The 222105-nt window shown below is 72.6% G+C and carries 232 protein-coding genes and 4 tRNA genes (2 of these 236 cut by a window edge); 112 read left to right on the plus strand and 124 right to left on the minus strand.

What is annotated here, in order from left to right; all coding sequences use genetic code 11:
- Together FS793_RS02075 and FS793_RS02080 are read right to left on the minus strand one after the other, a co-directional pair.
- On the minus strand, window positions 1-315 hold the 5' portion of the coding sequence (locus tag FS793_RS02075; RefSeq protein WP_144718039.1) for an alpha/beta hydrolase. Its footprint begins 600 nt before the window's first position; only the first 315 of its 915 coding nucleotides appear in the window; the start codon lies at window positions 313-315; its stop codon lies off the left edge, out of view.
- Window positions 316-343: 28 nt separating this feature from the next.
- Window positions 344-940, minus strand: coding sequence for a biotin transporter BioY (locus FS793_RS02080; RefSeq protein ID WP_144718041.1), 597 nt, complete (start codon window positions 938-940; stop codon window positions 344-346).
- 116 nt (window positions 941-1056) lie between these two features.
- On the opposite strand from FS793_RS02080, the gene pnuC reads away from it, so the two are divergent.
- The gene (pnuC, locus tag FS793_RS02085) at window positions 1057-1761 is read left to right on the plus strand and encodes a nicotinamide riboside transporter PnuC (protein ID WP_260979978.1); all 705 of its coding nucleotides are present in this window, start codon (window positions 1057-1059) and stop codon (window positions 1759-1761) included.
- A 51-nt stretch (window positions 1762-1812) separates the two neighbouring features.
- Here pnuC and FS793_RS02090 read toward each other — a convergent pair whose 3' ends face one another.
- The 4 genes from FS793_RS02090 to FS793_RS02105 form a co-directional block, all read right to left on the minus strand.
- Window positions 1813-2670, minus strand: a complete 858-nt coding sequence (locus FS793_RS02090; protein ID WP_144718043.1) for an ABC transporter permease — start codon at window positions 2668-2670, stop codon at window positions 1813-1815.
- Entirely contained in the window at window positions 2667-3524 is an 858-nt protein-coding gene (locus tag FS793_RS02095) for an ABC transporter ATP-binding protein (RefSeq protein WP_144718045.1), read from the minus strand. The genes FS793_RS02090 and FS793_RS02095 overlap by 4 nt, the downstream gene beginning before the upstream one ends.
- A gap of 88 nt (window positions 3525-3612) precedes the next feature.
- Window positions 3613-5145: a DHA2 family efflux MFS transporter permease subunit gene (locus FS793_RS02100; protein ID WP_144718047.1), complete on the minus strand. Its 1533-nt coding sequence runs from the start codon at window positions 5143-5145 to the stop codon at window positions 3613-3615.
- A gap of 40 nt (window positions 5146-5185) precedes the next feature.
- Window positions 5186-5788, minus strand: a complete 603-nt coding sequence (locus tag FS793_RS02105; protein WP_144718050.1) for a PadR family transcriptional regulator — start codon at window positions 5786-5788, stop codon at window positions 5186-5188.
- A gap of 157 nt (window positions 5789-5945) precedes the next feature.
- On the opposite strand from FS793_RS02105, the gene FS793_RS02110 reads away from it, so the two are divergent.
- Together FS793_RS02110 and FS793_RS02115 are read left to right on the plus strand one after the other, a co-directional pair.
- On the plus strand, window positions 5946-7556 hold the full coding sequence (locus FS793_RS02110) for an ABC-F family ATP-binding cassette domain-containing protein (RefSeq protein ID WP_144718052.1): 1611 nt from the start codon (window positions 5946-5948) through the stop codon (window positions 7554-7556).
- 38 nt (window positions 7557-7594) lie between these two features.
- Window positions 7595-8257, plus strand: a complete 663-nt coding sequence (locus tag FS793_RS02115; protein WP_144718054.1) for a trimeric intracellular cation channel family protein — start codon at window positions 7595-7597, stop codon at window positions 8255-8257.
- A gap of 25 nt (window positions 8258-8282) precedes the next feature.
- Here the strand turns inward: FS793_RS02115 and FS793_RS02120 are convergent, their stop codons facing one another.
- From FS793_RS02120 to FS793_RS02130, 3 genes are read right to left on the minus strand one after another with little or no spacing between them, the layout of a single operon-like run.
- Window positions 8283-9101 carry an SURF1 family cytochrome oxidase biogenesis protein gene (locus FS793_RS02120; protein WP_144718056.1) on the minus strand — a complete coding sequence of 273 codons (819 nt, stop codon included), beginning with the start codon at window positions 9099-9101 and terminating at the stop codon, window positions 8283-8285.
- Window positions 9101-9337, minus strand: coding sequence for a hypothetical protein (locus FS793_RS02125; RefSeq protein ID WP_440130437.1), 237 nt, complete (start codon window positions 9335-9337; stop codon window positions 9101-9103). The genes FS793_RS02120 and FS793_RS02125 overlap by 1 nt, the downstream gene beginning before the upstream one ends.
- Complete coding sequence (locus FS793_RS02130; protein ID WP_144718058.1) at window positions 9334-9594, minus strand: DUF3099 domain-containing protein; 261 nt, start codon at window positions 9592-9594, stop codon at window positions 9334-9336. Before FS793_RS02130 ends, FS793_RS02125 begins: the two co-directional genes overlap by 4 nt.
- Window positions 9595-9681: 87 nt before the next feature.
- Between FS793_RS02130 and FS793_RS02135 the strand changes: the two genes are divergently transcribed.
- Window positions 9682-10386, plus strand: a complete 705-nt coding sequence (locus tag FS793_RS02135; RefSeq protein ID WP_144718060.1) for a beta-ketoacyl-ACP reductase — start codon at window positions 9682-9684, stop codon at window positions 10384-10386.
- Between the two features lie 36 nt (window positions 10387-10422).
- The gene (locus FS793_RS02140; protein ID WP_144718062.1) at window positions 10423-11598 is read left to right on the plus strand and encodes a benzoate/H(+) symporter BenE family transporter; all 1176 of its coding nucleotides are present in this window, start codon (window positions 10423-10425) and stop codon (window positions 11596-11598) included.
- A gap of 70 nt (window positions 11599-11668) precedes the next feature.
- Here the strand turns inward: FS793_RS02140 and FS793_RS02145 are convergent, their stop codons facing one another.
- From FS793_RS02145 to glgC, 4 genes are all read right to left on the minus strand, one after another.
- Window positions 11669-12997, minus strand: a complete 1329-nt coding sequence (locus FS793_RS02145) for an HNH endonuclease signature motif containing protein (RefSeq protein WP_144718064.1) — start codon at window positions 12995-12997, stop codon at window positions 11669-11671.
- Window positions 12998-13198: 201 nt separating this feature from the next.
- Window positions 13199-13807 carry a GrpB family protein gene (locus FS793_RS02150; RefSeq protein ID WP_144718066.1) on the minus strand — a complete coding sequence of 203 codons (609 nt, stop codon included), beginning with the start codon at window positions 13805-13807 and terminating at the stop codon, window positions 13199-13201.
- Window positions 13808-13838: 31 nt separating this feature from the next.
- Entirely contained in the window at window positions 13839-14492 is a 654-nt protein-coding gene (gene serB / locus FS793_RS02155) for a phosphoserine phosphatase SerB (RefSeq protein WP_144718068.1), read from the minus strand.
- Window positions 14489-15727, minus strand: coding sequence for a glucose-1-phosphate adenylyltransferase (gene glgC, locus FS793_RS02160; protein WP_144718071.1), 1239 nt, complete (start codon window positions 15725-15727; stop codon window positions 14489-14491). Before glgC ends, serB begins: the two co-directional genes overlap by 4 nt.
- A gap of 77 nt (window positions 15728-15804) precedes the next feature.
- Here glgC and glgA point away from each other — a divergent pair, with 77 nt between their 5' ends.
- The 3 genes from glgA to FS793_RS02175 all read left to right on the plus strand — a co-directional run bounded on the left by glgA (window position 15805) and on the right by FS793_RS02175 (window position 18215).
- Entirely contained in the window at window positions 15805-17001 is a 1197-nt protein-coding gene (gene glgA, locus FS793_RS02165; protein ID WP_144718073.1) for a glycogen synthase, read from the plus strand.
- A 57-nt stretch (window positions 17002-17058) separates the two neighbouring features.
- Window positions 17059-17841 carry an ABC transporter ATP-binding protein gene (locus tag FS793_RS02170; RefSeq protein ID WP_144718075.1) on the plus strand — a complete coding sequence of 261 codons (783 nt, stop codon included), beginning with the start codon at window positions 17059-17061 and terminating at the stop codon, window positions 17839-17841.
- A 125-nt stretch (window positions 17842-17966) separates the two neighbouring features.
- Complete coding sequence (locus FS793_RS02175; protein WP_144718077.1) at window positions 17967-18215, plus strand: type B 50S ribosomal protein L31; 249 nt, start codon at window positions 17967-17969, stop codon at window positions 18213-18215.
- A 77-nt stretch (window positions 18216-18292) separates the two neighbouring features.
- Here the strand turns inward: FS793_RS02175 and FS793_RS02180 are convergent, their stop codons facing one another.
- On the minus strand, window positions 18293-18475 hold the full coding sequence (locus FS793_RS02180; protein ID WP_144718079.1) for a hypothetical protein: 183 nt from the start codon (window positions 18473-18475) through the stop codon (window positions 18293-18295).
- Window positions 18472-19416, minus strand: a complete 945-nt coding sequence (locus FS793_RS02185; RefSeq protein ID WP_313959358.1) for an exonuclease domain-containing protein — start codon at window positions 19414-19416, stop codon at window positions 18472-18474. Before FS793_RS02185 ends, FS793_RS02180 begins: the two co-directional genes overlap by 4 nt.
- 62 nt (window positions 19417-19478) lie before the next feature.
- Between FS793_RS02185 and FS793_RS02190 the strand changes: the two genes are divergently transcribed.
- Window positions 19479-20360 carry an alpha/beta fold hydrolase gene (locus tag FS793_RS02190; protein ID WP_186329280.1) on the plus strand — a complete coding sequence of 294 codons (882 nt, stop codon included), beginning with the start codon at window positions 19479-19481 and terminating at the stop codon, window positions 20358-20360.
- Window positions 20357-21424: a glycosyltransferase family 4 protein gene (locus tag FS793_RS02195; RefSeq protein WP_144718082.1), complete on the plus strand. Its 1068-nt coding sequence runs from the start codon at window positions 20357-20359 to the stop codon at window positions 21422-21424. The genes FS793_RS02190 and FS793_RS02195 overlap by 4 nt, the downstream gene beginning before the upstream one ends.
- Window positions 21425-21437: 13 nt before the next feature.
- On the opposite strand, the gene FS793_RS02200 is transcribed toward FS793_RS02195, so the two are convergent.
- Complete coding sequence (locus FS793_RS02200) at window positions 21438-22259, minus strand: Sir2 family NAD-dependent protein deacetylase (protein ID WP_144718085.1); 822 nt, start codon at window positions 22257-22259, stop codon at window positions 21438-21440.
- 51 nt (window positions 22260-22310) lie between these two features.
- Here FS793_RS02200 and FS793_RS02205 point away from each other — a divergent pair, with 51 nt between their 5' ends.
- Both FS793_RS02205 and FS793_RS02210 read left to right on the plus strand, forming a co-directional pair.
- The gene (locus tag FS793_RS02205; protein WP_144718087.1) at window positions 22311-23114 is read left to right on the plus strand and encodes a TrmH family RNA methyltransferase; all 804 of its coding nucleotides are present in this window, start codon (window positions 22311-22313) and stop codon (window positions 23112-23114) included.
- Window positions 23111-24358, plus strand: coding sequence for a D-alanyl-D-alanine carboxypeptidase family protein (locus tag FS793_RS02210; protein WP_144718089.1), 1248 nt, complete (start codon window positions 23111-23113; stop codon window positions 24356-24358). The genes FS793_RS02205 and FS793_RS02210 overlap by 4 nt, the downstream gene beginning before the upstream one ends.
- On the opposite strand, the gene FS793_RS02215 is transcribed toward FS793_RS02210, so the two are convergent.
- Complete coding sequence (locus FS793_RS02215) at window positions 24355-25149, minus strand: SGNH/GDSL hydrolase family protein (protein ID WP_144718091.1); 795 nt, start codon at window positions 25147-25149, stop codon at window positions 24355-24357. The two genes, FS793_RS02210 and FS793_RS02215, sit on opposite strands and share 4 nt — an antisense overlap.
- 125 nt (window positions 25150-25274) lie before the next feature.
- Between FS793_RS02215 and dinB the strand changes: the two genes are divergently transcribed.
- Complete coding sequence (gene dinB / locus FS793_RS02220; protein WP_260979979.1) at window positions 25275-26507, plus strand: DNA polymerase IV; 1233 nt, start codon at window positions 25275-25277, stop codon at window positions 26505-26507.
- 21 nt (window positions 26508-26528) lie between these two features.
- On the opposite strand, the gene FS793_RS02225 is transcribed toward dinB, so the two are convergent.
- The 4 genes from FS793_RS02225 to FS793_RS02240 all read right to left on the minus strand — a co-directional run bounded on the left by FS793_RS02225 (window position 26529) and on the right by FS793_RS02240 (window position 28200).
- Complete coding sequence (locus FS793_RS02225) at window positions 26529-26999, minus strand: hypothetical protein (RefSeq protein WP_144718093.1); 471 nt, start codon at window positions 26997-26999, stop codon at window positions 26529-26531.
- 88 nt (window positions 27000-27087) lie between these two features.
- Window positions 27088-27642 carry an isochorismatase family protein gene (locus FS793_RS02230; protein WP_144718095.1) on the minus strand — a complete coding sequence of 185 codons (555 nt, stop codon included), beginning with the start codon at window positions 27640-27642 and terminating at the stop codon, window positions 27088-27090.
- Window positions 27643-27730: 88 nt separating this feature from the next.
- Window positions 27731-27970 (minus strand): PspC domain-containing protein, encoded by a 240-nt coding sequence (locus FS793_RS02235; RefSeq protein WP_440130438.1) that lies wholly within the window; start codon window positions 27968-27970, stop codon window positions 27731-27733.
- A 144-nt stretch (window positions 27971-28114) separates the two neighbouring features.
- Window positions 28115-28200: transfer RNA gene (locus FS793_RS02240), tRNA-Leu, on the minus strand.
- A gap of 133 nt (window positions 28201-28333) precedes the next feature.
- Between FS793_RS02240 and FS793_RS02245 the strand changes: the two genes are divergently transcribed.
- The 4 genes from FS793_RS02245 to FS793_RS16795 are packed head-to-tail and all read left to right on the plus strand — an operon-like array spanning window position 28334 to window position 31871.
- Window positions 28334-29641, plus strand: coding sequence for a M20/M25/M40 family metallo-hydrolase (locus FS793_RS02245; protein WP_144718099.1), 1308 nt, complete (start codon window positions 28334-28336; stop codon window positions 29639-29641).
- Window positions 29642-30472, plus strand: a complete 831-nt coding sequence (locus FS793_RS02250; protein ID WP_144718101.1) for an undecaprenyl-diphosphate phosphatase — start codon at window positions 29642-29644, stop codon at window positions 30470-30472. It abuts the gene before it with no gap.
- Window positions 30469-31683, plus strand: coding sequence for a cysteine--1-D-myo-inosityl 2-amino-2-deoxy-alpha-D-glucopyranoside ligase (locus FS793_RS02255; protein ID WP_144718103.1), 1215 nt, complete (start codon window positions 30469-30471; stop codon window positions 31681-31683). Before FS793_RS02250 ends, FS793_RS02255 begins: the two co-directional genes overlap by 4 nt.
- An 8-nt stretch (window positions 31684-31691) precedes the next feature.
- Window positions 31692-31871 carry a DUF2256 domain-containing protein gene (locus FS793_RS16795; protein ID WP_186329281.1) on the plus strand — a complete coding sequence of 60 codons (180 nt, stop codon included), beginning with the start codon at window positions 31692-31694 and terminating at the stop codon, window positions 31869-31871.
- Window positions 31872-31881: 10 nt separating this feature from the next.
- Here the strand turns inward: FS793_RS16795 and FS793_RS02265 are convergent, their stop codons facing one another.
- Window positions 31882-32886 (minus strand): phosphotransferase enzyme family protein, encoded by a 1005-nt coding sequence (locus tag FS793_RS02265; protein WP_186329282.1) that lies wholly within the window; start codon window positions 32884-32886, stop codon window positions 31882-31884.
- Window positions 32887-32890: 4 nt separating this feature from the next.
- Window positions 32891-33829 (minus strand): PAC2 family protein, encoded by a 939-nt coding sequence (locus FS793_RS02270; RefSeq protein ID WP_260979980.1) that lies wholly within the window; start codon window positions 33827-33829, stop codon window positions 32891-32893.
- Window positions 33830-33920: 91 nt separating this feature from the next.
- On the opposite strand from FS793_RS02270, the gene FS793_RS02275 reads away from it, so the two are divergent.
- The 10 genes from FS793_RS02275 (at window position 33921) to FS793_RS02320 (ending at window position 44310) form a co-directional block, all read left to right on the plus strand.
- A complete protein-coding gene (locus tag FS793_RS02275; RefSeq protein ID WP_144718107.1) occupies window positions 33921-34589 on the plus strand; it encodes an HAD family hydrolase in 669 nt (222 codons plus the stop codon).
- Window positions 34586-35590, plus strand: a complete 1005-nt coding sequence (locus FS793_RS02280) for a tRNA (adenine-N1)-methyltransferase (RefSeq protein ID WP_144718109.1) — start codon at window positions 34586-34588, stop codon at window positions 35588-35590. Before FS793_RS02275 ends, FS793_RS02280 begins: the two co-directional genes overlap by 4 nt.
- Entirely contained in the window at window positions 35587-36564 is a 978-nt protein-coding gene (locus FS793_RS02285) for an FKBP-type peptidyl-prolyl cis-trans isomerase (protein ID WP_144718111.1), read from the plus strand. Before FS793_RS02280 ends, FS793_RS02285 begins: the two co-directional genes overlap by 4 nt.
- Window positions 36561-37544, plus strand: coding sequence for a helix-turn-helix transcriptional regulator (locus FS793_RS02290; RefSeq protein ID WP_144718113.1), 984 nt, complete (start codon window positions 36561-36563; stop codon window positions 37542-37544). The genes FS793_RS02285 and FS793_RS02290 overlap by 4 nt, the downstream gene beginning before the upstream one ends.
- The gene (locus FS793_RS02295; protein WP_144718115.1) at window positions 37544-38491 is read left to right on the plus strand and encodes a helix-turn-helix transcriptional regulator; all 948 of its coding nucleotides are present in this window, start codon (window positions 37544-37546) and stop codon (window positions 38489-38491) included. Before FS793_RS02290 ends, FS793_RS02295 begins: the two co-directional genes overlap by 1 nt.
- A gap of 96 nt (window positions 38492-38587) precedes the next feature.
- Window positions 38588-38794: a Sec-independent protein translocase subunit TatA/TatB gene (locus FS793_RS02300; RefSeq protein ID WP_144718117.1), complete on the plus strand. Its 207-nt coding sequence runs from the start codon at window positions 38588-38590 to the stop codon at window positions 38792-38794.
- 3 nt (window positions 38795-38797) lie between these two features.
- Window positions 38798-39604, plus strand: coding sequence for a twin-arginine translocase subunit TatC (gene tatC / locus FS793_RS02305; RefSeq protein ID WP_260979981.1), 807 nt, complete (start codon window positions 38798-38800; stop codon window positions 39602-39604).
- Window positions 39601-42039, plus strand: coding sequence for a DEAD/DEAH box helicase (locus FS793_RS02310; RefSeq protein ID WP_144718119.1), 2439 nt, complete (start codon window positions 39601-39603; stop codon window positions 42037-42039). The genes tatC and FS793_RS02310 overlap by 4 nt, the downstream gene beginning before the upstream one ends.
- Complete coding sequence (gene lnt, locus FS793_RS02315) at window positions 42036-43589, plus strand: apolipoprotein N-acyltransferase (RefSeq protein WP_144718121.1); 1554 nt, start codon at window positions 42036-42038, stop codon at window positions 43587-43589. The genes FS793_RS02310 and lnt overlap by 4 nt, the downstream gene beginning before the upstream one ends.
- Window positions 43582-44310 carry a glycosyltransferase gene (locus FS793_RS02320; RefSeq protein WP_144718123.1) on the plus strand — a complete coding sequence of 243 codons (729 nt, stop codon included), beginning with the start codon at window positions 43582-43584 and terminating at the stop codon, window positions 44308-44310. Before lnt ends, FS793_RS02320 begins: the two co-directional genes overlap by 8 nt.
- Before the next feature lie 53 nt (window positions 44311-44363).
- On the opposite strand, the gene FS793_RS02325 is transcribed toward FS793_RS02320, so the two are convergent.
- From FS793_RS02325 to FS793_RS02335, 3 genes are read right to left on the minus strand one after another with little or no spacing between them, the layout of a single operon-like run.
- A complete protein-coding gene (locus tag FS793_RS02325; protein ID WP_144718125.1) occupies window positions 44364-45104 on the minus strand; it encodes a glycerophosphodiester phosphodiesterase family protein in 741 nt (246 codons plus the stop codon).
- Complete coding sequence (locus FS793_RS02330; RefSeq protein ID WP_144718127.1) at window positions 45101-46342, minus strand: SPFH domain-containing protein; 1242 nt, start codon at window positions 46340-46342, stop codon at window positions 45101-45103. Before FS793_RS02330 ends, FS793_RS02325 begins: the two co-directional genes overlap by 4 nt.
- A 52-nt stretch (window positions 46343-46394) precedes the next feature.
- Window positions 46395-46853, minus strand: a complete 459-nt coding sequence (locus FS793_RS02335) for an NfeD family protein (protein ID WP_186329283.1) — start codon at window positions 46851-46853, stop codon at window positions 46395-46397.
- A gap of 136 nt (window positions 46854-46989) precedes the next feature.
- Between FS793_RS02335 and FS793_RS02340 the strand changes: the two genes are divergently transcribed.
- Both FS793_RS02340 and FS793_RS02345 read left to right on the plus strand, forming a co-directional pair.
- A complete protein-coding gene (locus tag FS793_RS02340) occupies window positions 46990-47754 on the plus strand; it encodes an SDR family oxidoreductase (RefSeq protein ID WP_260979982.1) in 765 nt (254 codons plus the stop codon).
- Window positions 47754-49724 (plus strand): S9 family peptidase, encoded by a 1971-nt coding sequence (locus FS793_RS02345; RefSeq protein WP_144718133.1) that lies wholly within the window; start codon window positions 47754-47756, stop codon window positions 49722-49724. Before FS793_RS02340 ends, FS793_RS02345 begins: the two co-directional genes overlap by 1 nt.
- A 77-nt stretch (window positions 49725-49801) precedes the next feature.
- Here the strand turns inward: FS793_RS02345 and FS793_RS02350 are convergent, their stop codons facing one another.
- Entirely contained in the window at window positions 49802-51148 is a 1347-nt protein-coding gene (locus FS793_RS02350; RefSeq protein ID WP_144718135.1) for an MFS transporter, read from the minus strand.
- 114 nt (window positions 51149-51262) lie between these two features.
- Between FS793_RS02350 and FS793_RS02355 the strand changes: the two genes are divergently transcribed.
- The 5 genes from FS793_RS02355 to FS793_RS16070 are packed head-to-tail and all read left to right on the plus strand — an operon-like array spanning window position 51263 to window position 55581.
- On the plus strand, window positions 51263-51937 hold the full coding sequence (locus FS793_RS02355; RefSeq protein ID WP_144718137.1) for a response regulator transcription factor: 675 nt from the start codon (window positions 51263-51265) through the stop codon (window positions 51935-51937).
- The gene (locus FS793_RS02360) at window positions 51934-53325 is read left to right on the plus strand and encodes a sensor histidine kinase (RefSeq protein ID WP_144718140.1); all 1392 of its coding nucleotides are present in this window, start codon (window positions 51934-51936) and stop codon (window positions 53323-53325) included. The genes FS793_RS02355 and FS793_RS02360 overlap by 4 nt, the downstream gene beginning before the upstream one ends.
- Window positions 53322-54263, plus strand: coding sequence for a TAXI family TRAP transporter solute-binding subunit (locus FS793_RS02365; RefSeq protein WP_186329284.1), 942 nt, complete (start codon window positions 53322-53324; stop codon window positions 54261-54263). The genes FS793_RS02360 and FS793_RS02365 overlap by 4 nt, the downstream gene beginning before the upstream one ends.
- Before the next feature lie 48 nt (window positions 54264-54311).
- Complete coding sequence (locus tag FS793_RS02370) at window positions 54312-54563, plus strand: LPXTG cell wall anchor domain-containing protein (protein ID WP_186329285.1); 252 nt, start codon at window positions 54312-54314, stop codon at window positions 54561-54563.
- A complete protein-coding gene (locus FS793_RS16070; protein ID WP_186329286.1) occupies window positions 54556-55581 on the plus strand; it encodes an NUDIX domain-containing protein in 1026 nt (341 codons plus the stop codon). The genes FS793_RS02370 and FS793_RS16070 overlap by 8 nt, the downstream gene beginning before the upstream one ends.
- An 18-nt stretch (window positions 55582-55599) precedes the next feature.
- Here FS793_RS16070 and FS793_RS02380 read toward each other — a convergent pair whose 3' ends face one another.
- On the minus strand, window positions 55600-56700 hold the full coding sequence (locus tag FS793_RS02380; protein ID WP_144718144.1) for a phosphatase domain-containing protein: 1101 nt from the start codon (window positions 56698-56700) through the stop codon (window positions 55600-55602).
- Window positions 56697-57581 (minus strand): diacylglycerol/lipid kinase family protein, encoded by an 885-nt coding sequence (locus FS793_RS02385; protein WP_144718146.1) that lies wholly within the window; start codon window positions 57579-57581, stop codon window positions 56697-56699. Before FS793_RS02385 ends, FS793_RS02380 begins: the two co-directional genes overlap by 4 nt.
- A 101-nt stretch (window positions 57582-57682) precedes the next feature.
- Here FS793_RS02385 and FS793_RS02390 point away from each other — a divergent pair, with 101 nt between their 5' ends.
- The 5 genes from FS793_RS02390 to FS793_RS16075 all read left to right on the plus strand — a co-directional run bounded on the left by FS793_RS02390 (window position 57683) and on the right by FS793_RS16075 (window position 62693).
- A complete protein-coding gene (locus tag FS793_RS02390) occupies window positions 57683-58741 on the plus strand; it encodes a trans-sulfuration enzyme family protein (RefSeq protein WP_144718148.1) in 1059 nt (352 codons plus the stop codon).
- A gap of 109 nt (window positions 58742-58850) precedes the next feature.
- The gene (locus FS793_RS02395) at window positions 58851-61214 is read left to right on the plus strand and encodes an ATP-binding cassette domain-containing protein (protein WP_144718150.1); all 2364 of its coding nucleotides are present in this window, start codon (window positions 58851-58853) and stop codon (window positions 61212-61214) included.
- A gap of 35 nt (window positions 61215-61249) precedes the next feature.
- On the plus strand, window positions 61250-61456 hold the full coding sequence (locus tag FS793_RS02400; RefSeq protein ID WP_144718152.1) for a hypothetical protein: 207 nt from the start codon (window positions 61250-61252) through the stop codon (window positions 61454-61456).
- Window positions 61456-61806 (plus strand): hypothetical protein, encoded by a 351-nt coding sequence (locus FS793_RS02405; protein WP_144718154.1) that lies wholly within the window; start codon window positions 61456-61458, stop codon window positions 61804-61806. The genes FS793_RS02400 and FS793_RS02405 overlap by 1 nt, the downstream gene beginning before the upstream one ends.
- Window positions 61807-62546: 740 nt before the next feature.
- Window positions 62547-62693, plus strand: a complete 147-nt coding sequence (locus FS793_RS16075) for a hypothetical protein (protein WP_186329287.1) — start codon at window positions 62547-62549, stop codon at window positions 62691-62693.
- 228 nt (window positions 62694-62921) lie between these two features.
- Here FS793_RS16075 and FS793_RS02410 read toward each other — a convergent pair whose 3' ends face one another.
- Both FS793_RS02410 and FS793_RS02415 read right to left on the minus strand, forming a co-directional pair.
- Window positions 62922-63443: a hypothetical protein gene (locus FS793_RS02410; RefSeq protein ID WP_144718156.1), complete on the minus strand. Its 522-nt coding sequence runs from the start codon at window positions 63441-63443 to the stop codon at window positions 62922-62924.
- A 283-nt stretch (window positions 63444-63726) separates the two neighbouring features.
- Window positions 63727-64584: an alpha/beta fold hydrolase gene (locus FS793_RS02415; protein ID WP_260979983.1), complete on the minus strand. Its 858-nt coding sequence runs from the start codon at window positions 64582-64584 to the stop codon at window positions 63727-63729.
- A gap of 330 nt (window positions 64585-64914) precedes the next feature.
- Here FS793_RS02415 and FS793_RS02425 point away from each other — a divergent pair, with 330 nt between their 5' ends.
- On the plus strand, window positions 64915-65886 hold the full coding sequence (locus tag FS793_RS02425) for an arginase family protein (RefSeq protein WP_144718158.1): 972 nt from the start codon (window positions 64915-64917) through the stop codon (window positions 65884-65886).
- 61 nt (window positions 65887-65947) lie between these two features.
- Here the strand turns inward: FS793_RS02425 and FS793_RS02430 are convergent, their stop codons facing one another.
- Window positions 65948-66691, minus strand: coding sequence for a hypothetical protein (locus FS793_RS02430; RefSeq protein WP_144718161.1), 744 nt, complete (start codon window positions 66689-66691; stop codon window positions 65948-65950).
- A 214-nt stretch (window positions 66692-66905) separates the two neighbouring features.
- On the opposite strand from FS793_RS02430, the gene FS793_RS02435 reads away from it, so the two are divergent.
- A complete protein-coding gene (locus FS793_RS02435) occupies window positions 66906-67319 on the plus strand; it encodes a hypothetical protein (RefSeq protein ID WP_186329288.1) in 414 nt (137 codons plus the stop codon).
- Between the two features lie 232 nt (window positions 67320-67551).
- Here FS793_RS02435 and FS793_RS02440 read toward each other — a convergent pair whose 3' ends face one another.
- Window positions 67552-67788 carry a hypothetical protein gene (locus FS793_RS02440; protein ID WP_144718164.1) on the minus strand — a complete coding sequence of 79 codons (237 nt, stop codon included), beginning with the start codon at window positions 67786-67788 and terminating at the stop codon, window positions 67552-67554.
- A 204-nt stretch (window positions 67789-67992) separates the two neighbouring features.
- Here FS793_RS02440 and FS793_RS02445 point away from each other — a divergent pair, with 204 nt between their 5' ends.
- The 3 genes from FS793_RS02445 to FS793_RS02455 all read left to right on the plus strand — a co-directional run bounded on the left by FS793_RS02445 (window position 67993) and on the right by FS793_RS02455 (window position 70922).
- A complete protein-coding gene (locus tag FS793_RS02445; RefSeq protein WP_144718166.1) occupies window positions 67993-68661 on the plus strand; it encodes a class I SAM-dependent methyltransferase in 669 nt (222 codons plus the stop codon).
- A gap of 159 nt (window positions 68662-68820) precedes the next feature.
- Window positions 68821-69399 (plus strand): DUF1349 domain-containing protein, encoded by a 579-nt coding sequence (locus FS793_RS02450; RefSeq protein ID WP_144719732.1) that lies wholly within the window; start codon window positions 68821-68823, stop codon window positions 69397-69399.
- 134 nt (window positions 69400-69533) lie between these two features.
- Window positions 69534-70922, plus strand: a complete 1389-nt coding sequence (locus FS793_RS02455) for a glucose-6-phosphate dehydrogenase (RefSeq protein ID WP_186329289.1) — start codon at window positions 69534-69536, stop codon at window positions 70920-70922.
- 36 nt (window positions 70923-70958) lie between these two features.
- On the opposite strand, the gene FS793_RS02460 is transcribed toward FS793_RS02455, so the two are convergent.
- On the minus strand, window positions 70959-71522 hold the full coding sequence (locus FS793_RS02460; RefSeq protein ID WP_144718170.1) for a TetR/AcrR family transcriptional regulator: 564 nt from the start codon (window positions 71520-71522) through the stop codon (window positions 70959-70961).
- Window positions 71523-71668: 146 nt separating this feature from the next.
- On the opposite strand from FS793_RS02460, the gene FS793_RS02465 reads away from it, so the two are divergent.
- From FS793_RS02465 to FS793_RS02475, 3 genes are all read left to right on the plus strand, one after another.
- Window positions 71669-72778, plus strand: coding sequence for a zinc-binding alcohol dehydrogenase family protein (locus tag FS793_RS02465; RefSeq protein WP_260979984.1), 1110 nt, complete (start codon window positions 71669-71671; stop codon window positions 72776-72778).
- 454 nt (window positions 72779-73232) lie between these two features.
- Window positions 73233-73490, plus strand: a complete 258-nt coding sequence (locus FS793_RS02470) for a hypothetical protein (protein ID WP_144718174.1) — start codon at window positions 73233-73235, stop codon at window positions 73488-73490.
- A gap of 140 nt (window positions 73491-73630) precedes the next feature.
- Window positions 73631-73858 (plus strand): hypothetical protein, encoded by a 228-nt coding sequence (locus FS793_RS02475; protein ID WP_144718175.1) that lies wholly within the window; start codon window positions 73631-73633, stop codon window positions 73856-73858.
- Between the two features lie 51 nt (window positions 73859-73909).
- On the opposite strand, the gene FS793_RS02480 is transcribed toward FS793_RS02475, so the two are convergent.
- The 4 genes from FS793_RS02480 to FS793_RS02495 all read right to left on the minus strand — a co-directional run bounded on the left by FS793_RS02480 (window position 73910) and on the right by FS793_RS02495 (window position 76319).
- The gene (locus FS793_RS02480; protein ID WP_144718177.1) at window positions 73910-74569 is read right to left on the minus strand and encodes a dihydrofolate reductase family protein; all 660 of its coding nucleotides are present in this window, start codon (window positions 74567-74569) and stop codon (window positions 73910-73912) included.
- On the minus strand, window positions 74566-74949 hold the full coding sequence (locus FS793_RS02485) for a hypothetical protein (protein WP_144718179.1): 384 nt from the start codon (window positions 74947-74949) through the stop codon (window positions 74566-74568). The genes FS793_RS02480 and FS793_RS02485 overlap by 4 nt, the downstream gene beginning before the upstream one ends.
- Window positions 74950-74954: 5 nt before the next feature.
- A complete protein-coding gene (locus FS793_RS02490; protein ID WP_144718182.1) occupies window positions 74955-75608 on the minus strand; it encodes a hypothetical protein in 654 nt (217 codons plus the stop codon).
- Window positions 75609-75761: 153 nt separating this feature from the next.
- A complete protein-coding gene (locus FS793_RS02495; protein WP_144718184.1) occupies window positions 75762-76319 on the minus strand; it encodes a dihydrofolate reductase family protein in 558 nt (185 codons plus the stop codon).
- 138 nt (window positions 76320-76457) lie between these two features.
- Between FS793_RS02495 and FS793_RS02500 the strand changes: the two genes are divergently transcribed.
- Window positions 76458-77063 (plus strand): GNAT family N-acetyltransferase, encoded by a 606-nt coding sequence (locus tag FS793_RS02500; protein WP_186329290.1) that lies wholly within the window; start codon window positions 76458-76460, stop codon window positions 77061-77063.
- A gap of 7 nt (window positions 77064-77070) precedes the next feature.
- Here the strand turns inward: FS793_RS02500 and FS793_RS02505 are convergent, their stop codons facing one another.
- Window positions 77071-78030 carry a DNA-3-methyladenine glycosylase family protein gene (locus FS793_RS02505; RefSeq protein ID WP_222123683.1) on the minus strand — a complete coding sequence of 320 codons (960 nt, stop codon included), beginning with the start codon at window positions 78028-78030 and terminating at the stop codon, window positions 77071-77073.
- A gap of 108 nt (window positions 78031-78138) precedes the next feature.
- Between FS793_RS02505 and FS793_RS02510 the strand changes: the two genes are divergently transcribed.
- Window positions 78139-79005 (plus strand): AraC family transcriptional regulator, encoded by an 867-nt coding sequence (locus tag FS793_RS02510; RefSeq protein ID WP_144718187.1) that lies wholly within the window; start codon window positions 78139-78141, stop codon window positions 79003-79005.
- Window positions 79006-79066: 61 nt separating this feature from the next.
- The gene (locus FS793_RS02515) at window positions 79067-79594 is read left to right on the plus strand and encodes a YdeI/OmpD-associated family protein (RefSeq protein WP_144718189.1); all 528 of its coding nucleotides are present in this window, start codon (window positions 79067-79069) and stop codon (window positions 79592-79594) included.
- Window positions 79595-79630: 36 nt separating this feature from the next.
- Here FS793_RS02515 and FS793_RS02520 read toward each other — a convergent pair whose 3' ends face one another.
- Window positions 79631-80023, minus strand: coding sequence for a VOC family protein (locus FS793_RS02520; protein WP_144718191.1), 393 nt, complete (start codon window positions 80021-80023; stop codon window positions 79631-79633).
- Window positions 80024-80130: 107 nt separating this feature from the next.
- Here FS793_RS02520 and FS793_RS02525 point away from each other — a divergent pair, with 107 nt between their 5' ends.
- From FS793_RS02525 to FS793_RS02545, 5 genes are all read left to right on the plus strand, one after another.
- Window positions 80131-81384, plus strand: coding sequence for a serine hydrolase domain-containing protein (locus FS793_RS02525; RefSeq protein ID WP_144718193.1), 1254 nt, complete (start codon window positions 80131-80133; stop codon window positions 81382-81384).
- Between the two features lie 25 nt (window positions 81385-81409).
- A complete protein-coding gene (locus tag FS793_RS02530) occupies window positions 81410-82432 on the plus strand; it encodes a nitronate monooxygenase (RefSeq protein WP_144718195.1) in 1023 nt (340 codons plus the stop codon).
- 2 nt (window positions 82433-82434) lie between these two features.
- Window positions 82435-82734, plus strand: coding sequence for a DUF1905 domain-containing protein (locus tag FS793_RS02535; protein WP_144719733.1), 300 nt, complete (start codon window positions 82435-82437; stop codon window positions 82732-82734).
- 445 nt (window positions 82735-83179) lie between these two features.
- A complete protein-coding gene (locus tag FS793_RS02540) occupies window positions 83180-85255 on the plus strand; it encodes a copper-translocating P-type ATPase (RefSeq protein ID WP_144718197.1) in 2076 nt (691 codons plus the stop codon).
- Window positions 85256-85281: 26 nt separating this feature from the next.
- Entirely contained in the window at window positions 85282-85878 is a 597-nt protein-coding gene (locus FS793_RS02545; RefSeq protein WP_144718199.1) for a DUF305 domain-containing protein, read from the plus strand.
- Between the two features lie 17 nt (window positions 85879-85895).
- Here FS793_RS02545 and FS793_RS02550 read toward each other — a convergent pair whose 3' ends face one another.
- Together FS793_RS02550 and FS793_RS02555 are read right to left on the minus strand one after the other, a co-directional pair.
- Complete coding sequence (locus FS793_RS02550; RefSeq protein ID WP_144718201.1) at window positions 85896-86180, minus strand: DUF1905 domain-containing protein; 285 nt, start codon at window positions 86178-86180, stop codon at window positions 85896-85898.
- A gap of 45 nt (window positions 86181-86225) precedes the next feature.
- Window positions 86226-86888, minus strand: a complete 663-nt coding sequence (locus FS793_RS02555; RefSeq protein ID WP_144718203.1) for a DsbA family protein — start codon at window positions 86886-86888, stop codon at window positions 86226-86228.
- Window positions 86889-87047: 159 nt separating this feature from the next.
- Between FS793_RS02555 and FS793_RS02560 the strand changes: the two genes are divergently transcribed.
- Window positions 87048-88403: a M4 family metallopeptidase gene (locus FS793_RS02560; protein WP_144718205.1), complete on the plus strand. Its 1356-nt coding sequence runs from the start codon at window positions 87048-87050 to the stop codon at window positions 88401-88403.
- Window positions 88404-88425: 22 nt separating this feature from the next.
- Here FS793_RS02560 and FS793_RS02565 read toward each other — a convergent pair whose 3' ends face one another.
- Window positions 88426-89307 carry a LysR family transcriptional regulator gene (locus FS793_RS02565; protein WP_144718207.1) on the minus strand — a complete coding sequence of 294 codons (882 nt, stop codon included), beginning with the start codon at window positions 89305-89307 and terminating at the stop codon, window positions 88426-88428.
- 76 nt (window positions 89308-89383) lie between these two features.
- Between FS793_RS02565 and FS793_RS02570 the strand changes: the two genes are divergently transcribed.
- From FS793_RS02570 to FS793_RS02580, 3 genes are all read left to right on the plus strand, one after another.
- Window positions 89384-90085, plus strand: coding sequence for an aspartate/glutamate racemase family protein (locus tag FS793_RS02570; protein ID WP_144718209.1), 702 nt, complete (start codon window positions 89384-89386; stop codon window positions 90083-90085).
- A gap of 70 nt (window positions 90086-90155) precedes the next feature.
- Entirely contained in the window at window positions 90156-90458 is a 303-nt protein-coding gene (locus FS793_RS02575) for a GNAT family N-acetyltransferase (protein WP_144718211.1), read from the plus strand.
- 60 nt (window positions 90459-90518) lie between these two features.
- Complete coding sequence (locus FS793_RS02580; RefSeq protein ID WP_144718213.1) at window positions 90519-92120, plus strand: MFS transporter; 1602 nt, start codon at window positions 90519-90521, stop codon at window positions 92118-92120.
- A gap of 26 nt (window positions 92121-92146) precedes the next feature.
- On the opposite strand, the gene FS793_RS02585 is transcribed toward FS793_RS02580, so the two are convergent.
- Genes FS793_RS02585 through dhaK form a run of 4 tightly spaced genes read right to left on the minus strand, consistent with a single transcriptional unit; the run spans window position 92147 to window position 95299 of the window.
- Window positions 92147-93022, minus strand: a complete 876-nt coding sequence (locus tag FS793_RS02585) for an acyltransferase domain-containing protein (RefSeq protein WP_144718215.1) — start codon at window positions 93020-93022, stop codon at window positions 92147-92149.
- Window positions 93019-93690, minus strand: coding sequence for a dihydroxyacetone kinase phosphoryl donor subunit DhaM (gene dhaM, locus FS793_RS02590; RefSeq protein ID WP_144718217.1), 672 nt, complete (start codon window positions 93688-93690; stop codon window positions 93019-93021). Before dhaM ends, FS793_RS02585 begins: the two co-directional genes overlap by 4 nt.
- Window positions 93687-94298, minus strand: a complete 612-nt coding sequence (dhaL, locus tag FS793_RS02595; protein WP_144718219.1) for a dihydroxyacetone kinase subunit DhaL — start codon at window positions 94296-94298, stop codon at window positions 93687-93689. Before dhaL ends, dhaM begins: the two co-directional genes overlap by 4 nt.
- Window positions 94298-95299 (minus strand): dihydroxyacetone kinase subunit DhaK, encoded by a 1002-nt coding sequence (gene dhaK / locus FS793_RS02600; protein WP_144718221.1) that lies wholly within the window; start codon window positions 95297-95299, stop codon window positions 94298-94300. Before dhaK ends, dhaL begins: the two co-directional genes overlap by 1 nt.
- 239 nt (window positions 95300-95538) lie before the next feature.
- Between dhaK and FS793_RS02605 the strand changes: the two genes are divergently transcribed.
- Window positions 95539-96255 (plus strand): MIP/aquaporin family protein, encoded by a 717-nt coding sequence (locus FS793_RS02605; RefSeq protein ID WP_440130453.1) that lies wholly within the window; start codon window positions 95539-95541, stop codon window positions 96253-96255.
- 104 nt (window positions 96256-96359) lie between these two features.
- Window positions 96360-97874 (plus strand): glycerol kinase GlpK, encoded by a 1515-nt coding sequence (gene glpK / locus FS793_RS02610; protein WP_144718225.1) that lies wholly within the window; start codon window positions 96360-96362, stop codon window positions 97872-97874.
- A gap of 63 nt (window positions 97875-97937) precedes the next feature.
- Here the strand turns inward: glpK and FS793_RS02615 are convergent, their stop codons facing one another.
- Both FS793_RS02615 and trpD read right to left on the minus strand, forming a co-directional pair.
- A complete protein-coding gene (locus tag FS793_RS02615; protein WP_144718227.1) occupies window positions 97938-98915 on the minus strand; it encodes a hypothetical protein in 978 nt (325 codons plus the stop codon).
- A gap of 2 nt (window positions 98916-98917) precedes the next feature.
- Window positions 98918-99985: an anthranilate phosphoribosyltransferase gene (gene trpD / locus FS793_RS02620; RefSeq protein ID WP_144718229.1), complete on the minus strand. Its 1068-nt coding sequence runs from the start codon at window positions 99983-99985 to the stop codon at window positions 98918-98920.
- A gap of 73 nt (window positions 99986-100058) precedes the next feature.
- On the opposite strand from trpD, the gene ctaE reads away from it, so the two are divergent.
- The 5 genes from ctaE to FS793_RS02645 are packed head-to-tail and all read left to right on the plus strand — an operon-like array spanning window position 100059 to window position 105252.
- The gene (gene ctaE / locus FS793_RS02625; protein WP_144718231.1) at window positions 100059-100694 is read left to right on the plus strand and encodes an aa3-type cytochrome oxidase subunit III; all 636 of its coding nucleotides are present in this window, start codon (window positions 100059-100061) and stop codon (window positions 100692-100694) included.
- A gap of 14 nt (window positions 100695-100708) precedes the next feature.
- Window positions 100709-101506: a cytochrome bc1 complex diheme cytochrome c subunit gene (gene qcrC / locus FS793_RS02630; RefSeq protein ID WP_144718233.1), complete on the plus strand. Its 798-nt coding sequence runs from the start codon at window positions 100709-100711 to the stop codon at window positions 101504-101506.
- A gap of 17 nt (window positions 101507-101523) precedes the next feature.
- Window positions 101524-102600, plus strand: coding sequence for a cytochrome bc1 complex Rieske iron-sulfur subunit (gene qcrA, locus FS793_RS02635; protein WP_260979985.1), 1077 nt, complete (start codon window positions 101524-101526; stop codon window positions 102598-102600).
- A complete protein-coding gene (gene qcrB, locus FS793_RS02640; RefSeq protein ID WP_144718237.1) occupies window positions 102597-104216 on the plus strand; it encodes a cytochrome bc1 complex cytochrome b subunit in 1620 nt (539 codons plus the stop codon). The genes qcrA and qcrB overlap by 4 nt, the downstream gene beginning before the upstream one ends.
- A 7-nt stretch (window positions 104217-104223) precedes the next feature.
- Entirely contained in the window at window positions 104224-105252 is a 1029-nt protein-coding gene (locus FS793_RS02645) for an LLM class flavin-dependent oxidoreductase (RefSeq protein ID WP_144718239.1), read from the plus strand.
- A gap of 15 nt (window positions 105253-105267) precedes the next feature.
- Here the strand turns inward: FS793_RS02645 and FS793_RS02650 are convergent, their stop codons facing one another.
- Both FS793_RS02650 and FS793_RS02655 read right to left on the minus strand, forming a co-directional pair.
- Window positions 105268-105855, minus strand: coding sequence for a hypothetical protein (locus FS793_RS02650; protein ID WP_144718241.1), 588 nt, complete (start codon window positions 105853-105855; stop codon window positions 105268-105270).
- 37 nt (window positions 105856-105892) lie between these two features.
- Window positions 105893-106363 (minus strand): MarR family winged helix-turn-helix transcriptional regulator, encoded by a 471-nt coding sequence (locus FS793_RS02655; RefSeq protein ID WP_144718243.1) that lies wholly within the window; start codon window positions 106361-106363, stop codon window positions 105893-105895.
- 40 nt (window positions 106364-106403) lie between these two features.
- Between FS793_RS02655 and FS793_RS02660 the strand changes: the two genes are divergently transcribed.
- On the plus strand, window positions 106404-106649 hold the full coding sequence (locus FS793_RS02660; protein WP_186329291.1) for a hypothetical protein: 246 nt from the start codon (window positions 106404-106406) through the stop codon (window positions 106647-106649).
- A 30-nt stretch (window positions 106650-106679) separates the two neighbouring features.
- Entirely contained in the window at window positions 106680-107243 is a 564-nt protein-coding gene (locus FS793_RS02665) for an AAA family ATPase (protein ID WP_144718246.1), read from the plus strand.
- Window positions 107244-107303: 60 nt separating this feature from the next.
- Here FS793_RS02665 and ctaF read toward each other — a convergent pair whose 3' ends face one another.
- The 5 genes from ctaF to FS793_RS02690 all read right to left on the minus strand — a co-directional run bounded on the left by ctaF (window position 107304) and on the right by FS793_RS02690 (window position 112391).
- Complete coding sequence (gene ctaF, locus FS793_RS02670; protein WP_144718248.1) at window positions 107304-107723, minus strand: aa3-type cytochrome oxidase subunit IV; 420 nt, start codon at window positions 107721-107723, stop codon at window positions 107304-107306.
- A 4-nt stretch (window positions 107724-107727) separates the two neighbouring features.
- The gene (gene ctaD / locus FS793_RS02675) at window positions 107728-109446 is read right to left on the minus strand and encodes an aa3-type cytochrome oxidase subunit I (protein ID WP_144718250.1); all 1719 of its coding nucleotides are present in this window, start codon (window positions 109444-109446) and stop codon (window positions 107728-107730) included.
- A complete protein-coding gene (gene ctaC, locus FS793_RS02680; protein WP_260979986.1) occupies window positions 109446-110396 on the minus strand; it encodes an aa3-type cytochrome oxidase subunit II in 951 nt (316 codons plus the stop codon). The genes ctaD and ctaC overlap by 1 nt, the downstream gene beginning before the upstream one ends.
- 183 nt (window positions 110397-110579) lie before the next feature.
- A complete protein-coding gene (locus tag FS793_RS02685) occupies window positions 110580-110948 on the minus strand; it encodes a HesB/IscA family protein (protein WP_144718252.1) in 369 nt (122 codons plus the stop codon).
- 57 nt (window positions 110949-111005) lie between these two features.
- Window positions 111006-112391 carry a dipeptidase gene (locus FS793_RS02690; protein ID WP_144718254.1) on the minus strand — a complete coding sequence of 462 codons (1386 nt, stop codon included), beginning with the start codon at window positions 112389-112391 and terminating at the stop codon, window positions 111006-111008.
- 65 nt (window positions 112392-112456) lie between these two features.
- Here FS793_RS02690 and FS793_RS02695 point away from each other — a divergent pair, with 65 nt between their 5' ends.
- On the plus strand, window positions 112457-113026 hold the full coding sequence (locus FS793_RS02695) for a DUF3043 domain-containing protein (RefSeq protein ID WP_144718256.1): 570 nt from the start codon (window positions 112457-112459) through the stop codon (window positions 113024-113026).
- Between the two features lie 65 nt (window positions 113027-113091).
- On the opposite strand, the gene FS793_RS02700 is transcribed toward FS793_RS02695, so the two are convergent.
- The gene (locus FS793_RS02700; protein WP_144718258.1) at window positions 113092-114285 is read right to left on the minus strand and encodes an amidohydrolase family protein; all 1194 of its coding nucleotides are present in this window, start codon (window positions 114283-114285) and stop codon (window positions 113092-113094) included.
- 155 nt (window positions 114286-114440) lie between these two features.
- Between FS793_RS02700 and FS793_RS02705 the strand changes: the two genes are divergently transcribed.
- A complete protein-coding gene (locus FS793_RS02705) occupies window positions 114441-115406 on the plus strand; it encodes an SDR family NAD(P)-dependent oxidoreductase (RefSeq protein ID WP_144718261.1) in 966 nt (321 codons plus the stop codon).
- A gap of 6 nt (window positions 115407-115412) precedes the next feature.
- On the opposite strand, the gene FS793_RS02710 is transcribed toward FS793_RS02705, so the two are convergent.
- From FS793_RS02710 to FS793_RS02725, 4 genes are all read right to left on the minus strand, one after another.
- Window positions 115413-116600, minus strand: coding sequence for an alcohol dehydrogenase catalytic domain-containing protein (locus FS793_RS02710; protein WP_144718263.1), 1188 nt, complete (start codon window positions 116598-116600; stop codon window positions 115413-115415).
- Window positions 116601-116676: 76 nt separating this feature from the next.
- Window positions 116677-118368 carry an ABC1 kinase family protein gene (locus tag FS793_RS02715; RefSeq protein WP_144718264.1) on the minus strand — a complete coding sequence of 564 codons (1692 nt, stop codon included), beginning with the start codon at window positions 118366-118368 and terminating at the stop codon, window positions 116677-116679.
- A 50-nt stretch (window positions 118369-118418) separates the two neighbouring features.
- Window positions 118419-119033 (minus strand): PadR family transcriptional regulator, encoded by a 615-nt coding sequence (locus tag FS793_RS02720; protein ID WP_440130439.1) that lies wholly within the window; start codon window positions 119031-119033, stop codon window positions 118419-118421.
- 111 nt (window positions 119034-119144) lie between these two features.
- Window positions 119145-119600, minus strand: a complete 456-nt coding sequence (locus tag FS793_RS02725; protein ID WP_144718266.1) for a GNAT family N-acetyltransferase — start codon at window positions 119598-119600, stop codon at window positions 119145-119147.
- A 79-nt stretch (window positions 119601-119679) separates the two neighbouring features.
- On the opposite strand from FS793_RS02725, the gene FS793_RS02730 reads away from it, so the two are divergent.
- Window positions 119680-120048 (plus strand): DUF2200 domain-containing protein, encoded by a 369-nt coding sequence (locus FS793_RS02730; protein ID WP_144718268.1) that lies wholly within the window; start codon window positions 119680-119682, stop codon window positions 120046-120048.
- Window positions 120049-120139: 91 nt separating this feature from the next.
- Window positions 120140-121579, plus strand: coding sequence for an HNH endonuclease signature motif containing protein (locus tag FS793_RS02735; RefSeq protein ID WP_144718270.1), 1440 nt, complete (start codon window positions 120140-120142; stop codon window positions 121577-121579).
- A 19-nt stretch (window positions 121580-121598) separates the two neighbouring features.
- On the opposite strand, the gene FS793_RS02740 is transcribed toward FS793_RS02735, so the two are convergent.
- On the minus strand, window positions 121599-121940 hold the full coding sequence (locus FS793_RS02740) for a transcription initiation protein (RefSeq protein WP_144718272.1): 342 nt from the start codon (window positions 121938-121940) through the stop codon (window positions 121599-121601).
- An 81-nt stretch (window positions 121941-122021) separates the two neighbouring features.
- On the opposite strand from FS793_RS02740, the gene FS793_RS02745 reads away from it, so the two are divergent.
- Window positions 122022-122714, plus strand: a complete 693-nt coding sequence (locus tag FS793_RS02745) for a type 1 glutamine amidotransferase domain-containing protein (RefSeq protein WP_144718274.1) — start codon at window positions 122022-122024, stop codon at window positions 122712-122714.
- 57 nt (window positions 122715-122771) lie between these two features.
- Here the strand turns inward: FS793_RS02745 and FS793_RS02750 are convergent.
- The 11 genes from FS793_RS02750 to FS793_RS02800 form a co-directional block, all read right to left on the minus strand.
- Window positions 122772-122847 (minus strand) — tRNA-Ala (locus FS793_RS02750).
- A 28-nt stretch (window positions 122848-122875) separates the two neighbouring features.
- Window positions 122876-123748, minus strand: coding sequence for an ROK family protein (locus FS793_RS02755; RefSeq protein WP_260979987.1), 873 nt, complete (start codon window positions 123746-123748; stop codon window positions 122876-122878).
- Window positions 123749-123833: 85 nt separating this feature from the next.
- Window positions 123834-125267: a YibE/F family protein gene (locus tag FS793_RS02760; RefSeq protein ID WP_260979988.1), complete on the minus strand. Its 1434-nt coding sequence runs from the start codon at window positions 125265-125267 to the stop codon at window positions 123834-123836.
- Window positions 125268-125313: 46 nt separating this feature from the next.
- On the minus strand, window positions 125314-126537 hold the full coding sequence (locus FS793_RS02765; RefSeq protein ID WP_144718278.1) for an acyl-CoA dehydrogenase family protein: 1224 nt from the start codon (window positions 126535-126537) through the stop codon (window positions 125314-125316).
- Window positions 126534-127418 carry an HpcH/HpaI aldolase/citrate lyase family protein gene (locus FS793_RS02770; RefSeq protein ID WP_144718280.1) on the minus strand — a complete coding sequence of 295 codons (885 nt, stop codon included), beginning with the start codon at window positions 127416-127418 and terminating at the stop codon, window positions 126534-126536. Before FS793_RS02770 ends, FS793_RS02765 begins: the two co-directional genes overlap by 4 nt.
- Window positions 127415-127915 carry a MaoC family dehydratase gene (locus FS793_RS02775; protein ID WP_144718282.1) on the minus strand — a complete coding sequence of 167 codons (501 nt, stop codon included), beginning with the start codon at window positions 127913-127915 and terminating at the stop codon, window positions 127415-127417. The genes FS793_RS02770 and FS793_RS02775 overlap by 4 nt, the downstream gene beginning before the upstream one ends.
- Window positions 127912-129912, minus strand: coding sequence for an acetyl/propionyl/methylcrotonyl-CoA carboxylase subunit alpha (locus tag FS793_RS02780; RefSeq protein ID WP_144718284.1), 2001 nt, complete (start codon window positions 129910-129912; stop codon window positions 127912-127914). The genes FS793_RS02775 and FS793_RS02780 overlap by 4 nt, the downstream gene beginning before the upstream one ends.
- Window positions 129912-131519 (minus strand): carboxyl transferase domain-containing protein, encoded by a 1608-nt coding sequence (locus tag FS793_RS02785; protein ID WP_222123684.1) that lies wholly within the window; start codon window positions 131517-131519, stop codon window positions 129912-129914. The genes FS793_RS02780 and FS793_RS02785 overlap by 1 nt, the downstream gene beginning before the upstream one ends.
- A gap of 31 nt (window positions 131520-131550) precedes the next feature.
- Window positions 131551-132867: a dihydrolipoamide acetyltransferase family protein gene (locus FS793_RS02790; RefSeq protein WP_144718286.1), complete on the minus strand. Its 1317-nt coding sequence runs from the start codon at window positions 132865-132867 to the stop codon at window positions 131551-131553.
- Complete coding sequence (locus FS793_RS02795) at window positions 132864-133907, minus strand: alpha-ketoacid dehydrogenase subunit beta (protein WP_144718288.1); 1044 nt, start codon at window positions 133905-133907, stop codon at window positions 132864-132866. Before FS793_RS02795 ends, FS793_RS02790 begins: the two co-directional genes overlap by 4 nt.
- The gene (locus FS793_RS02800) at window positions 133904-135061 is read right to left on the minus strand and encodes a thiamine pyrophosphate-dependent dehydrogenase E1 component subunit alpha (RefSeq protein ID WP_144718290.1); all 1158 of its coding nucleotides are present in this window, start codon (window positions 135059-135061) and stop codon (window positions 133904-133906) included. The genes FS793_RS02795 and FS793_RS02800 overlap by 4 nt, the downstream gene beginning before the upstream one ends.
- Window positions 135062-135223: 162 nt before the next feature.
- Between FS793_RS02800 and FS793_RS02805 the strand changes: the two genes are divergently transcribed.
- The 8 genes from FS793_RS02805 to FS793_RS02840 all read left to right on the plus strand — a co-directional run bounded on the left by FS793_RS02805 (window position 135224) and on the right by FS793_RS02840 (window position 142981).
- Window positions 135224-135694: an Lrp/AsnC family transcriptional regulator gene (locus tag FS793_RS02805; protein ID WP_144718292.1), complete on the plus strand. Its 471-nt coding sequence runs from the start codon at window positions 135224-135226 to the stop codon at window positions 135692-135694.
- Between the two features lie 32 nt (window positions 135695-135726).
- Entirely contained in the window at window positions 135727-137190 is a 1464-nt protein-coding gene (locus FS793_RS02810) for a protein adenylyltransferase SelO (RefSeq protein ID WP_144718294.1), read from the plus strand.
- A gap of 67 nt (window positions 137191-137257) precedes the next feature.
- Window positions 137258-137734: a hypothetical protein gene (locus tag FS793_RS02815; protein WP_144718295.1), complete on the plus strand. Its 477-nt coding sequence runs from the start codon at window positions 137258-137260 to the stop codon at window positions 137732-137734.
- A 79-nt stretch (window positions 137735-137813) separates the two neighbouring features.
- Complete coding sequence (locus tag FS793_RS02820; RefSeq protein WP_144718297.1) at window positions 137814-138491, plus strand: GntR family transcriptional regulator; 678 nt, start codon at window positions 137814-137816, stop codon at window positions 138489-138491.
- On the plus strand, window positions 138488-140011 hold the full coding sequence (locus FS793_RS02825; protein WP_144718299.1) for an MmgE/PrpD family protein: 1524 nt from the start codon (window positions 138488-138490) through the stop codon (window positions 140009-140011). Before FS793_RS02820 ends, FS793_RS02825 begins: the two co-directional genes overlap by 4 nt.
- The gene (gene prpB, locus FS793_RS02830) at window positions 140011-140931 is read left to right on the plus strand and encodes a methylisocitrate lyase (RefSeq protein WP_144718301.1); all 921 of its coding nucleotides are present in this window, start codon (window positions 140011-140013) and stop codon (window positions 140929-140931) included. Before FS793_RS02825 ends, prpB begins: the two co-directional genes overlap by 1 nt.
- 26 nt (window positions 140932-140957) lie before the next feature.
- Window positions 140958-142082, plus strand: coding sequence for a bifunctional 2-methylcitrate synthase/citrate synthase (locus FS793_RS02835; RefSeq protein WP_144718303.1), 1125 nt, complete (start codon window positions 140958-140960; stop codon window positions 142080-142082).
- 50 nt (window positions 142083-142132) lie between these two features.
- Complete coding sequence (locus FS793_RS02840) at window positions 142133-142981, plus strand: VOC family protein (protein ID WP_260979989.1); 849 nt, start codon at window positions 142133-142135, stop codon at window positions 142979-142981.
- An 18-nt stretch (window positions 142982-142999) separates the two neighbouring features.
- Here the strand turns inward: FS793_RS02840 and FS793_RS02845 are convergent, their stop codons facing one another.
- The 19 genes from FS793_RS02845 to rplU form a co-directional block, all read right to left on the minus strand.
- Window positions 143000-143794, minus strand: a complete 795-nt coding sequence (locus FS793_RS02845; RefSeq protein WP_144718304.1) for an HpcH/HpaI aldolase/citrate lyase family protein — start codon at window positions 143792-143794, stop codon at window positions 143000-143002.
- Entirely contained in the window at window positions 143791-144978 is a 1188-nt protein-coding gene (locus FS793_RS02850; protein WP_144718306.1) for a CaiB/BaiF CoA transferase family protein, read from the minus strand. Before FS793_RS02850 ends, FS793_RS02845 begins: the two co-directional genes overlap by 4 nt.
- Window positions 144975-146993, minus strand: a complete 2019-nt coding sequence (locus FS793_RS02855; protein ID WP_260979990.1) for an SUMF1/EgtB/PvdO family nonheme iron enzyme — start codon at window positions 146991-146993, stop codon at window positions 144975-144977. The genes FS793_RS02850 and FS793_RS02855 overlap by 4 nt, the downstream gene beginning before the upstream one ends.
- Window positions 146990-148336, minus strand: a complete 1347-nt coding sequence (locus tag FS793_RS02860) for an ADP-ribosylglycohydrolase family protein (protein ID WP_144718308.1) — start codon at window positions 148334-148336, stop codon at window positions 146990-146992. The genes FS793_RS02855 and FS793_RS02860 overlap by 4 nt, the downstream gene beginning before the upstream one ends.
- The gene (locus tag FS793_RS02865; protein ID WP_144718310.1) at window positions 148336-149484 is read right to left on the minus strand and encodes an ADP-ribosylglycohydrolase family protein; all 1149 of its coding nucleotides are present in this window, start codon (window positions 149482-149484) and stop codon (window positions 148336-148338) included. Before FS793_RS02865 ends, FS793_RS02860 begins: the two co-directional genes overlap by 1 nt.
- Before the next feature lie 64 nt (window positions 149485-149548).
- Window positions 149549-150841: an ABC transporter substrate-binding protein gene (locus FS793_RS02870; RefSeq protein ID WP_144718312.1), complete on the minus strand. Its 1293-nt coding sequence runs from the start codon at window positions 150839-150841 to the stop codon at window positions 149549-149551.
- Window positions 150842-150864: 23 nt separating this feature from the next.
- Window positions 150865-151770 (minus strand): carbohydrate ABC transporter permease, encoded by a 906-nt coding sequence (locus FS793_RS02875; RefSeq protein WP_144718313.1) that lies wholly within the window; start codon window positions 151768-151770, stop codon window positions 150865-150867.
- The gene (locus FS793_RS02880; RefSeq protein WP_144718315.1) at window positions 151767-152696 is read right to left on the minus strand and encodes a carbohydrate ABC transporter permease; all 930 of its coding nucleotides are present in this window, start codon (window positions 152694-152696) and stop codon (window positions 151767-151769) included. Before FS793_RS02880 ends, FS793_RS02875 begins: the two co-directional genes overlap by 4 nt.
- Window positions 152693-153682, minus strand: coding sequence for a LacI family DNA-binding transcriptional regulator (locus FS793_RS02885; protein ID WP_144718317.1), 990 nt, complete (start codon window positions 153680-153682; stop codon window positions 152693-152695). Before FS793_RS02885 ends, FS793_RS02880 begins: the two co-directional genes overlap by 4 nt.
- Window positions 153683-153805: 123 nt before the next feature.
- Entirely contained in the window at window positions 153806-154174 is a 369-nt protein-coding gene (rsfS, locus tag FS793_RS02890; RefSeq protein ID WP_144718319.1) for a ribosome silencing factor, read from the minus strand.
- 6 nt (window positions 154175-154180) lie between these two features.
- Window positions 154181-155437 (minus strand): hypothetical protein, encoded by a 1257-nt coding sequence (locus tag FS793_RS02895; RefSeq protein WP_144718321.1) that lies wholly within the window; start codon window positions 155435-155437, stop codon window positions 154181-154183.
- The gene (gene nadD, locus FS793_RS02900; RefSeq protein WP_144718323.1) at window positions 155434-156030 is read right to left on the minus strand and encodes a nicotinate-nucleotide adenylyltransferase; all 597 of its coding nucleotides are present in this window, start codon (window positions 156028-156030) and stop codon (window positions 155434-155436) included. The genes FS793_RS02895 and nadD overlap by 4 nt, the downstream gene beginning before the upstream one ends.
- A gap of 11 nt (window positions 156031-156041) precedes the next feature.
- Window positions 156042-156227, minus strand: a complete 186-nt coding sequence (locus tag FS793_RS02905; RefSeq protein ID WP_092506479.1) for a hypothetical protein — start codon at window positions 156225-156227, stop codon at window positions 156042-156044.
- A 29-nt stretch (window positions 156228-156256) separates the two neighbouring features.
- Window positions 156257-157498, minus strand: a complete 1242-nt coding sequence (locus tag FS793_RS02910) for a glutamate-5-semialdehyde dehydrogenase (protein ID WP_144719740.1) — start codon at window positions 157496-157498, stop codon at window positions 156257-156259.
- Between the two features lies 1 nt (window position 157499).
- Window positions 157500-157931, minus strand: a complete 432-nt coding sequence (locus FS793_RS02915) for a GNAT family acetyltransferase (RefSeq protein ID WP_144718325.1) — start codon at window positions 157929-157931, stop codon at window positions 157500-157502.
- Window positions 157928-158728, minus strand: a complete 801-nt coding sequence (gene proB, locus FS793_RS02920; RefSeq protein ID WP_144718327.1) for a glutamate 5-kinase — start codon at window positions 158726-158728, stop codon at window positions 157928-157930. The genes FS793_RS02915 and proB overlap by 4 nt, the downstream gene beginning before the upstream one ends.
- Window positions 158725-160305 (minus strand): GTPase ObgE, encoded by a 1581-nt coding sequence (gene obgE / locus FS793_RS02925; RefSeq protein WP_144718329.1) that lies wholly within the window; start codon window positions 160303-160305, stop codon window positions 158725-158727. Before obgE ends, proB begins: the two co-directional genes overlap by 4 nt.
- Window positions 160306-160386: 81 nt before the next feature.
- Window positions 160387-160644 (minus strand): 50S ribosomal protein L27, encoded by a 258-nt coding sequence (gene rpmA / locus FS793_RS02930; protein WP_144718331.1) that lies wholly within the window; start codon window positions 160642-160644, stop codon window positions 160387-160389.
- Between the two features lie 10 nt (window positions 160645-160654).
- On the minus strand, window positions 160655-160963 hold the full coding sequence (gene rplU, locus FS793_RS02935; protein ID WP_144718333.1) for a 50S ribosomal protein L21: 309 nt from the start codon (window positions 160961-160963) through the stop codon (window positions 160655-160657).
- A 155-nt stretch (window positions 160964-161118) separates the two neighbouring features.
- On the opposite strand from rplU, the gene FS793_RS02940 reads away from it, so the two are divergent.
- Together FS793_RS02940 and FS793_RS02945 are read left to right on the plus strand one after the other, a co-directional pair.
- Window positions 161119-162222, plus strand: coding sequence for a DNA glycosylase AlkZ-like family protein (locus FS793_RS02940; RefSeq protein ID WP_144718336.1), 1104 nt, complete (start codon window positions 161119-161121; stop codon window positions 162220-162222).
- A 36-nt stretch (window positions 162223-162258) separates the two neighbouring features.
- A complete protein-coding gene (locus FS793_RS02945; RefSeq protein ID WP_144718338.1) occupies window positions 162259-162522 on the plus strand; it encodes a DUF4031 domain-containing protein in 264 nt (87 codons plus the stop codon).
- 95 nt (window positions 162523-162617) lie between these two features.
- Here FS793_RS02945 and FS793_RS02950 read toward each other — a convergent pair whose 3' ends face one another.
- Entirely contained in the window at window positions 162618-165077 is a 2460-nt protein-coding gene (locus FS793_RS02950) for an Rne/Rng family ribonuclease (protein ID WP_260979992.1), read from the minus strand.
- A 335-nt stretch (window positions 165078-165412) separates the two neighbouring features.
- Here FS793_RS02950 and FS793_RS02955 point away from each other — a divergent pair, with 335 nt between their 5' ends.
- Complete coding sequence (locus FS793_RS02955; protein ID WP_186329292.1) at window positions 165413-166075, plus strand: vitamin K epoxide reductase family protein; 663 nt, start codon at window positions 165413-165415, stop codon at window positions 166073-166075.
- A 64-nt stretch (window positions 166076-166139) separates the two neighbouring features.
- On the opposite strand, the gene ndk is transcribed toward FS793_RS02955, so the two are convergent.
- From ndk to ileS, 4 genes are read right to left on the minus strand one after another with little or no spacing between them, the layout of a single operon-like run.
- On the minus strand, window positions 166140-166550 hold the full coding sequence (gene ndk / locus FS793_RS02960) for a nucleoside-diphosphate kinase (protein ID WP_144718344.1): 411 nt from the start codon (window positions 166548-166550) through the stop codon (window positions 166140-166142).
- Window positions 166551-166579: 29 nt separating this feature from the next.
- The gene (locus FS793_RS02965) at window positions 166580-166924 is read right to left on the minus strand and encodes a DUF4233 domain-containing protein (RefSeq protein WP_144718346.1); all 345 of its coding nucleotides are present in this window, start codon (window positions 166922-166924) and stop codon (window positions 166580-166582) included.
- On the minus strand, window positions 166921-168507 hold the full coding sequence (locus tag FS793_RS02970) for a bifunctional folylpolyglutamate synthase/dihydrofolate synthase (RefSeq protein WP_186329293.1): 1587 nt from the start codon (window positions 168505-168507) through the stop codon (window positions 166921-166923). Before FS793_RS02970 ends, FS793_RS02965 begins: the two co-directional genes overlap by 4 nt.
- Window positions 168504-171770, minus strand: coding sequence for an isoleucine--tRNA ligase (ileS, locus tag FS793_RS02975; RefSeq protein ID WP_144718347.1), 3267 nt, complete (start codon window positions 171768-171770; stop codon window positions 168504-168506). The genes FS793_RS02970 and ileS overlap by 4 nt, the downstream gene beginning before the upstream one ends.
- Window positions 171771-172081: 311 nt before the next feature.
- Between ileS and FS793_RS02980 the strand changes: the two genes are divergently transcribed.
- Together FS793_RS02980 and FS793_RS02985 are read left to right on the plus strand one after the other, a co-directional pair.
- Window positions 172082-172540 carry a hypothetical protein gene (locus FS793_RS02980; protein WP_144718349.1) on the plus strand — a complete coding sequence of 153 codons (459 nt, stop codon included), beginning with the start codon at window positions 172082-172084 and terminating at the stop codon, window positions 172538-172540.
- A gap of 31 nt (window positions 172541-172571) precedes the next feature.
- Window positions 172572-173420: an aminotransferase class IV gene (locus tag FS793_RS02985; RefSeq protein WP_144718352.1), complete on the plus strand. Its 849-nt coding sequence runs from the start codon at window positions 172572-172574 to the stop codon at window positions 173418-173420.
- Window positions 173421-173447: 27 nt separating this feature from the next.
- Here the strand turns inward: FS793_RS02985 and FS793_RS02990 are convergent, their stop codons facing one another.
- Window positions 173448-173990 carry a helix-turn-helix domain-containing protein gene (locus FS793_RS02990; RefSeq protein ID WP_144718354.1) on the minus strand — a complete coding sequence of 181 codons (543 nt, stop codon included), beginning with the start codon at window positions 173988-173990 and terminating at the stop codon, window positions 173448-173450.
- Window positions 173991-174054: 64 nt separating this feature from the next.
- Here FS793_RS02990 and FS793_RS02995 point away from each other — a divergent pair, with 64 nt between their 5' ends.
- The 6 genes from FS793_RS02995 to FS793_RS03015 all read left to right on the plus strand — a co-directional run bounded on the left by FS793_RS02995 (window position 174055) and on the right by FS793_RS03015 (window position 179688).
- A complete protein-coding gene (locus FS793_RS02995; RefSeq protein ID WP_260979993.1) occupies window positions 174055-175386 on the plus strand; it encodes an MFS transporter in 1332 nt (443 codons plus the stop codon).
- Window positions 175387-175430: 44 nt separating this feature from the next.
- A complete protein-coding gene (locus FS793_RS16080; RefSeq protein WP_186329294.1) occupies window positions 175431-175832 on the plus strand; it encodes a hypothetical protein in 402 nt (133 codons plus the stop codon).
- A complete protein-coding gene (locus FS793_RS16085; protein ID WP_186329295.1) occupies window positions 175829-176530 on the plus strand; it encodes a maleylpyruvate isomerase family mycothiol-dependent enzyme in 702 nt (233 codons plus the stop codon). Before FS793_RS16080 ends, FS793_RS16085 begins: the two co-directional genes overlap by 4 nt.
- 40 nt (window positions 176531-176570) lie before the next feature.
- A complete protein-coding gene (locus FS793_RS03005; protein ID WP_144718359.1) occupies window positions 176571-176780 on the plus strand; it encodes a hypothetical protein in 210 nt (69 codons plus the stop codon).
- A 93-nt stretch (window positions 176781-176873) separates the two neighbouring features.
- On the plus strand, window positions 176874-179447 hold the full coding sequence (gene valS / locus FS793_RS03010) for a valine--tRNA ligase (RefSeq protein WP_144718361.1): 2574 nt from the start codon (window positions 176874-176876) through the stop codon (window positions 179445-179447).
- A gap of 13 nt (window positions 179448-179460) precedes the next feature.
- On the plus strand, window positions 179461-179688 hold the full coding sequence (locus FS793_RS03015) for a hypothetical protein (RefSeq protein ID WP_144718363.1): 228 nt from the start codon (window positions 179461-179463) through the stop codon (window positions 179686-179688).
- Window positions 179689-179855: 167 nt separating this feature from the next.
- On the opposite strand, the gene FS793_RS03020 is transcribed toward FS793_RS03015, so the two are convergent.
- Complete coding sequence (locus FS793_RS03020) at window positions 179856-180473, minus strand: ArsR/SmtB family transcription factor (RefSeq protein ID WP_144718365.1); 618 nt, start codon at window positions 180471-180473, stop codon at window positions 179856-179858.
- Between the two features lie 94 nt (window positions 180474-180567).
- Window positions 180568-181365 (minus strand): methyltransferase domain-containing protein, encoded by a 798-nt coding sequence (locus tag FS793_RS03025; protein ID WP_144718367.1) that lies wholly within the window; start codon window positions 181363-181365, stop codon window positions 180568-180570.
- Window positions 181366-181418: 53 nt separating this feature from the next.
- Here FS793_RS03025 and FS793_RS03030 point away from each other — a divergent pair, with 53 nt between their 5' ends.
- On the plus strand, window positions 181419-183449 hold the full coding sequence (locus tag FS793_RS03030) for a M3 family metallopeptidase (RefSeq protein ID WP_144718369.1): 2031 nt from the start codon (window positions 181419-181421) through the stop codon (window positions 183447-183449).
- Between the two features lie 27 nt (window positions 183450-183476).
- Here FS793_RS03030 and FS793_RS03035 read toward each other — a convergent pair whose 3' ends face one another.
- The 4 genes from FS793_RS03035 to clpX are packed head-to-tail and all read right to left on the minus strand — an operon-like array spanning window position 183477 to window position 188727.
- Window positions 183477-185555 carry an iron ABC transporter permease gene (locus tag FS793_RS03035; protein WP_144718371.1) on the minus strand — a complete coding sequence of 693 codons (2079 nt, stop codon included), beginning with the start codon at window positions 185553-185555 and terminating at the stop codon, window positions 183477-183479.
- Window positions 185552-186526, minus strand: coding sequence for an ABC transporter substrate-binding protein (locus tag FS793_RS03040; protein ID WP_144718373.1), 975 nt, complete (start codon window positions 186524-186526; stop codon window positions 185552-185554). Before FS793_RS03040 ends, FS793_RS03035 begins: the two co-directional genes overlap by 4 nt.
- 55 nt (window positions 186527-186581) lie before the next feature.
- The gene (locus FS793_RS03045; protein WP_313959359.1) at window positions 186582-187391 is read right to left on the minus strand and encodes an ABC transporter ATP-binding protein; all 810 of its coding nucleotides are present in this window, start codon (window positions 187389-187391) and stop codon (window positions 186582-186584) included.
- 58 nt (window positions 187392-187449) lie between these two features.
- Window positions 187450-188727 (minus strand): ATP-dependent Clp protease ATP-binding subunit ClpX, encoded by a 1278-nt coding sequence (gene clpX / locus FS793_RS03050; protein ID WP_144718375.1) that lies wholly within the window; start codon window positions 188725-188727, stop codon window positions 187450-187452.
- 115 nt (window positions 188728-188842) lie between these two features.
- Here clpX and FS793_RS03055 point away from each other — a divergent pair, with 115 nt between their 5' ends.
- On the plus strand, window positions 188843-189553 hold the full coding sequence (locus FS793_RS03055; protein WP_144718377.1) for a copper resistance CopC family protein: 711 nt from the start codon (window positions 188843-188845) through the stop codon (window positions 189551-189553).
- Window positions 189554-189617: 64 nt separating this feature from the next.
- On the opposite strand, the gene FS793_RS03060 is transcribed toward FS793_RS03055, so the two are convergent.
- The 4 genes from FS793_RS03060 to FS793_RS03075 all read right to left on the minus strand — a co-directional run bounded on the left by FS793_RS03060 (window position 189618) and on the right by FS793_RS03075 (window position 192468).
- Complete coding sequence (locus FS793_RS03060) at window positions 189618-190280, minus strand: ATP-dependent Clp protease proteolytic subunit (RefSeq protein WP_144718379.1); 663 nt, start codon at window positions 190278-190280, stop codon at window positions 189618-189620.
- Window positions 190277-190873: an ATP-dependent Clp protease proteolytic subunit gene (locus tag FS793_RS03065; RefSeq protein ID WP_092506410.1), complete on the minus strand. Its 597-nt coding sequence runs from the start codon at window positions 190871-190873 to the stop codon at window positions 190277-190279. Before FS793_RS03065 ends, FS793_RS03060 begins: the two co-directional genes overlap by 4 nt.
- A gap of 125 nt (window positions 190874-190998) precedes the next feature.
- The gene (gene tig, locus FS793_RS03070; RefSeq protein ID WP_144718381.1) at window positions 190999-192351 is read right to left on the minus strand and encodes a trigger factor; all 1353 of its coding nucleotides are present in this window, start codon (window positions 192349-192351) and stop codon (window positions 190999-191001) included.
- Window positions 192352-192393: 42 nt separating this feature from the next.
- Window positions 192394-192468, minus strand: a tRNA-Pro gene (locus FS793_RS03075).
- 222 nt (window positions 192469-192690) lie between these two features.
- Between FS793_RS03075 and sigK the strand changes: the two genes are divergently transcribed.
- The 4 genes from sigK to FS793_RS03095 all read left to right on the plus strand — a co-directional run bounded on the left by sigK (window position 192691) and on the right by FS793_RS03095 (window position 195842).
- Entirely contained in the window at window positions 192691-193251 is a 561-nt protein-coding gene (gene sigK / locus FS793_RS03080) for an ECF RNA polymerase sigma factor SigK (RefSeq protein ID WP_260979994.1), read from the plus strand.
- A 2-nt stretch (window positions 193252-193253) separates the two neighbouring features.
- On the plus strand, window positions 193254-194060 hold the full coding sequence (locus tag FS793_RS03085) for an anti-sigma factor (RefSeq protein WP_260980065.1): 807 nt from the start codon (window positions 193254-193256) through the stop codon (window positions 194058-194060).
- 89 nt (window positions 194061-194149) lie between these two features.
- On the plus strand, window positions 194150-194806 hold the full coding sequence (locus tag FS793_RS03090) for a DUF6226 family protein (RefSeq protein WP_144718387.1): 657 nt from the start codon (window positions 194150-194152) through the stop codon (window positions 194804-194806).
- A 364-nt stretch (window positions 194807-195170) separates the two neighbouring features.
- Entirely contained in the window at window positions 195171-195842 is a 672-nt protein-coding gene (locus FS793_RS03095; RefSeq protein WP_144718389.1) for a fasciclin domain-containing protein, read from the plus strand.
- A 186-nt stretch (window positions 195843-196028) separates the two neighbouring features.
- Here FS793_RS03095 and moaA read toward each other — a convergent pair whose 3' ends face one another.
- The 5 genes from moaA to FS793_RS03120 form a co-directional block, all read right to left on the minus strand.
- Window positions 196029-197111 carry a GTP 3',8-cyclase MoaA gene (moaA, locus tag FS793_RS03100; RefSeq protein WP_144718391.1) on the minus strand — a complete coding sequence of 361 codons (1083 nt, stop codon included), beginning with the start codon at window positions 197109-197111 and terminating at the stop codon, window positions 196029-196031.
- Between the two features lie 124 nt (window positions 197112-197235).
- Window positions 197236-198327, minus strand: a complete 1092-nt coding sequence (locus FS793_RS03105) for an ABC transporter ATP-binding protein (RefSeq protein ID WP_260979995.1) — start codon at window positions 198325-198327, stop codon at window positions 197236-197238.
- Window positions 198324-199145 carry an ABC transporter permease gene (locus FS793_RS03110; protein WP_144718395.1) on the minus strand — a complete coding sequence of 274 codons (822 nt, stop codon included), beginning with the start codon at window positions 199143-199145 and terminating at the stop codon, window positions 198324-198326. The genes FS793_RS03105 and FS793_RS03110 overlap by 4 nt, the downstream gene beginning before the upstream one ends.
- Window positions 199142-199936 carry a molybdate ABC transporter substrate-binding protein gene (modA, locus tag FS793_RS03115; RefSeq protein ID WP_144718397.1) on the minus strand — a complete coding sequence of 265 codons (795 nt, stop codon included), beginning with the start codon at window positions 199934-199936 and terminating at the stop codon, window positions 199142-199144. Before modA ends, FS793_RS03110 begins: the two co-directional genes overlap by 4 nt.
- Window positions 199937-199938: 2 nt before the next feature.
- On the minus strand, window positions 199939-200331 hold the full coding sequence (locus FS793_RS03120; RefSeq protein ID WP_144718399.1) for a TOBE domain-containing protein: 393 nt from the start codon (window positions 200329-200331) through the stop codon (window positions 199939-199941).
- A 123-nt stretch (window positions 200332-200454) separates the two neighbouring features.
- Between FS793_RS03120 and FS793_RS03125 the strand changes: the two genes are divergently transcribed.
- Genes FS793_RS03125 through FS793_RS03140 form a run of 4 tightly spaced genes read left to right on the plus strand, consistent with a single transcriptional unit; the run spans window position 200455 to window position 203508 of the window.
- Window positions 200455-201570: a ThiF family adenylyltransferase gene (locus tag FS793_RS03125; RefSeq protein WP_144718401.1), complete on the plus strand. Its 1116-nt coding sequence runs from the start codon at window positions 200455-200457 to the stop codon at window positions 201568-201570.
- Window positions 201567-202799: a molybdopterin molybdotransferase MoeA gene (locus FS793_RS03130; RefSeq protein WP_144718403.1), complete on the plus strand. Its 1233-nt coding sequence runs from the start codon at window positions 201567-201569 to the stop codon at window positions 202797-202799. Before FS793_RS03125 ends, FS793_RS03130 begins: the two co-directional genes overlap by 4 nt.
- Window positions 202796-203275, plus strand: coding sequence for a cyclic pyranopterin monophosphate synthase MoaC (gene moaC / locus FS793_RS03135; RefSeq protein ID WP_144718405.1), 480 nt, complete (start codon window positions 202796-202798; stop codon window positions 203273-203275). Before FS793_RS03130 ends, moaC begins: the two co-directional genes overlap by 4 nt.
- Complete coding sequence (locus tag FS793_RS03140) at window positions 203275-203508, plus strand: MoaD/ThiS family protein (RefSeq protein ID WP_144718407.1); 234 nt, start codon at window positions 203275-203277, stop codon at window positions 203506-203508. Before moaC ends, FS793_RS03140 begins: the two co-directional genes overlap by 1 nt.
- A 13-nt stretch (window positions 203509-203521) precedes the next feature.
- On the opposite strand, the gene FS793_RS03145 is transcribed toward FS793_RS03140, so the two are convergent.
- The 3 genes from FS793_RS03145 to FS793_RS03155 are packed head-to-tail and all read right to left on the minus strand — an operon-like array spanning window position 203522 to window position 206039.
- Entirely contained in the window at window positions 203522-203947 is a 426-nt protein-coding gene (locus tag FS793_RS03145) for a molybdenum cofactor biosynthesis protein MoaE (RefSeq protein WP_144718409.1), read from the minus strand.
- Window positions 203944-204423, minus strand: a complete 480-nt coding sequence (locus tag FS793_RS03150) for a MogA/MoaB family molybdenum cofactor biosynthesis protein (protein ID WP_144718411.1) — start codon at window positions 204421-204423, stop codon at window positions 203944-203946. Before FS793_RS03150 ends, FS793_RS03145 begins: the two co-directional genes overlap by 4 nt.
- 38 nt (window positions 204424-204461) lie before the next feature.
- Entirely contained in the window at window positions 204462-206039 is a 1578-nt protein-coding gene (locus FS793_RS03155) for a molybdopterin-dependent oxidoreductase (RefSeq protein WP_144718412.1), read from the minus strand.
- A gap of 148 nt (window positions 206040-206187) precedes the next feature.
- Here FS793_RS03155 and FS793_RS03160 point away from each other — a divergent pair, with 148 nt between their 5' ends.
- The 3 genes from FS793_RS03160 to FS793_RS03170 all read left to right on the plus strand — a co-directional run bounded on the left by FS793_RS03160 (window position 206188) and on the right by FS793_RS03170 (window position 207533).
- Window positions 206188-206871, plus strand: coding sequence for a TetR/AcrR family transcriptional regulator (locus tag FS793_RS03160; RefSeq protein ID WP_186329297.1), 684 nt, complete (start codon window positions 206188-206190; stop codon window positions 206869-206871).
- Complete coding sequence (locus tag FS793_RS03165) at window positions 206864-207400, plus strand: hypothetical protein (RefSeq protein WP_144718416.1); 537 nt, start codon at window positions 206864-206866, stop codon at window positions 207398-207400. Before FS793_RS03160 ends, FS793_RS03165 begins: the two co-directional genes overlap by 8 nt.
- 62 nt (window positions 207401-207462) lie before the next feature.
- A tRNA-Gly gene (locus FS793_RS03170) sits at window positions 207463-207533 on the plus strand.
- Between the two features lie 35 nt (window positions 207534-207568).
- On the opposite strand, the gene FS793_RS03175 is transcribed toward FS793_RS03170, so the two are convergent.
- Both FS793_RS03175 and FS793_RS03180 read right to left on the minus strand, forming a co-directional pair.
- Window positions 207569-208267 (minus strand): Pr6Pr family membrane protein, encoded by a 699-nt coding sequence (locus FS793_RS03175; protein ID WP_144718418.1) that lies wholly within the window; start codon window positions 208265-208267, stop codon window positions 207569-207571.
- 106 nt (window positions 208268-208373) lie between these two features.
- Window positions 208374-209771, minus strand: coding sequence for a GH1 family beta-glucosidase (locus FS793_RS03180; RefSeq protein ID WP_144718420.1), 1398 nt, complete (start codon window positions 209769-209771; stop codon window positions 208374-208376).
- A gap of 79 nt (window positions 209772-209850) precedes the next feature.
- Here FS793_RS03180 and FS793_RS03185 point away from each other — a divergent pair, with 79 nt between their 5' ends.
- Window positions 209851-210471, plus strand: a complete 621-nt coding sequence (locus tag FS793_RS03185) for a hypothetical protein (RefSeq protein ID WP_144718422.1) — start codon at window positions 209851-209853, stop codon at window positions 210469-210471.
- Between the two features lie 21 nt (window positions 210472-210492).
- Here FS793_RS03185 and FS793_RS03190 read toward each other — a convergent pair whose 3' ends face one another.
- Genes FS793_RS03190 through FS793_RS03200 form a run of 3 tightly spaced genes read right to left on the minus strand, consistent with a single transcriptional unit; the run spans window position 210493 to window position 212570 of the window.
- On the minus strand, window positions 210493-211467 hold the full coding sequence (locus FS793_RS03190; protein WP_144718425.1) for an Fpg/Nei family DNA glycosylase: 975 nt from the start codon (window positions 211465-211467) through the stop codon (window positions 210493-210495).
- A 19-nt stretch (window positions 211468-211486) separates the two neighbouring features.
- The gene (locus FS793_RS03195) at window positions 211487-211969 is read right to left on the minus strand and encodes a ribose-5-phosphate isomerase (RefSeq protein WP_144718427.1); all 483 of its coding nucleotides are present in this window, start codon (window positions 211967-211969) and stop codon (window positions 211487-211489) included.
- Window positions 211970-211979: 10 nt separating this feature from the next.
- Window positions 211980-212570, minus strand: a complete 591-nt coding sequence (locus FS793_RS03200) for a mycothiol-dependent nitroreductase Rv2466c family protein (RefSeq protein ID WP_144719743.1) — start codon at window positions 212568-212570, stop codon at window positions 211980-211982.
- 77 nt (window positions 212571-212647) lie between these two features.
- Here FS793_RS03200 and pepN point away from each other — a divergent pair, with 77 nt between their 5' ends.
- Genes pepN through FS793_RS03220 form a run of 4 tightly spaced genes read left to right on the plus strand, consistent with a single transcriptional unit; the run spans window position 212648 to window position 218206 of the window.
- Complete coding sequence (gene pepN, locus FS793_RS03205; protein WP_144718429.1) at window positions 212648-215191, plus strand: aminopeptidase N; 2544 nt, start codon at window positions 212648-212650, stop codon at window positions 215189-215191.
- Window positions 215191-216159: a mechanosensitive ion channel family protein gene (locus FS793_RS03210; RefSeq protein ID WP_144718430.1), complete on the plus strand. Its 969-nt coding sequence runs from the start codon at window positions 215191-215193 to the stop codon at window positions 216157-216159. The genes pepN and FS793_RS03210 overlap by 1 nt, the downstream gene beginning before the upstream one ends.
- 1 nt (window position 216160) lies before the next feature.
- A complete protein-coding gene (locus tag FS793_RS03215; RefSeq protein WP_144718432.1) occupies window positions 216161-216562 on the plus strand; it encodes a globin in 402 nt (133 codons plus the stop codon).
- A gap of 9 nt (window positions 216563-216571) precedes the next feature.
- Entirely contained in the window at window positions 216572-218206 is a 1635-nt protein-coding gene (locus tag FS793_RS03220) for an FAD-binding dehydrogenase (RefSeq protein WP_144718434.1), read from the plus strand.
- A 7-nt stretch (window positions 218207-218213) separates the two neighbouring features.
- On the opposite strand, the gene FS793_RS03225 is transcribed toward FS793_RS03220, so the two are convergent.
- Window positions 218214-218783 carry a hypothetical protein gene (locus FS793_RS03225; RefSeq protein ID WP_144718436.1) on the minus strand — a complete coding sequence of 190 codons (570 nt, stop codon included), beginning with the start codon at window positions 218781-218783 and terminating at the stop codon, window positions 218214-218216.
- A complete protein-coding gene (locus FS793_RS03230) occupies window positions 218783-219397 on the minus strand; it encodes a hypothetical protein (RefSeq protein ID WP_144718438.1) in 615 nt (204 codons plus the stop codon). The genes FS793_RS03225 and FS793_RS03230 overlap by 1 nt, the downstream gene beginning before the upstream one ends.
- A gap of 102 nt (window positions 219398-219499) precedes the next feature.
- Between FS793_RS03230 and FS793_RS03235 the strand changes: the two genes are divergently transcribed.
- On the plus strand, window positions 219500-220363 hold the full coding sequence (locus tag FS793_RS03235) for an acyl-CoA thioesterase (RefSeq protein ID WP_440130454.1): 864 nt from the start codon (window positions 219500-219502) through the stop codon (window positions 220361-220363).
- Between the two features lie 3 nt (window positions 220364-220366).
- Complete coding sequence (locus tag FS793_RS03240) at window positions 220367-220942, plus strand: GNAT family N-acetyltransferase (RefSeq protein ID WP_222123685.1); 576 nt, start codon at window positions 220367-220369, stop codon at window positions 220940-220942.
- Window positions 220943-220963: 21 nt separating this feature from the next.
- Here FS793_RS03240 and FS793_RS03245 read toward each other — a convergent pair whose 3' ends face one another.
- Window positions 220964-222105: the 3' portion of a CoA-acylating methylmalonate-semialdehyde dehydrogenase gene (locus tag FS793_RS03245; protein WP_144718440.1), read on the minus strand. It continues 385 nt past the right edge of the window; 1142 of the gene's 1527 nt are visible here — the last part of the coding sequence; its start codon lies off the right edge, out of view; the stop codon is at window positions 220964-220966.

A 222105-nucleotide genomic window follows, 5' to 3' on the forward strand; every position in this document is an offset into this window, starting at 1 on the left:
CGCCTGCGCGAGCCACACGCACGTGTCGCGCCAGAGCGGATCCGTGCGGCTGCCGCGCGCCCACGAGCCGCCGTGCACGAGCAGGATCGCCGCGCGGGCGGCGGTCGTCTCGCCGTGCGGCATGCAGACGTCGATGCGCTGGGCCGGGTCGGCGCCGTAGGGGATGGCGTCGACGACCGTCACGCCCGACGCGTCACGGGGCGGCACGGCAGGGCGCTGCTCGCGCATCGTCGGCAGCAGCACGGCGCCCGTGACGACCAGGGCCGCGACCACGCCGGCGGCCACGCTCGCGAGTGCGAGCGCGCGACGGCGCACCGAGGGCACCTGCGTCCGGGCCGGAGCGCTACTCGCCGCGGCGTGCGTCGAGGGTGCGCACGCCCTTCCACGCGAGCGGCAGGATCGCCGCGGCGATGACGGCCTTCACGATGCCGCCCGGGATGAAGGGCACGAGGCCCCACGCCAGGACCTGCTCGAACGAGCCGCCCGTCGTGACGGCGAGCCACGGCAGGCCGATCGCGAACGTCACGAGCGTGCCCGCGGTCATGGCGACGGCGGCGCCGAGGAAGCGTCGGTCCCAGCGGCGCTCGGCGAGCCAGCCCGTGAGGGCGGCGGCGAGCACGAAGCCGACGATATAGCCGCCCGTGGGCCCGGCGAGGATCGCGAGGCCCGACGTCTGCTCCGAGAAGATCGGCAGGCCCGCGGCGCCGAGGATCGCGTAGACCGCCAGCGAGGCAGCACCGCGGACGGCGCCGAGCGAGGCGCCGACGACGAGCACCGCGAGCGTCTGGCCGGTGACCGGCACGGGCCAGAGGGGGATCGCCACCTGCGCCAGCAGCGCCGTGAGTGCCACGCCGGCGGCCACGAGCGCGACGTCGGTGACGACGGAGCGCTGGGCGACGAGACGGTCGGCGAGCACGGTGGGGGCGGCGATCGAGGACATGCGAGCTCCAGTCGTCGGGGCGGTCTGGACCGAGCATAGGGTCACCGAGGATCGCGTGTCCGCACATGACGCGCGGATGGCCCGTGACGCGCCGCCACCGTGCCACGCTGGACCTCGTGGACCCCCTCGCCTGGCTCATCGACGCCTACACCGCGCAGATCCCGCTGCCCGGCGGTCAGTCGCTGCTGCTGCGCGAGGTCGTCGGCAACGTCTTCGGCCTCGCGAGCGCGCTCGGGGGCATGGCCCGCCGCATCTGGGCCTGGCCCGTGGGCATCGTGGGCAACCTGCTGCTGCTCAGCGTCTTCGTCGCCTCGCTCGTCGACCCGGCGCACTCGCTGCCCGCCCTGCTCGGCCAGGCGGGTCGGCAGGTGATGTTCATCGCCGTCGCGATCTACGGCTGGATCCGCTGGCGGCAGGCGCGCGACGGCGGCGGTCAGATCCGCCCGCGCTGGGCGACGGGGCGCGAGCGGCTCGGGATCGTGCTCGTGCTGCTCGTCGGCACGATCGCGCTCACGCCGCTCTTCACGGCACTCGGCTCGTACGACCCGGTCTGGGCCGACGCGTGGACGTTCATGGGCTCGCTCGTCGCGACGTACGGGATGGCGAAGGGCTGGACGGAGTTCTGGCTCGTCTGGATCGCCGTCGACGTCGTGGGCGTGCCCCTGCTCGTCTCCGCCGGCTACTACGCGACCGCTGCGATGTACGTGTTCTACGGCGTCTTCACCGCGATCGGCTTCGTCGTCTGGTGGCGCGCGCAGGGCCGCAAGCCCGCGGTCGAGACGCTGCTGCCCGACCCGCGCCTGCAGGGCGACGGGCGCTGAGCGCCCGCGGGACGCCGCCGCGGCGCTGCGCGCCGATCGGGTCGGCCCTCGTCACGATCGGCGGATCCACCGGAAGGTCAGTCGCACGGCGATGAGCCCGACGACGAGCCAGACGCCCAACGCGATGCCGACGCCCGCGAGGTTCCACGACTCGCCGACCTCGAGCATCGCGTACGACTCCGGCAGCAGCGCAGCGCGCATGCCGAGCGCCATCCACGCGACCGGCAGCGCCTGCGCCGCCTGCTGCATCCACTCGGGCAGCAGCGAGAACTGGATGAAGATGCCCGACGCGAACTGCACGACGAGCACGATCGGGATGATGACCGCCGTCGCGCTGCGCCCCGAGCGCGGCACCCGCGACAGCGCGACGCCCAGCAGGGCGCTCGTGACGGTGCCGAGCGCGAAGACCCAGCCGAACGTCGCCCACGAGCCTGCCGACGTCGGCAGGGCGACGCCGAAGACGAGGACCCCGACCGCCAGCAGCACGATGGCCTGCGCGAGCCCGGTCACGACCGCCTGGCCGATCTTGCCGATCAGGAACGCGACGGGCGGCATCGGCGTGCCCGCGAGGCGCTTGAGCGTGCCGTTCGTGCGGGCGACGGCGACGTCGACGCCGAGGTTCTGCACGCCCGAGAGCAGGATGCCCGACGCCAGCATCGCCGGCAGATAGTACTCGGCGGCGGCGATCTCCGTCGTGCCACCGCGTCCGTCGGGGAACGTCATGGTCTCGAAGACCGAGGCGAAGATGCCGAGCATGAGCACGGGGAACAGGAACGTGAAGAGGACCTGGTCGAGCTGGCGGAAGTACGTGCGCACCTCGTAGGCGACGCGACCGACGCCGATGCGCGCCGTGCGGGCGATGCCGGCAGGGGAGAGCGGATGGGGCAGGCCTCCGCCGAGCCCCGTCATGCGCGCGCCTCCTCGCGGTCGGCGCGGACGATGTCGAGGTAGACGTCCTCGAGGCTCGGGCGCACGACCTCGAGCGCCTCGGGCTCGCCGAGCCGTGCGACGAGCGATGCGACGAGCGCCCCGGGATCCTGGGTGCGCTGCTCGCGCACGACGTCGCCCTCGCGCCAGCGCACGATCGGCGTGCGCGCCTCGGCGCCGCCGATCGCATCCGGCGCGCCCTCGGCGGCGACCCGTCGATCGGCGATCACGACGATGCGGTCGGCGAGCTGCGCCGCCTCCTCGAGGTAGTGCGTCGTGAGGAGGATGGTCGTGCCGTCGGCCTGCAGCGAGCGGATGAGGCTCCAGAACTCGCGGCGCGCCTCGGCGTCGAACCCCGTGGTGGGCTCGTCGAGGAACAGCAGCCGCGGTCGGCCGACGATCCCCATCGCGACGTCGGCGCGACGCTGCAGCCCGCCCGAGAGCGACGCGATGCGCCGTCCGGCATGCTGCTCGAGCCCCACGGCGGCGAGCACCTCGTCGACGTCGCGCGAGTCGGGGAACAGGGCGGCGAGCCCGCGCAGCTCCTCGCGCACCGTCGCGACCGAGGCCTCGCCGCTCGACTGCAGCACGATGCCGAGTCCCGCGCGCCATGCGACGCCCGCGTGCTGCGGATCCTCGCCGAGCACGCGCACGTCGCCACCGGAGCGCACGCGGTAGCCCTCGAGGATCTCGATCGTCGTGGACTTGCCCGCGCCGTTCGGGCCGAGCAGCGCGAGGGTCTCGCCCTCGTCGATGTGCAGGCTCACGTCGTCGAGCGCGACGTGCTCCCCGTAGGACTTCCGGAGGTGCTGGACCTCGACCAGTCGGTTCGCCATGCCCCCAGCCTGCTCCAGCGACGGCGGATGCGGGAGGGGCGTGCGGGGGAGCCCGGCGTCCACCGATCGGTGGACGCCGGGTCTCGCCTCACTCCGCCGTCGCGACGGCGGCCGCTGCCGCGTCGTCGGCGGCGAGCGTCGGCGGCTGCTGGCCCTGCGCCTTCGGCTTGGCGAAGCACAGGGCGGCGACGACGCCGAGCGCCGTGACCGCGGCCGGCAGCAGCAGCGACTGGCCGAGCGCCTCCGAGAACGGCCCGGCGATCTGCTCGGGCAGCGTGCCGCCGAACGACGTGCCCGAGACCTGGTCGCTCGATCCGGCACCGAGCTCGGCGTCGATGCGCCACGACATCGCCGCGGCGATCGCGGCGGAGCCGATGACCGCGCCCATCTGGCGCACGGTGTTGTAGACGCCCGAGCCGGCGCCGGCGAGGCGCGGGTCGAGGTTGCGGGTGGCGACGATGCCGAGCGGACCCCACACGAACGCGCTCGAGACGCCCATGAGCGCACCGGGCAGCAGGAAGAGCCACACGTCGGTCTCCGACTGCACCCACATGCCGTACCAGGCGACCGACGCCCCCATGCCGAGGATGCCGGCGGCCGTGAAGAGCCGCGGGTCGCGCGCCTGCAGGAACCGGCTCGTGAAGGGCGAGAGGAACCCGGCACCGAGCGCCATCGGCACCATGAGCAGCGCCGACTCCGTCGGGGTCAGCCCGCGCACGCCCTGCGCGTAGAGGAAGATCGGCACCGCCATCGCGGTCACGAGGAAGCCGATCGTCGCGATCGCGATGCTCGCGAGCGTGAAGTTGCGGTCGCGGAAGATGCCGAGCGGCACGAGCGGCTCGCGCCGGTTGACGGCCTGCCACACGACGAAGGCCACCATGAGCACGACGCCTGCGACGATCATCCCGATGAGCGGCACGTCGACGCCGAGGATCGGCATCGCGCCCCAGTCGTACGTCTCGCCCTCCTGGATGCCGAACACGAGCAGGAACATGCCCGCCGCGCTCAGCACGACGCCGAGCCAGTCGAAGGAGTGCGCGTGGAGCGGCAGGCGCGGCACGAGGCGCATGACGAGCACGAAGCCGACGATGCCGACGGGCACGTTGATGAAGAAGATCCACTCCCAGCCGAGGCTGTCGACGAGCGCGCCGCCGAGCAGCGGGCCGACGAGCATCGCGAGGCCGGCGACGCCGCCCCACAGGCCCATGGCCGCACCGCGCGCGTTCGGCGCGAAGGTGCGCATGATGACGGCCATCGTCTGCGGCGTCATGAGCGCGGCGCCGAGGCCCTGGATGACGCGGGCGACGATGAGCATCGCGATGGAGTCGGCGAGCCCGCACCACAGCGAGGCGAGCGTGAAGACGGCCAGGCCCGTGAGGTAGACGGGCTTCGGGCCGAACCGGTCGCCGAGGCGGCCGGTGATGAGCAGGGGCACGGCGTACGCGAGCAGGTAGGCGCTCGTGACCCAGATGACCTCGTTGATGCCGGCGTCGAGGCCGGACATGATGTGCGGGATCGCCACCGACACGATGGTCGAGTCGACGAGGATCATGAAGAACCCGATGACGAGCGCCCAGAGGGCGGGCCAGGGGGATCGGGGAGCTGCGGCAGCGTCGGACATGACGGTTCCTTCGAGATGGATGGCTCGGGTCGAGCGGGGCTCAGGCATCGAGCGCGGCCTGCTGGGCGGCGCGGCGCTCGGGGGAGAAGACGAGGTCCCAGGGGATGTCGCCGGAGTCGATGCGGGCGGTGGTCTCGCGCGTCCAGTCGGCCTCGGCGCGGGTGAGGTGCAGCTCGAGCGCGAGCTCGAGCCAGACGGCCTCCGGCAGGTCCGTGCGGCCGAGGTCGTCGGCGGCGTCGGCCATGTCGGATGCGGCGGCTTCCAGGGCAGCGACGCGGTCGCCGAGGGCCGCCACGACGGCGTCGCGCGGCAGGTTGTGCGCCTCGGAGATCGCGAGGCGGAACGGCGGATGCTCCTGCTCGGGCTCGGCGAGCATCGTGCGCAGCTGCGCCTCGAGCGCCGAGCGACCGTCGTCGGTGATGCGGTAGGTGGTGCGCTCGGGTCGATTGCCCTCGCGGTCGGTCCCCACCTCGGCGACGAGGCCCTCGGCCTCGAGGCGCGCGATGGCGTGGTAGAGCGTGCCGGTCCTGATGCGCACGACGCGGTCGGCGCGACGGTGCATGAGCAGGCGGTAGCAGTCGTAGGGATGCCTGGGCTCCTCGGCGAGCACGCCGAGTGTGGCGACCTGCAGGGGCGTGAGCATGCGACTCCCTCCGTGTCGACTATTCCGCGCGGAGTAGTCTGCCACGCCCGTCGGACATGCACCACCGCTGGCGCGTCGATCGGCGCGGCGCACGGTAGGCTAGGCGGCTGGCCACCGTCGGCCGCAGCCACCCGCTCCCGACCCGCTGGGCACCGCCATGATCTCCGTCACCGACCTCGACCTGTCCGTCGGCGCACGCACCCTCATGTCCGGCGTCTCCTTCCGCGTCGAGAAGGGCGACAAGATCGGCCTCGTCGGCCGCAACGGCGCAGGCAAGACGACGATGACGAAGGTGCTCGCCGGCGTCACGGACGACCGCGACGGGCACGACTTCTCGGGCACCATCGAGCGCTCCGGCGAGATCGGCTACCTGCCGCAGGACCCGCGCTCGGGCGACCCGAAGCAGACGGCGCGCACGCGCATCCTCGACGCCCGCGGCATCGGATCCGTGCTCGAGGAGATGCGCACCGCGACCGAGCGCATGGCCCTCGGCGGCGCCGAGGGCGAGCGCGCCATGAAGGCGTACTCGCGCGCCGAGGACGCGTTCCTCGGTCTCGGTGGCTACGCGGCGGAGGCGGAGGGGGCGGCGATCGCGTCGAACCTCAAGCTGCCCGAGCGCATCCTCGACCAGCCGCTCGAGACGCTCTCGGGCGGTCAGCGTCGCCGCATCGAGCTGGCGCGCATCCTCTTCTCGGGTGCCGAGACGATGATCCTCGACGAGCCGACGAACCACCTCGACGCCGACTCCGTCGTGTGGCTGCGCGAGTTCCTCCAGGGCTACCCGGGCGGGCTCGTGGTCATCAGCCACGACGTCGTGCTGGTGGAGGAGACCGTCAACCGCGTCTTCTACCTCGACGCGAACCGCCAGGTCATCGACATCTACAACATGGGCTGGAAGCACTACCTGCGCCAGCGAGAGGCGGATGCGGAGCGCCGCAAGCGCGAGCGCACGAACGCCGAGCGCCAGGCCGGCGTGCTGAAGACGCAGGCGGCGAAGATGGGGGCGCGCGCCTCGGGCGCCGTCGCCGCCAAGCAGATGGCGAAGCGCGCCGACCGGCTCATGTCGGGCCTCGAGGCCGTGCGCGCCGACGACAAGGTCGCGAAGCTGCGCTTCCCGAAGCCCGCGCCGTGCGGCAGGACGCCGCTGCAGGCGCACGACCTGTCGAAGTCGTACGGCTCGCTCGAGATCTTCTCGGCCGTCGACCTCGCCGTCGACCGCGGCGCGAAGGTCGTCGCGCTCGGGCTCAACGGCGCCGGCAAGACGACGCTGCTGCGCATCCTGGCAGGCGTCTCCGAGTCGGACACGGGCGAGATCGAGCGCGGCCACGGCCTGCGCATCGGCTACTACGCGCAGGAGCACGAGACGCTCGACGTCGACCGCACCGTGCTCGAGAACATGGTCTCGTCGGCGCCCGACATCGGCGAGGTCGAGGCACGGCGAGTGCTGGGCTCCTTCCTCTTCTCCGGCGACGACGTGCACAAGCCCGCACGCGTGCTGTCGGGCGGCGAGAAGACGCGCCTGAGCCTCGCGACCCTCGTGGTGTCGGCGGCGAACGTGCTGCTGCTCGACGAGCCGACGAACAACCTCGACCCTGCGAGCCGCGAGGAGATCCTCGGAGCCCTCGCCTCGTTCGAGGGCGCCGTGGTGCTCGTGAGCCACGACGCGGGCGCCGTCGAGGCGCTGCACCCCGACCGCGTGCTGATCATGCCCGACGGCACCGAGGACCACTGGAACCCCGAGTACCTCGAGCTCATCGAGCTCGCCTAGCCCGCTCGGGCCTCCCGCGAGGACCTAGGGTCGGACGCATGATCGACGGCTGGCTCGGCGCCGTGCACGCCGCCCTCGTGGGCCTCGGCGTGCTCGCCTTCTCGATCTCCGGGGCGCAGCTCGCCGCCGAGAAGCGCATGGACGTCGTCGGCATGGCCTTCCTCGCCGTCGTCACGGCGACGGGCGGCGGCATGCTGCGCGACCTGCTCGTCGGCCGCACGCCCGTCGTGCTCGTCGACGTGTGGATGGTGGGCGTCGCGATCGCGGGTGCCGCGATCGTCTTCGCGCTGCACCGGTGGATCGCGCACCTCGCGCGCCCGGTGCTCGTCTTCGACGCCATCGGCCTCGGCATCTTCTGCGTCGAGGGCACGATCGTCGCCATGGATGCGGGCATCGGCCCCGTGGGGGCCGCCATCGTGGGCATGCTCACGGGCGTCGGCGGCGGCATCCTGCGCGACGTGCTCGGCAACGACATCCCCACCGTCATGCGGCGCGAGTCGCGGCTCTACCTGCTGCCCGCCCTGGCCGGCTCGGGGCTCACGGCGCTGCTCGTCGAGCTCGGCGTCGCGACCACGTGGGTGCTCGTCGGCGTCGGCGCCGCGGTGATCGCGTTCCGACTGCTCGCGGAGCGCTTCCGGTGGCGCGTGCCCGCGCTGTCGACGACCGTGCTGCCGATCGTGCGCGGCGACGACGAGCGCTAGGCGCCGCGCTCGACGACCTGGGCGCTCAGCGCTCCGCGCCGTCGAGGATCGCGTCCTCGATGTCGGCATCCGAGCGACGCCTGGCGCGACGCGGCTCGCGCGGCTGCTCCTCGAGCTCCTCGTCGCCGCGGGCCTCGCGCCGCAGCGCCCACACGAACCCGACGAAGCCCATGATCGCGAAGACGAACCACTGCAGCGTGTACGACAGGTGCGGTCCCTCGTCGAGCACGGGACGCGTGAAGGGTGCGAGATCGTCGGCGACCTCGCCGTCCTCGGTCGCGAGCAGCCCGTACGCGCCCGTGTACACGGGCTCGTCGTGCGTCTGGGCGATCGCGTCGAGGTCGACCGACGCGATCTGCCCCTCGGGAGCGCCGCGACCGGCGATCTCGCCCTCGTCCTCCCGCAGCCGCACGACGATCGTCACGTCGCCGTCGGGCGGCGCGGGCACCGAGTCGGGCGCCTCCGACGTGGCGCCCGGCGGCACCCAGCCGCGGTCGACGAGCAGGATGCTGCCCGCATCCGTGCGGAACGGCACGACGACGTCGAAGCCCACCGCGGTGTCGCGCACGCGACCGCGCAGCAGCAGCTGCTCGTCCGCGAGGTACTCGCCCGACACCTCGACGACCGACCACTGCTGGTCGATCTCGTAGTCGTCGGTCTCCGTCAGCACGTCGCCGAGCGGCACCGGTGCCTCGTCGTAGTTGGCGTCGAGGCGGGCGATGGCCGCGAGGGCCTCCTCACGGCGGTGCCACTGCCACGAGCCGAGCGCGACGCAGACGGTCGCGAACACGAGCACGAGGGCCAGGTAGCCGAGCCAGCGGCGAGTGCGGAGCAGCGCGAGCATCAGCCGACCCGCTCGACGGTCGTGCCGAACGCGACGACCTCGACGGGGAAGTCGCGGCTCGCGAGCCAGTCGCGCAGGTGGTCGCGGTGCGCGTCGCACGCAGCCCACTCCTTCACACGCGACTCCGGATGGATGCGCGGGTTGCGCCACGCGATCGTCCATGCGGCAGCGTCGTGACAGCCCGCCGCCGAGCACTCGGGAGCATCGGCCATCCGGCCCAGGTCGAAGATGCTCACGACTCGATCTGCCTACGGGTCACGCGGTCGGTCTTCGTGCCGAGCTGGCTCGACGCGTTCGCGGCGACGACGGCGATCCACGGGATCACGACGGCGACGATGGCCGGTGCGACCTTCCACCAGTCCGGCAGGACGATGAAGAGCACGATGCACACCATGCGGATGCCCATCATGATCAGGTACGTCCTCGTACGCCTGCGTCGATCCTCGGTCGGCGACACAGGGAGGTCGGTGATGGACTGCTCGTCGTGCTGCATTGGGTTCCTGAGCACAAGCGTACGCCTGGCTAGGGTTGTCGAGGACGCCCTTGCACCCGGGCGTCGAACGCGCTTCGAGAGGTCTCCATGTCCCGTACCGTGCTCGTCACCGGCGGCAACCGCGGCATCGGCCGCGCCATCGCCACCGCCTTCGTCGACGCCGGCTACCGCGTCGCCGTCACCGCCCGCTCGGGCGAGGGCCCCGAGGGCACGCTCACGGTGCGCGCCGACGTCACCGATGCAGCATCCATCGACGCCGCCTACTCGCAGATCGAGGCCGAGCTCGGCCCCGTCGAGATCGTGGTGGCGAACGCGGGCATCACGCGCGACACCCTGCTCATGCGCATGAGCGAGCAGGACTTCTCCGACGTCGTCGACACGAACCTCACGGGCTCGTTCCGCGTCGTGCAGCGCGCGTCGAAGGGCATGCTGCGCGCCAAGTTCGGCCGCATCATCCTCGTCTCGAGCGTCATCGGCCTGTTCGGCGGCGCCGGCCAGGCGAACTACGCGGCGTCGAAGGCGGGCCTCGTGGGTCTCGCCCGCTCGATCACGCGCGAGCTCGGCTCGCGCGGCATCACGGCCAACGTCGTCGCCCCGGGCTTCATCGAGACGGACATGACGGATGCGCTGCCCGCCGAGCAGCAGGCGCAGTACAAGTCGCAGATCCCTGCGGGCCGCTTCGCGAGCCCCGAGGAGGTCGCGAAGGTCATCACGTGGCTCGCGTCGGACGACGCCGCCTACGTGTCGGGCGCCGTCATCCCCGTGGATGGCGGCCTCGGGATGGGGCACTAGACGGCCGCGGCGCCGGCGCGGCATGCCTCCGAGGGGCTGCCGCGCGGGCCTTGGACCACGCCCGTCGCCGCCGGCATCGTGTCGGGGCTCGTGGGCTTCACGTCGGCCTTCGTCGTCGTGCTGCAGGGGCTCGCAGCGGTCGGCGCGTCGCCCGACGAGGCGGCGTCGGGCCTGCTCGCCGTGACGATCGCGATGGGCGTCGCCTCCATCGTCATGGCGGTGGCGACGCGACTGCCCATCACGGTCGCGTGGTCGACGCCGGGCGCCGCGCTGCTGGTCGGCACAGGCGTCGTCGACGGCGGCTGGCCGGCGGCCGTCGGCGCGTTCCTCGTCACGGGCGTGCTCGTGGCGCTCACGGGACTCGTGCCGTGGCTCGGGCGCGCGATCGCGGCGATCCCCACGTCGATCGCGCAGGCGATGCTCGCCGGCGTGCTGCTGCAGCTGTGCCTCGGCGTCGTCACGGGGCTCGCGGCGAACCCGCTCGCCGTCGCACCGGTCGTGGTCGTGTGGATCGCCGCATCGCGGCTCGCGCCGCGCTTCGCAGCACCGCTCGCGTTCGCGACCGCGGCGATCGTGATCGCGATCCATCTCGGAGCCACCGGCGTCGCCCCCGCGGCGTCGGAGCTGACGCCCCACGTCGCGATCACGACGCCGACGTTCACGGTGGCCGGCATCGTCGGCATCGCGCTGCCGCTCTTCCTCGTGACGATGGCCTCGCAGAACGTGCCGGGCGTCGCCGTGATGCGGGGGCTCGGCTACACGGTGCCGTGGCGGCCGACGATGGTCGTCACCGGTGCCGGCACGATGCTCGCCGCACCGCTCGGCGGACACGCGATCAACCTCGCCGCCATCTCGGCAGCGCTCGCCGCAGGACCGGATGCGGGGGAGGACCGATCGCGTCGCTGGCTCGCCTCGGTGTCGTCGGGCACGTTGCTCGTCGTGCTCGGCATCGGCTCGAGCGCGCTGGCGACGCTCGTCGGCCTCGCGCCCGTCGGCGTCGTCGCGGCCGTCGCAGGGCTCGCGCTGCTCGGCACGCTCGCGTCGTCGCTGCACGCGGCCCTCGACGATGCCGCCGACCGCATCCCCGCGGTCGCAGCGTTCGCCGTCGCGGCGTCGGGCATCGCGATCGCCGGCGTCAGCGCCGCGTTCTGGGCACTCGTGGTGGGGATCCTGCTGCGCGCGGTGCTCCGCGGCTGGCGGCGCGCGGGCTGATCCAAGCCTGGCGCAGCCGGCGCCGCACCCGTGCGCGTGGGAGCGCGTCGACGACGGACCGGCGTGCGCATCAGAAGGGCAGGCTGGCGTCGGACGGGTCAGCGATGGCCTCGCCGACCTCCACGAACGTGGGGCCCGTGGGTGGTGGTCGGTCGACGTAGTCGTGGCCGAGGGGCGAGCGCCAGTGCAGGACGCCGGGTGTCGGTTGGCGCACGGTCCAGGCGGTGGCGTGCTTGAGGGTGTGGTGGCGACGGCAGAGGTGGGCGAGGTTGCCCAGCCTGGTCGTGCCGCCGTCCTCCCACGCGACGGTGTGGTCGACGTCGTCGTCGCGCGCCTTCGCGCTGCAGCCGGGAAAGCGGCAGTGCTGGTCGCGGGCGCGGAGCAGTCGGCGTTGGGCTTCGGTCGGCGAGTAGGTGTCGACCTCGACGACGGTCCCGCGGATCGGGTCGATCAGCAGGCGCTGCCACGTGGCCGCGACGCCGGCGAGGATCCGCGCGGTCTCGGCGTCGACGGGCTGGGCGCCATCGAGCGAGCCCGGCTCCTCGCTCGCGCCGGTCAACGTCGTGACCGGCACGGTCACCTGGACGATGGGCTTGATGGTCGACAGCCGTCCGGCGTGCTCGATCTCGGCTCCGCCGGGCGTGCGCTCGATGGACGGTGCTCCCGTGCCGGTCAGCAGGAGCTCGCAGAACGCGTCCGCCCGCCACTGCTCAATCGACCGGGGATCGTCCTTCGACTTCGCGCGAGCACCCGCGCGCAAGCGGTCGTCGATGCCGTGGGCGAGGACCGCGGGCACGAGCGCACCGATCCACGACATGCCATCGTCCACGTCCTCGACGGTGACCCGACGCTGCTCGCGGGCTGCCTGGTGGCGCTCGACGAGCGGCTCAGCGAGGTGCGTGTCCGCCTCCCGACGGGCGACCTTCGACACCCGCGCGGGCGTGGTCGTCTCAGCCAGGGCGACCATCTGCTGCTCGAACGCAGCCCGCTGCTCGGGCGTCACGTCCGTGTTCGACAGCACGCCGCCAGCCTCGGTGATCGCACGCACATGCCCACGGCCGATCCGTCCCTCGGCGAATGCCTCCAGCAGCACCGGCCAGGTGTCGACGAGCATCATCGCGTCGCCGATCTGCCGCTCCACCGTGCGATCCGACACCCGTGCCTGCAGTCCGATCTCGGCGGCGACGGCACGCATCTCCATCGTCGAGCGCTCGCTGCTCGACCCGCCAGCGCGGTGGAGGGCGAGGTGACCGAGGGCGGCGAGGACGCGGAGCCGGTGCGCCTCGAGGGCCTGCATGCCCGCGTCGATGGCGGCGAGCTGCGAGAGGGCATTGGCCTGGATGGCGTCGAGCGCGGCAGCGTCGGGACCCTGTCCCGTGCCTGTGATCTCCTGCGCCATGACCTGACTCTGCCAGCAACCACCGACATCGAAACCGGCGGTCGCGGGCTGGGTCGGGAGGGTCGGGTGCCCCTTTCGAGGCTCGCTCCGCTCGCAGCTCGAGGAGCGGTCGATGAGGCACGGTCGAGCAGGGCTTCGGGCTAGGTCGGGAGAGTGCTGTGCCCGTTCGAGGCTCGCGGCGATGCTCGCTGGACCCGCACCTCACGGAGCGGGCGGGCAGGTGACCCGCTGCGCGAGGATGTGCGCGATCACGTCGGCCTTCGTCCGTCGATAGGCGTCGCGCGGAACGCCGGCGGCCACGAGCCGGAGCTTCTCGTCCTCGTAGCGCCTCCGGGTCGTGGGCGATCTGCGGAGCGCGTCGCGGAACGCCAGGAGGTCGCGCCATGCTGCGCCGTCGACCGCGACGAGATGCAGATGCGCGATGCGCACCGAGGGTTCCGCCTCGATCGCCAGCATCCGGTCCTCGCCGTCGTCGTCGACGCTGCCGCGGTCGATGCATCCCGCCTCGACCAGGGCGTCGACGACGACCGACTCGACCTCCGTGGCCGGCGCGAGCGCGAGCGCGACGTCGAGGATCGGCTTCGCCAGCATGTCGGCCACCGCGGTCGAGCCCACGTGCTGCACCGCGAGCACCGAGGAGGGGAGCCACGAGCCGAGCACCCCCACGAGGCCGCCGGCCAGCGTCGACCACCGCGGGTCGTGCTCGGCGAGGCGGACGCTGCCGACCTCGAGGCCGAGACCGAGGGCCGATGCCGCGCGCGCCCACGGGGCGACGCCATCGGGCGCACCAGCGACGTCGCGCAGGTCCATCGGTCCGTCGTGTCGACCGCGACGAGCCGCGTCAGGCCGCAGGCTCTCGCGACTCCTCGAGCAGCGCCAGCACGAGCCGGAAGTCGGGCTCGTCGACGTGCACCGACGTGCGCGCGCGCACGAGCGGCTTGGCGCAGAACGCGACCCCGATGCCGGCGTCCTCGAGCATGAGCAGGTCGTTCGCACCGTCGCCGATCGCGACGGTCGCCGACAGCGGCACGCCGTGCTCGCCCGCCCAGCGGTGGAGCGCCTCGCGCTTCGCGACCGCATCGATGATCGGGCCCACCGTGCGCCCCGTGAGCACGCCGTCGGCGACCTCGAGGCGGTTCGCGAGCGTGCGGTCGAGCCCGAGGCGCTCGGCGAGGGGATCGAGCACCTCGTGGAAGCCGCCCGACACGGCGCCGACGATGCCGCCGGCCGCGTGCACGGCAGCCACGAGCTCGCTCACGCCGTCGGTCACGGTCACCGACCGCACCACGTCGTCGAGCACCGACACCGGCACGCCCTCGAGCATGCGCACGCGCTCGACGAGCGACGCGGCGAAGTCGAGCTCGCCCTGCATCGCTCGCGTCGTCACGGCCTCGACGTGCGCTCGCGCATCGGGGCCGACGGCGTCGGCGATGAGCTCGATGACCTCGTCGCGGATGAGGGTGGAGTCGACGTCGGTGACGACGACTCGCCTCACGCCAGCACCTGCTGCCCCTTGGGCACCGTCACGATGCCCGTGTCCGACACCGAGAAGCCGCGCGCGCGGTCGTGGTCGTGGTCGACGCCGATCTTCACGCCCGGACCCACGACGACCTCCTTGTCGAGGATCGCGCGACGCACGACGGCACCGGCGCCCACGTGCACCTGGTCGAACAGCACCGCATCCGACACCGAGGCGCCCGAGTCGACGCGGTTCCACGGTGCGAGCACGCTGCGCACGACGGACGCGCCCTGGATGACCGAGCCCGACGACACGATCGACTCGACGATCTCGGCGGGACGGCCGTGCTCGTCGCGCGTGAACTTGGCAGGCGGCTCGTTGTACTGCGCCGAGTAGATCGGCCAGCGACGGTTGTAGAGGTTGAAGATCGGCAGCGCCGCGATGAGGTCCATGTGCGCGTCGAAGAACGACTCGATCGTGCCGACGTCGCGCCAGTAGTACTTGTCGCGGTCGGTCATGCCCGGCACGGTGTTCGACTGCAGGTCGTAGAAGAACGCCTCGCCGCGGTCGACGAAGTACGGCACGATGTCGCCGCCCATGTCGTGGTCGGAGTCGTCGAGGTCGCCGTCGCTCTTGACCGCCTCGACGAGCGCGTCGGCGTCGAACACGTAGTTGCCCATCGACGCGAGCACCTCGTCGGGGGAGTCGAGCAGCGGCTTCGGGTCGCTCGGCTTCTCGCGGAAGGCGTCGATCTTGCCCGACCCGTCGGACGACTCCTCGATGATGCCGAACTGGTCGGCCAGCGCGATGGGCTGGCGGATGCCGGCGACCGTCATGCGCGCACCGGAGGCGATGTGGGCCTCGATCATGTCGCGGAAGTCCATGCGGTAGACGTGGTCCGCGCCGACCACGACGACGATGTCCGGCTTCTCGTCCTTGATGAGGTTGAGCGACTGCAGGATGGCGTCGGCCGAGCCCTGGAACCAGCGCTTGCCGAGGCGCTGCTGCGCCGGCACGGACGCGACGTACGAGCCGAGCTGCGGGGCCATGCGCCACATCTGCGAGATGTGGCGGTCGAGCGAGTGCGACTTGTACTGCGTCAGCACGACGATCTGCCGCATGCCCGAGTTCACGAGGTTCGACAGCGCGAAGTCGATGAGGCGGTAGGTGCCTCCGAACGGGACGGCGGGCTTGGCCCGGTCCTCGGTCAGGGGCATGAGCCGCTTCCCCTCGCCACCGGCGAGGACGATCCCGAAGACCTTCTTGTCCATGCGACGAACCTATCGGGCCGAGGCTGCGAGGCGCAGGGTCTTGCCACCTCTGCTACGCCGCCGCGTACGCTGACGACATGCGCGTCGACCTCGTGACCAAGGAGTACCCGCCGGCCATCTACGGAGGTGCGGGCGTGCACGTGACGGAGCTCGTGAAGGCGCTCCGCCGCGATGCCGAGGTGCAGGTGCGCTGCTTCGGCGCGCCGCGCGACGAGGCCGACGTCACCGCCTACGACGTGCCCTCCGAGCTCGCCGACGCGAACGCGGCGCTGCAGACCCTCGGCGTCGACCTGCAGATCGCGGATGCGGTCGCGGGCGCCGACGTCGTGCACTCGCACACCTGGTACGCCAACGAGGCAGGCAGGCTCGCGCAGGAGCTGCACGGCATCCCGCACGTCGTCACCGCCCACTCCCTCGAGCCGCTGCGCCCGTGGAAGGCCGAGCAGCTCGCAGGCGGCTACCGCATCTCGAGCGACGTCGAGCGGCGCGCGTACGAGGCCGCCGACCGCGTCATCGCCGTGAGCGACGGCATGCGCGCCGACATCCTGCGCTCCTACCCGAGCCTCGACCCCGAGCGGGTCGTCACGATCACGAACGGCATCGACCTCGACGCCTGGCAGCGCGTCGAGGACCCCGATCGGGCGCGAGAGCTGGGCCTCGACCCCGACCGCCCCTCGGTCGTCTTCGTGGGCCGCATCACGCGCCAGAAGGGCCTGCCCTACCTGCTGCGCGCCGCCCGCGCGCTGCCGGAGGAGGTGCAGCTCGTGCTCTGCGCCGGCGCGCCCGACACGCAGGAGATCCTCGCGGAGGTGCGCGGCCTCGTCGACGAGCTGCGCGAGACCCGCGACGGGGTCGTGTGGATCGACGAGCACCTGCCGCGCGCCGACATGCAGGTGCTGCTGAGCCACGCGACGACCTTCGTGTGCCCGAGCATCTACGAGCCCCTCGGCATCGTGAACCTCGAGGCGATGGCGTGCGGTGCGGCCGTCGTCGGCTCGGCGACCGGCGGCATCCCCGAGGTGATCGACGACGGCGTGACGGGCGTGCTCGTGCCGATCGACCAGGTGCAGGACGGCACCGGCACCCCCACGGATCCCGACCGCTACGTCGCCGACCTCGCCGACGCCCTCACGCGCGTCGTCGCCGACCCCGAGGCCGCCCGCCGCATGGGCGAGGCGGGCCGCGCCCGTGCCGCCACGCACTTCGACTGGGGTCGCATCGCCGACGAGACCCGCGCGCTCTACGCGACGGTCATCGCCGAGCGCGCCGGCTGAGGCGGCGCGCCCGCGCGGATGCCGTCGGCCAGCACCCGCGCGGATAGGGTCGAGGGCATGACGCGTGTCCTCGACCTCGACGACGTCAGCGTCGTCCGGAACGGCAATCGCATCCTCGACTCGGTGCGCTGGAGCGTCGACTCGAGCGAGCGCTGGGTGATCCTCGGACCCAACGGCGCGGGCAAGTCGACGATCCTGGCGCTCGCGTCGGCGTCGATGCACCCGACGTCGGGCACGGTCGAGGTGCTGGGGGAGCGGCTGGGGCGCGTCGACGTGTTCGAGCTGCGCACGCGGATCGGCATCGCCGCGACGAGCCTCGGCCGTCGCATCCCGCCGCATGAGAGCGTCGGCAACGCCGTGCTCACGGCCGCCTACGCCGTGACGGGCCGCTGGAACGAGCAGTACGACGCCGTCGACCTCGAGCGCGCCGCGCTCGTCATGGACGACTGGGAGCTCACGCGCCTGTCGAAGCGCTCCTACGGCACCCTGAGCGACGGCGAGCAGAAGCGCGTGCAGATCGCTCGCGCCGTCATGACCGACCCCGAGCTCATGCTGCTCGACGAGCCGGCGGGCAGCCTCGACCTCGGCGCGCGCGAGGGCCTCGTGCGCTCCCTCGCCGAGTACGCCGCGAGCCCGCTCGCGCCGGGACTCGTCATGGTCACGCATCACGTCGAGGAGATCCCGCCGGGCTTCACGCACGTGCTGCTGCTCGCCGACGGCCGGGTCTCGGCGGCGGGGCCCATCGCCGAGGTGCTCACCGACGCGAACCTGACCACGACCTTCGGCACGCCGCTGCGCGTGACGAAGGATGGCGACCGCTTCACCGCCCGAGCGGCGTGACCATCGGGTCGAACGGGACGCGCCGACCCCCGTCGGACGTGCCCGGCACGGCCTCCATCTGCTAGCATCGGTCGCTGGTGCGCATCGCGCTCCGACGACTTCCCATCCACTTCCCGAGGTTTCCCATGAAGACTGGCATCCACCCCGAGTACCGCGACATCGTGTTCCGCGACCTCGCGTCGGGCGAGACGTTCCTGACGCGCTCGACGACGACCAGCGACAAGACGATGGAGCTCGACGGCGTCGAGTACCCCGTCATCGACGTCGAGATCTCGAGCGCCTCGCACCCGTTCTACACGGGCAAGCAGCGCATCATGGACTCGGCCGGCCGCGTCGAGAAGTTCAACAAGCGTTTCAGGGGCTTCGGCAACTGACCGCCACCCCCTGACACCGCGAAGGCGGGCACCCATCGGGTGCCCGCCTTCGTCGTCCGTGCTCCGGCCCGCCGAGCTCAGGCCGTGTCGACGAGCACCCGGCCCTCCGGCACGGGCTCGGGCGCAGCGAGTGCGCCCGCATGCCAGTCCCAGTGCTGGAAGGTGGATGCGCGCTGCTCGCGGAACGGCACGAGCACCTCGTGCACGAGGCGCTCGCAGTCGACGAGCCCGTCGAGGTCGAGCAGCCGCGGGTCGGTCACGCCGTGCGCGACTGACGGATGGGCCAGCCGCGATCGGCCGTGAACGACGGGTCGCGCTGCTGCATGTAGCGGGCGAACGACTCCGCCTGCTGCGTCGCCCAGTCGACGGTCGACGCATGCAGCTCGTCGGCCGGCACCCGCAGCTGGGGGAACAGCTCGTGCATCGCCTGCGCGAGGCGGCCGGCTGCGATGGCGTCGGCGGACGCCTCGTGCCAGCCCTCGAGCTCCACGCCGTAGTGGGCGCACGTGACGCCGAGCGTGCGCTTGCCCTTGCGGTAGCGATCCACGTGCTTGTCGAGCACGAGCGGGTCGATGACGGGCGAGGGCGCCTCGACGGGTGCGATGCCGTGGCGCAGCGCCTCGTGGTGCAGCACCGTGAAGTCGTAGGCGGCGTTGAACGCGACGACGGGCGTGCCCGCACGCAGCAGGTTCGCGACCTCGGCGACGATCGCCGCGACGACCTGCTGCGCGGCCGCGCCCTCGGCGCGAGCCCGCTCGGTCGTGATGCCGTGGATGGCGGCGGCGCCCTCGGGGATCTCGACGCCGGGGTCGGCGAGCCATGCATGCTGCTCGAGCAGCTCCCCGCGCTCGTCGAGCACGCCGAGGAACGCCGTGACGATGCGCGCCGTCGACGTGTCGACGCCCGTGGTCTCGAGGTCGAACACGGCCAGGCGCGATGCCCAGCCCTGCTGCTGCACCTCGTGCGCGACGGCGACGGCGGCGTCGACGGTGCGCATGGGGAGCGCCTCGAGGGGCTCCGCGGGCGTGGAGGTCGGGCGCTCGGCGCTGCCGGTGCGGGCATCGCTGGACTCGGCGACGATGGGCTCGGCGATGGTGGGCGCGACGACCTCCGGCCCGCCGGCATCCATCGCCAGCGCCTGGGTCACGAGGTCGTCGATCGCTCCCGAGTCGCCCGGCCGCGGGCTCTGGATCTCGATCATGGCGCCACGCTAGCCGTGGCCCCCGACACGCGCAGGCAGGCGCGCCCCGTAGGCTCGTGACCATGGTCGACTCGCCGTTCCAGGAGCTGCTGGATGCGACGCCCGTCGCACGCGACGAGCGCGTCGTCGGCGGCATCCGCACCGTCTGGTTCGCGTACGGCGACCCCGCGGCCCCGCCCATCGTGCTCGTGCACGGCTACCGCGGCGACCACCACGGCCTCGAGACCATCGCAGCCCATCTCGCCGGGCATCGCGTCATCGTGCCCGACCTCCCGGGCTTCGGGGAGTCGGCTGCGCCGGCGGACACGGGCATCGACGCCTACGCGTCGTGGCTCGTCGCCTTCGTCGCCGCCGAGGCGCCCGGCGCGCCCGTGCTGGGCCACTCGTTCGGCTCGATCGTCGTCGCCGCGGCGGCGGCCGCCGGCCTCGACGCCGACCGCATCGTGCTCGTGAACCCCATCGCGCAGCCCGCCCTCGAGGGCCCGCAGCGGCTGCTGTCGCGCTTCACGCTCGGCTGGTACCGCGCTGCCGCCGCCGCTCCCGAGGCCGTCGGCCACGCGATGCTCTCGAGCCCCGTCATCGTGCGCGGCATGAGCCTCGTCATGACGAAGTCGCGCGATCGGGCGATGCGGCGCTGGATCCACGACCAGCACGACCGCTACTTCTCGGCGTTCGCGTCGCGCGAGTCGGTCGTCGGCGGCTTCGAGACGTCGATCTCGACGAACGTCGGCCACTACGCCGGCGCCATCGCGCAGCCCGTGCTGCTCGTCGTCGCCGACCGAGACGACATCACGCCGCTCGCCGCCCAGCGCGACCTCGCCACGCGGTTCCCGGATGCGCGCATCGCGGTGCTGCACGGCACCGGCCACCTCGTGCACTACGAGCAGCCCGACCAGGTGGCGGCCCGCATCCGCCGGTTCCTCGCCGAGGCCCCCGCCGCATGAGGGTGCTCTTCGACTGCCGCTACGTGCGCACCGAGCGGCACGACGGCATCTCGCGCTTCTCCGCCGAGCTCGTCGCCCGCCTCGGGCAGCGCGCCGACGTCACGATGCTCGTGCACGATCCCGCGCAGCTCGCGATGCTGCCCGACCTGCCTCACGTCGTCGGCCCGAGCCCCACGGGGCCGCTCGAGCCGCTCGCGACGTGGCGCATGCGGCACGTCGACGTCGACGTCGTCTACTCGCCCATGCAGACCATCGGCTCGATCGGTCGTCGCACGGCGCTCGTCACGACGGTGCACGACCTCATCTACTACCGCCACCCGATGCCGCCGCGCGACCTGCCGGCCGCCGTGCGCGCGCTCTGGCGGCTCTACCACCTCTCGTACGGCCCGCAGCGACTGCTGCTGCGCGGTGCCGACGCCACGGTGGTCGTCTCCGAGACGACCGCGGAGCTCGTGCGCGAGCACCACCTCACGACGAAGCCCATCCACGTCGTGCGCAATGCTGCCGACCCGCTCGGCGAGCCCGTGACGCACACGGCGCCGCCGACGAGGCGCCTCGTCTACATGGGCTCGTTCATGCCGTACAAGGGCGTCGACACGCTCGTGCGGATGGCGGCGCTGCTGCCCGACCACGAGCTGCATCTGCTCAGCCGCATGCCCGCCGGCGAGGAGGCGCGACTGCGCGCCCTCGCCCCCGAGGCCCGCATCGTGGTCCACGACGGCGTCACCGACGCCGAGTACGGCGAGGCGCTGCGGTCGGCGACCGCGCTCGTGCACGCGAGCCACGACGAGGGCTTCGGCATCCCGCTGCTCGAGTCGATGGCGCTCGGCGTGCCCGTGGTGGTCTCCGACATCCCGATCTTCCGCGAGGTCGCGGGCGACGCCGGCGTCTACGCGCCCGTGGGCGACCCGCAGGGATTCGCGGACGCCGTGCGACGGCTCGAGGGGGAGTGGGCCGCCCGCTCGGCAGCCTCCCGCGCGCAGGCGGCGACGTTCTCGTGGGATGCGTCGGCCGACGCGCTGCACGCGGCGCTCGAGGCGACCGTGGCGGCGCGTCGGCGCTGATCCTCGCGGCGCGTCAGGACGCGTGCGGCAGCGGCGCGAGCGCGTCGGCGAACGCCGTGAGCGTCTCCGACGTGCCGGCGTCGATGCGGGCGCTCGCGCGCTTGTCCCACTTGGTCGGGCCGCGGTTCACGATGACGATCGGCACCTCGCGGCGTCGCGCGACCTCGAGCAGCCGCACGGCCGTGTTCACGACGAGCGACGAGCCGGCGACGAGCACGACGCTCGCGGCGCGCACGGCCATGTCGGCCTCGTGGAACACGTGGCTCGGCACGAGCTCGCCGAAGAAGACGACGTCGGGCTTCAGCATGCCCTCGCAGACGAAGCAGACCGGCACGACGAAGTCCTGGTCGCCGTCGAGCGACACGTCGCCGTCGGGGTTCATGCGCACGGTGTCCGGCACCGTGATCCACGGGTTCTGCTCGGCGATGCGATCGGCGACGACCTGGCGGGGGAAGCGCGACGCGCACTGCAGGCACGTCACGGTGGCGTTGGCGCCGTGCAGGTGCACGACGTCGCGGCTGCCCGCCTTCTCGTGCAGGTCGTCGACGTTCTGCGTGATGACGGCCGTGACGAGCCCGGCGGCGTCGAGGCGGGCGATCGCCCGGTGCCCGTCGTTCGGCTGCGTCGACGAGAACGACTTCCAGCCCAGGTGGCTGCCCGCCCAGTAGCGGCGTCGGGCGTGCTCGGACGCGAGGAAGCGATCGAGCTGCATGGGGTTGCGCGGCGGCGCGCCGGCCCCGCGATAGTCGGGGATGCCGGAGTCCGTCGAGATCCCCGCACCGGTGATGACGGCGATCGGTCCGAGTCCGAGTCTCGCGATGGCAGTGTCGAGCACGCTCCGATCCTACGGACGCCCATACGCTGGATCGGCACGGAGGGAGTCCCAGTGGAGATCGTGCGCATCGAGTCGCTCGACGACCCGCGCCTGACCGACTACGTCGGCCTCACCGACGTGCAGCTGCGCACGCGCAAGGAGGTCGAGCGCGGCCTCTACATGGCGGAGTCGCAGACCGTGCTGGGGCGGGCGCTGCGCGCGGGGCACGTGCCGCGGTCCGTGCTGGTGAGCGAGCGGTGGCTGCCCGACGTCGAGCGGCTCGTCGGCCACCTCGACGTGCCCGTGTTCCTCGGCGAGGAGTCGCAGCTCTCGACGCTGATCGGCTTCCATCTGCACCGCGGCGCCCTCGCCGCCATGCAGCGTCCCGTGCTGCCCGAGGTCGCCGACGTGCTGCGCGACGCCAAGGTCGTCGTCGTGCTCGACGGGCTCGTCGACCACACGAACGTCGGCGCGGCGTTCCGCTCGGTCGCGGGCCTCGGCGCCGACGCCGTGCTCGTGACGCCCACCTGCTCCGACCCGCTGTACCGCCGCGCCGTGCGCGTGAGCATGGGCACGGTGCTGCAGGTGCCGTGGACGCGCATCCCCGAGTGGCGCGAGGCGGCGCCGATGCTGCACGACGCGGGCTTCCAGATCGCCTCCCTCGCCCTCGCCGACGACGCCGTCGACCTCGCCGACTGGCGTCGCGACCGTCCGGAGCGCGTCGCGGTCGTCATGGGCAACGAGGGGCACGGCCTCGGTCGAGACGCCCTCGCCGCCTCCGACGTCGTCGTGCGCATCCCGATGCACAACGGCGTCGACTCCCTCAACGTCGCGGCGACGAGCGCCGTCGTGCTCTGGGCGGCGCTGCACGCATGACCAGGTACGTCACCGCGAGCACGCAGGCGCGCACGCCCGCATGGGTGCACGTGGTGCGCACGCTCGTCGTGCTCGTGCTCGTCGCGCTCGTCGGCGGCGCGACGTACCTCGTGTTCGCGCCGCTGCCGGCGATCGCGAGCGAGGATGCGCCCATCGAGTCGCCCGCCGTCGGCGACGCGCAGGTGTCGTGGCCCGCGGCGGGCGCCGCGGCGTTCGCGATCGAGGGCGTCGAGGGCGCGTCGGGCACGACGGGCGACGCAGCCGTGCCGATGGCGAGCATCACGAAGCTCGTGACGATGCTCGTCGTGCTCGAGGAGCATCCGATCGACGGCGGCGAGGGTGCCGACATCGCCATCGGCGCCGAGGACGTCGCCTTCATGCAGACGGCCTTCGACGAGGCCGCGCCGTACTACCCGGTGCGCACGGGCCAGACCGTGACGCAGGCCGACCTCGTGGAGGCCTCCGTGGTCGCGTCGTCGGCGAACGCGTCGATGACGCTCGCGCGCTGGGGCTTCGGCTCGATCGACGCCTTCCTCGACGCCGCGAACGACTGGGCGCAGCGCAACGGCCTCACGACCATGGTCGTCGCCGACGCCGCCGGGCTGTCGCTCGACTCCGTCGCCTCGCCCGCCGACATGGTGCGGCTCGGCGAGCTCGCCGTCGCCGATCCGATCGTCGGCGCTGCGATGGGGCAGCGCTCCGTGTCGGTCACGGGCCTCGGCGTGCAGGCCAACACGAACCCGCTGCTCGGCGTCTCGGGCATCGATGCGGGCAAGACGGGTGCGCTGTTCGTCTCGGGACGCAACCTGCTCGTCTCCGCCACCGCGACCGTCGACGGCCAGACCCTGCGCGCCGTCGCCGTCGTCGCCGGCCAGATCTCGGAGGACGACCGCGACGCCGCGACGATCGCGCTCGTCGACAGCCTGTGGCAGAACGTGCAGACGCGCGAGGTGCTGCCCGCCGGCAGCGTCGTCGCCACGAGCCGCGCCGCGTGGGGTCCCGCGTCGGAGGCGACCACGGATGCGGCGCTCTCGTCGCTCGCGTGGGTGGCGCAGCCGCTCGAGGTCGTCGTCGAGGTCGAGCCCGTGCGCACGGGCGTCGGGTCGATGGAGGTCGGCACCGTGACGGTGGCGGGCACGGAGCTCGCGACGACGGTCACGGCGCGGCGCATCGCCGAGCCCGACCTGCTGTGGCGCCTGTCGAACCCCTTCCTGCTGCTGGGACTCGCCGACGCCCGAGGCTAGGCGTCGTCGCGCTGCCGTAGCACCGGCTCGGCCAGGGGCCGCTTCGGATGGATCGTGTCACCCGACGACCGGCCCGTGAGCCTGCGCACGACCCAGGGCCCGAAGTACTCGCGCGCCCATAGGATGTCGTCGCTCGCCGCCTGCCGCCACGTGCGCTGCGGCATGGGCTCGGGATGCTGCGGATGCAGGTCGTGCTCCACGCCGAGCGCATCGAGCACGAGCATCGCGATGCGGTGGTGGCCGAGCGGCGAGAAGTGCAGGCGGTCGGGCGCCCACATCCGCGCATCCTGCAGCTCGGTCGCCGCCCACATGTCGGCGACGACGGCGTCGTGCCTGCGGGCGAGCGCCGCGAGGTTGCAGTTGTAGATCGCGACCCGGCCGCGGATCGAGCGCAGCACGGGCGTCATGCCGATGTCGGGGCCGTTGAAGAGCACGACCGTCGCGCCGTCGACCGACAGCCGCTCGATCGCGCGCTCGAGGCGGCCGGCGACGCGGTCGGGATCGGCGCCGGGGCGCAGCAGGTCGTTGCCGCCCGCCGAGATCGAGATGAGGTCGGGCTGCAGCGCGAGCGCCGCATCGATCTGCTCGGATGCGATCTGGTCGAGCAGGCGACCGCGGATGGCGAGGTTCGCGTACGCCATGTCGTGGTTGGTGCGCGCGAGCTCCTCGGCGACGCGATCCGCCCAGCCGCGGACGCCGTTCGGCAGGCTCGGCTCGTCGTCGCCGACGCCCTCGGTGAACGAGTCCCCGATGGCGACGTACCGGGTCCAGGGGTGCTGCATGCCTCTCATGCTGGCACGACGCCGACAGCGTCACATCCACCTCGAGTCGGACATCCCCGGGGACGACGGCGGAGGCGACCGGACGCCTGGCGAGGCGTGCGCGGAGTGTCGGCGGCTGCTGCGACGATGGGCACGTGAGCAAGCAGGACGGCTCGAACCGCATGGTGTCGAGCCCCGACGTCGACGACGCGTCGGCGACGATCCTGCACGTCGACCTCGATGCGTTCTTCGCCACGGCGTCGCTCATCGCCCGCCCCGACCTGCGCGGCCTGCCCGTCGTCATCGGGCACGACTCGTCGCGGTCGGTCGTCACGGCGGCGACGTACGAGGCCCGGCGCTTCGGCGTCCACTCGGCGATGCCGATGGGGCGCGCGCTGCAGCTGTGCCCGAACGCCGTGATCCTCGAGCCCGACTTCGCGCTGTACCAGCGGCTGTCGCAGCAGACGATGGCGATCCTCGACGACTTCTCGCCGTCGGTCGAGCGGCTCGGCATCGACGAGGCGTTCGTCGACGTCACGGGCGCACGACGCCTGCTGGGCGGCGCCGTCGCGATCGGCACGCGCATCCGCGAGCGTGTGCAGGCCGAGACGGGGCTCGTCGCGTCGGTGGGCGCATCGTCCACGAAGTTCATCGCGAAGCTCGCGTCGGGTCGTGCGAAGCCCGACGGCCTGCTCGTCGTGCCCGCCGACGACGTGCTGACCTTCCTGCATCCGCAGCCCGTCAGCGCCCTGTGGGGCGTGGGGGAGCGCACGCAGGAGAAGCTCGAGCGCTACGGCCTGCGCACGGTGGCCGACGTCGCCCACACGTCGGAGGCGACGCTCGTGGGCTGGTTCGGCGCGGCGTCGGGCAGGCATCTGCATGCGCTCGCGTGGGCGCGCGACGTGCGCGCCGTGCACGAGCGACCGCGCGAGCGGTCGATGGGCCACAACCACACGTTCGGGCACGACGTCACCGACCGCGACGACCTGCGCAGCGAGATCCTGCGCCTCGGCACGGGCGTCGGGCGCCGCCTGCGTGCGGCGGGCGCCGTCGGCCGCACCGTGACGCTGCGCGTGCGCTTCCACGACTTCCGCACCATCACGCGCTCGCGCACGCTCTCCGATCCGACCGACGTGACGCGCGTCGTCGTCGAGACGGCGTGGCAGCTGCTCGACGAGCTCGACGACCCGACTCCCGTGCGGCTGCTCGGCGTGCAGATGTCGCAGCTCTCGGATCCGTCGGATGCGGGGCTCCTGTGGGATGACAGCGAGGACTGGGGCAGCGCCGAGCGGGCGGTCGACGCGGTGCACGACCGCTTCGGGCAGCTGGCCGTGACGCCCGCGTCCATGCTGCGGCGCGAGCGCAAGCGCGAGGACACCGGCGGCTGACCCGCGCCGAGTGCGCCGCCGTCAGCCCGGGTTCGCTGCGAACCAGTCGCGCATCGGCACGAGGTTCTGCAGCGGCGTCCAGGCGCCCGTCGTGCCGTGATCGAGCGCGACGCCCACGATGCCGGCGGCCTGGAACGACGCCGCCCACTCGATCGCGGCGGGCAGCGGCGTCGCGATGAGACGCGAGGCATCCTCCCGCGAGAGCCCTGCGGCCATGCCGCCGACCTGCGCGCGCTCGGCCGTCGAGAACACCAGCAGCAGCGGCCCCGGCGGGAAGGTGGCAGCGAACGGCCGCGGCTCCTCCGAGGAGCCGCGCGCGATGAGGATCCAGCGCTCGAGGCCGAGCGCCGCTCGCCAGAGCGCGGCCATCGTCGCCTGGTCCTGCGGAGCCTCGCGCGCAGCGGCCGAGAGCGCGTCGAGGCGCGCGACGACCTCGGGTGCGGGGTCCAGGCTCGGCATGCGGTCGCCGGGCTGCGGCGTGGCGTCGGTCACGCGACCATCCTCGCGGCGATCCCTGGACGCGACGCCCAGGCGGCGGCTCGCCGGACGGGCTCAGGCGAACGGGCTCAGGCGGACGGGCTCAGGCGGACGCGGCCCCGACGAGCGCGTCGATCGTCGTCACGGTCGCGAACCGCTCCTGCAGCGCCGACGCGGTCGCGCGCTGGATGTCGGCCGCCGAGATCGTCCCGCCGTCCCACGCCTCGTGGGGATGCGTCGCCGTCGCGTCGATCACGAAGGTCACGGCGAAGCCGAGGTCGCTCGCGACGCGTGCCGTGGTCTCGCAGCACTGCTCGGTGCGGATGCCTGTCACGACGACCTCGTCGACGCCCAGCTGGCGCAGACGATCCTCGAGGTCCGTGCCCGTGAAGGCGTTGTGCACGCGCTTCGCGACATGGACGTCGTCGTCGCGTGCGTCGAGGCCGGGCTGCAGGCGGACCTGCCCGAGTGCCGGGTCGAAGGGACCGTCGGAGCCGGGCTCCTCGTGCAGCACCCAGACGATCGCGTCGCCGGCGTCGCGCCCGTGCTCGACGACGCGCGAGACGCGGTCCACGATGTCGGGCGCCGAGATCGTCGCCCACCCGGCCTCGCTGGATCGGAAGGACTCCTGGACGTCGATGACGAGGATGGCGCGCATGCGCCCATCCCACCGCATGCGACGACGATCGACCAGCGGATGCCGGTCGACCGTCGTCGAGATGCCGCCAGATGCGGCAGGGGCCGCCTCAGCGGCGGCCGAGCCAGCGCGCGAGGGGGATCGAGCCGTCCTGCCACGGCGTGAGCGCCCAGGCGATCGCGTAGGCGACCCAGCCGAGCACGGGCAGCAGGAACGACAGCAGCACGACGAGGCGCACGATCCACACGTTCCAGCCGATGCTCGTGGCGATGCCGCCAGCGAGACCACCGAGGATGCGCTGGGGACCGCGGCGGAAGCCGCTCTTGCGGATGGAGTCGAAGATGCTCATGTCCATGACGGTAGGCGGCGCGCCTGTGCCGACGCCCTGCCGCGGGTGCACCACGGCTGCGTCGCGTCCGCCGAGCGCGAACGACCGCAGTCGCGACGGTGCGGGAACGAAGAAGGCCCGGAGCCATGGGCTCCGGGCCGTTCGTGCGCGAGGGGGGACTTGAACCCCCACGCCCTAATACGGGCACTAGCACCTCAAGCTAGCGCGTCTGCCAATTCCGCCACCCGCGCAAGGTGTCGGATCCTCTGCAGGACCGAGGAAGACACTAGCACGCACCGAAGGGCATCGATGACCACCGAGGGGCGTGGTGCGTCGTGCTCGCGCATGACGCTCGACGTCGTCGGTCGCGACTAGCCTTGGACGGTGACCGACCAGCTCTCGCCGACCGCTGCCATCGCTCGCGACCTCATCCGGTTCGACACGCAGAACTACGGCGAGGGACGCTCGAACGGGGAGGCCGACGCGGCCGCCTACGTCACGCGCTTCCTCGCCGACCTCGGCATCGAGAGCCGCACGTTCGAGGCGGCGCCCGGTCGCCACAGCGTCGTCGCCGAGCTCGAGGGCGCCGACCCGAGCCTGCCGGCGCTCGTGCTGCACGGGCACCTCGACGTCGTGCCCGCAGATGCGGCGCAGTGGAGCGTCGATCCGTTCGAGGGCGTCGTCCAGGACGGCATGCTGTGGGGCCGCGGGGCCGTCGACATGAAGGACATGGTCGCGATGATGCTGCAGGCCGTGCGGCAGCTCGTCGAGTCGGGCGCCAAGCCCCGCCGTCGGCTCATCCTCGGCTTCTTCGCCGACGAGGAGGACGGTGGCGCCTACGGCGCGCACTGGCTCGTCGAGCACCATCCCGAGCTCTTCGCAGGCGCGTCGATGGCGATCAGCGAGGTCGGCGGATTCTCGGTGACGCTCGAGGGTCGTCGCGCGTACCTGCTGCAGACTGCCGAGAAGTCGCTGCTGTGGATCCGCCTGCGCGCCACGGGCACGGCGGCGCACGGCTCGCAGGTCATGCGCGACAACGCCGTGACGAAGCTCGCGCGCGCCGTCGCGGCGCTCGGCGAGCACGACTTCCCGATCGAGCTCACCGACACCACCCGGCAGCTCGTCGACGAGGTCGCGGGCCTGCTCGGCGTCGACGTCGAGGACCTCGGCCCCGACGAGATCGCGCTGCGCACCGGCGGCATGTCGCGCTTCCTGCGCGCGAGCCTGCGCACGACCGCCAACCCGACGATGCTCGACGCCGGCTACAAGCACAACGTGATCCCCGGCACGGCCGAGGCGCGCATCGACATGCGCACGCTGCCCGGCCGCGAGGACGAGGCGCTCGAGATCGCTCGCCGCATCGTCGCCGAGGCCGCCGACGACGTCGAGCTCGACATCGTGCGCCAGGACGTGGGGCTCGAGGTGCCGTTCGCCGGCGAGGCCGTCGACGCGATGGTCGCGGCGCTCCAGCGGCACGACCCCGACGCACCCGTGCTGCCGTACATGCTCTCGGGCGGCACCGACAACAAGGCGCTCTCGCTGCTCGGCATCGCCGGCTACGGGTTCGCGCCGCTGCGCCTCACGCCCGACCTGGACTTCGCGGCGATGTTCCACGGCGTCGACGAGCGCGTGCCGCTCGATGCGCTCGACTTCGGCACCGCCGTGCTCGCCGACCTGCTGCAGGAGCTCTAGATGCAGTGGATCGAGGCGGTCCTCCTCGGCATCCTGCAGGGCGCGACGGAGTTCCTGCCGATCTCGTCGAGCGCGCACCTGCGCATCGCCGGCCTGTTCCTGCCGGGCGCCGAGGATCCGGGCGCCACCTTCACGGCCATCACCCAGATCGGCACCGAGCTCGCGGTCGTGCTGTTCTTCTGGCGCGACATCGTGCGCATCCTGCAGCGCTGGTTCGGCGCGCTGCGCGGCACCGTGCCGAAGGACGACCCCGACGTGCGGATGGGGTGGCTCGTGATCATCGGCACCGTGCCGATCGTCGTGGCCGGAGTGCTGTTCCAGAGCCTCATCCGCGACCAGCTGCGCTCGCTGTGGATCACCGCGACCGTGCTCATCGTCTTCGGCCTCATCCTCGGCGCCGCCGACCTGCTCGGCCGCCGCGACAAGGGGCTCAAGGAGATCACCTACCGCGACGGCATCCTCGTGGGCCTCGCCCAGGTGCTGTCGCTCATCCCCGGAGTCTCGCGCTCGGGCGCGACGACGACGATGGGCCGCGCGCTCGGCTACGAGCGCCCGGCTGCCGCGAAGTACGCGTTCCTGCTCGCGATCCCCGCCGTCTTCGGCGCCGGCCTCTACGAGACCTACCAGGCGCTCACCGAGCCCTCGTCGTCGGGCTACGGCTGGGGTCCGACGATCCTCGCGACCGTCGTCGCGTTCGGCGTGGGCCTCGCCGTGATCCGCTTCCTCATGGCCTACATCTCGAAGCACTCCTTCCTGCCGTTCGTCGTCTACCGCGTCGCGCTCGGCACGGCGCTGCTCGTCGCCCTCGGCGCTGGCTGGATCGCTGCATGAGGACGTGGGAGCGCGCAGCCACGCCTCGGCTGCCCGGCACCGGTCCGCATCCGGCGCTGCACGACGCGAAGACCGACGCGCCGCTCGTCGTGCCGACCGACGGGCCCGCGTCGCTCTACACGTGCGGCATCACGCCGTACGACGCGACGCACATCGGCCACGCGGCGACCTATCTCGCGAGCGACACGCTCACGCGCGTCTGGCTCGACGCGGGGCTCGACGTGCGCACGGCGATGAACTCGACCGACGTCGACGACCCGCTGCTCGAGCGTGCGACGCGCGACGGGGTCGACTGGCGTGCGCTCGCCGAGCGCGAGCAGGAGGTCTTCCGCGCCGACATGGCCGCGCTGCGCATCCTGCCGCCCGACTCGTGGATCGCCGTGACCGAGCGCATCGACGAGATCGCCGCCGCCGTCGCGGCGCTGCTCGACTCGGGCGACGCGTACCTCGTCGACGCCGACGTCTACTTCGACACGACGCGCGAGCGCGCCTACCCCCTCGGTCTCGGCAGCCGCACCGATCGCGAGGCGATGCTGCACCTCGCGCGCGAGCACGGCGGCGACCCCGATCGCGCGGGCAAGCGCGATCCGCTCGACCCGCTGCTGTGGCGTGCCGAGCGACCCGGCGAGCCCGCGTGGGACTCGCCCGTCGGTCGCGGCCGCCCGGGCTGGCACATCGAGTGCACGGTCATCGCGATGGCCGAGCTCGGCGCGCCGTTCACGGTCGCGGCCGGTGGCATCGACCTGCGCTTCCCGCACCAGGAGATGCAGGCGCACCACGCGCTCGGCCTCGGTGCATCGCTCTTCAGCGTCGCGCGCGCGAACGCGGGTCTCGTGGCGTACCAGGGCGAGAAGATGTCGAAGTCGCTCGGCAACCTCGTGAAGGTCCGCGCCCTGCTCGACGCGGGCGTGCGGCCCGCGGCGATCCGTCTCGCGCTGCTGGCCCATCACTGGCGCGGCGACTGGGAGTGGACCGACGCCGACCTCGCGATGGCGAACGAGCGCCTCGACCGGTGGACGGCGTGGGCGCAGGTGCTGCCCGACGACCCCTCGCACGACGACTCGGTGCTCGAGTGGCTGCGGTATACGCTGCACCACGACCTCGACACCCCGGCGGCGCTGCAGGCCGTCGACGCGTTCGTCGACCGCGCGCCGGCCGACGACGTGTCGATCGATGCGATCGACGCGCTGCTGGGCGTGCGGCTGCGCTGAGGGCTCCCGTGGCTGCCGCTCCCGTTCGTCGTCGCAAGCCGTGCGAGCGCTGCGGTCGCGACTTCGAGGACCGCAAGCGCTGGTCGGGCCGCGACCAGTGGGAGGCCGTGCGCTACTGCTCGCGCCGATGCCGCAGCGAGGCGGCGGCGGCACGCCGCCGCGAACGCCCGCCGTCGTCGGGGTCCTGAGCCGGCGGCGTCAGCCGACGAGGCGCGTGAACCGTCCCGTGTCGAGCCACGCCGACAGGCGCGCCACCGCGGTGTCGAGGTAGGCGCGGGCGTCGGCGCGCAGCGATGCCGTCGTCGACGACAGGAGGTCGTTGGCGAGCAGCAGCTGGCGCCCAGCGGCGAGCGCGTGCAGGTCGGCCTGGGAGGCGTCGGGCAGGGGAGCGACCGAGGCGTAGCCCTCGGCGAGCGCGACGTGGACCTCGGGGTCGTCGGCGTAGAAGCGCGCGATGGCGAGGTCGAGCGCGGGCACGCCGAGGCCGGCGTCGTCGAAGTCGAGCAGCTGCAGGCCGCCGGCGGACCGCAGCAGGTTGCCGGAGTGCAGGTCGGCGTGCAACGGCCGTACGCCGCCGAGCACGTGCAGCCGCGTGAGCACGGCCTGCGACCGGGTCCGCGCCTCGTCGAGCACGGTCCGCGACGGCGCGTCGAGGTCGTCGACCTCGGCGAGCGCGTCGTGGTCGCCGAAGAGCACGTCGTCGAGCACCGGCAGCGAGGCACCGGTCGGCGCCGACCAGCCGGCCGCGTGCACGTGCATGCGCGCCATGGCCGCGCCGAGCATCCGCGCCGTCGACACGTCGAGCGCGTCGTCGATCGCCACGCCGTCGAGCCATCCCGCGACCGTCACGATCGCGGTGCGGCCGAACCCCTCGCTCGCGATGCCCGTCCACCACGCACCGTCGATCGTCGGCAGCGGCACGGGCACGACGACGCCGGCCTCGGAGGCGAGCGCGAGCTGCCACGCCTGCTGGGCGTCGATGTGCTCGGGCGTCGCCTTCGACCCGACGAGGATGCGCAGCGCCCACGATGCGCCGTCACGGTCGACGCGGAACGTCGAGTTGTAGGCGTGGAGGACCGAGGTCACGACGCTGCCCTCGAGCCCGAAGCCAGGGAGCGCCTCGACGGCGATGGCGCGCAGCAGCGCGACCTGCTCGGCCTCCGACAGGTCCGCGAACGGCGTCGCGGCCTCTGCAGCCGTCACAGGCTCAGACGGGCGGCGGGGGAGCGGGGTGGTCGTCGCCCTCGGCGTCCGCGTCGGGCTCGTCGTCGGGATGCTGGGTCTCGAGGAAGCGCTGGAACTCCTTCGCGAGCGCCTCGCCCGAGGCCTCCGGGCTCTCGACCGTGTCCCGCTGCTGCTCGAGGTGGCCGATGTACGCGCGCATGTCGTCGTCGCGCTCCGCGAGCTCGTCGACGCCCGACTCCCACTCGCCAGCCAGACGCGGCAGCTCGCCGAGCGGCACCGTGACGTCGAGCAGCTCCGTGAGCCGGTCGAGCAGCGCGATCGTCGCCTTGGGCACGTGCGTCGCGTGCACGTAGTGCGGCACCGACGCCCACACGCTCGCGGTCTGGATGCCCACCTGCTCTGCCGCCATCGCGATGACCGACATGATGCCGGTCGGGCCCTCGTACTCGCTCTGCTGCACGCCGAGGCGGTGCCGCAGCGACGCCGACTCGCTCGTGACGCTCGTCGGCGTGGGTCGCGTGTGCGGCACGTCGGCGAGCATCGCGCCGACGAAGACCATCGCATCGACCTCGCACTGCCGAGCGATCTCGACCGCCTGGTCGGCGAAGTCCAGCCAGTTGCGGCTCGGCTCGGCGCCCAGCAGCGCGAAGAGCTCGCCGTCGGCACCGGTCGACACCGACAGTCCCGCATCCTCGACGATCGCCTCGCGCTCGCTCGACCGCGTCGGCGCGTACGCGATGGTCGCGGGCCATGACAGCGCACGCGACCCGTCCTCGAGCCTGCGCAGCATCGGTCGCGCGAACGTGAAGTCGAGGAAGTCGTCGGGCTCGATCTCGTCGAACGGCTCGAGCTCGCACGCGTCGATGACGCGTCGCACGGCCGTCGAGGCCGCCTCGCCCGCGTCGTTCCAGCCCTCGAACGCGACGAGCATGATGCGTCCGATGATCGGTCCCGTGCTCACCTGCGTCGTCTCCTCATCAGGCGTCCACCCTACGCCCGCGTGCCTGGGCCGACGGGCGATCGCACCCTGCCACGGAACGTAGGATGGTGCGGTGAGCGATCTGGATGCCGTGCTGTGGGATCTCGACGGCACCCTCATCGACAGCGAGTCCTACTGGCGCGTCGCGGAGCGGCGCCTCGTGGCCGAGTTCGACGTGGCGTGGACCCTCGACGACGAAGCCGCCCTCGTGGGCGTCGACCTATGGGACGGCGCTCGCTACATGGTGGGGCGCGGCGTCGCGATGGAGCCCGACGACATCGTCGCGCGCCTCGACCGCGAGGTGATGGCGCAGCTGCGCGAGCACGTGCCGTTCCGGCCGGGGGCCGCCGAGCTGCTGACGTCGCTCAGGGCGGCCGAGGTGCCCCTCGCGCTCGTGACGATGTCGACGCGTGCGCTCGTCGAGCTCGTGCTCGCGTCGAGCGAGGCGCAGCTGGGCGTGCAGCCGTTCACGGTGTCCGTGACGGGCGACGAGGTGCCGCGCGGCAAGCCGTTCCCCGACCCGTACCTGCAGGCGCTCGAGGCGCTCGGCGCCCGTGCCGCGTCGTCGGTGGCGTTCGAGGACTCGATCCCCGGATCGACGTCGGCGCGCGACGCGGGGCTCGTGACCGTCGGCGTCCCGCACGAGGCCGACCTCGGCGACGTCGCCGGCATCACGCTGTGGCCGACGCTCGTCGATCGCACCGTCGACGACGTGCGCGACCTCGTGGGGGTGCGCGCATGACGCCGCGCACCGGCCCGCTCCGCCTCGGCGACCCCGTGCAGCTCACGGGTCCCAAGCAGCGCCTCCACACCATCGTGCTCACCGAGGGCTCGACGTTCCACACGCAGCACGGCGCCCTGCCGCACGAGGAGATCGTCGGCCATCCCGACGGCTCGATCGTGCACGTCGGCGAGCACGCGTACCTCGCGGTGCGCCCGCTGCTGCACGACTACGTCATGTCGATGCCGCGCGGCGCCGCGATCGTCTACCCCAAGGACGCCGGCCACATCCTCACGTACGCCGACATCCAGCCCGGCCTCACGGTCGTCGAGGCGGGCGTCGGCTCGGGCGCGCTGTCGCTGTGGCTGCTGCGCGCCCTCGCCGGCCAGGGCGAGCTCGTCTCGTTCGAGCGTCGCCAGGAGTTCCTCGACATCGCCGAGGCGAACGTGGCCGGATGGTTCGGCGAGCGGCCCGCCAACTGGCGCACCGCCGTCGGCGACCTCGCCGAGACCCTCGGCGACCACGTGCCCGACCAGACGGCCGACCGCGTCGTGCTCGACATGCTCGCACCGTGGGAGTGCGTGGATGCGGCCGCGACGGCGCTGCAGCCCGGCGGCATCCTGCTCGCCTACGTCGCGACCGTGACGCAGCTCTCGCGCACCGTCGAGGCCGTGCGCGACGACGGCCGCTTCGCCGAGCCGCAGTCGCAGGAGACGCTCATCCGCTCATGGCACGTCGACGGCCTCGCCGTGCGCCCCGACCACCGCATGGTCGCCCATACCGGCTTCCTCATGACGGCCCGTCGCGTCGCCGACGACCTCGAGATCCCGTCGTTCAAGCGCCGCTCGAACAAGGCCTCGTACACCGACGCCGACGTCGAGGCGTGGACGCCCGGCGCCGTGGGCGATCGCGAGAAGAGCGACAAGCGCCTGCGGCGTGCCGTGCGCGACGCGCAGCGGCAGGCCGACCGCCTCGCCGCCGGTACGATCGACTCCGACTCCCGACCTGAGGATGACGCGTGACCAAGCACCTCCGCCGCCCCATCACGGCGGCTGCAGCACTCCTGATCGTCGGCACCGCGCTCACGGCGTGCCACGTCGTGCCGGCGGAGCAGTCCGTCGCAGGCTGCACCCCGTCGATCCAGCCCGGCGGCGCCTCGAACGCCGTGCACGCCACGACGGGCATCGACGCGCTGCCGACCGACGTGCCGTTCCAGACGCCGCTGGCGATCGACGGCCCTGAGGCGAGCATCCGCGGCGCGGGGGAGGACCCCGCCGAGCCCGGCGACGTCGTGATCGCCGACTACACGCTGTACGACGGCACCACGGGCGAGGTGCTCGAGTCGACCGACTCGACGCTGCTGCGCGCGCTCGCCGCGGACTCGGGCGAGGAGATCCAGCCCGCCTCGCAGCAGCTCACGCTGCGCACGGGCGGCGAGACCGTGCTCTCGCAGGGTCTCGAGTGCGCCACGGCCGGCTCGACCGTCGCGCTCGTCGCGCCCTACCTCGACCTCTTCGGCGACTCCGTCGCGCAGGCGGGCGTCGACCCCGAGTCGACGGCCGTGCTGCTGCTCGAGGTGCAGGACGCGTTCCCCGGCCGCGCCGAGGGCTTCCCGCAGCCTGCCGTCGGTGGCATCCCCGCGATCGCGCTCGCGACCGACGGCACGCCCGGCGTGACCTTCTCGGGTGCCGACGCGCCGACCGAGCTCACGGTCGGCACCACCATCGGTGGCGACGGAGCCGTCGTCGGCGAGACCGACACCATCGTCGTGCAGTACACGCTCCTCGAGTGGGATGCGACGACCGTGACCGAGACGACGTGGGGCTCTGCGCCCGCGACCTTCGAGCTCTCCGGGCTCATCCCCGGCTTCCAGCAGGCCGTCATCGGCCAGCGGGTCGGCAGCCAGGTCGTCGCGGTCGTGCCGCCGGAGCTCGGCTACGACGACGGTCGCACGCTCGTCTTCGTCATCGACATCCTGGACGCCGAGGCGCCGTGAGCGACGTCAGCGTGTCGGAGCGCCAGTTCTCGCTGACGCTCGCGCTCCTGCACGCTGCGCACGGAGCCACGAAGCGCGAGCTCTTCGAGCGCGTCGCCGGCTACCAGGGGCGCCCGATCGACGCCGCCCTCGAGCGGCAGTTCGAGCGCGACAAGGACGACCTGCGCGAGCAGGGCTTCGTCATCGACGTCTTCACGCCGCCCGCCGAGCACGACAACAACCAGGAGTCGCGCTACCGACTGCTCGACGCCGTCGTGGGCACGCCCGAGGACCTCGCGTTCTCGGAGTCCGAGCGCACGCTCATCGACCTCGCGCTGCGCGTGTGGCGCGACGGCGGGCTCACGGAGGAGTCGCAGCTCGCGACGACGAAGCTGCGCGCGCATCCGCAGTACCGGGCCGGTCTCGCGCATGCGGTGTCGCCGACGCAGTCGGCCGTGGATCGCGCCTTCCAGTCGCTCAAGCGCGCGACCGAGCGCGGCGCCGTCGTGCAGTTCGCGTACCTGAAGCCGGGCGAGCGTGAGGCGACGAGGCGCACGGTGCAGCCGTGGTGCGTGCTGCTGTTCCGCAGCCGCTGGATGCTGCACGGCTTCGACGTCGACCGCGGCGAGACGCGCACGTTCCTCATGCGTCGCATCGTGAGCGACGTGCAGGCGACGAAGCCGCGCGAGCCGTTCACGGTGCCCGAGGGCGCCGCCGACGCCGCGCTCGAGGATCTCGAGCGCATCTGGGCATCGGCGACGGCGCGCGTGCGCGTGCTGCCGGGCTCCGACGCCGAGGTGCGTCTCGCCCGCCGCCGCGACACGACGGTCGAGGGCGACGAGCTCACGCTGCACCACGCGGACACGAACCTGCTCGCCGACGAGCTCGCCGGCTACGGCGCCGAGGTCGTCGTGCTGCACCCGCCGCTGCTCGCGGCGCTCGTGCGCGAGCGGCTCGAGCGCATCCGCGACGCGCATGCGGACGACCAGGGAGCGGTCTGATGGCGGGCAAGGGTCAGCGGCAGTCGATCGCGCTGCTCGTCGCGCTCATCCCGTACCTCTCGGCTGAGGGCAGCGTCACGGTCGCGCAGGCCGCAGCGCACTTCGACGTGACGGAGGCGCGCATCCGCGACGCGGTGCGCCTCATCTTCATGTCGGGCGTGCCCGACGGGTTCGGCGACTTCGACCGCTTCGACCTCAACGTCGACGCCTTCGAGGACCACGACGTCATCGAGCTCGGCTACCGGCCGACGCTCGACGGCGACGCCATCCGCCTCGCACCGCGCGAGATGGGCGCGATCCTCGCGGGCCTCCGGCTCATCGCGGGCGTGCAGGGCGTCGACGACGACGCCGTCGCAGCGCTCGCCGCGCGACTGCGCCGTGCCGCGGTGCCCGCCGCCGCGACGCTCGGCGTCGACGCCCCCGTGGCCGACTCGTCGGCGCGCGCCGTGCGCGACGCCATCGAGCACCGCGTCGTCGTGCACCTCGACTACCGCAAGCCGGGCGCCGCCACCGAGCGGCGGACGATCGCGCCGACGGCCCTCGAGCTGCGCGACGGGCAGGCGTACGTCGTCGGCTACGACCTCGACCGCGCCGCAGAGCGCCGCTTCCGTCTCGACCGCACCGAGTCGGTCGCGCACGCCGACGTCGCCTATCCCGATGCCGCGCTCGCCGCGACGCGGGAGCGCATCGACGCCGACGAGACGATCGTCGTGCGGGCGACGCCCGCGGCGGCGGCGCTGCTCGCCGACTACGCAGACGGACCCTCGCGCGTCGACGGCGAGCACGAGATCGTCGACATCCGGGTGTGGAACGCGGACGCCGTGCTGCGGCAGGTCGCGTCGCTCGGCGGCGACGCCGTCGTGCTGCGTCCGGCGTCGGCACGGGCGGCACTGCGCCGATTCGCGGAGGCCGCCCTCCTGGCCGGAGATCGCCCGAGCGCGCCGTGACGTCGCGTGACGTCGCACATCCGCTCGGCGCGCCGTAGCGAACCCCATGGAGGCGTACGCGCGGTACCCTGGACACGACATCGAGAGGAATCGATCATGGGCGGATTCGCCGGGAACCTGGCCTCCCACTGGTGGGTCATCCTCATCATCGTGCTGCTGATCTTCGGCGCCACGCGACTGCCGCAGCTCGCGAAGGGCATCGGCGAGTCGATCAACGTCTTCAAGCGCGAGGTGAAGAAGGACGCACCCGCCGACGAGGCGGACACGACGACGCCGTCGAACGACGCACGCGACTCCAAGTAGCGCATGGCCGTCACGGCCGGAGCCTCGAAGCGCACCCGACGTCCCCGCGACGCCGAGGGCCGCATGCGGCTCATCGAGCATCTGCGCGAGCTGCGGCGGCGCTTCGTCATCTCGTTCGCCGCGATCGCGGTGCTCGGCATCGGCGGCTTCTTCCTGTCGGACTTCGTGCTCATGCTCCTCGCGGCGCCGCTCGTGCCGCTGCAGGAGGAGCGCATCGTCGAGCTGAACTTCACGTTCATCACGCAGTCGTTCGACATCAAGATGCGCATCGGCCTGCTCGTGGGCGTCATCGCCTCGAGCCCCGTCTGGCTCTACAACATCCTCGCGTTCCTGCTGCCCGGCCTGCACAAGGGCGAGCGCCGCTACGTCTGGGGCTTCCTCGCCTCGGCGGTGCCGCTGTTCCTCGGCGGCTGCACCATGGGCTGGCTGCTGCTGCCGCGCATCGTGCAGCTCTTCGTGGGCTTCGCACCGGCCGGCACGACGTCGGTGCTGTCCGCGCAGGAGTACTTCGACTTCTCCTTCAAGCTCGTCGTGGCGATCGGCCTCGGCTTCGTCGTGCCCGTCGTGATCGTCTTCCTCAACCTCGCCGGCGCCATCACGGGAGCCGCGATCCTCAAGGGATGGCGATGGTCGGTGCTCGGCATCGCGCTGTTCGCGGCGTGCGTCACGCCGGCCGGTGAGCTGCTGTCGATGTTCCTCATCGCCGGGCCGATCATCGTGCTCTACTTCGCCGCCGGCGGCTTCGCCGTGCTCAACGACCGCCGCCGCGCCAAGCGGCTCGCCGCCGACTCCTCGGTCGGGACCGCGTGACGCATCCCGCCACCGAGGCCTTCGGCGCAGCGCTCCCGTTCGGCCTCGATCCCTTCCAGCGCCAGGCGTGCGAGCTCGTCGAGGACGGCCGCAGCGTGCTGGTCGCGGCCCCGACGGGTGCGGGCAAGACGATCGTGGCCGAGTTCGCGATCCATCTCACGCTCGCCGCCCCCACGGGACGCGTCTTCTACACGACGCCGATGAAGGCGCTGTCGAACCAGAAGTTCCGCGAGCTGCAGGCCGTCTACGGCGACGACGCGGGACTGCTCACCGGCGACTCGTCGATCCGCGGCGACGCCCGCGTCGTCGTCATGACGACCGAGGTGCTGCGCAACATGCTCTACGAGGGCCGCGACCTGTCGGACCTCGAGCACGTCGTGATGGACGAGGTGCACTACCTCGCCGACCGCTTCCGCGGCGCCGTCTGGGAGGAGGTCATCATCCACCTCCCGCGCCACGTGCGCATGGTGTCGCTCTCGGCGACCGTCTCGAACGCCGAGGAGTTCGGCGACTGGCTGCAGGCCGTGCGCGGCGAGACGAGCCTCGTCGTGAGCGAGCACCGACCGGTGCCGCTCGAGGGCCACGTGCTCGTGCGCGGCTCGCTCGTCGACCTCTTCGACTCCCGCGGCGACGCCGAGCAGCATCGTCCGAGCCGCGAGCTCGTGGAGCGCACGCGCGGCAGCGACGGCTCGGCGGCGCACGGGCATCGCGACCGCGGCGGCCACAACCGGCACGTCGGTCGCGGGCAGCAGGGGCGCAAGGGACAGCGCCGCGGTGCCGTCGCGCGCGACTCGTTCTCGTGGCGCGGCGACCGACGCCCGGCGCGCGTCGATCGCAGCGCGCTCATCGAGCTGCTCGACGACGCGTCGATGCTGCCGGCCATCTGCTTCATCTTCTCCCGCAAGGGATGCGACGCCGCCGTCGAGCAGGTGCTGCGCGGCGGCGTCTCGCTGACGACTGCGGAGGAGCGCGGCGAGATCCGCGCGCTCGTCGAGGAGCGCACGCGCCGGCTCGACGAGTCCGACCTCGCGGTGCTGGGCTTCTGGGAGTGGGTCGACGGGCTCGAGCGCGGCGTCGCCGCCCACCACGCCGGCCTCCTGCCGGTGTTCAAGGAGATCGTCGAGGAGCTCTTCCAGCGGCGGCTGCTGCGCGTCGTGTTCGCGACCGAGACGCTCGCGCTCGGCATCAACATGCCGGCCCGCACGGTCGTGCTCGAGCAGCTCGAGAAGTTCAACGGCGAGGCGCGCGTGCGCATCACGCCGGGCGAGTACACGCAGCTCACGGGCCGGGCAGGACGGCGCGGCATCGACACCGAGGGGCACTCGGTCATCGCCTGGACGGGCGAGCAGACGCCGCAGGAGATCGCGAACCTCGCCTCCCGCCGCTCGTACCCGCTGCAGTCCAGCTTCCGCCCGACGTACAACATGGCGGTGAACCTCATCGACCGCTTCGGCGTCGCCCGCACGCGCGGCGTGCTCGAGACGTCGTTCGCGCAGTTCCAGGCCGATCGCTCGGTGGTGCAGCTCGCCCGCAAGGTCGTCGACCAGCGTGCGAGCCTCGCGGGCTACGCCGAGTCGATGACGTGCCATCTCGGCGACTTCGCCGAGTACGCGGCCCTGCGACGCGAGTCGAGCGACCTCGAGCGCGAGAGCCAGCGCAACGGCATGAGCCACGCCGAGCGCGACGCGCTGCAGCACCGGCTGCGCGACCTGCGGGCCCTCATGCGCTCGCATCCGTGCCACGCGTGCCCCGAACGCGAGAGCCACGCCCGCTGGGGCGAGCGCTACTGGCGCCTGCGTCGCGACGTCGACAAGGCCGACCAGCAGATCTCGCGCCGTACCGGCCAGGTCGCCGAGCGCTTCGATCGCATCTGCGACGTGCTGCGCACCCTCGAGTACGTCGTGCCGGGCGACGATGGCGAGTCGAGCGTGACGGAGGCCGGCGACCGGCTGCGCCGCATCTACGGCGAGCGCGACCTGCTCGTGGCCGAGTCGCTGCGCCGCGGGCTCTGGACGCACCTCGACGCCGCCGACCTCGCCGCGCTCGTCTGCGCGCTCGTCTTCGAGCCGCGCCGTGGCGAGCAGGCCTCGGAGCGGCACCTGCCCGGCGGACCCTTCCGCGACGCGCTCGCCGCCACCACGACGCTGTGGGCCGAGCTCGACGACCTCGAGCGCGCGAAGCGCCTGCCGGGCTCGGAGCCGCCGCAGACGGGACTGTCGGTCGCGATGCACCGGTGGGCGCGCGGCGCGCACCTCGACGTCGTGCTGCGCGACACCGACCTCGCCGCCGGCGACTTCGTGCGCTGGGTGCGGCAGACCGTCGACGTGCTCGAGCAGCTGCAGGACGTGGGCACCGCCCGCATCCGCCGCACCGCACGCGACGCCGTCGAGCGCATCCGTCGCGGCGTCGTCGACCTGGGACAGGAGGCCTCGTGACCGTGACGAAGCCGCGGCCGCTGCGCCTGCGCGCCCCGCTGCCCGCATGGGGCTCGGTGCTCTCCGCCCTCGGCGGCGCCGCGCTGCTCGTGCTGTCGTTCCAGCCGTTCGACTGGTGGCCGCTCGTGCTGCCCGGCGTCGCGCTGTCGCTCGTCGCGCTGCGCGGCCGCCGCATGTCGGCGGCGTTCGGCATCGGCGCGCTCACGGGCGGTGCGTTCTTCGCCGTGCACATCCAATGGATCACCGTCTACCTCGGGCCGTTGCCGCTCGTGGGCCTGACGGGGCTCATGGCGCTGTGGTGGGGGCTCGGCGGCATGCTGCTGACGCTCACCTGGCGCCTGGGGGAGCGGATGCGCGGCCCGTGGGCCCGGCTGGTGGCCGTGCCCGCGCTGCTCGCGGGCGTGTGGATGCTGCGCGAGTCGCTGTCGTCGACCGTGCCGTGGGGCGGGTTCTCGTGGGGCCGCCTCGCGTACTCGCAGGCCGCGAGCCCGCTCGGCGACACGTCGTCGTGGGTCGGCGCATCGGGACTGTCGTTCCTGCTCGCCTTCGTCGCCGGCGTCGTGGCCTGCCTCGTGCTCGCGCGCGGCATGCTCGTGCGCCGTCGCGTCGTCGTCGGCACGGCGGTGGTCGTCGCGCTCGTCGCGATCCCGGCCTTCCCCGTCGTCGAGAGCGGCACGGTGCGCGTCGGAGCCGTGCAGGGCGACAGCGAGGCCGGGCTGCTCGCGCAGTACACGCCCGGCGAGATCCTGCAGCAGCACGCCGACGCGACCGCGCTGCTCGACGGCGAGCAGATGGACCTGCTCGTGTGGCCTGAGAACGCAGGCGAGCAGCAGCCGCAGGACTCCGTCGCGGCGTCGCGCATCATCGACGACGTGCAGCGGATGGTGGATGCGCCGATCGTGCTGGGCGCCGTCACGTACGAGCAGGACGGCGACGAGGTCCGCTCGTACAACTCCCTGCTGCTGTGGGACGAGGGCGTGCAGGCCGAGTACCACAAGCGCCACCCGGTGCCCTTCGCCGAGTACCTGCCGGAGCGCGACTTCTTCGGCCCCATCCTCGACGCCCTCGGCTTCCTCGAGCTCATCCCGCGGGACTACTCCCTCGACCCCACGAGCGAGAACGCCTTCGAGATCGACGACGTCGCGTACGGCCTCGCGATCTGCTTCGACATCATCGACGACGGCCTCGTGCGCGAGATGGTGGCCGACCACGGCGCCCAGATCATCCTGGCGCCCACGAACAACGCCGACTTCGGCGAGGGATCGTGGGAGAACGTGCAGCAGCTCGCGATCGCGCAGCTGCGGGCGCAGGAGGCGGGTCGAGCGCTCGTCAACGTGTCGACCGTCGGCACGAGCGCCATGGTGCTGCCGGACGGCACCATGGTGGATAGGCTGCCGCAGTACGAGCCAGGAGCCATGATCGAGACCTTGCCGCTCAGCGACACCGTGACGCCGGCGATGGCCGCGGGTGCGTGGATCGAGCGCGCGATCGCGATCGCGACGCTCGCGGCGCTGCTGGCTCTCGCCCTCGTGAGGAGACGACGTGCCTAGTGCCCTCGTGGTCGTGCCCACCTACGACGAGGTCGACAGCCTCGAGCGCACCATCGGCAGGCTGCGCCAGTCGGTGCCGCACGCGAGCGTGCTCATCGTCGACGACTCGAGCCCCGACGGCACGGGCGACCTCGCCGACCGTCTCGCCGCGGAGGACTCGGGCATCGAGGTGCTGCATCGCACCGAGCGCGGCTACGGCTCGGCGGTGCGCGAGGGCTTCCGCCGCGGCATCGCCGCTGGCGTCGACGCCATCGCCGTCATCGATGCCGACGGCTCGTACGACGTGACGCTGCTGGGCGAGATGCTCGAGGCCGTCGGCGAGGACGTCGACCTCGTGATCGCGTCGCGCTGGGTGCCCGGCGGCGACGTGCGTGCCATGGCGGGTCGTCGACGCGTGCTGTCGCGGGTCGGCAACCGCTACGCGCGCGCCGTGCTCGGCACCGACGTGCAGGACCTCACGTCGGCGTTCCGCGTCTACTCCACGCGGGTGCTGCGCCGCATGCCGCTCGACCGCATGCGCTCGGACTCGATCGCGTTCCAGATCGAGCTCGCCGTGCGCGTCGCGCAGGCCGGCGGTCGCATCGTCGAGATGCCGGTGCAGTTCACCGAGCGCGCCGTCGGCGTCTCGAAGACGAACGTGGCCATGGCCCTCGGCACGCTGCGCCGCGTGACCCAGTGGGGCGTGCACGGCATCCGCGCGCGTCCGCGCACCAAGCCGTAGCGATCCCCACCGCACGGCCCGCCCTCCGTCGAGGCCGTGACGACGGACGCGCGTCAGCGCAGCGTCGCCAGCGCGAGGTCGGCGCGGTCGGTGACGATGCCGTCGACGCCGAGCGTCACGAGCCTGCGCATGTCGTCGGGGTCGTTCACCGTCCACACGTGGACCTCGACGCCGGCCGCATGGAAGGCGTCGATCGAGGCCCGGTCGACGATGCGGATGCGACCGAGCCGCTCGGGTACCTGCACGGCCGGGATCCCCGCGAGGATGCGCGCGAGCGCCGTCCGACGGCGCAGGCGCACGGCCACGAGCGCGCGCGCCATGACGCCGCGCGAGGCGCTCGTCGCGACGCCGGGGAGCGCCGCGACGGCCCGCGCGCGCGTCGCGTCGTCGAACGAGGTCACGAGGACGCGTCCCTCGGCGCCGGCCTCCAGGATCGCCCGCGCGGCGGGCTCCACGGCCGCCGGCACCTTGAGGTCGAGGTTCCACCGCGCCTCGGGCAGCGCGTCGAGCGCCTCGGCGAGGGTCGGCACGCCGTGCCCGCCCCCGAGGTCGAGCGACTGCAGCGCCTGCGCCGACGACGCGTCGACGCGCGTCGCATCCTGCGACACCCGCTCGAACGTGGCGTCGTGCGCGAGCATGGCGACGCCGTCGGCGCTGACCCGAACGTCGGACTCGACGTGGGTGGCGCCGACGGCGACGGCCGCGCGGAACGCGGCGAGCGTGTTCTCGGGAGCCTCGGTCGCCAGCCCGCGGTGGGCGAGGATGCGCGGCCGAGGCCCCTCGAGGAAGGTCACTGCTGGGGCGGCTGCGGCGTCGACGGCGGCTGGGGAGCCGGGGGCTGCGGCGCGGTGCCGGGCACCTCCTGCTCGGCCTCGCGCACCGAGTCGAGCGCGTCCTCGAGGCCCACGCCGGGCGTCTCGTCGGCGATCGACGTGCCCGACGAGATCGTCGGCGTCTCGCCGGCACCCTGCGGGTCGATGCCAGAGTCCTGCAGCGTCTCGGCGATCGACGGCACGGAGACGTCGCTCACCGAGTCGGGCTCGAAGGTCTCGTCGAGGATCGACGGGCCCTGGTTGTCGGAGAACGACTTGGTGGCCTTGAACGGCACCTCCGCCTTGCCCTCGAAGAATCCCTTGCCGATCTCCTGCAGCGCATCCGTGAGCTCCGACGGGATGATCCACAGCTTGTTCGCGTCGCCCTCGGCCAGCTTCGGCAGGGTCTGCAGGTACTGGTAGGCCAGCAGCTTGTTGTCGGCGTCGCCGGCGTGGATGGCAGCGAAGACGCGCTCGATGGCCTCGGACTCACCCTTGGCGAGCACGACCTGCGCCTCGGCGTCACCCTTGGCGCGAAGCACCTGCGACTTGGCGTCACCCTCTGCACGGAGGATCGTCGACTGGCGCTGACCCTCGGCCTCGAGGATCTGCGACTGCTTGAGACCCTCTGCCGTGAGGATGGAGGCGCGACGCTCGCGCTCGGCGCGCATCTGCTTCTCCATCGGCTCGAGGATCGACTGGGGCGGGTCGATCGACTTCAGCTCGACGCGGGTCACCTTGATGCCCCACTTGCCGGTGGCCTGGTCGAGCACGGCGCGCAGCTGCGAGTTGATGACGTCGCGGCTCGTGAGCGCCTCCTCGAGGTTCATCGAGCCGACCACGTTGCGGAGCGTCGTCGCCGTGAGCTGCTCGACTGCCGAGAGGTAGTCGGCGATCTCGTACGTCGCCGAGCGCGGGTCGTTGACCTGGAAGTAGACGACGGTGTCCATCGCGACGTTCAGGTTGTCCTCGGTGATCACCGAGAGCGGCGGGAACGTGCGCACCTGCTCGCGCATGTCGACGCTGTAGGCGAGTCGGTCGATGACCGGCACGAGGATGTTGAGGCCGGGGCCGAGCACGCGGTGGAAGCGGCCGAGGCGCTCCACGATGCCGGTGAATCCCTGCTTGACGATGCGGATCGACCTGGCGATGATCACGACGGCGACGATCAGGACGATCGCGACGATGATCAGCAGCAGGACTGGGCCGAAGAGGTCCATGTCTCGGTGCTCCTAGCTTCTCGGTGTGTGGTTCTCGGGTGTCTGGGGGCCGTCAGCGCTCGGCGGGCACGACGACGACGCTCGCGCCGTCGACGGCGGTGACGACGACGCGCTCGCCGACGTCGAGGTCGCGCGGGCGCGTGACGGGGGAGAGGCGTGCCGTCCAGGTCTCGCCGTTCACGAGCGTGACCTCGCCCACGAGGCGCACGAACTGCTTCGTGACCTCGCCGCCGAGGCCCGCGATGGCGTCGACGTTCGTGCGGGCGCCCTGCCCGGATCGGTGCAGGCGCTCGAGCAGCGATGGGCGCACCAGGAAGAGCAGCAGCGCAGCGGCGACGGCGGCGATGATCACCTGGGCCCAGATGGGCAGCCCGGTGAGGCTCGCGACGAGGCCGACGAGCGACCCGGCGCCGAGCATGAGGAAGGTGAGCTCGAGCGTGATGAGCTCGATCACGAGGCAGATCAGGGCGATCGCGAGCCAGCCGACCCACGCCCACATCCAGATGTCCATCCACCCTCCTCTGCACCCATCGTAGTCAGCGAGACCCGTCGCTCCCTGGGTGCGTTCGGAGGCTTCGGCGCTGCGACGATGCATGTGCCCGACGTGCCCCGAAGGTAGGGTCGAAGGTCGAGAAGAAGGAGCACTCGTGGACAACCCGCTGCAGCCGGCATCGCTGGCTGGCAAGGCCGCGCTCGTCACCGGATCGAGCCGCGGCATCGGTGCCGCGACGGTCGGCTACCTCGCCGGTGCCGGAGCCGACGTCGTCGTGAACTACCGCAACAAGGCGCCGCGTGCCGAGAAGGTCGCCGCGGCTGCGCGCGAGGCGGGCGTGCAGGCGCTCGTCGTGCAGGCCGACCTCACGGAGGCCGCGAGCGTCGAGGCGATGTTCCAGGCCGCGAAGGACGCCTTCGGCGGCCTCGACGTGCTCGTAATGAACGCCTCCGGCGGCATGGAGGCGGGCCTCGGGGAGGACTACGCCATGCGGCTCAACCGCGACGCGCAGGTCGCCCTGCTCGACGCCGCGGTGCCCGTGCTGCGCGAGGGCGCGCGCGTCGTCTTCGTGACGAGCCACCAGGCGCACTTCATCCGCACGGTGCCGACGATGCCCGAGTACGAGGCCGTCGCGCTCTCGAAGCGTGCGGGCGAGGACGCGCTGCGCGACCGCATCGTCGAGCTGCAGGCGCGCGGCATCGAGTTCGTCGTCGTGTCTGGCGACATGATCGAGGGCACCATCACGGCGACGCTGCTCGAGCGCGCCAACCCCGGCGCCATCGCCGGTCGTCGCGAGGACGCCGGTCGCCTCTACGACGTCGACGAGTTCGCCGCCGAGGTCGCGCAGGCCGTCGTCGATCCCGTGCCGCACGACCACACGCGCCTCGTGGGCGACGTCTCCGGATTCCAGGGCCGCTGATGCGCGCGCAGCACATCGAGCAGCTCGTCGAGCTCTCCCGGCCGGCCGTCCACCCCGAGGGGTGGGCGGTCGTCGCTGCCTCTCGGCCCGACGTCGCCGCGAACCGCCGCGTGGGCCAGCTGTGGCGCGTCTCGCTCGCCGACGGCGTCCGCACGCGCATCACGCAGGGCGTCGCCGACGGCGCGCCGCAGCTGACGCCCGACGGCACGCGCATCCTGTTCACGCGCGCCGACGCCAAGGGTCGCCCGCAGGTGTGGGTCATGCCCGCCGACGGCGGCGAGCCCGTGCAGACGACGGATGCGCCCGGCGGCGTGACCGGCTTCCGCATCTCGCCCGACGGCACGCGGCTCGCGCTCACGGTGCGCGAGGTCGAGCCGGGCCGTGCCGGCACGGTCGAGGGCCTCACGGCCGAGGCCCAGTCGCCGCGACGCATCGTCGACCTGCACGCGCAGCGCAACGGCGTCGGCTATCGCATCGATGCGCGCAGCCGCGTCGCGGTCGCGACGATCCTCGACGTCGGCGCCGAGCCCGACTACGAGCGCGCACCCGCGCCGGCCGATGCGGGCGCCGAGGCGCCGAAGCCCGGCTCGCGCATCCCCGAGGCGACGACGCTCACGTCGGGCGACGTCGAGCACGTCGGCGCCGTGTGGAGCGCCGACGGCCGCGAGGTGCTCGCGATCCGCGTCGACCTCGGACCCGTGACCGACCTGCGCGGCGCGATCGTCGCGATCCCGGTCGACGGCGGCGACGAGCGCGAGGTGCTCGGCACGGAAGCGAACCTGTCGATCGGCGAGATCGCGGCCGACGCGCACGGCGTGTGGGCGATCGCCCAAGATGTCACCGAGTCGGGCATCGACTTCGTCGCCCGCAACGCCAGCCTCTACCGCGTCGTCGGCGACGCCGTCGAGCAGCGCACCGACGAGGAGTCCGTCGACCTCGCCGAGGGCCATCTGACCCTCGTCGACGACGGCGTGCTCGTGCAGGACCGCACGCGCGGTCGCGTGCAGGTGCTGCACGTCGGCATCGACGGCGTGACCCGGCTGACGACCGACGCGACGGAGGCCACGGGCGTCGCCACCCACGGCGACCAGGTGGTCGTCACGGTGCAGACGCCGACGTCGTTCGGCGAGCTCGGCATCGTCGAGGGCGACGGCACCGTGCGCATCCTCACCGACTTCGGCGCGCCGCTGCAGGAGGCGGGCATCACGGTGCCGACCGAGCACGACCTCGTCGTGCGCGACGGCTCGCGCGTGCACGGCTGGGTGTGGCTGCCGGAGGGCGAGGGACCGCATCCCGTGCTGCTCAACATCCACGGCGGCCCGTTCGCGCAGTACGGCGTGCACGTGTTCGACGAGGCGCAGGTCGCCGTCGACGCCGGCTACGCCGTCGTGCAGTGCAACCCGCGCGGCTCGGCGGGCTACGGTCGCGCGCACGGCCTGTCGATCCGGCAGCGGATGGGCACGGTCGACCTGCACGACGTGCTCGACTTCCTCGACGGCGCCCTCGCCGCGCATCCGTCGCTCGACGCCGATCGCGTGGGCATCATGGGCGGCTCGTACGGCGGCTACCTCACGGCGTGGGCCATCGCGCACGAGGACCGCTTCCGTGCGGCGATCGTCGAGCGCGGCTTCCTCGACCCCGACGCGTTCGTCGGCACGAGCGACATCGGCTCGTTCTTCGGCGACGAGTACGTGGGCACCGACCCCGAGCTCGTCGCGTCGCAGAGCCCCATGGCCGTCGTGTCGCAGGTCACGACGCCGACGCTCGTCATGCACTCCGAGCGCGACCTGCGGTGCCCGCTCGAGCAGGCGCAGCGGTACTTCGCCGCCCTGCACCGGCAGGGCACCGAGGCCGAGCTGCTCGTGTTCCCCGGCGAGGACCACGAGCTCACGCGCTCGGGCCAGCCCCGCCACCGGATCGAGCGGTTCGACGCCGTGCTCGACTGGTTCGGCAGGCGCATCCCCGCCTGATCCTCGGCACGCAGCACGAGGCCCCGCACGCCATGCGCGTGCGGGGCCTCGTGCGTCGCGGGCCTCGGCCTACGGGCTCAGCCCCGTCGAGCGCCGACGCGCTCGCGCATGCCGCGCTCGTCGTCGAGCCAGTTCTGGCCCTTGTTCTTCAGGAACAGCACGTAGACCACGAGCGACGCGGCGATCGCGATCGTCACGTAGCCGATGAAGAGCGGCACCTGACCGGCGCCGTTCGCCGCCGTGTAGAGCAGGGGAGCGGTGCCGCCGAACATCGAGTTCGCCAGCGCGTAGCCGAAGCCGACGCCCAGCGCGCGGATGTGCGTGGGGAAGAGCTCGGCCTTCACGACGGCGTTGATCGACGTGTAGCCCGTGAGGATCACGAAGCCGCCGACGAGGATCGCGAATGCCGCGACGGGGCTCGTCTGCTGCGGCAGCCACGTGAGCAGGAACCACGTGTAGAGCACGCCGCCGACGCCGAAGAACACCAGCAGCGTCTTGCGGCCCACGATGTCGGAGATCCAGCCGCCGAGCGGCTGCAGCAGCATGAGGATCGTCAGCGCGATGAGGTTGATGACCGTGCCGGTGACGACGTCGTCGCCCGCGAAGGCGCCCTTGACGATGTTGGGGCCGTTGACCGAGTACGTGTAGAAGGCGACCGTGCCGCCCATCGTGACGAGGAAGCACAGCAGCAGCGGACGCCACTGCCGCGTGAGCAGCTCGCGCATCGAGCCCGACTGCGTCGACTGGCCGGTCTTCACCGCCTCGATCGTGTCGGAGGTGAGCGACTCGTCCATCGTGCGACGCAGCCAGAAGACGACGACCGCTGCGACGCCGCCGATGCCGAACGCGACGCGCCAGCCCCACTCGGAGATCGCCGCCGTGTCGAGGGTCAGCACCATGACGAGCAGCGTCGCCTGGGCGAGCACGTGGCCGCCGACGAGCGTCACGTAGTGGAACGACGAGAGGAAGCCGCGGCGGCCGGGGATCGCCGCCTCCGACATGTACGTCGCCGACGTGCCGTACTCGCCGCCCGTCGCGAAGCCCTGCGCGAGTCGGCAGAGGATGAGGATGACGGCGGCGCCGGCGCCGATGACCGCGGCGGTGGGCGTGATGGCGATGACGAACGAGCACGCCGCCATGAGCGACACCGAGACGGTGAGCGCGAAGCGGCGACCGCGGCGATCGGCGAGCCGACCGAAGAACCACGACCCGAGGGGACGCATGAGGAACGTGACGGCGAAGATCGCCCAGATGTAGATGCCGGAGTTCTGGTCGTCCTCGGCGAAGAACTGGGACTCGAAGTACGAGGCGAACACCGAGTAGACGTAGACGTCGAACCACTCGACGAGGTTGCCCGCCGAGCCCTTCAACGTGTTGGAGACGGATCTGCGGAGGCTCGCGGGAGCGTGGGTCGTCGTCGACATGCGCTCCATCCTGGGGTGGCCGCGGTCTCCCGGGCGCACCCAGCCGCGGATCCTTACGCGCCCTTTACGTTGGCCGTGCACGGTAGCGGGGCGGCGGCATGCCTACCATGCAGGGTGCGAGTGCTCATCGCGGAGGACGACGCCTCGGTCGCCGGGGCGCTCGCAGCCGTGCTCGCACGCGCCGGGCACGAGACGACGGGCGTCGCGCGCGGTGGCGACGTGCTGCTGCGGCACCGCGACGCCGAGCTCGTGCTGCTCGACCTCGGCCTCGAGGACATGGACGGGCTCGAGGCGCTGCGCAGGCTGCGGGCCGTGAGCGACGTGCCGGCGATCGTGGTGACGGCGCGCGGCGACGAGCGCTCCACCGTGCGCGCGCTGCGGCTCGGTGCCGACGACTACCTCGTGAAGCCCGTGCGCATGCACGAGCTGCTCGCGCGCATCGAGGCCGTCGCCCGCAGGCGCGGCGGTCCGGATGCGGGCGCGGGCGCCGCGGACGTCGTGATCGTCGACGACGTGCGCATCGACCTCGCCGCGCATCGGGTCTCGACGACCGCGGGCGACGTCGCGCTGACGCCCACGGAGCACGCGCTGCTCGCGGTGCTCGCGCGACGCGTCGGCGTCGCGGTGAGCAGGCAGCAGATCCTCGACGAGGTGTGGGGCGACGCGTACGCGGCGACGTCGCGCTCGTACGACGTGCACCTCGCGCAGGTGCGGCAGAAGCTGCCCGGCCTCACGATCACGACCATCCGCGGCTTCGGCTGCCGGCTCGAGGAGGGCGACGCCGCGTGAGGCTGCGCGTGCTGCTGCCGCTGCTCGTGCTCGGCCTGCTCGCGGTGTGCGCGATCGTCGTGCCCGTCGCCGAGGGCATCGCGGTGTCGCGCACCCAGCAGCTCGCGCTGCAGCGCGCGACGGCGATGGACCAGATCGTGCAGCGGGCCGCCGCCGCCGTGCGCGACGACGATGCCGACGACCTTGCCCGCTACCTCGACCGCATGCATGCCACGTACGGCGAGGCCGTGCTCGTCGTCGACGCGGGCGGCGACGTCCTGGCGGCCGCCGGCGACATCGGCCGCGGCGCCGAGGTCGAGCGGCTCATGCTCACGGCATCGCGCGCCGTGCCGCAGTGGTCGCTGCCGACCGTCGTGCCGTGGAGCCCCGACGTGGCGCTCGTCGCCGAGCCCGTGCTCGCCGACGCGAGCGTGCCGGTCGCGGCGGTCGTGCTCGCCGTCGACCTCACGTCGGCACGTGCCGACGTCGTGCGCTCCTGGCTGCTCGTCGGGCTCGCGGGCCTGCTCGTGCTCGCGACGCTGCTCGTGGCGTCGCTGCAGTGGACGCGCTGGGTGCTGCGCCCGGTGCGCGCGCTCGATGCCGCTGCGACGGCGCTCGCCGAGCATCGGGATCCCGACCTGCGCGCCGAGTCGGGGCCGCCCGAGCTGCGCAGGCTCACCGACTCGTTCCGCCGCATGGCATCGAGCGTCGAGGATGCGCTCGAGCAGCAGCGCGGGTTCGTCGCCGACGCCTCGCATCAGCTGCGCAACCCGCTCGCAGCCGTGCGGCTGCGGCTCGACGCGTCGTCGCGCGACGCGCCCGATCCCGAGATGCTCTCGGCGGTCGACGGCGACCTCGACCGCCTCGAGCGCACCGTCGACCGCATGCTCGACCTCGCCGACGCCGAGCATCGTGCCACGGCCGAGGCGAGCGGCCGGCGCTCGGGGTTCGCGGAGTCGTCGCCCCGCGCCCACGTCACGTCGGCGGCGGCGCTGGCGGAGCCCTGGATGCGGCAGGTGGCCGAGGCCGGGCAGCGGCTCGTCGTCGAGGGCGACGAGGAGGTGGCGGTCGCGTGCCGCCGCAGCGACCTCGAGGAGATGGTCGAGATCGCGATCGACAACGCCCGCAAGTACGCGGGCGAGGGTTCGACCGTGGCGCTGCGGCTCGCGCGCGACGCCGACCGCGTCGTGCTCACGATCGCCGACGACGGGCCGGGCCTCGCTGCCGACGACCTCGCCAGGGCGGGCACGCGCTTCTGGCGCGCGTCGGCGCACGGCAGCCTCCCCGGCACCGGGCTCGGCCTCGCCATCCTGCGGGAGCTCGCACGCGCGAACGACGCCACGGTCGTCGTCGGCGCCGCAGACGCGGGCGGCCTCGCCGTGTCGCTCCTGCTGAGGGCCGCGTCGTGATCGCGCACGGCGTGCTCGCCAGGCGCACGGTCCTCGTCGGCGCTGCCGCGGCGCTCGCATCCGCGCTCGCCGGCTGCACGCTCGGGCAGTCGCCGCCGCGCCTCGCGATGGCGTGCGGCGAGCGCGGCGGCACCTACGTGCAGTTCGGCGACCTGCTGCGCACCGTGCTCGCCGACCGCGGCGCGGCGACGCTCGAGGTGCTCCCGTCCGGCGGCAGCGTCGAGAACCTCGCGATGCTCGCAGCCGGCGAGGCCGACCTCGCGATCGCGCTCGCCGACGCCGTGGCCGAGCATGACGGCGCACTCGCGGCCATCGGCCGCGTCTACCAGAACTACCTGCAGTGCGTCGTGCGCGCCGATGGCCCGGTGACGATGCTCGACGACCTCGCAGGGCGCCCCGTCGCGGTCGGGGCGCCGGGCTCGGGCGCCGCGCTCACGGCCGCGCGCGTGCTCGACGCGGCTGGGCTCGCGACGGGCACGGATGCGGTCGTGCCCGTCGCGCTGCTGCTGCCGGAGGCCGTCGACGCGCTGCGCGACGGCACCATCGACGCGTTCTTCTGGTCGGGCGGCGTGCCGATCCCCGAGGTGCTGCGCCTGCAGCGCGACGTGGCCGTGACGCTCGTCGACCTCACGCCGACGCTGCCCGTGCTCACAGCAGCGCACCCCGGTGCGTATGCGTCGACGTCGGTGCCGAGCGGCGTCTACGACACGCCCGGGCCCATCCCCGCCATCGGGGTGTCGAACCTGCTGCTCGCACGACCGGACCTCGCCGACGACGTCGCCGCGCGCCTCGTCGACGCGCTCGTCGACGACGCCGAGGCGCTCGTGCCCGACGACTCCGTGGGCGTGCAGTACCTCACGGCCTCCAGCCTCATCGACACCGACCCCGTGCCGTTGCATGCCGCCGCGCGGGACCGCTATCGCGAACGCTACGGCTGACGCTCTCGCCGGGCTCGCCGCGCCTCGCACCCCCGTAGGATCGGGGCCGTGGACGTCCTCGCCGTGGATCAGCTGCCCGTCACCGCGACCGAGATCGCATCGTGGGCGATCGCGCTCATCGCCGTCGCGATCGTCGTGATCGGGGGCATCGTGCTGCTGGTGTCGCGTCGCCGCAAGGCTGCGCAGGCGCAGGACGCCGCCGCTGCCGACGGCGCGGCGCCTGCCGACGGCGCGGGACCCTCCGACGCCGCGGGGCCTTCCGACGGCGCGGGGCCCTCCGACGGCCCGACGAATGCCTGACGACGCCAGAGGCGTGCGCCGCACGGCGCGCGTGCTGTGCGTCGACGAGACGGGCGCGACGCTGCTGTTCCACACACGCTGGGACGACGAGGTCGCGCCGCCGCGCTGGCTGACGCCCGGCGGCGGCATCGAGGCCGACGAGAGCGAGCGCGAGGCAGCCGTGCGCGAGCTCTTCGAGGAGACCGGCCAGCGCATCGACCCCGCGGCGCTCGTGGGTCCCATCGGGCACGCGCGCGTGCCGCATCCCGACGGCCACCCGTATGCCGCGACCGACGCCGTGACGTTCCTGTGGCGCACGCCGCGCTTCACGCCCGTCGACGACCACCGCATGCCCGACGAGCTCGACGACATCCTCGCCCATCGCTGGTGGACGGCCGACGAGATCCGCGCATCCGACGACGACTTCAGCACCGAGGACGCGCTCGCAGCGCTCGACCGGCTCGCGGGCGGCGACCCGCAGCCGGGCGACGCGGTGCGCGTCGAGGGCGCGAAGTGGAACGGCAAGCCCCACTGGCGCTACGACGCTCGCGTGCTCGGCACCGACGAGCACGGCCTGTGGATCGGCGTCGACGCCGGCACGACCGTGCAGAAGGGCTGGCGCAAGGAGTACCTCACGGGGCACGCATTCGTGCGGCTCGTGCCGCCGACGACCGTGGCATGGGACGACGGGTCGTGGATGCTGCCCGGCTGGTGGGACCGTGCCGACGTCGACGCCTACGTCGACGTCACGACGCCGCCGACCGTGCGACGCGACGCGACGGGGGAAGGCTGGATCGTCGAGTACGTCGACCTCGACCTCGACCTCGTCGTGCCGGCGAGCGGCCTGCCCGCGTGGATCGACGACGAGGACGAGTTCGCGGCGCGATCGGTGTCGCACGGCTGGCCGGCATGGCTCGTCGAGCGCGCCCGCGCCACGGCCGACGACCTGCTCGCCCGCTCGTCGAGCACGCCGGCCGTCGCGATGGAGGCGGGGCACGCCTGGCTCGCGAGGCAGCTCGAGGCCGCCGACGGCGAGTGACCGGCAGGCGGTGAGCGCCTAGGCCTGCACCTCGCGCTCGGCCGCCGCGACGAGCGCATCCCGATGCCCCGGCTTCACCGCGTCGGACTCGAGGCCCTCGAGCACCGCCGCGTGCACTCGCTCGACCCCCGCCTCGGAGACGAGGCCGAGGCCGTGCGCGATGCGCGCGGCGCCCGAGTACGTCTGGAACGTCGACACGCCCTGGCGGGACCATCGCGCACGGCGCTCGGCGTCGACGCCCGTGACGTCGTGGATGAGCACGCGTGCGACGAACTCGGGGGCGCGCGCGACCATCGCGGCGCCCACCTGCGGATCCGCCTGCCCGGAGTCGCCGACGAACACGTACCGGCACTCGGGGAAGAGCTGCCGCTCGTGCTCGAAGTTGTGCAGCTTGCGCGCCGCGATCGACGCCTTCGTGACGAGGTTGAGGAAGGAGCCGCCGAGCACGGCGTGCGGCGGCAGGCCGAGCGGTGCGAGGGCGTCGCGCGTGTACTGCTCGATGAGCGCCTTCGGCCCCTCGGGTCGCGCGGTGACGAACGTGAGGTCGCCGGGTCGGCTCGGCTCGGCGGCCGCGCCGTTGTCGAGCTCGGTGAGGAACGCCACCGCGCCGGGGTAGACGACTCCGCGCACGTAGCGACGATCGTGGAGCATGCACTTCACGGTGTCGTCGATGTCGCTGAGGATGCGCAGCTCGTGGTCGTCGCGCTTGCTCGACTCGTGCGCGATGCGCCGCAGCACGTGTCGACGGTCCGCGAGCGTGAGGCGCTCGAAGACGAGATGCTCGAGGTCGTGCCGATCGCCCGTCGCGTTGAGCCGGTACTTGAAGTCGCGGAAGCCCTCGCCCTCGAGCGCATCGAACACGCTGCGGATCGCGCTCGAGAACGTCGCGCGATTGCGCACCGAGCGCATGGCGTGCACGACGCGCGCGAGGACGCCGGGGGAGAGGTCGCCCGCCCGGTCGAGGCAGAGCAGCGCGACGAGCTCCGGCCGTCGATCCGTCCTGAGCCACGGCCCGTCGAAGCCGCGCATGAGGCGTTCGAGGTCGAAGCCGTCGAGCACGGCGTCGAGGTCGTCGGCATCGCGGAGCGTCGCGAGGATGCGCGAGCGGGGGTCGGTCATCGTCGTCCTCCTGGTCGGCGCACGAGCAGCACGCCGGGGTCGATCCACGCGTCGAGGCGGGTGATGCGGCCGTGCGCGTCGCCGTCGATCTGCACGGGGATGCGGTCGGCATCGAGCCGCACGCGCCGCCCGGTGCGGTGCGAGAGCACGCCCTCCGCGCGCGCGAGCCCCATGCCGGATGCGGCGATGCGACCCCAGTGCGCGATGCGGCGCGGCGAGACGGCCGCGAGATGCAGCAGCCCGTCGTCGGGCCGCGTGCCGGGCACGACGCGCAGGCCCATCGTGATGCGGGCGGTGTTGTGCACGAGCACCGTCCACGCCTGGGTGCGCATCGCCGGCTCGTCGTCGAGCCGTGCGCGCACGTCGAGGAGCGGATTGGCGAAGCGACGCGCACCCGCGATGACGTACGCGCCCCAGCCGAGGCGGCGCTTGCGAGCCAGCGACGCGGCCTCGACGGCCGTGGCGTCATGACCGATGCCGACGACGACGAGGAACACGCGCGGGGCGTGCTCGCGGCCGTCGGCATGGAGCACGACGCGGCCGAGGTCCGTCGGCAGGGGAGCGGCGTCGAGCGCGATGGCCGCCGCGCGATCGAGGTCGCGCAGCGGGAGGTCGAGGTTGCGGGCGAAGAGGTTCGCGGTGCCGGCGGGCACGATGCCCGTCGGCACGCCCGTGCCGGCGAGCACGTCGGCGACGTCTCGGATCGTGCCGTCGCCGCCGACGACGATCACCGCATCCGCACCCTCGGCGAGCGCGTCGCGCGCGAGCGCATCCGCGCGGGCCTCGCCCGTCCATCGCACGTCGACGGCTCCGCGCGCCTCGAGCGCACGCACGCCACGCGCCGATGCGCGCGCGATCGGATTCGCGACGACGACCGGCATGCGCGCCAGGCTATCCGTGCCCGCTGGGCGCGGCGTCCAGCGGGCCGCGCGCTGGCGGGTGGATGCCCGGCCCGGCTCCCGCGAGCGAATAGCGTGGGGGCGTGACCCACGCGAGCCAGCACCCCGCCACCATCGCCGTCACGGCAGGCCGCCCGCCCGCCGAGTCGGATCAGCCGCTCAACGCGCAGATCATGCTCGCGTCGTCGTTCATCGCGGGTGGCGACCTCGAGTACGCGCGCTTCCAGAACCCCACGTGGACTGCGCTGGAGGAGACGATCGGGCAGCTCGAGGGCGGCCGTGCCCTCGCGTTCGCATCGGGCATGGCCGCCGTCGCCGCCGTGCTCGACCAGGTGCCCGTCGGCGGCCGCGTCGTCGTGCCGCGGCACGCCTACCAGGGCTCGCTCGGCCTGCTCGAGCAGCACCGCGTCGCAGGCCGCATCGAGCCCGTGCTCGTCGACGTCGAGGACGTCGACGCCGTCGTCGCCGCCATCCCGGGCGCGTCGCTCGTGTGGATGGAGACGCCCACGAACCCCGCGCTCGAGGTCGCGGACCTCGAGCGCATCGTCGCCGCGGGGAAGGAGGCGGGCGTGCCCGTGGCCGTCGACAACACGTTCGCGACGCCGCTGCTGCAGCGTCCGCTCGAGGACGGCGCCGACGTCGTCGTCCACTCGGCCACGAAGCTCATGTCGGGGCACTCCGACGTCATCATGGGCGCCGTCGTGACGAACGACGACGACTGGTTCACGCGCCTGCACGGCAACCGCTCGCTGCACGGCGCGATCCCGGGCCCGTTCGAGGCGTTCCTCGTGCTGCGCGGCCTCCGCACGCTCGACGTGCGGCTCGAGCGCGCGCAGGCGAACGCCAAGGCGGTCGTCGCCGCGCTCGAGGCGCACCCCGCCGTGTCGCGCGTGCGGTACCCGGGCTTCTCGACCGTCGTCTCGTTCGAGCTCGAGTCAGCGGAGCGCGCCGACCGCGTCGTCGCCGCCGTGCGGCTCGCGCGGCACGCGACGAGCCTCGGCGGCGTCGAGACGACGCTCGAGCGCCGTCGTCGCTGGGCGAGCGAGTCGAAGAGCATCCCCGAGGGCCTCATCCGCCTCTCGGTCGGCATCGAGCACGCCGACGACGTCGTCGCCGACCTGCTGCAGGCGCTCGACGCGTAGGGGCGCCGCCCGCCGCGTCCCTCGCCGGGATGCACCGGTCGGAGGTCGGTCCTAGGCTGATCGAGGCGTCGCGGCACCCGTGACGCGTCGACTCGACCGACGGAGCACCATGACCGCCGCGCAGCATCCGGCCGACGGCCACGACCTCATCCGCGTGCAGGGTGCCCGCGAGAACAACCTGAAGGACGTGTCGGTCGACATCCCGAAGCGTCGGCTGACGGTGTTCACGGGGGTCTCGGGCTCCGGCAAGTCGTCGCTCGTGTTCGGCACGATCGCGGCCGAGTCGAAGCGCATGATCGACGAGACCTACCCCGCGTTCGTGCAGGGCTTCATGCCGTCGCTCGCGCGGCCCGAGGTCGATCGCCTCGAGGGGCTCACGACGGCGATCATCGTCGACCAGGAGCGGCTCGGCGCCAACCCGCGATCGACCGTCGGCACGGCGACCGACGTCAACGCCATGCTGCGCATCCTCTTCTCGCGCCTCGGCGACCCGGCGATCGGCTCGCCGAACGCGTTCTCGTTCAACGTGCCGAGCGTCAAGGTCTCGGGCACGATGACGATCGAGCGCGGGGGAGGGCCGGAGTCGATCGAGCGCGCCGAGACGATGCTCGGCGGGATGTGCCCGCGGTGCGAGGGCCTCGGCCGGGTGAACGACATCGACCTGACGCAGCTGTTCGACGAGTCCAAGTCGCTGCTCGAGGGCGCCATCACCGTGCCGAACTACACCGCCGACGGTTGGCTCGTGAAGATCTTCGTCGCCTCGGGCTTCGTGCCCGGCGACGTGCCCATCCGCGACTTCACCGACGAGCAGCGCCACGACTTCCTCTACCGCGACCTCACCAAGGTCAAGGTCGAGTCGATGAACATGACCTACGAGGGTCTCGTGCCGAAGATCCAGAAGTCGATCCTGTCGAAGGACAAGGAGTCGATGCAGCCGCACATCCGCGCGTTCGTCGACCGCGCCGTGACCTTCCAGCCGTGCCCCGACTGCGACGGCACGCGGCTCGCGGAGCCCGCGCGCTCGTCGAAGGTCGCGGGGCTGTCGATCGCGGATGCGTGCCGCATGCAGATCTCCGATCTCGTCGAGTGGGTGCGCGGCATCGACGACCCGTCGGTCGCGCCGCTCATCCAGTCGCTGTCGGCGACCCTCGACTCGTTCGTGGCCATCGGGCTCGGCTACCTGTCGCTCGACCGGTCGTCGGGCTCGCTCAGCGGGGGAGAGGCGCAGCGCACGAAGCTCATCCGACACCTCGGCTCGGCCCTCACCGACGTCACGTACGTGTTCGACGAGCCGACGATCGGTCTGCATCCGCACGACATCCAGCGCATGAACGACCTGCTGCTGCAGCTGCGCGACAAGGGCAACACCGTGCTGGTCGTCGAGCACAAGCCCGAGACGATCGCGATCGCCGACCACGTCGTCGACCTCGGCCCGCGTGCCGGCTCGGAGGGCGGCACGATCCAGTTCGAGGGCACCGTCGAGGGGCTGCGGGGCTCGGGCACGCTCACGGGCACGCATCTCGACGATCGTGCGACGCTGAAGGATGCGGTGCGCGCGGGCTCCGGTGCCATCGAGGTGCGCGGGGCGACGGCGAACAATCTCACGGGCGTCGACGTCGACGTGCCGCTCGGCGTGCTCACGGTCGTCACGGGCGTCGCCGGCTCGGGCAAGTCGTCGCTCGTGCACGGCTCGATCGGCACGCGCGACGGCGTCGTCACCATCGATCAGACGTCGATCCGCGGCTCGCGTCGCTCGAACCCCGCGACGTACACGGGGCTGCTCGAGCCGGTGCGCAAGGCGTTCGCGAAGGCGAACGGCGTGAAGCCGGCGCTGTTCAGCGCGAACTCCGAGGGCGCGTGCCCGACGTGCAAGGGTGCCGGCCTCATCTTCACCGACCTCGGCCCGATGTCGACGGTGTCGACGACATGCGAGGACTGCGGCGGCAAGCGCTTCATGGCGTCGGTGCTGGAGTACACGCTCGGCGACCTCGACATCAGCGAGGTGCTGGGGCTGTCGGTCGCCGAGGCGCGCGCGTACTTCGCTGCCGGACCGTCGAAGGTGCCCGCCGCCCTGTCGATCGTCGAGCGCCTCGCCGACGTCGGCCTCGGCTACATCAAGCTCGGGCAGCCGCTCAACACGCTCTCGGGCGGCGAGCGCCAGCGCCTGAAGCTCGCGGTGCAGATGGCCGAGGACGGCGGCGTCTACGTGCTCGACGAACCGACGACCGGCCTGCACCTCGCCGACGTGCAGCACCTGCTGGGCTTGCTCGATCGGCTGGTGGACTCGGGCAAGACCGTCATCGTGATCGAGCACCACCAGGCCGTCATGGCGCACGCCGACTGGATCGTCGACCTCGGCCCCGGCGCGGGCCACGACGGCGGCCGCGTCGTCTTCGAGGGCACGCCCGCCGACCTCGTCGCCGCGCGCTCGACGCTCACGGGGGAGCACCTCGCCGAATACGTGGGGGCGTGAATGGCATTCAGGATTCTCACAGGTTCGGGGGAGCGATGACGAGGCGCCGAGGGATCTCGCGGGCGTTCCTGCCGCTCGCGGCGCTGTTCGGCATCCTCACGTTCGTGCTCCTGCCCCTCGGGCAGGCGCTGTGGATCGTGTGCATGCCCATCGCGGCGACCTTCGTCGTGCTCGCGGTGCGCACCCGCGACGAGGGCGAGTCCGACGAGGACGTCGAGGATGCCATCGACGAGTCGCGCTGATGGCCGGCTTCGTGCAGGCCAGCGCGGCGAGGCGACTCGAGCGTCAGATCCACCGACGCTCCGGCGCACTCATGCCGTCGCTCGAGCTGCCGATGCCGCCCTGGGGTCCGGAGCTGGCCGACGACCTGGTCGACGTCGCCTCGGACGTCGTGGTGCTGCAGGCGACGCTGGCCGGATCGCGCGCCTGGCAGCACGACGACGACGGCGCGCGCCTGCGACGCGATGCGCTCACGACCATCCAGTCGATCCGCGAGCGTTGCCTCGCGCTCGACCTGACGATCACCGAGCACGCGGTACACGAGGTCGAGTCGCTCGTGCGCGCCTGGGAGGCACTGACCCTCCGGCCCTGAACTCTCTCCCGCACCGTGACGTTACGCCGATAATGCACATTATGTCGGACTGAAGTAGGTGGCACCCCTCTCTCGCTCGTTCGGCAACGGCAGAGGCGTGGGTCGTGCGGGCCGGTCGACGCGACCGATGGGATGCCGATCGGCCGACCATGCGCGGACAGCACGCGCGTCGCTCGGCCTACGCTGATCGGATGAGTCCGTTTCTTCCTGGCTCGCGCGGAACGCAGCCTTGCCCGAACTGCGGCGCACAGGTTGCTCAGTCCGACCGGTACCCCTCATACCTGTGCCAGGAATGCGAGGCTCGCGCAGTCGATGCGAACGGCGCACGCGTGGCTGGATCGAACGCGTCGTTCGGCGGCGGGTTCGTGCTGCACTGGCCGGACGGCGAGCACGAACCGCTCCCCTGCATCTCGGCACGGGTGTGGGTCGACGGACGCGAGTGGGACTACTCCGAGGCACGATTCGGCGGAGTGCTGATCACGCCAGCGCGAGAGCGCTGACCTGCGTCACGTCTGTGGAGCTCCCCGCTCCGGGCAATCGACTGCATCTCGGTCGCTCGCCGCTCACGGCGAGGGCTGCCCGTCTTCGGCGGCGATCGGTGGCCCGCGCCTCCCTGCCGTAGTCATCGGAGCATCTCGCCGTTCCAGCAGCGCGACGCCGTTCACGGAGGCGCACCGCCGGGACGAAGCCGACAGCGCGCCCTTCCCAGGTGCCGCTCCTTCGCGCACATCCCCAGCCTCGTGCTCATCGACACGCAGCTCGTCGTGAACGCACCCGTGCAGTTCCTGCGGACCGCCACCCGCACGCACATCGCGCAGGCGGGCGACAGTCGACACGAGCTCACGACCTACGTTGGCATCCCCGAGATCCAGTCGAGGACGGCATGAAGGACTCGCGACGTGTTCGTACGCTTCCGACTCTCGAGCACGTGTGCGTCCGAATCGTTCCCTGACCGACGCCTTCTCGATGCGGAAGGCAGGCGTGAGCCGCGACCCGACCACGCTGATGTTGCAGAACATGCACCACGCGTGACCACTGGCTGACCGCCACCTTCGTCCTGGATGTTGCGGAATCTGCATCACAGGTGCAGGTTCCGCGACGCAGGAGATGGCTGCTCAGACGGGGCGCACCCAGACGTGCTCGCCGTTCGCCGCGGCCGTGCGAACGTGCACGTCGAGAAGGGTGGCCTTCGTCGCGATGCCCCGTTCGGCGGCAGCGGCGGCGACCTGCTCGCTGAGGTCCTGCCAGTCGCGCGTACCCTGCATGATCTGCCCGAACTCAGGCGCCTGACGGCTGCTCAGTCGCACACCGGTCGGATGCGCGACGAGATCGACGATCAGCTGGCCCGCGGAGACCGCGATGCTCCAAGCGTTGGACCCCGGCACGCTGCTGACCCTCTTCTTCGATGCCGACGCCACGCCCTGGACGAGTGCGTTCGCGGACGCGAGATCCGTATCGAGATCGAGCGAGGTCGCCATCGCCTCGAGCGCTGTCGTGATCGTTCGGGAGGACGCGCGGCGCCCTAGCTCGCCGCCCTTCGCCTGAGCGAGACGCCGGAGACGTCGTCGAACGAGCGGGTATCCGACGAGCAGCGCAGCGATCAGAACACCGATCAAGAGCGCGAGAACGGGATCCATGGCGGTACGAGGTCTCCTCCACGAGTGGGTTCTCGCGAAGAGTAGCGCGCCGCACCTGGAGATCTCCGCTCGACGAGTTCGTGAAGCGAGCTGGGACCAGCTGAGACCGTGAACCAAGGGAACGGACCACCCGCCGCCAGAGCCTCGATGGAGCGACGGCGAGCGCCAGCCCATGCGCACCCTTCCGCCCCGACGAGTTCGTGCGTTCGCGACCGAGGTCGACGTCCCCGGGATCGACCATCGTCGCTCGACCGATGCTCTCCCCCATGGGGGTCGCGTCAGGTCAGGCCAGGAACGAAGAGGTGACGTCCACCCAGGCGTCGCGTGCGTCGAGATGCGCGTCGTGCGATGCGTCCACGAGATCGGTCCGACGGGCGTTCGCGTTGTGTGCGACGAAGGCGCGCTTCTGCCCCTCGGTGAACATGCCGCCGTCGGCGTAGACGACCAATGTCGGCGCCGTGACCGAGCCCCACTCGTCCCAGCGTGGAACCGCGACGTGACCGATCACGTCGATCATGACGTCAGCGTCGAAGCGCGGCCGCAAGCCATCTGGAGCCTGCTCGAGGTCGGCAGCCCACGCGCGTGCGAGCGCGCCGCCGCCGAGCGCCTCGGCTGCCTGTGCACGCGTCGCGAACGGGACCTCCCAAGCAGCGAGCCATGCGCCGAGCGCCGCATGCTCCTCGGGCGATCCGCTCCCCTCATCGACCTCGAGCAGCACGAGCCGACGCACGAGATCCGGATGCGCCGCGGCGACGAGCATCGCGGTGTGCGCCCCCATCGATTGACCGATGAGGTCGACTGGCTCGGAGGCCTCAGCACGGATGACCGCGACGACGTCGTCGACGAACGCCGCCCGCGATCGATCGGCAGGTCTGCGAGTGCTGCGACCGTGCCCGCGTTGATCGAGCAGCACGACCTTCCGCCCGCGGAGCGCCAGCGCGGTCGGCTCGAACTCCGTCCCGCTTCCAGCGAGGCCATGCAGCACGACGACCGCGGGCTCGGCGCCCGAGAACACCTGCACCGACAGCTCGACGTCGCCCCGTGCGATCGTGCGACGTTCGCCACCCATGCTCTCGACCGTACGCGCGTCCACGTCCCGGGTCGACATCCCCGATCTCCAGTGGAGAGCGGGATGCAGCACGCGCGTCGTGTCGAGACGCCTCCCTGCACCGGCGCACCATCTGTCGGTCACCGTGTGCTCGGACCGGAGACCTCTCGACCTCCTGAGCGACGGGAGGCGCAGCTGCCCGAGATGGCGATCCAGCCGTCAGCGGTCAGCGCGCTCCGGCGGCCAGACGACCGAGAAGCGCTCGAGCACGATCTCGTCGTCCTCAGACCACGTGCCTCCGCGCGCCGCTGCCACGCGCTCCCAGTAGCGGCGGTGTCGGCATCTCTACGACCTCGTCGAGCTGGACGATGCACTCATGCGCAAGGCCTGGAGCGGTCCGCACTCGACGGCTTGGCTGTGACGATGGCTCCTACTCCCCTGGACGCTGTTCATCGCAATGTCCCGACGACTCGGCTGACCGTGCTGGGCGTGCCGAACAGCGCGAGTGCGTATTGCATGGGAGTCGAGAGAGCCCCGGCAGCGTTGCGAGAGGCGGGTCTGCTCGAGGCGCTGAGCGCGACCGGCCTCGAGGTGGTCGATGCGGGCGACCTCACGATGCGGCCATGGCGTCCGGATCCGCGCCACCCGTTCGCGCAGAACGTCGACGAGGAGGCAGAGGCAACCGCCGAATTGGCGGCGGCGGCCGGGACGCTCCTGGGCAAGGGCCGTCGGCTGCTCGTCCTCGGCGGCAGTTGCGTCGTTGCGATCGGTGTGTGCGCAGGAATGAGGATCGCTGGCGCGCGTCCGCAGCTCGTCTATCTTGACCGCCACCTCGACCTCAACACGCCTGCCTCGACGACCGAGGGGTCGCTGAGCTGGATGGGCATGGCTCACGCGCTGGGCCTCGAGGGCGCGGTGCCCGAGCTCATGGATGCGGCAGGCCGCTCGCCGATCCTCGCTCCGGCCGACCTCGTCTATCTCGGGGCTGACCTGACCGATGGGACGACGCAGTGGGAACGTGACCAGATCGAAGCGCTCGGGATCGAGATCGTCGGTCAAGCGGCGATGTGCGCGGACCCGACCCGCGCCGCCACACGCGCGAGAGGGCACCTGGCCGACGAGCCGTACGTCGTGCATCTCGACGTCGACGTCCTCGACTTCCTCGACGCCCCGATCGCTGAGAACGTGAACGGCCGCAACAGCGGGCCGACGATCTCAGCGCTCGGGCGATCTCTCGCCGTGCTGATCGGAGATCCGCAGTGCTGGGGCCTCTCGATCGGCCAGCTCGACCCGAACCACGCCGCCTCGGACCCCACCGCGCTCCCCCGGCTGATCGGGACTCTCGGCGCCGCATTCACGCCCGCCCCTTCGGCCGGTGAGGAGCTCGCGACCTAGGTCGACATCCCCGCTATCCGTGGCGGGGGGGCTCCGCACGTCCTCCGGCATCGTCGCGCGCTCAGGAGGTGACGATGGCGATCCCCTGCGCGAGGATCGTGCGTCCCTCGCTCTCGATGGCGGCGAAGCGCCAGAGCTGCTCCGGGTACTCGAAGTCCGCTCCGTAGCCGGACTCGGCGCCGTTGTTATACGGCTGCACGCGCACCTCGAAGCTGCTCGCACCGTCTGCGCTCTCACCGGCGAGGTCGATGGCGACGATCTGGTTGCCCTGCTCGTAGCCGATGCCGGACGCCAGTGCCGTCTGCACGTAGGGGATGAGCAGGTTGACGTTGTAGCTCTCCATCATCGAGATGTCCTGAGCTGCGATCCGCGTCTCCCAGTCGGCACCGTAGAGTGCCTCGGCATAGGCGGGGGTCTGCGCTTGCGCGATCGCCCGCGCGAAGTCGGCCAGGTCGGGGCGGTCGGAGTCGAAGTCCGTGATGTCGGGATCGACGTCGAGCGTGATGGCGAGCTCGACGGTCTCGGTCGTGGTCCCTGCCATCCCCCACCGGTCGAATGCGGAGACGACGGCCGTCGCGAGGTCATCGCCTGAGAGACCAGCGGGGATGGCGATGTCGTCGGCCGAGGCGACGGGGATGCTCGAGACGTCGATGCTGCCTTCAGGGCGCTCCGTGGCGTCGGGGACGACGGGCGACGATGTCGCCGACGGAGCAGCGGACGGCTCCGCCGCCGCATCGGCGGAGCATCCGCTCACGACGAGGGTGGCCGCGAGCACGGTCGCCAGCCGACCAGGAAGGGATCGCATGCTTCATCCTCCGATGGCGGGCTGAGCAGCGGCTGTCGGCTGCGTCTCGGCAGCGGCTCGTACGCTGCCGGCCATGCGTTCTCCCCTGGTCGTGCTGTGCCTCGCGAGCGCGCTCGCCCTCGCGGGATGCTCCACCGCGGTGCCCGCCCCGGAGCCGTCCACGCCGGTCGACGCCCGCGTCGAGGTCCCCTCGGAGCCGAGCCATCCTCCGTACGTGCCGTCGTCGTTCTTCCCACCGGGTACGACGGGACCGGGCATCTGGGACGCGCGGCAGGTGCCCATCGTCGTCGCGGCCAGCATCGACGGCATCGGCTACCCGCTGCCGCCCGGCGCCGCGTACGACGGTTGGGAAGACGTCGATCCGAACGTCGGATTCGAGATCGGCACGATCGAGTCCGGGGTCGCGTTCCAGTGGCACTGCGCCTGGCTGGTCGAATGGGATGCTGCGAGCGACGCCGGCGACGACGAGCTGGCCACGGACATCGAGGCCCTGCTCGAGCAGTTCTGGACCCTCCCCCACATCACGCTGCTGACCGATGGCGAAGGCACGTTCCGCGAGCAGCAGACCGCGGCCGCGCCTCCTGGAGCAGACCTCAATCGTTGGTTCCTGCACTCGCTCTGCGACTGACTTCGCGCGGCATGTGGCAATGCTCTCCGCGACGTGATTCCACTCGCATCCGGAGCCGCGAGTCGGTCGCCACGAAGACGCTTCGCTCGACGATGGTGTCGCGACCGCCCCTGAGCATGGAGCACCCGGTCCGACTGCCGACGAGAGCCGGGGAGCCCAACGCCGAGAAGCCAGCGATCCAGCCGACGATGCTCGATGCCAGCACGAGCAGCTCTCCGAGCCGCCGGGCCGGTCAGATGAAGACCCGGAGCGCCAGCGACAAGCCCGATGCGACGACCAAGGCGACAAGCGCCCGGCGGTTGAGTCTCTGGGCCGCACGCAGACGCTGCTCGTCGACCTCCACTCGCCGCCCGTCGGCATCGCGAGGATCCTTCGCTCGATGCGTGCGGACCAGCGTCACGATCCAGAAGGTCAACGTCGGCAAGACCAGGAGCGCGAAGATGAGACTGTCGTTCGGACCATAGAGCACATGACGAGACTGCCCGGTCGCGCCTGAAGGACATCCCAAGCGCTGATCTGCGGCTCCGGATCGCCGGCTCGGCGGTTCCAGGTGATGGTGCGCTCTGCTCGCTCGCTTCCCCACGGCGAAGCAACCGCGGGTGCTGGCGCGTCCGCTGATCGACGACCGCCGCCCCTCCTCGGCGCCCGCACCCCGCCTCTCTATGCTGTCGCCATGTCAGATGCGTGGTTGTCCGACACCCGGCGTTCGTACGACGAGGACGCTCCCGGATACGCCCAGAAGGTCGACGGGCTGTTGGCGGAGCAGCCCTACCTGCGTGGATGCCTGGCACTCTTCGCAGAGACCGTGCAGCGGAATGGCGGGGGTCCGGTCGCCGACGTCGGCTGCGGTCCTGGATACGTCACCCGTCATCTCCACGACCTGGGTGTGGATGCCTTCGGCATCGATCTCTCTCCCGAGATGATCGCGATCGCCAAGCGCGACCACCCCGACCTCCGCTTCGAGGTAGGGACCATGACGGACCTTGCGCTGGAGACCGGCTCGGTCGCCGGCGTGCTGGCGTTCTGGTCGGTGGTCCACGTCCCCGACCACGCCGTGCCTGGCGTCTTCGCCGAGTTCCGGCGAGTCTTGCGTCCGAGGGGGGCCCTGCTGGTCGGGTTCCACGTCGGGGACGATGTCGAGCACAGCTCCGAGGCATACACGGGCCGCCCTGTCTCCATCGACACGTATCGACGCCACCCGGCCGTCGTCGAGGGCTGGCTCCGCGACGCTGGGTTCGCGATCGGCGCCACCCTGGTCATGAGACCCGGAGGAGACCGACCCGGCGCAGTCGTCTTCGCGACGAGCGGTCCGGCTTCGGCGCAGACCGACGCAGGAGCCTGACTCCCCCGCCACGTGCGCATCTCCGAGATCGAGCCGCCTCCGGGCTTGGCTCTCGGCGAAGCCTGCGATCGAGCTCGGCCGAGACGTCCCGCCATCACCCGGTGGCGGCGGATCATGGTCGGCAGCATCCTGGGAACCACGACGAGAGGACGGTGCGCGATGCACGATGTGGCATGGGAAGACGGCACGTGGACGACCCCTCCGGCGAGCGTGGAGCACGACGCCGACGGGCTGCGGGTCACCGCACGGGAGGGCAGCGACGCCTGGCGCCTCACCTCGTACGGCTTCGTCCACGACACGGAGCATGCGTTGCTCGCACCGTTCCCGACGGACACGGCGATCGAGGTCACCTTCCGGCTGGCGTTCGAGGAGCAGTTCGATCAGGCCGGGCTCTTCGTGCGACTCGACGACGAGCACTGGGTGAAGGCCGGGGTCGAGCGCAGCGATGGCACCGAGAGCCTCGGCGCCGTCGTCACCCGTGGAGCGTCGGACTGGTCATTGGCGCCCGTCTCGCATTGGAGCGGACGACTCGTCACCATCCGAGCCAGCCGCTCGGGGAACGCGCTGACGGTCCGCGCTCGCGCCGACGATGCGCCGTGGCAGCTGGTGCGGGTGGCTCCGCTCGATGCCGAAGCCGTGCTGACCGCCGGCCCCTACTGCTGCGCGCCGACACGGGCGGGATTGACGGTCCACTTCACTGCATGGAAGACGGGCCCCGCGGACACGTCGCTGCACTGAGCCCGATCGGCCTGGCCGGAGGGATGGTCAGCGCAGCACGCCGAGCCGCGCAAGGGGTCTGCGACCCTCCCGCCTTCGAGGCGCCGTCTCAGTAGCGTCGACAGCGCCAGCAGATGGCGAACGAGGAGATGGTCATGACCGAGCAGCCGCGCATCGCCACGATCGACGACGTCACGGGTCCGCGCACGATCGCGATCCTGGGCGCGGGAGGCGATCTCACGGAGCGGCTGCTGCTGCCGGGCATCGGGCAGGTGGCGGAGCTCGCCCGCATCGACGACCTGACGCTCGTCGGCGCGGCTCGCACGCCGAAGACCGACGAGGAGTGGCAGGAGGTCGTGCGCCGCAGCCTCGAGGACGCCGACGTCGCCGCGCACACCGTCGACGCGCTCGTCTCTCGCGCGCGGTTCGTCGCGACGGATGCGTCCGATCCCGAGCAGCTGGCCGCGCTCCTGGATGCGTGTCCCTCCTCCCCCGTGCTGTACGTGGCGCTGCCGCCGGCGATGGGGCATGCCGTCGCCGCCTCGCTCGCGGCGATCCAGCTGCCCGACGACCTCGTGGTCGCGATCGAGAAGCCGTTCGGCGAGGATCTCGACGACGCGATCGCGCTCGACGACGCTCTGGCAGCGGTGCTGCCGCCCGAGCGACTGTGGCGCATCGACCACTTCCTCGGCAACGCCGCCGTGGTGGGCATGCTGGGGCTCCGCTTCGGCAACGGACTGCTCGAGGCGGCATGGTCGACGCAGCACGTCGAGAAGGTCGAGATCGTCTACGACGAGGTGCTGGGCATCGAGGGGCGCGGCGCGTTCTACGACGGCACGGGGGCGCTCCGCGACATGCTGCAGAGCCACCTGCTCATGGTGCTCGCGTTCGTGGCCATGGAACGGCCCGAGGATGTGACCGTCGCCGAGGTGCATGCCCGGATGGCGGAGGTGCTCGGCGCCGTGCGGCCGTGGCGCGACGATCCGTCGACCGCGCGCCGGGCCCGCTACACCGAGGGACGCCTCGACGGGCGACTGCTGCCGGCGTACGTCGACGAGGCGGACGTCGACGCCGACGCAGGGACCGAGACCCTCGCGCAGCTGCTGCTCCAGGTCGACGTGCCGCGGTGGGACGGCGTGCCGTTCGTGCTGCGCTCCGGCAAGGCGATCGGAGCCCCTCGGGCCGAGATCGCCCTGCACCTGCGGCCGACCGCACCTCCCACGGGCATCGCGGCACGGGACGCGGGCTCGGTCCTGCGCATCTCGCTGGTCGACGGCGGGATCGCGCTCGACCTCCACGTCGACGACGCGATGCACCAGGCGCTCGTCCCGCTCGCGCTCGCCGGCGACGCACCCGAGGGGCCGCTCAGCGCGTACGGCCAGGTCGTGCTCGGGCTGCTCGCGGGCGACCGGCTGCTCTCGGTCTCCCGCGACGTCGCCGAGCAGTGCTGGCGCATCGTCACCCCCGTCCTCGCCGCCTGGGCCGACGGCGCCGCACCGCTCGAGGAGTACGAGGCCGGCAGTGCGGGGCCCGAGGATTGGTGAGCACCCGGCGCCCGAGGAGGCCGGCCGACGCCAGCGTCACGCGTCGAAGAGCTCGCGAGCGCGCCGCCACAGGTCGGCCTGCGCATCGACGAGCGTACGGCCGGAGCGAGGTTCGAGCCACGTCTCGACGGCGAGCTCGAAGCAGGCGGCCGCGACGTCGGCCAGCAGCGCCGCATCGCGGGCGTCCGTGCCACGATCCACCAGCGCCGCCGCGATGGCGCCTGCCAGGTGTCGCCTGCTGAGGAGGTTGCGTTCGACGAGGCCCTGCTCCGTGCGGATGATCGCACGTCGTCGCGCGAAGTCCTCGTGTAGCGGCTCGAGCCCGCGACAGGCGATCTCGAGACCGAGCCGAACGGCGTCGGCCGACGACGTCGCGGCATCGACACCTCGCAGCGACTCCTCGACCACGAGCGGCAGCTCACGGTCGCGCAGGAACATCACGTCCCGCTTGTCGGCGAAGTGACGGAAGAACGTCCGGGTCGTCAGCCCGGCGCCGGCCGCGATCTGCGCCACGGTCGTCTCCGCGAATCCCTGCGTCTCGAAGAGCGACAGCGCTGAGGCCTCGAGCCGCAGCGCGGCATCGGGTGACCAACGTCCCATGCGTCCATGATGACACGAGGTGACATCACGAGTACAGTGATGACATTCCGTGTCATCACGGTGCGAGTCGAGGAGAGCCCGTGGTCGAGAACGTCGCAGCCTGGATCGATGCCCCGTATGCAGACCTGCAGGTCCGGAGGGCCCCGATGCCCGTCGCCGGTCCCGGGCAGCTGCTGGTGCGAGTGCGCGCGGTGGCGGTGAACCCCCTGGATGCGGTGATCCAGTCGAACGGGACCCTGATGTACGGCTGGCTGCGATACCCCGTCGTCCTCGGCGAGGACGTCGCCGGCGAGGTCGTCGCGATCGGCGCCGACGTGCGCTCCTTCGCCGTCGGCGATCGCGTCATCGCGTACGCGATGGGCTTGGAGAAGGGCCGCGATGCACGTGGTGGCGCCGGGTTCCAGACGTTCGTCGCGGTCGAGGCTGCGATGGCAGCGCCCATCCCCGCCGAGGTCCCGTACGAGCGCGCGGTCGTGCTGCCGCTGGCAGTGAGCACGGCGGCCGCTGGACTGTTCGAGGCGAAGCAGCTCGGGCTCGACTCGTCGAGCCTGGGGCGCTCGCCCGCGCGCGACGAGACGGTCGTGATCTGGGGCGGCGCGACGAGCGTGGGCGGCAACGCCATCCAGCTCGCCCGGGCGGCGGGGTACCAGGTCATCACCACGGCCTCGCCGCGCAACCACGCGCGCATGCACGAGCTCGGCGCACGTGCGGCGTTCGACTACCGCAGCCCCGACGTCGTGGAGCGCGTCGCGGCGGCCGCGAGCGGCACGACGGTCGTCGGCGTGCTCGCGATCGCCACGGGTTCAGCAGCGCCCAGCATCGCGATCGCGCGAGCGACGCAGGCCAGGCGGGTGGCGATGGCGAGCCCGCCGGTGTCGTTCTACGATCAGCCCCGACGTCCCGGCGTGTCGGCGGCACGGATCAGGCTCATCGCACGCCTCGCCTCGCGCTCCGCCGCGCTGCAGCTCCGCAGCCGCGCCGGCGGCGTGCGGGCTTCGTACGTCTGGGGCAGTGCGATCGCCGACTCGGAGGTCGGTGTCGCGGTGTGGGAGCGGCATCTGCCTGCAGCGATCGCATCCGGGATGCACGTGCTCTACCCGGAGGCGCGCGTCGTCGGGTCCGGCCTGTCCGAGGTGCAGGGGGCGATCGACGCCGTCCGAGCAGGCGTGTCGGCTCAGAAGCTCGTCGTCAGGCTCGACGAGCGGACGACGGCCGACGACATGGGCACCGTCCGCGAGGCCCCTCCCGCTCCGTGAAGCTGCGCCACGCGGCGATCTCCGAGCATGGCTACCGGGTCGTCGGGGAGACCGGACGTCGCCGGCGCAGGCTTCCGTCATCGGGCGGTTCGGGCGTGGAGATGATCTGCACGGCCGCCGGGCTCGACAGGTCGATCCGCACGACCTTGCCGAACGATCGGCGACGAACGAGCTGCATCGTCGAGACGGCAGGCGCCGAGGATGGGCGCAGCGTGGACTCCGTGGGCAAGGGCACCCTCCCGGCAGCTCGACGAGGGCGATGGTCCGCCTCGGTTCGATGGGTGGTTCGGAGCTCGAGCCGTTCCGGCTCGGAGTCGAGACCGTGGTGCGCCGGGCAGACCGGAGCCGGTCCGAGCGGATGCGGGATCCGGACGACGGGCGGAGGGCGAGTATCACAGCCGGACCGTCGGCGCGACGCTCGGCGCCGCCGATCGGAAGACCCTACGCTCGCAGCATGCTCCTCGCAGACCAGCGCATCATCACCTTCAGCGGCGACAGCCTCGACGCCGCCGCCACCGACCTCCGCACGCAGATCGACGACCTGCCCCTGACCGCGCGCATCACGTCGCTCACCTCCGGGTGCGACGAGGGCGTGTTCTCCGGGATGGCGATCGTCGACATGATCCCCGAGGTCGACGCCAGCGCGCCCGTGAGCGACGAGGGCACCGTCACCCAGCTGTCGCAGGCCGACGGCCTCCCCGACGAGATCTGATCCGCCGCGCGCGGAGGCGCGCCAGCGTCGGCAGCAGGCGCCTCGAGCACCGCTGCGGGCGTGGGGCAATCCATCCTGGGTGTCCGTGTCGAAGAAGGCAAGGAATGTTCACGTTCCGAGAAGGGACGTACGTTCCAGCCATGACTCGTCACACGATCCAGGTGTCGGTCACCGTCGACGTCGATGACCCTACGCTCGTCCGCGCGAACGAGCTCCGCCTCACCGATGCGGTGCCCACCGCACGAGAGGCGATGGGCTCCGCCATCGTCGATGCCATCGCGGACCACGCAGCCAGCCCCCTCCACGAGCAGGGCATCGAGTTCGTCGTCGTCGCGCTCGCCGAGGACGAGCACGGCGTCGACCCCTAGGGTCAGGCGGCGAGGGCCGCGGCCCCGTCGTCGACCGGCGGGTGCAGCCACCTAGGCCCGGCGCGTGAAGAGCTGGTGCACGACACCCGACGGCGACGCCGTCGACTCGATCGCGAACCGCTGCTCGAGGCCCTCGAGCCCGTCCCAGAGCCGCACGCCGCGGCCGAGCACGACGGGCGAGACGACCAGGTGCATCTCGTCGACGAGGTCGGCCTCGAGGAACGCGCGCACCGTCGTCGGCCCGCCGCCGAGGCGCACGTCGAGGCCGCCCGCGAGGTCGGCGGCGAGCGCGAGCGCGTCGGCGGGCGCGAGATCGCGGAACGTGAAGGTCGTCTCGCCGAGCGTGAGATCGGGACGCTCGTGGTGCGTCAGCACGACGACGGGGCTGCGGAACGGCGGCTCCGCGCCCCACCAGCCCTCCCATGCGAGGTCCTCCCACGGCCCCTCCTGCGGGCCGAACTTGCCACGCCCCATGATCTCGGCGCCGATGCCGTGGTGCGTGCGAGCGGCGAAGGCGTCGTCGAGTCCCGTCGTGCCAGAGCCGACGGCCTCGTCCTCGTGACCGGAGCCCTCGACGAACGTGCGTGTGGGGAAGAACCACTCCATGAGACGCCCGCCCGCATGCCCGAACGGCGCCTCGACCGTGCGCCCCTCCCCCGTCGCGAACCCGTCGAGCGAGATCGCGAGATTGTGCACGCGCAGCTTCGTCATGCGCTCACGCTAGACCCGGGCTCGCCGTCGGCATCCGTGGAGCCCGCGATCTCCGTCTCGAGCGCGCGCAGCGCACGACGGAACCGGTGGAGGTACACGGACGTCGTGACGATCGAGCTCACCGACAGCGCCGCGACGCCCCAGAGGATCGGATGCGCGACGGCGGCGAGCACGCCGAACGCGACCGCGCCGATGGCATGCACGACGATGCTGCCGACGCCGTGCGCCTCGACCCGTCCCGGCCTCGAGAGCAGGATGCGCTCGCGCAGGTCGTCGGGCCGCGCGGTGCGTCGAACGACGAGGATCGGCATCGCGACGCCGAGCGCCACGACGATGGCGGCGACGATCGCGACGTGCGGCGCGGCGCTCGGGTCGATCACCCGGGTCAGCCCTGTCCGGGACCGCCGAGCGACTGGCCCGGCGGTGGCGTGGGACAGACCGTCGTGTCGCCGAAGGCGCCGACCTCCGCACGCACGACGACGCCGTCGGATGCGAGCGCGACGGTGAGGCCGATGCCCTCGATCGCACCGACAGCCGGGACGTGCGCGACCGGTGCGCCGTCGATGGCGACGTCGTCCTCGACGCGCTGCGACGTCGGCGACAGGAGTCCGGGCCCCGGGTTGGCTGCCAGCCAGTTCGCGGTGTCGATGACACCGGCGCCGGGCACCCGCCAGAAGCCGGTCGCGAGGCCCATGGGCGCGCACCACCACTCCTGCCACTGCAGGTCCAGCTGCGGAGCGTCCGCCGGCTCCTCGGTCACCGCGACAGCGCCCGGCGGCATCACGACGCCGGCGAGCCATGCATCCGCCTGCGCCTGCCCGGCCGCGTCGGCAGACGGCATCGTCGACGCACCGAACGTCCGCGGCGGCCACGCCGTCGGATCGACCACCGGCTCGTCGAGCGAGCCCTCCTCCACGGACGGCTCAGGGGTCGGCTGCGATGCGACCTCGCTCTCTGCATCGACGAGGAGCTGCGGCGCGCACGCCGTCAGCGCGAGCGCGGCGACGACGATGGTCACGACCATGCGGCGGTGGGGCATGAGCCGAACGCTAGGGGCACGGTCTGCGAGCCTGGTGCATGCTGCGAGATGCAGCCGTCTGCGCGTGCGCGCATCGCACCGCATCCGCCTCAGCCGCGATGGACCCCACGACTGCCGCTCCGACGTCGACCAGCTGCCCTGGCGCTGACCGCGTCAGCGCCGCGTGTGGTGCAGGTGCACGAGTCCCGACGGGAATGCGCGATGCTCGACGAGGTCGAGGTCGAGACGCACGTCGTCGGGCCAGAAGCGGGTGCCGCCGCCGACCACGCTCGTCGTCACGAACTGATGGAAGTCGTCGACGAGGCCGGCACGGATCGCCTGCGCCGCGAGCATCGGTCCATCGATCGTGAGGTCCGCCGATGCGGACGCGATGAGCGCCCGCACGGTCTCGACGTCGAAGTCGCGCTCGATGCGCGTGCGCGCGCTGCGGACCTCCTGGAGCGTCGTGGAGTACACGACCTTCTCGGCGCGCTGCCAGTCCCGCGCGAACTGCACGATGTGCGGTGGAGCGTCGGGATGCGCATGCGCGGTCTCCCAGAAGACCATCGTCTCGTACATGCGCCGGCCGTAGAGGTAGGTGCCAACGTCGCGGAAGCGATCGCCGATGAAGGTGTGCACCTCCTCGTCCTCCGCTCCCCTGCCGAGGTCGCCGTCCGCCGCGACGGCGTAGCCGTCGAGCGACGTGATCATGCCGTAGATGAGCCGCGCCATCGCGATCGCCTCCCGAGCTCCGCGCCCACCGTCGCGCGGATGCCGGCGAACCGCAACCCTTCCGACGCACGGGTGACGCATCGACACATGAGCCGCCGTGCAGCGTATGATGAATCAGGCTCAGTTTCTGGAGGACCCGTGCACATCCGGCCCGCGACGATCGACGAGGCTCGGCGGTGCGCCGGCGTCGTCGCCGCCGCGCTGCTGCACGACCCGGTCGGGGTGCGCGCCGTGCGCAGCACGCACGACCGCCTGCGACGGATGACGAGCCTCTACGAGGCCGAGCTGCGCCTCGGCGCCTTCCTCCACGGCCTGGTCGACGTCGCCGTCGTCGACGACGAGATCGTCGGCGTCGCCGCCTGGGTCGAGCCCAGCCCGTCCCGCGACATGCTCGCGATCCTGCGACAGGTGCCGCGCTACGTGCACGCGATCGGTCCGGCGCACGCCCTGAGCGCCGTCCTCGTACGACGCGCTCGCCGACGCGCTCGCCCCGACCGCCCGCACTGGCTGCTGGCCGACGTCGCCGTCGTCGATCGGGCCCGCGGCCTCGGCATCGGCGGCGCCCTCATCGAGCACGGTCTCGCGCGCATCGATGGCCCGACCTACCTCGAGGCCACGACCGCAGGGAGCCAGCGCCTCTACGAGCGCCACGGATTCACGCTGCGATCCCGCATCGGCATCGCGCCCGGCGGCTTCCCCGTGGGCATGTGGCGCGAGCCGCATCCCGTGCCCGTGCTGCGCTAGCCGACCCTCACGGCCGCACCGTGCGAGGCTGCGGCCCCGGCGACCGACGGGGCGCTCGACGCGGCGCTCGCTCGAAGCCGCCGGCGTACACGAGCCGCGCCACCCGGTACCGATGCCCGCGCCACGGCTCGAGGTACGCCACGAGCTCCGCGTCGTCGAACGCACGGCCCGCGAGCGTCTGCCCGACGACCGTCGCGAGATGGAAGTCGCCCACCGACACCGCATCGGCATCGCCCAGCACGCGCTGTCGCACCTCCGCCGACGTCCATGCACCGATGCCGGGCAACGAGCGCAGGGCGCGGTCGACGGATGCGAGGTCACGGCCGTCGTCGACGAGTCGCTGGAGGCTGCGCTCGCGAGCGGCCGCCCATCGGATCGCGGTGGCACGGCCGAGGTCGACGTCGAACGCCCGCCACTCCCCCTGCTCGACGCCGAGCCAGGCTGCGCCCGACGGGAACATGCGCATGCCCGACGGCGCGGGGGCAGGCGCCGGGTCGCCGAGACGGCGCACGAGGCGCGTCCACGACGTGAACGCCACGAGCGACTCGACGCGCTGCTCGAGGATCGCACCGACCATGCCGTGCAGCATGTCGCCGCTGCCCGCGATGCGCATGCCCGGATGCCCGCGGTGCGCGACCTCGAGGAACGGATGCGCCGGCACGAACCCGCTCGGGTCGTCGGCGTCGCCGAGGAGCACGGGAGCGATGGCCGCGACGTGCTCGGCACCCTCGCCCCATGCGAGGCAGCGCACGGCATCGCCGACGTGATCGAACCGCGCGACGGCCGCTCCGGTCGGCGTGCGGACCGTGCGCCACACGGCGCCGTCGCGGGCCCGCTGCTGCGTCGGATCCGCCCCGCCCTGCTGCGCGCGCCCGAGCGTCAGCCGCACCGACGTCGCGTGCCGCGGCACCCATTCGACGCGCGCGTCGGGCGTCGGCAGCACCGTGGGCAGGTCGAGGGCGGGCACGCTGCGACCCTACGGCCGACCACCGCCATGCCTGCCGATCGCATCGAACCGCGATGATCGGGTGCACGCGCACGCATCCGACGAGCATCGAGTGCGAAGGAGGCCACCGTGATCGCCGCGCTCAACCGCATCGTCGACGTCGTCGAGCAGCACCTCGCCGAGGACCTCGACCTCGATGCGCTCGCTCGCGACGCCGGCACGACCGGCTATCACCTGCGGCGCATGTTCTCGTCGCTCGCCGGCATGCCGCTGTCGGAGTACGTGCGGCGCCGCCGCATGACGCTCGCGGCCGCCGAGGTGCTCGGCGAGGCCGAGCTGCTCGACGTCGCCGTGCGGCACGGCTACGGGTCGACCGAGGCGTTCGGGCGCGCGTTCCGTGCCGTGCACGGCGCCTCGGTCGCCGACGTGCGGCGAGACGGCGGCCCCCTTCGTCCGCAACCGCTGCTCAGGTTCCGCCTGACCGTCGAAGGGAGCACGTCCATGGACGTCCGCATCGCCGACCAGCCCGCCATCCACCTCGTCGGGCACGCCGCGCGCGTGCCGCTCATCCACGAGGGGGTGAATCCGCACATCGCCGCGCACGTCGCGGCGATCCCGGCCGACGAGCACACGCGCCTCAAGGCGCTCAGTGCCGCCGAGCCCGCCGGCCTCCTGCAGGTGAGCGCCGACGTCGACCCCGATGCTCGCGAGGGCTCCGAGCTGACCTATCTGCACGGCGTCGCGACGCCCGCCGGCGCCGAGGTGCCCGACGACCTCGACGTCATCGAGGTGCCCGCGGGCGAGTGGGCCGTGTTCCGCACGTCCGGACCGCATCCCGCCGCGCTGCAGACCGTCTGGGCGGCGACGGCCACCGAGTGGTTCCCGTCGAACCCGTGGCGGCTGCGCCCGGGGCCGTCGATCGTCGCGATCCTCGACCGCGCCGACGACTTCAGCACGGCCACCTGCGAGCTCTGGCTCCCCGTCGAGCGCGCCTGAGGCGATCGTGGTGGACGGGGCGGGTGCATCCGCCTCGCCCGCCACTGCCTACGATGGCGGCATGCCGAAGACCGGATCCCCCGTCGCGATCCGCTTCGAGGGCGACGTCGTGCAGGTGGGCGATCGCCGCATCGTGCGACTGCCCACCGACGTGAGCGCCACGCTGCCCTCGCGCGGACAGGTCGCAGCCGCCGGCTCGATCGACGGCGTCGAGACCGTGACGGTCGTCGAGCCCGATGGCGAGAAGGGGCACTGGCTCGACGTCGCCGGCGCCGACGGCGACGCGGTCTCGGTCGATCTCGCGGTGCTGCCGACGACGCAGTGGCCGGAGCCGACGATCCCTGTCGACCTCGGCAGCGCGCTCGACCACTCCGCCACGGCCTCCGCCCGCTGGCAGGCGATCACGCCCATGGCCAGGTGGGAGTGGGTGCGCTGGGTCGCCGCGACGCGCAACGCCGACACGCGCAGCCGCCGCGTGGAGGTGAGCATCTCGAAGCTCGACGCCGGCAGCAGCCGCCCGTGCTGCTTCGACCTGTCGTCGTGCACCGACCCCGAGCTCGCGCGCAGCGGCAGGCTCGTCGCCGACTGACGCAGGCGAGCGAGCGTCCGAGGCCCGGCGCCACCGTCAGCCCAGGCAGTGCTCGTCGCCCTCGGGATCCTGCATGACGAGGCACGACTCGTCCTCGTCGTTCGCCGGCAGCAGCCGAAGACGCGTCCCGCCATGCGCGACGAGCCGTGCGCACTCCGCCTCCAGCGCAGCGACGCGGGCGTCGCCAACGAGATCCCGCGCGACGCGCACGTCGAGGTGCACGCGATTCTTCACGACCTTGCCCTCGGGCACGCGCTGGAAGTACAGGCGGGGCCCGGCGCCGGTCGGATCCTCGGCGACCGCCCACGACCCGTCGCCCGCGCGCGCCGACTCGGGCACCGCGTAGCCGAGCGCCGCGCACCAGTACTCGGCCACGCGCACGGGGTCCGCGCAGTCGAACGTCACCTGCACCTGCCGCACGATCGTCATGGCAGCACGCTAGCCACCGCATCGGGTCCGGTTCCATCCGTCGCCCACCCTCGCCGACGATCCCGCGGGTCTAGGCTGCAGCCACGCACCGTCGCGAGGAGGCACGGATGAGCACGCTCCACCAGCAGGTCGACCCGGCGGACGTCGGGATGTCGGGTCCGCATCTCGAGCACCTCGAGACGCTGCAGCGCAGCAACCTCGCCGAGCACGCGTACCAGGGCTCCGTCATGGCGATCGCGCGGCACGGCAAGGTCGCGTACGCAGAGGCCTTCGGCAAGGCCGACGAAGGCGTGCCGATGACCACCGAGGCGATCTTCCGCTTCGCGTCGATGTCGAAGACGGTCGCCGCCGCCTGCGTGCTGCAGCTCTGGGAGCGCGGCCTGCTGGGCCTCCACGATCCCGTCGCGCAGTGGCTGCCCGAGCTGGCGGATCCGCGCGTCGCCGTCGTCGAGGACTGGAACGTCACCCGCCTCGCCTCGGCCGAGCGACCGATCACGGTCCACCATCTGCTCACGATGACGGCCGGCTACACGAACACGTGGTGGCATCGCATGTTCGAGCCGTCGGTGTACGGCGTCGTGCCGCAGCTGCTCAAGGACGCCGGCGTGGTCGACACGTTCGAGACGCCGGCGACGACGCTCGAGGAGGTCGTGCAGCGGCTCGCGACCGTGCCGCTCATCGCGCAGCCGGGCACGACGTTCGACTACTCCAACAACTCGGTGAACGTGCTCTGCCGACTCGTCGAGGTGGTGTCCGGCCTCGACTTCGACACGTACCAGCGGCGCAACGTGCTCGAGCCGCTGGGCATGGACGAGACGTGGTTCTTCGTGCCGGAGTCCGAGCAGCACCGCATCGCCGCCGTGTACTGGGCCGGACGCGACGAGCGCCAGCTCGAGGATGCTCCGCTCGGCGCCGGCCTGCTTGGCCCGGAGTACTCGTTCAGCGAGCACCGCACGCTCACGATGGGCGCGGGCGGCCTGCACGGCACGACGGGCGACTACCTGCGGTTCGCGCAGATGCTGCTGAACATGGGCGAGCTCGACGGCGTCCGCGTCCTCTCCCCTGCCGCCGTGCGCCTCATGACGACGAACCAGATCGGCGACCTCACGAACTGGCAGCTCACGCAGAACCGCTGGGGCTACATGGTCGACATCCAGGAGGGCGAGAACGCGCCCGCGGGCTCCCAGCACTACCTGGGCGGCCCGGGCGCCTACTCGTGGCAGGGCTTCTTCTCGACGAAGTTCGTCGTCAACCCGCGCGCCGACACCGTCATCCTCACGATGTCGACGCCCGGCTTCGACGGCGCGCTGCCGCACAACCTGCGCCTCGTCGCGGCGGCGAACGCGGCGGTGCTCGACTGACGGTGCGGCGCGCGAGGATGGAGGCATGAGCCTTCCCCCCGCGCTCCGGCACGCTCGCGTCGTGACGGTCGCGCCGATGGCGGGCGGCGCGACGACGCCGGCGCTCGTCGCCGCCGCCGAGGCGCACGGCGCGTTCGCCCAGCTGGCCGCCGGCTACCTGTCGGCGGATGCGCTGCGGACGCGGATCGCCGAGACGCGAGCGCTCGGCGCGACCCGGTTCGGCGTCAACCTGTTCGTGCCGAACCTGCACCGCATCGCAGCCGACGACTACGCGGCCTACTGGCGGTCGATCGCGGCCGATGCCGCCCGCGTGCTGCCGGACGCATCGATGTCGCCGCTCGTCGAGGACGACGACGACTGGCACGCGAAGCTCGACGTGGTGATCGAGGCCCGGGTGCCCGTCGTGAGCCTCACGTTCGGCCCACCGGACGTTGCCGCGCTCACGCGTCTGCGCACGGCGGGCATCCTCGTGCTCCAGACCGTGACCTCGGCAGCCGAGGCGAGGTCCGCGACGGACGCGGGCGTGGATGCGCTCACCGTGCAGGCGTCGGCCGCGGGTGGGCACTCGGGCATCTGGACGCGCGACGAGGTGCCCGCCGAGGTGCCGCTGCCCGAGCTCGTCGCCGCCGTCCGCCCAACGTCGTCGCTGCCGATCGTCGCCGCAGGCGGCATCGCGTCGCGCCGCGACGTGCAGCGCGCGCTCGGCGCGGGCGCCGATGCCGTCGCGATCGGCACCCTCGCCCTGCGGGCCACGGAGGCGGGCACGTCGGCCACCCATCGTGCCGCGCTCGCGGATCCTGCGCTCGTCGGCACCGAGCTCACGCGAGCCTTCACGGGGCGACCGGCGCGAGCGCTCGTGACGCCGTTCGTCGAGGCGCACCGCGACGCACCCTCGGGCTACCCTGCGCTGCATCACCTCACGCGGCCGATGCGCGCCGCGTCGGCGGCATCCGGCGACGCGTCGCTCGTGCATCTCTGGGCGGGCGAGGGCTGGCGCGCCGCACGGGACGCCCCGATCGCCGACATCCTCGACGACCTGGAGCCGTGAGGATGCGCTACGAGTTCGACGCCCTGCTCTACCGCTGGAGCGCCCGACGGGAGCTGTGGACGTTCGTCGACGTGCCGGCGGACGCCGGTCGGGAGATCCGCGAGGTGGTCGGCGCGCTCGCCGGCGGCTTCGGCGCCGTACGCGTGGACGCGCGCATCGGTGCGACGACGTTCCGCACCTCGATCTTCCCCGGCGCGGACGGCACGTACGTGCTGCCCGTCAAGCGAGCGGTGCGCGACGCCGAGGGGCTCGTGCTGGATGCGCTCGTGCGCGGCGTCGCCATCGAGCTCGTCGACCACTGACGCGGCCGACGAGCGCGGGCGTCACTCGCCGTGGTTGATGAGGCCGAGCCACTGCCCGAACGGCGCCTCGACGGGCTCGTCGGGCCACGCTGCCTGCGTGTCGCTGTCGCGGTCTGCCATGGGTCGCTCCCCTCGTGCTGCCGACCGCGCTCCGGATGGGATCGCGACGGCGTTCGCGCGATCCGGTGGTCACCGGCTCGCCCTCTCAGCATGCGCCCGCGCGCACCGCCTGGACCGGCGCGCGAGGCAGAAAGTTCACGACTTCTTTCCGTGAGCGTGGAGGATCGCGCTTCGCATCCGCGCCCATCGTCGCTCGATGCTCGGATCCTTGCCGGCGAGCGGCGCGCCGCGGACATCGAGGCGGTGCACGAGGCCGTTGACCCCGATACCCCAGCGGGGTATCGTGCTGATCGGGATACCCCACAGGGGTATCGACGGAGGGGCCATGGACCACGACACGCAGCAGCACGCCGAGCACGAGCACGCGCAGCACGCCGCTCCGGCCGGGCACGACGCGCACGCCGGCCATGCGGGCCACGGCGACCACGTCGCGCAGTTCCGCTCGCGCTTCTGGCTCGCGCTCGTGCTCGCGGTGCCGACCGTGGCGCTCTCGGGCATGTTCGCCTCGATCGTCGGCTACGCCGTGCCCGACGTCGCCGTGCTCGCCTGGGTGTCGCCCGCGCTCGGCACCGTCCTGTACGCGTGGGGCGGCTGGCCGTTCCTGCGCGGCGCCGTCGACGAGCTGCGCGCACGGCAGCCGGGGATGATGCTGCTCGTCGCGCTGGCGATCACGGTCGCGTTCGTCGCGTCCTGGGCGGCGACCCTCGGCCTCGCACCCCACCACCTCGACTTCTGGTGGGAGCTCGCGCTGCTCGTCGTGATCATGCTGCTGGGTCACTGGATCGAGATGCGATCGCTCGCACGCACGACGTCGGCGCTCGATGCCCTCGCGGCTCTGCTGCCCGACACGGCCGAGCGCGTCACGCACGCCGGGATCGAGCGCGTCGCCCCCGCCGACCTCCGGCTCGACGACGTCGTGCTCGTGCGCCCGGGAGCGGCGGTGCCCGCCGACGGCCGGATCATCGAGGGTGCGGCCGCGCTCGACGAGTCGATGATCACCGGCGAGTCGCGCTCCGTGCAGCGCGCCGTCGGCGACGCCGTCACCGCCGGCACCGTCGCGACCGACTCGAGCCTGCGCGTGCGCGTGACCGCGATCGGCGACGACACGGCGCTCGCGGGCATCCGCAGGCTCGTCGCCGACGCGCAGGCGTCGACGTCGCGCGCGCAGCGCATCGCCGACCGGGCGGCGGCGCTGCTGTTCTGGTTCGCGCTCGGCGCCGCCGCGATCACGGCCGTCGCATGGCTCGCGCTCGGCACGCCCGAGGACGCCGTCGTGCGCACGGTCACGGTGCTCGTCATCGCCTGCCCGCACGCGCTCGGGCTCGCGATCCCGCTCGTCGTCGCGATCTCGACGGAGCGCGCCGCTCGCGGCGGCGTGCTCGTGCACGACCGACTCGCGCTCGAGCGCATGCGCCTCGTCGACGTCGTCGTGCTCGACAAGACCGGCACGCTCACGCGCGGCGAGCCCGCGGTGCTCGACGTCGCCACGATCGGCGATCTCGACGCCGACGCCGTGCTCGCGCTCGCCGCGGCCGCGGAGGCCGACAGCGAGCATCCGCTCGCCCGTGCGATCGTGCGCGCCGCCGACGCTCGCGGGCTCGCACGCGACGCGGCGACCGCCGCGACCTCCTCCCCCGCCGTCGGCGTCGTCGCGACCGTCGCGGGCGCCCGCATCCACGTCGGCGGTCCGCGCATGCTCGCCGGGCAGGGCCTGGATGCGATCGAGCGCGCCGACGCGTGGTCGACCGAGGGCTCGACGGTGCTGCACGTCGTGCGCGACGGCGCCGTCGTCGGAGCGCTGCGCCTCGCCGACGAGATCCGGCCGGAGTCACCGGATGCCGTGCGTGCGCTGCACGCGCTGGGCATCGAGGTCATGATGCTCACGGGGGACGCCGAGCCCGTCGCGCGCAGCGTCGCAAGCGAGCTCGGGATCGACCGGTTCGTCGCCGGCGTGCGCCCCGAGGACAAGGCCGAGCACGTCGCAGCGCTGCAGGCGGACGGGCGCGTCGTCGCGATGGTCGGCGACGGCGTCAACGACGCCCCCGCGCTCGCGCGCGCCGACGTCGGCATCGCGATCGGCGCAGGCACCGACGTGGCGATCGCATCGGCGGGCGTCATCCTCGCGGGCTCCGACCCGCGCTCGGTCGTCTCCGTCGTCGCGCTCTCGCGCGCCGGCTTCGCGAAGATGCGGCAGAACCTGTGGTGGGCGGCCGGCTACAACCTGCTCTCGGTGCCGCTCGCCGCCGGCGTGCTCGCCCCGATCGGCTTCGTGCTGCCCATGTCGGTCGGCGCCATCCTCATGTCGCTGTCGACGCTCGTCGTCGCCGCCAATGCCCAGCTGCTGCGCAGGCTCGACCTGCGCCCCGACCGCAGCGTCGCCGCCGTGCTCGGCGACCGCTGATCCATCCCCACCCACGAAGGAGCCGCATGCGCCGCCGCATCGCATCCACGTCCGCTGCCATCGCCGTCGCCGCCCTCGCCCTCGCCCTCGCAGGGTGCGCCTCGAGCGGCGACGGCTCGAGCCACGAGGGGCACGGCACCGGCTCGAGCGCCGAGTCGTCGTCGGGCGCGTCGGCCGCCGACGTCATGTTCGCGTCGGCGATGATCCCGCACCACGAGCAGGCGGTCGAGATGGCCGACATCGTGCTGGCGAAGCCCGGTCTCGACCCGCGCGTCGTCGAGCTGGCGACGCGCATCCGCGACGCGCAGGCGCCCGAGATCGCCACGATGGAGGGCTGGCTCGAGGCGTGGGGCGCGGATGCCGAGAGCCACGCTGGCATGGAACACGGCGACGACGGCATGCTGAGCGACGACGAGCTCGCGGCGCTCGAGGCCGCCGACGGCGCCGAGGCCTCGCGCCTCTTCCTCGAGGGCATGATCGCGCACCACGAGGGCGCGGTCGCGATGGCCGAGCAGCAGCTCGCCGACGGCACCGACCCCGACGCGCTCGCGTTGGCCGAGTCGATCGTCGCGACGCAGCAGGCCGAGATCGACGAGATGCAGGCGCTGCTCGACGAGGGCTGACTCGCGCCGTGCGCGCATCAGCCGATGCGCAGGCGGATCGCCACGCGGTCGTCGAGCTCGACGCCCTCCGCCCGTCGCACCGCATCCTTGAGCGGCACGAGGTAGCCGCCGTCGCGCGGGAACAGCGACGTCGTGAACTCGGTGTCGCCGACCCAGCCGCGCACGGGGATGACGCCCCAGCCGTAGGAGACGATCGTCGCCAGCTCGCGGATCGCCTCCGCCTCGGCGTCGGGCACGCGCACGAAGTGGAAGGGCGCGGGCCCGCGCCACTCGAACACGACGCCCTCGATGGTCACGTCCATGCCGCCCCTTCCGTCGAGCGGCATCCTCGCACGAGCGTGCGACGCTCAGTCGGCGAGCGCCGCCTCGATGCCCGCCTCGATGTCGTCGACGTGGCTGAGCTCGAGCTGCTGGCCGTCGATGTAGATCGTCGGCGTGCTCTGCACGCCGAGCGCGACGCCCGCCTCGTAGTCGGCCTCGATGCGGTCGCCGGTCGCGGGATCGGCGACGGCGGCGTCGTACGCATCCATGTCGAGCCCGAGGTCCTCGGCGAAGCCGCGGAAGGTCTCGGCGGCGTCGTCGGTGCCCGCCCAGTCGGAGTGCGTCTCGAACAGGCGCTGGTACATCGCCTCGAACTCGCCCTGCTGCGCGGCGGCCTCGGCGGCGAGCGCGGCGGGGAACGCGTTCTGGTGCGATGCGAGCGGGAAGTAGCGCACGGCGAAGGTGACCTCGCCCGAGTACTCGGCGCGCAGGGTCTCCATCGTCGGGTACACGAGCGCGCACGACGGGCACTCGAAGTCGAGGAACTCGACCACGACCGGCGCACCCTCGTCGGCGTCGTCGAGGATGTGGGTGTCGGCGGCGAGCGTGTCGGCGGCCGAGACGTCGCCGGCGGGCTCTGCGGCGGTCCCCGCCTGCTCCCAGGGGCGCACGACGAGGGCGATCGTGATGCCCACGATCACCACCGCGGCGGCGACGATGCCGAGGATGTTCCAGGTCTTGGCGGTCATGGGCGGCGGCCTCTCGGTCGTCGAGGTGTCAGGGGGATGCCTCGAGCCTATGCAGCACGCCTATGGAACGCCGATGGCGCGCGGACGGCTCGATGGACGTCGAGCGCGCCCTCCACAACCCCCGACCGTGGTGTCGGCGCTCGATCGTAGGGTCGTGGCATGCACGGCATCGTCCCCCCGTTCCTGCTCGAGCGCCTCGGCGACCATCCGACGGCCGCCGTCGCTCGGTGCGCGCAGCGCACCCTCACGCTCGACGAGGCGGTGCGCACGACGCGCCGCACCGCGCGACCCGCCAGCGGGCCCGAGCGCGGGCTCGTCGCCGGCGAGGCCGCACCGCGCCGCACGATCGCCGATGCGGAGCGCACGACGCGGCTGCCCGGCACGACGATGCGCAACGAGGGCGACGACCCCACGGGCGACACGGCGGTCGACGAGGCCTACGACGGCCTCGGCATCACGTGGACGCTGCTGCACGAGGCCTTCGACCGCGACTCGCTCGACGGCGCCGGCATGCCGCTGCTCGCGACCGTGCACTACGGCGAGGCCTACGACAACGCGTTCTGGAACGGCGAGCGCATGGTCTTCGGCGACGGCGACGGCGAGGTCTTCCTCGGCTTCACCGGCGCGGTCGACGTCATCGGCCACGAGCTCGCGCACGGCCTCGTCCAGTCGACGACCGACCTCGTCTACCAGGGCCAGTCGGGCGCGCTCAACGAGTCGGTCGCCGACGTCATCGGCTCGCTCGCGAAGCAGCACGCGCTCGGCCAGAGCGCCGACGAGGCCGACTGGCTCGTCGGCGCCGGGCTCTTCGCGCCCGGCGTCGAGGGCGTCGCCCTGCGCTCTCTGCGCGCGCCGGGCACCGCGTACGACGACGACGTGCTCGGCAAGGATCCGCAGCCGGCGACGATGGCCGACTACGTCGAGACCACGAGCGACAACGGCGGGGTGCACATCAACTCCGGCATCCCCAACCACGCGTTCTACCTCGCCGCGACGGCGATCGGCGGACGCGCGTGGGAGGGAGCGGGCCTCGTGTGGCTCGACGTGCTCACGAACGGCTCGATCGACGTGCGTGCCGACTTCGCAGCCTTCGCCGCCGCGACGGTCGCTGCGGCCGAGACGCGCTTCGGCGCCGACTCGACGCAGCGCACCGCGATCGCCGAGGCGTGGGATGCCGTGGGGGTCACGGGCGAGGCGGCGCCCGTGTCGACGCCCGCGGCCGACGACGTCGAGACGGTGCGCGTCGAGCGATCGGGCGGCCTGCTGGGGCGCGAGCGCGTCGGCGAGCTGCCGGAGTCGGCGCTGCCGAGCCGCGACCAGCGTGCGCTCGAGACGCTCATCGACTCCGGCGAGCTCGCGGGGCTCGCCGCCGACGACGACGACCGCGTGCGCGACGGCTACGTGTGGCGCATCACGATCGAGACGCGGATCGACGTGACGCTCGTCGAGCCCGCGCTGCCCGACGAGGTGCTCGTGCTGCTGCACCGCATCCTCGAGCTCGGCGAGCGCCGCTAGCCGCGCGCTGCGCGATCGCAGGTCAGACGACGGCGGCGATCGCCTCGACGACGGCGCGGATCGCGGGCACGCGGTCGGCGCCCGCACGGTGACGGATGGCGAGGGCTCGACCCGAGCCGTCGGCGAGGGGACGCGCGACGACGTCGGGCCGCTGGTGCGCCGCGACCGCCATGGCCGGCAGCAGCGCCACGGCGCCCGTGCGCGCGACGAACGACTGCGCCGCGACGAGGTCGTCGGTCGAGTGCTGCACGTCGGGCGCGAACCCCGCCTTGTCGGCGAGCGTCTCGAGGTGCGTGCGGCACCGCGGGCAGCCGGCGACCCAGCGCTCCTCGGCGAGGTCGACGAGGGCGATGGCGTCGCGGCTCGCGAGCCGGTGCCCCTCGGGCACGACGATGAGGCTCGGGTCGTCGCCGAGCGCGACGCGGTCGAGCCCGACGTCGTCGTGCGACTCGGCGTACTCGAACACGACCGCGAGGTCGACGTCGTTGCCCGCCACGGCCGCGAGGGCCTCGGGTGGCTCGGACTCGACGACGCGCACCTGCACCTGCGGCGCCTCCTGCAGCAGGTAGGCGATCGCGCGCGGCACGAGGTCGGCCATGGCCGACGGGAAGGCTGCGAGCGTCACGGTGCCGCCACCGGCTGCGAGCTCGGCGAGCTCGGCCTCCGCCTGCCGCAGCGCCGCCTCGATCGCGTCGGCGCGCGCCAGCAGCCGCTCCCCCGCCTCCGTGAGGGTCACGCCCGTCGGTCCGCGCAGCAGCAGCGCCGTGCCGAGCTCGCCCTCGAGCGTGCGGAGATGCTGGCTGACGGCGGGCTGCGTCCATCCGAGCGTCCGCGCCCCGCCCGAGACGGAGCCGGCGCGCGCGACGGCGCGGAAGATGAGCACGCGGCGCGGATCGATGTCCATGACATAAGCATACGTGATGGATCATCGAGGCAACAGAAGGCTAGCCAATGGCATCCACGCCTGCTGTCGTAGAGGCATGGAGACGATCGGCCTCATCGGCGGCATGAGCTGGCACTCGACGCTCGACTACTACCGTGCCATCAACGCGCGCACGGCGGAAGCGCTCGGCGGCCACCACTCCGCCCGCATCCTGCTGACGAGCCTCGACTTCGCCGAGGTGCGCGACTGCCAGGTGCGCGAGGACTGGGATGCGGCGGGCACGCTGCTGGCCGCCGAGGCGCGACGCCTCGAGGCCGCCGGCGCCGACCGCATCGCCATCTGCACCAACCTCATGCACAAGGTCGCGCCGGCCGTCGAGGCGGCGATCGCGGTTCCGCTCGAGCACATCGGCGACGCGGTCGCGACCGCGGCGATCGACCGCGGCATCACGACGCTCGGCGTCCTCGGCACCGACTGGGTCATGCGCGAGCCGTTCTACGCCGAGCGCCTCGCGCGCCACGGCGTCGCCGCGGTGATGCCCGGCGCCGACGACCGCGCGGTCGTCGACCGCATCATCTGGGACGAGCTCACACGCGGCATCGTCACCGAGGCCTCGCGCGCCGCCTATCTCGCGGTCGTCGAGCGCCTCGTCGCCGACGGCGCCGACGGCATCGTGCTGGCCTGCACCGAGATCCAGCTGCTGCTCGGCGACGCCGACGTCGCGGTGCCGGTCATCGACTCGATGGCGGCGCACGCCGAGTCCATCGCGCAGCACGCGCTCGCACCCGTCGCCGCCTGACCCGCGCACGCGTGCGACCGATTCGCGCCAGCCCCTCGTGTCGCGCGTCGCGCAGCCCTACCCTGACTGCATGAGCGAGGCGCAGCAGGACCCCACGGTCGAGATCGTGGACGCCGTCGAGCAGGGCCGATTCGAGCTGCGCGTCGACGGTCGGCTCGTGAGCTTCGTCGACTACGCCGACCACGCGGGGCGCCGCGCGTTCCCGCACACGCAGACGTATCCCGAGTTCGGCGGCCGCGGGTACGGCACGCAGGTGGTGCGCGCCGCCCTCGACGAGGCGGTCGCAGCCGGACGCTCGATCGTGCCGTCGTGCCCGTTCGTGCGCGCGCTCGTGCAGCAGCACCCCGACGAGTACGGCGCCCTCGTCGTCTGACGACCGACCGCCGCACCGCGCGGGCTTGCCCTCCGCGCCGCGCAGGCGGAGAGTGCACTGGTGACCACGGAACGCAGCGCCCGCAGCCGGTGGCTCGGGCTCGTCGCCATCAGCATCGCCGTCGCGCTCATCATCGTCGACTCGACGATCGTGAACGTGGCGATCCCGGCGATCGTCGGGGATCTCGACATCACGTCGACGCAGGTGCAGTGGGTGCAGGAGAGCTACACGCTCGTCTTCGCCGCGCTGCTGCTCACGCTCGGTGCGATCGCCGATCGCGTCGGACGACGCCGCATGCTGCTCGTCGGCGTCGCGATCTTCATGGGCGCGTCGGTGCTGGCCGCCCTCGCCCCGACGGGCGACCTGCTCATCGGCGCTCGCGTGCTGCAGGGCGTCGGTGGCGCGATGATCCTGCCGACGACCCTGTCGATCATCAACGCGACCTTCCGCGGCAAGGACCGGGGCATCGCGTTCGCGATCTGGGGCTCGACCATCGGCGGCATGGCCGCCGTCGGTCCGCTGCTGGGCGGCTGGCTCACGACGGCGTTCTCGTGGCGATGGGCCTTCGGCATCAACGTGCCCCTCGGCGCGCTCGTCGTCGTCGGCCTGCTGCTGTTCGTCGCCGAGTCGCGGGATGCGGAGCGCGGCGGGATCGACGTGCTCGGCGCGCTCCTCGCGATCGTCACGACGGGTGCGCTGGTCTTCGGCCTCATCGAGGGGCGCAGCTACGGCTGGTGGACGGCCACCGACGACGTGCCCTCGTGGTGGACGCTCGAGGTGTCCCCCATCCCGTTCGCCTTCGCGCTCACCCTCGTCGCCGGCGCATGCTTCGTCTGGTGGGGCCTGCGGCGCGAGCGCTCGGGCCGGTCGGCGATGCTCGCCTTCTCGCTGCTGCGCATCCCGTCGTTCCGCAACGGCAACGTCGCGGCCCTCATCGTGTCGCTCGGCGAGTTCGGCATCATCCTCTCGCTGCCGCTGTGGCTGCAGGGCGTGCTCGGCTACGACGCCCTGCAGACGGGCACGGTGCTGCTGGCGCTCGCGATCGGCTCGTTCGTCGCGAGCGGCTTCGCCGGCGCGTTCGGATCGCGGCTGCCCGCCGTGCGCATCGTGCGCGTCGGCCTCCTCGCCGAGGTCGTGGGCCTCGTCGGCGTCGCGGTCGCGATCCGCCCCGACAGCCCCTGGTACGCGATCGTGCCCGGCCTGTTCGTCTACGGCTTCGGCGTCGGCCTCGCGACGGCGCAGCTCACGAACGTCGTGCTGCAGGACGTGCCCGTCGACCGCAGCGGCCAGGGCTCCGGCACCCAGAGCACCGCGAGGCAGGTCGGCTCCGCGCTGGGCATCGCCGTGCTCGGCACCATCCTGTTCTCGAGCGTGTCGGGCATCCTCGACGCGCGCCTCGACGACCGCGGCGTGCCCGATGCCGCGCGGCAGCAGATCGTCGCGACCGTCGTCGACTCGAGCGGCACCGCGATCGCCGGGCTCGAGGCGCAGGATGCGGCGGCGGCCGACGACGCGCGCATCGCGTTCAGCGACGGCACCCGTGCCGCCGCGTTCGCAGCGGCGGGCTTCGTGGCGCTGGGCTTCGTCGCGACGCTGCGGCTCTCGCCTCGGCGACGCGAGGACGAGGCCGACGAGACGTCCGAGGACGTCGCGGCCCGCTGACGCCGGTCGTCGCGGGACGCTCGCCGTCAGGCCGCGAGCACGCCCTCGCGCACGATCGGGCGTCCGCCCGCCTCGATCCGAGCGGCGAGGACGCGACGCAGGCTCGTGTCGCGCGGCAGCGCGGCGAGCGCCGGCCATGGCGGACGGCGGCCCCAGACGAACCACAGCACGTCGTCGGCGGCGTCCTCGTCGTCGGCCACGGGCTCGAACCGCGCAGCGAGGGCGGCGAGCCTGCTGCCCGGCAGGGCCTCGACGATCCACGGGTCGAGCATCCACGACGCGCAGTGCACGACGTCGGTCGTGCGCTCGGGGAACGCCAGCGCGCCGACGACGGCCGAGGCGGCGATCGATGCGTCGACGGACGCCCGGTCGAGCGGCGCGTCGGCCGGCACGTGCAGCGACCGCACCCAGCCGAGACGCGGATGCCGCACGTGCTCGACCTGCAGGGCTCCGTGCCGCAGCAGCGCGCCCGACCACGGCGACGCGAGCCAGTCGGCCGTGTCGATGCCGCCGACCCCGGTCGCGCGACGATGCACGCGCAGCTGCTGCCCGAGGTCGGCGACCCCCGACGAGGCGGTCTCCTCGTCGAGGCCGCGCGCCTGCAGCCACGCGACCACGTCGGCGGCGGTCGCCACGAGCGCGAGGATCGGCAGCATCCCCGGTGCGCGCGCGTCGGGCCGATCGAGCGCGGCGAACGGATGCGCGGGCGACCGCTCGGCGCGGCCGATGCCGGCGAGGAGGGCGGTCGACGCCGCGGCCACCTGCGCCGCGTCGTCGTCGTCGAGCGCGCCGATGGCGTCGACGACGAGCGCCCGGTCGACGTCGTCGAGGTCCAACGCGTCGAGCGGTGGGGCGGCCAGGCGAGCGCGCAGGTCGTCGACCCCGACGACGCCGCCGCTCACGACTCGCCGAAGCCGCGCTCGACGAGCGCGGCGACGGCCTCGACGGCCTCCCGCGCCTGCGCGCCGGTGGCGGACACCTCGATCGTCGCGCCGCGGTCGAGCCCGAGCCCGAGGATGCGCAGCATGCTGCGCGCGTCGACGCCGTTCACGAGCACGGTGGCGTCGAACGTCGCGATGAGCTGCACGAGCTCGGCGGCCGGACGCGCGTGGAGGCCGGAGGCGTTCACGAGCGTGAGCGTGCGCGACGGGCCGGCCGGCACGCCCGGCTCCGCGGCGTCGGCGTGCGCCGATCCCCGTGCCGTCTCCGCCGCCGACAGCACGGCCTCGAGGACGTCGCCCGCCTGGGCCGCGACCGCCGCGGCGACCGCGCCCTCGACGATCGGCGCATCCGCGACGCGCACGCGCGCCCGTGCGTCGTCGTCGAGCAGGTCGAGCGCCGTCTCGGCCGTGAGCACCGCCGACCCGAGGTCGCACAGCACGACGACGCCGTCGCCCGAGTCCGCAGCCTCCAGCCCCGCCGTCACGAGGTCGAACGACGTGCCGATGCCGCCGTCGTCGGTGCCACCCGCCGCGACGATGGCGACGTCGTCGGCCATCTGGCCCGCGAGCTCCACGATCCCCGCCGCGATCTGCGCGGAGTGCGAGACGACGACGAGGCCGACGCTCACGCCTCGGCCGCCGCGCGCAGGATGAGCGCCGTCGACTCGCTGCCCGGGTCGCGGTGCCCCATGGCGCGCTCCCCCAGGTAGGACGCACGACCCTTGCGCGCGACGAGCGGCTCGGTCGCCGCCGCGCCGGCCTCCGCGGCGTCGGCTGCCGCGGCGAGCGCCGCGACGGCGTCGGGTGCCGCGGCTGCCGCGTCGACGGCCGGGGTCCACGCATCCACCATCGTCTTGTCGCCGACCTCGGCCTTGCCGCGCGCCACGATGCCGTCGCGCGCCGCCGCCAGCACGTCGGCGAGACGGTCGTCGAGCGTCTCGGCGTCGCCGGCAGCCATCGACGCCTTGAGGAACGCCGTGCCGTAGAGCGGGCCGCTCGCGCCGCCGACCGTCGAGATGAGCGTCGTCGCGACGAGCTTGAGGATGGCGCCCGGCGTCGCGTCGGCATCGAGGTCCGCGAGGCGCGACCGCACCGCCGTGAAGCCGCGGTCGAGGTTCTCGCCGTGATCGCCGTCGCCGATGTCGCGGTCGAGGTGCGACAGCTCGGCCTTGCGCTCCGCGACGCGGTCGGCGACGAGCTCGATCCAGCGCCGCGTCCAGTCGGCGTCGAGCGCCATCAGCGTCCCCAGCGCAGCGCCGGCGTCTGCACCGGCGCGTCCCACAGCTCCGTGAGCGCGTCGTCGAGCCGCAGCACCGAGATCGAGCAGCCCTGCATGTCGAGGCTCGTGACGTAGCTGCCCACGAGCGTGCGCGCGACCTGGATCCCGTGCGAGGCCAGCACCTCGGCAGCGCGTCGGAAGACGACGTAGAGCTCGACGAGCGGCGTGCCGCCCATGCCGTTGACGAACAGCAGCACGCGGTCGCCGGACGCGAACGGCAGGTCGTCGAGGATCGGTGCGAGCAGGCGGTCGACGATGGCATCGGCCGGCTCCATCGCGATGCGCGCCCGGCCGGGCTCGCCATGGATGCCGATGCCGATCTCGATCTCGTCGGGGCCGAGGTCGAACGAGGGCTCGCCGGCGTGCGGCACGGTGCAGGGGGCCAGCGCCATGCCCATCGAGCGCACGTTGGCGTTGACGGTGCGTGCGATCTCAGCGACCTCGGCGAGCGCGTCGCCGCGCTCGGCGGCGGCCCCGGCGATCTTCTCGACGAGCAGCGTGCCCGCGACGCCGCGACGCCCGGCCGTGTAGAGCGAGTCCTGCACCGCGACGTCGTCGTCGATGATCACCGACTCGACCTCGATGCCCTCGGCGAGCGCGAGGTCGGCCGCCGTCTCGAAGTTCAGCACGTCGCCCGTGTAGTTCTTCACGATGTGCAGCACGCCCGCGCCGCCGTCGACGGCCTTCGTCGCGGCGACGATGGGGTCGGGCGTCGGCGACGTGAAGACCGCGCCGGGCACGGCCGCGTCGAGCATGCCGTGTCCCACGAAGCCGCCGTGCAGCGGCTCGTGGCCCGAGCCGCCGCCCGAGACGAGCCCGACCTTGCCCTGCACGGGTGCGTCGCCGCGCGCGATGACGTAGGGCGGATCGACGATCACCCGCAGCTCGGGGTGCGCTGCGGCGATGCCCGCGACGGCCTCGTCCACCACCTTCGACGGGTCGTTGATCAGCTTCTTCATGGTCTCCCACTTCCATCGGGGGCGGACGTCACGGCCAACCTACGCCCGCCGGCTCGACGGCGGCCAGGGATGTCCCGCGACGCGTGACGTGTCACACCTCCCGCCGTGCATGGCGCAGGCATAGGCTGGCGCTGCTCTCGCTGGCGAGGGCCCGGGTGACCGCCCGCGTCGATGTGGAAAGCAGGTTCCAGTTGGACAATCTCGGTTTGGTCTTCCTGTCGGAGACCGTGGGCACGGCGATGCTGCTGCTCCTCGGTGCCGGCGTCGTCGCGAACGTCGTCCTCGCGAAGACGAAGGGCTTCGGCGGCGGCTTCCTCATGATCAACTTCGGCTGGGGACTCGCGGTCTTCGCAGGCGTCCTCGTCTCCGGCTACTCCGGTGCGCAGCTCAACCCGGCCGTCACGGTCGGCCTCATCGCCAACGGCCTCGCCACCGGCGCCGAGGTGCAGTGGGCCGCGTACGGCGTCTCCATCCTCGGCCAGCTCGTCGGTGCGTTCATCGGTGCCGTGCTCGCATGGGCGTCGTACAAGCAGCACTTCGACGCGGAGGAGGACCCGGGCGCCAAGCTCGGCACGTTCTCGACCGGCCCGGGCATCCGCTCGTACGGCTGGAACCTCGTGACGGAGATCATCGCGACGTTCGTGCTCGTGTTCGTCATCCTCTCGTTCGGCCTCAACGGCGGCGGCGGCGATGCCACGGTCGTCGGCCCGCTCGGCGCCCTCGCCGTGGCCTTCACGGTCGTCGCGATCGGCGCCTCGCTCGGTGGCCCCACCGGCTACGCCATCAACCCCGCCCGTGACCTCATGCCGCGCATCGCGCACGCCGTCCTGCCCATCAAGGGCAAGGGCGACAGCGACTGGGGCTACGCATGGGTGCCCGTCGTGGGCCCCCTCATCGGTGGCGCGCTCGCAGGCGTGCTCGCACCCGTGCTGCTCGCGAGCGGCATCGCAGCCTGACCCGCGGCGATGGAGGGGGCGCGTCCCCCTCCATCGCCACCCCAGGGTCCGCGCACAGCGCGCACCCCTAGCCTCAGCGAAGAACCCACCACGAAGGAGTGACAATGGCTGACGACTACGTCATCGCGATCGATCAGGGCACCACCTCGACGCGCGCCATCCTGTTCGACCACGCCGGGAGCATCGTCTCGACCGGCCAGCTCGAGCACGAGCAGATCTTCCCCAAGGCCGGATGGGTCGAGCACGACCCGAAGCAGATCTGGTCCAACACGCGCGAGGTCATCGGCCAGGCGCTGTCGAAGGCCAACGTGACCCGTCACAACGTGAAGGCCATCGGCATCACCAACCAGCGCGAGACCGCGGTCGTCTGGGACAAGACCACGGGCGAGCCCGTCTACAACGCCATCGTGTGGCAGGACACGCGCACGCAGAAGATCGTCGACCGTCTCGCCGACGGCGACGTCGAGCGCTACAAGAAGACCGTGGGCCTGCCGCTCGCGACGTACTTCTCGGGCACGAAGATCGTGTGGATCCTCGAGAACGTCGAGGGTGCGCGCGAGAAGGCCGAGGCCGGCGACCTGCTGTTCGGCACGACCGACACCTGGGTGCTGTGGAACCTCACGGGCGGCGTCGACGGCGGCGTGCACGCGACCGACGTGACGAACGCGTCCCGCACGCTCTTCATGGACCTCGAGACGCTCTCGTGGGACGAGTCGATCCTCGCCGACTTCGGCGTGCCGGCCTCGATGCTCCCGGAGATCAGGTCGTCGTCCGGCGAGTTCGGCGTCGCGAGCGACGCGAGCCTGCTGCGCGAGACGCCCATCACGGGCATCCTCGGCGACCAGCAGGCGGCGACGTTCGGCCAGGCGGCGTTCGACAAGGGCGAGGCGAAGAACACCTACGGCACGGGCAACTTCCTCATCTTCAACACGGGCGAGGAGATCGTCCACTCGAAGAACGGGCTGCTCACGACCGTCGGCTACAAGATCGGCGACGAGCCCACCCACTACGCGCTCGAGGGATCGATCGCCGTGACGGGCTCGCTCATCCAGTGGCTGCGCGACAACCTGGGGCTCATCAACGACGCTCCCTCGGTCGAGCAGCTCGCGACGAGCGTCGACGACAACGGCGGCGCGTACTTCGTGCCGGCGTTCTCGGGCCTCTTCGCGCCGTACTGGCGTCCCGACGCCCGCGGTGCGCTCGTGGGCCTCACGCGATTCGTGAACAAGGGGCACATCGCTCGTGCGGCGCTCGAGTCGACGGCGTTCCAGACGGCGGAGGTCGTGGATGCGGTCAACGCCGACTCCGGCGTGGACCTCACGGAGCTCAAGGTCGACGGCGGCATGGTCGCCAACGATCTGCTCATGCAGTTCCAGGCCGACATCCTGCGCGTCGCGGTCGTGCGCCCGGTCGTCGCCGAGACGACGGCGCTCGGCGCCGCCTACGCCGCCGGCCTCGCCGTCGGCTTCTGGGCGAACCTCGACGAGCTGCGCGCCAACTGGCAGGAGGACAAGCGCTGGGAGCCGCAGCTCGACGAGGCCGAGCGCGAGCGCACCTACCGCCTGTGGAAGAAGGCCGTGCAGAAGACCCTCGACTGGGTCGACGACGACGTGCAGTAGGCGCACGCGCAGCGAGAGGGGGTCGGCATCGCCGGCCCCCTCTCGCGCGTCGTGGCGGCTTCGCTACGACCAGGTGGGATCGAGCAGCCAGATCGCGATCGTGGTGACGGCGACCCAGCAGATCGTGAGCTTCGCGTACGCGACGACGAGCAGCGCCGTCGCGAACCAGTCCTCGTCGTCGTCGAGGCGCGACTCGGCCGTCGGCTGCTTGGCGAGGTGCAGCAGCACGATCGCCACGGGGTCGAGCATGCACGCCGTGAGGATGCCGGCGAGACGGATGCGGTCGCGCTCGCTGCGCACGGGCACCGACGGGTCGGGCGCCTCGAGCGGCAGCAGCACGCGAGCCCAGCCGTCGATCCACCACGCGAAGATCACGAGGGCCACGCCGACGCCGACGATGACGAGGCTCGCGATCGCGTCGTCGTCGACCGTGAGCACGGCGACCTGGCCGCCGTCCTTCTCCGCGAAGCGCTCGCGCACGAGCGGCAGCACGCGTCCGAAGAACGCGAGCCCGGCGAGGCAGCCGCCCATGAGGCTCGTGAGGACCGTGAGCGGATGCCGCATGCGCAGCAGCAGCATGACGGCGACCCAGGTGATGAAGCCGGCGAACTCCACGGCCGACACGGCCCCGATGCGCAGCCTGCCGAAGACGTCGGTCGACACCATGACCGTGCCCGCGATCGCGACGAGCGCGTGCAGCAGCAGCGCCCAGCTCGCGAGCAGCCGGGCATCCCGGGACGCGGGCGCGAGCGCGATGGCGAGCACGAGCAGCACGATGCCGAGCACGCGCAGCGCGAGCAGCGCCTCGAGCGCCGGCGGCTGCTCGAGCAGCAGCGTGATGCCGTAGGCGACGAGCACGGCGCTCGCGGTCAGCGCCGTGACGAGCAGCGAGCGCGTGCCGTGGTCGCCCCAGCGCACGGGCACGCGGCGCCACGGCTCGACGGTGTCGCGCGAGCCGAGACGCGCGTCGACGGTGCGATCCTCGAGCAGCGTCGCCATGGGGCCGGCGCCCAGCGCCTGCTCGGCGACGCGCCGCTCCACGGTCAGGCGCCCGTTCGGGTGCGCGAGGCCGCGACGCGCCAGCGCTCGAGGGTCGCAGCGGCGGCGCCGGAGTCGATGGCGTCCGCGGCGACGAGCAGCGTCTCGGCCATGCGCTCGCGCAGCGATCGGTCGCCCTGGCGCGGGTCGGCGTGCACGCGCCATGCGGCGAGCGCGGCGGCGGCGTTGAGCAGCACGATGTCCCGCACGGGTCCCCGCTCCCCCGTGATCGTGCGTCGCACCGTCTCGGCGTTCGCCGCCGGGTCGCCGCCGACGAGGTCGCTCATCGACGCGAGCGGGATGCCGAGCTCGCGCGGATCGACGTCGTGCTCGACGACGTCGCCGCGCACGACCTCCCACAGCTCGGAGTGGCCGGTGGTCGTGAGCTCGTCGAGGCCGTCCTCGCCGCGGAACACGAACGCCGTGCCGCCGCGCGTCGCGAAGACGCCGACGAAGTTCTGGATGCGCGAGCGGTCAGCGACGCCGCATGCCGTGACCTCGGGACGCGCAGGGTGCACGAGCGGGCCGAGCTGGTTGAACACGGTCGACACGCCGAGCGCCGCGCGCACGGGTCCGGCGTGTCGGAATCCGGGGTGGAACCGCATGGCCCAGGCGAACGAGATGCCGGCCTCGTCGAGGATCGCCCGCACGACGCCGGGGTCGTCGTCGGCGGGGATGACGCCGAGCTCGGAGAGCACGTCCGACGCGCCCGTGAGCGACGACACGGCACGGTTGCCGTGCTTCAGCACCGGCACGCCGGCGGCGGCGCACACGATGCTCGCCATCGTCGAGACGTTGACGGTGCCGTGCCGATCGCCGCCCGTGCCGACGATGTCGAGGACGAGCGACTCGCCCGGGAGCTCGACGGCGTTCGCGAGGATCGCATCCCGGAATCCGACGAGCTCGTCGACCGACTCGCGCTTCGCACGCAGGGCAGCGAGGAACGCGCCGAGCTGCGCAGGCTCCGCGCGGCCGGTGACGACCTGGTCCATCGCCCACTCCGCCTGCCCGATCGTGAGATCATCAGGGGTCAACAGCGTCTCGAGGACGCCGGGCCAGGACTTGGGCTCCATGGGCGACAGCCTATCGACGCCACGCCTGGCACCTGCCGCCGAGAGCGCCCCGAGAGTCGCCTAGGATGGACCTGTGACCAGCACCTCCCTCTCCCACCCTGGGACGACGCAGCTCGTGCGTCGGCCCAACAGCGTCGCGGTCGGGACCATCGTGTGGCTGGGCAGCGAGGTCATGTTCTTCGCGGCTCTCTTCGCGATCTACTTCACCCTGCGCTCCACGACCGGCGACCTGTTCCAGAACGAGTCCTCGCTGCTGAACGTGCCGTTCGCGACGATCAACACGACGATCCTCGTGCTGTCGTCGGTGACGTGCCAGTTCGGCGTCTTCGCGGCCGAGCGCCTGCAGAAGGTGCGCACGGGCGCGCTGTGGAACGTCAAGTCCTGGGGCATGGTCGAGTGGTTCTTCCTCACCTACGCCATGGGCGCCGTCTTCATCATCCTGCAGGTGTTCGAGTACGCCGTGCTCGTGCACGAGGGCGTGACGCTCGCGACGAGCGCGTACGGCTCCGCGTTCTACATCACCACGGGCTTCCACGGCCTCCACGTCTCGGGCGGCCTCATCGCCTTCCTCTTCGTGATCGGTCGGGCCTACGCGGTCAAGCACTTCGGTCACAAGGAGGCGACCAGCGCCATCGTCGTGTCGTACTACTGGCACTTCGTCGACGTGGTCTGGATCGCCCTGTACCTCATCATCTACTGGCTCCGCTAGGAAGGGCGCTTCTCTTGGCACACCGCAGCAAGAAGACCGGCAGGCGACACCCGCTCGCGAGCCTCGGTCTCCTCGTGCTCGGCCTCGTCGCAGCAGGCGGCGTCTCGACGGTCGTCGGGCAGGTCGCATCCGCAGACGCGTCGTCGCAGGCGCCGACGCAGCTCACGGCCGACGACGGCGAGCAGCTCTTCCAGGCCAACTGCGCCTCCTGCCACGGCGTCAACGCCGAGGGCACGCCCGAGGGCCCGAGCCTCATCGGCGTCGGCGCGGCCTCGGTCGACTTCCAGGTCATGACGGGCCGCATGCCGCTCGCGTTCTCCGGCCCGCAGGGCATGGCGCGCACGCCGCAGTTCTCGCAGGAGCAGTCCGACGCGATGGGCGAGTACATCGCCGCGCTCGCACCGGGACCCGACGTGCCGAGCGAGGAGGTGCTCGACACCGCCGACGCCAACGTCGCCAACGGTGGCGAGATCTTCCGCATCAACTGCGCCATGTGCCACAACGTGGCCGGCGCCGGCGGTGCGCTCACCGAGGGCAAGTTCGCCCCCGACCTGCACGACATCGACGCCGCGCACATCTACGAGGCCATGCTCACGGGTCCGCAGAACATGCCGGTGTTCAACGACGACAACATCTCGCCCGAGGAGAAGGCCGACATCATCGCCTACCTCCACTTCCTCGACGAGAACCCGAGCGTCGGTGGCTTCGACCTGGGCTCGCTCGGCCCCGTGTCCGAGGGTCTGTTCATCTGGATCTTCGGTCTCGGCGGCATCGTGGCGATCACGGTCTGGCTGACGGCGAAGCCCAACTGATGGCCGAGGAGACGAAGATGCAGGACGTCGAGCTCCACCGCGATGCGGCGCTCGAGCGATCGAGCGAGTTCGAGAACCCTGGGCTGCCCCCGCACCGGAAGCGCCAGACCGATCTCCACCCCGAGAAGGCGAAGCGCGCCGAGCGCACGGTCTTCACGTGGTTCCTCGTGTCGGCCCTCGGCTCGATCGTCGCCGTCGCGGCGTACATCGCCGTGCCGATCACCCCGGGCGACCTCACGACGACGAGGATGAACAACCTCCTCCTCGGCCTCGGCATCGCGCTCGCGCTGCTGTCCATCGGCATCGGTGCGGTGCACTGGTCGAAGCAGCTCATGAGCGACGAGGAGCACGTCGACCTGCGTCACCCGACGCGCGGCTCCGACGCCACCCGCGCGAAGGCCGTCGAGGTCTTCACGCTCGGCGACCAGGAGTCGGGCTTCTCGCGCCGCTCGCTCATCCGCAACTCGCTCATCGGCGCCCTCGCCGTCGTGCCGCTGCCCGCCGTCGTGCTCTTCCGCGACCTCGCACCGGCCGACGAGGTGCCCACGGACGTGTTCGCCCACACCATGTGGGAGGCGGGCACGCGACTGTGCCTCGACCCCACCGGCACGCCCATCCGTGCCGAGGACGTGTCCTACGGCTCCGCCTTCCACGTGATCCCCGAGGATCTCGAGGAGTCGGAGCACCCGCTCGACGAGAAGGCCAAGGCAGCGGTGCTGCTCATGCGCCTGCCCGCCGACGCGCTCAACGAGTCCCCCGAACGTGCAGGCTGGTCGTACGACGGCATCGTCGCCTACTCCAAGATCTGCACCCACGTCGGTTGCCCTGTCGCTCTGTACGAGCAGCAGACGCACCACCTGCTCTGCCCGTGCCACCAGTCGACCTTCGACGTGAAGAACCACTGCAAGGTCATCTTCGGCCCCGCGAAGCGCCCCCTGCCCCAGCTGCCGATCACGGTCGACGACGAGGGCTACCTCATCGCACAGCGCGACTTCACCGAGCCCGTCGGTCCCTCGTACTTCGAGCGTCTCCATGACGTCGACGAGGACGGACACGTGCAGGTCGCCGGCACCACCACGGAGCAGCGAGCATGACCACCACCCAGTCCCCCAACGCAGCGCCCGCGTCGCAGGCGCCGCAGCAGCGCAAGACGGTCACGTCGTGGGCTGCGAACTACCTCGACGAGCGCACGAGCATCTCGGGCGTCACCGCCTACCTCGGGCGCAAGATCTTCCCCGACCACTGGTCGTTCATGCTCGGCGAGGTCGCGCTCTACTCGTTCGTCGTGATCCTGCTCTCGGGCACGTTCCTGACGTTCTTCTTCGACCCGTCGATGGGGCACACGACCTACGAGGGCTCGTACGTGCCGCTCAAGGGCATCGAGATGTCGATCGCCTACGCGTCGTCGCTCGACATCTCGTTCGACATCCGCGGCGGCCTGCTCATGCGCCAGGTGCACCACTGGGCGGCGCTGCTGTTCGTGGCCTCCATCGGCCTGCACATGCTGCGCGTGTTCTTCACGGGCGCGTTCCGCAAGCCGCGCGAGCTCAACTGGGTCATCGGCTTCCTGCTCTTCATCCTCGCGATGGCCGAGGGCTTCACGGGCTACTCGCTCCCCGACGACCTGCTCTCGGGCAACGGCCTCGCGATCATCAACGGCATGGTCAAGGCCATCCCGCTGGTCGGCGGCTGGATCTCGTACCTGCTCTTCGGCGGCATGTTCCCTGGCGTCGACGTCATCCCGAGGCTCTTCGTGCTGCACATCATGCTGCTGCCCGCGATCCTCATCGTGCTGCTCGGCATGCACATGGTGCTGCTGGTGCTCAACAAGCACACGCAGTTCGCAGGCCCCGGCAAGACGAACGAGAACGTCGTCGGCGTGCCGATCATGCCGGTGTTCGCCGCGAAGGCCGGTGGCTTCTTCTTCCTCGTCTTCGGCGTCATCATGGCGATCGCCGCGACGTTCACGATCAACCCGATCTGGAACTACGGGCCATACGACCCATCGCCCGTCTCGGCAGGCACGCAGCCCGACTGGTACATCGGCTTCGCCGACGGTGCGCTGCGTCTCGCGCCAGGCTGGGAGACGGAGCTCTTCGGCCTGACGTTCTCGTGGAACATCCTCATCCCGATGGCCGTCCTCGGACTCTTCATCGTGCTCGTGATGTTCTACCCGTTCATCGAGGCGTGGGTCACGCAGGACAAGCGGGAGCACCACCTCGCCGACCGTCCCCGCAACGCCCCGACCCGCACCGCGATCGGCGCAGCCGGCGTCGTGTTCTACGCGGTCATGTGGGCGGGTGCGTCGTCGGACCTCATCGCCACGCACTTCCATCTCAACGTGTTCCAGGTCACGTGGGTGCTGCAGGCGCTCATCTTCCTCGGTCCGATCATCGCCTTCTGGGTGACGAAGCGCGTCGCGCTCGGCCTCCAGAAGAAGGACCGCGAGATCCTGCTGCACGGCTTCGAGTCGGGCCGCATCGTGCGCCGACCGGGTGGCGAGTACATCGAGGTGCACCAGGGCCTCGACGAGTACGAGTCGTGGAAGCTGAAGGCCTTCGAGTCGCCGGAGCCCGCCAAGGTGCGCCCCGACGAGCGCGGTCGCATCACGACGGGCACCCACGTCCGCGCAGCGCTCTCGCGCTGGTTCTTCGAGGACCGCATCGAGCCGGTCACGAAGGCCGAGGTCGAGCGCGCCTCGCATCACTGATCCGCGCATGCTGCAGTTCGGGCTCCACACCTTCGGCGACGTCCTGGGTGCGGAGCCCGACGCGCATCCCCGCACGATCCGCGAGGTCGTCGCCGAGGGCGTGCTCGCCGACCGCGTCGGCGTCGACTTCCTGGGGCTCGGCGAGCATCACCGTGCCGACTTCGCGCTGACGGCGCCGGAGGTCGTGCTCGGCGCCCTCGCGACCGCGACCGAGCGCATCCGCCTCGGCACCGCGGTGACGGTGCTGTCGTCGGCGGATCCCGTGCGGGTGTTCGAGCAGTTCGCGACGATCGACGGCCTCTCGAACGGTCGCGCGGAGCTCATCGTGGGCCGTGGCTCCTTCGTGGAGTCCTTCCCGCTCTTCGGCTTCCGACTCGAGGACTACGAGACGCTCTTCGAGGAGCGGCTCGAGCTGCTCGCGGCGCTCGTCGCAGAGCAGCCCGTGACGTGGAGCGGCACGCTGCGCGCGTCGCTCGCCGACCAGCAGGTGTGGCCGCGCTCGCAGGCGTCGGCCGCGGGTGGCCGCATGCCCGTGTGGGTCGGCGTGGGCGGCACGCCGCAGTCGGTCGTGCGCACCGCGCGGTACGGCTTCGACCTCATGCTCGCCGTCATTGGCGGCAGCCCGAAGGCGTTCGCACCGTTCGCGAGCCTCTACCGCGACGCCATGACGCGCTTCGCGCACGACGGCGGCCGCGTCGGCCTGCACTCCCCCGGCCTCGTCGCCGAGACGGACGCCGAGGCGCGCGAGCTGCTGCGGCCGCACTGGATCGCGCAGCGCAACCGCATCGGCGCCGAGCGAGGCTGGGGTCCGGCGAGCGTGCGGGAGTTCGACGATGCCGCGAGCGACGACGGTGCGCTGTTCGTCGGATCGCCCGAGACGGTCGCCGCGAAGATCGTACGCGCGGCCAGCGACCTCGGGCTCGACCGCTTCGACCTCAAGTACGCGTCGGGCACGCCGCACGACGCGAACCTGCGCACGATCGAGCTCTTCGGCACCGAGGTCATGCCGCGCGTGCGCGCCGCGCTCGACGCCTAGGCGGTCGAGGACCGGTCAGGCCGTCAGCGTCGCGCCGCAGTCGCGGCACGTGGCGCCGGCCGGCACCTCCATGAAGCAGCTCGTGCACGTCACGACGCGCATCGTGCCGTTGGCGGCGGCGCGCGGCGTGCGCGTGGCCCGCTCGCGCGGCGCCTTGCGCGTCGGAGCTGGCGGGCGCACCGAGCGGCGAGGGGTGAGCTGCGGCTGGCCACCGTCGTCGGGCAGCGTGGCGCCGAAGGCGCGGTAGCAGTCGAGGCGATCCTGCGCCGCCTGGCGCTCGCGCTCGTGCACGCCCTCGCCGGGCGCCGAGCCCGCGTGGTCGCCGACCGACAGGTCGGCGCGCACGCACAGCGAGGCGAGGCGCGGCTCGCCGCGCGTCTCGGCATCCGCTGCCACGCGCGCGAGCAGGCTGCCGACCCACTCGGGGGCCGGCTGCTTCGTCGTGATGCCGGTCGCGGACTGCACGCGGTGGCCGACCTCCTCCTCGGTCACCCACGCTCCGTAGACGCCGGCGGTCTCCACGAGCACGTCGCGTGCGGCCGGCGTCCACTGCCGGAGCGCATCGGACTGCGAGACGTACTTGCCATTGGCGAGGTCGGGCATGCGGGGTGTCCTCCTAGGAAGTGGTCCATCTGCCAGGCTACGTCACTCCGGGCTCGCCGGTCGCCGCCCGCTCGCCGTCCCGGGTGCCGGAGAAGGGTCCCAGCGCGTCACGGAGGGCGACGAGCGCCTCCGCCGACATCCCCGTGGCCGCCATCACCTGCTCGGGCACGCGCAGCGCCTGCTCGCGCAGCGCTCGCCCCGCGTCGGTGAGCCCGATGTCGAGCACCCGCTCGTCGACGGTGCTGCGGATGCGCGTGGCGAGCCCCTGGGCCTCGAGCCTGCGCACGAGCGGCGACAGCGTCGCGGGCTCGAGCGCCACCGTCCCAGCGAGGTCACGGAGCGATCGCGGTGCACGCTCCCAGAGCGCGAGCATGACGAGGTACTGCGGATGCGTGAGCCCGAGGGGCTCGAGGATGGGCCGATAGATCGCGACGACGTTGCGCGCCGCCGTGACGATGGCGAAGCAGACCTGCTCGTCGAGCAGCAGGAGATCGTCGCGTCGCGTCATGCCCTCATCCTCGCATGCATTCGTGAGTACACTGATGATCATGGCACGAAGGGAATCGTTGGCGTCGCGCATCCGCGCCGCAGGAGGCTTCTACCGCTGGTGGAACGCCCGACTCGTGCGCCTCGCGGGACCGGCGCAGCTGGGCGCATGGGGCGAGGACCGCGAAGGTCGCGCGACGGCCCGCGGCTGCCCCGAGTGCGGCCAGGCATGGGACGGCCACGAGACGCTGCACGTGCTCGGACGCGCCAAGCTGGTCTGCCCGACGCCGCCGACCGCCTCCGACTAGCACCGGCACGCCGCTGGTAGCGTCCATCGGGTGCTCGGCCCACGCGATCCCCTGCCCCACCGCCCGACGCGCGTCCTCGTCGCCGGGCTGTCCGGTGCCGGCAAGACGACGCTCGCGCGTGCGCTGCAGGGCGTGCTCGGCATCCCGCACACCGAGATCGACAGCCTGCACCACGGGCCGGGCTGGCAGCCTCGACCGGCGTTCCTCGACGACGTCGACGCGCTCGTGGCCGGGGACGCCTGGATCTCGGAGTGGCAGTACGGCAGTGCCCGTGCACGCCTCGCCGCTCGCGCCGACACCCTCGTCTGGCTCGACCCTCCGCTGGCGGTCTCGATGGGCAGGCTGGTCCGCCGCACGCTCCGGCGCCGCATGCGCAGGGAGCGGCTCTGGCACGGCAACGTCGAGCCGCCGCTGCGCACGTTCCTCACGGACCCCGAGCACGTCGTGCGCTACGCGTGGGTGCATCGGAGGAAGTACCGCGATCGGCTCATCCCCGACGTCGCGGCAGCGCATCCCGAGCTCGTGATCGTGCACCTGCGATCGCAGGCCGACGTCGACCGATGGCTGGCTGGACTCCCCCGCCTCGACGACTGAGCGCGCCGCTCACGACGAACGCCCCGACCTCGCGGTCGGGGCGTTCGTGCAGGACTCGGGTCAGCGGCCGAAGTTGCCGCGGTAGAACTCGTAGACCCAGCCGACGAGCATGATGACCACGAGGGCGGCACCGATCGGCAGCAGGAAGACCGAGATCGCCAGGCCCATGAAGGTGAGCATGAGCGCACCCGCGAGGGCGATGGGCCACCACGACCACGGCGCGAAGTGGCCGAGCTCGGGGTCGCCGTCGTCGATGAGGGCCGTCTGGTCGTCCTCGGGCAGCACGCCGCCCGAGGTGCGGTGCACGATGCCCATGTAGGCGGCGATGAACGCGGCCAGGATGGCGCACAGGCCCATGCCCATCGTGCCCACCCACTCGACCTCGCCCGCGTAGGCGAGCATGTGCCAGATCGTGTAGCCGGCTGCGCAGAGCAGGAAGAAGACCGAGAGCGTCCAGAGGATCGCGATGTTGGCGCGCATCGGCTTACTTCACCTTGCCTTCGGAGATGTCGAGCACGGGCGACTCGGGGGCATCCTTGAACGGACCCACGCCCACCTGCGGGCCCACCTCGGGGTGGTGCAGGTCGAACGCCGGCGACTCGCTGCGGATGCGCGGGATCGACGTGAAGTTGTGGCGGGGCGGCGGGCAGCTCGTGGCCCACTCGAGCGAGCGGCCGGAGCCCCACGGGTCGTCGACCGTGACCTTCTCGCCGTGGCGAGCGGTGATGTAGACGTTCCAGAGGAACGGCACCATCGAGAACGCGAGGATGAACGCGCCCACGGTCGAGACCTGGTTCATCCAGGTGAAGCCGTCCTCCGGCAGGTAGCTGTAGTAGCGACGCGGCATGCCGATGACGCCCAGCCAGTGCTGGATGAGGAAGGTCATGTGGAACCCGATGAAGAGGAACCAGAAGTGCACGTGACCGAGGCGGTCGTTGAGCATCTTGCCGGTCCACTTCGGCCACCAGAAGTAGAAGCCTGCGAACATCGCGAACACGACCGTGCCGAAGACGACGTAGTGGAAGTGCGCGACGACGAAGTAGCCGTCGGAGAGGTGGAAGTCGAGCGGCGGCGAGGCGAGGATGACGCCCGTGAGGCCACCGAAGACGAACGTCACGAGGAAGCCGATCGACCACACCATGGGCGAGTCCCAGGTGATGGAGCCGCGCCACATCGTGCCGATCCAGTTGAAGATCTTCACGCCGGTCGGCACCGCGATGAGCATCGTCATGAGCGCGAACCATGGCAGCAGCACGGATCCCGTGACGTACATGTGGTGCGCCCACACCGCCACCGAGAGGGCCGCGATCGCGATCGTCGCGTAGACGAGGGTCTTGTAGCCGAAGATGGGCTTGCGCGAGAACACCGGCAGGATCTCGGAGATGATGCCGAAGAACGGCAGCGCGATGATGTACACCTCTGGGTGCCCGAAGAACCAGAACAGGTGCTGCCACAGCAGCACGCCGCCGTTGGCCGCGTCGTAGATGTGCGCGCCGAAGAGGCGGTCGGCGGCCATGCCGAACATCGCGGCCGCGAGCACGGGGAACGCGATGATCACGAGGATCGACGTGATGAGGATGTTCCACGTGAAGATCGGCATGCGGAACATCGTCATGCCGGGCGCGCGCATCGTCATGATCGTCGTGATGAAGTTCACGCCACCGAGGATCGTGCCGAAGCCCGACAACGCGAGGCCGAGGAACCAGAGGTTCGCTCCCGCCCCTGGCGAGAACGTCTCGTCGCTCAGCGGCGCGTACGCGGTCCAGCCGAACGACGCGGCGCCCTGCGGCGTGAGGAAGCCGGCGACGGCCATGAGCGAGCCGAACGAGTACAGCCAGTAGGCGAACGCGTTGAGACGCGGGAAGGCGACGTCGGGCGAGCCGATCTGGATCGGCATGAGCACGTTGGCGAAGCCCGCGAAGAGCGGCGTCGCGAACATGAGCAGCATGATCGTGCCGTGCATCGTGAAGAGCTGGTTGTACTGCTCCTTCGTGGGCACGATCTCGAGACCGGGCTCGAAGAGCTGCGCACGGATGATGAGCGCCATGACGCCGGCGATCGCGAAGTAGATGAACGACGTGATCAGGTACATGTACCCGATGGTCTTGGCGTCGGTGGAGGTGATCCACTTGACCAGCACGTTGCCCTTGCGCTCGAAGCCCGTGGAGCCCATGCGCTCCTCCTGGACGGTTGCGGTGGCCATCACTCGCCTTCCTGGTCAGCGGGGGCCTCGGGCGTCGAGTCCTCGGACTCGGAGCCGCCCACGGGGCTCGACGGGTTCACGACGGGGTTGAGGCCCTCGCCGAACTGCTCGATCTCGTCGGAGCCGGAGAGCACGTTGCCCTCGGCGTCGAGGCTCTCGAGGTAGGCGTCGTACTCGGCCTGCGACACGACCTCGACCTGGAACAGCATGAGCGAGTGGTACTCGCCGCAGAGCTCGGCGCACTTGCCCGTGAAGACGCCCTCGACGTCGCCGGTCTCGAAGAAGAACTGGTTCGTGACGCCGGGCAGCGTGTCCTTCTTGTACAGGAAGTCCACGATCCAGAACGAGTGCGCGACGTCGCGCGACTCGAGCGTGATCTCGATCGACGAGTTCACGGGCAGGTAGAGCGTCGGCAGCTCCTCGGTGGAGACGCCACCGCCCTCGATCTCCTGGCCCTGGATGCCCTGGAAGTACACCGCGTCGGAGGCCTCGCCGTTCGAGCCCTGCTGCGTCTCGTACATGAAGTCCCACGCCCAGCGCTTGGCGAAGACGGTGACCGACACGTCGGGGTCGTCGATCGGCTCCTCGATCGCCGCCTGGTCGCGCGCGGTGAAGGCGAAGAAGCCGACGACGAGGATCACGGGCACGACCGTGAAGAAGACCTCGATCGGCATGTTGTACCGCAGCTGCACCGGGAAGCCCGTCTGGCCCTTGCGGCGACGGTAGGCGATGCCGGCCCAGAGCATGAGGCCCCAGGTGATGACACCGACCGCGAGCAGGACGATCCACGACGTGACCCACAGGCCCACGATGCGGTCGACGTGGTTCGTGACGCCGGGCGTGGACGGGAGCCACCCCTGCATCTGCTCCTGCGTGCAGCCCGCGAGCGCGAGCGTGATCACGCCGACCACGGGGATCGCGAGCCAACGAGAGGGTCGACGAGTGCGCAAGACTGCTTCCTTACGTATGCGTGCTGTGCGGGTCAATCCTAGTACGCGCCCAGGAAGCGCTGAGGACCGGCCGATGGGTGTCGCGCGGTCCCCTGGGGCAGGTTCGTCTCATGGCCGGGCGTGTCGCACCGCATCGGGCACGACGAAGGCCCCGGCGCGGACGCCGGGGCCTTCGTGCATGGCTCAGTGGAAGCTGTCGCCGCAGGCGCAGCTGCCCTGGGCGTTGGGGTTGTCGAGCGTGAACCCCTGCTTCTGGATCGAGTCCTCGAAGTCGATGGTCGCGCCATCGAGGTACGGCACGCTCATGCGGTCGACGATGACCTCGACGCCACCGTCGAAGTCGCGCACGGCGTCGCCGTCGAGGTACCGCTCGTCGAAGTACAGCTGGTAGATGAGGCCCGAGCAGCCGCCCGGCTGCACGGCCACGCGCAGGCGCAGGTCGTCGCGACCCTCCTGCTCGAGGAGACGGCGCACCTTGTCGGCTGCGGCGTCGGTGAGCGCGACGCCGTGCTCGTGCTCGACGGCCTCCGGAGTCGTGGTGGTGTCGGTCATGGTGCCCCCTTCGTGAGATCCAACGCGCGATGCGCGCCGGTCATTCCACTGCCTCGATCATCGCACCGGCCGCGCGTTCGCGCGAGCGAGCAGCGCCGCCTCGGCGAGGATCGCCTTGCGCAGCACGCCGAGGTGCTGCGACTCGTTGGGGCTGTGCGCCATGGTCTCGGGGTCCTCGACGCCCGTCACGAGGATCTGCGCCTCGGGGAACTGGGCCACGAGCTGCGCGATGAAGGGGATCGATCCGCCGATGCCCTGCAGCACCGGCTCGGCGCCCCACGCCTCCGCCATGGCGCCCTGCGCCTCGCCCGCGGCCCAGCCGTCGACGTCGACGAGCACGGGCTCGCCGAGGTCGACGTCGGAGATCTCCACGTGCGCGCCGAAGGGAGCGTTCGCCTCGAGGTGCGTGCGCAGCGCGTCGAACGCCGACTGCGCGCTCTGCCCGGGCGCGATGCGTGCCGAGACGCGCACGGCCACCTCGGGCAGCAGCGTGTTCGACGCGTCGGCGACGCTCGGCGCATCCATGCCCGTGATCGTGATCGACGGCTGGAACCACATGCGCGAGAGCACGCTGCCCGAGCCGATGGGCTGCACGCCCTCGAGCAGCGCGGCCTCCTCGCGCAGCTGCTCCTCGCTGCGCTCGGGGGTCGGGGCGTCGTGGCTCGTGAGACCCGCGACGGCGACCGAGCCGTCGGCGGCCCACAGGGTGTCGAGCAGGCGGATGGCCGCGAGCATCGCGTCGGGCACGGCACCGCCGTACATGCCCGAGTGGCTCGCGTGGTCGAGCGTGCGCACGGCGAGGCGGAACGTGACGTTGCCGCGCAGCGCCACCGTGAGCGAGGGCACCTCGGTCGACCAGTTGTCGGAGTCGGCGACGACGATGACGTCGGCTGCGAGCGTCTCGGCGTGCGTCTGCAGGAAGCGCCCGAACGAGCGCGATCCGAACTCCTCCTCGCCCTCGATGAACACGACGACGCCGAGATCGGGGTCGGGATGCGTCTCGGCCAGCGCGCGCAGCGCGGCGACGTGCGTCATGACGCCCGCCTTGTCGTCGGAGGCGCCGCGCCCGTAGAGGCGCTCCCCCACCTCGGTCGGCTCGAACGGCGGCGTGCGCCACAGGGCCTCGTCGCCCCAGGGCTGCACGTCGTGGTGCGCGTACAGCAGCACCGTCGGCGCCCCGTTCCGTGCGGGACGTCGCGCGAGCACGGCGGGCTGGCCCTCGCGGCCCTGCTCGTCGTTGACCTGCTCGATGCGCACCTCGTCGAAGAGACCCGTGCCGGCCACGAGCTCGCGCACGGCCTCGGCGCTGGCCGCGACGTGCGCGCGGTCGTACGCCGACCACGAGACGCTCGGGATGCGCACGAGGTCCTTGAGGTCGCCGACGGCGCGGTCGAAGCCGCCGTCGACGGCGGAGCGGAGCTGGTCGAGGTCTGCGGATGCCATGCATCCGATCCTAGGAGCGGCCCGCGGCGGTACGATGGGGGTTCCGAATCGACGTCAGGAACGCAGTGCCTCTCTTCTCGAAGCCCAAGGACGTCGTCGTGCAGCCGGAGCCGACGAAGGCGAACGGCAAGGGCGCGGCGACCCCCAAGCGCAGCCAGCAGGTCGCGCGCAACCAGCGCCCCCTCGTGCCGACGGATCGCAAGGAGGCGAAGAAGGAGTCGCGCGAGCAGATGGCCAAGGTGCGCGAGGAGCAGCGCCTCGGCTTCGAGCGCGGCGACGAGCGCTACCTCCCCGCGCGCGACAAGGGCCCCGTGAAGCGCTACGTGCGCGACTACGTCGACGCCCGCCTGTCGGTCGCGATGCTCATGATCCCCGCGATGATCGTCGTCATCATCCTCACGTTCTTCGAGTCGATGGACGTGCGCCTCATCGCCAACGTCGTGCTGTGGGCGTTCATCGCCGTCGCGATCCTCGACTGCCTGCTGCTGTCGTTCCTCGTGAAGCGCCGCATCACCGCGAAGTTCGGCCCCGGCAACACGAAGGGCGTCGCCTGGTACGCGTCGATGCGCGCCGCGCAGCTGCCCTTCATGCGCATGCCGAAGCCGCAGACGAAGCTCTTCCAGTTCCCCGAGTGACGCTCGGTCGCTGACGACGCAGGGGCGCCCGCCGTGACGGTGGGCGCCCCTGCGTCGTCCGCGGCTCAGGCCGCCGACACGACGCGACCGCCCGCGACGACCATGCAGCGCTCGGGCAGGCGCACGAGCGCGTCCATCGCGTGCTCGGCGTCGACGAGCACGACGTCGGCGCGGGCGCCCTGGACGAGGTCGTGCACGTCGCGACCCACGGCCCACGCGCCGTCGGTCGTCGCGAGGCGCACGGCCCCGAGCAGGTCCTCGTCGCGCACGAGGCTCGACGCGCGGGCGTACTGCCTGGCGATCGCGAGGGTGTCGCCGTCGCCGTAGGGGCTCCACAGGTCGCGGATGCCGTCGGTGCCGAGGCCGAGCCGCACGCCCGCATCCGCGAGCTCGTGCATGGGCAGCTGCGGCAGCCGCAGCGGCGCCACGGTCGTCATGGCGACGCCCTGCTCCCCCATCCGCCGCAGCAGCTCGGCGCGGCGCGGCGGAGGCAGCTGCGCGACCGCGAAGCCGTGCGCGATGACGACGCGGCCCTGGAGGCCGAGTCGCTCGACGCGCTCGAGCACGAGCTCGATCTGGAAGGCGCCGAGCTCGGCGGGGTCGTGCAGGTGGATGTCGACGCCGACGCCCGTGTCGGCCGCGAGGCCCAGGATGAGGTCGACCTGGCCGACGGGATCGCGATCGATCGACGCGGGGTCGAGGCCGCCGACGTGCACGGCGCCGGCCTCGACGGCGTCACGGAGCAGCCGATCGACGCCCGGTCGGCGCAGCACGCCGTCCTGCGGGAACGCGACGATCTGCACGTCGAGCGCGCCGTCGTACGCCGCCGCGGCCTCCTGCACCGCCTCGATGCCCGCGAGCCCGATGCCGAGGTCGACGTCGACGTGCGTGCGGATGGCCGTCGTGCCATGCCGCACCATCTCGTGCAGCACCGCGCCCGTGATGCTCGTCGACGGGATGCCCAGCTCGCCGCGGCGGGCGCGCTCGTGCTGGATGCGCCCGTCGGTGCCGCCCTCGCCGCCGTACGACTGCCACGGCAGGCCCCACCACGACTTGTCGACGTGCGCGTGCGCATTGACGATGCCGGGCAGCGCGCAGAGCCCCTGGCCGTCGACCACGACGCCTTCGTGCCGCGGCGCATGCCCGTGGGGATGGATCGCCCCGATGACGGTGCCGTCCACGTCGATGTCGACGGCGTCCTCGCCCCAGGGTCGGACGTTCGCGAGCCTCGTGATGGGCGTCGTCTCGTGGCCGGTCATGCGCGCTCCTCCTGCGGGTCCTGCGTCACCCGCGGCGTCGCGGGCGACCGTGCCAGCCTAGGAGCGCTCGGTACGCGGCGCTCGATGGCTGCCGCTGCGAGTCGGGCGCGTCAAGGGCCTGCACCGAGCACCGCTGCGCCGCGTACGGTCGCCCGATGCGACCCCTGCGATCCTCCGCCCGCTCCCCACGCGTCGCCGTCGTCGCCGGCGGGTCGCGAGGACTCGGGCTGCTCGTCGCCCTCGACCTCGCACGGCGAGGGTGGAGCGTGGCCGTGTCGGCGCGCGGCGAGGAGGGCGTCGAGCACGCCCTGCGCAGGCTCGAGCGCGCCGCGCGGGGCTCGGCCCGCATGCACGGCGGCGTGTGCGACGTCGGCGACGCCGCGTCCGTCGCGCAGTGGATCGCCGCCGTCGAGCGGGACCTCGGTCCCGTCGACGCCGCCTTCGCCGTCGCCGGCGTCATCGACGTCGGCCCGGCGGAGACGATGCGCGTCGAGGACTTCGACCTCGCGATCGACGTCATGCTGCGCGGCCCCATCCACCTCGCCTGGGCGGTGCTGCCGGCGATGCGTCGCCGTCGTCGCGGCCGCATCGGCATCGTGACGAGCATCGGTGGATCCGTCGCGGTGCCGCATCTGCTGCCGTACACGGCGGCGAAGGCGGGCGCGATCGGGTTCACGGAGGGCCTGTCGGCCGAGCTCGCGGGCACGGGCGTGACGGCGACGACCATCGTGCCCGGCCTCATGCGCACCGGCTCGCACGAGGTCGCGCGCTACCGCGGCCGTCCGAGCCGCGAGGCGGCGTGGTTCGGCGCAGGCGCGTCGCTGCCGATCGTGTCGACGTCGGCGGAGCGCGCGGCACGCACGATGGTCGACGGCGTGCTGGCCGGCCGCACCCACGTGCGCCTGCCGTGGTGGACGCACGTCGCCATGCGCGTCCACGGCATCGCTCCCACGACCACCGTGCGCGTCGCCGGCATCGTGGGCCGCCTGCTGCCCTCGGCGGGCGCGCAGCCTGCGGAGCCCACCGAGGGGCGCCTGGTGCGCCGCTCCCCCGTCACGCGCGCCGTGACCGCGCTCGGCACGGCCGCCGCGCGGCGCCTCGGCACGCGCGTCGGCCGCTGAGCCGGATCAGGCCGGGCGCAGCTCCGGCTTCAGCACGACCTTGATGCAGCCGTCCTCCTTGCGCTGGAACGTGCGGTATGCCCCCGGCGCGTCGTCGAGCGGCAGGCGATGCGTCGCGAGCGACTCGAGCCCGAGCACGTCGCCCTCCTCCTCGACGATCGGCAGCAGGTCGTCGATCCAACGACGCACGTCGCACTGGCCCATGCGCACCTGCAGGCCCTTGTCGAACATGATGCGCAGCGGCATGGGATCCGCGACGCCGCCGTAGACGCCGGAGATCGACACCGTGCCGCCGCGCCGCACGACGTCGATGGCGGTCATGAGCGCCGAGAGTCGGTCGATGCCGCCGTGCTCGATCGCCTGCTGCGCCAGCCCCTTCGGCAGTCGGCTCGCGAGGCTGATCGCGGCAGACGCGACGGGATTGCCGTGCGCCTCCATCCCCACCGCCTCGACGACGGCATCCGGACCGCGCCCGCCGGTCGCGTCGCGCATCCCGTCGACGGCGTCGTCGACGTCGAAGGCCGTCGCGCCCCACTCCTCGGCGAGCGCTCGGCGCTCGGGCTGCGGATCGGTGCCGAGGACGCGGATGCCGCGACGCATCGCGAGACGCACGACGAGCTGGCCGACGGGTCCGAGGCCGATGACCCCGAGCGTCTCGCCGGCGGCGAGGTCGGCGTACTCGAGCGCCTGGTGGGCTGTCGGCAGGATGTCCGAGAGGTACAGGTAGCGCTCGTCGGGGTGCTCGGCGCCGACGACGATCGGTCCGACGTCGGCGAACGGCACGCGCAGCCGCTCCGCCTGCCCGCCGGGCACGGCGCCGTACATCGAGGTGTATCCGAAGAGCGACGCGCCCGTGCCCTGGTCGCGGTTCTGCGTCGTCTCGCACTGCGAGAAGCGCTGCCGGTCGCACATGAAGCACGCGCCGCAGGCGATGACGAATGGGATGACGACGCGGTCGCCGACCTGCAGGCGCGTGACCTCGGCGCCGACCTCCTCGACGACGCCCATCGTCTCGTGCCCGAGCACGTCGCCCTGGGTCAGGTAGGGAGCCAGCACGCGATACAGGTGCAGGTCGGAGCCGCAGATCGCGGCGGAGGTGACGCGGATGATCGCGTCGGTCGGCAGCTGGATGACGGGGTCGGGCACCTCGGCGACTCGGACGTCCTCGATGCCGTGCCAGGTGAGTGCTCTCATGCTCGGACGCTAGGCGCGCGCCGGTCCTCGCGGCGAGCCCGTGGACATGCCCGCTCGCATGTGCCACGCGGGCGCGTCAGCGCCGACGCGAGAGCAGCCCGCCGAGCACGGCGTGCGCGAGCGGCGCGATCGCGACGACCATGAGCGCGGTGCCGAGCCCGATGCCATCGCCTTGCAGCACCGCGCCGCCCACGAGCAGGCCGGCGAAGAGCACGGCGGACACGACGCGCCCCTGGGCGCGCTCGAGTCGCTCGAGCCGCCGCTCGACGCGCGGCACCGCGACCTGCAGCCGCCCGTCCTCGATGCGCGCGATGGCGCCGTCGATGCGCTGGGGCAGCGTCGCCGCCACGCGGGCCGTCTCGAGCGCCTGCCTCGCGACGTCCTGCACGACGTTGCCGCGCTCCTCCTGCAGCAGCCTCGACGCGTACGGCTCGACGGCGTCCCAGATGTTGAACGCGGGATCGAGCGACGAGCACACGCCCGACGTGAGCGACATCGCGCGGATGACGAGCAGCATGTCCTCGGGCAGCTGGAACGGCAGCGTGCGCAGCAGCTCCTGGAACTCGAGCGCGAACGCGCGGAACTCCCGCGGGTCGACGTCGCGCAGCTCGGCGAAGCCCATGCCGCCGAAGCGTGCGAACGCCTGCGTCATCGCCCGCTCGAGCTCGGCGGTGTCGGCGGAGGGCAGCAGCACCCCGACGTCGCGGATGCCGTCGACGAGCCCCTTGCCGTCACGGGAGGCGGCGGCGATGAGCATGCGCCGCAGGCCGCGCCGCGTCGTCGGCGGCACGGCGCCCATCATGCCGAAGTCGATGAACGTGAGCCGCCAGCGCGGGCGGCCCTCGGCATCCGTGCCCTCGAGCGGCGTCACGAACACGTTGCCGGGGTGCGGATCGGCGTGGAACCAGCCGTGCGTGAACAGCTGCGTGAACATCGTCGTCGCGAAGCGGTGCGCGACGGCGCTCGGGTCGATCCCGGCGGCGTGCAGCGCGTCGTGGTCGGTGATCTTGATGGCCGTGACGTCCTGCAGCGTCAGCGCACGTCGCGTGGTGCGCTCCCACACGACCTCGGGGGCGCCGACGCCCTCGTCGTCGGCGAAGATCTCGGCGAAGCGCTCCGCCGACTGCGCCTCGTGCAGGTAGTCGATCTCCTCCTCGCTCGTGCGCGCGAACTCCTCGACGAGCGCGGGCATGTCGGCGCGGTCGGAGACGAGGCGGAAGCGGCTGAGCCAGCCACCGACGCGGCGCAGCGCCGCGAGGTCGGTCGCGACGATCGCGGCGATGCCGGGACGCTGCACCTTGAGCACGGCGTCGCGGAATCCGCTGATCGCGGCGTCGGCGTCGGCGAGCGTCGCGCCGTGCGCCTGACCGAGGGATGCGGCGGCGATCGGACGGTCGGAGACGGCAGCGAAGGCGCGGTCGAGCGGCATGCCGAGCTCCTGCTCCGCCGCGGCGCGGATCGCGGGGCCGGGTACGGCCGGCACCTCGTCCTGCAGCCCCTCGAGCTCCTTCGTGATCTCGGGCGGCAGCACGTCGAGGCGCGACGACATGAACTGGCCGACCTTGATCATGAGCCCGCCGAGGTCGACGGCGAAGTCGTGGAAGCTGCGTGCGAACCGTGTCATGCGGCGCGAGCGGCTGCGGGCGGCGAGCCGTGCCAGGCCGATGCGCGGCATGGCTATCTCGAACCACCACGTCACGGCCAGGTGACGGGCGGCGAAGCGCAGGATGCGGCGATACCGGGCGCGGGAGGGCGTGGACTCGTCCATCGCACCTCCCCGCGTCCCGGGAGGCCGGGGCGTCGTGCTCAGGTCCGCGCTCAGTCGCGAGCGAGGATCGAGTAGAGCCTACGGCGGGCGTCGTCGAGGATGTCGACGGCCTCGCGCACCTGCTCGGGCGTGCCCGTGCGACCGACCTGCGCGGCGGCCTGCGCGAGCTCGAAGCCCGCCTTCGGCAGCGCCGAGAATCCGGGGCCCGCCTGCTCGTCGGTGGTCGCGAACGGCGTCGCCTGCTCGGCGGCGGCATCCGCCACCGTACGGCCCGCGTCCGTGAGGGCGTAGGTCTTGCGACCGCCGGCCTCCTCGGCGACGATCAGGCCCTCGTCCGCGAGCAGCTGGAGCGTCGGGTAGACGGAGCCGGGGCTCGGTCGCCATGCGCCGCCGGAGCGCTGCTCGATCTCGGTGATGAGCTGGTAGCCGTGCATCGGCTGCTCGCGCAGCAGCGCCAGCACCGCCTGGCGCACGTCGCCGCGGCCCATGCGCGCGCCGGGAGCCTTGCGCTCGAACTGGCTGCGCAGGTGCTCCATCGCCTCCCACATGCCGCCGCCGTGGCGACCGAAGCGTGCAGGCCCTCCGAAGCCGAACTGGCCCCCGCCGAACTGCCCTGCGCCGAACTGTCCCGAGCCGCTCTGGCTCGCGTCCTCGTAGCCGTGCATGATGCTCCCCTCCCACCGACGCTCGTCGCGGTGCGCGACTGTCGGCGATGTGTCGACGATATATCGGCAAGCCTCGCAACGATAGGGGGTTCGCGGTGGGCGATCGGCGCGTCAGAGCCGCTTCTCGAAGAAGACGCGGTCGAAGCCGCCGTCGGTCGCGCGATGCGTCTCGACGTAGCCGCGACGAGAGTAGTACGCGAGGTTCTCGGTCATGCGGGCGTTCGTGAACAGCCGCACGAGCGGGATGCCCGCGTCGATCGCGCGCTGCTCGGCGAGTGCGAGGAGGTGCGAGCCGAGGCCGTTCCCCTGCTCGCTCGGCGCCACGGCGACGTTCCCGACCGTCACGGCGTCGGCCTGCATGCGGATCGCGATCATGCCGACGAGCGCATCGCCACGCCACGCGAGCGTGACGTCGCCCAACGCGACGAGCGCTGCGGCATCGGCGCGCATCGGCCCGGGCTCCTTGCCCATCCGCTCGACGTAGTGGCCGTAGGCGGCCACCACGAGCGCGCGGATCGCCTCGGCATCGGCGGGTGCCGCGGGCACGATGCGGATGGCCTCGGTCATGGCTCGAGCGTGGCACTCGCACCAGGCGTCCGCGCGGTCCTCTCGAACCGGAGAGGTCGGCGTGCGTCAGGATGGGCGCATGGCCGAGCACCGGATCTTCGCGATGCCGTTCGCGAGCGTGTACCCGCACTACGTCACGAAGGTCGAGCGCAAGGGGCGCACGGTCGCCGAGCTGCATGAGGTCATCACGTGGCTCACGGGCTACGACGACGCCGGCATCGCCGCCGCGCTGGCCGACGAGCGCTCGTTCCGAGCGTTCTTCGGCTCGGCGCCCGCGATGCATCCCGCCGCCGCGTCCATCACCGGCGTGATCTGCGGCATCAGGGTCGAGGAGATCGAGGATCCGCTCATGCAGCAGATCCGCTGGATGGACAAGCTCGTCGACGAGCTCGCCAAGGGCAAGACCATGGCGAAGGTGCTGCGCTGGGAGGCGCCCGCGGCGTCCTGATCGCGGCGAGGATCGTCGTCCACAGGTGCCGGTCAACTCGAACATACGTTCGATTCGATGGTATCCTGGAGGTCGAACGAGGCGGTGACGGATGCGCGACGACGAGACGGTCGAGACGGCGGTGGTCGACGCGCTCGTGGCCGGTGCTACCTCTCCCGCATCGCTGCCGAGCGCCGAGCTGCTCGTCGCGTTCGACGAGCTCGCCGCACGCCGCCGGGCGATCGATGCGGTGCTCGTGCGGCTGGCCGGCGAGGTCGCTACGCGATCGGATGGCTTGGCGCCCGAGGACTCCCTCGCGCGCGCCGCCGGCCACCGGTCGGTGCGCGAGATGGTGCAGCACCGCGTGGGCGTGCGCTCGCGCGAGGCGTCGATCCTGTGCGCGGTCGCCGACGCGACACGGTCACGAGTCGGGCTCTCCGGCGCCGCGATCCCCGTGCCGCATCCCCACGTCGCGGCGGCGCTCGCCGCCGGTGCCATCGCGATCGCGCAGGCGCATGCGATCGTCGAGCCGCTCGCCGCGTCGGGCACCCGCATCGCACCCGACGACCTCGAGGTCGCCGAGCTCGACCTCGTCGCGCACGCGTGCGGCACCGATGCCGCCGACGACGGGGCTCCGATGGTGCCCGAGGACCTCGTCACCGTCGCGCGTCGATGGATCGCGCACCTCGACCCCGACGGCGAGGAGCCGCGCCACGACGACCAGCTCGCGCAGCGGTACCTGCGCACCAGCAGACGGCGCGACGGCATGCTCACGGGCGAGTTCCTGGCGACGCCCGAGCAGGGCGATGCGCTCGAGGCCATGCTCGACGCGATGGCGAAGCCGCGTCGCGTCGTGTTCGAGGATGCGTGCGGCGGCGACTCGGATCACGAGCAGGCAGAGTCGCCCGCCGACGAGCGCACGCTGCAGCAGCGCCGCATGGATGCGCTCGCCGACGTCGCCGCCCACTACGCCGCCACCGAGGCGCCGAGGATCTGCGACGAGGCGCCGACGCTCGTGATCACGGTCGCGGAGGACGCGCTGCACGGCCGTGCCGACCGGCTCGCCGACCTCGCGACGCTGCAGCGGTCGGGCCTCCCCGTGCCGGTGCACGTCGCCGCGCGCATCCTCTGCGACGGGTTCGTGCAGACGGTCGTGCAGCGCTCGGATGGCGAGCCGCTGCGGCTCGGCCGGCGGCGCCGCCTGTTCTCGATGTCGCAGCGGCGTGCGATCGTCGCGCGCGACCGGCACTGCCGCGCTCCGGGATGCACGGCGCCGCCCGCGTGGTGCGAGACGCATCACGTGGTGCGGTGGGCCGACGGCGGCCGTACCGACGTCGCCAACGGCATCCTGCTGTGCCGCTTCCATCACGCCGAGGTGCATCGCGGGGCGCTGACGGTGCTGCCGGCATCCGACGAGGGGGCGATCGACGCCGATGGACGCGCCGCGCTCCCCCGATCCCGCGAGCTCCGACGGCGGTGGCGCGTGACGAGCGCCTACCGCCGTCGGTCGCGGCTCCGGGCGTCGCCGCCGCGCGCACCGATGCGCACGTGACGTCGCGACGCGCGCGCTCCTACTGCTCCGGGTCGAACCAGAACTCGCGCAGCTCCTGACGGCATCGGCACGCCTTCGCGATCCTCGCCGCCCACTCCTCGGCAGCCGCGCGGTTGGGGAGGTTCAGCACGGTGTACCCGCCCTCGAGGTGCGCGGTCTGCGCGTACGTGCCCTCCTCGACCGTGCCGTCGGCGGCGACGCGCACGGGCGGCACGCTCTCGTTGATCCCGCCGCCGAACCTGTAGACGCCGGCATCCTTCGCGTCGCGGATCACCTGGTGCGAGTCGATGCTCGCCTGCTCGAGACCACCCTCGTCGAGCTGCATCTCCCCGCTGGGGAACGAGATCAGGTAGAAGGTCACGTCGGCTCCTTCCTCGACACGGACGGATCTGGTGCAGCACACGCTACGCCTGCGATCGGATCGGTGGGCATGATGGGTCCCATGGCGAAGCGCGTGCTCCATGTCGTCACCAACGTCGATCGGTACGGCGACTCCGACGAGCCCACGGGACTGTGGCTCTCGGAGCTCACGCACGCGTGGGACATCTTCGAGGCGGCCGGGTTCGAGCAGGTGCTCGTCTCCCCCACCGGCGGTGCCGTGCCGCTCGAGCCGCGCTCCTTGTCCTTCCCGAACCTCGACGCGACCGCGAAGGCGTGGCACGCCGATCCCGCGCGCATGGCCCTGCTGCAGCGCACCGCGATGCCGAGCCAGATCGATGCCGGCGACTTCGACGCCATCTTCTACACCGGCGGGCACGCCGTCATGTTCGACTTCCCCGAGGATGCGGGGCTGCAGCGTCTCGCGGCGAGCATCTGGGAGCACGGCGGCGTCGTGGCGTCGGTCTGCCACGGCTGCTCCGGCCTGCTCGACGTCACGCTGCCGGATGGCTCCCTCCTCGTCGAGGGTCGACGGCTCACGGGCTTCTCGTGGACCGAGGAGCGCCTCGCGAAGGTGACCGAGCTCGTGCCGTTCGACGTCGAGGCGGCGCTCAAGGCCCGCGGCGCCCGCTACGCGAAGGCCGTGCTGCCCCTCGTGCCCTACGTCGTGACCGACGGGCGCCTCGTGACCGGCCAGAACCCGGCGTCCGCGAAGGCGACGGCGAGGCGGGTCGTCGAGCTGCTGGCGCAGGCCTAGGCGCACTGGTACGACCGCGAACACGACGAAAGCCCCGCCGTCCGGCGGGGCTTTTCTTGGTGGATCTGGGGAGACTCGAACTCCCGACCCCCTGCATGCCATGCAGGTGCGCTACCAGCTGCGCCACAGACCCTCTTCGCTGCCGAAGCAACCCTGCAAGCCTACACCATCCGAGAGCCTCGTCCGAACCATGCCGCCCCCAGCAGGGGTGCCGTGTCGCCGAGCGCCGCACGCTCGAGGCGACCGCCCCAGCCGTCGAGTCCGGCGAGCACCGCCGGCTCCACGAGATCCCACGACCGCGACATCGAGCCGCCGATCACGAGCACCTCGGCGTCGAAGCGGTCGAGCCACGGGCGGATGACCTCGCCCACCGCAGCGAACCCCGCCGCGAGCACGGATGCCGCGGCCGACTCCCCCTCGCGGGCGGCGATGGCGAGCTCGTGCACGTCGCGCTCGACGCCCGTCGCAGCGAGCCCCGCTGCCATGAGCGCACGGCGCGAGACGACGTCCTCGATGGGCAGGCCGCGCAGCTCCTCGAAGTGGATCTCGCCATCGATCGGCACCGAGTCGCCCGACGACACGGGCGCGCCGTCGGCGACGAAGGCGCTGCCGAGCCCCGTGCCGAGCGTCAGCACGACCGCGCGCGACGATCCCTCGCCCGCGCCGGCGAACCATTCGCCGAGCCCGTACGCGTCCGCGTCGTTCACGAATCGCACGTCGGCGCCGAGCGCGTCGCGCAGCGCGGCGCCCACGTCGACGCCGTCGAGGCTGTCGAACTTGCCGACGTCGCGGAATCGACCGATGCCGGCGTCGTAGTCGAACGGCCCCGGCATCGCGACGACCCAGTCGCCGTCGACGTCGCCGAGCAGGCGCGCCGTCTCGATCCAGCCCGAGAGCAGCGCGTCCGCGGAGCCGTGCGCATCCGGATGCCCGCGATGCTCCGCGAGCACGCCGTGCGACGCGAGGTCGACCAGCGCAGCGGTGACGTGCGTGCCGCCGATCTCGAGCACCGGCACGACCTGCTGCTGCGTCACCGCGCGTCCCCATCTCCGTCGCACCCGCGGCGACCAGCCGTCACGATCGTAGACCGCGCGCACGCACCACTCGTGGGCGACGCGCTCAGCGCCGTCGACGCACCTCGTCCTCGGCGTCGGGGTCAGGGCGCTCGTCGTCGCGAAGCCCGCCGGACTCGACGCCGGCGAGCACGTCGACCACGGGGATCTCGCCCGACGCATCGGCGGCGGCCTCCTCCTCGACCTCCTCGAGCTCGTCGGGCGACGGCACGACGAGGGCGGCGATCGCGGTGGTGATCGGGATGGCGAGCACGAGGCCGATGGAGCCGACGAGCGTGCGCACGATCTCCTCCGCGACCTGGCCCGTCGTCCATCCGACGTTGCCCGGTGCGTTCGTGAGCACCATGATCATGAGCACCGGCAGCGCCGCGCCGACGTAGGCGAACGCGATCGTGTAGACGGTCGACGCGATGTGGTCGCGACCGATGCGCATCGCGCGGCCGAAGAGCTCGCGTCGCGACGCGAGCGGCGAGGCTGCGCGCAGCTCCCACACCGCCGACGCCTGCGTGATCGTGACGTCGTTGAGCACGCCCATGCCCGCGAGCACGAGGCCGCAGAGGAAGACCTGCTGCAGGTCGAGGTCGGCGCGGATGAGCAGCAGCCGCGCATCCTCGGTCGCCGTGCCGGTGATGCTCGTGCCCTGCGTCGCGAACCAGCCGATGGCCGCCGTGAACGCGAGGCCGATGAGCGTGCCCAGCAGCGCGGTGGATGTTCGCGCCGTGAACCCGTGCGCGACGTACAGCACGATGAACATCACGACGGCGCTCGTCACGAGCGCGACCGGCAATCCTGGTTGGCCGGTGAGCAGCGCTGGGAGCGTGAAGAGCAGGATCATCGCCCCGGCGCCGACGAGGCCGACGATGGCCGCGAGTCCGCGCCAGCGGGCGACGAACGCGACGACGAGGATGTAGAGCGCCGCGAGGATCCACAGCGGGATCTCCCGTGCGAAGTCGACGAAGACGTACGGGCTGCCGTAGATCTCGGCCTCGGGGATGTACAGCACGCGCAGCTGGTCGCCCGGGTGGATCGACTCGATGACCTCGGGCGGCACCGTGACCGTGATGGCCTCGCCGTCGAGCGTGGCATCGACGATCTGCGACGCCGGATCGGGCGTGCCCGTGGCCTCGACCTCCATGACCTCGGCGCCCGCGGCGGCGAACGGCAGCGACTCGGGCATCTCGTCGGCGTGCGGCCACAGGATGGCCATGCCGATGAGCGCGATGAGCAGCATCGGCCCCAGCAGCGCCGCGAGCACGAGCCGCGTGCGCGGCGTCGTCGGGGCGACGGGGCCGTGCGCGTGCCCGTGCGCGTGATCGTGCGGATGCGCGTCGCGCTCCTCGCGGCGCAGCAGCCGGTCGCGCAGTCGCTCGCGCCGGCGCACCTCCGCATCGAGCACGGGGTCGCTGTCGTGCACGTCCTCCTCGTCGTGTCGAGGTCCGTGCTGCAGCCCGCCGTGCCGTCCCATGCGCTCCTCGCTCATCCGCGGCGACGATACCGAAGCATCGCCGCCGCGGACCGACGACCCGCTATCCGAAGGACTTGTCGAACCCGAGCTGCTTCGCGATGATCGCGAGCTGCACCTCGGTCGATCCCTCGCCGAGCGTGAGGATGCGCGCATCGCGGTAGTGGCGGGCGACGACGTTCTCGTTCATGAAGCCGTAGCCGCCCCAGATCTGCGTCGCGTCGGCGGCGTTGGCCATCGCGGCCTCCGAGCCGATGAGCTTCGCGAGCGACGCCTCCTTCGTGAACGGGATGCCCGCGTCGATGCGGCGTGCGGCGTCGTGCATGACGGCGCGGGCGGCGGCGACGCGCGACTGCATGCGCGCGATCGTGAATGCGATGTGCTGGTTGTCGCCGATCGCGCGACCGAACACGACGCGCTCCTTCGCGCGGGCGATCGCCTGCTCGAGGCATCCCTGCGCCGCGCCGACGCACAGCGCCGCGAAGGCGACGCGACCCTCGTCGAGGATCGACAGGAAGTTCGCGAAGCCGCGACCGCGCTCGCCCAGCAGGTTCGCCTCGGGCACCTTGACGCCGTCGAAGACGAGGGGATGGGTGTCCGAGGTGTGCCAGCCGACCTTGTCGTAGGCGGGCAGCGCCGTGAAGCCCTCGATCGGCACGGGCACGATGATCGTCGACAGCTCGGGGCCGCGCGTGCCGTCGCGCTTCTCGACCTCGCCGGTCACGGCCGTGACCGTGACGACGTTCGTGATCGGGGTGCCCGAGTTCGTGATGAACTGCTTCGTCCCGTCGATCGTCCACCAGCCGTCGGCGAGCGTCGCCGTCGTCTTCGTGGCTCCCGCATCCGACCCGGCGCCGGCCTCGGTGAGCCCGAACGCCGCGAGTCCCTCGCCGCGCGCGAGGCTCGGCAGGTAGGTACGGCGCTGCTCCTCGGTGCCGAAGCGGTAGATCGGCATCGCGCCGAGGCCGAGGCCCGCCTCGAGCGTCACGGCGATCGACTGATCGACGCGCGCCAGCTGCTCCACGGCGACGCACAGGTGCATGTACGACTTGCCCTGACCGCCGTACTCGGTCGGCAGCGGCAGGCCGAACAGGCCCATGCGTCCCATCTGGCGGATGATCTCGACCGGCAGACGGCGCTGCGTGTCGTACTCGTAGCTCGCGGGCGCGACGACGTCGTCGGCGAACGCGCGCACCTCGGCGGCGAGGCGCTGCAGCTCGGGGTCGAGCAGCTCGGTGCCGTCGACGGGCAGCTCGCTCGACGTCACGTGGTGGTCGATGGCGGTCATGATGCCTCCTCGTGCGCTCGTGGCGCGTCGGTGCCCTCGGCGGGCGGCTCGGGAACCTGCGTGGTCGGCAGGGGGCTGTATGCGGCGCGGGCGCGCACGCTGCGCGCGTGGCGCAGGATGGGCTCGTCGACCATGCGTCCCTCGAACGAGAAGACGCCGGGATGCTCGGCGGCAGCCGCGAGCACGCGCTCGGCCCACGCGGCCTCGTCGGGCGCGGGCGCGAACGCCTCGCGGATGGGTGCGACGTGCGCGGGGTGGATGGCCGCCTTGGCGAAGAACCCCGACGCCGAGGCGTCCACGGCCTCGACGCGGCAGCCGTCGACGTCGGCGATGTCGGTGCGGATCGCGTCGATGGCGCGCTTGCCGTTCGCGGCGGCAGCGAGCAGCACGTGGCTGCGCGCGTGGCGAGCGACGTCGCGGTAGGCGCCGGTCTCGTCGCGGCTCGACGTGCCGCCGATCGAGGCGACGAGGTCCTCCGCGCCCCACATGAGCGCGACGACGTTGGGATGGGCCGCGATGTCGACGGCGTGCACGACGCCCGCCGCCGTCTCGCAGAGCGCGACGACCGCGAAGCCGTCGAACGCGTCGAGCTGCCTCGGCGACTCGGCCTTCGCGAGCATGATCGTGGTGACGCCAGCGCGGCGGGCGGCGTCGAGGTCGGCCTCGAGCGTGCCTTCGCCGATGGCGTTGACGCGCACGATCGTGCGGGCGGCGTCGACCGTCGCGGTCGCGATCGCCTCGCGCGCCGCATCCTTCGCATCGGGTCCGACGGCGTCCTCGAGGTCGAGGATCACGGCGTCGGCGCGCTCGGCCGCCTTCGCGAAGCGGTCGGGGCGATCGCCGGGGCAGAAGAGCAGGGCGGGACCCATCTCGAAGATCATGCGTCGCTCCCGGCGTCGGACTCCTCGGCCGGCCGCCCCTGCATGAGCACGGAGCGCGTCGCGATGGCGACGACCTCGCCGCGCTGGTTGCGGCCCGTGTGCTCGAGGGTCACGATGCCCTGGCCGGGCCGCGACGACGACGGGCGTGCGTCGACGATGCGCGTCTCGGCGTAGAGCGTGTCGCCGTGGCGCACGGGAGCGGGGAAGCGCACCTCGCCGAAGCCGAGGTTCGCCACGATCGTGCCCTGCGTGAGCTGCGCGACCGAGAGGCCCACGAGCGTCGCCAGCGTGTGCATCGAGTTCACGAGGCGCTCGCCGAACTCCGTCGACTCCGCCCACGCGGCGTCGAGATGCAGCGACTGCGTGTTCATCGTGAGGGTGGTGAACAGCACGTTGTCGGCCTCGGTCATCGTGCGGCCGGGGCGGTGCTCGTAGATGGTGCCGGGCTCGAGCTCCTCGAACCACAGGCCTCGCTGTCGGATGCGGCGTTCGGTCATGCCGGGACCTCCGTCGGTGTGCGCGTCTCGACGGCGGCGACCTCCTGGCCGCGCCGCACCGTCTCCCCCACGATGACGTGGATGCGGGCGGCACCCGCGGAGGGCGCGCGCAGCACGTGCTCCATCTTCATCGCCTCGACGCTCACGAGCGCCTGGCCCTCGGCGACCTCGTCGCCCTCGGCGACATGCACGGCGACGACGGTGCCGGGCATGGGCGAGGCGAGCGTCGGCGAGGCGGCGGCGCCGGCCCGAGCGCGGACGACGGGCCGCGAGCGCTCGACGAGCCAGTCGCCGTCGAGCAGTGCGAGCCAGACGTCGCCGTCAGCCGTCACGTGCGTCGCCCCAGGACGGTCGAGCTCCTGGATCGCGGTCGTGCTGCCGTCGGCGCGCTCGACGCGCATCGCGATGGGCAGCTGCGGCGCCCGACCGCCGATGAAGCCGAACGACGTGGGGCGCCGGTCGCCGCCAGGCAGCAGCGTGACCGTCGCGACGCCATCGCCGTCCGAGACGCGCACGGAGGCGCCGACGGCGCCGCGCAGTCGCCAACCGTCGCGTCCCCATGCTCGCGCGCCGCGCGGCGCCGCATCGAGCAGCACGAGGGCTGCCTGCGCGAGCACCTCGCTCGGCATGCGACGCGCGGCGAGCCGCTGGGCCTCGCGGTCGATGAGCCCCGTGTCCAGCTCGCCGGCGGCCACGGCCGGCTCGGCGAGGAGCGTGCGCAGGAAGGGCACGTTCGTCGTGACGCCGAGCACGTGGGTCGTGGCGAGCGCCGCGTCGAGGCGCTCGATCGCCTCGGCCCGCGTGCGAGCGTGCGCGATGACCTTCGCGAGCATCGGATCGTAGCTCGACGAGACCTCGGAGCCGGTCTCGATGCCCGCATCCACCCGCACGCCGGGGCCCTGCGGCCACCTGGCCAGCAGCACCTCGCCGCCCGTCGGCAGGAAGCCGGCCGCCGGATCCTCCGCGTACACGCGCGCCTCGATCGCGTGGCCGTCGAGCCGCACGTCCTCCTGGCGGATGCCGAGCTGCTCGCCGGCGGCGACGCGCAGCTGCTGCTCGACGAGGTCGATGCCGGTGACGGCCTCCGTGACCGGGTGCTCGACCTGCAGGCGCGTGTTCATCTCCATGAAGAACGGCTCGTCGGGCTGGTCTCCCGAGACGATGAACTCGACCGTGCCGGCACCGACGTAGCCGACCGAGCGCGCGGTCTCGCGTGCGGCCTCGCCGATCGCGGCGCGCTGCGCCGGCGTGAGCAGCGGGCTCGGCGCCTCCTCGATGACCTTCTGGTGGCGGCGCTGCAGCGAGCACTCGCGCTCGCCGAGGTGGATGACGTGGCCGTGCTGGTCGGCGAGCACCTGCACCTCGACGTGCCGCGGGTTCGCGACGAACCGCTCGACGAAGAGCGTGTCGTCGCCGAACGCCGCCGCAGCCTCGCGACGCGCCTGCGCGAGCGCGGCGGGCAGGTCGGCGGGGTCGTCGACGCGATGCATGCCCTTGCCGCCGCCGCCTGCCGACGGCTTCACGAGCACGGGGTAGCCCACGCGCTCGGCTCCTGCGACGAGCGCGGCGTCGTCGAGGCCCGGCTCGGCGATGCCAGGCACGGTGGCGACGCCACGCGCCTCGACGGCCGCGCGGGCGCGGATCTTGTCGCCCATGGTGTCGATCGCCTCGGGCGTCGGGCCGATGAAGACGATGCCGGCGTCGGCGCATGCGCGCGCGAACGCCGCCGACTCGGCGAGGAAGCCGTAGCCGGGATGGATGGCGTCGGCGCCCGTCTCGCGCGCGGCCGCGATGACGCGGTCGATCGCGAGGTACGACTGGCGCGCGTCGGCCGGGCCGAGGCGCACCGACTCCCCCGCCGCGCGCACGTGCGGCGCGTCGGCATCCGCATCCGAGTGCACGGCGACGGAGGCGATGCCGAGGCGGTCGAGCGTGCGCACGATGCGCACGGCGATCTCGCCACGGTTGGCGATGAGGACCTTCTGCAGCACTGCCATCACATCCTGAACACGCCGTAGCGCACGTCGGGCATCGGCGCCTGGCCGACGACGTCGAGGGCGAGGCCGAGCACGCGGCGCGTGTCGGCGGGGTCGATGACGCCGTCGTCCCAGAGCCGGGCCGTCGAGTAGTAGGGCGAGCCCTGCCGCTCGTACTGCTCGCGGATGGGCGCCTCGAACGCCTGCTGCTCGTCGGCGGACCAGGTCTCGCCGCGCGCCTCGACGTTCGTGCGCTGCACGGTCGAGAGCACGGATGCGGCCTGCGGGCCGCCCATGACCGACACGCGCGCGTTGGGCCAGAGCCACAGGAACCGCGGCGAGTACGCACGACCGCACATCGAGTACGTGCCGGCGCCGAACGATCCGCCGACGACGACCGTGAGCTTCGGCACGCGCGCGCACGCGACGGCCGTCACCATCTTCGCGCCGTGCTTCGCGATGCCACCGCGCTCGTACTCGCTGCCGACCATGAAGCCCGCGATGTTCTGCAGGAAGACGAGCGGGATGCCGCGCTGGTCGCAGAGCTCGATGAAGTGCGCGCCCTTCTGGGCGGACTCCGAGAACAGCACGCCGTCGTTCGCGACGATGCCGACCGGATGCCCCCAGATGCGCGCGAAGCCGGTCACGAGCGTCGTGCCGAAGCCTGCCTTGAACTCGTGGAACGCGGAGTCGTCGACGATGCGGGCGATGATCTCGCGCACGTCGTACGGCGTCTGCAGGTCGGCGGGCACGGCGGCGCCGAGCGTCGCGGGGTCGACGGCCGGCGCGGCCGCCTCGAGCACCTCCCACGGCGGCGCGGGGCTCGCGGGCAGCGTCGCGACGATGTCGCGCACGATGCGCAGGGCGTGCTCGTCGTCGTCGGCGAGGTGGTCGGCGACGCCCGAGACCGTCGTGTGCAGCTCGCCGCCGCCGAGGTCCTCCGCGCTCACGACCTCGCCCGTCGCGGCCTGCACGAGCGGCGGACCGCCGAGGAAGATCGTGCCCTGCTCGCGCACGATGACCGTCTCGTCGCTCATCGCGGGCACGTAGGCGCCGCCCGCGGTCGACGAGCCCATGACGCAGGCGATCTGCGCGATCCCGTCGGCGCTCATGCGCGACTGGTTGTAGAAGATTCGCCCGAAGTGCTCCTTGTCGGGGAACACCTCGTCCTGCATCGGCAGGAACGCGCCACCCGAGTCGACGAGGTAGATGCACGGCAGCCGGTTCTCGGCGGCGATCTCCTGCGCGCGCAGGTGCTTCTTCACCGTCATCGGCAGGTACGTGCCGCCCTTCACGGTCGCGTCGTTCGCGACGACCATGACATGGCGGCCCGACACGAGGCCGATGCCGGCGACGACGCCGGCGGCGGGCGCCTCGTCGTCGTACATGCCCGTCGCGGCGAGCGGTGCCACCTCGAGGAAGGGGCTGCCGACGTCGAGCAGTCGCTCGACGCGGTCGCGCGGCAGCAGCTTGCCGCGTGCGACGTGCCGCTCGCGCGAGCGCTCGGGACCGCCGAGCGCCGCGCGCTCGAGGCGCGCGCGCAGGTCCTCGACGAGCGCGTCCATCGCCTCGGCGCGCGCCGCGGCCTCGGGCGATGCTGCGTCGACGGTCGTCGTCAGCCGATCCACGGATCTCCTTCGGTTCGTCGGGGGCGGTGCATCAGCGCCGCGCGAGCGCCAGGCCGGGGTGCTCGAGCAGGGCACCGACGTCGGCGATGAACGCGCTCGCCTCCTTGCCGTCGAGCACGCGGTGGTCGAACGACACCGTGATCTGCATGACGTCGCGCAGCGCGATCTCGCCGCGGTGCTCCCACGGGGTACGCCGCACGGTGCCGAGCGCGAGGATGACCGACTCGCCCGGGTTGAGGATGGGCACGCCACCGTCGACGCCGAAGACGCCGACGTTCGACACCGTCATGGTCGACGAGGTGAGCTCGGCGGGGCTCAGCCGACCCTCGCGGGCCTTCTCGGCCTGCTCGCGGATGCGGCCGGCGAGCTCGGTGGCGTCGAGCAGGTCGGCGTCGTCGACGCTCGCGACCACGAGGCCGCGGTCGGTCGCGACGGCGATGCCGAGGTTGACCGCGCCATGCACCTCGATCTCGTTCGCGTCGGCATGGAAGGTGCTGTTCACCTCGGGCGTGCGCACGGCGGCGAGCAGGATCGCGCGGCATGCCATCGACAGGAACGTCGGGGCGTCGCCGCCGCGGGCGCGTGCCTTGAGGTCGTCGACGAGCTGCCTCGTCTCGGTGACGTCGACCTGCAGGAAGACCGCGGCATGCGGCGCCGTGAAGGCCGAGTCGGTCATGGCCTTGGCCGTGTGCTTGCGCAGACCCGTGACGCGCTCGCGTCGGGACGCGCGCGCGGGTGCGGATGCCGGGGCTGCGGCGGGGCTCGAGAGCCGGTCGAGGTCGGCGCGCGTGACGATGCCGTCCTCCCCCGTCGGCTCGATGCTCGACAGGTCGATGCCGCGCTGTCGCGCGAGGGCGCGCACGGGCGGGAACGCGCGCGCCGGGCGGCGTTCGTCGCGCACGAACGGCGTGGGCTCGAAGGTGCGGCGGCGGCGCGTCGCACGCGCGCCGGAGCCGACCTTGACCGAGCCGACGAGCACGCTCACGCGCTCCTGGGCGGGCTTCGCGGTGGCGTCGGCCGCCGGGCGATCCTCGACGGGCAGCGCCGGTGCGGGCTGCTCGTCGGGCTCGGCCGCCTCGGCCGCCGGTGCGGGCGCATCCGCGGGCTCCGCTCCCTCGACGTCGTACTCGATGAGCGGTGCGCCGACCGCGATCGTCTCGCCCTCCGCGGCGTGCAGCGCGCGCACGACCCCGGCGTACGGGCTCGGCAGGTCGACCACGGCCTTCGCCGTCTCGACCTCCGCGAGGATCTGGTTCAGCTCGACCGTGTCGCCCTCGGCGACCAGCCAGCGCACGATCTCGGACTCCGTGAGCCCCTCGCCCAGGTCGGGCAGCTTGAAGGTGGTCATCGCGTGCCTCCCTGCATCGCCATGGAGCCCGTGGCCGACCGCGAGTGGCGACGACCGAGGGCGCGGTCGACGGCGTCGAGGATGCGGTCCACGCTCGGCAGGTACGACTCCTCGAACGCGCTCGGCGGGTACGGGGTGTCGTACGCGGTCACGCGCTCGGGCGCGGCCTGCAGCGACGCGAAGGCGCGCTCGACGACGCTCGCGACGAGCTCCGACGACACCGACGCCTCCTTGGGCGCCTCGTGCGCCACGACGAGCCGGCCGGTGCGCTCGACGCTCGCGACGACGGTGTCGACGTCGAGCGGCGAGATGGAGCGCAGGTCGATGACCTCGATCTCGATGCCCTCGTCGGCGGCGGCCTCGGCAGCCTGCAGCGCGGTCTGCACGACGGGGCCGTAGGTCGCGAGCGTCACGTCGCGGCCGGGCACGAGCACCGTCGCGGTGTCGAGGTCGCGCACGATCGTGCGGTCGACCTCGCCCTTCGACCAGTAGCGCGACTTCGGCTCGAAGAACAGCACGGGGTCGTCGCTCGCGATCGCGGCGCGGAGCGTCGAGTACGCCTCCTGCGGCGTCGCGGCCGTCACGACGCGCAGGCCCGCCGTGTGGGCGAAGTACGACTCGGGGCTCTCGGAGTGGTGCTCGACCGAGCCGATGTCGCCGCCGTACGGCACGCGGATGACGAGCGGCATCCGCACGCGGCCCTTCGTCCGGTAGTGCAGCTTCGCCACCTGCGCGACGATCTGGTCGAAGCCGGGGTAGATGAAGCCGTCGAACTGGATCTCGACGACGGGCCGGTAGCCGCGGTAGGCCATGCCGATCGCGGTGCCGATGATCGCCGACTCCGCGAGCGGCGAGTCGATCACGCGCTGCGGGCCGAACGTGGCCTGCAGGCCGTCGGTGACGCGGAAGACGCCCCCGAGCTGGCCGATGTCCTCGCCCATGAGGAAGACCTTGTCGTCGGCCTCGAGCGCGTCATGCAGCGCGGCGCCGATGGCCTTGCCGAGCTGCAGCGTCTGGATGTCCGTCTCGACCGCGGTCATGCGTGGTCACCGTGCCCGCCCGGCGCGGCCTCGATCGAAGCGACGAAGGCGTCGTGCTCGGCGAGCTGGCGCTCGAGTCGCTTCGTGGGCGTCGTGTAGACGTTCGAGAAGAGCGTGCGGTGGTCGGGCACCGACACGGCGGTCACGGCCGCGCGCAGCTCCTTCGCGACGGCGTCGCAGCGGATCTTCGCCTCCTCGCGGATGCGGGCGATCGGCGCACCCGTCTGCTCGAGGTGCCTCTCGAGGCGCACGATCGGGTCCTTCTCGCGCCACGACGCCACCTCGTCCTCCGAGCGGTAGCGCTTGGGGTCGTCGGTCGACGTGTGCGGACCCATGCGGTAGGTCATGGCCTCGATGAACGTGGGGCCGCCGCCCGAGCGGGCGCGCTCGACGGCGATGCGCGTCGCGGCCAGCACCGCGAGCACGTCGTTGCCGTCGACGCGCAGCGCGGGGATGCCGAAGCCGGTCGGGCGCAGCGCGAGCGGGAAGCCCGACTGCACGGCGACGGGCTCGGAGATCGCGTACTGGTTGTTCTGGCAGACGAAGATCACGGGCGCCTGGAACGCGCTCGCGAACACCATCGCCTCGTTGACGTCGCCCTCGCTCGTGGCACCGTCGCCGAAGTAGGCGACGGCGACGTCGTCGGAGCCGTCCATCCGGGCGCCCATCGCGTAGCCCGTCGCGTGCAGGGACTGGGCGCCGATGATGATCTGCGGTGTCGCGAGGTGGTGCTCCATGGGATCCCAGCCCGACTGCTGCACGCCCTTCCAGACGCGCATCGCCTCGCCCTGGTCGACGCCGCGCAGGTAGGCGAGGCCGTGCTCCCGGTACGAGCCGAAGACGAAGTCGGTGTCGCGCAGCGCCCGGCCCGAGCCGATCTGCGCAGCCTCCTGCCCCTGGGCGGGCGGCCACAGCAGCAGCTCTCCCTGTCGCGTGAGCGCGAACGCCTCGGCGTCGATGCGCCGCAGGATCGACAGGTCGACGTAGAGGTCGGTGAGCGCGTGCTCGTCGACGTCGCCGAGATGCGGGTCGAGCAGCTCGTTCGCGTGGCGCGACCCGTCGGGGTGCAGCACGCTCAGCGGCTCGTCGAGGCCGGCAGCGAGCGCCGGGTTCGGCGCGGGTACGGTCAGCGGCCTGTTCTCGATCAACGACACGGTGGACCTCCTCGTCCGGCGCGCCTCGTGGGCGCTGTCGCGGACCTGGGTGCGGGTCCGCGTCCAGCCACGCTAGCGAGGCGGAGCAGATCGAGCAACGCCGACGCGCGGGATTGCGCAGAATGCTTCGCGCATCCATCTGCGGCGCATAGGATGCTGCGCATGCGCACCGTCGACGACACCGATCGGAAGATCCTGCTCGCCATGACCGAGCATCCCCGTTCGACGATCGTCGCGATCGCCGAGCGGCTCGGCCTGGCCCGGAACACCGTGCAGGCGCGCGTGCAGGCGCTCGAGGCGTCCGACGCGCTGCAGGGCTTCGACCGGAGGCTGCACGCCGAGGCCCTCGGCTATCCGCTCACGGTGTTCATGGCGACGCATGTCGACCAGCCGAAGATCGACCACGTCGTCGCGCAGCTGCGCGAGATCCCCGAGGTCGTGCAGGCGCACGGCATCGCCGGGCAGGCCGACGTGCTCGTGCGCTGCGTCTGCAAGGACGCCGAGGACCTCTACCGCGTCAACAAGCTCGTGCTGCAGTGCGACGGCGTCGAGCGCACCGAGACGTGGCTGTCGATGGGCGAGCTCATCCCCTTCCGCCTCGCGCCCGTGCTCGAGCGCGACCTCGGGGCCTGACCGCGTCGGTCGGCGCGCGTACGCTCGTGCGCATGGGGACCGCCACGCAGCCGACCATCGCCCTCGAGGGCGGCTTCGCCGGTGCCGTGCCGGAGCTGGCGATCCCCTGGCAGGCGGCCGAGCCCCCCGCTCCGCGTCTGCTCGTGCTGAACGCGGCGCTCGCCGAGGAGGTCGGCATCGACCCGTCCTGGCTACGCGGCCCGGAGGGCGTCGGCCTGCTCACGGGCACCCGGCTGCCCGACGGCGCCACGCCCGTCGCGCAGGTGTACGCCGGGCACCAGTTCGGCTCCTACTCCCCTCGCCTCGGCGACGGCCGCGCCCTGCTGCTCGGCGAGCTGCGCGCTCCCGACGGTCGGCTGCTCGACCTCCACCTCAAGGGCTCGGGGCGCACGCCCACGGCGCGAGCCGGCGACGGGTTCGCGGCCGCCGGCCCCATGCTGCGCGAGCACCTCGTGAGCGAGGCGATGCACGCGCTCGGCATCCCCACGACGCGCTCGCTCGCGGTCGTGGCGACGGGCGGGGCCGTGCGTCGCGAGACGACGCTGCCCGGCGCCGTGCTCGCGCGCATCGCGAGCAGCCACCTGCGCGTCGGCAGCATCCAGTACGCGAGCGCCACGGGCGACCGCGCCCTGCTGCGTCGCGTCGTCGACCACGCGATCGACCGCCATCACCCCGACCTGGTCGGCACCGACGCCCCGGCGCTGGGGCTGCTGCAGCGCGTGGTCGCCGCGCAGGCCGCGCTCGTGGCGCACTGGATGCTCGTGGGCTTCGTCCACGGCGTGATGAACACCGACAACATGACGCTCTCGGGCGAGACCATCGACTACGGCCCGTGCGCCTTCCTGGATGCGTTCGACACGAGCACGGTCTACAGCTCGATCGACACCGGCGGTCGCTACGCGTACGGCAACCAGCCGGGCATCGCCGCCTGGAACCTCGCACGGCTCGCCGAGGCGCTGCTGCCCGTGCTCGACGACGACCCCCACCGCGCGCTCGAGCTGGCCCAGGCGGCGCTCGACGACTTCGCGCCGCAGCACGCGAGCGCCTGGAGGACCGGCATGCTCGCGAAGCTCGGCGTGCGGCAGGACCTCGACGATCCCGACGCCGCCGCGCTGGTCGGCGACCTCATGGGGATGCTGCAGGAGACGCGCGCCGACCACACCTCGTGCTTCCGCGCGCTCACCGACGCCGCGCTGGGCGACGACCAGCGCCTGCGTGCGCTGCTGGGCGCATCGCCGGGCTTCGACGACTGGGCGCGGCGCTGGACGGCGCTGGGCCCCGACGGGTCGGCGATGGCCGCGGTCAATCCCGTCGTCATCCCTCGCAACCATCTCGTGGAGGAGGCCCTCGCCGCCGCCACCGAGGGCGACCTCGCACCGTTCGAGCGGCTGCTCGACGCGGTGACGACGCCCTACGTCGAGCGACCCGGGTTCGAGCGGTACGCCGCGCCGGCCCCCGAGGCGTTCGGCGCCTATCGGACCTTCTGCGGCACCTGATCAGGCCGTCCGCCCTGCGGACGCCCAGCGGTTCGCACCTAGCGTGGTGTCGACCGAGGAGGTCCCCATGGGGTGGCAGGAGGCAGGGCGCGTGCGTCGCCCGCAGCGCGGCGGTGCGCATCCCGGCTGGGCGTGGGGAATCGTGCTCGTCCCGGCAGGTGCGGGCCTCGTGGCCGGCGGGATCGCGCTGGCGCGAGCGCTCGAGGGCGGAGCGGGCACGGCGATCGGCGTCGCGCTCGCCGCGTGGGGCGCGACGCTCGTCATGCCCTTCGTCGTGATCGGCTGGTACGCGGCGCAGGCTGCGTGGAAGGCGCCGCGCGAGCGCGCGGGCACCGCGTTCGCGGTGCCGTCGCACGAGCTGCGCCGCATCGGGTTCCGGATCCGGTGGAGTCCGGCCGCTCGCAGCCTCGTGTTCGGCGCCGCCGGGTACGACGGACCGGGTCTGCGGATGCTCGTCGCCGGCCGCGTCGTGCACGTGCTCGGCATCGTGATCCTCGTCGTCGCGGGGCTCGGCGCTGCGCTCGGGAACCTCGGTCCGCGCTGACCCGCTGCATGCAGTCCCGGCGATTCTCGCCGCGATCCTGCCTTGCGCGCCCACGAATGGATACACTCGGGGCGTGGGCATGGATGCGAGCACGCGGCGACGAGCCGGCGAGCACGCCATCGAGCGCCTGCGCGACGACATCCAGTCGGGCGCCCTGCCGCCCGGCTCGGTGCTCGGCGAGGTCGAGCAGGCGACGCGCCTCGGCGTGAGCAGGACGCCGCTGCGCGAGGCGCTCGACCGGCTCGAGGCCGAGGGCCTCGTCGTGCGGCGCAGCCCTCGCGTCACGGTCGTCGCCGACGTCTCCCTCGACCAGATCCGCGACCTGTTCGCCGTCCGCCGCGCGCTCGAGGAGAGCGCCGCCAGGCTGGCAGCGGCGCGCGCCGACGGCGATCGGGCGGCCTTCGCGCCGCTCGCCGACGCGTTCGCGCAGGCGGACGCGACGGAGGACGTCGGCTCGTACTACGCGCGCGTCGCCGAGCTCGACGCAGCCATCGAGCGCGCCGTCGCCAACGACTTCCTCGCCCGCGCGCTGCAACCCGTGCGCGCGCATCTCGGCCGCGTGCGCCGACTCGCGAGCGACCGTCCCGAGCGCCTGCGCGACTCCGCCGCCGAGCACGCGCTCATCGCCCGCGCCATCGCAGCCGGCGACGGCGACCTCGCCGCCCACGCCACCCACGTGCACCTGCACCGCGCCCTCGCGAGCGTCGAGCAGGCGCTGACGACGACCACGACCGCACCCACCGAGAGGACGGCATGACCGAGCTCCACCACCTCCGTGCCCACCGCAGCGCCGAGCACCTGCCCCGCGAGCAGCAGCTCGCGTGGCGCATCGCCGAGGTCGCCGCCGACCCCGTCGCCGTCGACGCCGACGTCACCGAGATGATCGTCAACCGCGTGCTCGACAACGCCTCGGTCGCGATCGCGAGCCTCACCCGCGCACCCGTGACGGCGGCGCGCGAGCAGGCGCAGCGGCACCCCGCAGTGCCCGACAGGACGGGCCCGGGGGCGACCGTCTTCGGCATCGACGACCGCGTGAGCCCCGAGTGGGCGGCGTGGGCGAACGGCGTCGCCGTGCGCGAGCTCGACTTCCACGACACGTTCCTCGCCGCCGACTACTCGCACCCCGGGGACAACATCCCGCCGATCCTCGCCGTCGCGCAGCACACCGGTGCCGATGGCGCGGCGCTCGTGCGCGGCATCGCGACGGGCTACGAGATCCAGGTCGACCTCGTGCGCGCCATCTGCCTGCACGAGCACAAGATCGACCACGTCGCGCACCTCGGCCCCTCGGCCGCCGCCGGCATCGGCACGCTGCTCGGGCTCGACCGCGAGACGATCTTCCAGGCCGTCGGCCAGGCGCTGCACACGACGACCGCGACGCGGCAGTCGCGCAAGGGCGAGATCTCGACGTGGAAAGCGCACGCGCCGGCCTTCGCAGGCAAGATGGCGATCGAGGCCGTCGATCGCGCCATGCGCGGCCAGACGAGCCCCACGCCCATCTACGAGGGCGAGGACGGGTTCATCGCGTGGCTGCTCGGCGGCTGGGACGCGCGCTACGAGGTGCCGCTCCCCGTGGCGGGCGAGCCGAAGCGCGCGATCCTCGACACGTACACGAAGGAGCACTCGGCCGAGTACCAGGCGCAGGCGTGGATCGACCTCGCCCGCCGCCTCGGCACCGAGCGCCCCGAGCTGCGCGACCCGGCGAACGTCGCGTCGATCGTGCTGCACACGTCGCACCACACGCACTACGTCATCGGCTCCGGCGCGAACGACCCGCAGAAGTACGACCCGACGGCGTCGCGCGAGACGCTCGACCACTCGATCCCGTACATCGTCACGGTCGCCCTGCAGGACGGCGGATGGCACCACGTCGACTCGTACGCGCCCGAGCGCGCCGGCCGGCCAGACACCGTCGCGCTGTGGCAGAAGGTCACGACGGTCGAGGACCCCGTGTGGACCGCGCGCTACCACGATCCCGACCCCGACGTGAAGGCGTTCGGCGGCCGCATCGAGATCACGCTGACGAACGGCGACCGCATCGTCGACGAGATCGCCGTCGCCGACGCGCACCCCGCCGGCGCACGCCCGTTCGCCAGGGCGCAGTACCTCGAGAAGCTCCACACGCTCGCCGACGGCGTCATCGACGCCGCCGAGCTCGCACGCTTCGTCGACCTCGCCGAGCGTCTGCCCGAGCTCACCAGCGACGAGGTGCGCCAGCTGACCGTCGTCGCGCCGAGCGGACGCATCGTGCCGGCGACCACGAGCGGGCTGTTCTAGTGCTCTCCTCCCCCATCGACGCCCGCGCGAAGCGGCAGGCGTTCCGGCACGGGCTCGCCTCGGGGCGCATCCAACGCTTCCCCGGCGCGTTCACGCCGCTGTCGACGGCGCTCATCGGGGCCAAGGGCTTCGAGGGCGTCTACCTCTCGGGCGCCGTCATGGCCGCCGAGCTCGGCCTGCCCGACATCGGCCTCACGACGCTCACCGAGGTCGCGCAGCGCGCCCACCAGGTCGCACGCCAGACGTCGCTGCCCGTGCTCGTCGACGCCGACACGGGCTTCGGCGAGCCGATGAACGTCGCCCGCACGATCCACGAGCTCGAGGATGCGGGCGTCGCCGGCCTGCACATCGAGGACCAGGTGAACCCCAAGCGCTGCGGCCACCTCGACGGCAAGGAGGTCGTGTCGCTCGCCACCGCGACGCAGCGCATCGCCGCAGCCGTCGCCGCGCGCCGCGATCCGGGCCTCGTGATCATGGCGCGCACCGACGTGCGCGGCGTCGAGGGACTGGATGCCGCGGTCGACCGCGCGAAGGCGCTGCAGGACGCGGGCGCCGACGCGATCTTCCCCGAGGCGATGGCGTCGCTCGACGAGTTCGCCGCCGTCCGCGCCGCCGTCGAGGTGCCGATCCTCGCGAACATGACCGAGTTCGGCAAGAGCCCGCTGTGGACGGCGCAGCAGCTCGAGGACGTCGGCGTGAGCATGGTGATCCATCCGGTGTCGCTGCTGCGCGTCGCCTTCGGCGCCATCGAGCGCGCGCTCGACGCGCTCGTCGACGAGGGATCCCTGGCGAGCCAGGTGCCGAGCATGCAGACTCGGGCCAGGCTCTACGAGCTCAACGACTACGAGGCGTACGCGTCGTTCGACGCAGGCGTGTTCGACTTCGAGGTGCCGGGCGATCCCGCGCGCACCCACGACTGAGCAGCACCGACGCGAAGGAGCGCAGCATGACCGATCAGGACATCAAGAAGGGCCTCGCGGGCGTCGTCGTCGACACGACGGCGATCTCGAAGGTCAACCCCGACACGAACAGCCTGCTGTACCGCGGGTATCCCGTGCAGGAGCTCGCCGACACGCAGTCGTTCGAGGCCGTCGCGCACCTGCTGTGGCACGGCGAGCTGCCGACGGATGGCGAGCTCGACGCGCTCATGCAGCAGGAGCGCGGCGACCGCGCGCTCGACCCGCTGACCCGCGAGCTCATCGACCGCTCCCCCGACACGGCGCATCCCATGGACGTGCTGCGCACGGCCGTCTCGGCGACGGGTGCCGACGACCCGGCCGCGAACGACGCATCGCCCGCCTCGGATCTCGACAAGTCCGTGCGGCTGCTCGCCCGCATCCCCGCGATGGTCGCGTACGACCAGCGCCGCCGACGCGGGCAGGACCTCGTCGCGCCGCGCGACGACCTCGACTTCTCGGCGAACTTCCTGTGGATGACGTTCGGCGAGGAGCCCGAGCCCGTCGTCGTCGATGCCTTCCGGCGATCGATGGTGCTGTACGCGGAGCACTCGTTCAACGCCTCGACGTTCACGGCGCGCGTCATCACGTCGACGACCTCCGACCTGTACTCCGCCGTCGTCGGCGCCATCGGCGCGCTGAAGGGCGCGCTGCACGGCGGCGCCAACGAGGCCGTCATGCACCTGTTCGACGAGATCGGCGACGCGTCGAAGGTGTCGGGCTGGCTGGATGCAGCGCTCGCCGAGAAGCGCAAGATCATGGGCTTCGGGCACCGCGTCTACAAGCACGGCGACTCGCGCGTGCCCACCATGCGGGCGGCGCTCGACCAGCTCGTCGAGCACTACGGGGCGCAGGACATGCTCGCGCTCTACGAGGAGCTCGAGCGCGAGTTCGTGGAGCGCAAGGGCATCCACCCGAACCTCGACTACCCCTCGGGTCCCGCATACCGCCTCATGGGCTTCGACACCCCCACGTTCACGCCGCTCTTCGTCGCATCCCGCATCACGGGATGGACGGCGCACGTCATGGAGCAGGCGGCCTCGAACGCGCTCATCCGCCCGCTCTCGGCGTACGACGGGCCCGACGAGCGGCACGTGCCGGGCACGGACGCGTAGGCCGCGACGGTCGGCGGAATGCCGAGGAGGGCACCGTGGTTCCTTCGAATGTGAACGATCTGCTGCCCGACGCGACCCACATGGGTCCCGTGACCCTCCGCACCGCCGACCTCGCGCGCCTCGAGCACTGGTACCAGGCCGGTCCCGGCCTCGTGCAGGTGGCCGAGTCGCCCGGCGTCGTCGAGCTCGGCGTCGACGGCCGCACGCTCGTGCGCCTCGAGGCCGCCCCCGACCTGCGCGGCCCGAACCCGCAGGACGCGGGCCTCTTCCACACGGCGGTGCTCTACCCCGACCACACGTCGCTCGCCGCAGCCGTCGTGCGCATGACGCAGATCCCCGGCATGGTCTTCGCCGGGGTGGGCGACCACCACGTGTCGCAGGCGTTCTACTTCGTCGACCCCGACGGCAACGGCGTCGAGCTGTACGTCGACCGCCCGCGCGAGTCGTGGCAGTGGCAGGGCGACCGCGTGCACATGACGACCGAGGGCTTCGACCCGAGCGCCTTCGTCGCCGAGCACCTCGGCTCGGGCGATGCCACCGGCACGCCCGCGGGGGCGGTCGTCGGGCACGTGCACCTGCAGGTGGGCGACGTGCCGACCGCGCGGCAGTTCTACGTGGATGCGCTGGGCTTCGCCGAGACCGCGGCCTACGGCTCGCAGGCCGTGTTCGTGAGCGCGGGCGGCTACCACCACCACATGGCGATGAACACGTGGAACTCGGCGGGCGCGGGGCGACGCGCGAACACCCTCGGGCTCGGGCTCGTCGACATCGTCGTGCCGGGTGCCGACGGCCTCGGCGCGGCACGCGAGCGCCTCGCGGCCCGCGGCGTGCAGACGGCCGACGACGGTCGCACGCTGTCGTTCGACGACCCGTGGGGCAACCGCATCCGCCTGCGCTAGCCTCGCGCGGCGCTCGGGCTACGAGCGCTCGAGACGGGCGAGCGTCGCCCGGGCTCGGCGAGCCATGGCCTCGTCGACCATCTGCCCGTCGGCGAGCGTCGCGACGCCGCCGCTCGCGAGCGCCGCGAGCGTCTCGCGCGCCCACGCCACCTCGGCGTCGCTCGGCGCGAATGCGCGGCGGATGCGGTCGACCTGCGACGGATGGATCGCGGTGCGGCCGCCGAAGCCCAGCGCGGCGCCCGCGCGGCAGTCGGCCTCGAGCCCGTCGAGGTCGCGCACCGCAGGGTACGCGGCCATGAGCGGCGCGGGCAGGCCGGCGGCGCGAGCCGCGACGACGAGCAGGATGCGCGCGTGCTGCAGCATCGCTGGGCTCGTGGCACCGAGATCGGCGCGCAGGTCGGCCTCGCCGATCGCGAGCGAGGCGACGGCGGGGTGGCGTGCGATCTCGTCGAGCGCCGTGAGTCCCGCGGCGTCCTCGACGAGCGCATGGATCGGCCGATCGACGCGGTCCGGGTGCGCGAGCCGGTCCACGACCGCGTCGACGTCGGCCGCACCGCGCACCTTCGGCAGCCGCACGGCCACGTCGTGCGCCGCGAGCATGGCGAGGTCGTCGCCCGAGCCGGCGGTCACGCGCACCTGCAGCCCGGCGCCGCCGTGCTCGGCCAGCCACGCGTCGACCGCCGTGCGCGAGGCATCCTTCGCGTCGGCCGCGACGGCGTCCTCGAGATCGAGGATCACGACGTCGGCCCCGGTCGCGACGGCCTTCGCGAAGCGGTCGGGCCGGTCGCCGGGCACGTAGAGCGCGACGGTCATGCGATGCCCCGCTCCCGCAGCGCGGCGAGCTGCTCGGGCGTCACGCCGACCTCGGCGAGCACCGCGGCGGTGTCGGCGCCGTGCTGCCTCCCGGTGTGCCGCACCGAGCCGGGCGTCGCCGACAGCCGGAAGAGCACGTTCTGCATGCGCATGCGCCCGAGCTCGTCGTCGTCGATCTCGAGGATCGTGCCGAGCGCGTCGTACTGGGGGTTCGCCATGACGCCGGCGACGTCGTCGACCACGCCGATGGCGGCCTCGACGCGCGCGAACGCCTCGGCGACGTCGGCGAGGTCGCGCTCGGCGATCCATCCACCCACGGCGGCGTCGAGCTCCTCGACGTGCGCCGCGCGCTCCCTGCCCGTCGCGAACCACGGCTCGGCGACCACGTCGGGTCGGCCGACGAGCGTCATGACGCGCTCGGCGATCGACTGCGACGACGTCGACACCGCGACCCAGCGGTCGTCGCGCGTGCGGTAGACGTTGCGCGGCGCGTTGTTCACCGAGCGGTTGCCGGTGCGCGGCTGCAGGTAGCCGAGCTGGTCGTACGCCGTGATGCCGCCGCCGAGCAGCATGAGGATGGGCTCGATGATCGCCATGTCGACCACCTGCCCCTCGCCCGTGCGCTCCGCGTGCCGCAGGGCGATGCTGCAGGCGTAGGCGGTCGCGAGGGCCGTGATGCCGTCGGCGAGGCCGAACGGCGGCAGGATCGGCGGGCCGTCGGGGTCGCCCGTGAGCGCGGCGAAGCCGCTCATCGCCTCGGCGATCGACCCGAAGCCGGGCTGTCGCGCGAGCGGGCCCGTCTGCCCGAACGCCGTGACGCGCGCGATGACGAGCCGCGGGTTCGCAGCGAGCAGCCGCTCGGGACCGATGCCCCAACGCTCGAGCGTGCCGGGGCGGAAGTTCTCGATGAGCACGTCGGCGTCGGTCGCGAGGTCGACGAGCAGGTCGCCGCCGTCGTCGCTCGACAGGTCGATCGTCGCTGCGCGCTTGTTGCGGCCCAGCGTCTTCCACCACAGGTTCACGCCGTCCTTCGCCTGCCCGTGGCCGCGTGCGGCGTCGGGGCGGCGCGGGTGCTCGATCTTCGTGACGTCGGCGCCGAAGTCGCCGAGGAACGTCGCGGCGAGCGGGCCGGCGAAGAGCGTCGACGCGTCGATGACGCGCACGCCGTCGAGCGGTCCGGTCATCGGTCGCCCTCCTGCTCGTCGTCGAGGTCATGCTGCTCGTCGAGATCCCAGGCGAGCCGGAGGCCGATCGCGTCGGAGCGGTCGAGCCCCGTGCGCAGCCACGACAGCACTCGCTCGCGCGGCTGGGGCCCGCCGTCGGCGTACCAGTCGGACCCCTCCACGACGACGCCGCTGCCGCCGACGAGCAGTACGCGCCGCGTCACGCCGTCGGTGCGCTCGGTCTCGGTCCACTCCCATGGGCTCGGCGCCGGCCGCGTGAACGCGTCGGCGGCCGCCGCCTCGCGCCACTCGGCATCCGTCGGCAGCCGCGCGCCGTGGTCGCGCGCGAAGGCCCGGGCCTCGTCGAGGTCGATGCGCGTCGCTGCGACGTCGGGCTCGCTCGGTGCGGGCTCCCCGCGCCAGGCCGCGACGTCGCCGGCCGTCACGGGATGCGCCGCGACGGCGACGGCGCCGAGCACGACGGTGCGCTCGAGCCGCTGCACGTCGTGCAGGCGAGGAGGCAGGGGCTTCCACTCCTCGACGTACGGCGCCTCGCCCTCGAGCCCGGTCTCGCGGCGTCGCCACTCGATCGTCTGCGTGCGCGTGCCAGGGCGGAGGCGGACGGCGTCGGCCGGCGCGACGCCCGTCGAGCGCGCATGCGGCACGAGCGCCGCCTCGCGCGCAGGGAACGTCGCGTCGTCGTCGTGCGGATCGGCGGCGGCAGCCGCGACGAGCGGCGCGAGCCACGCGGGCTCCTCGCCGTGCACCACCACGATGCCGGCGATGCCGTGCGCGGGGATGCGCACGGTCGCGCCCTCGACGCGCGCGCCGGCCGTCACGTCCCACGCGTCGCCGTCCGCGAGCGACGGCGCGAGGTACGCGCCCTCCCGGTCCACGTCGGCGCGGTTGACGAGCGTCACGAGCGTCGTGTCGCCGAGCCGGAACGTCGAGCCGTACACGCCGTCTGCCGCAGCCGCGGCGGTCGCGCCGGCGAGCGGCGTCCACTCCCCCGACTCCAGCAGGTCGTGGGCCGCGCGCTGCACGCGCGCCATGCGGCGCAGCGTCGAGCGGTCGCGAGCGTTCCAGCCCACCCAGACGCCGAACACCGCATCCCACACGAGCACGCCGACGCCGTTCATCCAGCTCGACTGCAGCTCCTCGGCATGGTGCCGGTTCCAGCGGCGCACGGAGTGCAGCATGTGCCGGCGCTCCACGAGGCGGGCACGCATGACGCCGGGCGCCTGCGAGTCGGCGAACCACTGCGCCCACGAGACGACGTGGTCGCGCAGCCGCTCGCTCGGGGCACGCGACTCGCCCTCGAGCGCGAGCGGGCGGCCGCCGCCCTCGCCGCCCATCCATCGCAGGAACTCCTCGTCGGCGTGCTTGAGGGTGTCGAGGAAGACCCCGTCGACGCCGAGCGCGTCGGCGGTGCGGCGCAGCGCCTCGCCGTCGGACAACGGGCGTCCGTCGGCGTCGGTCTCGCGTCGCGTGCCCGTGTCCCACGGGTTGTAGTCGACGAACACGCGCACGCCGCGCGCCTGCAGGTCGGCGACGAGCTCGTCGATGCCGGGCACGTCGCGGTACCAGTCGAACTGGTTGCGGTCGTCGATGCCGATGCACGGGTAGGCGTGCCACAGCACGAGGCCGTCGAGCCCGCCGACGTCGTCGTACGCGGCGAGCAGGCGGTCGGGCGTGAAGCGGCGCGCCTGCCAGTCGTACAGGCGCTCGTCCCACAGCCAGATTTGCGCGGCGGTGCGGCAGCGCGAGGCCCACGGCACGGCGTCGTACGCCGCGTCGGCGTGGCCGAGGCGCGCCCGGGCGTCGGCGGCGAGCGCTCGGATGGCGTCGCGCCACGCGGCCCAGTCCGCCGGGTCGTCGGGTGCGGCGAGGATCTTCGCCACGTCGAACGTCGCCGCGTCGACGACGCCGTCGGCCGGCACGACCGTCGCGCGGTCGATCGGTCTGGGCACGAGCGGGTCCAGCGTGTTCGTCGCCGCCTCGTCGGGGTCGTGCGTCATCGGGTCGTGCAGCGTCATGCGGGCACCTGCGCGAGCGCGAGCGTGCGATCGGCGAGCTCGTCGAAGGCGATGCCGTCGAAGCCCGCGAGCGTCGTGCGGTAGATGCCGCGGATGGGCTCGGCGAGGTGCGCGGGGATCGCCGCGGTCCCCTGCGCACCCACGAGGCCGCCGACGGTGGCGCCGACCGAGTCGGTGTCCCAGCCGGCTGCGACGGCGAGGCCCACCGCGTGGCCGAGGTCGTCGGCACCGCGGATCGCCGCGAGCGCGATGACGGCGGCGTTGTGCAGCACGTGCACCCAGTGCAGCTCGCCGTACCGCTCGTGCAGCACGTCGATCGCGGCCTCGTCGTCGAGGTCGGATGCGGCGAGGTCGCGGCCGAGGCGCACGGCGTCGGCGAGGCGCGAGCGCGCGGGCACGCACGCGAGCCCCACCTCGATGGCCTCGGCGGGCGTCGCACCCGCGACGGCCGCGGCGGCGGCGCCCGCCATGCAGGCGGCACCGTGCACGCCCGCGCGGCGATGCGTGAGCCGCGCATCCGCCACGGCGAGGCGCGCGGCGGTCGCGGCGTCGCCGGGATGCGCCCACCCGTACGCGTCGGCGCGGATGAGGGCGCCGATCCAGTCGACGAACGGGTTCGCGACCTCGGCGGCGACGTCGGGCTCCTCGCCGGCGAGCAGGTTGCGCAGCGCGATCCGCTCGGCGGTGAAGATGCGGCCGGCGGGCAGCTGCTCGAGCCAGAGGCGCGCGATGTCGTCGGTCGTGAGCGCGTCGCCGTGCCGCTCCTGCGCGACGAGCGCCAGCACGGCGAAGTTCAGGTCGTCGTCCTCGGGCATGCCGTCGATGACGCCGTCGAGGCTCGTCGGGCGCGAGCGGCGGTTCCACGGCCACGCGGCCGCGACGTCGTCTGGCAGGCCCGCCTCGGTGAAGTACCCGCGCACGGGCCAGCGCCCCGTGGCCTCGGCGATGGCGCGGATGCCGGCGCGAGGGATCTTCTCGACGGGCTTGCCGACGAGGCATCCGATGGCGCGGCCGAGCCACGCGCCGCGCAGCCGGTCGTCGAGGCCCGGCGCGACCGGCAGGGCCGTCGGCACGAGCGCCATCGCCTCCCACGCGTCGGGCTCGGCGTCGAGCAGCGCCTGCGGTCGGGGCCGAGCGCACGCCTGGGTCGTCACGCGCGTCGCGACCGCGCGCAGGGCATCCGATCCGCGCTCGGGCGTCGCTCCGGAGGCCGGCGCCTCGAGCGCGCCGCCCGCCGCGACGAGCTCGGCCTCGAGGTCGACGACGTCGACGCCGTCGAGGCGTGCGGCCGCCAGCGCGTGCGCGGCGAGATCCTCGGGCTGCGTCCAGGTGAGCCGCAGCATCAGACGGCGATCCCGAGCCGCTCCGCCACGGTGCGACGGGCGGCGAGCCGCGCCTCGTCGGCGACGAGCACCTCGCGGGCCACCTCGGCCATGACGGCGCCGGGCGCGCGCAGGTCGAGGCGCGACGCCTCGCCCACCGCGTCGATCCACTCGGCGGGCACGGTCTCCTCGCCACCGAGCGCGCCCGCGACCGAGCCCGCCATGACGGCGATCGAGTCGGAGTCGCGACCGTAGTTCACGGCGCCGAGCACGGCCTCGCGGTAGTCGCCGCCGCACGCCACGAGCATGCCGAAGGCGATCGGCAGCTCCTCGATGGCCTTCGTGCGGCTCGGCAGCCGCGCATCCATCGCCGGCTGCCGGTACGTGTCGCCCACGGTGTCGAACGGGCGCACGGCGTCGCGCAGCACCGCGAGCCCACCGTCGCGCCAGCCGTCGAGCCGCGAGGCCGCGTCGACGACCGCCTCGATCGCGGCGCGCGTGCCGTCCTTCGCGAGGGCGAGGGACGCGTCGACGACGTCGGCGACCGTCGCACCCGGCACCGTCGCCGCGGCGACGGCCGCGGCGAACACGCCGGCGGCCTCCCTGCCGTAGCTCGACTGGTGCGCACCGGCGACGTCGACCGCCTCCGCGTACGCCCCCGCCGGGTCGCCCGCGTTCACGAGGCCGATCGGGGCGACGTACATCGTCGCGCCGCAGTTCACGACGTTGCCGACGCCCGCCTCGCGCGGATCCACGTGCCCGTAGTGCAGGCGAGCGACGAGCCACTTCTCCGCCAGGAACACCCGCTGCAGCGGCAGCGCCTCGGCCTCGAGCTCGGGGATCCACCGCACCTCGCCGATCATGCGCGGCACGAGGTGCTCGGCGACGTCGTGCGCCGTGAGGTGCCTGCGCACCTCGGCGTAGACGTCGACGAGCAGGCTCGTCATGAGGGTGTCGTCGGTGACGTGCCCGTCGCCCTTGTGGTACGGGGCGATGGGCCTGGCGGTGCGCCAGTCGGCGTGGAACGGGGGCACGATGCCCTCGATCGTCCCGTCGTAGCGCTCCTGGATGACCTCGGGGGTGTTGCCCTCGGCGGCTCCGCCGAGGGCGTCGCCCACCGCCGAGCCTGCGAGCGCGCCCGTCGCGGCGTCCTCGATCGATCGTGCCACTGCGTCCTGCTCCTGTCGTGTCGTGCGTGTGCTGGCCGTGCCCGTGCTCGCCGGACTGAGGAGGTCAGCCGACCTGGTCCCAGCCGTCCGCGAGCCGCTGCTGGAGCTCCTCGAGCGTGATGGTGCCCGCGAGGTACTCCTGGAAGGCCGGGGTCGCGTACTGGTCCTTCCACTGCGGGTAGTCCGAGGCGAGCTGGAACGGCGCGGCCTCGAGCGTCGAGCCCGATGCGAGCATCTCGGCCCAGCCCGTCTGCCCCTCGGTCGCGGTCTCGAGCTCCGCACGGGCGGTCTCGCTCGCGGGGATGAGGCAGTCGCCCTCGCCGATCGCGGCGAGGTTGTCGGCCTGCATGAAGTAGTCGATGAAGGCCGCGGCGCGATCGACGTGCTCGGACTCCGCGGGCACCGAGAGCGTCTGCGGGCTCGTGCCCTGCGCGCTGCCGTTCGAGCCGGCCAGGGGCGGCAGCACCGTCCACTCGAAGCCCTCGGGCGCCGAGTCGGCGATCTGCTGCGCGAGGTACGAGCCGCCGACGTACATGGCGTACTGGCCTCCGAGGAAGCCCGGCAGCACGTCGCCGCCCGACTGCGTGAGCGTGACGGGGTCGAGCGAGGCGTCCTCGTAGGCCATGGCGTGCACGGCCTCGGGCACGGCGAGCTCGCCCTCGCCGACGTCGATCGTGGCGCTGCCGTCGTCGGCGACGTCGAAGAACGTGCCGTCGAAGCCCAGCGCGAGGTTCATGAAGGGCGCCGTCGGCTGCCGCAGCCCCCAGCCGAGGCCGAAGCTGCCGTCCGCCGTCAGCTGCTGCGCGGTCTCGCGCAGCGCATCCCACGACAGCTCGTCGCCCGTCGGCACGTCGACGCCCGCGGCCTCGAAGGCCGCCGTGTTCGCGAAGACGACGTACGACTGCATGACGGTCGGCGCAGCGAAGACCTCGTCGCCGATGCTCACGGAGTCCCAGATGCCCTGGCCCACCGAGTCGACGACGTCGTCGGAGAGGTAGGGCGAGAGGTCGGCGAGGTAGCCGTCCTGCGCGAAGCCCGTCATGTCGGAGGCCTCGTTGTGGATGATGTCGGGTGCCTCGCCGCCCTGGAACTGCGTCACGAGCTGGTCGTGCACGTTGTCCCACGAGCCCTGCACGACGTCGACCTGCGTCTCGGGGTGGTCGGCGTTCCACGCGTCGACGATGTCCTGCGTGGCCTGGATCGTCGCGTCCTGGAACGCGAGCGACTGGAAGGTCAGCGTCACGTCCTCGTCGGGGTCGGTCGTCGCCTCGGTGGCGCCGCCGCCGCCGAAGGCGCAGCCGGTGAGCAGCGCTGCGCAGGCGCCGATGCCTGCGATCGCGCGGATGGAACGGTGCATGGTGTCCCGCTTTCGGTGAGAGGTCATCCCTTGACGGCGCCCGAGAGCAGGCCCGACGTGAGACGACGTTGGATGATGGCGAAGAAGACGAGCGAGGGGATGCACGCGAGCAGGCTGCCGGCGGCGAGCTGCCCCAGCGCCACCTGCCCCTCGGATCCCACGAAGAGCGCGAGCCGCTGCGGCAGGGTCTGCAGCGCCTCGTCCTTGATGAGCACGAGCGCGAAGAAGAACTCGTTCCACGACCCGATGAAGGCGAAGAGGCTCGTGGCGACGAGGCCCGGCCCGAGCAGCGGCATGATGATCGATCGCAGCACGCGGAAGCGCGAGGCGCCGTCCATCGCACCGGCCTCCTCGAGCTCGCCGGGGATGGCGGCGACGTAGCCGCGCAGCATCCACAGCGCGAACGGCAGCGACCACACGACGTAGACGACGACGAGGCCGCCGAGCGTGTTGTTCAGGCCGAGCGGACGCAGCATGAGGAACAGCGGGATGATGATGAGGATGAACGGGAAGACCTGGCTCAGCAGGATCCAGCCCGTCGCGAGCCCGCGCAGCCTGGTCTGGAAGCGCGCGAGCGCGTAGGCCGCAGGGAGCGCGATCAGCACGACGATGAGCGTCGTGGCCAGCGCGACGACCAGGCTGTTGAGCGCCGCCTGCCCGAGGCCCGCGCGCTCGATCGCGCCGACGAAGTTGTCGAGGTTCCACTGCGCGGGCAGCAGCTGCGGGTCGGGCGACTGCAGCTCCTGCTGCGTCTTGAACGCCGCGGTGACGAGGAACAGCAGCGGGAACCCGAGGAAGACGACGAAGAGCACGAGGGCGACGTACTGCAGCACGCGCCAGATGCGCCTGCTCGTCCGGCTCCTGCGTCGTGCGCGATCGTCGCGCTCGACGACGTCGGCGTCGCGGCGGAGGTCCGAGGAGATGCTCATGCGGTCCTCGCCTTCGCCTGGGCCCGCAGGTACACGAACAGGAACACGGCGATGACGACGACGATGACGTTGCCCATCGCGCTCGCGAGCCCGAAGTTGCCGTAGCGGAACGCCTCGTTGTAGGCGAAGAGCATCGGCAGCATGGTGCCGTAGGCGCCGGCCGTGAGCACGTACACGAGGGCGAACGAGTTGAAGTTGTTGATGAAGTCGAGCGTCGTGATCGCCACGATCACGGGACGCAGCCCGGGGATCGTGATGTTCCAGAAGCGCTGCCACACGCTCGCGCCGTCGATCTGGGCGGCCTCGTGCAGCTGGTCGTCGATGCCCTGCAGGCCCGCGAGCAGCGTGATGGTCGTCTGCGGCATGCCCGCCCAGACGCCCACGACGATGACGGCGGGCAGCGCCCACTGCGCCGTGCCGAGCCAGTTCGTGTCGTCGGGCAGGCCGAGCGCGCCGAGGCCGCCGTTGATGGCGCCGTAGGTGGGGTGCAGCATGAAGCGCCACATGATCGCGATGATCACGGGCGGCATCGCCCACGGGATGAGCGCGATCGTGCGCGCGATCCCCTGCCCCCACAGGTTGGCGTTCAGCAACAGCGCGAGGCAGAGCGAGGCGACGAACTGGATGATCGTCACCGAGAACGCCCAGATGAGGCCGATCCCGAACGACTGCCAGAAGAGCCCGTAGTCGAGCAGCCGCACGTAGTTGTCGATGCCCGTGAACGACGTGACGGCGTTCAGGCCCGACTGCGAGTCGGTGAAGCCCAGCAGGATGCCCTGCACCAGCGGATAGACGCTGAAGGCGAGGATCGGGATCATCGCGGGCACGAACAGGAGGTATGCGCTCCAGTCCTGCCGCCCGCGTCGTCCTCGACGCTGCGGCGTCGGAGGCGTCGGTGCCTCCGGCCGCGTGGCGACGGCGGTCATGCGGTCTCCTTCGTGGTCGACTCGCGCACGACGAGACGCGGGGCGACGGCCTGCTGGCCGGTCGGCGCGGCGCCGTCGATGCGCGACAGCAGCGTGCGCGCGGCGATGCGGGCACGGTCGTGGGCGCCGAGGTCGATGCTCGTGAGGCTCGGCACCGACAGCTCGGCGGGCTCGGTGTCGTCGAGGCCGGCGAGCAGCAGGTCGTGCGGCACGCGCAGGCCGCGCGTCGCGCATTCGCGCAGCGTCGCCAGCGCCATGGCGTCGTTGGCGGCGACGATGGCGTCGGGCACGCCGCGCTCGAGCATCGCGCGGGCGGCGGGGCGGGCGGCGGCGTGCGTGAAGTCGTCGGCGACCTCGACGAGGTCGGCGGCGATCCCCTGGCGCTCGCACGCGGCGACGAAGCCGTCGAGTCGCGTGCGGCCGGGGGTCGTGTCGACGGGGCCGACGATGAGGCCGATGCGACGCGCGCCCTGCGCGACGAGGTGGTCGACGAGCAGGCCCATGCCCGCGTGGGAGTCGGCGCGCACGCTGTCGACGCCCGCCGTCTCGACGAGGCCGAGCACGACGACGGGCACGGCCGCGGTGCGCACGGCGGCGAGCACGTCGTCGGTGACGCGCAGCGCGACGACGATCGCGCCGTCGACGAGTCCGGCGCTGAGCGCGGCGACGGCGTCGACGGGCTCGGCGGGCACCTGCTGCATGAGCAGGCGGATCCCGTGGGCGTCGAGCTCGGACTGGAGCGCGCTCATCATGCGCGCGTACACCGGATTCGCGGCGTCGGGCACGAGCATGGCGACCTGGCCCGTGCGACCGGACTGCAGGCCGCGCGCCATGAGGTTGGGGCGGTACCCGAGGTCGTCCGCCGCCTGCTGCACGCGGGCGATCGTCGACGTCGAGGCGATGCCGCCGTTCAGCGCCCGCGATGCGCTGGCGATCGAGACGCCTGCGCGTGCGGCGACGGCGGCGAGCGTCGATCCCTCGGCCATCGCGTGCTCCCTTGCACCTCGTCGGCGTCTCCATCCATCCCGTCTGCGACAGGACTGGAAACGTTTACAGCACGACGGTAGCCGAAGACCGCACCGCGTGCAAGCGGTGCGGCGAGCCGGGGGTCAGTCCGCGGCGGGCAGGTCGAGCGCGATGGCCGGGCAGTCCCGCCAGAGTCGCTCGAGCTGGTAGTACTGGCGCTCGTCCTCGTGGAACACGTGCACGACGAGATCGCCGAGGTCGATGAGCACCCAGCGTCCGTCGGCGCGGCCCTCGCGGCGCAGCGGCTTGGCGCCGAGCTCGAAGAGGTCGTCCTCGATCGCTCGGGCGATCGCCGAGACCTGACGCTCGGAGGTGCCGGTCGCGAGCAGGAAGGCGTCGGTGAGCGGCAGGCGCTCCGACACGTCGAGGCCCACGATGTCGGTGCCCATGACGCCGTCGGCGGCCTTCGCCGCTGCCTGGACGAGCTCGATGGTGCGTGCGGTTGCAGTCAATGCGATTCAGATCCAGCCGGCGATGAAGGCGACGACGGTCGCACCGACGGCGACGATGCCGATGCCTCCCGCGACGCCGATGACGATGGGGGTCGCGTTGCGCGACCGGCGCTGCGGCGCGATGCGCACGCGAGCGTTGGCGTACGACGACACGGCGCGGCTCGCGCGCACGGGCTGCGTCTCGGGGCTGCGCACCTCGCCGGCGTCGTCGACGGCGTCGACCTCGGCCGTGTCGATCGTGCCGCGGCTGCGGCCCGACGACGCGAAGCCGTCCGGCAGGTCGATCGAGCCCGTGACGATCACGCCGTCTGCGGTCTCGACGGTGATGGGCTCGTTCGCACCCGACAGCGGCAGCACGAGCGCGTTGGCCGTGATCGTGGAGGTGCCGGTGCCGACGCTCGACGCGCTGATGGCGCCAGTGTCCTCGCGGAGGTCCGAGATGTGGTGGCGCGAGGTGTCCTCGACGACGTTCACGATGACGGGGATGCGACCGGTCGCGCGCGACGGACCCGCCTGCACCTCGACCTCGTCCTCGTCGTCGTCGTCGTCCTCGACGAGCTCGCGACGGTCCTCGAGCAGCGCCGGCGTCGACTCGGCGATGCGACGCGACGAGACGCGCGCCTCCGTCACCTCGACCTCGTCGATCTCGAGGCGGTCGACCTCGGCGTCGTCCACGGGGTCGAGGTCGTCGACCTCGATGCGCTGGATGGGCTGGCTCGGCGCGGACGCCTGGTCGCGGTCGCCCTGGAGGTCGGCGAGCACGTCGGCGATCGACTCGGGCGCCGTCTGCTCGGCGTCGGGCTCGGTCGGAGCCTCCGGCGCGGGGCCGCGGCGGCCGAAGAAGCGTCCGAGTCCCGTCGCGGCGGGCGTCGTCGGCGCGGCGGCCTCGGCGTCGGCCTCGAGGGCCTCCTGCACGCGAGCCTCGCCCGCGGCGGGCACGCCGGCCACGGGTGCGTCGGGTGCGGGCGTCGACTGCGGCTTGAGGTCTGCGATGAGCTCGGAGACGTCGATGGCCTGCGTCTCGTCGGGCTCGGGCACGCGCTGTGCGGACGTCTCGTCTGCGGTGGGCGCCTCGGCGGGCGCGTCGGGCTCGGCCGTCGGCGCGCTCGGCGCTGCCTCGACGACGGGCTCGGCCCCGGAGGGCTCCGCTCCGTCCGCGATCGGCGCATCGACGGCGGGCGTCTGCCCGGTCGTCTCGGCGAGGAGGCGTTCGCGCTCCTTGCGTTCGCGGCGCGTCAGCGGCGGGCCGTCGTAGTCGGTCATGCGTCGATCATCCTGTACAGAGCGTGCTTGGTGATGTATTGAACCACCCCATCGGGGACGAGATACCACACCGGGTAGTCGGCTGCCACGCGCGCTCGGCAGTCGGTGGACGAGATGGCGAGCGCGGGAACCTCCAACGAGGATACCGCGTCATCGGGGTACCCCCGCACCGAGAGCTGATGTCCGGGGCGTGACACCGCGACGAAGTGCGCGAGATCCCACAGCTCGCCCACGTCCTTCCAGCCCACGATCGACTGGAACGCGTCCGCGCCCGTGATGAAGAACAGGTCGGAGTCGGGATGCAGCGCGCGCATGTCGCGCAGCGTGTCGATCGTGTACGTCGGTCCGTCGCGATCGACGTCGACGCGCGAGACCGTGAACCGCGGGTTCGAGGCCGTCGCGATGACCGTCATGAGGTAGCGGTGCTCGGCGGGGCTCGCGCCAGACTTCAGGTACGGCGTGCCCGTGGGCACGAAGACGACCTCGTCGAGCTCGAAGTGCTGCGCGACCTCGCTCGCGGCCACGAGGTGGCCGTGGTGGATGGGATCGAACGTGCCGCCCATGATGCCGAGGCGACGACGGCGAGATGCCATGCGGCGTCGGCCTAGTGGTGACCGGAGGTGTTCTGCGTGCTCTGGTCGAACTTGTGGCTGTGTCGGTTCGCCACGTCGCGGTACGAGTGCGTCACGATGCCGAGGATCACGAAGACCGCCGCGGCGATGCCGCCGACGATGTACGGCATGATGCCGGGATCGCTGTGGTGCTCGGTCGCCGCGAGGAGGAGGTCCATGCCTCCGATCCTACCCGTGGGACGAGGGTTCAGGCGCGCACCTGGCCCGTGCCGCGCACGAGCCACTTCGTGCTCGTGAGCTCCGGCAGCCCCATGGGCCCGCGCGCATGCGCCTTCTGGGTCGAGATGCCGACCTCGGCGCCGAATCCGAACTGCCCGCCGTCGGTGAAGCGCGTCGAGGCGTTCACCATGACGACCGCCGAGTCGACCTCGGCGAGGAAGCGCTCGGCGGCGGCGGCATCCTCGGTGAGGATCACGTCGGTGTGGTGCGTGCCGAATCGCTCGATGTGGTCGATCGCGGCGTCGAGGTCGTCGACGACGCGCACGGCGACGTCCATCGAGAGGTGCTCGGTCGCCCATCCCTCCGGCCCGAGCGGTGCGGCGTCGGCGACGTCGCCGTCGGCGTGCACCGTGACGCCCGCAGCGCGCATGGCGTCGACGACGATCGGCACGGCCTCGCCGGCGATCGCACGGTGCACGAGCACGGTCTCGAGCGAGTTGCAGACGCTCGTGCGCTGCGTCTTGGCGTTGAGCAGCAGCGGGATGGCCCGCTCGAGGTCGGCGGCGGCGTCGACGAAGGCGTGCACGACGCCCGCACCGGTCTCGATCACGGGCACCTGCGACTCGCGCACGACGGTCTCGATGAGGGATGCGCTGCCGCGGGGCACGAGCAGGTCGACGAGGCCTCGGGCGCGCATGAGCTCGGTGGCGCCCGCACGGCCGAGGGGGTCGATCGTCTGCACCGACTCGGCGGGCAGGCCGACCGATGCGATCGCGCGCTGCATGGTCTCGACGAGAACGGCGTTCGTGCGCTCGGCCGCGCTCCCGCCGCGCAGCACGATCGCGTTGCCCGAGCCGAGCGCGATGCATGCGAGGTCGACGGTGACGTTGGGGCGCGCCTCGTAGATGGCGCCGACCACGCCGAACGGCACGCGCACCTCGGTGAGCTCGAGCCCGTTCTCGAGCGTGCGCGACCGCGTGACCTCCCCGACGGGATCGGGCAGGTCGGCGAGCTCGCGCGCGGCGGTCGCGAGGGCGGCGACGCGCGCGCCATCGAGCGCGAGCCGGTCGAGCAGGCCGTCGGCGAGCGTGCCTCGGCCGCGCTCGAGGTCCTCGGCGTTCGCCGCGACGATCGCCTCGACCGACGCGTCGATCGCGTCGGCGATGGCGATGATCGCGGCCCTCCGCGGCTCCGTGCCCGCCACGGCCAGCGCCCTCGCGGCGCGTCGGGAGGCGTGCAGGAGCGTGGCGAGGTCGGTCACGGTCTCGATCCTAGGCGTCGAGCCAGCGCCCGAGCACCGTGACGTCCTGGCGCTCGTAGCCGAGGTGCTCGTACAGTCCGGCGGCCGGATTCCCGGCGCGCACCATGAGCTGCACCTTGCGGATGCCGCGACCGGACAGCCACGCCTCCGCGGCCGCCACGACCGCCCTCCCGAGGCCCGTGCCGCGGTGCGCATCCGCCACGGCGACGTAGTACAGCCAGCCGCGGTGCCCGTCGTGGCCCACGAGGGCCGTCGCGGCGAGCACGCCGTCGACGTCGATGCCGAGGATCGTCGACGACGGCCAGGCCAGCGCGAGGGTCGCGTCGGCGTGCGGCGGGTTCCACGGGCGCGTGAGCCCGGCCTCGTGCCACAGCGCGACGATGGCGTCGACGTCGGCGGCGACGAGCTCGCGCGCGTCGGGCACGGCGTCCGCTGCGGTCATGCCGAGCGGAGCGCGCCCTGCGGACGCGCCTCGAACACCGTGCCGTGGTCCTCGCCGGCGAGCGCACCCGCGAAGAGCCGCGTCGCCGTGAGCAGCACCTCGACGCCCGCGTCGGCGGCGAGGCGCGCGGCGTCGACCTTCGTGCCTGCTCCCCCGGTGCCGACGAGGCTCTGCGAGACGCCGAGCGTCACGCCGGCGAGCCCATCGCCGTGGGCGACGCGCGCGATGCGCTCGGCGCCGGGCGTGCCGGGAGGCGCCGTGTAGAGCGCATCGACGTCGCTGAGCAGCACCAGCCGATCGGCGCGCACGAGGCGCGCGACGAGCGCCGCGAGCTGGTCGTTGTCGCCGAAGTTGATCTCGTGGGTCGCGACGGTGTCGTTCTCGTTGACGATCGGCAGCATGCCGAGCTCGAGCAGGCGCTCGAGCGCGTTGAGCGCGTTGACGCGGTGCTGGTCGACGCCCATGTCGCTCGCCGACAGCAGCACCTGCGCCGCGACGATCTCGAAGCGGTTGAGGCTGCGCTGGTAGCGGTTCATGAGCACGTTCTGCCCGATGGCCGCGGCAGCCTGCACCGTCGGCAGGTCGGCGGGACGCTGCTCGAGCCCCAGGAACGGCAGGCCCGTCGCGATCGACCCCGACGACACGAGGATGACGTCGGCACGCGCGCGCAGTGCGGCGATGTCGTCGACGAGGGTCTCGATCTGCCCGCGGTTGTCGCCCGAGATCGACGACGAGCCGACCTTCACGACGATGCGCTCGGGCGTCGCGCCCTCGTCGACGTGCGCGACCTCGGTCACGCCTGGTCCTCGTCGGCGCCCTGGGCGGCGTCCACGGCCTCCTCGGCGAGTCGCTCGCGCCGTGACTGCTCGATCTCGAAGCCCTCGTCGTCGACCCACAGGCCGGCGGAGCGCTCGCGTGCGAGCTCGTCGCGGGCGGCCTGCTTCGCGTTCATCCGCTCGTGGTAGCCGGCACGACGCTCGGCGGTCGTCTGGCGGCCGGGGCCGTAGAGGCGCATGTCGGTGCCGCGATCGCCGAGCTCGGCCATCGAGGTCATCGTGGGCTCCCAGTCGAAGACCATGCCGTCGCCGGGGCCGATCACGACGGTCGAGCCGGGCACGGCGCCCGCCTTCACGAGCGCGTCCTCGATGCCGAGGCGCGCGAGGCGGTCGGCGAGGTAGCCGACGGCCTCGTCGTTGCGGAAGTCGGTCTGCTGGATCCAGCGCTCGGGCTTCGCACCGCGGATGCGGTAGAGCGTGCCGTGCGTGCCGCCCTCGGTCCGTACGGTGAAGCCCGCGTCGTCGATCGCGCGCGGGCGCAGCACGATGCGCTCGGGCTCGGGGTCGGCGGCGCGCTCGGCGCGGTCGGCCTCGACGAGCTCGGCGAGCGCGAACGAGAGCTCGCGCAGTCCCGTGCGCGCGACGGTCGAGATCTCGAGCACGCGGTAGCCGCGCTCCTCGAGGTCGGCGCGCACGAACGCGGCGAGCTCGGCGGCGTCGGGCACGTCGACCTTGTTGAGGGCGACGAGCTGTGGACGCTCGAGCAGCGGCGTCTGCCCCTCGGGCACCGGGTAGGCGCCGAGCTCGCGCAGGATGACGTCGAGGTCGGTGAGCGGGTCGCGGCCGGGCTCGAGCGTGGCGCAGTCGACGACGTGCAGCAGCGCGCTGCAGCGCTCGACGTGGCGCAGGAACTCGAGGCCGAGGCCCTTGCCCTCGCTCGCGCCCTCGATGAGGCCGGGCACGTCGGCGATCGTGTAGCGCGTCTGGCCGGCCTCGACGACACCGAGGTTCGGGTGCAGCGTCGTGAACGGGTAGTCGGCGATCTTGGGTCGTGCGGCGCTCATCGCGGCGATGAGGCTCGACTTGCCCGCCGACGGGAAGCCGACGAGCGCGACGTCGGCGACGGTCTTGAGCTCGAGCTGCACGTCGTGCGCCTGGCCCTCGGTGCCCAGCAGCGCGAAGCCGGGCGCCTTGCGCTTCGACGACGCGAGCCGCGCGTTGCCGAGCCCGCCCTGACCGCCCTCGGCGACCACGAGGCGCATGCCCGCGTGCGCGAGGTCGGCGAGCAGCTCGCCGTCGGCGTCGGTCACGACGGTGCCGACGGGCACGGGCAGCACGAGCTCGCCGCCGGTGAAGCCCGTGCGGTGGTCGCCCATGCCGGGGCCGCCGCTGGCGCTCGAGCGGTGCGGGCGACGGTGGTACTCGAGCAGCGTCGTCGCCTGCGTGTCGGCGACCAGCACGATGTCGCCGCCGTCGCCGCCGTCGCCGCCGTCGGGGCCTGCGAGCGGCTTGAACTTCTCGCGGCGCACCGACACGCAGCCGTGGCCGCCGTTGCCCGCCGTCAGATGCAGCGTGACGCGGTCGACGAACGTCGCCATCGGGTCCTCCTGGGATGCAGCGAGGGGGCGGGCATCAGCCCGCCCCCTCGCGTGAAGTGGTTCGTGTGCGAGCCCGCAGGACTACGCGGCGACCTCGACGATGTTGACGACCTTGCGGCCGCCCTTCTGGCCGAACTCGACCGAGCCCGCCTGCAGGGCGAACAGGGTGTCGTCGCCACCGCGGCCGACGCCAGCACCGGGGTGGAAGTGGGTGCCGCGCTGGCGGACGAGGATCTCGCCGGCCTTGACGACCTGGCCGCCGAAGCGCTTCACGCCGAGGCGCTGCGCGTTCGAGTCACGACCGTTGCGGGTGGACGATGCGCCCTTCTTGTGTGCCATTGCTGCGCTCCTACTTGATCGAGGTGACCTTGAGGCGCGTGAGGTCCTGGCGGTGGCCCTGGCGCTTCTTGTACCCGGTCTTGTTCTTGAACTTCTGGATGACGATCTTCGGGCCGCGGAGGTCCGACACGAACTCGGCCGTGACCGTGACCTTCGCGAGGCTCTTCGCGTCGGACGTGACCGTGTCACCGTCGACGAGGAGCACGGGAGCGAGCTCGACCGTGCCGTCCTCCGAGGGGGCGATGCGGTCGACGACGAGCACGGAGCCCACCTCGACCTTCTCCTGACGCCCGCCGGCGCGCACAACTGCGTAGACCACGTGAATCCCTCACTCGGTATGGATAAAGTCTCTGGCGCGCACGAGCAGATCGCGGCAGCGCCAACGGACGACGATACAGGGTGACCAGGCACCCGGTCAAACGGCGACACGCGCCGCGAGCCATCGCGTCCGACCTCCAGTCTAGGGTCTGCTGCATGGCCACCCGTGCAGCGACGCTCCGCGAGCTCTCGATCGCCGACGCGCGGCGCATCGCGGTGCGGGCGCAGCTGCTCGACGCACGTCCGGCATCCGACCTGCTCACGGTCGTCGAGCACCTGGGGATGCTGCAGGCGAACGTCACCGACATCGTCATGCCGTCGGCGGAGCACGTGGCATGGTCGCGGCTCGGCGACGAGCTCGCGTTCGGCGACGTGCGGCGCGCCGTCGAGGTCGAGCAGCGCCTCTTCGAGCACCTCGGGCAGCCCACGCCCCTCGAGCCGCTCGCGATCGCGCTGCGGCCGACGTCGCTGCTGCCCGAGCTGCTGCCGCCCATGCGGGCGTGGGCCGACGACCATCCCCGTGTCGCGGCATGGGTCGACGACAACCGCGCCTTCCACGATCGCGTGCTCGCGCTGCTGCGCGACGACGGGCCGCTCCCCCAGCGCGACGTGCCCGACACCGCCGAGTGGCCGTGGGACTCGAGCGGCTGGAACGCGAATCGCAACGTCGCGATGCTGCTCGAGTTCCTGCAGTGCTCCGGCGTCGTCGCCGTGGTCGAGCGCGTGGGCGCCGAGCGGGTCTGGGACCTCGCGGAGCGGGTGCTGCCGCCCGTGGAGGCGCTGCCCGCCGACGAGGCGGAGCGGCGGCGGCACGAGCGCGTGCTCGGCTCGCTCGGCCTCGCCCGCCCCCGGGCGGTCGGCGGCGTGGGCGAGCCCGTGCGCGTCGAGGGCACGCGCGGCGAGTGGCGGCTCGCCGCGGATGCCTCGGCGGAGGACTTCGTCGGCCGGGTGGCGGTGCTGTCGCCGCTCGATCGGCTCATCTTCGACCGCAAGCGGATGCGCGACCTGTTCGCGTTCGACTACGCCCTCGAGCAGTACACGCCGGCCGCCAGGCGCCGCTGGGGTGCCTTCGCGCTGCCGGTGCTCGACGGCGACGCCCTCGTCGCGAAGGTCGACGCCCGGCGCGATCGTGACGCGAGCGCGCTGCGCGTCGCGGCGGTCCACTGGGACGTCGAGCCGGCCGCCCGCCTGCGCGACGCCGTCGTCGAGCAGCTCGCGCGCATGGCGGGGTTCCTCGACGTCGCCCTCGCGCTGCCGTGACCGGCTGGCGTCGCGCGGCGGAGTAGCGTCGCTGGCATGGCGATCCTCGTGGACGAGCCCCGGTGGCCGAAGCACGGCACGACGTGGGCGCATCTCGTCAGCGACGCGTCGCTCGACGAGCTGCACGCCTTCGCACGTCGCGCAGGGCTGCCGGAGCGGGGCTTCGACCGCGACCACTACGACGTGCCCGCCGAGCGCATCGACGAGCTCGTCGCGCTCGGCGCCGAGGCCGTGCCGGGACGCGAGCTCGTGCGCCGGCTGCTCGCGAGCGGGCTGCGCGTCAGGCCGCGCGACCGCTGACCCGACCACGTGCGTGAGGCCCCGCGACCATCCGGTCGCGGGGCCTCGTCGCTGCGCGCCCACTGGGCGCCGGGATGCTCCTGGGCGTCGGGCTGCTACTGGGCGTCGGGCTGCGCCGTGACGATGCCGCCGCTCGACGCGCGACGGCTGCGACGCGCCGCCTTGCCCGTGCCGGCTGCGGGTGCCGCGAGGGCGTCGAGCGCGCCCGAGAGCAGCCCCTCGACGTCGTTCGATCGCGCGGGCGCGGCCGGCTCGTCGCGCTTGGCCGCGACGGGGATGTCGAGGATCGTCACGGGCTCCGACTCGGGTGCGGGGGCAGACGCCTGCTGCGACGGCTGCTGCTGCGTCTGCTGCTGCTCGTCCCTGGCACCGCGGCTCGAGGCACGACGGCTGCGACGCGGCTGCTGCTCGCGCGCGGGCTGCTGCTCGCGGGCGGGCTGCTGCTGCTGAGCGGCGGGGGCCGTCCGCTCCTCGCCGGTCGGCTCGTGGCCGTGCTCGTCGTCGTGACCGGGCTCGCGCCCCTTCGACGTCGCCGCAGCCATCTGCGACAGACCCTTGCGGGCGTCGTCGGTGATGCCGTGCGTGCCCTGCTGCTGCGAGTGCTGCTGGCCGCCCTGGCCGCCGCCGTTGCCCGCCGCGGGCTCCTGGCGCTTGCCGCCGCGACGGCGACCGCCGTCCGAACCGCCGTTGCCGCCGTTGCCACCGCCGCGCGACGAGCGCGACACGGGCTCGTGGTGCACGATCAGGCCGCGACCCGCGCACGCCTCGCACGTCTCCGAGTACGCCTCGAGCAGGCCGAGGCCCAGGCGCTTGCGCGTCATCTGCACGAGGCCGAGGCTCGTGACCTCCGCCACCTGGTGCTTCGTGCGGTCGCGCGACAGGCACTCGATGAGGCGACGCTGCACGAGGTCGCGGTTCGACTCGAGCACCATGTCGATGAAGTCGATGACCACGATGCCGCCGAGGTCGCGCAGTCGCAGCTGGCGCACGACCTCCTCCGCGGCCTCGAGGTTGTTCTTCGTGACGGTCTCCTCGAGGTTGCCGCCCTGGCCGACGAAGCGGCCGGTGTTGACGTCGATGACCGTCATCGCCTCGGTGCGGTCGATGACGAGCGAGCCGCCCGACGGCAGCCACACCTTGCGGTCGAGGGCCTTGTCGATCTGCTCGGAGACGCGGAAGTGCTCGAACGGGTCGACCTCGAGCTCGAACGGCTCGATGCGCTCGAGCAGGTCGGGCGCGATCGCGCCGAGGTACTCGCGGATGGTCGCGAGGGCCCCGTCGCCCTGGATGACCATGCGCTGGAAGTCCTCGTTGAAGACGTCGCGCACGATCTTGACGAGCAGGTCGGGCTCGGCGTGCAGACGTGCGGGCGCGGAGCCCTTCGCCGTCTGGTCCTGGATCGACTGCCACTGACGGCCGAGTCGCTCGACGTCGCGCGTGAGCTGGTCCTGCGTGGCGCCCTCGGCGGCGGTGCGCACGATGACGCCCATGCCCTCGGGGAGCACCTCCTTGAGGATCTTCTTCAGGCGGGCGCGCTCGGTGTCGGGCAGCTTGCGCGAGATGCCGCTCATCGAGCCGCCGGGGACGGACACGAGGTAGCGGCCCGGCAGCGAGATCTGGCTCGTCAGGCGGGCGCCCTTGTGGCCGATCGGGTCCTTCGTGACCTGCACGAGCACGGTGTCGCCGGGCTTGAGCGCGAGCTCGATCTTGCGCGGCTGGTTCTCGAGGCCCGCGGCCTCCCAGTCGATCTCGCCCGAGTAGAGCACGGCGTTGCGACCGCGGCCGATGTCGACGAAGGCCGCCTCCATGCTGGGCAGCACGTTCTGCACCTTGCCGAGGTAGACGTTGCCGATGAGGCTCGTCTCCGACGACTTGGCGACGTAGTGCTCGACGAGGATGCCGTCCTCGAGCACCGCGAGCTGCACGCGGTCGTGGCGCGAGCGCACGACCATGGTGCGCTCGACGGCCTCGCGGCGGGCGAGGAACTCGCTCTCGGTGACGACCGCACGACGACGGCCGGCGTCGCGCCCCTCGCGGCGGCGCTGCTTCTTGGCCTCGAGGCGCGTGGAGCCCTGCACCTTCTGCGGCTCGGTGATGAGCGGACGCTCGGCCTGACGCTCCTCGCGGGTGCGGCCACGGCGGCGACGGCGGTTCGAGCGGGGCTCGTCGTCGTCCTCGTCGTCGCCGTCGTCGACCTGGTCCCGGCGCTGCGAGGGCAGCGGAGGCAGGGGTGCGAGGCTCGCGATGTCGGGCGCGAAGAACTGGATCGCGAAGGGCAGTGCATCGTCGCTGCGCTCGGGCAGCGTGAGCTCCGCAGGTCCCTCGAGACCCGGCTCGTGGCCGGGCTCGGGCTCGCCGTCGGCAGCGAGCGGCGCCTCGGCGGGCTGCTCCTGCTCTGCGGGCTGCGCCTGCTCGGCGGGCTGCTCCTGCTCGGCGGTCTGCGCCTGCTCGGGAGCCGTCTGCTCGGTCACCTCGTCCTCGACGCCGGGCGTCGCGATCTCGGTGCTGGTCTCGTCGTGGTTCGCGTCTGCCGACGCGTCGTGTGCATCCACCATCGCTGGCGTACTCCTCAGGCCCGGCATCGCCGGGCGACTCTCGCGCGGCTGGCAGTGCCCGCCGCGAATCCCTGTGGGCGCGTGCGGTGTCGCACGGCACCTGTTCGTCTGCTCGGAGCTGGCGATCCGACACCTCCTCGCGGAGGCGGCCCGGTGTGCCCGGTCAAATCTGCGGCGCTGGTGCGCCGTCGTCCACGATACCCCACGGGCTGCGCGTCGGCCGTGAGCGGCGCTCACGACCGGGATCCGGCCGGTCGGCGCATCCATAGGGTCTGCTGGTGGGATGCTCGTGCCGAGGCATGCGCGACCGCGATGCCCGCAGCCGAGAGGTGGACATGGCCACGAAGCAGACCGAGCGCGCGACGCCGGCGAACGACGACGCCGTGCCGGCGGCCGCGGGCTTCACGCCTCCGCGGTGGCTCGGCATCCTGCTCGTCGTGACGGGCGCCGCAGGGCTCACCGCCGCGCTCACGCTCGCGATCGAGCGCGTGCACCTGCTGCAGAACCCCGACGAGGGCCTCGGCTGCGACATCAGCCCGTTCGTGAGCTGCTCGGGCGCGATGGAGTCGTGGCAGGGCAGCCTGCTCGGCTTCCCCAACCCGTTCATCGGCCTCATGGCCTTCCCCATCGTCATCGTGATGGGCGTGCTGGCGCTCGCGCTCGTGCGCATGCCCCGCTGGGTGTGGTCGACGTTCACCGTCGGCGTGCTCGGCGGCCTGGCGTTCGCGCTGTGGCTGTGGCAGCAGAGCGTGTTCGAGCTCGGGCTCGTCTGCCCGTGGTGCTTCCTCGTCTACATGACGATGTCGGCGATGGCGCCCACGTTCGTGTCGTGGTCGATCGGGTCGGGTGCGATGGTCGCGCCCGCCGGCCTCCGCAGGTTCGTCGCGCGCTGGGGCGAGTGGTCGTGGGTCGTGAGCCTCGCGCTCGCGCTCGTCATCGTGCTCGTCATCGTCGTGCGCCTGCCCGACATCCCCAGGTTCCTGCTGCTGGGCTACTGACCGCAGACGCGAGACGCCCCCGGCCGTGCGGCCGGGGGCGTCTCGCGTCTGCGGGGATGCCCGCTCAGTCGAACCAGAGCGCGAGCTCGCGCGCCGACGACTCCTCGGAGTCGGAGCCGTGCACGAGGTTCTGCTGCACCGTGAGGCCCCAGTCACGGCCGAGGTCGCCGCGGATCGTGCCGGGCGCCGCCGTCGTCGGGTCGGTCGTGCCCGCGAGCGAGCGGAAGCCCTCGATCACGCGGTCGCCCTCGAGGCGCACCGCGACCGACGGGCCCGAGAGCATGAACTCGACGAGCGGCTCGAAGAACGGCTTGCCCTCGTGCTCGGCGTAGTGCTCCTCGAGCAGCGCGCGCTCGGGCTGCACGAGCCGGAGGTCCGCGATGCGGTACCCCTTCGCCTCGATGCGGCTGAGGATCTGGCCGGTGAGTCCGCGGGCGACGCCGTCGGGCTTCACCAGGACGAGGGTCTGCTGCATCGGATGGGTTCCTTCGTTGTCCTGCTGGTTCACTGCGGCTGCCCGCGCCCGATCTGGCGCGCGCGCACGAAGCAGAATATCCACATCGCGATGAACGCCAGGGAGACGCCGATCATCACCGGCTCGACGAACGCGAGGCACGCCATGAGGGTCTGCGCGACGAGGCTCGCGACCCATCCCCAGCGGTAGCGCAGCACCTTGAGCGTGAGGATGAGCAGGGCCGCGACGACCGCGAACGCCGTGGGCGCCGGCCAGTCGCGCGTGACGCCCCACACGGCGAGGGCGCCGAACGCGAGCGCGAAGACCTCGAGGCCGTGCACGATCGTGAGGAGCTTCTCGAGCAGACCGCGCTCGCGGCGCGCGGCGGCGCTCATCGATGCATCCAGCGCTCGGCGCGAGCCTTGGCCTGCACGGCCCCCAGCAGCGTGATCGAGCCGGTGACGACGACGGCCCCGCCGCGGTCCTCCGCCTGCTCGCGCGCCATCTCGACGGCGCGCTCGAGCACGGGCTCCACCGAGACGCGCTCGGCGCCGAAGACCTCGACGGCGATGCGCGCGAGGTCGTCGGCGGGCACGGCGCGCTCGGAGTCGGACTGCGTCACGACGACCTCCTCGACATGCGGCTCGAGGATGCGCAGCACGCCTGCGGCGTCCTTGCCCTCGACCATGCCGACGACGAGCTGCACGTGCTCGAACGCGAACACCTCCTGCAGCGCCGTCGCGAGCGACTGCGCGCCGTGCGGGTTGTGCGCCGCGTCGACGACGACGCTCGGGTCGGTGCCGACGACCTCGAGCCGCCCGGGCGACGTCACCGCTGCGAACGCCGACGACAGCACGTCCTGCGCGATGGGCCGCGTGCCCGCGCCGAGGAACGCCTCGACCGCGACGAGCGCGAGCGCGGCGTTCTGGCCCTGGTGTCGCCCGAGCAGCGGCAGCGGCTGGTCCTCGTAGGCGGCGGCGAGGCCGCGCACCGTCACGAGCTGGCCGCCGACCGCGAGGGTGCTCTCGCGCTCGAAGTCCCGGCCCTCGACGAGCACGCGGGCGGCGCCGACCTCGGCCGCGCGGGCCTCGACGATCGCGAGCACGCCGGGCTCCTGCTCGGCCGTCACGACGATCGCGCCGGGCTTGACGATGCCGGCCTTCTCGGTCGCGATCGCCTCGACCGTCGCGCCGAGCCTGTTCGTGTGGTCGAGCGCGATGGGCGTCAGCACCGCGACGTCGCCGTCGGCGACGTTCGTCGAGTCCCACGTGCCGCCCATGCCCACCTCGACGACCGCGACCTCGATCGGCGCGTCGGCGAAGATCGCGTACGCGAGCACCGTGATGGCCTCGAAGAACGTCAGCCGTCGCTGCCCGTCGCGCTCGAGCTCGCCGTCGACGAGATCGAGGAAGGGCGTGATCTCCTCCCAGACGCGGGCGAAGACCGCATCCGACACCGGCTCCCCGTCGATGAGGATGCGCTCGGTCACGCGCTCGAGATGCGGGCTCGTGAGCAGGCCGGTGCGCAGCCCGTGGGCACGCAGCAGCGCCTCGGCGATGCGGGCCGTGGAGCCCTTGCCGTTCGTGCCCGTGACGTGCACGACGCCGTACGAGCGCTGCGGGTCGCCGAGCAGCTCGACGGCGCGCGCCGTCGCGGCGAGGCGCGGCTCGATCGCCGTCTCCCCCGCGCGCTCGAGCAGCTGCGCATAGGCGGCGTCGGCGGCCTCGCGATCCTCGAGCGAGTCGAGGATGCGCTCGTCGGTCGCGTCCTGCTCGGCGTCGGGATCGTCGTCGTCGGCGTCGCCGCCGAACGGGTCGGGCACGCGCACGATCGCGTCGCCGTCGCCCTCGAGCTCGTCGAGGTCGATCGCGTCGGCGTCGACCTCCTCCTCGTACGCGTCGTCCCACGCGTTCATCTCGTCGCCGTCGGCGTTGCGCCGGGTGGGCTCGGGGTGCCGCGGCTCGCGGTCGTCGCTCATGCGCGCTCCAGTCGGATCGTGAGGGGCGAGCCGTCGCCGACGCGCACGTCGGCGGCGTCGGCCGCCTCGCCTGCGGTGTCGTCGACGCGCTCGATCGTCAGCGTCGTCGCGAGCGTCTCGCCCGCCACGAGGTCGCGGTGCGTCTCGAGCGCCGCGACGCCGTGCGCATCGCTGCCGAGCACGAGCGCGATGCGGTCGGAGACGTCGAGACCGGCCTGCTTGCGCGCATCCTGGATCGCGCGCACGGCGTCGCGAGCGAGGCCCTCGGCCTCGAGCGCGGGCGTCGTGACCGTGTCGAGGTCGAGGTGCGTGTGGCCGAGCAGCGTCGTCTCGCCGCCCTCGTACGCCGACTCGGTCGGCTCGTCGAGCAGCTGGAACTCGCCGGGCTCGAGCACGACGCCGTCGACGAGCAGACGCTCGCCGTCGACGCTCCACTCGCCGGCGCGGATCGCTGCGAAGACGCGTGCGAAGTCGCCCTTCAGGCGCGGTGCGGCGACCTTCGAGACGATCTGCGCCGTCTTCGACAGGCCGGGCAGCGCCTCGCCCTCGGCGACGTGCACGACGTGCACGGCCTTGAGGTTGACCTCGTCGCGCACGAGGTCCGCGAACGCCGACAGGTCGACGCGGCTCGTGATCGTCGCCTCGGCGAGCGGCAGGCGCACGCGCAGCCTGCGCTGCTTGCGCATGGCGTGCAGCGCGTTGACGACGGCTCGCGCCTCGTCCATCTGCGCCACGAGCGCGGGGTCCGCGGGGAGCGCGGATGCGTCGGGCCAGTCGGTGAGGTGCACCGAGCGACCGCCCGTGAGCCCGCGCCACACCTCCTCGGCGACGAGCGGCGCGAGCGGCGCCGCGATCGTCGTGAGCGTCTCGAGCACGAGCGCGAGCGTGTCGAACGCCTCGGTCGAGCTGGGGTCCTCCGTCACGCCCGCCCAGAAGCGATCGCGCGAGCGACGCACGTACCAGTTGGTGAGCGTGTCGGTGAACTCGCGCAGCGCGAGCGTCGCCCCCGTCGCGTCGAGCGCATCCATCGCGGCCGTCACAGCCTCGACGGTCTCGCGCAGCTTCGCGAGCACGTAGCGGTCGAGCACGTCGCTCGAGTCCGCGCGCGGCGTCGCGACGTAGGGCCGGCCGTCCTTCGCGCGGTTCGCGTACGTCGTGAGGAAGTACCACGTCGACCACAGCGGCAGGTGGAACTGCCGCAGCGCCTCGCGGATGCCCTCCTCCGACACGATGAAGTTGCCACCGCGCAGGATCGAGCCCTGCAGCAGGTTCCAGCGCACCGCATCCGACCCGTACGCGTCGAACGACTCGTTGACGTCGGGGTAGTTGCGCCGCGACTTCGACGCCTTGAAGCCGTCGTCGCCGAGGATGATGCCGTGGCTGATGACGTTGCGGAACGCCTCCCGACCGAACAGCGCCACCGACAGCACGTGCAGCACGTAGAACCAGCCGCGGGTCTGCCCGATGTACTCGACGATGTAGTCGGCGGGGCTGTGGGTGTCGAACCACTCCTGCTGCTCGAACGGGTAGTGCACCTGCGCGAACGGCATCGAGCCCGAGTCGAACCACACGTCGAGCACGTCGGGGATGCGACGCATCGTCGAGCGCCCCGTCGGGTCGTCGGGGTTCGGTCGCGTGAGCTCGTCGATGTAGGGGCGGTGCAGGTCGGTGGGCCGCACGCCGAAGTCGCGCTCGAGCTCGTCGAGCGAGCCGTACACGTCGATGCGCGGGTGGTTGGGGTCGTCGCTCTTCCACACCGGGATGGGGCTGCCCCAGTACCGGTTGCGGCTGATCGACCAGTCGCGGGCGCCCTCGAGCCACTTGCCGAACTGCCCGTGCTTCACGTTCTCGGGCACCCAGTTGATGCGCTCGTTCGCCGCGATCAGGTCGTCCTTGATGTCCGTGACGCGCACGAACCACGACGACACCGCCTTGTAGATGAGGGGGTTCCGGCAGCGCCAGCAGTGCGGGTACGGGTGCAGGTACGACGCCTCGCGCAGCAGGCGACCCTTCGCCTGCAGGGCGCGGATGATCGTGCGGTTCGCCTCGAACACCTGCACGCCGGCGATCTCGGCGAGCTCGCCGTCTGCGAAGAGCTGCAGGAAGCGGCCGCCGTCGTCGACGGAGAGGATCGTGGGGATGCCGGCCGCGGCCGTGACACGCTGGTCGTCCTCGCCGTAGGCGGGCGCCTGATGCACGATGCCGGTGCCCTCGCCCGTCGCGACGTAGTCGTCGACGAGCACGCGCCACGCGGATGCGGTGTCCCACTCCTCGGCGTCGGCGAAGTCGTCGAACAGGCGCCGGTAGGCGAGGCCGCCCAGGTCGGCTCCCGTGACGGTGCGCAGCACCTCGGGAGCGCCCTCGTCGTAGCCGAGCGCCTTGGCGTGCGCGCCGAGCGTGTCGGCGGCGAGCAGGTATCGCGTCTCGCCCGCGACGCCGCCGTCGGCCGCGCCGGCGGGGCCTGCGGCCACGACGACGTACGCGATGGCGGGTCCGACCGCGAGGGCCATGTTCGTGGGCAGCGTCCACGGCGTCGTCGTCCAGGCGAGCATCCGCACGCCGCCGAGCCCGGCGGCATCCGCCGCCTCGCCCTCGAGCGGGAACGTCACCGTCACCGACGGGTCCTGGCGGTCCTGGTAGACGTCGTCGTCCATGCGCAGCTCGTGCGCCGACAGCGGCGTCTCGTCGCGCCAGCAGTACGGCAGCACCCGGTAGCCCTCGTACGCGAGGCCCTTGCGATGCAGCTCGGAGAACGCCCAGATCACCGACTCCATGTAGCCGACGTCGAGCGTCTTGTAGTCGTGCTCGAAGTCGACCCAGCGAGCCTGGCGCGTGACGTAGTCCTGCCATTCGCGCGTGTACTCGAGCACCGACTCGCGCGCCTTCGCGTTGAAGACGTCGACGCCCATGGCCTCGATCTCGGCCTTCTCGGTGATGCCGAGCTGCTTCATCGCCTCGAGCTCGGCGGGCAGGCCGTGCGTGTCCCAGCCGAACCGACGCTGCACCTGCTTGCCGCGCATCGTCTGGTAGCGGGGGAACACGTCCTTCGCGTAGCCCGTGAGCAGGTGCCCGTAGTGCGGCAGGCCGTTCGCGAACGGCGGGCCGTCGTAGAAGACCCACTCCTCGCAGCCGTCGCGCCGGTCGATCGACGCCTGGAACGTGTCGTCGCCCTTCCAGAACGCGAGGATGCCCTCCTCGACCGCCGGGAACGACGGATTGGGCACGACGGTGCCGCCGTGCCTCGGGTAGCGCTGCTCGTCCACTCGACTCCTTCTCCAGCTGCTGCTGCTCTCGGAGCCGGGACGCTCTCGCGCGGTACCACCCGGCTTGCAGCCTCGTGGAGGCTGCCGCTCGCTCTTCGGCTGTGACGGGCCGGACCCGCTCGGATCTACTGGGCTGCCGCACCTCGCGGATGCGGTGGCCGTTCTGCCGAGGACTCCCCGGTGATGGCCGGATCGACGTCGCTGCACGCCATCGTACGCGCTCGCCGCGCGACGCGCATGCCGCTCGGCGCGACGGCCTCGGCCGTCCCCATCAAAGGCGACGCATGGGAAGCCGTCCTATCCTGGCGACCATGCGCATCCGCACCGGACTCCCTCTCGCCCTCGCGGCGATCGCGATGTTGACCGCGTGCTCCGGCGGTGGCCAGCCCGACGCGTCGGCGTCCGCCTCGCCGTCGCCGACGGCCGAGGCGACGACCGCCGCGCAGTGCGACCAGGTCATCTCCGACGCCGAGCAGCTCATGGCCGACGTGTCGGAGCTCGCGACGCGGTTCGGCAGCGACCCGCTCGGCGCGCTCGCCGCCGTGCCGGGCATCGTCGATCGCGTCACGACGCTCGGCGACCAGGTCACCGACCCCGAGCTCGCCGCGCACGTCGACGCGATCACCTCGGTCGCCACGACCGCGGTCGAGGAGGCGCAGTCGGCGATCGCCCAGGGCGACACGCAGGGAGCGATCGATGCGCTGTCGCAGGCGGCGACCGACGTGCAGCCGGCCGTGACGGCATTGCAGGAGTACTGCGCGGCGCAGTGACCGCGGGCTCGATCGCTCGTAGCCTGACGGCATGAGCGCTCCCCTCCTCGCGCTGCTCGACGGCTCGATCGTCGACGTCGCGACCCCCATCATCCGAGCCGACGACCTGGGCGTCGTGCGCGGCGACGGCGTCTTCGACGCGACGCTCGTGCGCCGCGGCGAGCTGCGCGACACCGACGCGCACCTCGACCGCCTGGCGCGGTCCGCCGAGATCCTCGCGCTGCCCGAGCCCGACCGCGACGGCTATCGACGCGCGATCGCGGCGCTCGTCGACGCGTGGGACTGGGACGCGGCACCCGAGGCCGTCGCGAGGCTCGTGCTCACCCGCGGCCCCGAGGGCGGCGGCGGGCCGGCGACGGCCTACGTGCTGCTGCAGGCGCTGTCGGCTGCGGTCGTCGCCGAGCGCTCGACGGGCGTGCGCGTGCTGCTGCTCGATCGCGGCTTCGACGGCGAGGTCGTGGCGGCGATGCCGTGGCTGCTGCCGGGCGCCAAGAGCCTGTCGTACTCGATCAACATGGCGGCCAAGCGGTACGCGCACGAGCACGGCGCCGACGACGTGCTGTTCGTCGCGCCGTCGGGTCGCCTGCTCGAGGGGCCGACGTCGACGCTCGAGCTCGACGTCGACGGCGAGCTGTGCACGCCCGAGCAGGACGGCATCCTCGCGTCGATCACCCTCGAGCAGCTCGAGCGCGACGCGCCCGCGCACGGCCTGACGGTGCGGCACGCGCCGCTCACCCGCGACGATCTCGCTCGCGCACGCGGCGGTTGGCTCATCTCGTCGGGCAGGCTCGCATCGGCGATCACGTCGATCGACGGCGTCGCCTACCCGGCATCGCCGCTGCACGACGCGCTGTTCCGCGTGCTCGAGGTCGACGGCTGACGACGCGCCCGCGGCGCTCGCGCCGCCTCAGGCGAGCGACGCCCCCGCGCGCCGCACGGCGTCGCTCGCCGAGCCGCGGGACCGGCCGTCCTGGCCCCACTCGACGACGGCCGTCGCCGTCGCGGTGACGAGCGCGGCGGCGACGTGCAGCGCCGCGCGCCCCTCGTTGCCGCGCAGCGCGCGCTCGACGCGCGCGACGAGGGGCTCGAGGCGCTCGAACGCCGACTGCCGCAGCACGGCGTCGGTGCCCATGATCGTCGTCTCGCGCAGCATCCACGGCACGCGGTCGCCCCAGGGCTCGAGCGCGACCGCGATGGCCTCGACGACCGCGGCGCGATCCATGCCGTCGACGAGCCGCACGCGTGCGAGCACCTGGTCGACGTCGTGCCAGAGCAGGTCGGACTTCGCGCCGACGTACCCGAAGAACGCGCTGCGCGAGATGCCGGCGCGGCGGGCGATGTCGTCGATCGACGTCGACTCGTAGCCCTGCTCGAGGAAGAGCTCGACCGCCGCCTCCTCGAGGTCCGCGACCGACGATGATCGCGGTCTGCCGCGGACGCCTGCTGCCATGGGACTACAGTATGCGAGGGTCGCAGGCGTTCCTGGACCCGATCCATCATTCCTTGGAGCATCCGTGAGCAGCATCTCGCGCACCTCGAGCCCGCGCCGCGTCGCCGCGGCCGCCACGATCGGCACCGCGCTCGAGTCGTACGACTTCTACGTCTACTCGTACTTCGCCGCGTTCTTCGCTGGCCCCTTCTTCTTCTCGGCGCTCGGCGCCGCCGGCGCGCAGCTCGCCGCCTTCGCGACGATCGGCATCGCCTTCGTGGTGCGCCCCATCGGCGCGGTCGTCTTCGGCCATCTCGGCGACCGACTCGGCCGGCGCCGCACCCTCATCCTCACCGTGACGCTCATGGGCGTCGCGACGGGTCTCGTCGGCCTGCTGCCGACGGGCACCGAGTGGGCGGCGATGAGCGCCGTCGTGCTCGTGCTCCTGCGCGTCGTGCAGGGCCTCTCGCTCGGCGGCGAGTGGGGCGGCGCCATCCTGCTCGCGACCGAGCACGCCGACGCGCGCCGACGTCCCTTCTTCGCGTCGCTGCCGCAGCTCGGCTCCCCCATCGGCTCCGTCGCCGCCGGCGGCTTCATGCTCGCGCTCTTCTTCGGCCTCGGCCCGGAGGCCGTGTCGGCGTGGGGCTGGCGCATCCCGTTCCTCGTCGCCATCCCGCTCATCGCCGTGTCCCTCTACCTGCGCGCCTCCGTCGACGAGACGCCCGTCTTCAAGGCCCTCGAGCAGCGCGGCGAGCGCCAGCGGGTGCCCGCGCTCGCCGCGATCGCGAGCCAGCCCACCGCCTTCGTCGTCGCGATCCTCACGGCGCTGCTCGGCATCGGCTCGTACTCGCTCATGAACACGTACACGATGGACTACGGCGCCGAGTCGCTCGGCTTCGACCCCATGCAGCTGCTGCTCGCCGCGACGATCGGCGGCCTGCTGCAGTTCGTGACGGTGCCGGCGTTCGGCTGGCTCGCCACGCGCATCGGCTCGCCGACCGTCGTCGCGATCGGCGCGATCGGCACGCTGCTCATCGCGTTCCCGATGTACTGGCTGCTGTCGAGCGCGACGTTCGGCTTCCTCGTCACGATGATGCTCGTCGGCGGCGTGCTGCCGACGGCGTCGTGGGCGGCGCTCGGCGGCACGATGAGCGAGCTCTTCCGCGGCCGTCACGCGTACTCGGCGCTCTCGATGGCCTACGCGATCGCCGCCGTGATCTCGGGCTTCATCCCGCTCGTGACCGACGCGCTCGGCGACGCGACGGCGAACGCGTGGTGGCACCCGGGCATCGTGCTCGCCGTGCTGTCGATCGCGACCCTCGTCGGCGCGGTCGCCGCACGCTCGATGCGCAAGCTGGGCGACGAGGAGGCGGATGCCGCGCAGGCTGCGCCCGCCCGGGAGCCCGCGCGCGTCTGACGCGACCTCGCGGCACGTGGGCGGCGGATGGCACGATGCGGATCGTGACCATCCCGCCGCCCGACGCGCATCCGCGCGATGCCGTGGCCGCCGCCGTGCGCGCGCTCGGCGAGCAGGCGGTCGTCGCGTGGTGCGGCGAGCTCGTGCGCGGCGCCGACTCGCGGCATCCGCTCGCGTTCCTCGGCGGCGCCGAGGACTGGCCCGACCACTGGCGCCGCGAGTGGGGCGTGCGCGGCCTGCGGTACGCGTGGGGCGACGGCGCCGACGCCACCGTGCTGCTCGCGCTCGGCGACGACCACGGGCGCGTGCGGGCCATGGCCGTCGCGGTCGCGGTCGCCCGCGGCGTCGACGAGGCGCTGCCGGCGGTCGAGGCCCTGCGCGACGATCCCGTGCCGCGCGTCCGTGCCGCCGTGGACCGCGCGCTCGTACGCTGGGCGGCACGATGACCCTCGACACGACCGACCTGCGCATCCACCTCGCCCGCGAGGTCCGCGCGATGGTGGCGCTCGCGCGCCGGGCCGACGACGCCGGCGCCTGGGACGCGCCCGTGCCCTCGTGCCCCGGCTGGTCGCTGCGCGAGCTCGTCGCGCACGTCGGCGCGGTCGAGCGATGGGTGCTGCACGCGCTCGCGCGCGGCGACGGCGACGCGCCCGCTCCGCGCCTGCCCGACGACGCCGGACTCGCCGCATGGCTCGCCGAGTCGTCGCAGGCGCTGCTCGAGGCCCTCGCGGTCGACGCCGCGACGGCCGCGTGGACGATCGCGCCGCCGCGCACCGTGGGGTTCTGGATCCGCAGGCAGGCCCACGAGCATGCGATCCACGCGTGGGATGCCGCCGCGGCGCTCGGCGAGCCCGGCGCGCTCGACGCAGCGCTCGCCGCCGACGGCATCGACGAGGTCGTCGGCACGATGTGGCCCCGACAGCTGCGGCTCGGTCGCGTCGCAGAGCCCGCGACCGGCTTGGCCCTCGTCGCCGACCGCGGAGCCTGGCTGCTCGGCCGCGAGGCGGCGGCGACGGTCGAGGGCGATGCCGAGGCGCTCGCGCTCGCGCTGTGGCACCGCATCCCTGCCGACGACGACCGCCTGCGCTGGTCGGGCGACGTCGCCGCGGGTCGCGCGGTGCTCGCGCTGCCGCTCGCACCCTGACGGCACCCGGAGCGCCCGTGCGCTGGCTACGCTCGTCAGCATGCTGCGCCGCATCCCCCGCGCCACCTGGATCCTCGTCGCCGTCGCCGCCGTGCTCGGCCTCGTCGGCATGACCATGGAGCTCATGCTCGTCCGCGACATCCTGCTCATGGCGTCGATCGGCACCCTCGCGTTCGCGTTCATCCTCGTGGTCAAGCCCAGCCGCGAGCGGCGCTATCCCGACCCGCCCGCGAGCGACGACGCACCGTGACCGGGTCCTCAGGATCCATCACGGATCGATAGACTCGAGCGCACAACCAGGCATCCACGGACACGATGCCGCGCAGAGCGAGAAGGGGACGCCATGAGCGCCATGCCGGAGAAGCCCGCCCTCGAGGGACTCGAGACGAAGTGGGACGCCCACTGGGAGCAGGAGGGCACGTACCGGTTCGACCGCACGGGGCAGAGCCGCGACACGATCTACTCGATCGACACGCCGCCGCCGACCGCCTCCGGATCGCTCCACGTCGGGCACGTCTTCTCGTACTCGCACACCGACGTCATCGCCCGCTTCCAGCGCATGCGCGGCCGCACGGTCTTCTACCCGATGGGCTGGGACGACAACGGCCTGCCCACCGAGCGCCGCGTCCAGAACTACTACGGCGTGCGCGTCGATCCCTCGCTGCCTTACGACGCCGACTACACGCCGCCCTTCGACGGCGATGCGCCCGCGAAGGCGCAGCAGCAGCCCGTGTCGCGCCAGAACTTCATCGAGCTGTGCGAGCGCCTCACGGAGGAGGACGAGCGCAAGTTCGAGGAGCTGTGGCGCACGCTCGGCCTCTCGGTCGACTGGTCGCAGACGTACCGCACCATCTCGAGCCACGCGCGCGCGACGAGCCAGCGCGCCTTCCTGCGCAACCTCGAGCGCGGCGAGGCCTACCAGTCCGACGCCCCGACGCTGTGGGACGTGACGTTCCGCTCCGCCGTCGCGCAGGCGGAGCTCGAGGACCGCGAGCAGCCCGGCACCTTCCACACGCTGCTGTTCACGAGCGGCGACGGCGACCTGCGCATCGACACGACGCGTCCCGAGCTGCTGCCCGCGTGCGTCGCCGTCGTGGCCCACCCCGACGACGAGCGCTACCAGCACCTCTTCGGCTCCACGGTGCGCACGCCGGTGTTCGACGTCGAGGTGCCCTTCCTGGCGCACCACCTCGCGCAGCCCGACAAGGGCACGGGCGTGGCGATGGTCTGCACGTTCGGCGACATGACCGACGTGATCTGGTGGCGCGAGCTCGACCTGCCCGCGCGACCCGTCATCGGCTTCGACGGCCGCTTCCTCCCGGACGCACCCGCCGCGATCACGTCGCCCGAGGGCACGGCGCTCTACGCCGAGCTCGCAGGCAAGACGGTCTTCAGCGCCAAGGAGGCGCTCGTCGCCGCCCTCGCGGCCGCCGAGCGCACCGTCGGCGAGCCGCGCCGCATCACGCACCCGGTGAAGTTCTACGAGAAGGGCGACAAGCCGCTCGAGATCGTCACGACCCGCCAGTGGTACGTGCGCAACGGCGGCCGCGACGCCGAGCTGCGCGAGCGGCTGCTCGAGCTCGGCCGCGGCATCGAGTGGCACCCCGACCACATGCGCGTGCGCTACGAGAACTGGGTGCAGGGCCTCGCGGGCGACTGGCTCATCTCGCGGCAGCGCTTCTTCGGCGTGCCGATCCCCGTCTGGTACCGCGTGGGCGAGGACGGCGAGACGCGCTTCGACGACGTGCTGCTGCCGAACCCGTCGCAGCTGCCGGTCGACCCGTCGACCGACGTGCCCGACGGCTTCGAGGCCTCGCAGCGCGGCGCCGCAGGCGGCTTCGTCGGCGAGGTGGACATCATGGACACGTGGGCGACGTCGTCGCTCACGCCGCAGCTCGCGGGCGGCTGGGGCGGCGTCGACGACGAGCTCTGGGATCTCGTGGCGCCGTTCGACCTGCGTCCGCAGGGCCAGGACATCATCCGCACGTGGCTGTTCTCGACGGCGCTGCGCGCGCTCTTCGAGGGCGGCAAGGCACCGTGGCGCCACACGGCGATCTCGGGCTGGATCCTCGACCCCGACCGCAAGAAGATGTCGAAGTCGAAGGGCAACGTCGTCACGCCGCTCGGCATGCTCGAGGAGCACGGCGCCGACGGCGTGCGCTACTGGGCGCTGTCGTCCCGGCTCGGCGTGGACGCCACGCTCGACCCGCAGAACCCGAAGATGATCAAGATCGGTCGTCGCCTGGCGATGAAGGTGCTCAACGCGGCGCGCTTCGTCTACCAGATGGAGGGCGAGCCGGGCGAGATCGCGAACCCGATCGACATCGACATGCTCGCGGAGCTCGGCCAGGTCATCGACCAGGCGACCGCGGCGCTCGAGCGGTACGACCACGCGCGGGCGCTCGAGCTCACCGAGACGTTCTTCTGGACGTTCTGCGACGACTACCTCGAGGTCGTGAAGCAGCGCGCGTACCAGGGCGACGAGATCGGCCGCGCGTCGGCGATCGGTGCGCTTCGCTCCGCGATCGACGTGCTGCTGCGTCTCCTCGCGCCGGTGCTGCCGTTCGCGACCGAGGAGGTCTGGTCGTGGACGCACGAGGGCTCGATCCACGTCGCACCCTGGCCGACGCGCAGCGACCTGCCGACGAGCGCGGGCACCACGGGTCTGCTGCCCGCGGTGTCGGAGGCGCTCATCGGCATCCGCCGCGCGAAGTCGGACGCGAAGGCCAGCCAGCGCACGCCCGTGACGCACGCGGTGCTCGCGGCTCCGTCGACGCAGCTGGGCCTGCTCGAGCAGGCGGCGCGCGACCTCGCCGACGTGGGACGCATCGAGCGGCTCGAGCTCGTCGCGGGCGACGCGCTCGAGGTGCGCTCGATCGAGCTCGCGCCCGAGGGCGACGCGCAGGCGCAGCGGTGACCGAGGCGCCTTCGTGAACATCGGATCGCGCTGGCCGGTCGGCGGCGACGCACCCGCGTCGCTGCCGCCGATCGTGCGCGAGGCGATCGCCGCCGAGGAGCGGGCGCTCGTCGACCTCGGCGCCGACACGACGGGCTGGGGCTGGACGCTCACCTACCTCGAGGGGGCGCCGATCGTCGAGTGCGACGACGGCACGCGCATCACGCTCGCAGGCGACGGCGTGCTCGTGGAGCGCGACTGACGCGACGCATCCGCCTCCGGACACGACGAAGGCCCCCGCTGCTCGCGGGGGCCTTCGTGCTGCGTCGCGCGACGCGGATCAGCGCATGGGGCGCATCATGATCTGCGCGACGACGAACGTGTCGTTGACGATCGCGATGGGTCGCGTCACCGGCTGCTCGTGCGTGCTCATGGAGCTCCTCTCGTGGATGTTCGGGCTGCCCGGTCGGCCACCGGGAAGGCGTGGAGCTGCACGAGGACGCGCAACGCGTCCTCGTCGCCCTCGTGCGTGCGCGACGCGGCGAGGCGCTCGACGATGAGCGCCTCCACGTCGCGGGTCAGTGCGTGCAGCTCGTCGACGGCCAGGTGGCCGTGCATCGTCGCGACGCGTGCGGCGTCGTTGACCTCGGGAGCGAACTCGTCCTCGCCGTGGTCGATGAACTCCTGCAGCAGGCGCGTGCCCTCCGCGCTCCACGCGCCGAGCACGGCCGCGGCCGCGGCGCGGCCCTCCTGCATCTCGGCGAGCTCGGGCGTCCACACGTCGACGGGGCCGACGGCGCGCTCCCACCAGCGCTCTCGCGCCGTGCCGCGACCCTCGACCTCGCGCACGAAGCCGGCACGCTCGAGCTGACGCAGGTGGTAGCTCGTGGATCCGCTCGACTCCCCCAGCCGAGCACCGAGCGACGATGCCGTCTGGGCGCCGTGCGTCGTCAGGGCATGCAGCAGCGCGACCCTCAGCGGGTGGGCGAGGGCCTTGAGGGATGGGAGGTCGACGGATGCGCGCCGACCATCGTCGGCGACGGGCATGCCCCCATGCTATTCGATGCAAAGAGGTCTTTGCAAAGACTCCTCGGCGTGTTCGCGCCGAGCGTCGAGCTCCCAGCCGTCGCGGTGGCGAGCGTCAGGCGCGCGCGACGATCCAGCCGTGGATCATCGACATCCAGCCGTCGGGATCCGCCGCCCATGCCGTCCAGGCCTCGGCGATCGCCTCGCGCTCGGCAGGCGTCGCGAGCCCGTGGTCGTCGGTCCCGCTCGCGAAGCTCGACGTGATCGCGCGCTCCGCCCACTGGTGGCCCCACCACGCGCGCGCCCGATCCGACTCGAAGCACCAGGTCTCGACGTCGGTCGCGATGTCCGAGAGCCCCGCGGCGCGCGCCCACGCCTTGAGGTGCGATCCCGCGTCGGCCTCGCCGCCGTTCGCGTCCTGCAGCGCCACGATGATGCGGCGCCACTCGCGCAGGCCCTCGCTGAACGGATGGATGGCCGTCGCCGAGTAGACGACGTCGCGTGCCGCGACGATGCCCCGGGAGGCGCGCCGCCACTCGGTCAGCGCCGCCACGGGATCGCCGAGGTGCTGCAGCACCTGGTGCGCATGCACGACGTCGAACGCGCCGTCGGCCGCGTCGAGCGCGTACGCGTCGCCGACCTCGAAGCGCACGTTCGTCACACCCGAGGCCGCCGCGAGGGCTCGCGCCTGCTCGACGACCTGCTCGCTCGCGTCGATGCCCACGACCTCGCCGTCGCCGACGCGACGCGCGAGGTCGATCGTGATCGAGCCCGGTCCGCAGCCCACGTCGAGGATGCGTTGACCGCGCTCGAGATGCGGCACGAGGTACGCGGCGGAGTTCTCGACGGTGCGCGCGGCATGCGCGCGGGTGACGGACTCGTGGTGGCCGTGGGAGTAGACGACGTCGCTCACGACAGCCGAGCCTAGCCAGCCGGCGAACCGTGTGACGCACCTAGGCTGGCGGCATGCAGAACCCGTTCCTCGAGCCGTCCACCCTGCCCTACCAGCTGCCGCCGTTCGCCGACGTGCGCGACGAGCACTACCGCCCCGCGTTCGACGCGGGCTTCGCGCAGCAGCTCGAGGAGATCGCGGCCATCACGGCGCAGGAGGGCACGCCGACGTTCGACGACACGATCGCGCCGCTCGAGGCATCCGGGGGCATCCTCGGCCGCGTCGGCCACGTGTTCTTCGCGCTGTCGTCGTCGGACACCACGCCGTTCCTCGACGAGCTCGAGGCGGAGATCGCGCCGCGCTGGGCCGCGCACGCCGATGCGATCGAGCTCGACCCTGCGTTGTACGCGCGGATCGCGCACCTGCACGAGCACCCGGACGCGTCGTGGATGCCCGAGCAGGCGTGGGTCGTCGAGCAGTGGCACCTGCGCATGAGGCTCGCGGGCGCGGCGCTCGACGAGGCGAGCACGACCCGGCTCAAGGAGCTGAACCAGCGGCTCGCGACGCTCACGACGACCTTCGACCAGCAGCTGCAGGCCGACACCAACGACCTCGCCGTCGTCGTCGACACGGCGGAGGAGCTCGACGGGCTCTCGGCAGGCGACATCGCGTCGGCAGCGCAGGCAGCAGCCGATCGAGGGCTCGAGGGCAAGCATCTCATCACGCTGCCCCTCTTCTCGGGGCACCCGTGGCTCTCGCAGCTCACGAACCGTGCGCTGCGCCAGCGGGTGATGGAGGCGTCGCTCGCGCGCGGCACGCGGGGCAACCCGCACGACAACCGCGCCGTCATCCTCGAGATCGTCGCGCTGCGCGCCGAGCGCGCCGCGCTGCTGGGCTTCCCGACGCATGCGCACGTCGTGACGGCGGATGCGACGGCGAAGACGCCGGAGGCGGTCGACGCCATGCTCTCGCGCCTCGCACCCGCTGCGGCACGCAACGCGCGGGCCGAGGCCGCCGACCTGCAGGCGCTCGTCGACGAGGCCGGCGAGGACTACGCGCTCGCGTCGTGGGACTGGGCGTTCTGGACCGAGCGGCTGCGCACGGCGCGCTACGACGTCGACACGCAGGCGCTCAAGCCGTACTTCCCCGCGGAGCGCGTGCTGCGGGACGGCGTCTTCGCCGCCGCGACGCAGATCTACGGCGTCACGTTCTCGGAGCGCGACGACCTGCACGGCTACCACCCCGACGTGCGCGTCTTCGAGGTGCACGACGCCGACGGCAGCGAGGTCGGCCTGTACCTGCTCGACCTCTACACGCGCGACTCGAAGCGCGGCGGCGCGTGGATGAACCCGCTCATCTCGCAGAACCGTCTGCTCGACCAGCCGACGGTCGTCATGAACAACCTCAACGTGCCCAAGCCGCCCGCCGGCTCCCCCACGCTGCTCACGTTCGACGAGACGAACACGCTCTTCCACGAGTTCGGCCACGCGCTCCACGGGCTCTTCGCGATCGTCGGGTACCCGAGCGTCGCCGGCACGAACGTGCCGCGGGACTTCGTCGAGTTCCCGAGCCAGGTGAACGAGATGTGGATGCTGTGGCCCGGCATCGTGGAGCAGTACGCACGCCACGTCGAGACGGGCGAGCCCATCCCCGCCGACGTGCTCGAGCGCATCCGCGCGACCGAGACCTTCGACCAGGGGCACGGGACGAGCGAGTACCTCGCCGCGGCACTGCTCGACCAGGCATGGCACACGCTCGCGCCCGGCGAGACCGTCGACGACGTCGCGGCGTTCGAGCGCGCAGCGCTCGAGCGCGTCGGCCTGCTGCTCGACACCGTGCCGACGCGCTACTCGTCCGGCTACTTCCAGCACGTGTTCTCGGGCGGCTACTCGGCGGCCTACTACTCGTACATCTGGTCGGAGGTGCTCGACGCCGACACCGTGCAGTGGTTCCAGGAGCACGGCGCGACGCGCGAGTCGGGCCAGCGCTTCCGCGAGCGGCTGCTCGGCGTCGGCGGCTCGAAGGACCCGCTCGAGGCGTACCGCGACTTCCGCGGTCGCGATGCAGAGCTCGCGCCGCTGCTCGCTCGCCGCGGCCTGGAGTGATCCGCAGCGGTCGCGGCGTGCGCGCCCCTATTGGGCGCGGCGCCGCGACTGCAGCACGAGCAGGATGAAGTACGGCACGCCGACGAGCGACGTCATGATGCCGGCCGGCAGCTGCTCGGGGTAGATGAGGCGGCGGCCCAGGAGGTCGGCGACGCCCACGAGCGTCGCGCCCAGGAGGATCGCGAGCGGCACGAAGCGGTGGTGCGCCGAGCCGACGAGCGCGCGGGCGGCGTGCGGCGCGATGAGGCCGACGAAGGCCACGACGCCGACGGCCGCGACGGCGGTGCCCGTGAGCAGCACCGCGAGCACGAGCGCGAGCAGCTGGATGTGGGACAGGCGCACGCCCAGCAGTCGCGGGGTGTCCTGGTCGAGCTGGACGAGGTCGAGGTCGTGGCGCATGCCCCACGCGACGACGCCGCAGACGACGAGCGCGCCGAGCACGGGCAGCGAGTCCTCGAACCCGCGGCCGTAGGTGCTGCCGCCGAGCCACGTGATGGCCTTCGCCGCGTTCCACGGGTCGGTCGTCGTGATGAGCATGCTCGTGAGCGCGCCGAACGCAGCGCTCACGCCGATGCCCGTGAGCACGAGCCGCAACGTGCCGAGCATGCGCCAGCCGACGACGGCGAGCACGATGCCGGCCGCGACGAGCCCGCCCGCGAGCGCGCCGCCGGCGATGAGCCAGCCCGACGCCGCCGACGAGAGCGTGATGACCGTGATGGCGCCGAAGCCCGCCCCGTTGGCGACGCCGAGCAGGTACGGGTCGGCGAGCGGGTTGCGGGCGACGGTCTGCACGAGCGACCCTGCGAGCGCGAGCGCCGCGCCCGCGAGCACGCCGGCGACGACGCGCGGCGCGCCGGCGTCGAGCGCGATCGACACCTGCCTGCCCGCCTGCCCCTGCAGCCAGTTGAGGACGTCGCCGAGCAGCATCGGCCGGCCGCCGACGAGCAGCCCCGTGACGACGAGCGCGAGCAGCGCGACGGCCGCGATGCCGATGGGGATCCACGCCCGACGGAAGGTCGCGCGCTCGCCGAGCGCCGACATCGGCTCGGCCTGGTTCGCGCCGGGCAGCGTGCGGGCGAGCACGACGAGGAAGACGGCGCCGACGATGCTCGTGACGACGCCCGTCGGCACGTCGAGCGACGCGCGGCCCTGCAGCACGGCGCGCAGCAGCACGTCGGCGACGAGCACGAGCGCAGCACCCGCGAGTCCCGCGATGGGCAGGGCGAGGATGTGGCGGTGCAGACCGGCGATGCGGGAGCCCGCGAGACGGATCGCCGCGGGGGCTGCGAGGCCGACGAAGCCGATGGGGCCGGCGATGGCGACGGCGCTCGCCGCCAGCAGCACGGAGGCGACGAGCGTCGTGAGGCGCAGCGATCGCACGCCGACGCCCAGCAGCGAGGCGGTGTCCTCGCCGAGGGCCAGCAGGTCGAGGCGTCTGGCGAGCACCAGCAGCACGACGATGCCGCCGACGACGATCGGCAGCGCCTGCACGACCGTGCCGATGCCGTTCTGCGACAGCTGCCCGACGCCCCACGCGAACAGGCCGCGCGTCTGCTGCTCGGCGAGCAGGATCGTGACGGTCACGACGCTCTGCAGCGCGAGCGCGAGGGCGGTGCCGACGAGGATCATCCGCGTGCTCTGGCCCTTGCCGCGACCGATCGCGACGACGATCGCCGCGGCGGCGATGCCGCCGACGAAGGCGAGCGCGGCACCCCCGAGGAAGGGCAGCGTGATGCCGAACGCCGCGGTGAGGCCGAGGGCCGCGGCCGCGCCGGCGTTCACCGCGAGGGTGTCGGGCGACGCGAGCGGGTTGCGCACGAGCGACTGCATCGCGTACCCGGCGACGCCGAGGGCGATGCCGACGACGAGGGCCGCCGCGAGGCGCGGCACGCGTCCGTCCTGCAGGATCGCGTCGTAGCGGGCGTCGCCGAGCGCCCACGCGACGACGTCGGCGAACCCGAGGGAGGTCGTGCCCTGCGACAGGTGCCAGATCGACAGCGGCGCGATGAGCGCGACGAGGGCGACCGCGAGCACGACGACGCCCGCGCCGAGACGACGCGATGGCGTCGCCGGCGGCGCCGTCGTGCTCGCGGTCGCCACGGTCATGCCTGGACGGCCGCGACGAGCTCGTCGAGGTAGGTCGACACCGAGTGCACGCCGCCGAACAGCCAGATGCCGTCGGGCAGACGCGTCACGTGGCCCTCCTGCACGGCAGCGAGGCCCGTGTAGATGGCGTTCGACTGCAGCGCGCCGTCGAAGACGTCGTCGTCGCCGACGGTCATGTAGACGAGGCGAGCGTCGTCGGGCAGGTCGGTGAGGCCCTCGACGTCGGTGATGCCGAGGCCGTACTGCTCGTCGCCCTCGCCCGTGAAGGCCGTCGTGAAGCCGATGCGCTGCGCGGCTGCCGCGAGCAGCGACCCGCTCTCGTAGGTGCGGATCTCGACCTGACCGCCGTTCTCGTAGCCGTCGAGGTGCGCGATGGGCGTGCCGGCGAGACCGGCCTCCTCGACGGTCGAGGTCAGCTCGTCGAGGTGCGTCTCGAACTCGTCGATCGCGGCCTCGGCCTCGTCCTCGTGTCCCGTCGCCTCGCCCACGAGACGCAGGTCGGCCAGCATGGTGTCGAGCGGCGCCGACGCGTCGGCCGCCTGCAGGATCACGACGGGCGCGATCGCCTCCATCTGCTCGACCTGCTCGTCGGTGCCGCCCGCGACGCCGATGATGAGGTCGGGGGCGATCTCGGCGACGGCATCCACGCTCGACTCGCCGCGCGTGCCGACGTCGACCGGGTCGCCCTCGAGCGGTGCGCCCGTGCCCGACCAGTCCTCGTAGCCGTCGACGTCGGCGACGCCGGCGAGCTCGAGGCCGACGGTCTGCACGTGCTCGACCGCGACCCACTCGAGCGCCACGACGGACTCGACGGGGCCCTCGATCGTGACCTCGACGCCGCGGGCGTCGGTCACCGTGATCGAGTCGCCCGATGCGGCGCCCTCCTCCTCGGGTGCCTCGGTCGTGCCGCAGCCTGCGAGCGCGATGGCGGCTGCGGCGGCGATCGCCGTGACGGCCAGGGTTCGACGCATGTCGGATCCTCTCTGCGGGCGCGCGTCTGCGCGCCCAGTCGGTGTCGTCGCCCGATCAGGCGGCGGCAGGGGTGCGCCGCGTACGGCGCGCAGGGCGGACGTGCAGATGCCCGTCCTCGTCGGTGACGACGTCGATCGCGACGCCGTAGGCGGCGCTCAGCCGCTCGGCCGTGAGCACGTCGGCGGGAGCGCCGGCCGCGACGATGCGCCCGTCGACGAGCAGCACGGCGTCGTCGGCGACGTCGGCGGCCTGGTCGAGGTCGTGCAGCACGACGCCCACGGCCACGCCGTCGGCGGCGAGGTCGCGCACGATGTCGAGGATCTCGACCTGGAAGCGCAGGTCGAGGTACGTCGTCGGCTCGTCGAGCAGCACGATGCCCGTCTGCTGCGCGAGGCACGAGGCCAGCCAGACGCGCTGGCGCTGCCCGCCCGAGAGCTCGGCGACCGGACGGTCGGCGAGCTCGGCGACGCCCGTCGCGGCGAGCGCGCGGTCGACGATCCCCGGCCCCTCGGGGTCGCGGCGGCGCATGCGGCCGCGGTGCGGGAAGCGACCGTACTCGACGACCTCGCGCACCGTGACGCCCGAGGGCGTCGGGCGCGACTGCGAGAGCATCGCGACGCGCTGCGCCAGCTGGCGCTCGCTGAGGTCGGCGGCCATGATGCCGTCGCCGTAGAGGATCGCGCCGTCCGACGGACGGTGCAGGCTCGTGAGGCCGCGCAGCAGGGTCGACTTGCCACTGCCGTTGGGCCCGACGAGCACGGTCACCCGACCCGGCTCGAGCGTGATGGAGGCGTCGTGCACGACGTCCTGCCTGCCGTAGGCGAGGCGAAGATCGGTCGCGGAGAGGCGCTGCGCATCGGTCACGAGAGGTAAGGCTATCCTCACCAAGGTGCCGAACGCGAACGCGACGGCGATGCGGACGTCAGGCCGAGAGCTGCTCGATGTCGTCGGCGGTGAGCATGACGGGCATCTCCCCCGCCGTCACCGACTCCTCGGTCACGATGACGCGCGCGACGCCCTCCTGCGACGGCACCTCGAACATCACCGGCGCGAGGATGTCCTCGAGGATGGCGCGCAGACCGCGAGCACCCGTCTTGCGCAGCACCGCGAGGTCGGCGATCGCGTCGAGCGCGGCCGGCTCGAAGTCGAGCCGCACGCCGTCGAGCTCGAACATGCGCTGGTACTGCTTCACGAGCGCGTTCTTCGGCACGCTGAGGATGTCGACGAGCGCGGACCGGTCGAGCGGCGACACCGTCGCGATGACGGGCAGACGACCGATGAACTCGGGGATGAGCCCGAACTTGTGCAGGTCCTCCGGCAGCACCTCGCTGAAGATGTCGAGATCCGCCTTCGCCGACGAGATCTCGGCACCGAAGCCGATGCCGCGCTTGCCGGCTCGGCCGGCGATGATGTCCTCGAGCCCCGCGAACGCACCGGCCACGATGAACAGCACGTTCGACGTGTCGATCTGGATGAACTCGGAGTTCGGGTGCTTGCGACCGCCCTGCGGCGGCACCGACGCGACCGTGCCCTCGAGGATCTTCAGCAGCGCCTGCTGCACGCCCTCGCCCGACACGTCGCGCGTGATCGACGGGTTCTCGGCCTTGCGGGCGACCTTGTCGATCTCGTCGATGAAGATGATGCCGGTCTCGGCGCGCTTCACGTCGTAGTCGGCGGCCTGGATGAGCTTCAGCAGGATGTTCTCGACGTCCTCGCCGACGTAGCCCGCCTCCGTGAGCGCCGTCGCGTCGGCGACCGCGAACGGCACGTCGAGCCTGCGGGCGAGCGTCGACGCGAGATACGACTTGCCGCAGCCCGTGGGGCCGACCATGAGGATGTTGGACTTCTGCAGCTCGACCTGCTCGCGCGCCACCTCGGCGCTCGACAGCGACTGCATGGCCTGCACGCGCTTGTAGTGGTTGTAGACCGCGACCGACAGCGAGCGCTTCGCGGGCCGCTGGCCGACGACGTACTCCTCGAGGAACTCGAAGATCTCCTTCGGCTTCGGCAGCGGCATGTCGCTCTCGGGCGACGCCTCGCCCGCCTCGGCGAGACGCTCCTCGATGATCTCGTTGCACAGCTCGACGCACTCGTCGCAGATGTACACGGCGGGGCCGGCGATGAGCTGCTGCACCTGCTTCTGGCTCTTGCCGCAGAAGGAGCACTTGAGCAGGTCACCGCTCTCTCCGAGTCGTGCCATGGCACCGCTCCTTCCTCATCGGTGCCACAGAGCCTAGCGTCGCGCGCTGACAGGAACGTGCAGCGTGACGCGTGGCGTGGAGAACCCGACGCATCCGCGCGGCTAGCGTGGAGCCGTGATCCAGACCCTCGCGCTCGCGGCCGCCGCCGCATCTCTCGTGCTGCCGCTGCCCGCCCACGCCTCGATCGTCGACACGAACCCGCAGGACGGCGCGACGATCACGACGCTGCCGGAGGCGTTCACCGTGACGGCCAACGAGGACGTGCTCGCCGTCGAGGGCTCGACGTCGAACGTCATCCTCATCACCGACCAGGACGGCCTGTACTACGGCGACGGCTGCACCGTCGCCTCCGGCCCGACGCTGTCGACCGCCGCGACGCTCGGCGAGGCCGGCGTCTACACGATGCGGTACGGGCTCGTCTCGGCCGACGGGCACCCGATCGAGGGCGTCGCGACCTTCGCGTGGGAGCCCGGCGACGACGCAGCGGCCGTGACCGGCATGGCCTCGGCGCCCACGTGCGGCGCGACGTCGCCGAGCGCGACGCCGACCGCCGAGCCCACCACCGAGCCGACCGCCGAGCCCACCGACTCCGCCGAGCCGACCGCGACCTCCCAGCCGCCGTCGTCGAGCACCGCGCCCTCGGCACCCGCCTCGGGCGCCCCCGAGGACGGCGACGACGAGGGCGGCCTGCCGCCGCTCGCGTACGTCGGCATCGGCATCGCCCTGCTCGCCGGCGTCGCCGGCGTGCTCGTCGCGACGTATCGCCGAGGCCTCAGGAAGGAGCTCGGCGACCGGGACGAGCCGCAGGATCCCGACGCGCGCTGACGCCGTCCGCACCGACGAGAAGGCCCCCACCCGACGCGGGTGGGGGCCTTCCTGACGACGGGGCTCAGCCCAGCAGCGCGGGCTGCGTCTTGCGCGACGTCAGCACCTGGTCGATGAGGCCGTACTCCAGCGCCTCCTCGGCCGAGAGGAACGTGTCGCGCTCGATGTCCTTCGACACCTGCTCGACGTCCTTCTTCGTGTGCGACGCGAGCGTCTGCTCGAGCCAGCCGCGCATGCGCAGCACCTCGCGCGCCTGGATCTCGATGTCCGAGGCCTGGCCGCGCGACGCATCCGACGTCGACGGCTGGTGGATGAGGATGCGTGCGTTCGGCAGCGCGAGGCGCTTGCCGGGCTCGCCGGCGCCGAGCAGCACGGCTGCGGCGGACGCCGCCTGGCCGAGGCACACCGTCTGCACCTGCGGACGGATGTACTGCATCGTGTCGTAGATCGCCGTCATGGCCGTGAACGAGCCACCGGGCGAGTTGATGTACATGACGATGTCGCGCTCGGGGTCCTGCGACTCCAGCACGAGCAGCTGCGCCATGATGTCGTCGGCCGAGGCGTCGTCGACCTGCACGCCGAGGAAGATGATGCGGTCCTCGAACAGCTTGTTGTACGGGTCCTGGCGCTTGAATCCGTAGGGCGTGCGCTCCTCGAACTGCGGCAGGATGTAGCGCGACTGCGGCAGCGCGAGCGACTGCCCGCCCGCCTCGAACGTCGGGGTCATCGGTTCTCCTCCTGATCGGTGCCGCCGCCGCCCGCGACGTCGGTCGCCGACTCGCGGAGGTGGTCGACGAAGCCGTACTCGAGCGCCTCCTGCGCCGTGAACCAGCGGTCGCGGTCGCCGTCGGCGTTGACCTGCTCGACCGTCTTGCCGGTGCGCTCGGCCGTGATCTCGGCGAGGCGGCGCTTCATGTCGAGGATGAGCTGCGCCTGCGTCTGGATGTCGGACGAGGTGCCGCCGAAGCCACCGTGGGGCTGGTGCAGCAGCACGCGCGCGTTCGGCGTGATGTAGCGCTTGCCGATCGTGCCCGACGTCAGCAGCAGCTGCCCCATCGAGGCGGCCATGCCGATGCCGACCGTGACGATGTCGTTCGGCACGAACTGCATCGTGTCGTAGATCGCCATGCCCGCGGTGACCGAGCCGCCGGGCGAGTTGATGTAGAGGTAGATGTCCTTGTTCGGATCCTCGGCTGCGAGCAGCAGGATCTTCGCGCAGATCTCGTTCGCGTTGTCGTCGCGCACGTCCTCGCCGAGCCAGATGATGCGATCGCGCAGCAGCCGGTCGAAGACAGTGGGCGGGAAGCCGGTTTCAGCCACGTCATGCTCCTTCGGTCGGGATCAACCCTATGGGGGTGCAACGCACGCGCCGGGCCCTGTTCGCCGCAGGCGTGCGGGGACGACGAAGGGGCCCGACCGCACGCGGTCGGGCCCCTTCGATCGGATCAGTCCTGGGCGTCGGCGGCGATGCGCGCCTCGGCCTGGCGGATGGCGGCCTCGACGTCGCTCTCGGTCGTCTCGGGCTCCGTCTGCGTGAACTCGGACAGGTCGACGACGGCGCCGTCGGTGTCCTTGACCTCGACCTTGCCGAGCGCCCACGTGAGCGCCTTGCCGCGCAGCAGGTCGGCGAGGATCGTCGGCAGCTGACCGTTCTGCTGGAGGATCTCGACGAGCTCCTGCGGCGGCATCTGGTACTGCTGCGCCATCTGCATGACGTACTGCGAGAGCTCGGTCTGCGAGACCTGCAGGTCCTGCTCCTCCGCGATGCGGTCGAAGAGGATGCCCGAGCGGATCTGCTTCTGCGTCTCCTCCGTCACCTCTGCGCGGTGCACGTCGTCCTCGAGGCGGTTCTCGCCCTCGAGGTGGCGGTGCACCTCGTCCTCGACGGCCTGCGTCGGCACGGGGATGTCGGCGTCGGCCACGAGGGCCTCCTGCAGCGCCTGGCGAGCGTCCTGCGCCTGGCGCAGGGTCTCGCGGCGGGCGACGTTCGTCGAGAGGTCCTCGCGGAGCTCGGCGATCGTGTCGAACTGGCTGGCCATCTGGGCGAAGTCGTCGTCGGCGGCCGGGAGCTCGCGCTCCTTGACGGCCGTGACCGACACGGCGACCTCGGCGTCGGCGCCGGCGTGCTCGCCGCCGACGAGCGTCGACGTGAACGTGGTGTCCTCGCCGGCCGTCAGCGTCTCGATGGCGTCGTCGATGCCGTCGAGCAGCTCGCCGGAGCCGACCTCGTACGAGACGCCTGCGGCGCGGTCGACCTCGGCGCCGTCGATGGTCGCGACGAGGTCGAGCGTCACGAAGTCGCCCTTGGCGGCGGGACGATCGACGGTCACGAGGGTGCCGAAGCGCGAGCGCAGCGTGTCGAGCTCCGCGTCGATCGCCTCGTCGCCGATCGCGACGGGCGAGACCTCGACGGTGCGGCCCTCGAGGGCCGGCATCTCGAACTCGGGGCGCACGTCGACCTCGATCTCGAGCACGAGGTCGCCGGAGTAGTCCTTGGCCTCGGGCCACGTGGCGATGTCGGCGCTCGGGCGGCCGAGGGGCTTGATGCCCGACTCGGCGACGCCGGCACGGTAGTGCTCGTCGATGGACTCGGACACCGCCTGGCTCAGCACCTGGTCGCGACCGATGCGCTGGTCGATGATGGCCGCGGGCACCTTGCCCTTGCGGAAGCCGGGGATCTGGATCTGCTCCGCGATCTCCTTGTAGGCGGCGTCGATGGCGGGACGCAGCTCCTCGGGGGTCACCGCGATGGTGAGCTTCGCGCGCGTCGGCTCGAGCTGCTCGACCGTGGTCTTCACGTGGTCGTCTCCTGGATTCGGATTCGGGTGGGTCTGTGGGTGTCGGGGCGGCGGGATTCGAACCCGCGGCCTCCCGCTCCCAAAGCGGGTGCTCTAGCCAGGCTGAGCTACGCCCCGTGGGCGCCGAGCCCTGGCAGGAGGCGCACCGAGCGAGTCTAGCCCACCACGGCGTGTCACCCGAGGGACGGAGGGGATCCGATCTGCGACTGTGCCAATCCGATGCGTGAGGCGTTCCGAAGCACACCCGTGACGACGATCGCAACGCCGTGGCACCGACCGGTGTCGCGAAGCCCACGTGGGATGCTGGTGCATGTGCCAGCAGTCCCAGAGTCGAGCCCCGTGACGCCCACCAGGCGTGCGACCGAGGTCGACGATGCGCTCGTGCGCGTCGCCGGCGGCGATCGCGAGGCCTTCGCGATCGTCTACGACGCGCTGTCGGCGCGGGTCTTCGGACTCGTGCTCCGCGTGCTCGTCGATCGCTCGCAGGCCGAGGAGGTGACGCAGGAGGTGTTCGTGGACATGTGGCGCAAGGCGCAGACGTTCGACCCCGCCCGCGGATCCTCCGTGGGCTGGGCGCTCGCGCTCGCGCATTCGAAGGCCGTCGATCGCGTGCGATCGTCGCAGGCCCAGCGCGACCGCGACGAGCGCATCGGCATCCGCGACTCCGTGGCGCCGTTCGACGTCGTCAGCGAGGCGGCGGACGTGAAGGTCGAGGGCGCCCGCGTCCGCGAGGCGCTCGCGACGCTGACCGAGGCGCATCGAGAGGCCATCGTACTCGCCTACTACGGCGGGCTCACGCAGACCGAGATCGCCGAGCGGCTGGATACGCCGCTCGGGACCGTGAAGACGAGGCTGCGAGACGGCATGATCCGTCTCCGCGCGGCATTGGGGGTGTCGTGACCATGAAGCACCGTGAAGACATCGCGGCTCGGGCGCTGGACGCGCTCGCGGCCGACGAGCGTCGTCGATTCGACGCAGAGGCAGACGAGGCGACGCTCGCCGAGCTGTCCGACATGCGCGAGACCGCTGCGGCACTCGCCGACGCCGTCGCCATCGCACCGCCGGCCGAGCTGCGTGCGCGCATCTTCGAGCAGGTGGCTGCGACCGAGCAGCTGACCGCCGAGGAGATCGCCGCCGAGGCAAGGCCCGCGGTCGCGGCCGTCGAGTCGTCCGATGCCGTCGACGCCGAGGTGGACGACGATCGCGAGCCCGCGCTCGTGGGCGGCGGCTCGACCGTCGTCGGTCCGCGCGAGCTCGCGGCACGACGCCGCTGGTTCCAGCGTCCTGGCTCCCTGCTCGGCGCCGCCGCAGCAGCGGTCGTGCTGCTCGTGGGCGGCATCGGCATCGGCCAGGCCATCCGCACGCCCGACCCGGTGTCGGCGCTCGTGCACGCTGCCGACGTGCGCACGCAGACCGCGTCGCTCGCCGACGGCTCGCGCGCCACGCTCATGTGGTCCGACGAGCAGGGCGAGGCCGCGTTCGTCTTCGAGGGGCTCTCGCAGCTCGAGGCCGACGAGGTCTACCAGGCGTGGTTCATGCCTGCCGACGGCGACCCGATCCCGGCAGGCACGTTCGCGGGCGGCGACGGCAGCGTCGTGCACGCGCTCGACGGCACGCTCGACGAGGGCGACGGCGTCGCCATCACGGTCGAGCCCGAGGGCGGCTCGGAGCAGCCGACCACGCAGCCGCTGCTCGTGATGGGCACGTAGCAGCAGCTCCCTACGACTCGACGCCCCCGGTCCTCGCCGACCGGGGGCGTCGTCGTGCGGCGGTGGAGGCTCGGATGCGAGGATGCGGCATGCCGTACGCACGCCCTGCCGTCGTGACGCCTCGGATCGTGGATGCCGACGGCTCGCCGATCGCGTTCGGCGAGCGGTGGGGCATGGATGGCCCACCGGAGGAGACGTACTCCGTCGACGCGCACCCCGAGCGCTTCGCTCCCCTGCATCCGATCGCCGACGCGCTGGTCGCGCACCTCGTCACGACGTTCGACGCCTCCACCACGGATGCGCTCGACGAGGCGACCTCGTGGTTCGGCGGCGACGGCCCGAGGCTGCTGCGCGCCGTGCGCGTCGAGGCCACCGCTCGCGATGCCGCAGCCCTCACCATCGCGTGGACCGACTACCCGGGCATCCGCCTGCGCGCAGGCGCCGCGCATGAGGGCCTCTACCCCGTCTGCGGCTGCGAGGCCTGCGACGAGCCGTGGGAGCGCGTCGCCGACGACCTCGAGGAGCTCGTGCTGGCCGTCGCCGACGGTCGACTGCAGGAGTCGACGGATCGCGGCATCGGATACGCGATCGAGGATGCGGACGGCGCGGTGCGAGCGAGCGGCTGGGGTTCGGCGCGCAGCATGGGCGCCGGCGGCCGCGCTCGACGACGCGCCGCGCGCGCCCTGCTCGCAGCGCGCGACGGCGCGCGCTGGCTGCCCTGGCCACCACGGTCCGACGCCCGCTAGGGCCCGCGCGTCCGCCTGGCAGTCGAGCGAGGCGCGATCGCTGGGCACGGCGGGGATGCGAGGACAGGAGGCATCCCCGCCGTGCGTCTCAGGGCCTCCGCGTGCCGATCTCGGCAGGGAGGGACGTCGCGAGCGGCTCGTCGATCGTGGGCGCCCAGGGCGCCTCGGTGATCGCGGTCTCCTGCATGGAGGCCTCCTCGCGTCGCTAGTGCTTCGGAGCAGGCGCGTCCACGGATGGCGCGCGCGCGAACGCGATCGGATCCCGATCCATTCCAATCCGGCTGAGCGAACGCGACGAAGCCCTCTCAGCCCCGGCGAACGTCGGGATTCCGATCCAATGATGGACAGTGGAAGGAGAGCTGTGATGCTCACCCGAAGGAACCCGCTCACCGCGGGACTCGTGCTGGCAGGCGTCGCGACGTTCGCGCTCGTCGGCTGCTCGACCGGCACCTCCGACAGCGGCTCCGACGAGTCGTCGGCACCCGAGACCTCCGCCTCGGAGGCCCCTGAGACGTCGGCAGCCGCCGACCCCGCTGCCAACCTCGTCGGCTCCGGCTGCGCCGCCTACGCGGAGGCAGTGCCGGACGGCGACGGCTCCGTCGCAGGCATGGCCGAGGACCCGGTCGCGGTCGCCGCCTCCAACAACCCGCTCCTCACGCAGCTCACGGCTGCCGTGTCGGGCCAGCTGAACCCCGACGTCAACCTCGTCGACACGCTCAACGGCGACGAGTTCACCGTCTTCGCACCGGTCGACGACGCCTTCGCGGCGCTGCCGGCCGACACGGTCGCTGCCCTGCAGACGCCCGAGGGTGCTGCGACGCTGACGTCGGTGCTCACGTACCACGTCATCCCCGGCCAGATCGCTCCCGACGACATCGACGGCGAGCACACCACGGTCAACGGCGCGACCCTCACGGTCGAGGGCTCGGGCGACGACATCACGGTGAACGGCACCGCGACGGTCATCTGCGGTGGCGTCCAGACGGCGAACGCGACCGTCTACCTCATCGACTCGGTGCTGATGCCCCCGATGTGATCGGGTGCCTCGATCCTCGGATCGAGTCGATCTGCGATCGACACGGGTGATGCGACGGGGTCGGCCTTCGGGCCGGCCCCGTCGTCGTGCGTGCGGCGGCGGCACCCGAGCGCACGGATGCCGCAGCGACGACGTGCGCACGGCAGCCGGCGTCCGCGCGCAGCAGCCAGCCCGCGATGTGCGCCGTCAGCCGCCGATGGCGTTCATGCCGCGCGCCGGCTGCAGGAAGCCCGGATCGTCGATGGCATGGCCGGGCAGCTTGCCGCGGACGCAGGCACGCAGCACGGCATCGATCGCCGCGTCGGTGGGGGCGTCGCCGCGCAGCACCGGCAGCAGGTCGTACTCGCTCGTCGAGAAGAGGCAGTTGCGCAGCTGGCCGTCGGCCGTGAGGCGCAGTCGGTCGCAGTCGCCGCAGAACGGCGCCGTGACCGAGGCGATGACGCCCACGGTGTGCGGCTGGCCGTCGCGCGTCGTCTCGCCCGCGAGCGTCCAGCGCTCCGCGGGCGCGCCTCCGCGCCCGGGCACGGGCTCGAGGTCCCAGCGCGCCGAGAGCGTCTCGAGGATCTCCTCGCGCGTCACCATCGTCGCGCGATCCCATGTGTGGCCGGCGTCGAGCGGCATCTGCTCGATGAACCGCAGCTGCGCATCGTGCGCGATCGCGAACTCGACGAGGTCGACGAGCTCGTCGTCGTTGACGCCGCGCATCGCGACGGCGTTGAGCTTGAGCGGGCGCAGGCCGGAGGCGCGAGCCGCCTCGATGCCCGCGAGCACGTCGTCGAGTCGATCGCGCCGCGTGAGGGCGGCGAACCGCTCGCGGTCGATCGTGTCGATCGAGATGTTGAGGCGTCGCAGGCCCGCGTCGACGAGCTGCGGGAGCAGCTCCGCGAGCCGGATGCCGTTCGTCGTCATCGCCAGATGCAGCGGCTCGCCGTCGACGCCCCGGATGCGCGAGAGACGGTCGACGACCTCGACGATGTCGGGCCGCAGCAGCGGCTCGCCGCCCGTGAGGCGCAGGGTCGTGATGCCCGCTGCCGCCGCGACGCGTGCGACGCGCTCGATCTCGTCGAGCGTGAGGATGCTCGTGCGAGCGAGCCACTCCATGCCCTGCTCGGGCATGCAGTAGGTGCAGCGCAGCGAGCAGCGATCGGTGAGCGAGACGCGCAGGTCGCGGTGCACGCGTCCGAACCCGTCGACGAGCGGCCCGGAGGCTGCCTCGTCGCTCGGCAGCACGCTCGGGCGACGGCCGATCGTGACCGGCGTCGCGCTCACGGGCGTCGCTCCTGCTGCATGCTCCGACGCTACTGCGCGCGTCCGCGGGCGACGAGAGGGCGAGCGGGCTTCCGCCGATGGCGCAACCGGCAATCCGTCCGCGGGGCCGCTCCGCACCGTCGCGTCACGACACGAGGAGTCGCACCGCGGCGGGCTCGATGCGCAGCGTCACCGGGACGCCGGGCGCGAGAGCGAGATCGGCCGCGTGCGCGAGGGCGAGCTCGGCGGCGACGAGCTGCCCATCGGCCTCCGCGACGACGCGGACGCCGCCGAGGGTCGCCTCGAGCCGCACGACGCGCGCCGGCCAGGCGCTCGGATCGCGCGAAGGATCGCCGCCGGGCCGCACCTCCACGGCCGCGGGCGGGAACACGGCCACGAGCGCTCGACCCTGCCCGGTCGGCGCCGGACGGCGTACCGCGTCGCTGCCGGGCAGCGCGAGTCGCGCATCCGCCGACGCCCATCCCCCGCCGCTCGCGACGCCCTCGAGGCGGTTCACGCCGGCGATCGCGGCCGCGAACCGCGTCGCAGGCGCGTCGAGCACCGCGCGCACCGCATCGTGCTGCACGACGCGACCCCGCTCGACGATCACGAGCCGGTCGGCGAGGGCGACGGCGTCGATGGCGTCGTGCGTGACGACGACGGTGGTCATGCTCGTCTCGGCGAGCTGCTCGGCCAGCACCGAGCGGATGTCCGCCGCGGTCTCGGGGTCGAGGGACGTCAGGGGCTCGTCGAGCAGCAGCGCCTGCGGTGCCGCCGCCAGCGCGCGTGCGAGGGCGACGCGCTGCTGCTGGCCGCCCGACAGCTGCGCGGGTCGACGATCGGTCGCACCGCCCAGGCCCACGCGGTCGAGCCAGGAGGTGGCGCGACGAGTCGCCTCCACGCCGCGCACGCCCCGCGCGTGCAGCGCGAAGGCGACGTTGTCGCGCGCGCCGAGGTGCGGGAAGAGGCGCGGATCCTGACCGAGCAGCACGACGCCGCGATGCATGGGCGCGACGTGCGCGCGTCGCGAGCCGTCGTCGAGCACGGCATCGCCCAGCAGGACGCGACCGCCCGTGGGGCGCACGAGGCCCGCGAGCGCGCCGAGCAGCGTCGACTTGCCTGCTCCGCTCGGCCCCATGACGGCGACGACCTCGCCCGCCTCGACGCGGATCGACGCGTCGAGCGTGAAGTCGCGCCGCGCCACGACGACGTGCGCGTCGAGGGCTGCGGCGGTCACCGTGCGGCTCCCGGGCGCCACGCGCGCACGAGCAGCAGCACCGCGACCGAGGTGGCGAGCAGCAGCAGCGACAGCGCGACGGCGGTGCCCTGCGAGACGCCGGCGCCGTTGAAGGCCGTGTAGATCGCGAGCGGCATCGTCTGCGTCGTGCCGGGCGCGTTGCCTGCGAAGAGCGCCGTCGCCCCGAACTCGCCGATCGCGCGCGCGAAGCACAGGATGATGCCGGCGACGAGCCCCGGCGCCGCGAGCGGCAGCGTGATGCGCAGCAGGATGCGCCACCGGCCCGCGCCGAGGGCCGCGGCCGCCTGCTCGTAGCCCACCCCGACCGAGCGCAGGGATCCCTCGACCGCGAGCACGAGGAAGGGGAGCGCGACGAACGTCTGGGCGAGCACGACGGCGGGCGTCGAGAAGGGGATGCGGATGCCCCAGTCGGCCAGCAGCGGTCCGAGCCAGCCGGTCCGGCCGAAGAGGAAGAGCAGCGCGACGCCGCCGACCATGGGGGGCAGCACGAGCGGCACCGTCACGACGGCGCGCAGCAGCGCTGCGACGCGGTCGCCCGAGCGGGCGATGCACAGGGCGATCGGCACGCCGAGCACGATGCAGAGGAGCGTCGCGACGAGCCCGGTCTGCAGCGACAGCCCGAGCGCCGAGAGCGCTGCGGGCGCCGTGACGTCGGCGACGAGCGTCGACCACTCGACGCGTCCGACGAGCGCGAGCAGCGGCACGACCAGCAGGGCGAGGCCGAGCGCCGCCGGCACGAGCAGCGCGCGCGGCACGAAGCCGCGCGGCGCGCTCGCCTCGCGCTCGGCGCGGCTCACGGTGCGCCGAAGCCGAGCTCGGCGAGCACGGCGAGCCCTTCCTCGCTGCGCACGAACGCGACGAACGCGGCGGCGGCGTCCGGGTTCGCCGCGTCGTCGAGCGCGACCACCGGATAGGTGTTCACCACCTCGTCCGCACCCTCGGTCTCCACGGTCTCGACGTCGTCGGTCGTCGCAGCGTCGGTCACGTAGACGAGGCCGGCGTCGGCCTCCCCCGTCTCGACCTTCGTGAGCACGGCGGTCACGTTCTGCTCGGCGCTGTCGACCGCCGCCGTCACGCCGGCGGCCTCGAGCAGGCGCTCGGATGCGGCACCGCACGGCACCTCGGGCGCGCAGAGCACGACGGTGAGGTCGGGATCGGCGAGGTCGGCGAGGCCCTCGACGCCGCGGGGGTTGCCCGCGGGCACGACGAGCACGAGCGTGTTCGTCGCGAACGCCTGCGGATCGGCCGCGAGGCCCGCGTCGACGACGCGCTGCATGCTCGCCTCGTCGGCGGAGGCGAACACGTCGACGGGTGCACCCTCCTCGATCTGCGTCGCGAGCGTCGACGACCCGTCGTACGTGATGGGACGCACGTCGACGCCGGGGTGGAGGTCCTCGAACTCGGCGCTCAGCTCGTCGAACGCGGCGGTGAGCGAGGCGGCGGCGAAGATCGTGAGCTCGCCCGTGAGCGCGTCGTCGGACGCCGTCGCCTCGGTCGACGACTCCGGCGCCGCACCGCCGCTCGCGCAGCCGGCGAGCACGAGGGCGGCGAGGGCGATGCCCGCTGCGGGGAGCCTGGAGATGCGCACGGTCAGCCCCCCGGTGCCTCGACGATGACGGTGGTGGCCTTCACGACGGCGACGGCCAGCGAGCCTGGCGCGAGCGCGAGCTCGTCGACGGCCTCGGCGGACATCAGGGAGACGACGCGGTGGGGGCCCGCCTGGATGTCGACCTGCGCCATGACGCCGTCGCGCTGCACGCGCGTGACGAGCCCGACGAAGCGGTTGCGCGCGCTCGACGTCGTCGATGCCGGATCCTCCGCCGCCCTCGCGAGCTCGACGGCGTGCGCCGCGAGCGCTGCGCCGGGGATGCGCGCCGGGCTCTCGCCCGTCGTCGGCAGCGCGCCGTGGTCGATCCAGCGCCGCACGGTGTCGTCGCTCACGCCGAGCAGTCGTGCTGCCTCGGCGATGCGGAAGGTGTCCATGCAGCGATCATAGCCGCATCCGCGGATGATCGTGCGGCGCAGGCCCGCGGATGCGGATCGGTCGGGCAGCGGGCCGATGTCGCCGACCGCTCCTTCGCGGTCGCAGCGCCTAGCCTGGGCAGCATGCCGTTCCCACCGCTGGTCGAGCCGGTCGAGCACCTGAGCGCTGCGGAGCAGCGCCGCACGGCACGGCACGCCGTGCTCGCGGGATTCGGCGAGCTCGGGCAGCGCCGACTCGCCGCCGCGCACGTCGCCGTCGTCGGCGCGGGCGGGCTCGGCTCCCCCGTCGTGCTCGCGCTCGCCGCCGCGGGCATCGGCACGATCACGATCCTCGACGACGACGCCGTCGAGGCGTCGAACCTGCAGCGGCAGGTGCTGCACCGCATGACCGACGTCGGCCGGCCGAAGGCCGACTCCGCCGTGCGCGCCGCCGCCGACCTGTCGCCGGAGACGCGCGTCGAGGCAGTGCGGCTGCGCGTCACGGCCGACTCCGCCGCGAGCCTGCTCGCCGGCGCCGACGTGGTGATCGACGGCACCGACACGTTCGAGACCCGTGCTGCCGTCGCCGCCGCGTGCGAGGAGCTGGGCGTGCCGCTCGTCTGGGGCGTCGTGCAGGAGTTCCACGCGCAGGTCACCGTGCTCTGGTCGAGCCCACCGGCCGGCGCGTCGCCCGTCGCGCTCGACGACCTCTACCCGCCCGAGAGCGTCGGCGAGGTGCCGACGTGCGCGCAGGTGGGCGTGCTGGGCGCGCTGTGCCTGCAGGTGGGCGGTCTCATGGCGCTCGAGGCCGTCAAGCTCGTCACGGGCATCGGCGAGCCTCTGCTCGGTCGCGTCGCCGTGATCGACGCGCTGCGCGCGCGCCAGACCGAGGTGCCGCTGCGCGCGGCCGACGGCGCTCCCGCCGCGACGCCCGCGGCGCCCGCCCCGGTGCCGCACGTCACGGTCGCCGACGCCGCGGCCGCGCGCGACGCGGGTGCCATCGTGCTCGACGTCCGCGAGCCGCACGAGACCGCCGCGGGCATCATCCCCGGCTCCGCGCTGCTGCCGCTCGCCACGCTCCTCGCCGATCCGGCCGCGGCGGGCGCGGGACCGTTCGTCGTCGTGTGCCAGCGCGGCACGCGTGCGCTGCAGGCGGCGCGCGCGCTGCGCGAGGCCGGCATCGAGGCATCCGTGCTCGCGGGTGGCATCGAAGCACTGGCATCCGTGGATGCACTGGGACCCGAGGAGGACCTTGCATGAGCGCGATGCGATCCGTCGAGGAGCACCTCGCCGAGGTGCTCGCCGCCGTCGCGCTGCTCGAGCGCGAGACGGTGGCCGTCGCCGCTGCGCACGGCACGGTGCTGCGCGAGCCCGTGCTCGCGGCCAACGACATCCCCGCCTTCGACAACTCGGCGATGGACGGCTTCGCGGTGCGCTTCGCCGACGTGCGGGCGGCGAGCGCCGATGCGCCCGTGACGCTCGAGGTCGTCGCCGACCTGCCCGCCGGCAGCCCCGACGACCCGTCGCTCGCCGCCGGCCAGGCTGCCCGCATCATGACGGGCTCCGCGATCCCCTCGGACGCCGACGCGATCGTGCCCTTCGAGGACACCGTGGGCGGGCTCAGCGACTCGCTCGGCACCGCGACGGTCGTCGCAGCGCCCTCCGCGACCGGCGCCTTCGTGCGCCGCGGCGGCCAGGACGCGCGCCGCGGCGACGAGGTGCTCGCGGCCGGCACGTGGATGGGTCCGCTGCAGTGCTCGGCGGCAGCGGCGGCGGGCGTCGCCGAGGTCGTCGTCTCGCGTCGCCCGCGCGTCGCGATCGTCTCGACCGGCTCCGAGCTCGTCGCCCCCGGCATGCCGCTGCGCCGCGGCCAGATCCCCGACTCCAACGGCATCCTGCTCGCGACGCTCGCGGCCGAGGCCGGTGCGCTCGTCGTGCACCGCAGCACGATCGACGACGAGGGCTCGTCGCTGCGGTCGCTGCTCGCGGGCCTCGACGGCGTCGACGCGGTCATCCTCTCCGGCGGCGTCAGCGCCGGCGCGTACGAGGTCGTGCGCACCGAGCTCGCCGACGCGATGGCGTTCGTGCGCGTCGCGATGCAGCCCGGCAAGCCGCAGGGGTTCGGGCGCCTGCCCGACGGGCCGCTGCTCTTCGGCCTCCCCGGCAACCCCGTGAGCTCCGCCGTCTCGTTCGAGACGTTCGTGCGCCCTGCGCTGCTCGCGCTGCAGGGGCGCATCGATGGCGAGCGAGCGCGCGCGACCCTGCCCGCCGCCGCGGCGTGGCGCACGCCTCCTGGGCGCAGGCAGTACCTGCCCGCGGTCGTCGATCGCTCGGATCCCGCACGGTGGACCGTCGCACCCGCGACCGCAGGTGGCTCGGGCTCGCACCTCGCCGGCGGCCTCGGCCGCGCCGAGGCCTACGCGATCGTGCCCGCCGACGTCGAGGCCGTGGCGGTCGGCGATCTCGTCGATGTCATGCTGGTCGCATGAGCCTCACGCACCTCGATGCCGCGGGCCACGCCCGCATGGTCGACGTCACGGCGAAGCAACCCACGGTGCGGTCGGCGTCGGCCCGCGGATTCGTGCGCTGCTCCCCCGCCGTCGTCGCGACGCTGCGCGACGGCACCGCGCCGAAGGGCGACGTGCTCGCCGTCGCACGCATCGCCGGCATCCAGGCCGCCAAGCACACCGCGACGCTGCTGCCGCTCGCGCACGTCATCGGCGTGCACGGTGCCGTCGTCGACCTCGAGATCGTCGACGAGGGCGTCGAGGTCGCGGCCACCGTGCGCACGGCCGACCGCACGGGCGTCGAGATGGAGGCGCTCACGGCCGTGTCGGTCGCGGCGCTCGCCATCGTCGACATGGTGAAGGGCATGGATCGCTCGACGTCGATCGAGCGACTGCGCATCACCGCGAAGGAGGGCGGCCGGTCGGGCTCGTGGTCGCTCGAGGACGACGAGGACTGATGGCGCGCGTCCGCTACTTCGCCGCCGCCGAGGAGCTCGCAGGCGTCGCGAGCGAGCAGCGCCCCGAGGCGACGCTCGGTGCGCTGCGGGCGGCGCTGGCGACCGAGCGTCCCGGCCTCGGCGGCATCCTGCCGCGCTGCGCCGTGCTCGTCGACGGCGCGCGCGTCGACGACGAGACCGCCCTGGGCGACGACGTGCTCGTCGACGTGCTGCCGCCCTTCGCAGGCGGCTGACGCCGTCGGCGGCTCAGCCGCCGATGCCCTTCCAGGCCGTCGTGCCGTCGGCCTCGACCTGCCGCTTCCAGACGGGCAGGTCGGTCTTGATCGTCTCGATCACCGCTCGGCACACCTCGAACGCCTCCGCGCGATGCGACGACGAGACCGCGATGACGACGGCGACGTCGCCGACGCCGAGCCTGCCGACGCGATGGCTCACGGCGACGATCGCACCCGTGCTGCCGACGGCGCGCTCGGCGATCGCCCGCAGCGTCGACTCGGCGTCGGGATGCGCGGAGTACTCGAGGCCGACCACGGCGCCCGCCGCGTCGGGGTCATGGTCGCGCACGCGGCCGACGAACGACGTCGTCGCGCCCGCGCTCGGGTCGTCGACGGCGTCGAGATGGGCTGCGACGTCGAGCGGCTCGTCGACGACGCGGGCGATGCGCACGCTCACGGGTGGTCGGCGCCGTCCAGCTGGTGCACGACGTGGCCGGCGACCGACAGCACGACGGGCATGCCCGACGTCACGGCGTTCGGCGACCCGGGCAGGTTCACGACGAGGGCGCCCTGCGCGATGCCCGCCAGCCCGCGCGAGAGCATGCCCTGCGGCAGCTCCGCGGTGCCGATGCGGCGCAGCTCCTCGGCGATGCCGGGCACGTGCGTCTCGAGCACCTGCGCCGTGCCCTCGGGCGTCTCGTCGCGGGGCGCGAGCCCGGTGCCGCCCGTCGTCACGACCACGCGCGCGCCGCCGGCGATCGCCGCGCGCAGCGCATCCGCCACGCTCTGCGCGCCGTCGGGCACGATCGTCGCGTCGGGGCAGTCGAAGCCGGCGGCGCGGAACGCCTCGACGGCGATGGGGCCGCCCGCGTCGCGACGCGCGCCGCTCGCGGAGCGGTCGGAGACGGTGATGACGGCGACGGTGGTCGGCATGGCCTCACCCTACGCGGCCGCGAGGCCAGCCGCGCCGGTCATCCGGTGACCGTGATGAGCGGGCGGTGCCAGCCGGCGGATCCGTCGGGCGCGATGGGGGCGCGCTCCTCGATCTGCGTCTCGCCCGCCTTGTTGACCGCCCGCACGGCGATGTAGTGCGTGCCGGGCTCCGCCTGCCACTCGAGGTACCACTGCACCCAGCTGTCGTCGTTGACGGCAGTCGAGAGCGTCGCCTGCTGCCAGTCGCCGTCGTCGATGCTCACCTCGACGCGATCGATGCCGACGGTCTGCGCCCATGCCATGCCGGCGATCGGCACCGTGCCTGCCGCGACGGGCGTGCCCGCCTTCGGGGTGTCGACGCGCGACGAGAACTTGATGGGCGCCTCGGCGGCGTAGCCGCGCGGCGTCCAGTACGCCTCGTCGTCGGCGAACGTCGTGACCTTGAGCTCGGTGACCCACTTCGTGGCCGAGACGTAGCCGTAGAGCCCGGGCACGACCATGCGCACGGGGAAGCCGTGCTCGAGCGGCAGGGGCTCGCCGTTCATGGCGATCGCGAGGATGGCGTCGCGGCCCTCGTCGGTGACCGCCTCGAGCGGCGTGCTCGCGGTGTAGCCGTCGACGCTCGTCGACAGCACCATGTCGGCACCGTCCTGCACGCCCGCCATCGCGAGCACGTCGCGGATCGGCACGCCGAGCCAGGTCGCGTTGCCGACGAGCCCGCCACCGACCTCGTTCGACACGCACGTCAGCGTGATGACGTACTCGTCGACGCCCATGTCGATGAGGTCCTGGAACGACAGCTCGACGCGCTCGTCGACCATGCCGTCGATCACGAGCCGCCACGTGTCGGGGTCGACCTCGGGCACGGTGAGCGCGGTGTCGACGCGATAGAAGTCCGCGTTCGGGGTGAAGAGCGGCGAGACGCCCTCGACGTCGAGCTCGGCACCCTGCGGGATCGTGACGGTGCTGTTCGGCGTGGGCAGCTGCAGCGCGTCGCGCACGGCCTCGAGCGAGGCGGTCGCCGCCGAGGTGACTCGGGCGCCGATGCCGACGGCGACGGCTGCGGCGCTCGAGATCGCGGCGATGACGAAGAACTGCCGTCGGTCGACGCCCGACGCCGCGGTCGATCGCTGCGCGCCGGCGCCCCCGCCGTCCCGCCATCCACGGAGGCGACGGGCGAGGATCACGAGCAGGATGGCGCTTGCGACGGCGCCGACGACGGGCGGCAGGAATCCGAGCGGCGAGCCGCCGGCGCGCGTGACGGTCGCGGCCGTCGCGAGGGCGCCGGCCAGCAGCACGATGGCGACGCCGAGCGGCGGGCGCACGAGCTGCAGCACGCCGCCGAGCGCCGAGGCGATGACGACCGCGAGCCCGAGGCTCGCCAGCAGCACGACCTTGTCGCTCTCGCCGAACGTCGCGATCGCGAACTCCTTGACCGGCTGCGGCACGATGTCGATGACGAAGGCGCCGACCGCGAGGATCGGGCTCGCCGTACGCGCGACGATGAGCGCCACCAGCTCTGCGACGCCGAGGAAGACCGCGCCGCTCACGACGCCCATGACCGCCGCCCAGGCGATGAACCGCTTGCCCGTCGTGCCGTTGCCGTGCCTCGCCATGATGCGCCGCCTCCCTGCCGCTGTCGGCCTTCGAGTGATTCGGAGCCGCGCGACGAACGGATGCGGCAATCGTGGGCCCGACGCGGCGGCCGTGACCCACGACACACGGGTCCCTGCAGAACTGAACGCGTTCAGGTGCGCTGCTGCCATGGCTTCCGACCGGCAGGACACCAAGGGCGAGCGCACTCGTGCGCGCGTCGTCGAGGCGGCGCTCGCCACGTTGGCCGAGGACGGCTACGCCGCAGCGTCCATGCGCCGCATCGCGCGGCGCGCCGGCGTCGCGCCGGGCACGATCTACCTCTACGTGCCGTCGAAGGCGCACCTCGTGCACCTCGTCTACGACGCCGTCACCGGGCGCATCGTCGATCGGCTTGGCGCCGAGCTCGGCGCGACGCGAGCCTTCGGTCGGCGACTCGACGCCGCGATGACGATCGTGCTCGACGAGATCGCGCCGCACCACGCCGTCGCGGTCGAGATGCTCGGCGCATCGCTCGATCCCGCCTCCCCCACGAGCCCCTTCGGCGACGCGAGCGCCGAGTCGCGGGAGCGCATGATCGCGGCGCTCGCGGAGGTCGTCGCCGGCTCGGACCTGCGTGCCGACGCCGAGGTGCTCGATGCGCTGCCCGAGCTGCTGTGGGCCGCGGTCATGGCCGTGATGCTCGCGTGGTCGATGGATCGCAGCGACGACCAGCGCCGCACGCGTGCGCTCGTGACCGAGGTCGTGCCGCTCGTCGACGACCTCGCTCGTACGAGCCGGCTGCCGGTGCTGCGCGGGCAGGCCCGCCGCGTGCTCGCGCTCGCGCGCATGGCGAAGGAACTGGGCGATGCGTGAGGACGCTTGGCACGAGGATGCGTACGACCGCGACGACGTGCACCCCGTGGCCGACCAGATCGACATGGACGCCCGGTACGGGCGTCCGGACCCACGCGAGAACGACTGGACGTGGGTGGACATCGGCGTCGGCTGGGTCGCCGGACTCGTCGCGCTTCTGGCCGTCGGCGTCGGGCAGGGCATCTGGCTCGGCGTGGTGCATGGCGACCCCGCCTCGATCCTCATGATCCCGCTGTTCATGCTCGTACCGGGTGCGGCGGTGCTCGCGATCTACGGCATCCCCGTATCGATCTTGCTGGCGACGGTGCTGCGTCCAGTGCGCTCCGAGATCGTGCATCTCGTCGTCTTCCTCGCGGCCGGAGTGCTCGGCGCCGCCCTGCTCGAGCTGCTGCTCGGAGGCTTCGGCGTCTTCGTCGTCGCTGCACCCTACGCCGCCGCAGCGGCGGTCGTCGGCAGGTTCGTCGCGAAGCGTCGTGCCGTGCGTCGGGTCGGCCGGTCGCACGAGACGCTGCCCGCCGATCCCGGATGACGCCGGAGGCTCCGCCGACCGTGTACCGTTGAGAGGTCGCGCAGCCTGGCTGCGCAGCACGCGGGGGTGTAGCTCAATGGTAGAGCTCCAGTCTTCCAAACTGGTGGCGCGGGTTCGATTCCCGTCACCCCCTCCGAACCGCCGCGCGAGTGCCGCGCAGGCCCTCCGTCAGGCGAGTCCCGCCACCGTCTCCTCCGGCACCTCCTCGGCCTCCTCGTGCCAGCGGCGCGCGCTGAGCCAGTTGCCGATCGCGCGCACGCCGAACGCGAGCACCATGAAGCCGACGACCATGCCGACGCACAGCAGCGCGACGCCGCCGTAGCCGCCCGACGCCGCGGGGTCGAAGAACGGGTACGGGTAGAAGCCGTCGATCGCCCCGCGCACGACCGAGAAGATCGCGTACACCGCGGGCCAGATCATCCACCAGCCGACGACCGACATCGGCAGGCGGCGTCGCGGGGGCCACAGGATCCAGTCGACGATGCCGAGCACCGGCAGCAGGAAGTGCATGATGCCGTTCACCCAGGGCAGCAGGTCGCCGAGGTCGACGTCGGTGAGCAGGGTGTTGAACACGAGGCCGACGAACGCGATGTACACGACCACGCCGCCACGGATCGCGACGTCGGTCGACGAGGGGTCGGTGCGTCCGTTGATGAGGCGGATGGCGCTCACGACGAACACGACCGAGATCATGATGTTGCTGAGGTTCGTGAAGTACACGAAGAAGTTCACGACGCTGTAGCCGGCCGGAATGTGGATCGCGAGCAGCTGGTAGAGCATCGCGAACATCGAGAGCGTAGCGCCTCCGAGACGCAGGCCGATCGCGAGCGTGCGCGAGGAGCTCGCGGAGGTGGCACGAGTGTTCATGGGGGAACCATAGCCCGCGGATGCGTCGATCTCGTCTCGGACGCGGCGCACGGGTGAACGATCCTCGACGGGCGAGACCGTCGGGACGGGCTGGTCGCGATGCGGCCTAGAGCGCCCGGTCGCGCGCGATGCGCTGGAACGCGAGCGCGGAGTCCTTCAGCGTGCGCTCCTGCGTCTCGTAGTCGACGCGCACGAGCCCGAAGCGCTTGTGGTAGCCCCACGCCCACTCGTAGTTGTCCATCATCGACCAGTAGAAGTAGCCGTCGACGGGCACGCCCGCATCGATCGCGTCGAGCACCGCGCCCAGATGCGCCTCGAGGAACGCGACGCGCTCGACGTCGTGCACGGCACCGTCGTCGGCGACCGCGTCGTCGTAGGCGGCACCGTTCTCGGTGACCCACAGGTCGACGAGCGCCGGGCCCGCGTACTCCTCGTGCACGCGCTGCAGCAGGCGCGTGAGCCCCTCGGGCTGCACCTCCCACCCCATCGACGTCACGGGCAGGCCCCGCGGGTGCATGTGCACGCCGTCGGCGGCCGGGTACGGCGACCCGACCTCGCGCGTCGTCGGCGCATCCTGCGAGAGGGGCACGGCGGGCGGCTCGTACGAGACGGCGTCGCCGTGGTAGTAGTTCACGCCCAGCAGGTCGATGGGCGCGGAGATCGAGCCGAGGTCGTTCGGCTGGATGGCGTCGGCGAGGCCCAGGTGGCCGACGTCCTCCATGAGGTCGTCGGGGTAGGCGCCGCGGAAGATCGGATCGAGGAAGAAGCGGTTGAACTGGCCGTCGATGCGGCGCGCGGCGTCGCGATCCCGCTCGCTCGTCGGGTCGACGGGGTCCGCGACCGTGAGGTTGAGCGTCACGCCCACCCACGCATCGGGCGCGAAGCCGCGGATGACGTCGACGCCGAGGCCGTGCGCGAGCAGCAGGTGGTGGCCGGCCACGAGGCCGTCGCGCACGCTGCGACGCCCGGGCGCGTGCGCGCCCGCGGTGTAGGAGAGGAACGACGAGCACCACGGCTCGTTGAGCGTCGTGATGGTGGGCACGCGATCGCCGACCGCCTCGACGACGCTCGATGCGTACTCCACGAACCGCTCGACGGTGTCGCGCGACGTCCACCCGCCCTGCTCCTCGAGCGCCTGCGGCAGATCCCAGTGGTAGAGCGTGAGCCAGGGCGCGATGTCGTGCTCGAGCAGCTCGTCGACGAGCCGCCGGTAGAAGTCGAGGCCCTCCTCGTTGACGTCGCCGCCGTCGGGGCGCACGCGCGACCAGCTCGTCGAGAAGCGGTACGACTGCACGCCCATGTCGGCCATGAGACGCACGTCGTCGCGGTACCGGTGATAGTGGTCGCACGCGACCGCGCCGTCATGGCCGTCGATCACGGCGCCCGGCACGCGGGCGAACGCATCCCAGATCGAGTCGGTGCGACCGCCCTCGGTCGCCGCCCCCTCGATCTGGTAGGCCGCCGTGGCGACGCCGAGCGTGAAGTCCTCGGGAAGTTGACGCACGCGCTCAGGCTACCCACCTATCGTGGAGCCGGGCACGTCGCGCTCCGCGACCGCCCTCGACCGTCTGGAGCATGTGAGCGTGAGCACCCGCCCGTCCGCCGGCAGCCGGCTCGCAGGCCTCGGCATCGTCGCCGTGGCCGTGGGCCTCATCGTCGCGTGCGTGCCCGCACCCGTCGTCGCCCCCAGCGACCCCGACATCCCCGGCGCATCGTCGACGCCCGCCTTCCCCAACCTCACGAACCCGCCGACGACCGCCGGGCCGAGCGTGCCGCCCGTGCCGACCACGGCGCCGGGCGACTTCGCGTACGGCGACACCATCACGATCCACACCGACCAGGGCACGACGTGGGAGATCACGCCGCTGCAGTCGATCGACCCTGCCGACTCGATCGTGCAGGCCAACGGCTACCAGCCGACGCAGGGCCAGCGCGCCGTGATCCTCGAGCTCACGATCCGCAACGTCGGCGTCGTCACGACGCATCCGTACTACGACATGGCGTTCGCCTACCAGCCCGACAACGCGCCCCGGTACGACCAGAACTCGGGGGCGCTCATCGCAGCGCCCGACGACCTCGGGTACTACCCCGAGATCCAGATCGGCGAGTCGGTCACGGCCGAGATCGTCGTGCAGGTGCCCGAGAACGCGCCGGAGGGCTCGTGGGTCATCGGCGACGGCACGAGCGAGTACCGCTTCCGCTGACGCGCAGGACGCGCGTGCCTCCTACAGCTGGCAGCCGGGGCACCAGTAGAGCTTGCGCTGCTGCATGACCTCGAGCGCCACGGTCGTGCCGCACCGCAGGCACGGCAGGCCCTCGCGCTTGTAGACCCAGTGGCGGTCGGCGCGGCTCGCCATCGCCAGCTCGAGGCGCTTGCCGCGCAGGCCGTCGATCGTGAGCATCTGGCCGGTCTCGACGCCGATGCGCAGCAGTCTGACCCAGTCCTTCCACAGGCCGCGCAGCTCGTCGCTCGAGAGCGACTGCCCGGTGCGGTGCGGCGAGATGCGGGCACGGAAGAGCAGCTCCGCGCGATAGACGTTGCCGATGCCCGCGACGACGGACTGGTCCATGAGCAGCTGCCCGATGGGCTGCCGCGATCGGCCGGCGCGCTCGACGAAGCGGCGCTCGGCGGCGGCCTTCGTCTCGAAGAGCGCCTCGGGATCGGGGCCGAGCCGCTGCGCGACGGCCTCGACCTCGTCGGGGTCGAGCACCTCGCACACGGTCGGGCCGCGCAGGTCGGCGACGGCGGCGTCGGTGAGGATGCGCACGCGCACCTGCCCGACCGGCGGGGGCGGGAACTCGTCGACCTCGAGCGCCGACTCCGACTCCCCCATCCGCAGCCGCGCGAGACGCGGTGCGCCGATCGACGCGAGCGAGTGCTCGAAGCCGCCGTCGGCCACGGTGCCGCGCATGCCGGTCTGGCCTGCACGGCCGCCCGCGGAGCGCAGCGTGGCGTCCTCGGCGATGCGGCCCGCGAAGTCCCACGCGCCGTAGATGCCGAGATGCACGTGCAGCCAGCGGCCGTCGAAGTCGAGCAGCAGATGCTTGCCGATCGCGCGCGACGCCGTCATGGTGCGGCCGTCGAGCGACCCCGCGCCGTCGGCGAAGCGACCCTGCGGCGACGACAGCGCGCACGCGTCGCCCACGAAGTTTGCATCGAACTGCCGCGCGATGCGATGGACGGAATGGCCCTCGGGCATGCCTGGGTGCGCCTCGACGTCAGTCGAGCAGGCCGGCGATGCGGCCCGTCGTCTCGTACTCGGCGAGCTGCGCGATGCGGCGCGCGTGCCGCTCGACGCCGGGGAACGGCGTCGCGATGAAGCGGTCGATGAGCGCGAGCACCTCGTCCTCGCCGTGCTGCCGTGCGCCGATCGCGATGACGTTGGCGTCGTTGTGCTCCCGCGCGAGCTCGGCGGTCGCCTCGTTCCACACGAGTGCCGCGCGCACGCCCTCGACCTTGTTCGCGGCGATCTGCTCGCCGTTGCCCGATCCGCCGAACACGACGCCGAGCGCCTCGACGCCCGCGCGCTGGTCGGCGACGACCGCGCGTGCGGCGGCGATGCAGAACGACGGGTAGTCGTCGTCGGCGTCGTACGCAGTCGGGCCGTGGTCGAGCACCTCGTGCCCGGCGGCCTGCAGGTGCGCGACGAGCGTCTTCGAGTACTCGAAGCCCGCGTGGTCGGTGGCGACGTGGATCCTCACTGCGCACCCCTCACTGGGCACCTTCGTGCAGCAGCGGGCCGACGGTGCGGCTGCGCTTGAGCTCGAAGAAGCCCGGCACGCTCGCGGCGGCGACGACGCCGTCGAAGAGGCGCAGCGCCTCCTCGCCCGTCGGGGCGGGGCTCACGACGGGGCCGAAGAACGCCACGCCGTCGACGGACACGACGGGCGTGCCCACGTCGTCGCCGACGAGGTCGATCGCCTCCTGGTGGCTCGCGCGCAGCTGCGCGTCGTAGGCATCCGTCTCCTCGGCGAGCGCCGGGTCGAGGCCGACCTCGGCGAGGGCGTCGACGACGATGGCGTCGAAGTCGCGCTGCTCGCCGGGGTGGATGCGCGAGCCGAGGGCGTCGTAGAGCGGCTTCACGACCTGCTCGCCCGCCGTCTCGCGGGCGGCGATCACGAGCCGCGTGAGGCGCAGCGAGCGCGGCATGCGCCTCGCGTACTCCTCGGGCAGATCACGACCCTCGTTGAGGATCGCGAGGGACATGACGCGCCAGTCGACGTCGAATCCTCGCGTGCCGGCTACCTCGCCGAGCCACCGCGACGTCATCCACGCCCACGGGCACGTGGGGTCGAACCACATGCGTACCTGAGTCACAGGCCAAGCGTATCCGCGCGACTACGCTGGCAGGCACGCCCACGACGCAACGGAGGACGAGCGTGCCCGGAGAGAACCTCACCCGCCAGGAGGCCCAGGAGCGCGCTGCGCTCGTCGACGTGCAGTCGTACGACGTGGCGCTCGACCTCACGACCGGCGACGAGGTGTTCCGCTCGACGACCACGGTGCGCTTCCGGACGCACACGCCGGGCGCGTCGACGTTCATCGACCACATCGCCCGCGAGGTGCTGTCGGTGACGCTCAACGGCGTCGAGCTCGACGTCGCGACGGTCGCCGACGGCGCGCGGATCGCGCTCGCCGACCTCCAGGTCGACAACGAGCTCACCGTCGTCTCCGACGCGCTCTACGTCAACACCGGCGAGGGCCTGCACCGCTTCGTCGACCCCGTCGACGGCGAGGTCTACCTGTACTCGCAGTTCGAGGTGCCCGACTCCCGCCGCGTCTTCGCGGTGTTCGAGCAGCCCGACCTCAAGGCCGAGTTCACCTTCACCGTCACCGCCCCGGCGCGCTGGCAGGTCGTCTCGAACCAGCCGACCCCCGAGCCCGAGGTCGACGGCGAGAGCGGCACGTGGCGCTTCGGCACCACGCCGCGCATCTCCTCGTACATCACGGCGCTCGTCGCCGGCCCCTACTGGGTCACGCGCGACTCGCTCACGAGCGCCTCGGGCGCCGAGATCCCGCTCGGCATCTTCTGCCGCGCCTCGCTCGCGGAGCACATGGACGCCGACGCGATCTTCGCGACGACGAAGGCGGGCTTCGCGTTCTACGAGGAGCACTTCCAGACGCCGTACCCGTTCGACAAGTACGACCAGCTCTTCGTGCCCGAGTTCAACGCCGGCGCCATGGAGAACGCGGGATGCGTGACCTTCACCGAGGCGTACGTCTTCCGCTCGAAGGTGACCGACGCCATCCGCGAGCGTCGCGTCGTGACGATCCTGCACGAGCTGGCGCACATGTGGTTCGGCGACCTCGTGACGATGCGCTGGTGGAACGACCTGTGGCTCAACGAGTCGTTCGCCGAGTGGGCGTCGACGCTCGCGACGGCCGAGGCGACGGAGTGGACGCACGCGTGGACCACGTTCCAGGCGATGGAGAAGACCTGGGCGTACCGCCAGGACCAGCTGCCCTCGACGCATCCGATCGTCGCCGAGATCCGCGACCTCGAGGACGTGCAGGTCAACTTCGACGGCATCACGTACGCCAAGGGCGGCTCGGTGCTGAAGCAGCTCGTGGCGTGGGTCGGCATCGAGGCGTTCATGCGCGGCCTCGCCGAGTACTTCCGCAAGCACTCCTACGGCAACACCGAGCTCTCCGACCTGCTCGTCGAGCTCGAGGCCGCGAGCGGCCGCGAGCTGTCGGGCTGGGCGTCGCAGTGGCTCGAGACGGCGGGCGTCAACACGCTGCGGCCCGAGCTCGAGACGACGCAGGACGGCATCATCACGTCGTTCGCGATCACGCAGACGGCGACCGCCGACTACCCGACGCTGCGCCCGCACCGCATCGCCGTGGGCTTCTACGCCGAGCGCAAGGGTCGTCTGCAGCGCGTGCACCGCGTCGAGCTCGACATCGACGGCGCGTCGACCGCCGTGCCGCAGCTCGTGGGCCACCAGCGCCCCGACCTCGTGCTCGTCAACGACGACGACCTCGCGTACGCGAAGATCCGCCTCGACGAGCAGTCGACCAAGGTGGCGCTCGCCGGCCTGTCGAGGATCGAGGACCCCCTCGCGCGCGCCCTCGTGTGGGGTGCCGCATGGGATGCGACGCGCGACGGCGAGACGCCGGCCAGCGACTACGTCGAGCTCGTGCTCGCGAACATCGGCGCCGAGACCGAGTCCACGACCGTGCGCCTCGCGCTCGCCCAGCTCGCGCAGTCGGTGCGCACGTACGTCGCGCCCGAGCGCCGTGCCGGCCTCATCGAGACGACGGGCGACCGGCTGTGGGCGCTCGCGAAGGACGCGAAGGCCGGCTCCGACCTGCAGCTGCAGCTCGTGCAGGCGTTCGCGGGCCTCGCCTCGTCGCCGAGCCACGTCGCCGCCCTGCAGGGGCTGCTCGACGGCTCGGTGACGCTCAAGGGCCTCGAGGTCGACGCGGACCTGCGCTGGCAGATCCTCGACGGCGTCGTGCTGAACGGCGCCGCGGGCGACGCGGAGATCGACGCGCTGCTCGCGACGGACGACACCGCGACGGGTCGTCAGTTCGCGGCGCGCGCTCGCGCCACGATCCCCACGGCCGAGGCCAAGGAGCGCGCGTTCGCGTCGGTCGCCGACGCCGCGGGCGCCTCGAACCTCATCGTGCGCTACACCGGCATGGGCCTGCAGCACGTCAACGACCCCGCCGACCTCGCGACGCTCGTCGACCGCTACCACGCGGCGCTCATCCCGATCTGGGAGTCGCGGACGTACCAGATCGCCGAGGGCCTCATCGTGGGCCTGTACCCGTCGGTCGTCGCGACCGAGGAGCTCGCCGCCGCGACCCGCGCGTGGCTCGCCGAGCACCAGGACGTGCCCGCGCTGCGCCGCCTCGTGCATGAGCAGCTCGCCGGCGTCGAGCGCGCCCTGCGCGTGCAGGAGCGAGACCAGCGCTGATGGGCGGCAGCACGGACGGCACCCTGCTCGGCGCCCTCAACGCGGCGCTGCCGATCTGGGGGCCGATCATCGCGATCGCAGCCGTGCTGCTGCTCGCACCGATCACGTGGTGGATCGTGCGCACGATCATCGATCGCGTGGTGCAGAACATCGTCTCCGGCGCCAAGCGCAAGGCATCGGTCGCGGACACCGAGGCGCTCCAGCGCTCGCCGCTCTACCACGTGCGCATCGTGCAGCGCACGAAGGCGATGGGCGGGGTGCTGCGCACGGTCGCGGCATGGATCATCGTGATCGTCACGATCATCGTCGTGCTGTCGCTCGTCGGCATCTCCGGCTCCGCGCTCATCACCGCGGCGGGCCTGTTCGCCGCCGCGCTCGGCATCGGCGCGCAGAACGTCGTGAAGGACGTGCTGACGGGCCTGCTCATGGTGCTCGAGGACCAGCTGGGCATCGGCGACATCGTCGACCTCGGCATGGCGACGGGCGTCGTCGAGCAGGTCGGCATCCGCGTGACGCAGGTGCGCGACGTCAACGGCACCCTCTGGTACGTGCGCAACGGCGAGGTGAACCGCGTCGGCAACATGTCGCAGGGATGGGCGCGCGTCGTCGTCGACCTCGGCATCCCGTACGAGGCCGACGTCGAGGCGGCGCAGCAGCGCATCCTGCGCACGGCGCGCGAGCTCGCGCACGAGCCGAAGTGGACGTCGCGCGTCATCGGCGACCCCGAGCTGTGGGGCATCGAGTCGGTGTCGGCCGACGTCATCGTCGTGCGCGTCACGATCAAGGTGCGCACGCAGTCGCGCGACGACGTCGCGCGCGAGCTGCGCGCCCGCCTCACGCACGACCTGCGCGCTGCTGGCATCCCGCTCCCCTCGCTCGCGCAGGTCGTGCTCGAGGGCATGGAGGGCGCGGCGAGCGTGTCGGGCGCCCGACCGCCGCGCACCGCCGAGCTGCCGAGGCAGGACTGACGTGACGTTCTACGAGCAGGTCGGCGGCCGGGCGTTCTTCGAGCGCCTGGTCGACGCGTTCTACGAGGGCGTGTGGACCGATGAGCTGCTGCGGCCGATGTATCCGCAGGACGACTACGACGGCGCCAAGGAGCGGCTCACGGGCTTCCTCGAGCAGTACTGGGGAGGCCCGGGCACGTACTCGCAGGAGCGCGGGCATCCGCGTCTGCGCATGCGCCATGCGCCCTTCCCCATCGGGCCCGAGGCGCGCGACCGGTGGCTGCACCACATGCGTGCAGCCGTCGACGTCGCGGACCCGCCGCCGCTGCTGCGCGAGGAGCTGCTCGACTACCTCGACCGCGCCGCGCATGCCATGGTGAACCGCAACCCGGCGTTCCGCGCCGACCCGCCCGCGACCCTCTAGGAGCCTCCCGTGCCGCACAGCGACGTGCTCGTCATCGGCGCCGGACTCGCCGGCCTCGTCGCCGCCCGCGAGGCCGTGCGCGCCGGCCGCACCGTGACGATCGTCGACCAGGAGCCCGCCGCCTCGTTCGGCGGGCAGGCGTGGTGGTCGTTCGGCGGCCTCTTCCTCGTCGACTCCCCCGAGCAGCGACGCTTCGGCATCCGCGACTCCCTCGACCTCGCTCGCGACGACTGGCTCCGCACCGCGGGCTTCGACGACGCGGGCGACGAGTGGGGCAGGCAGTGGGCCGAGGCGTACCTGCAGTTCGCCGCCGGCGAGGCGCGGCCGTGGCTGCACGACCTGGGCGTGCGCTTCTTCCCCGTCATCGGGCACGCCGAGCGCGGCGACGGCTCGCGCGGCAACTCGGTGCCGCGCTTCCACATCGCGTGGGGCTCGGGGCCGGGCGTCGTCGCGCCGTTCACGCGCGCGGTGCGCGACGGCGTGGATGCCGGCCTCGTGACGATCCGCATGCGCCACCGCGTCGACGCGCTCATCGTCGACGGCGGACGCGTGACGGGTGCGCGCGGCGCGGTGCTCGCGCCCGACGTCGCCGTGCGCGGCGAGTCGTCGAACCGCGACGTCGTGGGCGAGTTCGCCCTCACCGCCGACCACGTCGTCGTCGCGACGGGCGGCACGGGCGGCGCGCTCGCCTCCGTCGCCCGCGACTGGCCGGCGCGGCTCGGCGCCATGCCGACCGCGCCGCTCGTGGGCGTGCCCGCGCACGTCGACGGCCGCGGCCTCGACGTCGCCGAGGCGGCAGGCGCCGCGGTCGTGCACCGCGACCGCATGTGGCACTACACCGAGGGCCTCGCCAACTGGGATCCCGTGTGGCCGCATCACGGCATCCGCATCCTGCCCGGACCCTCGAGTCTGTGGGTCGACAGCGTCGGCGACCGCCTGCCCGCGCCGCTCTACCCGGGCTTCGACACGCTCTCGACGCTCGAGCACCTGCGGCGCGGCGGCCACGAGCACTCGTGGTTCGTGCTCACGTCGACGATCCTGCGCAAGGAGATCGCACTGTCGGGCTCCGAGCAGAACCCCGACTTCTCGGATCGCAGCCTGCGGCTCGTGCTCGACCGCATCCGGAGCGGGTCGGCGGGCGTGCAGGGCTTCCTGCACCACGGCGAGGACGTCGTCGTCGCACCGACGCTCGACGCGCTGCTCGACGGCATGCGCGCCCTCGAGCCGGGCCTCGACGCCGACCGCGTGCGCCGCGCGGTCGCGCAGCGCGACCGCGGCATCGACGCGCCCGGCACCGACCCGCAGATCGTCGCCATCGAACGGGCTCGCGAGCTCGTGGGCGAGCGTCTCATCCGCACCGCTCCCCCGCATCGACTGACCGACGACGCTCACGCGCCGATGGTCGCCTTCCGCCTGCGCACCGTCACGCGCAAGTCGCTCGGCGGCATCCTCACGGACCTCGACGCCCGTGTGCTCGGCGCACGACCGGACGGCTCGACCGGGCCCATCCCCGGCCTCTACGCCGTCGGCGAGGCCGCAGGCTTCGGCGGTGGCGGCGTGCACGGCTACCGATCGCTCGAGGGCACGTTCCTCGGCGGCTGCCTGCACTCCGGCCTGCGCGCCGGGCGCGCGATCGCGCGATGACGCGGACTCAGCTGATGCGCGGCAGCGCGTCGCCCGCGAACGCCAGCAGCACGTCGACGTAGCGGGCGGGGTCGCGGCGCGTCGTCTCGTCGACGAGCAGCGTCGAGCCCTGCCGCACGGCCCATCGGTCGTCGAGCGGGAACACCAGGATGTGCGTGAGACCCGCCTGCCAGGCGAGCGTCGTCGCACCGACGTCGCGGCGCTCCGGCTGCTCGTGCAGCGGCCCCGTCGGCGGCCGCTTCGGCCAACGCTCGATCCAGGCCACGAGCGCAGCGTGGTCGATGCCGAGCGCTGCCTCGCGATCCGCGTCGAACGCGGCTCCGCTCACGGTGCGGTCGGGGGTCGCCGTCATGGCCACGGCGTCCCGCCACGCCGTGAGCGCCACGGGCGTCGCGTCGAGCGGACGATCGCCGACGACGACGCCGACCGGCGCGGGCCGGAGTGCCGGGATGCCGAGATCGATGCGCCAGGCCTCGGCGACGGCGAGCGCCGCCAGCATGGCGCTGCTCGCGCGATCGATGTGCAGCACCATGTCGTGCGGCCACGGGTTCGCGGGGTCGGGCGTCAGCGAGCGCATCAGCGCACCAGCACGTCGCCGAGGCGGGTGGACGCGCGCGTCCAGGCCCCGACGCCCGTGATGGCGACGCGATCGGCGCCGAGGAAGCCGAGGCCCTCGAGCGCCGCGCAGTGCCCGAGCGTGAGCGGGTGGCCGTCGAGGCCCTGGCTCCACACCGAGCGGCGCACCGTGCGCACCACGGCGTCGCCGGGGCTCGCGGGCAGCTCGCGCTCGACGCGAGCGGCGGCGGCGCTCGCGCCGAGCCGCACGTCGTCGGCAGCGACGTCGCCCAGCGGCCGCCACCCGGTGCGCGGCGCCGAGACCGACGCCCAGGCCGGCAGCGTCGCCGCGGCCGGCACGTCGAGGTCGGCGCCCTCGCCCAGCGCATCCATGACCGCGTCGGCAGGCACGACGGCGTCGAACTCGGCGGCGTCTCGCATGCGCACCGCCCGCATGCCGAGGATCGTCGGGCCCGCGTCGAGCAGGCCGCTCGACACCGTCAGCGGCACCGTCACGAGCACGACGTCGCCGTGCGCCGTGAGCCGCACGCTCGTCTCGCCGAAGCGGCCGGCGCGGCCCAGCAGCGTGCGCACGTCGGCGCGAGCACGGTCGTCGACCGCCAGCAGGGAGGGCATGGCTCCAGCGTACGCGCGCGTCGGATGCGCACGCTCGCGCTGGCTAGGCTGGCAGCCGTGAGCGCCGCCCCCGAGATGCCCCCGCCTCCCCCGGCCGACCCCATGGCCCTGCTGCGCGAGACGCTCGATCTCGTCGACACCGGGGCCCGCACGAGCGAGGACATCTTCACCGGTCCGAGCCACTGGATGCCGCTCGGCCGCGTCTACGGCGGCCAGGTGATGGCGCAGGCCGTCGTCGCCGCGCAGCGCTCCGTCGCCGACGACCGCCGCATCCACTCGGTGCACGGCTACTTCCTGCGCCCCGGCGACGTCGCGAAGCCCATCACCTTCTCGGTCGACCGCATCCACGACGGCCGCTCGTTCGCCACGCGACGCACGCAGGCGTACCAGGGTGGCGTGCCGATCCTGTCGATGATCGCCTCGTTCCAGGACGACGACGGCGGCGCCGAGTCGCAGTCGCCGATGCCCGAGGGCATGCCCGACCCCGAGTCGCTGCCGTCCGCAGCCGAGCTGCTCGGCGGCATCGACCACCCTGTCGCGCAGCACTGGTCGCGCGGGCGGCCCTTCGACATCCGCCACGTCGAGGGTCCCGTCTACCTGCACGACCGGGATCGCCAGCGGTCGGGCGTCGAGCACGTGTGGATCAAGGCGATCGGGCCGCTCGACGGCGACGACGCCATCCATCGCGCGGCCCTCGCGTACCTGTCCGACTACGCGATCCTCGAGCCCGTGCTGCGACTGCACGGCTACGGCTGGTCGTCGCGCGACATCAAGGTCGCGAGCCTCGACCACGCCGTGTGGTGGCACCGGCCCGTGCGGGTCGACGAGTGGCTGCTCATGTCGCTCGAGGTGTCGTCGACCGGCGGTGGACGGGGCCTGACGCTCGCGCGCGTGCACGCGCAGGACGGCACCCATGTCGCCACGGTCGCGCAGGAGGGCATGGTGCGCCTGCCCGTCGCGGGCTGACCCGTGCCGGTCTCCCCCATCGATCCCGCCGACGCGACGGCCACGATCGACGCCGCCCTGCCGCTGCGCACCGAGCGCCTCGTGCTCCGCCGCTTCGCGCCCGACGACCTGGGCGCCTTCCGCGCGTACCAGTCGGATCCGGACAGCGTGCGGTACCTGTGGCGACCCGTCCTCACGCCCGAGCAGATGGGCGCGCGCATGACCGAGACGCCTGCGCTCGCGGCGGATGGCGACGCCTACGGCATCGCGATCGAGCACGACGGAGCCCTGGTCGGCGAGACCGTCGTGAAGCTCACGGATGCCGCGGGCAGGCAGGCGGAGATCGGCTGGATCCTCGCGCCCGAGCATCGAGGCCGCGGCTACGCCCTCGAGGCCGGCCGAGCGGCCCTCGAGCTCGCATGGGCCATCGGCGCGCACCGCGTCACCGCCGTGCTCGACCACGAGAACCAGGCCTCGGCGCGCATCGCCGAGCGACTCGGCATGCGCCTCGAGGCCGTGCTGATCGACGACGGCGTCAACGGCTTCACGGGCGAGCACGGCTCGACCGAGATCTGGGCGACGCTCGAGCGCGAGCGCTGAGGCTCGCGCTCGAGCATCCCGTCAGTTCTGCGGGAAGCCCAGGTTCACGCCGCCGTGGCTCGGGTCGAGCCAGCGGCTCGTCACGACCTTCTCGCGCGTGAAGAACTGGTAGCCGTGCGGGCCGTACGCCTTGCCCTGGCCGAAGATCGACGACTTCCAGCCGCCGAACGAGAAGTAGCCGACGGGCACGGGGATCGGCACGTTGACGCCGACCATGCCCACCTCGACCTCGTGCTGGAAGCGCCGCGCCGCGCCGCCGTCGTTCGTGAAGATCGCCGTGCCGTTGCCGTACGGGTTCGACGCGATGAGCGCCATGCCCTCCTCGTACGACGCGACGCGCACGACCGACAGCACGGGGCCGAAGATCTCGTCGCGGTAGACCGCCGACGACGGGTCGACGTGGTCGACGAGCGTCGGGCCCAGCCAGAAGCCGTCGGGCTCGCCGTCGAACTCCGCCTCGCGACCGTCGACGACGAGCGTCGCGCCGTCGGCCGTCGCGACGTCGAGGTAGCCGGCGACCTTGTCGCGGTGCACCTGCGTGATGAGCGGACCCATGTCGCACGCACGGCGGCCGTCGCCCGTGCGGATGCCCGCGATGCGCTGCCGGATGCGGTCGACGAGCTCGTCGGCGATCGACTCGACCGCCACGACGACCGAGATCGCCATGCAGCGCTCGCCCGCAGAGCCGAAGCCCGCGTTGACGGCCGCGTCGGCCGTGAGGTCGAGGTCGGCGTCGGGGAGCACGAGCATGTGGTTCTTCGCGCCGCCGAGGGCCTGCACGCGCTTGCCCTCGCGCGACGCCGTCTCGTAGACGTACTGGGCGATGGGCGTCGAGCCGACGAACGAGATCGCCGCGACGTCGGGATGCGTCAGCAGCGCATCCACCGCCTCCTTGTCGCCGTGCACGACGTTGAAGACGCCGTCGGGCAGGCCGGCCTCGCGGTAGAGCTCGGCGATGAGCACCGCCGCCGACGGGTCCTTCTCGCTCGGCTTCAGCACGACGGCGTTGCCCGCCGCGATCGCGACGGGTGCGAACCACAGCGGCACCATCGCCGGGAAGTTGAACGGCGAGATGATGCCGACGACGCCGAGCGGCTGCCGCAGCGAGTACACGTCGACGCCCGTCGACACGTTCTCGGTGAACTCGCCCTTCGTGAGCAGCG

Source organism: Agrococcus jejuensis, assembly GCF_007679035.1.
GTDB classification, from domain to species: Bacteria; Actinomycetota; Actinomycetes; order Actinomycetales; family Microbacteriaceae; genus Agrococcus; species Agrococcus jejuensis_A.

Excerpts from the sequence above, each read along its gene's own strand:
- FS793_RS02080 (WP_144718041.1), bottom strand. The coding sequence starts at position 940 with ATGTCCTCGATCGCCGCCCCCACCGTGCTCGCCGACCGTCTCGTCGCC.
- FS793_RS02090 (WP_144718043.1), bottom strand. The coding sequence starts at position 2,670 with ATGACGGGGCTCGGCGGAGGCCTGCCCCATCCGCTCTCCCCTGCCGGC.
- FS793_RS02095 (WP_144718045.1), bottom strand. The coding sequence starts at position 3,524 with ATGGCGAACCGACTGGTCGAGGTCCAGCACCTCCGGAAGTCCTACGGG.
- FS793_RS02100 (WP_144718047.1), bottom strand. The coding sequence starts at position 5,145 with ATGTCCGACGCTGCCGCAGCTCCCCGATCCCCCTGGCCCGCCCTCTGG.
- FS793_RS02105 (WP_144718050.1), bottom strand. The coding sequence starts at position 5,788 with ATGCTCACGCCCCTGCAGGTCGCCACACTCGGCGTGCTCGCCGAGGAG.
- FS793_RS02110 (WP_144718052.1), top strand. The coding sequence starts at position 5,946 with ATGATCTCCGTCACCGACCTCGACCTGTCCGTCGGCGCACGCACCCTC.
- FS793_RS02115 (WP_144718054.1), top strand. The coding sequence starts at position 7,595 with ATGATCGACGGCTGGCTCGGCGCCGTGCACGCCGCCCTCGTGGGCCTC.
- FS793_RS02120 (WP_144718056.1), bottom strand. The coding sequence starts at position 9,101 with ATGCTCGCGCTGCTCCGCACTCGCCGCTGGCTCGGCTACCTGGCCCTC.
- FS793_RS02130 (WP_144718058.1), bottom strand. The coding sequence starts at position 9,594 with ATGCAGCACGACGAGCAGTCCATCACCGACCTCCCTGTGTCGCCGACC.
- FS793_RS02135 (WP_144718060.1), top strand. The coding sequence starts at position 9,682 with ATGTCCCGTACCGTGCTCGTCACCGGCGGCAACCGCGGCATCGGCCGC.
- FS793_RS02145 (WP_144718064.1), bottom strand. The coding sequence starts at position 12,997 with ATGGCGCAGGAGATCACAGGCACGGGACAGGGTCCCGACGCTGCCGCG.
- FS793_RS02150 (WP_144718066.1), bottom strand. The coding sequence starts at position 13,807 with ATGGACCTGCGCGACGTCGCTGGTGCGCCCGATGGCGTCGCCCCGTGG.
- glgC (WP_144718071.1), bottom strand. The coding sequence starts at position 15,727 with ATGGACAAGAAGGTCTTCGGGATCGTCCTCGCCGGTGGCGAGGGGAAG.
- glgA (WP_144718073.1), top strand. The coding sequence starts at position 15,805 with ATGCGCGTCGACCTCGTGACCAAGGAGTACCCGCCGGCCATCTACGGA.
- FS793_RS02170 (WP_144718075.1), top strand. The coding sequence starts at position 17,059 with ATGACGCGTGTCCTCGACCTCGACGACGTCAGCGTCGTCCGGAACGGC.
- FS793_RS02175 (WP_144718077.1), top strand. The coding sequence starts at position 17,967 with ATGAAGACTGGCATCCACCCCGAGTACCGCGACATCGTGTTCCGCGAC.
- FS793_RS02185 (WP_313959358.1), bottom strand. The coding sequence starts at position 19,416 with ATGATCGAGATCCAGAGCCCGCGGCCGGGCGACTCGGGAGCGATCGAC.
- FS793_RS02190 (WP_186329280.1), top strand. The coding sequence starts at position 19,479 with ATGGTCGACTCGCCGTTCCAGGAGCTGCTGGATGCGACGCCCGTCGCA.
- FS793_RS02195 (WP_144718082.1), top strand. The coding sequence starts at position 20,357 with ATGAGGGTGCTCTTCGACTGCCGCTACGTGCGCACCGAGCGGCACGAC.
- FS793_RS02210 (WP_144718089.1), top strand. The coding sequence starts at position 23,111 with ATGACCAGGTACGTCACCGCGAGCACGCAGGCGCGCACGCCCGCATGG.
- FS793_RS02215 (WP_144718091.1), bottom strand. The coding sequence starts at position 25,149 with ATGAGAGGCATGCAGCACCCCTGGACCCGGTACGTCGCCATCGGGGAC.
- FS793_RS02230 (WP_144718095.1), bottom strand. The coding sequence starts at position 27,642 with ATGCGCGCCATCCTCGTCATCGACGTCCAGGAGTCCTTCCGATCCAGC.
- FS793_RS02235 (WP_440130438.1), bottom strand. The coding sequence starts at position 27,970 with ATGAGCATCTTCGACTCCATCCGCAAGAGCGGCTTCCGCCGCGGTCCC.
- FS793_RS02250 (WP_144718101.1), top strand. The coding sequence starts at position 29,642 with ATGCAGTGGATCGAGGCGGTCCTCCTCGGCATCCTGCAGGGCGCGACG.
- FS793_RS02255 (WP_144718103.1), top strand. The coding sequence starts at position 30,469 with ATGAGGACGTGGGAGCGCGCAGCCACGCCTCGGCTGCCCGGCACCGGT.
- FS793_RS02280 (WP_144718109.1), top strand. The coding sequence starts at position 34,586 with ATGACGCCGCGCACCGGCCCGCTCCGCCTCGGCGACCCCGTGCAGCTC.
- FS793_RS02295 (WP_144718115.1), top strand. The coding sequence starts at position 37,544 with ATGGCGGGCAAGGGTCAGCGGCAGTCGATCGCGCTGCTCGTCGCGCTC.
- FS793_RS02300 (WP_144718117.1), top strand. The coding sequence starts at position 38,588 with ATGGGCGGATTCGCCGGGAACCTGGCCTCCCACTGGTGGGTCATCCTC.
- tatC (WP_260979981.1), top strand. The coding sequence starts at position 38,798 with ATGGCCGTCACGGCCGGAGCCTCGAAGCGCACCCGACGTCCCCGCGAC.
- FS793_RS02330 (WP_144718127.1), bottom strand. The coding sequence starts at position 46,342 with ATGGACCTCTTCGGCCCAGTCCTGCTGCTGATCATCGTCGCGATCGTC.
- FS793_RS02335 (WP_186329283.1), bottom strand. The coding sequence starts at position 46,853 with ATGGACATCTGGATGTGGGCGTGGGTCGGCTGGCTCGCGATCGCCCTG.
- FS793_RS02345 (WP_144718133.1), top strand. The coding sequence starts at position 47,754 with ATGCGCGCGCAGCACATCGAGCAGCTCGTCGAGCTCTCCCGGCCGGCC.
- FS793_RS02350 (WP_144718135.1), bottom strand. The coding sequence starts at position 51,148 with ATGTCGACGACGACCCACGCTCCCGCGAGCCTCCGCAGATCCGTCTCC.
- FS793_RS16070 (WP_186329286.1), top strand. The coding sequence starts at position 54,556 with ATGCCTGACGACGCCAGAGGCGTGCGCCGCACGGCGCGCGTGCTGTGC.
- FS793_RS02380 (WP_144718144.1), bottom strand. The coding sequence starts at position 56,700 with ATGACCGACCCCCGCTCGCGCATCCTCGCGACGCTCCGCGATGCCGAC.
- FS793_RS02385 (WP_144718146.1), bottom strand. The coding sequence starts at position 57,581 with ATGCCGGTCGTCGTCGCGAATCCGATCGCGCGCGCATCGGCGCGTGGC.
- FS793_RS02395 (WP_144718150.1), top strand. The coding sequence starts at position 58,851 with ATGACCGCCGCGCAGCATCCGGCCGACGGCCACGACCTCATCCGCGTG.
- FS793_RS02400 (WP_144718152.1), top strand. The coding sequence starts at position 61,250 with ATGACGAGGCGCCGAGGGATCTCGCGGGCGTTCCTGCCGCTCGCGGCG.
- FS793_RS02405 (WP_144718154.1), top strand. The coding sequence starts at position 61,456 with ATGGCCGGCTTCGTGCAGGCCAGCGCGGCGAGGCGACTCGAGCGTCAG.
- FS793_RS02410 (WP_144718156.1), bottom strand. The coding sequence starts at position 63,443 with ATGGATCCCGTTCTCGCGCTCTTGATCGGTGTTCTGATCGCTGCGCTG.
- FS793_RS02425 (WP_144718158.1), top strand. The coding sequence starts at position 64,915 with ATGGCTCCTACTCCCCTGGACGCTGTTCATCGCAATGTCCCGACGACT.
- FS793_RS02430 (WP_144718161.1), bottom strand. The coding sequence starts at position 66,691 with ATGCGATCCCTTCCTGGTCGGCTGGCGACCGTGCTCGCGGCCACCCTC.
- FS793_RS02445 (WP_144718166.1), top strand. The coding sequence starts at position 67,993 with ATGTCAGATGCGTGGTTGTCCGACACCCGGCGTTCGTACGACGAGGAC.
- FS793_RS02450 (WP_144719732.1), top strand. The coding sequence starts at position 68,821 with ATGCACGATGTGGCATGGGAAGACGGCACGTGGACGACCCCTCCGGCG.
- FS793_RS02455 (WP_186329289.1), top strand. The coding sequence starts at position 69,534 with ATGACCGAGCAGCCGCGCATCGCCACGATCGACGACGTCACGGGTCCG.
- FS793_RS02460 (WP_144718170.1), bottom strand. The coding sequence starts at position 71,522 with ATGGGACGTTGGTCACCCGATGCCGCGCTGCGGCTCGAGGCCTCAGCG.
- FS793_RS02465 (WP_260979984.1), top strand. The coding sequence starts at position 71,669 with ATGCCCGTCGCCGGTCCCGGGCAGCTGCTGGTGCGAGTGCGCGCGGTG.
- FS793_RS02470 (WP_144718174.1), top strand. The coding sequence starts at position 73,233 with ATGCTCCTCGCAGACCAGCGCATCATCACCTTCAGCGGCGACAGCCTC.
- FS793_RS02475 (WP_144718175.1), top strand. The coding sequence starts at position 73,631 with ATGACTCGTCACACGATCCAGGTGTCGGTCACCGTCGACGTCGATGAC.
- FS793_RS02480 (WP_144718177.1), bottom strand. The coding sequence starts at position 74,569 with ATGACGAAGCTGCGCGTGCACAATCTCGCGATCTCGCTCGACGGGTTC.
- FS793_RS02490 (WP_144718182.1), bottom strand. The coding sequence starts at position 75,608 with ATGCCCCACCGCCGCATGGTCGTGACCATCGTCGTCGCCGCGCTCGCG.
- FS793_RS02495 (WP_144718184.1), bottom strand. The coding sequence starts at position 76,319 with ATGGCGCGGCTCATCTACGGCATGATCACGTCGCTCGACGGCTACGCC.
- FS793_RS02515 (WP_144718189.1), top strand. The coding sequence starts at position 79,067 with ATGCCGAAGACCGGATCCCCCGTCGCGATCCGCTTCGAGGGCGACGTC.
- FS793_RS02520 (WP_144718191.1), bottom strand. The coding sequence starts at position 80,023 with ATGACGATCGTGCGGCAGGTGCAGGTGACGTTCGACTGCGCGGACCCC.
- FS793_RS02525 (WP_144718193.1), top strand. The coding sequence starts at position 80,131 with ATGAGCACGCTCCACCAGCAGGTCGACCCGGCGGACGTCGGGATGTCG.
- FS793_RS02530 (WP_144718195.1), top strand. The coding sequence starts at position 81,410 with ATGAGCCTTCCCCCCGCGCTCCGGCACGCTCGCGTCGTGACGGTCGCG.
- FS793_RS02535 (WP_144719733.1), top strand. The coding sequence starts at position 82,435 with ATGCGCTACGAGTTCGACGCCCTGCTCTACCGCTGGAGCGCCCGACGG.
- FS793_RS02540 (WP_144718197.1), top strand. The coding sequence starts at position 83,180 with ATGGACCACGACACGCAGCAGCACGCCGAGCACGAGCACGCGCAGCAC.
- FS793_RS02545 (WP_144718199.1), top strand. The coding sequence starts at position 85,282 with ATGCGCCGCCGCATCGCATCCACGTCCGCTGCCATCGCCGTCGCCGCC.
- FS793_RS02550 (WP_144718201.1), bottom strand. The coding sequence starts at position 86,180 with ATGGACGTGACCATCGAGGGCGTCGTGTTCGAGTGGCGCGGGCCCGCG.
- FS793_RS02555 (WP_144718203.1), bottom strand. The coding sequence starts at position 86,888 with ATGACCGCCAAGACCTGGAACATCCTCGGCATCGTCGCCGCCGCGGTG.
- FS793_RS02560 (WP_144718205.1), top strand. The coding sequence starts at position 87,048 with ATGCACGGCATCGTCCCCCCGTTCCTGCTCGAGCGCCTCGGCGACCAT.
- FS793_RS02565 (WP_144718207.1), bottom strand. The coding sequence starts at position 89,307 with ATGGACATCGATCCGCGCCGCGTGCTCATCTTCCGCGCCGTCGCGCGC.
- FS793_RS02570 (WP_144718209.1), top strand. The coding sequence starts at position 89,384 with ATGGAGACGATCGGCCTCATCGGCGGCATGAGCTGGCACTCGACGCTC.
- FS793_RS02575 (WP_144718211.1), top strand. The coding sequence starts at position 90,156 with ATGAGCGAGGCGCAGCAGGACCCCACGGTCGAGATCGTGGACGCCGTC.
- dhaL (WP_144718219.1), bottom strand. The coding sequence starts at position 94,298 with ATGGCGCTCGACGCCGACTGGACGCGGCGCTGGATCGAGCTCGTCGCC.
- dhaK (WP_144718221.1), bottom strand. The coding sequence starts at position 95,299 with ATGAAGAAGCTGATCAACGACCCGTCGAAGGTGGTGGACGAGGCCGTC.
- FS793_RS02605 (WP_440130453.1), top strand. The coding sequence starts at position 95,539 with ATGCTGCTGCTCCTCGGTGCCGGCGTCGTCGCGAACGTCGTCCTCGCG.
- glpK (WP_144718225.1), top strand. The coding sequence starts at position 96,360 with ATGGCTGACGACTACGTCATCGCGATCGATCAGGGCACCACCTCGACG.
- trpD (WP_144718229.1), bottom strand. The coding sequence starts at position 99,985 with ATGGAGCCCAAGTCCTGGCCCGGCGTCCTCGAGACGCTGTTGACCCCT.
- qcrA (WP_260979985.1), top strand. The coding sequence starts at position 101,524 with ATGCAGGACGTCGAGCTCCACCGCGATGCGGCGCTCGAGCGATCGAGC.
- qcrB (WP_144718237.1), top strand. The coding sequence starts at position 102,597 with ATGACCACCACCCAGTCCCCCAACGCAGCGCCCGCGTCGCAGGCGCCG.
- FS793_RS02645 (WP_144718239.1), top strand. The coding sequence starts at position 104,224 with ATGCTGCAGTTCGGGCTCCACACCTTCGGCGACGTCCTGGGTGCGGAG.
- FS793_RS02650 (WP_144718241.1), bottom strand. The coding sequence starts at position 105,855 with ATGCCCGACCTCGCCAATGGCAAGTACGTCTCGCAGTCCGATGCGCTC.
- FS793_RS02655 (WP_144718243.1), bottom strand. The coding sequence starts at position 106,363 with ATGACGCGACGCGACGATCTCCTGCTGCTCGACGAGCAGGTCTGCTTC.
- FS793_RS02660 (WP_186329291.1), top strand. The coding sequence starts at position 106,404 with ATGGCACGAAGGGAATCGTTGGCGTCGCGCATCCGCGCCGCAGGAGGC.
- ctaF (WP_144718248.1), bottom strand. The coding sequence starts at position 107,723 with ATGCGCGCCAACATCGCGATCCTCTGGACGCTCTCGGTCTTCTTCCTG.
- ctaD (WP_144718250.1), bottom strand. The coding sequence starts at position 109,446 with ATGGCCACCGCAACCGTCCAGGAGGAGCGCATGGGCTCCACGGGCTTC.
- FS793_RS02685 (WP_144718252.1), bottom strand. The coding sequence starts at position 110,948 with ATGACCGACACCACCACGACTCCGGAGGCCGTCGAGCACGAGCACGGC.
- FS793_RS02690 (WP_144718254.1), bottom strand. The coding sequence starts at position 112,391 with ATGGCATCCGCAGACCTCGACCAGCTCCGCTCCGCCGTCGACGGCGGC.
- FS793_RS02700 (WP_144718258.1), bottom strand. The coding sequence starts at position 114,285 with ATGACCGGCCACGAGACGACGCCCATCACGAGGCTCGCGAACGTCCGA.
- FS793_RS02705 (WP_144718261.1), top strand. The coding sequence starts at position 114,441 with ATGCGACCCCTGCGATCCTCCGCCCGCTCCCCACGCGTCGCCGTCGTC.
- FS793_RS02710 (WP_144718263.1), bottom strand. The coding sequence starts at position 116,600 with ATGAGAGCACTCACCTGGCACGGCATCGAGGACGTCCGAGTCGCCGAG.
- FS793_RS02715 (WP_144718264.1), bottom strand. The coding sequence starts at position 118,368 with ATGGACGAGTCCACGCCCTCCCGCGCCCGGTATCGCCGCATCCTGCGC.
- FS793_RS02720 (WP_440130439.1), bottom strand. The coding sequence starts at position 119,033 with ATGCACGGCTACGAGGACGCGAGCCAGAGCGGCTCGGGACAGTTCGGC.
- FS793_RS02725 (WP_144718266.1), bottom strand. The coding sequence starts at position 119,600 with ATGACCGAGGCCATCCGCATCGTGCCCGCGGCACCCGCCGATGCCGAG.
- FS793_RS02730 (WP_144718268.1), top strand. The coding sequence starts at position 119,680 with ATGGCCGAGCACCGGATCTTCGCGATGCCGTTCGCGAGCGTGTACCCG.
- FS793_RS02735 (WP_144718270.1), top strand. The coding sequence starts at position 120,140 with ATGCGCGACGACGAGACGGTCGAGACGGCGGTGGTCGACGCGCTCGTG.
- FS793_RS02745 (WP_144718274.1), top strand. The coding sequence starts at position 122,022 with ATGGCGAAGCGCGTGCTCCATGTCGTCACCAACGTCGATCGGTACGGC.
- FS793_RS02760 (WP_260979988.1), bottom strand. The coding sequence starts at position 125,267 with ATGAGCGAGGAGCGCATGGGACGGCACGGCGGGCTGCAGCACGGACCT.
- FS793_RS02765 (WP_144718278.1), bottom strand. The coding sequence starts at position 126,537 with ATGACCGCCATCGACCACCACGTGACGTCGAGCGAGCTGCCCGTCGAC.
- FS793_RS02770 (WP_144718280.1), bottom strand. The coding sequence starts at position 127,418 with ATGATCTTCGAGATGGGTCCCGCCCTGCTCTTCTGCCCCGGCGATCGC.
- FS793_RS02775 (WP_144718282.1), bottom strand. The coding sequence starts at position 127,915 with ATGACCGAACGCCGCATCCGACAGCGAGGCCTGTGGTTCGAGGAGCTC.
- FS793_RS02780 (WP_144718284.1), bottom strand. The coding sequence starts at position 129,912 with ATGGCAGTGCTGCAGAAGGTCCTCATCGCCAACCGTGGCGAGATCGCC.
- FS793_RS02790 (WP_144718286.1), bottom strand. The coding sequence starts at position 132,867 with ATGACCACCTTCAAGCTGCCCGACCTGGGCGAGGGGCTCACGGAGTCC.
- FS793_RS02795 (WP_144718288.1), bottom strand. The coding sequence starts at position 133,907 with ATGACCGCGGTCGAGACGGACATCCAGACGCTGCAGCTCGGCAAGGCC.
- FS793_RS02805 (WP_144718292.1), top strand. The coding sequence starts at position 135,224 with ATGCGCACCGTCGACGACACCGATCGGAAGATCCTGCTCGCCATGACC.
- FS793_RS02810 (WP_144718294.1), top strand. The coding sequence starts at position 135,727 with ATGGGGACCGCCACGCAGCCGACCATCGCCCTCGAGGGCGGCTTCGCC.
- FS793_RS02815 (WP_144718295.1), top strand. The coding sequence starts at position 137,258 with ATGGGGTGGCAGGAGGCAGGGCGCGTGCGTCGCCCGCAGCGCGGCGGT.
- FS793_RS02820 (WP_144718297.1), top strand. The coding sequence starts at position 137,814 with ATGGATGCGAGCACGCGGCGACGAGCCGGCGAGCACGCCATCGAGCGC.
- FS793_RS02825 (WP_144718299.1), top strand. The coding sequence starts at position 138,488 with ATGACCGAGCTCCACCACCTCCGTGCCCACCGCAGCGCCGAGCACCTG.
- FS793_RS02835 (WP_144718303.1), top strand. The coding sequence starts at position 140,958 with ATGACCGATCAGGACATCAAGAAGGGCCTCGCGGGCGTCGTCGTCGAC.
- FS793_RS02845 (WP_144718304.1), bottom strand. The coding sequence starts at position 143,794 with ATGACCGTCGCGCTCTACGTGCCCGGCGACCGGCCCGACCGCTTCGCG.
- FS793_RS02850 (WP_144718306.1), bottom strand. The coding sequence starts at position 144,978 with ATGACCGGACCGCTCGACGGCGTGCGCGTCATCGACGCGTCGACGCTC.
- FS793_RS02855 (WP_260979990.1), bottom strand. The coding sequence starts at position 146,993 with ATGACGCTGCACGACCCGATGACGCACGACCCCGACGAGGCGGCGACG.
- FS793_RS02860 (WP_144718308.1), bottom strand. The coding sequence starts at position 148,336 with ATGCTGCGGCTCACCTGGACGCAGCCCGAGGATCTCGCCGCGCACGCG.
- FS793_RS02870 (WP_144718312.1), bottom strand. The coding sequence starts at position 150,841 with ATGCACCGTTCCATCCGCGCGATCGCAGGCATCGGCGCCTGCGCAGCG.
- FS793_RS02875 (WP_144718313.1), bottom strand. The coding sequence starts at position 151,770 with ATGAGCATCTCCTCGGACCTCCGCCGCGACGCCGACGTCGTCGAGCGC.
- FS793_RS02880 (WP_144718315.1), bottom strand. The coding sequence starts at position 152,696 with ATGACCGCCGTCGCCACGCGGCCGGAGGCACCGACGCCTCCGACGCCG.
- FS793_RS02885 (WP_144718317.1), bottom strand. The coding sequence starts at position 153,682 with ATGGCCGAGGGATCGACGCTCGCCGCCGTCGCCGCACGCGCAGGCGTC.
- FS793_RS02895 (WP_144718321.1), bottom strand. The coding sequence starts at position 155,437 with ATGACCGACTACGACGGCCCGCCGCTGACGCGCCGCGAACGCAAGGAG.
- nadD (WP_144718323.1), bottom strand. The coding sequence starts at position 156,030 with ATGGCATCTCGCCGTCGTCGCCTCGGCATCATGGGCGGCACGTTCGAT.
- FS793_RS02905 (WP_092506479.1), bottom strand. The coding sequence starts at position 156,227 with ATGGACCTCCTCCTCGCGGCGACCGAGCACCACAGCGATCCCGGCATC.
- FS793_RS02915 (WP_144718325.1), bottom strand. The coding sequence starts at position 157,931 with ATGACCGCAGCGGACGCCGTGCCCGACGCGCGCGAGCTCGTCGCCGCC.
- obgE (WP_144718329.1), bottom strand. The coding sequence starts at position 160,305 with ATGGCGACGTTCGTCGACCGCGTCACGCTGCATCTGACGGCGGGCAAC.
- rpmA (WP_144718331.1), bottom strand. The coding sequence starts at position 160,644 with ATGGCACACAAGAAGGGCGCATCGTCCACCCGCAACGGTCGTGACTCG.
- FS793_RS02940 (WP_144718336.1), top strand. The coding sequence starts at position 161,119 with ATGGCCACCCGTGCAGCGACGCTCCGCGAGCTCTCGATCGCCGACGCG.
- FS793_RS02945 (WP_144718338.1), top strand. The coding sequence starts at position 162,259 with ATGGCGATCCTCGTGGACGAGCCCCGGTGGCCGAAGCACGGCACGACG.
- FS793_RS02950 (WP_260979992.1), bottom strand. The coding sequence starts at position 165,077 with ATGGTGGATGCACACGACGCGTCGGCAGACGCGAACCACGACGAGACC.
- FS793_RS02955 (WP_186329292.1), top strand. The coding sequence starts at position 165,413 with ATGGCCACGAAGCAGACCGAGCGCGCGACGCCGGCGAACGACGACGCC.
- ndk (WP_144718344.1), bottom strand. The coding sequence starts at position 166,550 with ATGCAGCAGACCCTCGTCCTGGTGAAGCCCGACGGCGTCGCCCGCGGA.
- FS793_RS02965 (WP_144718346.1), bottom strand. The coding sequence starts at position 166,924 with ATGAGCGCCGCCGCGCGCCGCGAGCGCGGTCTGCTCGAGAAGCTCCTC.
- FS793_RS02970 (WP_186329293.1), bottom strand. The coding sequence starts at position 168,507 with ATGAGCGACGACCGCGAGCCGCGGCACCCCGAGCCCACCCGGCGCAAC.
- FS793_RS02980 (WP_144718349.1), top strand. The coding sequence starts at position 172,082 with ATGCGCATCCGCACCGGACTCCCTCTCGCCCTCGCGGCGATCGCGATG.
- FS793_RS02985 (WP_144718352.1), top strand. The coding sequence starts at position 172,572 with ATGAGCGCTCCCCTCCTCGCGCTGCTCGACGGCTCGATCGTCGACGTC.
- FS793_RS02990 (WP_144718354.1), bottom strand. The coding sequence starts at position 173,990 with ATGGCAGCAGGCGTCCGCGGCAGACCGCGATCATCGTCGGTCGCGGAC.
- FS793_RS16085 (WP_186329295.1), top strand. The coding sequence starts at position 175,829 with ATGACCCTCGACACGACCGACCTGCGCATCCACCTCGCCCGCGAGGTC.
- FS793_RS03005 (WP_144718359.1), top strand. The coding sequence starts at position 176,571 with ATGCTGCGCCGCATCCCCCGCGCCACCTGGATCCTCGTCGCCGTCGCC.
- valS (WP_144718361.1), top strand. The coding sequence starts at position 176,874 with ATGAGCGCCATGCCGGAGAAGCCCGCCCTCGAGGGACTCGAGACGAAG.
- FS793_RS03020 (WP_144718365.1), bottom strand. The coding sequence starts at position 180,473 with ATGCCCGTCGCCGACGATGGTCGGCGCGCATCCGTCGACCTCCCATCC.
- FS793_RS03030 (WP_144718369.1), top strand. The coding sequence starts at position 181,419 with ATGCAGAACCCGTTCCTCGAGCCGTCCACCCTGCCCTACCAGCTGCCG.
- FS793_RS03035 (WP_144718371.1), bottom strand. The coding sequence starts at position 185,555 with ATGACCGTGGCGACCGCGAGCACGACGGCGCCGCCGGCGACGCCATCG.
- FS793_RS03040 (WP_144718373.1), bottom strand. The coding sequence starts at position 186,526 with ATGCGTCGAACCCTGGCCGTCACGGCGATCGCCGCCGCAGCCGCCATC.
- clpX (WP_144718375.1), bottom strand. The coding sequence starts at position 188,727 with ATGGCACGACTCGGAGAGAGCGGTGACCTGCTCAAGTGCTCCTTCTGC.
- FS793_RS03060 (WP_144718379.1), bottom strand. The coding sequence starts at position 190,280 with ATGACCCCGACGTTCGAGGCGGGCGGGCAGTCGCTCGCGCTGCCGCAG.
- FS793_RS03085 (WP_260980065.1), top strand. The coding sequence starts at position 193,254 with ATGAAGCACCGTGAAGACATCGCGGCTCGGGCGCTGGACGCGCTCGCG.
- FS793_RS03090 (WP_144718387.1), top strand. The coding sequence starts at position 194,150 with ATGCCGTACGCACGCCCTGCCGTCGTGACGCCTCGGATCGTGGATGCC.
- FS793_RS03095 (WP_144718389.1), top strand. The coding sequence starts at position 195,171 with ATGCTCACCCGAAGGAACCCGCTCACCGCGGGACTCGTGCTGGCAGGC.
- FS793_RS03120 (WP_144718399.1), bottom strand. The coding sequence starts at position 200,331 with ATGGACACCTTCCGCATCGCCGAGGCAGCACGACTGCTCGGCGTGAGC.
- FS793_RS03125 (WP_144718401.1), top strand. The coding sequence starts at position 200,455 with ATGCCGTTCCCACCGCTGGTCGAGCCGGTCGAGCACCTGAGCGCTGCG.
- FS793_RS03130 (WP_144718403.1), top strand. The coding sequence starts at position 201,567 with ATGAGCGCGATGCGATCCGTCGAGGAGCACCTCGCCGAGGTGCTCGCC.
- moaC (WP_144718405.1), top strand. The coding sequence starts at position 202,796 with ATGAGCCTCACGCACCTCGATGCCGCGGGCCACGCCCGCATGGTCGAC.
- FS793_RS03140 (WP_144718407.1), top strand. The coding sequence starts at position 203,275 with ATGGCGCGCGTCCGCTACTTCGCCGCCGCCGAGGAGCTCGCAGGCGTC.
- FS793_RS03150 (WP_144718411.1), bottom strand. The coding sequence starts at position 204,423 with ATGCCGACCACCGTCGCCGTCATCACCGTCTCCGACCGCTCCGCGAGC.
- FS793_RS03155 (WP_144718412.1), bottom strand. The coding sequence starts at position 206,039 with ATGGCGAGGCACGGCAACGGCACGACGGGCAAGCGGTTCATCGCCTGG.
- FS793_RS03160 (WP_186329297.1), top strand. The coding sequence starts at position 206,188 with ATGGCTTCCGACCGGCAGGACACCAAGGGCGAGCGCACTCGTGCGCGC.
- FS793_RS03165 (WP_144718416.1), top strand. The coding sequence starts at position 206,864 with ATGCGTGAGGACGCTTGGCACGAGGATGCGTACGACCGCGACGACGTG.
- FS793_RS03175 (WP_144718418.1), bottom strand. The coding sequence starts at position 208,267 with ATGAACACTCGTGCCACCTCCGCGAGCTCCTCGCGCACGCTCGCGATC.
- FS793_RS03190 (WP_144718425.1), bottom strand. The coding sequence starts at position 211,467 with ATGCCCGAGGGCCATTCCGTCCATCGCATCGCGCGGCAGTTCGATGCA.
- FS793_RS03200 (WP_144719743.1), bottom strand. The coding sequence starts at position 212,570 with ATGTGGTTCGACCCCACGTGCCCGTGGGCGTGGATGACGTCGCGGTGG.
- FS793_RS03210 (WP_144718430.1), top strand. The coding sequence starts at position 215,191 with ATGGGCGGCAGCACGGACGGCACCCTGCTCGGCGCCCTCAACGCGGCG.
- FS793_RS03225 (WP_144718436.1), bottom strand. The coding sequence starts at position 218,783 with ATGCGCTCGCTGACGCCCGACCCCGCGAACCCGTGGCCGCACGACATG.
- FS793_RS03230 (WP_144718438.1), bottom strand. The coding sequence starts at position 219,397 with ATGCCCTCCCTGCTGGCGGTCGACGACCGTGCTCGCGCCGACGTGCGC.
- FS793_RS03235 (WP_440130454.1), top strand. The coding sequence starts at position 219,500 with ATGGCCCTGCTGCGCGAGACGCTCGATCTCGTCGACACCGGGGCCCGC.